A 167,337-nucleotide genomic window follows, 5' to 3' on the forward strand; every position below is an offset into this window, starting at 1 on the left:
CGGCCAGGGCTACGCGTCCGGCCTCGCGGGAATCGCCCGCGACTACGGTGTCAGCATCGGCTGACCCCGCAGGCGCGGCGCGGGGGGGGGGGCCGGCCCGCCCCGCCGCCCCCCGGGGGGCGCCGCCACGACCGGCCCCGGTCCCGCATCAGCGGGACCGGGGCTGTTGCGTCTCCGGTAGCTGCCGAGACCGGATTCGAAAGACCCCGGCATCGAGAGACCTCCGACGGCGGGATTGGAGTCGCGGCGGACGGGGAATGCCCGGACGACAGCCCACCGTTGGGAGGACGACCCATGGCATCCGAGACCGCCGACGCGGGCACGGCTCCGCCCGGCCTGCACGAACACTCCGTCACCTTCAGGGTCGACGGCACCGAACGACACTGCACCGTCGATGCCGGCACCACCGTGCTCGACGCCCTCCGCGACCGCCTCGGCGTCACCTCGCCCAAGAAGGGATGTGACCTCGGCCAGTGTGGCTCGTGCACCGTCCTTCTCGACGGACGGCGCAGGGTCACGTGCCTTGCGCTCGCCGTCGCACACGACGGTGCCGAAATCGTCACCGCGGCGGGCTTGGCCGCCGACGGACCGCACCCCCTGCAAGAGCGCTTCCTCGAGCGGGACGCCTTCCAGTGCGGGTACTGCACGCCCGGGCAGATCTGCTCGGCGATCGGCATGCTCGACGAATACGCCCAGGGCGACCCGAGCCATGTCACGGAAGAACTCGGCGTCACGCCCGACCTCGACGACGACGAGATCCGGGAGCGCATGAGCGGCAACCTGTGCCGTTGTGCCGCCTACCCCAACATCGTCGACGCGATCAGGGATGTCGCAGAGCAGGATGTCGCAGGGAAGGGGGCGACCGAATGAGGCCCCTTCGCTACGAACGACCGGCCGACGCCGCGACGGCGGTCGCGACCGTGCACGACAACCCGGACGCGGTGTTCCTCGCATCCGGCACCAATCTCGTCGACCACCTCAAGATCGGCGTGGCGACTCCGGGAATGCTGGTCGACATCTCGCACCTGCCGCTCGACTCGGTGGAGAGCGCCGCGGACGGAGGGCTCCGGATCGGCGCGAACGTGCGCAACAGCACGCTTGCCGTGCACCCCGACGTGCGCCGCAACTATCCGATGCTCACGCGTGCACTCCTGTCGGGAGCGTCTCCGCAACTGCGGAATGCAGCTACCATCGGCGGGAACCTCCTGCAGCGCACCCGGTGCGTGTACTTCCGCGACGTATCCACACCGTGCAACAAGCGTGAACCGGGCAGCGGGTGCTCGGCACTGGGCGGATACACCCGCTACCACGCGGTGCTCGGCGCCTCGGAGGACTGCGTTGCGACACACCCGTCGGATATGGCGGTGGCCATGCTCGCCCTCGATGCGGAGGTTCTCGTTCTGGGCCCGGACGGGGAGCGCACCGTTCCGCTCGAAGAGTTCTATCGTCTGCCGGGCGACCGGCCCGACCTCGATACCGCCCTCGACCGCGACGAACTCGTTGTCGGCGTGCATCTTCCGCCGCCGCAGACCACCGTGGCGACGTATCGCAAGGTCCGCGACCGCGCGTCCTACGCGTTCGCCCTGGTCTCGGTCGCTGCCGAACTGACCGTCTCGGGCGGCACGATCACCGGGTGCCGTATCGCCTTCGGCGGGGTCGCGCACCGGCCGTGGCGCGCACACCGCACCGAAGCTGCTCTTCTCGGAGAGCGCCCGGGGGAGGACCTGTTCGCGCGGGCGGCCGATGCGGAACTGGTCGATGCCCGGGCCCTCGACGGCAACGCGTTCAAGATCCCCCTGCTGCGCCGCACGGTCGCCGCCGTGCTCCGCGACCTCGCCGGACTCCACGACGAAGGGGTATCCGCATGACACACAGCGCCACCCGTGCCGTCGGCACATCCACCACCCGGGTCGACGGGCCGCAGAAGGTCGCCGGGACCGCGCCCTACTCCTACGAGCACCCCGTACCCGATCCGGCCTATCTGGTGCCGCTGGTGTCGACGATCGCGCGGGGGACGGTGGACCGCATCGACACCGCTGCCGCCGAGGCGGTCCCCGGTGTCATCACGGTGCTCACCCCGTGGAACGCTCCCCGCCTCACCGACGAGGCCGAGGGTGAATACGTCGTGCTGCAGAACCCCGACGTGCTTTTCCGGGGTCAGCTCATCGGTGCGGTCGTGGCCGAGAGTCCGGAAGCCGCGCGGTACGCGTGCGAGCTGCTGTCGGTGGAGTACACGAGCACCGATCACGACGCCCGCTTCCGGCCCGACCACCCCGACGCCTACAAGCCGGAGACGGCCAACGGGGGATATCCGCCCGACTCCGAGCGGGGTGACGCGGACGGGGCGATCGCCGCTGCCGACGTGGTGATCGACGAGTGGTACTCCACCCCCGAAGAGCACAACAACCCGCTCGAACCTCATACGGTCGTCGCGCTCTGGGACGGGGAAACCCTCACCCTCTATACCTCCACGCAGCATCCGCACGGGGTCGTCTCGGCACTCGCACCGGCCCTCGGCCTCGACTCCTCGACCATGCGGGTGGTCTGCCCGTACATCGGGGGCGGCTTCGGGTCGAAGGGCGGACCCCACGCGCACGACGTGCTCGGTGCGCTCGCCGCCAAGGCGGTGCCCGGCCGCGCGGTGAAGTTCGCCGTCTCCCGGCACGACATGTTCGGGTATGTCGGGTACCGCTCGCCGACGGCCTCGCGCGTCCGGCTCGCAGCCCGCAGCGACGGCCGGCTCACCGGCATCGTGCACGAGGCCTACGTCCAGAGTTCCCATGTCACCGAGTTCGTCGAGCAGGCCGCCGTGCCGCTGCGGAATCTGTACGACGCGGCGAACGTGCGCACGTCCCATCGGGCGATCCCCCTCGATGTGCCGGCACCGTTCTGGATGCGGGCGCCCGGTGAAGCACCCGGCATGTTCGCCGGCGAGGTGGCGATGGACGAACTCGCGGTGGCATGCGGGATCGACCCCGTCGAACTGCGCATTCGCAACGAACCGGAGTCCGACCCCGAGACCGGGAAACCCTGGTCGTCGCGCCGGCTCGTCGAATGCCTCCGCGAAGGCGCGGAGCGATTCGGCTGGGATCCGTCCGATCGGTCGCCGGGAACACGCAGCGACGGGCGGTGGCTCACCGGCACCGGTGTCGCGGTCGCGACCTACCCCCACATGGTCAAGCCCGGTTCGACAGCCTCGATCGGGTACCGCGGAAACGGACGGTTCCAGGTCCGGATCGGGGCGGCGGACCTCGGCACGGGTGCGTGGACCGCGCTGACCCTCATCGCGGCGGACGCGCTGGATGTGGCCGCGGAACAGATCGATCTCGAACTCGGCGACAGCGCGCTGCCCTTCGGGACCGTCGCGGGCGGTTCCTCGGGCACGTCGTCGTGGGGCAACGCCATCGTGGCGGCGGCCGGAACGTTCCGGACCCGATTCGGGGACTCTCCGGAGCCGGGAGACGAGGCGTCCGCGACAGCGGGCGAGAACGCCGACCTCGAGAGCTACACCCCCGCCTCGTTCGGCGCGCACTTCGTCGAAGTCCGAGTCGATCGCGACACCGGCGAGATCCGGGTGCCGCGCATGTTCGGCATGTTCTCGGTCGGACGCGTCGTCAATCCGCGCACCGCCCGTTCGCAGTTCATCGGCGGCATGTCGTTCGGTATCTCCATGGCACTGTTCGAGGAGAGCATTCGCGACCCGCGGTTCGGGCACGTGCTCAACCACGATCTCGCGGAATACCACGTACCGACGCACTCGGACATCCGCAACGTGGACGCCGCATGGCTCGACGAAGACGACTTCCACGCCACGGCCGTGGGATCACGAGGCATCGGAGAGATCGGCATCGTCGGCAGCGCGGCAGCGGTCGTGAACGCGCTGTGGCATGCGACCGGGGTGCGGGTGCGGAGCCTGCCCGCCCGGCTCGACGACCTGCTGCCCGCACTGCCGTAACGGGCGCGCCACCGGCACCCCGCGAGGGTGTCGGTGGGTGGCGTCACACTGTGCTCGGGGCCATGGTCGGCGCGCCCCGCCGCGACACGCCGTACGGGCCCCTGAACGTGCATGTCGGCGAGGTGCGACCTGGGAATATCACACCTGTAACTCACAAGATCCTGGGTTCTGTGTATCTGTCGGACACAAGGTGTAGTGTCTAGACCGCTGGAGGGCCCAAGGGTCGCCGGTCTCTCGGGGAAGTGAGATCGGGCGGATTCGGTGGGCATTCGAGCACCGCGCAGCAGTCAGTCGTCAGGCCGTCACGGCCATCGTGAACTAAGGGGCACCCATGAACATCACCGTCTACACAAAGCCTGCCTGCGTCCAGTGCAATGCCACCTACCGTGCCCTCGACAAGGCCGGCATCGAGTACGACGTCGTCGACATCACCGAGAACCCGGAAGCCCGCGACTACGTGATGGCGCTGGGCTACCTCCAGGCTCCCGTCGTCGTCGCCGGTGACGATCACTGGGCCGGTTTCCGTCCCGATCGCATCAAGGCGCTCACGGTCGCAGCCTGAGTGTTCGTGTCGTCCGCTTCCGCGGACCGGTCGCAGTCCGCTGCGGCAGTAGTTCTTTGCCCGACCGAGCCGGTCTTCGCAATCGATTGAAGAGTGGTGAACACCGATGACCTCGCAGGGTCCGTCCCCGGGTACGTCGCTGGTGTACTTCTCGAGTACATCGGAGAACACCCACCGGTTCGTGCAGAAGCTCGGGATCCCGGCGACGCGGATCCCGCTGCACGACCGTGAGGGCACCTTCGAAGTGCACGAGCCGTACGTGTTGGTGGTGCCCACCTACGGCGGCGGGACCACCGCCACCGGGCGCGACACGCACTACGTCCCCAAGCAGGTCGTCCGATTCCTCAACAACGAGCACAACCGGGGTCTGATCCGGGGTGTGATCGCGGCAGGGAACACCAACTTCGGGGAGTCGTACTGTTTCGCGGGCGACATCGTGGCGCGCAAGTGCCGGGTCCCTTACCTGTATCGATTCGAGCTGATGGGCACCGCCGACGATGTCGAGCGTGTCCGTGCCGGGCTCGCCCACTTCTGGGAGTCGGAGCTGCAAACCGCATAGGCCGCACCGCCGCGCCCCGAAACTCATGGGGCACATCGTCATTCGTATCCATTTCGACGCGCGTCGCACACGTGACAGCGCGGCCACGTTCCTTTATTCGATAGGTGGGGACAGCACTGTGACCATTACCGATCCCGATCCCGTCAAGAGCCCGAAGCTGGACGAGTCGCTCAAGGGCCTCGACTACCACGCGCTCAACGCCATGCTGAACCTGTACGGCCCCAACGGTGAGATCCAGTTCGACAAGGATGTCGCCGCTGCGCGCCAGTACTTCCTGCAGCACGTCAACCAGAACACCGTGTTCTTCCACAACCTCGACGAGAAGCTGGATTACCTCATCGAGGAGAACTACTACGAGCCCGAGGTGCTCGACAAGTACTCCCGCTCGTTCGTCAAGACGCTGTTCCAGCATGCTTACGCGCAGAAGTTCCGTTTCCCCACGTTCCTCGGGGCGTTCAAGTACTACACGTCGTACACCCTCAAGACGTTCGACGGGAAGCGCTACCTCGAGCGGTTCGAAGATCGCGTGTGCATGGTGGCGCTGACTCTCGCCGACGGCGACGAGATCCTTGCGACGCACCTGGTGGACGAGATCATCTCCGGCCGCTTCCAGCCCGCCACGCCGACCTTCCTGAACTCCGGTAAGAAGCAGCGCGGCGAGCCGGTCTCGTGCTTCCTGCTCCGCATCGAGGACAACATGGAGTCGATCGGACGCGCGATCAACTCCGCCCTGCAGCTGTCCAAGCGCGGAGGTGGTGTTGCCCTGCTGCTGACCAACATTCGCGAGCACGGCGCGCCGATCAAGAAGATCGAGAACCAGTCCTCCGGCGTCATCCCCATCATGAAGCTGCTCGAGGATTCCTTCTCGTACGCCAACCAGCTCGGTGCGCGGCAGGGTGCGGGCGCGGTCTATCTGCACGCCCACCACCCCGACATCTATCGGTTCCTCGACACCAAGCGTGAGAACGCCGACGAGAAGATCCGGATCAAGACGCTCTCGCTGGGGGTCGTGATTCCGGACATCACGTTCGAGCTGGCGAAGAAGAACGACGACATGTACCTGTTCTCGCCGTACGACGTCGAGCGCATCTACGGCAAGCCGTTCGCCGACATCGACGTCACCGAGAAGTACTACGAGATGGTCGACGACAAGCGCATCCGCAAGTCGAAGATCAAGGCGCGTGAGTTCTTCCAGACGGTCGCCGAATTGCAGTTCGAGTCCGGCTACCCGTACATCATGTTCGAGGACACGGTGAACCGCGCGAACCCGATCGCGGGCAAGATCACCCATTCGAACCTGTGCTCGGAGATCCTGCAGGTGTCCACGCCCTCGACGTACAACGACGACCTGTCCTACAGCCACGTCGGCAAGGACATCTCGTGCAACCTCGGTTCGCTCAACATCGCGAAGACGATGGACTCGCCCGACTTCGCGCAGACCATCGAGGTCGCCATCCGGGGTCTGACCGCCGTGTCCGACCAGACGCACATCAATTCGGTTCCGTCGATCGAGCAGGGCAACAACGATTCCCATGCCATCGGCCTCGGTCAGATGAACCTGCATGGCTACCTCGCGCGCGAGCGGATCTACTACGGCTCCGACGAGGGCATCGACTTCACGAACATCTACTTCTACACGGTGCTGTTCCACGCGCTGCGTGCGTCGAACAAGCTCGCCATCGAGCGGGGCTCGCACTTCAAGGGATTCCCGGAGTCGAAGTACGCGTCGGGCGAGTTCTTCGACAAGTACACCGACCGGACCTGGGAGCCGGCGACGGAGCGGGTGCGGCAGTTGTTCGCCGAGTCGGGCGTGGAGATTCCCACGCAGGACGACTGGCGTGAGCTGAAGGCGTCGGTGCAGCAGCACGGCATCTACAACCAGAACCTCCAGGCCGTCCCGCCGACGGGTTCGATCTCGTACATCAACAACTCCACCAGTTCGATCCACCCGGTGGCGTCGAAGATCGAGATCCGCAAGGAAGGCAAGATCGGCCGCGTCTACTACCCGGCTCCCTACCTGACCAACGACAACCTGGAGTACTTCCAGGATGCCTACGAAATCGGGTACGAGAAGATCGTCGACACCTACGCCGCGGCGACCCAGCACGTCGATCAGGGCCTGTCGCTCACCTTGTTCTTCAAGGACACGGCATCCACCCGCGACGTGAACCGGGCGCAGATCTACGCGTGGCGCAAGGGCATCAAGACGCTGTACTACATCCGCCTGCGGCAGATGGCGCTCGAGGGCACCGAGGTCGAGGGTTGCGTCTCCTGCATGCTGTGATCCGACGTCCACGACACCCGTTGCACACGAACACCGATCAGGTAGGTAACCGATGACCTCAGCACCGCACGCGCACTCGCCGGCGGACGGCCTGCGCGTCAAGCTCATCGATCGCGTCTCCGCGATCAACTGGAACCGCGTTCCCGACGAGAAGGACGCCGAGGTGTGGGATCGCCTCACCGGCAACTTCTGGCTTCCGGAGAAGGTGCCGGTGTCCAACGACATCCCGTCGTGGGGAACGCTCAACGCATACGAGCAGCAGCTCACGATGCGGGTCTTCACGGGACTGACCCTGCTCGACACCATCCAGGGCACGGTGGGCGCTGTCTCGCTGATTCCCGACGCGGTCACTCCCCACGAGGAAGCTGTCCTCACGAACATCGCGTTCATGGAGTCGGTACACGCGAAGTCGTACTCGAACATCTTCTCGACCCTGTGCTCGACGCGTGAGATCGACGACGCGTTCCGGTGGTCGGAGGACAACGTGAACCTTCAGCGCAAGGCGCAGATCGTCCTGGACTACTACAAGGGCGACAACCCGCTCAAGCGCAAGGCCGCCTCGACGCTGCTCGAGTCGTTCCTCTTCTACTCGGGCTTCTACCTGCCGATGTACTGGTCGTCGCGGGCGAAGCTGACCAACACGGCCGACATGATCCGCCTGATCATCCGTGACGAGGCCGTGCACGGCTACTACATCGGCTACAAGTACCAGAAGGGCCTCGAGAAGATCACTCAGGCCGAGCGCGACGACCTCAAGGATTGGGTCTTCGAGCTGCTCTTCGAGCTCTACGACAACGAAACCCAGTACACCGCAGACCTGTACGACGAGGCAGGCCTGACCGAGGACGTCAAGAAGTTCCTCCGGTACAACGCCAACAAGGCGCTGATGAACCTCGGGTACGAGGCGCTGTTCCCGAAGGACGAGACCGACGTGAACCCGGCTATCCTGTCGGCGCTCTCGCCGAATGCCGACGAGAACCACGACTTCTTCTCGGGTTCGGGTAGCTCCTACGTCATCGGCAAGGCTGTCGTCACCGAGGACGACGACTGGGACTTCTGACCGGATCCCTCACAGTCGGTCCCGGCGGCCGGGTGCCACGCACACAGTGCGGCGGCACCCGGCCGCCGGGCTTTCGTGGCGTCAGGGGCGGCGGAACCATGCTTCGGGGCGGCCCGCGAGAGCTTTGCCGAGCCGTAGCCGCGAGGTGTCGGTCAGCGGTTCGGGGAGAGAGTCGGGGGAGAACCACCCGACCTCGAGATTCTCGTCGTCGGCCACCCGGGCACTGCCACCCACGGCGCGCATGAGAAATGCCACATCGAGATACTGCGCTTCGTCACCGTTCGGATAGACGATCGGAGCGGTGACGTCGACGCTCGTGAGCCGGACGACTTCCGCGTCGACGCCCGTTTCCTCGTGCACTTCCCGGATCGCCGCTGCCGCAGGTTCTTCGCCTGGCTCGAGGATGCCCGAGACGACGGCCCATTTTCCGTTGTCCGCGCGGCGGGTGAGCAACACCCGGTGATCGTCGTCGACGACGACGGCGCTCACTCCGGGCAGCCACAGCGGTGCTGTGCCGACCTGAGCGCGGAGTCGGAGAACGAAGTCGGGGACCGGCATCGCGTATTCCTCTTCTATCCGGAGTAACCGTTGAGACCCACGCCGAGGTCCTCGAGGATCGCGCGCGCTGCGACGGGACCGGGTGTGGACCACACCTCGTCGGCTACGGAGAACAACCGGTTGTCGGTGACCGCGCCGAGGTCGAGCCACGGATCGGTGCGCATGATCTCGGTGCCGCGCTCGAGTCCGTCTTCGCCGTCGAATCGGACGAAGATCACATCGCCGTCCGCTGCCGCCGGATCGTCCGCGGCGAAAGCTTCGGTCGGGCGGTTGTCGACGACCCCGAACCGCTGTGCCGGCGGCCGTGCGGCGCCGAGATCTCCGACGACCTGTCCGGCGAACGACGCCGTGCCCTCTATCTCTCCACCGTCGGCGGTGAACCGCACGATCGAGGCCTGAGTCTGGGACGACACCAGTTCGCGTCCGAGGGCGGCAGCCTCGGCGGCGTAGGTGTCGAGTACCGCCTGCGCGGCGGCGTTGCGTCCCAGGGCTTCGCCGACGCGGAGGAACTGATCCCGCCAGAACACGGGATCGGAACCGACCAGCACGGTGGGGGCCACCGCGGACACCGATCGGTAGACGCTCTCGTCGGCCGCCGACCCCAGGATCAGATCGGGGCGGGCCTGCTCGATCGCGGCGACATCGGGCGCGCCCTCCGGCCCGACGGTGGGCAACTCGGAGATGCCGGTGCCGAGATACTCCGGCCTTCCGTCGGCGTCGACGGTGGCGCCCACGACACGCTCCCACAAGCCGAGTGCGCACACGGCGTCGAGCGCTGCCTCGTCGAGCACGACGATGCGCTGCGCGTCGGCCGGAACCTCGGTGACCCCGGCGGTGTGGACCATCCGCCGTGTGCCGGTCGGCGGAACGCCCGCATCCAGAGGAGACGGAAGGGCGCACGCGGTGCTGGTGTCACGGTCGATGCCGACCACGGATGCGCCGGCGATGCGGGTGGTCGTGCGCACGATGGTCGAGGCGTCGTCGTCGGCGGGGGTGGAACAACTCGCCAGTACGGTCGACGTCGCGGCAGCGATCGCGAGGGACGCGACGACTGCGCGGGACCGGTGCACAGCTAACACTTCAGACCACTCCTGACGGACGGGCTCGAACCAGGGGACGGCTCAGGCTATCTCGTGTGGCACACGCCGCCGACAGTGTCCCGCAAGCTCGTTGGGACCCGTTCCTGTGATCCGCAGCACAGGCTCTGTGGTGAGTCCCGGGCTCCATGCCAGGTAGCGTGGCGGCGAATACGACAGCGAGTAGGACCCGGCGGGCGACCGGTTTGCGGAGGGTCTACGATTCGATGAGCGCAAGCCAGAGAACGTTCGCCTCCAGCCCGAGGCCGAGCGCGCATTCAGGAGGATTAGTGACTGCCGTAGCGCCCCAGCCAGTCCCAGAGTTAGCGGTAGCGAGGCCATACCCGCCGCGGCAGGGACCCAAGGGTTCGTTCATCTACAAGATGATCACGACAACAGACCCCAAGATGCTTGGGCTCATGTACCTGGTCACCTCGTTCGCGTACTTCCTCATCGGTGGCCTGATGGCCCTGCTGATGCGTACAGAGCTCGCGGTTCCCGGTCTTCAGTTCTTGTCGAACGAACAGTTCAACCAGCTGTTCACCATGCACGGCACGATCATGCTGCTGATGTATGCGACGCCCGTGGTGTTCGCCTTCGCGAACTACATCCTGCCGTTGCAGATCGGCGCGCCCGACGTGGCGTTCCCGCGTCTGAACGCGTTCAGCTACTGGCTGTACCTGTTCGGCGCGACGATCGTCATGCTCGGCTTCGTGACCCCCGGTGGTGCCGCCGACTTCGGCTGGACCGCGTACACCCCGCTCACCAGTGAGCTGCATTCCCCGGGTGTCGGCGCGGACTTCTGGATTCTCGGTCTCGGTGTCATGGGCCTGGGCACCATCCTCGGCGCGGTCAACTTCATCACCACCGTCGTGTGCATGCGCGCTCCCGGTATGACGATGTTCCGGATGCCGATCTTCACGTGGAACATCCTGATCACCGCCCTGCTGATCCTGCTCGTGTTCCCGCTGCTGACCGCTGCGTTCTTCGGGCTGTTCGTCGACCGTCATCTCGGTGGCCACATCTACGACCCGGCTACCGGCGGTGTGCTCCTCTGGCAGCACCTGTTCTGGTTCTTCGGTCACCCCGAGGTGTACGTCATCGCGCTGCCGTTCTTCGGCATCGTCTCGGAGATCTTCCCGGTCTTCAGCCGCAAGCCGATCTTCGGTTACACCGGCCTGGTCTACGCGACGATCGCCATCGCGGCGCTGTCGATCGCGGTGTGGGCGCACCACATGTACGCCACCGGCGCCGTGCTGCTTCCGTACTTCTCGTTCATGACGTTCCTGATCGCCGTCCCGACGGGCGTGAAGTTCTTCAACTGGATCGGCACGCTGTGGAAGGGGCAATTGACCTTCGAGACACCGATGTTGTTCTCGGTCGGCTTCATCATCACGTTCCTCTTCGGTGGCCTGACCGGCGTCATCCTCGCGAGCCCGCCGCTCGACTTCCACCTGCACGACTCGTACTTCGTCGTGGCGCACTTCCACTACGTGCTCTTCGGCACCATCGTGTTCGCCACGTACGCCGGCATCTACTTCTGGTTCCCGAAGATGACGGGCCGCATGCTCGACGAGGGTCTCGGCAAGTGGCACTTCTGGCTGACCTTCGTGGGCTTCCACACCACCTTCCTGGTGCAGCACTGGCTCGGTAACGAGGGCATGCCGCGTCGCTACGCGGACTACCTGCCGTCGGACGGGTTCACCACGCTCAACACGATCTCGACCATCGGTGCGTTCGTGCTCGGTGCTTCGACCCTGCCGTTCCTGTGGAACGTGTTCAAGAGCTACCGTTACGGCCAGGTCGTCACGGTCGACGACCCGTGGGGCTTCGGTAACTCGCTCGAGTGGGCCACCTCCTGCCCGCCGCCGCGGCACAACTTCACCGAGTTGCCGCGCATCCGGTCGGAGCGCCCCGCGTTCGAACTGCACTACCCGCACATGGTCGAGAAGATGCGCGCCGAGGCGCACGTCGGACCGGGTAGCCACAAGCACAGCGTGAACGTGCTCGAAGGCGCCGACCGTACCCCCGGCGACGTCCCGCGCTCCTGATCGACCCGCTCTACGCACCGAAGCCCCGCCCGTCTCCACGGGCGGGGCTTCGGCCGTTCCGGGCCCGTACCCCGACGCGGAGCCGACCGCTCGAACTGCGACAATGGATAGGCACGTGCTGCGTCCGCACGTGCCTCGACGACAATGATCGGAGACGTTGTGGCGTCTGACAGCACGGTGCTCGTGACCGTGACCGGACCGGACCATCCCGGCGTGACCTCGGAGCTGTTCGCAGCGCTGACGAGGTATGACGTCGACCTGCTCGACGTCGAGCAGGTCGTGATCCGCGGGCAGTTGACGCTCGGCGTCCTCGTGGTCTGCCCCCGCGATGTCGAGGCGTTGCAGGACGAGGTCTCGTCGGCCATGGCCGCCATCGGCATGCGCGCCGAAGTGCAGATCGGCGTGGCGCCCGGCAGCGGCCACCCGGTGTCCACCCACGCCGTCGTCGTGCTGGGCAGTCCGTTGAGTGCGCGCGCGTTGCGGTCGGTGGGACGCACGCTCGCCGCGCAGGGCGCCAACATCGATTCCATCCGCGGCATCGCCGACTATCCCGTCACCGGACTGGAACTGATGGTCACCGCACCGGACACCGATTCGGATGCCGACTCCCGTTTGCGCAAGGCCCTCGCGGAACTCGCCGCCGGTATCGACGTGGACATCGCGGTGGAACGCGCCGGTCTCGCCCGTCGCGCGAAGCGTCTGATCGTCTTCGACGTGGACTCGACTCTGGTGCAGGGCGAGGTCATCGAGATGCTCGCTGCGCACGCGGGCGTCGAGGACAAGGTCCGCGAAGTCACCGAAGCCGCGATGCGGGGCGAGATCGATTTCGCGCAGTCGCTCGAACAACGCGTCGCCACACTCGCCGGCCTGCCCGCCAGTGTGATCGACGAAGTCGCCGATCAGATCGAACTCACCCCCGGCGCGCGCACCACCATCCGGACGCTGCGTCGGCTCGGGTTCCGCTGCGGCGTCGTCTCGGGCGGTTTCCGCCAGGTCATCGAAGGCCTCGCTCACGACCTCGAACTCGACTTCGTGCGCGCGAACACTCTCGAGATCGTCGACGGAAGGCTCACGGGCCGCGTTGTCGGCGACATCGTCGACCGTGCCGCAAAGGCGCACGCGCTCCGGGAATTCGCCGCCGAGGCGGGTGTGCCCATCGAGCAGACCGTGGCCGTCGGCGACGGTGCCAACGACATCGACATGCTCGGTGCCGCAGGGCTGGGTATCGCGTTCAACGCGAAGCCCGCGCTGCGCGAGGTCGCCGACACCGCATTGTCCTACCCGTATCTGGACGCCGTGCTCTTCGTCCTCGGTGTCACGCGGGACGAGGTGGAAGCCGCCGACCGGGTCGACGGAACGTTGCGACGGGTACCGCTCGATCGTGGTGCCTGAACCCCATCCGATCTTCACCGACCCCGGGTTCGCACAGCGGCACGCCGTGCTCGCCCGGGGTTACGGAGACCGGCCCGACCCGGGCGACCCGGCGTCGGTGCTGGCGATGCCGATCGTTCTCCACATCCCGAAATCCGATCCGCCCGACCGGAGTTCGCTGCTCGAGGCCGCCGCAATCGCCACCGTCACACTGTGCCTGGATCCGCGGGTCGGGCCGGGCCCGGACGGAGAGCCCGGACCGTGGCAGGAACCGTTCCTCGCGTGGAACGACGCCCGGATCCGCAAGGTCAGCCGTCGTGCCCGCGGCGCGCAATGGCGTGCCGCGCAGGAGGTCCCCGGTGTCACCGTCGACCACGCCGGCGCCCAGGCGCGGGCACTGGTCCCCGGTCCGGTAGGAGCCCTCGACCCGAGGATCTCCCGGTTGCAGATCGGCGGCACCGATGTTCCGCCCGACAGTCCGCCCTCCCCGCCCGCCGGTGTTCCGGTGCTGTGGGTCGACGGAACTCTCGGTATGACGGTGGGCAAGGCCGCCGCACAGGTCGGTCACGCCTCGATGCTGCTCGCCGGCGCGATGCCGCTCGAGTCCGCGCGCCAGTGGGCGGCCGCGGGTTATCCCTGTGCCGTCCGTGAGGCGACCCCCGCGCGATGGCGCGAACTGCTCGCGCACGTCGAGAACGGATCTGCCGTCGCGGTGAAGGACGCCGGGTTCACCGAAGTCGCGCCCGGTTCGGTCACCGTCGTCGCACAGGCAGAGTGACCGTCGCGACGACAGCGACGCCGCACCGCGTCATCCCGGCGTGGACCCGTGGTGGTCGGAGCCGGAGTGCGTTGGGTCCGTGGGTATTTCGTCTCGCAGTGCGGTTCGGAACACCAGTACGGCCGGACCGGTCAGCGTAAACTCGGTGCCCACCGGGTGAGGCGCATCGTCGACGGGTGAGCCGTCGACAGTGCTCGAGTCGAAGACACACATGATGTCGCCGCGATACCACTCCGGCCCACCCAGCGTCAGGGTCGCGGCGCCCCCGGCGTGCAGAACGAACAGACCACTGCTGTCGGGGAGCCGTATCCCCGCGCGGGTGGTGGTGCCCAGCCCCGATCCGTCGACCCACCCTTGAAGGGTGCGGCGGCTCTCGTCGTGCCAGCCCGCGTAGTCGAGTTCGGTGCCGTCGATCCCGAACCACACCAGGTCGGGGTGGCCGTCGGTCCTCGCCCGCCCGTCGAAGAACCGTCGCCGCCGTAGCACCGGCACGACGTTCCGGAGCCGGAGAAGCCCGCGCACGTACGCGAGCCGGTCGAGGTCGGCGTCTTCCCAGTCCAACGGCCACGCGTCGGGTACCGGTACATCCTCCGGAACGCAGTACGCGTTGTTGTTGCCGTGCTGGGTGTGACCGAGTTCGTCCCCGGCGAGCAGCATCGGTGTCCCGGTCGAGAGCAGCAGCGTCGCGAGCAGCGCGCGGACGTGCCGGTCGCGCGCGGCGACGATCTCCACGTCGTCGGTGGGACCTTCCACCCCGTGGTCGACCGATTCGTTGTGGTCGGAGCCGTCGCGGCCGTCCTCACCGTTCGCCTCGTTGCGCTTGTGCCGGTACGACACGAGGTCGGTGAGCGTGAATCCGTCGTGCGCGGTGATGTAGTTGACCGACATCGCGGGCTGCCGCTGATCCCGCCGGAACAGATCCTCCGAGCCGGTGAGCCTCGAGGCGAGTTCGCGCACACCCGAGTGCCCCGCCCAGAAGCGGCGCGCCGTGTCGCGGTACTTGTCGTTCCATTCGGCCCACTGCACACCGAAGCGTCCCAACTGGTAACCGTGCCCGGTCGCGTCCCACGGCTCGGCGATGAGTTTGAGGTCGGTGAGCACCGGGTCGGTGGTGATCGCGGTGAGCAGAGCCCCGCGCGGGTCGAACGCACCACCGCGCGGCCGCGCGAGCGCGCTCGCGAGGTCGAACCGGAACCCGTCCACACCCATCTCCTGCGCCCAGTACCGCAGGCTGTCGCACACCATCCGGACGGCGATGGGGGAGGAACCGTCGATCGTGTTGCCGCAGCCGGTGAGGTCGATGTCGTGACCGTGGTGGTCGAGCAGGTAGTAACCGGGCGCGTCGAGACCGCGCCACGACAGGTTCGGTCCCGCCACCGACCATTCGCACGTGTGGTTGTAGACGACATCGAGAACGACTTCGAGTCCGGCGCTGTGCAGCGCGCGGACCATCGTGCGGAACTCGGCGATCTCCTCACCCGGTGTCGCGGCGTAGGCGGGGTGCGGAGCGAAGTACGACGCGGTCGAATACCCCCAGTGATTGCGCATCCCGCGCGCCCGGACCGGGGGTTCGGTGAGAAAAGCCTGGACCGGCAGGAGTTCGACCGTGGTCACTCCGAGCTGCACGAGATGGTCGATCACCGCCGGGTGGCAGAGCCCGAGGTAGGTGCCGCGCAGATGCGGGGGTACCTGCGGATGGTGCGCGGTGTACGAACCCACGTGCAGTTCGTAGACGACGGTGTTCTCCCACGGTATGCCCGGCCGCTGCGGGGTGTCGGCGTCGGAGGCCGTCACCACCGACAGCGGCGTGTGCCCGAGCGAGTCCACAGTCGACATCGCGTCGAACGGGCCGCCGTCGTACGCCAGCAGCCTGGCTGCGTCACCCATCTCGCCCGTGATCTGCCGTCCCCACGGATCGAGAAGGATCTTGTACGGATTGGTGCGCAGGCCGTGGCGCGGATCCCACCGCCCGTGCGCGCGATAGCCGTACCGTTGCCCCGCGCCGACACCGGGGACCACGCCGTGCCACACGCCGTAGGTGAAATCGGGGAGGTCGATGCGCTGTTCGTGCCCGTCCTCGCCGACGAGACACACCTGGACGCGGTCGCTGTGCGGGGCGTGCACGGCGAACCGGGTACCGGAACCGACAACCGTCGCGCCGAGGGGGAACGGCGACCGGTCGTGCAGGGCGGCGGACGGGACGGATTCCGAGGAGGGTGACGACACAGGGATGATCCTGCCGCGTGTCGCGCCCGGACGTAAGACAAGATGGACGCGTGGCACAACCTGATCCCGATTTGCTCATCGAATTCGAAGACGTTCTGGTGCGGCGTGGAGGCAACGTCCTCGTCGGACCCGTGACCTGGAAGGTGGAACTCGACGAACGCTGGGTGGTGCTCGGCCCCAACGGCGCAGGCAAGACGACGCTGCTGCGCATCGCGGCGGCCGAGACGTTCCCCACGTCCGGAACGGCACACGTGCTCGGCGAAACGTTCGGCCGGACCGACCTGTCCGAACTGCGGACCCGCATCGGCCTGTCGTCGGCGGCGCTCGCGAACCGCGTGCCGTTCGACGAGAAAGTCCTCGATCTGGTGATCTCCGCCGGATACGGCGTACTCGGCCGATGGCGCGAGCGCTACGACGACATGGACACCGAGCGCGCGATCGAGATGCTCGAGAGCCTCGGCGCCGAACATCTCGCGGACCGCTCGTACGGAACGCTGTCGGAGGGCGAGCGCAAACGCGTGCTCATCGCCCGCGCGCTCATGACCGATCCCGAACTGCTGCTGCTCGACGAACCCGCGGCCGGCCTGGACCTGGGTGGCCGCGAGGAACTCGTCGCGCGGCTCGGCGTGCTGGCCGCCGACCCGGACGCCCCGGCCACCGTCCTCATCACGCACCACGTCGAGGAGATCCCGCCCGGGTTCACCCACGCGTTGCTCCTCAAGGAGGGCACGGTCGTCGCGCAGGGTCTGCTCGACGACGTCATCACCGGGGAGAACCTCAGCGAAGCGTTCAGCCAGGCCATCACGCTGGAACAGGCGGACGGCCGGTTCTTCGCACGCCGTACCCGCGAGCCGGGACGCCACCGTCGCGGGTGACACGACGGGCGCCCGGCATGGTGTGCGTCACGTGATCCGATAGTTTGAGGCCATGTCCCACGATCGCTCGGTGAGCTCCTTCGACCCCGCCGCGGTGCCGATCCGCGGTGCTTCCACAGTGATGCTGGTACGCGACTCCGCACGGGGAGTGGAGGTGTTCCTCCAACAGCGCGTGGTCGGCATGGACTTCGCCGGAGGGATGACCGTGTTCCCCGGCGGCGGGGTCGATCCGTCCGATACCGACGCGTCGGTGCGGTGGTCCGGTCCGGACGTCGCATGGTGGGCGGAGCGGTTCGCCACCGACGAGGCGACAGCGCGCGCACTGGTGCTGGCGGCCGTGCGGGAAACGTTCGAGGAATGCGGTGTCCTGCTGGCCGGACCGGACACCGACACGCTCGTCGCCGACACTGCCGTCTACGCCGGTGCGCGCCGCAAGCTCGAGGCCCGCGAGCTGTCCTTCGGCGATTTTCTGGCGCGGGAAGGACTCGTGCTGCGCGCCGACCTGCTGCGCCCCTGGGCCAACTGGATCACGCCCCTGGGAGAGCGACGCCGGTACGACACCCGCTTCTTCATCGCCGCCGCACCCGACGGACAGCGCGCGGACGGCGAGACGAGCGAGGCCGACGAGGTGCGCTGGCGCACCGCCGCGGAAGAACTCGAGTACTGGCGGTCGGGACGGTGCGTGCTGCTTCCCCCGACCTGGACGCAGTTGACGGACCTGGCGCGATACCGGACGGTCGCGGAGATCATGGCCGCGGAGGTGACCGTCGAACCGGTCCTTCCCGTCATGAGCAAGCGGGATGGAATGATCCACATCTCGTTCGACGGCGAGGACGGTTACTACGCGGTCGGGTCGCATCCGTGGGCCCAGCGCGCCGACCTCTAGGCTTCGTGCATGCCTGAATTCGTGACGCTCGAGGTTTCCGACGGTATCGGCACCATCCGGCTCGACCGGCCGCCGATGAACGCGCTCAACCGGCAGCTCCAGGAGGAGCTTCGGGAGGCCGCGCGGGAAGCGTCGGTGCGGGACGACGTGAAGTCGGTGATCGTGTACGGCGGGGAGAAGGTGTTCGCCGCCGGCGCCGATATCAAGGAACTCGCCGAGATCGACTTCGTCCGGATGAGCCGGATCGTGGGCGATCTGCAATCCGCGCTGGGCTCGATCGCCGACATTCCGAAGCCGACCGTCGCCGCGATCACCGGGTACGCGCTCGGCGGTGGCCTCGAACTCGCCCTCGGCGCCGACAGGCGGATCATCGGGGACAACGTGAAGCTGGGGACGCCCGAGATCCTGCTCGGCGTGATCCCCGGTGGCGGCGGCACACAGCGCCTCGCCCGGCTGGTGGGGCCGTCGAAAGCCAAGGACATCGTGTACACCGGCCGGTTCGTCGGGGCGGACGAGGCTCTGGCGATGGGTCTCGTGGACGAGGTCGTGGCACCGGACGACGTGTACGAGGCGGCCCGCCGGTGGGCCGCGCAGTTCACCACGGCGGCGTCGCGTGCGCTTGCGGCAGCCAAGGCTGCGATCGACCAGGGCCTCGAGACCGATCTCGTGACCGGCCTCGCCATCGAACAGCACCTGTTCGCGTCGCTGTTCGCCACCAAGGATCGCACCATCGGCATGAAGTCGTTCCTCGCCGACGGGCCCGGGAAAGCCGATTTCGTCGGCGAATAGTTCCCCCAACCGCAAAATTGCCCCCGACTTACCGATGGGTAGGATCACCGCCATGACTGCAAGCAGGCCCGACGGGGTCGACCCCGCGCCGAACCCGCACGCCACTGCCGAACAGGTCGCGGCAGCGATGGAAGACACCAAGCTCGCTCAGGTGCTCTACCACGACTGGGAAGCCGAGACGTACGACGACAAGTGGTCGATCTCGTACGACGAACGCTGCATCGACTACGCGAAGGGACGGTTCGTCGCCGCCGCCGGAGAGCAGCCCCTGCCCTACGAGCGGGCGCTCGAGTTGGGCTGCGGCACCGGCTTCTTCCTGCTCAACCTCATGCAGGGTGGGGTGGCGAAGAGCGGTTCGGTCACCGACCTGTCGCCGGGCATGGTCAAGGTGGCGCTGCGCAACGCCGAGCATCTCGGCCTCGACGTCGACGGCCGTGTCGCCGATGCCGAAACCATTCCGTACGAGGACGACACGTTCGACCTCGTCGTCGGACACGCAGTGCTGCACCACATTCCCGATGTCGAGCAGTCCCTGCGTGAGGTGCTGCGCATCCTCAAGCCGGGTGGCCGATTCGTGTTCGCCGGTGAGCCGAGCACAGTCGGCAACTTCTACGCGCGCTGGCTCGGGCGCATCACGTGGGAGGCCACGACCACCGTCACGAAGCTGCCGTTCCTCAGCGACTGGCGCCGCCCGCAGACCGAACTCGACGAGTCGTCGCGCGCCGCGGCACTCGAGGCCGTCGTCGATCTGCACACCTTCGACCCCTCCGATCTCGAGAAGATCGCCCGGTCGGCCGGCGCGGTGAACGTCAAGGCCTCGAGCGAGGAGTTCGCCGCCGCACTGCTCGGCTGGCCCGTTCGCACGTTCGAAGCCGCAGTTCCGCCCGAGAAGCTGGGCTGGAACTGGGCCAAGTTCGCCTTCGGCGGCTGGAAGTCGCTCAGCTGGGTCGACGAGAATGTGCTCAAGCACGTTGTCCCGCGCAGCTTCTTCTACAACGTGATGATCACCGGTGTGAAGCCGGGCAAGTAATTGGGATACGAGTTCACGCTCGACGACGTCCGGTACCTGACCTCCGATACCGGCGCGGCAGCGCTCGCACGTGTCGGCGAGCGTGAACTGTCGACGCGTACGCGCCTTGCCGATATCGGCTGGGTGCGTACGCACTTCGGCGACCGTACCGCGGTGCTCGTGGAGACGGTGTTGTTGCGCCGCAAGGCGGACGCGAAGATTCCCGGTGCCGCGCGCTGGATCCTCACCGACGATGCAGTGCAGCAGTCGACGCCCGCAACCGTGGCGGCGCATCGTGCGCGACGGCTTGCCGGCCGCCGGGTCCACGACGTCACCTGCTCGATCGGCACCGAACTCGCCGAACTCGTCGGTGTCGCGGAGACGGTGGTGGGCAGCGACCTCGACGAAGTGCGCCTCGCCATGGCCGCGCACAACGTCCCCGAGGCATATCTCCTCCGTGCGGACGCGCTGACGCCGGTGACACGCGGCACGACCGTCGTCGCGGACCCTGCGCGTCGCGCCGGCGGCCGCAGGACCCACGACCCGGCGGCGCTGCAACCGCCGTTGCCCGACCTTCTCGGGGTGTATGCAGGACGCGATCTGGCCGTGAAGTGCGCGCCGGGTCTGGACTTCGACTCCCTCGACTGGGACGGCGAGGTCGAGGTGGTGTCGCTGGACGGCGGCGTGCGTGAAGCATGCCTGTACTCCCCGGGACTCACCCACGGCGGTGTTCGACGCCGCGCGTCGGTACTCCGTTCGGACGGAACCGGTTTCGAGGTCACCGACACGATGCCGGACGAGATTCCCGAGCGTGCACCGGGGGAATGGATCGTCGATCCGGACGGTGCGATCGTGCGGTCCGGACTGGTGCGTCACTACGCGGCCGCACACGGGCTGTGGCAACTCGATCCACGTATCGCCTACCTCACCGGCGATACGTTGCCCGACGGGGTGCGTGGATTCCGCGTCCTCGAACAGTTCAAATACACGGAGAAGGCGCTGAAACAGGCACTGTCCCGGTTCGATTGCGGGATCGCCGAGATCCTGGTGCGCGGGCTCGACATCGATCCCGCGGTGCTGCGTCCCCGGCTCAAATTGAAGGGCTCACGCTCGCTGAGCGTGGTGCTGACCCGCATCGGCCGCACGCCCGAGGCCTTCGTGTGCGCAGCGTCCCGTTAGCCTGCACGGACCGTGTGGGGCAGCGCTCCGAGAATCGCCGCGGGGCTGCCCGCCGGCAGGAGGGGTAGCCGGACGTTCGGAGTCGAAATCCTGCCCTGGGCGTGGAGCACGGCCTTGATGACGGTGGGGTTCGGCCCTGCGGTCAGCGCGCACGCGGTCTCCACGAGTCGGTTCCCGAGGGCCCTCGCCTGCGACAGGAATCCGCCGTCCCACAACCGGAACAGTTCGACGAACTCGCGCGTGCAGACGTTCGCGGTCGCCAGGATCGCTCCCGCGGCACCCATCGCGAGGAGCGGGGAAACCAGCGCGTCGTCTCCTGCGAGGACCGAGAACGACGTGGGGGCCACTGCGACCAGTCGCGCGGTGTCGGTGTCCACCGAGCCGACTGCCTGTTTGATGCCGGCAATCTGCGGATGCTGCGACAGTCGCTCGACGGACTCCCAGCCCAGGTGCTGACCGGTGCGGTACGGAACGTTGTAGAGAATCAGGGGGAGCGGACTGCGTGCGGCGATGTATTCGAAGTGCGCCACCACCCCTGCCTCGGACGGGCGTGTGTAGTACGGGACCACCACCATTGCGGCTGTGGCGTCGCCCTCCGCATGCAGTTCCTCGAGGGTGCGCGCGGTGCCGGCCGTGTCGTTCGAACCTGCGCCGACGATCAGGGGCACGCCGTGCTCGCGGCACGCCGTGCTGCAGATCCGCACGACCTCTCGACGTTCCAGAGGGGTCAGGGTGGCCGCCTCCGCGGTTGTTCCCAACGCCACGATGCCGGCTGCGCCTTCTTCGATCACGCCGTGGGCGAGACGTTCGAGGTCGGTCGCGGCGATCTCGCCGGTGTCTGTGAACGGGGTGACGAGCGGGACGAAGATGCCCGACGGATGGAATGTCATGCACCCACTTTTACCGTCGCAATTCACAAGATCCAGTTACTCTTCGTGACGGAACTCGTAAGCTGAACCGATGCTCGACGTTCGCAAGCTCAGGCTTCTCCGTGAACTCGCCCATCGAGGCACGATCGCTGCCGTCGCCGAGGCGCTTTCGTACACGCCGTCGGCGGTGTCGCAACAGATCTCGGCGCTCGAACGCGAGGCCGGCCGCCCCCTCCTGGTGCGCACGGGTCGTCGGGTGAGGCTGACCCCGGCGGCTCTCATCCTCGTCGAGCACACCGAGGCGGTTCTGGCGGAACTGGAACGAGCAGAAACCGCGCTCGCGACGAGTGGGCCGGGGCCGTCGGGGTCGGTTCGCCTCGGGGCCTTTCCGACCGCGCTACGGACGGTTGTGCTCCCCGCCCTGTCGGAACTCCGCCGTGCGGAGCAGGGCCCGGAAGTGACGGTGACGGAGGTCGATCCCGCCGATGCGCCGGATCTGCTTCGGGGAGGTCACCTCGACATGGCGCTCGTCCACGAATACGACAACGTGCCGTCCTCCGTCGGGTCGGGCATCGAACTCGAACCGCTGCTCGACGAGGTCATCTATCTGGCCGCGTCCGCAGCGCCGGACGCGGAGGGTTTGGCGGTCGTCCGCAGTCACGCAGACAGCCCTTGGATTGTCGGGAACTCCGGCACGTTGTGTCACACCATGGCGGTGCGCACCTGTCGCTCCCAAGGGTTCGAACCGTGGGTCACCCATCGGGTCGACGACTTCGCCACGGTCCTGCGACTGGTTGCAGCGGGAGCCGGCGTGGCACTGGTGCCACAGCTCGGGGCGATCGATGTTCCGGCAGGGGTGGTGCTCACCGCGCTTCCGGTCGGGAGACGAACCCGAATTGCGTACCGCCGGGGCAGTGGGCACCGGCCGGCGCAGGCTGTCGTGAGCGCCGAATTACGCAGGGCAGCACGATCTTTCGACTGTACCTCGACTGTCGGCTGAGGGAACTGCTTCAGCGGAGTACGACGATGTCACCGTCGTGCGTCGTGGTGACGAACTCGCCGTCGGGACCCACCGCGGTGCCGACCGGGAATCCTGTTGCCTCCGTGATCGGTTCCTCGTCGATCGAGTGGCCGTCCGAGGTGTCGAACACGAGTGCGGCAAGGCCGTCGGCGCCGCCCACGATCGAGTAACCCAGCCCGTTCGAGGTCACCGCCGGTACGGCGTGCTGCGTGACATCCGTTCGCTGCCACACCATTTCGGCGCCGTCGCCATTGTCCCGCAGTGCGGTCAGGGCGCCCTCGTCTCCGCCGGCGGCAAGCAGCAGCAATCCGTCACCGGTCACTGCCGGGCCGGTCGCGGGGGAGTAGTCGAGTCGATGGCTCCATCGGGGTGTCCCCGTCGTGGAGTCGACGGCCCAGAGGGTGCCGTCGCCGTCGTGGACGTAGACGGTCGCGCCGTCGGCGGACAGCACCGGACTCGTCACGGAGCCGCCCGGCAGGTCGTCGGTGGACCATTCTTCGACCACGGACGCGTTGTCGCCGCTGGTGTACCGCATGGCGACGAGAGACGCGCGGTCGGCACCGGGACGCCACAGGGTCACGAAGATCCGGTCCGTGGCCAGGTCGACTGCGGGAGTGGTGGCGACGGGGCAATCGGGTGATCCGCCGAAGCATGCGGGCAACCCGTGGTCGCTCGCGAGCCTCGGAACGTTCTGGCCGTCGCCGACGGCGGGAATGGGCACGAGGTCGAACAGTGGTGCGACGAGTTGGCCGGTCTGCGGGTTGATGATGTTGACCTGGCCGAAATGCGTGACGACGACCAGTTTTCCGTCGGACGCGAACTGGGCGCTGCGCGGTGTGCCGCTCACCGGGATGCGCCAGCGTCGCTGCCCGTGTTCGTTGAACGAGAACATGCCACCGTCCTCGCCGACGTAGATGTTCGCGTTGCCGTCGGACACGGGGGTCACGGTCGTGGCGCCCGGAGCGAGCCGCGTGCACCACCGTTTGCGGCCGTTGTCGATCTGGAAGGAGAAGAGGTTGCATCCCGCGTCCGTCGAGGCGGTGACTGCGATCTGGCCGTTGCGGGCAACCCCGGCGGGAGAGCCCACCCGGCCTCCCAGCGGGCGGGCCCACGCGGCCGAGAGGTCGTCGAGACCGTCTGCGGTGGCGGTGCTGCTGTTGCGGGCATCCGAATAACGGCCCGGCCAGCCTCCTTCGGAGAGCACATCGCTGGTACCGCCTCCGCCTGCGCACCCGCTCAGTGCGACCGCTGCCGTCGATGCCAGCACTGCGGCCCGCAGGACACCCCGCATCACCCAACTCCTCCCGGGACGAACGTTTCGAGCCGTCAGCGTATCGGGCCGGTGGTTGTACCCCGCGCAGGAGGCGGACCGTAGGCTGCCCCCTATGACGAGCATGTGGGGCGCACCGCTGCGCACGAGGTGGCGCGGTTCCCGTCGCCGGGATCAGGACCAGGCACGATTCCTGACACTGTCATCTCTGCGATGGGTGCTGGCAAACAAGGCATACACGCCGTGGTACCTGGTCCGGTACTACCGCCTGGCGAAGTTCAAGCTGGCGAATCCGCACGTCGTGCTGCGCGGAATGGTGTTTCTCGGGAAGAACGTCGAGATCCACGCGACGCCCGACCTGGCGCGGCTCGAGATCGGCAAGTGGGTGCATATCGGTGACGGCAACGCCATCCGCTGCCACGAAGGTTCGCTGCGAATCGGCGACAAGGTCGTGTTCGGCAAGGACAACGTCGTCAACACCTACCTCGACATCGAGATCGGCGCCTCGACCCTCGTTGCGGACTGGTGCTATATCTGCGATTTCGACCATCGCACGGAGGACATCACCTATCCGATCAAGGACCAGGGCATCATCAAGGGTCCGGTGCGCATCGGGCCGGACACCTGGATCGCCGCCAAGGTGACGGTGTTGCGCAATACCAAGGTGGGTCGCGGCTGTGTGCTCGGCGCGCACGCCGTGGTCAAGGGTGAGATCCCCGATTACAGCATTGCCGTCGGCTCGCCGGCGAAGGTCGTGAAGAATCGGAAGCTGTCGTGGGAGACCGCCGCCGCCGAACGTGCCGCACGGGCCGCAGCGCTCGAGGACATCGCGCGGAAGAAGGCGGGAGAAAAGCCGGCCGACGCACAACCCGGCGTCTGACGACAGCCACAGGAAGACCGGCAGGGGAGGGCTCGAGTGGATTTCGACGAATACCGGCGTCACGACGCCGTGGGGCTCGCAGAACTGGTGGCGGGCGGGCAGGTGACGCCGCACGAACTGCTCGAGACGGCGATCGCCAGGCTCGACGCCGTCGAGCCGACTCTCAATACGGTCGTCTACCGGCTCGACCGAGAGGCTCGTGTGCGGGCCGGCCACCCGTTGGACGGCCCGTTCGCGGGCGTGCCCTTCCTCGTGAAGGACCTCGGGCAGGACATCGCGGGGATCCCCACCGGCAGTGGGTCCCGCGCCCTCGCCCAAGTTCCCGCCGAACGCAACTCGGTGGTCGTCGACCGCTGGCTCGAGGCGGGTCTCGTCGTCTTCGGGAAGACCAACACCCCGGAATTCGGGCTCAAGGGCATCACCGAACCGGAAGCGAACGGTCCCACACGCAACCCGTGGAACCCGGCGTTGACCCCCGGGGGTTCGTCCGGTGGTTCCGCCGCGGCTGTCGCAGCGGGCGTGGTGCCCGTGGCGGGCGCGAGCGACGGCGGCGGCTCGATCCGGATCCCGGCCGCATGCTGCGGTCTCGTCGGTCTCAAGCCCGGGCGCGGAGTCGTGCCGACCGGCCCGCTCGGCAGCGAACCGCTGCACGGGGCGGCAACGAACGGGGCGATCACCCGGAGCATCCGTGACTCCGCGGCTCTCCTGGACGTCATGGCCGGTGCCTATGGGGCGGCGCCCTTCCTGAGCGCGGCTCCACCGCAGTCGTATTCGGCCGCCGCCCGCACCGCCCCCCGGCGCCTGCGGATCGGGTACGCGACCGCGTCCCCGCTCGGGACCGGGGTCGACCCCGAAGCGGTCGCAGCGGTCGACGCCACGGTTGCCCTGCTCGACGGCCTCGGTCACCACGTCGAGCCCGCGACGACCGGCGTCGACGAGCGGCAACTGGCCACGGACTTCCTCACGATGTGGTTCGCGTCGTTGACGGCGGAGGTCGACGAGGTACGGCAACGCACGGGGTCGGGCCCGGACGGATTCGAGTTCGACACCCGCATTCTCGCCGAACTGGGCCGCACCGTGCCCGCTCCGGAGTATCTCGCGGCGCTGGCGCGCTGGGGCGAACACACCACCCGGCTCGCTGCGTTCCACGAGCGTTACGACCTACTGCTCACGCCGACCCTGGCTTATCCTCCGGCGCGGATCGGGGAACTGGCGACTCCGCGCTGGGTGAGCACCCTCGGGAACGTGCTCATCGCGACGCGAATGGGCAGGGTGGCCCGCTGGACCGGGCTGGTGGACCGGATGATCGACGAGAACCTCGGACGCACGCCGTACACCCAGCTGGCGAACATCACCGGGCGCCCGGCGATCTCGCTGCCGCTGCACTGGACCGCGGACGACGTACCCCTCGGCGTGCAGTTCGTCGCGCCGCTCGGCGGGGAAGGCCTGCTGCTCGCTCTCGGGGCCGAACTGGAACAGGCTCGCCCGTGGTTCGACCGCGTGCCGGCGCTCGGAGTCGGCTGACTCAGTCCCGGCCGGGCAGCGGGCGCTGCGGGATCACGGGCCGTCCGAGCGGATGCCGTACCCGCCGCTTCGCGCCGATGTAGACCTGGGCCGTCTCCTCGGCGACCTGTCCCCAGTCGAAGTCGTCGGTGAGCCGGGCCCTGGCGGCCCGGGCGCGTTCCTGCGCGGCGGCCGGATCGTCGAGCGTCCTGCGCACCGCCGACGTGAGCGCTGCGACGTCGCCGGGAGGAAACGACAACCCGGTCGTGCCGTCGACGACGGCCTCGCCGAGCCCGCCGGCGGTCGAGGTGACCAACGGTGTTCCCGCAGCGGCAGCTTCGAGCGCGATGATGCCGAACGGTTCGTACCGGCTGGGCAGGACGATGGCGTCGGCGGTGTGCAGTCGATCGAGCAGTTCGGTGTGGTCGAGGTTGCCGAGGAAGGTCACCGAGCGTGCGACACGATGGACGCGCGCCTGTTCGCGCAACCACTCGGACTGGGTGCCGTCGCCGGCGACCATGAGCGTGGTGCCGGGGTGGAAACGCCGAATCCGCGGGAGGGCGGCGATCGCGTCCTGCACGCCCTTTTCGTACTCGAGCCGTCCCACATAGAGAAGCCGGGCCGGCCCGGATCGGGGTGCGCGCTCGCGGTACGACCACGTCGTGATGTCGATACCGTTGCGGATCACCGAGATTCGCGGCAGATCGGGGCCGTACAGTGCTGTCACTTCGTCGTACATCGACGCCGAACACGTGATGAGCGCGTCGGATTCGTGGGCGAGCCACCACTCGACCGAGTGCACCTGGCGGTTGATTCTGCCCGAGAGCCACCCGCTGTGGCGGCCCGCTTCGGTTGCGTGGAGCGTGGAGACAAGCGGCACGTCGAAGTGCTCGGCAAGGGCGATGGCGGGATGCGCGACCAGCCAGTCGTGTGCATGCACGACATCGGGTTGCCACCCCTCGCCGATACCGCCGCGGCTCAGGCCGATCCCCGCGCGCACCATCGCGTGCCCCATCGCGAGTGTCCAGGCGAGCATGTCCTCGCCGAATACGAAGTGGGGGGCGTCCTCCGCGACCGCGACGACGAGCACGCCCTCGGCGATATGGCTGAGTGTGGGATGCGTCGAAGCATCGGTTCCCGTGGGGCGCCGGGACAGCACCACGACTTCGTTCCCCGCGGCGGCAAGTTCTGTGGCGAGGTGGTGAACGTGCCGACCGAGCCCACCGACGACGACCGGCGGGTACTCCCACGACACGATCAGGATCTTCATCACTTGCCTCCGTGGCGTCCGGGCAGGCGCCGCGCGTCGAGCCCGGGGAACAGGTTGTCGGCTCGGTTCCAGCCGTCGGCCAACCGTACTGCCGTCGAGTCCCGACCGGAAGCGACCGCCTCGGCGATCTCCCGGAGGGCGTGCGCGTGGGTGTGCGCGCGATCGCGGGCGTAGGCGGCCGCGGTGTCCTTGCTGACCATGAACGCCCAGTCGCTCGAGACGGTGAGCAGCGCTTCGCGCAACATCTGGTCGTGCACGCGGTTGCGCAGGACCGGTGCTCCGGGTGCGTGCCCGTCACGGGCCTTGTCGAGTGTGTCGAGCGTGGTCCGGACCACCTCGTCGTTGAGCTGGACGAGGTCGGAGACCTGGTCGCCGGCCCATACCCGCCAGTCCTTGCCCGATCCCCACGAGGAGTTCGCGAGATCGACGGGGCCACCGACGTATCCGCGATCACGGGCGTCGGTGAGCGTGCCCACCTCGATGCCCGCCTCCGGCAGCGCCCGCAGAAGCCGCTCGAGGAACAGCGGGCCCTCGAACCACCAGTGCCCGAACAGTTCGGTGTCGAATGCCGCGACGACGAGTGCGTCCCTGCCGATACGCGCGGACTCGCTCCGGAGGCGGCGGCGGATCGTGTCGACGAAGTCGGCGACGTGGCGGTCGACGGCGAGGGACGCGAGTTCGGGGTCGTAGGGCGCCTTGTCCTCCGACGGCACCGCGCGTCCGGTCACCCGGGAGGGTTTGAGACCCGTGTCGTGACAGTAGGTGTGGAAGTCGCGGTAGGCGGCGTGCCCGGGGTATCCGGACTTCGGCGACCACACGCGGTACGAGACCTGAAGGTCACGGCCGAAACACACGACGTCCGAGTCGAGCACGGTGCGGCCGAGGGTGGTCTCGCCGTGCAGCGCCGGCCCGTCGACCATGAAATGTTCGACACCGGCTGCCGCGTACCCGATTTCCATGCCCGGCGTGAATCCGCACTCGGGGCCCCAGATGCCACGGGGTCGGTGTTGCCAACGGGCGTGCGCGTCGTGCAGGCCTTCGGCGAGGGAGAACTCCCGCATCCGGGGGTCGAGCAGTGGCTGGAACGGGTGCGCGAGCGGACCACCGAGCAGTTCGATCGCGTCGGCGTCGACGAGGTTGCGGAGCACGGGGGAACCGCCGTGGCGCCATCGGGTTTCGAACATCTCGAGCGCGGCTGCTGCCGCACGGTGTTCGCGCGCCCCGAGTGCCTGGTAGGACTCCTCGGCCATGCCGGCGGCCTCGTGGGCGCGCAGTTGCCAGTTGCCGAGCCAGTGGTGCATTCCGGCAAGACAGTGCGGATCGTCGAGCTGGGCGGCCAGGACGGGCGTGATCCCGAGCGTGACCATCCGGCTGTGTCCTTCGTGGGCAAGGCGCGCAAGAACGTCGGTGACCGGGAGATATGTTGCGGCCCAGGACTGATAGAGCCATTCCTCACCGACCGGCCAGCGGCCGTGATGGGCGAGCCACGGCAGGTGGGAGTGCAGGACGAGGGAGAACATTCCCGGTTCTCCGGTCTTCTTCGTACTCACCGCGCGGGATCCTTTACTGCGACGGCAACCAGATCGAGGCTGCTGTCGATGTTTTCGGGGTCGAGGACGAAGTCGTCGACGGTGATGCCCGCGACGTCCTCGGTGAGTTCCGCCGGCCACGGTTCTCCGGCCAGTGCACGCTCGATCTGCGCGTCGATGAACGAGCCGCCGTGCTTGGCGTCGAGCGCGCGGAGCGTCGGGCCGTGGTGCACTCCGGTCATCAGTTCCACCCGGAAACCGGCGCTGTCGAGCAGTTCCGAGAGTTCGGCCGCATCGAGTTCGCGGGTGTGGAACGGATTGAGCGGGGTGTCGCGCCCGGGCGAGAAGGTGATGCGGTTCGGTGTGCTGATCAGCAGTGCGCCGCCCGGGGAGAGGACGCGGTGGCATTCGCGGAGGAACTGTCCCTGGTCCCACAGGTGTTCGATGACCTGGAAGTTCACGACGACGTCGACGGTCTCGTCCGCGAGGGGGAGTTCGGCGAGGTTGCCGTGCCGCATGTCGACGCGCGGGTAGCGGGCGCGGATGTGGGCAACTGCGCTCTCGTCGTAGTCGAGGCCGATGACCCGCGTCGCCACGTCGGCGATCATGTCCGCGCCGTAGCCTTCGCCCGCTCCCGCTTCGAGGACGGTCCGGCTTCGGCAGCGGTCGAGCAGTTGCCGGTAGACCACTTCGTGGCGCCGGAACCAGTAGTTCTCCTCGGCGATGCCGGGTACCGTCCGTTCGCCGGTGAGGGGGAGAGTCTGGGCGTCGTCGGCGCGGCTGTTGGTATCGCTCACCGAGCAGACATTAGTGCCACTGCACTCCGGCTCGGTTCCGGTGGTCCAGATCACAGGTTTGCGCGTCCTTTCGTGCGGCTATGGTGAACCAGGAATTCCGCTAAGTTACCCACGGGTAACTTAGCGTTTGATAATCTATCGCACACGCCGTGCGACAGACACGAGTGCTCGGTTCAGGCAGCGCCTTGCCGACCAAAGGCAGCTACACACAGGAGGTCGACGCAGACCCATGACGAACATCGTCGTTTTGATCAAGCAGGTCCCCGACACGTGGTCCGAGCGCAAGCTCACCGACGGCGACTACACGCTCGACCGTGAAGCCGCCGACGCGGTTCTCGACGAGATCAACGAGCGGGCGGTCGAAGAGGCCCTGCTCATCAAGGAGCGCGACGGCGGCGAGGTGACCGTGCTGACCGCAGGTCCCGACCGCGCGACCGACGCCATCCGCAAGGCGCTGTCGATGGGTGCCGACAAGGCCATCCACCTCAACGATCCCGCGCTGCACGGCTCGGACTCCATCCAGACCGCCTACGCGCTCGCCGCGGCGCTCGGCCAGATCGAGGGCGTCGAGCTCGTCATCGCCGGCAACGAGGCCACCGACGGTCGCGTCGGCGCCGTGCCCGCGATCATCGCGGAGTACCTGGGCCTGCCGCACCTCACGCACCTGCGCAAGCTGACCCTGGCCGACGGCAAGGCCACCGGCGAGCGTGAGACCGACGAGGGCGTCTTCGGCCTCGAGGCACCGCTCCCCGCGATCGTCTCGGTCACCGAGAAGATCAACGAGCCGCGCTTCCCGTCCTTCAAGGGCATCATGGCCGCGAAGAAGAAGGAAGTTCAGACCCTCACCCTGGCGGACATCGGTCTCGATCCCGAGATCTTCGGTGTCGCGAACGCCGCGTCCACCGTCACCGGCGTCACCCCGAAGCCTGCGCGTACCGCCGGCGAGCGTGTCGCCGACGAGGGCGACGGTGGCGACAAGGTCGCTCAGTACCTGGTCGGCAACAAGATCATCTGATCGCGCCCCCGCGACAACACCAGACCTATCTAGGGAGAGAAGCAAGCAATGGCAGAAGTACTCGTGCTCGTCGAGCATGCCGAGGGCGCGCTCAAGAAGATCAGCACCGAACTCATCACCGCCGCTCGCGCGCTGGGTGAGCCGTCGGCAGTCGTGACCGGTTCCGCCGGGACCGCCGACAAGCTCCAGGAGGCGCTCGCCGCCGCCGGAGCCGCGAAGGTCTACGCCGCCGAGTCGGACATCATCGACGGCTACCTCGTGACGCCGAAGGTCGACGTTCTCGCCGCGCTCGTCGAATCCACCAGCCCCGCAGCGGTTCTCACCGCAGCTTCGGTCGAGGGCAAGGAGGTGTCCGGCCGCCTCGCTGCGCGCCTGGGCTCCGGTCTGCTCGTCGACGTCGTCGACGTCAAGAGCGACGGCTCGGCCGTCCACTCGATCTTCGGTGGCGCGTTCACCGTCGATGCCAAGGCCAACGGCGACGTTCCGGTCATCTCGGTTCGCCCGGGTGCGATCGAGGCCAAGCCGGAGGCTGCCGCCGCCACTCGCGTCGACGTCGAGGTTCCGGCCCAGGAAGAGAACGCGGTCAAGATCACCTCGCGTGAGCCCGTCGCCGGTGGCGACCGTCCCGAGCTCACGGAGGCGTCGATCGTCGTCTCCGGTGGTCGTGGTGTCGGCTCGGCCGACAAGTTCTCCGTGGTCGAAGAACTCGCCGATTCGCTCGGCGCAGCGGTGGGCGCATCGCGCGCCGCTGTCGACTCGGGCTACTACCCGGGTCAGTTCCAGGTCGGCCAGACCGGTAAGACGGTCTCGCCGCAGCTGTACATCGCGCTCGGTATCTCCGGAGCGATCCAGCACCGCGCGGGTATGCAGACCTCGAAGACCATCGTCGCGGTCAACAAGGACGAAGAGGCACCGATCTTCGAGATCGCCGACTTCGGCGTCGTGGGCGACCTGTTCAACGTCGCTCCGCAGCTGACCGAGGCTGTCAAGAAGCACAAGGGCTGATTCTCACCCTCCAGCACAGCGCGGCCCCGTTCCGGAATCCGGAGCGGGGCCGCGCTCGCGCGTGGGCAGTCCCGGTGGGCGAGATGTCCGGCTCGTCCGCACGCCGGAACGTGACCCTTGCCGCATGTGCTCCCGTGGAAGCGGTGAGCGCGACGGGCACCCCGAGCCACCCGCTATCCTGGATCGGTCATGACCTCGCCCGCCACCGGATCCTCCGGTACCCCGAAAACTGTCTACCTCGATCACGCCGCGACCACGCCGATGCTGACCGCGGCGATCGACGCGATGACCGGGGTGTTCGCAACCACCGGCAATGCCTCGTCCCTGCACGGTTCGGGACGCGCGGCACGCCGCAGGATAGAAGAAGCCCGCGAATCGATCGCCGCCGAACTCGGTGCGCGACCCTCCGAAGTGATCTTCGTCTCCGGCGGCACCGAAGGCGACAACCTCGCGGTCAAGGGCATCTACTGGGGCCGGCGCGCCCAGGACCCGCGGCGCCGCCGGATCATCGCGAGCGCCGTGGAACACCACGCCGTGCTCGACGCCGTCGAGTGGCTGGCCGACCACGAGGGTGCCGTGGTGACCTGGCTGCCGGTGGACGCGGTCGGGCGGGTCGAGCCGGCAGTTCTGCGCGAGGCGCTCGCCGCTCATCCGGACGAGGTCGCCCTCGTCACGATCATGTGGGCCAACAACGAAGTCGGCACCGTGATGCCGATCGCCGAACTCGCTGCCGTCGCGGCCGAGTTCGGTGTGCCGATGCACAGCGACGCGGTGCAAGCCGTCGCGCATCTGCCCGTCGATTTCGCGGCGAGCGGGCTGTCGGCGCTCACCCTCGCCGCTCACAAGTTCGGCGGCCCCCAGGGTGTCGGTGCGCTCCTGCTCGGACGCCAGGTGCCCTGCGTTCCGCTCGCGCACGGCGGAGGACACGAACGGGACATCCGGTCGGGGACCCAGGACACCGCGTCGATCGTCGGCATGGCCGCTGCGCTCCGGGAGGTCACCCGCGACCTTCCGGCCCGGACCGCCGAACTCGCCGTCCTGCGCGATCGTCTGGTCGACGGTGTCGAAGCGGTGATCCCCGATGTGATCCTCAACGGACCCCGCGGCGCGGGGCGGCTTCCCAACAATGCGCACATGACGTTCCCCGGCTGTGAGGGGGATTCGCTGCTGATGCTGCTCGATGCGGCCGGGATCGAATGCTCTACCGGGTCGGCGTGCACGGCAGGCGTGGCGCGGCCCAGCCACGTGCTGGTCGCGATGGGATCCGACCCCGCGACCGCCCGCGGGTCGTTGCGATTCTCGTTGGGGCACACCACGACCCGAGACGACATCGATGTACTGATCGACGCTCTGCCGCGCGTGGTGGAGCGGGCACGTGCCGCCGGTATGGCGAGCGCTGGTGGACGAGGAGGTGACCGGAGATGAGGATTCTTGCGGCTATGAGCGGCGGTGTGGACTCGGCGGTTGCCGCGGCCCGCGCTGTCGATGCCGGACACGACGTGGTGGGGGTGCATCTGGCGTTGTCGTCTGCTCCCGGCACCCTGCGCACCGGTTCGCGTGGTTGTTGTTCGAAAGAGGATGCCGGCGATGCCCGCCGCGCCGCCGACATGCTCGGAATCCCTTTCTACATATGGGATTTCGCCGACCGCTTCAAAGAAGACGTGATCGACGACTTCGTGGAGGCCTACGCGGCGGGTCAGACCCCCAATCCGTGCCTGCGGTGCAACGAGAAGATCAAGTTCTCCGCGCTGGCCGACCGCGCGGTGGCCCTGGGCTTCGACGCGGTCGCGACCGGCCACTACGCGCGGTTGCAGGACGGGGTGCTGCGACGCGCGGTCGACGCCGACAAGGACCAGTCCTACGTATTGGCAGTGCTGACCGCGGAACAGTTGTCGCGGGCGATGTTCCCGATCGGGGACACACCCAAGGACCTGATCCGCGCCGAAGCCGCCGAGCGCGGTCTCGCGGTGGCGAACAAGCCGGACAGCCACGACATCTGCTTCATTCCCTCCGGTGACACCCGGGCCTTCCTCGGCGCGCGCATCGGGGTGCGGCCCGGCGCGGTCGTCGACGACGATTCGGGGGAGGTCCTCGCCGAGCACGAGGGCGTCCACGGCTTCACGATCGGTCAGCGCAAGGGACTCGGAATCTCCGGTCCGGGCGCCGACGGCGGTCCGCGGTACGTCACCGCGATCGAACCCGAGACGGGCACCGTCCGTGTCGGCAGCGCCGAACGCCTCAAGGTCGACTTCATCCATGCGGAACGTGCCGTATGGACCTCGGGTAGCGCACCCGACGGCCCCGTCGAATGCGTCGTGCAGGTCCGCGCGCACGGCGGGATCGCCCCGGCGGTCGCCGAGGCGGCCGGTTCGGGCATCGAGATCTCTCTGCGGGAACCGCTCACGGGCGTCGCCGCCGGTCAGGCCGCGGTGCTGTACCGGCCGGACCCGGCCGGAGACATCGTTCTCGGCAGCGGCACGATCGCGGTCGCACGGCCCGTAGCCGAGGGCATGTGACGACCGGAGGGCCGGCTCGGGGGATCTGGTCCGGGATCGCCACCGGGGTGGGTTCGTGGCCGGGCACCGACGCGCGCGAAGCGGCGGCTGTGGTGGTCGGGGAACTCGCCGAGCTTCCGCATCTCGTGGAACTTCCGGACAGAGGTCTGGGTTCGGACACGATCGGGCGGGCGAGCGCGCTGCTCGTCGACCTCCATCTCGACGCATCGACCACCGGTTACCGATTGGTGTCCCGACGCGGCACGATCGCCGCGCGCGCCGAAGATCTGCTCCGGCAGGACCTCGACGCGCTCGAGGAAGCGTGGGAACGCGCCGGTGCGGGGCCGGATCGCACGGTCAAGGTGCAGTCGGCCGGTCCGCTGACACTGGCTGCTCATCTGGAACTCGCCACGGGCCGTCGCGTCCTGCTCGACCGCGGGGCGGTGCGCGAACTGTCCGAGTCGCTGGCGGAGGGAATTGCGCGGCACGCCGCCGAACTGCACCGCAGACTCGGCGTGCAGGTCGTCGTGCAACTCGACGAACCCGCGCTTCCCGATGTCCTCGCCGGGACATTGGAGGGCAGAACGATCCTCGAGACGGTTCCGGCATGGCCTGAACCCGAGGCGCTCGACGTCCTGGATACGACGATCCGCGGCACCGGACTGTCCGTCGCGGTGCACTGCTGCGCCGGCAGCCTGCCTGCCGACCTGTTGCGCCGCAGCGCCGCAGAGGCCGTCGCGTTCGATCTCACGAGGGTGTCGCGGGCCGATCTGGACGGCATCGGTGAACTGTTCGATTCCGGTACCGCGCTCGTCCTCGGGCTGGTTCCGACCACCGCTCCCAACCCCGTGCCCAGCTGGCGGGAGCAGGCGGCACCTGCCGTGGAACTCTTCGACCGTCTCGGCTTCCCCCGTACCGCGTTGCGGTCGGTCTCCGTGGCCACGACGTGCGGGCTTGCCTCGGCGGACCCGCACTGGGCGCGGCAGGCACTGAAGTCGGCGCGCGACATCTCGGCAGCGCTCTCGGAGGACCCCGAGACGCTCTGACGAGAGGTCCGGCCGACGCCGCCGGACCCGGTCCGGTGCGATCGGATCGCTGCGGAGTTGTCGGGGTCCTCGACTAGTCTTGTGACCTGTGAGTGAACCGACGGACGCGCCTGCCACCGCTCCTCCCGAGGCGCGCGAGCGCTGGCAGGATCTTGCCGAGCAGGTACGGGAGCACCAGTTCCGCTACTACGTGCGCGACGCGCCGATCATCTCGGACGGTCAGTTCGACGCACTGCTCGGCGAACTCCAGGCGCTCGAGGAGCAGTACACGGAGCTGCGCACGCCGGACTCACCGACCCAGCTCGTCGGCGGCGGGTTCGCGACCGATTTCACCGCCGTCGGCCACCTCGAGCCGATGCTCAGCCTCGACAACGTTTTCGACGAGGACGAGCTGCGGGCATGGCTCGCGCGCGCGGAGACCGAGACCGGGACACACCCGGATTACCTGTGCGAGGTGAAGATCGACGGTGTGGCGCTGAGCCTGGTGTACGAGAACGGCCGACTCGTGCGCGCCGCGACTCGCGGCGACGGCCGTACCGGTGAAGACGTCACGCTCAACGCGCGCACGATCGACGAGGTGCCCGAAAAGCTCACCGCCACCGAGGAATACCCGATCCCGACGCTGCTCGAGGTACGTGGCGAGGTGTTCTTCCGTCTCGAAGACTTCCAGAACCTCAACGCCGGTCTCGTCGCCGCCGGAAAACCGCCGTTCGCGAATCCGCGGAACTCGGCGGCAGGGTCGCTGCGACAGAAGAATCCCGCGGTCACCGCGCAGCGTCGGCTGCGCATGTACTGCCACGGGTACGGCCGCATCGAGGGGTTCTCGCCGCAATCGCAGTCGCAGGCGTACGACGCGTTCGCCGCGTGGGGTCTGCCGGTCTCGCCGCACACCCTCCGCGTCCGGGGAGCGGACGCCGTCGTCGAGCGCATGCGGTACTGGGGCGAACACCGCCACGACATCGAGCACGAACTCGACGGCCTGGTCGTGAAGATCGACGACATGGGCCTGCATCGCCGGCTCGGTGCCACCTCGCGCGCCCCGCGCTGGGCGATCGCCTACAAGTACCCGCCCGAGGAAGTGACCACCAGACTGCTCGACATCCGGGTGAGCGTCGGACGCACCGGCAGGGTCACGCCGTTCGCGTACATGGAACCGGTCACCGTCGCCGGATCCACCGTCTCGCTCGCGACGCTGCACAACGCGTCGGAAGTGGTGCGTAAGGGCGTGCTCATCGGCGACACCGTGGTGATCCGGAAAGCCGGCGACGTCATCCCCGAGGTCCTCGGACCCGTCGTCGACCTGCGCGACGGCACGGAACGCGAATTCGTGATGCCGAACGTCTGCCCCGAGTGCGGGACCCCTCTCGCGCCCGCGAAGGAAGCCGACGTCGACCTGCGTTGCCCGAATTCGCGGAACTGCCCGGCGCAGTTGCGCGAACGGGTCTTCCACGTCGCCGGACGCGGCGCGTTCGACATCGAGGCACTGGGATACGAGGCGGCGACGGCCCTGCTCGAAGCGAACGTGATCTCCGACGAGGGCGATCTGTTCTCCCTGACCGAGGACGACCTCCGGAAGGCGCCGTTCTTTCTGACTTCGAAAGGTGCGCTGTCGAAGAACAGCGAGCGTTTGCTGCAAAACCTGGACAACGCGAAAGAACAGCCGCTGTGGCGCGTCCTCGTTGCGCTGTCGATCCGGCACGTCGGCCCCACGGCGGCACGCGCTCTCGCGACGGAGTTCGGCAGCCTGGACCGGATCCGGGCGGCGTCCCTCGAGGAACTCGCCGCTGTCGAAGGCGTGGGCCCCACGATCGCCGCCGCTGTGGTCGAGTGGTTCACGGTGGACTGGCACGCCGCCATCGTCGACAAGTGGGCCGCTGCCGGGGTGCGTATGGAGGACGAACGCGACGAGTCGATCGCACGCACACTCGAGGGTCTGTCCATCGTGGTCACCGGCACGCTCGCGGGCTTCTCGCGCGATCAGGCGAAGGAAGCCATTCTGGCGCGAGGCGGCAAGGCCGCCGGTTCGGTATCGAAGAAGACCGCATTCGTGGTGGTGGGCGACAACCCCGGCACCAAGGCCGACAAGGCAACCGATCTCGGCGTGCCCGTGATAGACGAGGACGCGTTCAGAATCCTGCTCGACCGAGGCCCCGACGCCGTGCGCGAGGTGGGGTAACGCCCCCGATGGGCATCCACCCGGCGGCGCGGCCGTGTTCCCCTCGCCGGTGCCGGGTGCTCGCCCCTATCTCCTGACACATCCCGGAAAGCGCCTCTCGGTCGCCGTCAACAACGGCATGATCGGAAGAGCGTGCTGTGAACGTGTCCTCCGGTGGTCGTCGTGTTGCGAGTCGGATCGGTCCGCGCGACGGGCTCCGAGGCGAAGGCGTTGATGTTCCGACGCCGGAGACGTGGGGTGGAGATGGTCGAAATGTCTGTGACGGACCCCAGCGCGTCGTGGGCGCCGGTTCCGGGAACGCTCGTTTCGGCACGGAGCATCGAACTGGACGGGCCGTGGGGACACGTGTTCGGTCCGCTCGATCTCGATATCGACGAAGGCGGAGTCTCCGTGCTCGCGGCACCGGCCGGGGCGGCGCGCACTGCGCTGATGATGGCGTTGTGCGGACGGATGCGCCTGACCGGCGGTTCGCTCACCGTCCTCGGATACGAGAACCCGAGAAAGGTGTTCGCTCATTCCGCGATCGCGTGCCTGAACGAACTCGACGAGGTGCCACCCTCGGTCACCGTGCGCGACCTCGTCACCGAACAGAAGCGGTGGGATTCGCCCTGGTACCGGCTCGTGCCACGGGTCGACGAACGCGGGGTCGCGGACATGTGCGAGGAGGTGTTCGGCGACGTCGAACTCCCGCACCTGCGGGCCTTCGTCGACGACCTGCCGGAACTTCAGCAGATGCTGTTGCGCATCGCGGTCGCGAACACCCGGCGACCTCCGCTGCTGGTCGTCGGGCGGCTCGACCGGATCGCCGACGACGCCGAGCGCGCGGTTCTCCTCGAGAGGCTGATCGCACTGGGTGAGACGCAATCGGTGATCACCGCCGACGTGAATCCGATTCCTCCCGGGGCCGCGGTGCGGACCCTGGTGGACTTGCACGATCTTCTGGGGCCGGGCGACATCGGCGTCATGACCGAGACGGGGTAGCGATGCTGGCTGCGTTTTCGCTGGGGAGCGACATCACACGGTACTTTCGCGGCACGATGCCGCGTGTCGCGCTCGTCACCATCATTCTCATGCCGCTGCTCTACGGCGCGATGTATCTGTGGGCGTTCTGGAATCCGTTCGGTGCGGTCGACAAGATCCCCGCGGCGATCGTCAACAACGACACCGGACGTTCCTCGACCGGCCAACAGGTCGATGCCGGCGATCAAGTCGTCAAATCGCTGCTCGACTCGGGAAAGCTGGATCTGATCGAGGTGCCGGAGAGCGAGGCGACTGCCGGTCTCGCGAGCGGTAAGTACTACTACACCGTGACCATCCCCGAGAACTTCACGGAGGCAGTGGAATCCCCCAGCGGGGACAATCCGGAGAAGGCGAACCTGGTGTTCACCTTCAACGACGCCAACAACTATCTCGCCACGATCATCGCGCAGGACGCCTCCGAACAGGTGCTCAACCAGATCAACGCCACCATCGGCGCGGAGGGCGTCGGACAGATACTCACCGGGCTCGAAAGCGCGGGTTCGGGGCTGAAGAAGGCAGCGGACGGCGCCGGCACACTCGCGAACGGGATCGACACGGCCAAGAGCGGAGCAGACCAGCTCACCTCGGGGTCGCGCGAACTCGCCGACAACCTCGTCACCGCCCGTGACGGATCGGCCCGGCTGGCCACCGGCGCGAACGAACTCGCCACCGCCGTGGACGGCGTCGCCGATCCGCTGCTGGGCTTCCTCAACAGCGGCGCACCGACCGATATCGCCGACCGGGTGACGCAACTGAGGCAATCGCTCATCGCACTGGAAAGCCGGGTGCCCCAGCCGGTGGAAGCCGCGGCGGGGTCGGCGCTGCAAACGGTCGTCGACGTGCTGGGGCAGAGCAACGATCCGCTTGCCCAGCAAGCCCTTGCCGTGCTGGGCCCGCTCGCAGCGCAGCAGGTGCAGACAGACGCGGAAGCGTTGCGCGCGGAAATCGTGCGTCTGCAGGGCGAAGCCCAGGCCGTCGAGTACGAACTGCTCGACCCGAACAGTCCCCTCCAGAGCGGGCTGGCATTGCTGCAGAGCGGCGATCTGGCGTCGGATGTGGAGCAGTTGCGCAACGGGGTGGACGAATTGAGTTCGGGCGCGGGGACGCTGAACTCGGGGCTGATCGAGCTGACGGACGGGAGTTTCCGGCTCGCCGACGGTGCCGGTCAGTTGTCGTCGGGAATGGAACAGTTGCAATCGGGCTCGGACGAACTGGCCCAGCAGCTGTCGCAGGGCGCAGGCGAGGTCCCGAGCTGGTCGGACCAGCAGCGCACCGCGACTGCCGACACCCTGGCGTCACCGGTGGCGTTGAAGCAGGACTACAACAACCTCGCGTCGACGTTCGGCACCGGGTTCGCTCCCTTCTTCCTCTCACTGGCACTGTTCGTCGGCGGCATCATCACGTGGATGCTCTTGACACCCTTGCAATCCCGGCCGACGGTCGGAGGAGTCGGGTTGTACCGCACGGTCTTCGCGTCGTACTGGCCGGCGCTGCTCGTCGGTATCCTGCAGGCGCTGGTCATGTACGCGGTGGTGCATTTCGGCGTGGGTCTCGACGTCAAGCACCTCGCCGGCACGATCTTGTTCCTGATACTCATCGCGGCGACGTACCTCGCCATGATCCAAGCATTCAACGCGGTCTTCGGGACGGCCGTCGGGCGGGTCGTCACCCTCGCATTCCTGATGCTGCAACTGGTCTCGGCAGGTGGCATCTATCCGGTACCGACGACTGCGAAACCGTTCCAGTACATCCATCCCTTCGACCCGATGTCCTACACCGTCGAGGGGTTGCGGCAGCTCACGGTCGCCGAACAGGTCGACTCGCGCCTGTGGGTGGCCGTGGCAGTCCTGGTCGGGCTCCTGCTGGTGTCCCTCACCGCAAGCGCCCTGGCGGTGAGACGAAACCGGCGGTACACCATGCAGCGGCTGTATCCGCCGGTGGAGGTCTGACACCCGAACTGTGGGCGGAGGGGCCCGAGTAACGCTGCCGCGGGTTAGACGAGAACGGTGCCGATGATGCCCGCGAGATAGCCGATCCGGGCGATCTCCGACGGACGGAACTCCGGTCCACCGGGCCGGCCCAGCACGAGCACTCGATCGGGCGCTCCCAGCGGGGCGGCGGCCAGCATCGTGTTCATGTCGCGCCACAGGCCGGGAACCCAGTCCGCTTCGTGGTCGAGCAGCGTCGATTTCGCCAGAGGCATCCACGGAACGTCGGCCAGGTGCGTCTCGGGGGCTCCCGCGCTTCCGGCGATGCGGTAGATGCCGTGTGTACCGATTCCGAGCACCGTCGCCCATCCGACCCGCAGCACACGTGGTGCACCGTCGACGAGAACCTGGAGCCGGTCGTCCCGGGCCGCGGCGACGTGATCGATCAACTCGAGTTCCCGGTGGGTGTCCAGAATGCCCGCGTACGGCCGGATGGAATCGACCGTCACACCGTCGAGCGACTCCGCGGCGGTCAGGAGGGTGTCGGGCAGTTTGCCCGGATCGACATCGACCACGAGATCGTCGATCGCGTAGTCCGTACCGCGTTCCACGACATCGAGCGAGAGGATGTCCGCTCCGACAGAACCGAGAGCCAAGGCGAGCGCGCCGAGGCTACCGGGACGATCGGGTAGCCGGACACGCAAGAGATATGACACGTACGTCCCTTCCCAGAGGATGCCGGCGCCCCGTACGCCGGCCCGGGATCGCAGTGCACCCCGGTGGGGCACATCTTTCCACCCGCCGCACGCCGATTGTGACCGCCCATCACCGGATTCGGCGATCCTCACCCGAAAATGCCCGGTCGCGGCCATCCGATTCACAAGAACGCAACAATTCCTTTGTACGAACGAAACAGCGCGACGGCGAACGGGGCGCACGGGGGGTGATCGAACCGACTGCACGACCGTATCGGGCACGCACTACCCTGGACAGGAAGTTCAATTCCCATCGGAAAGGGGCCACCTACGGTGCCTGACATCTCCCGTGACGAGGTCGCGCACCTCGCCCGGTTGTCCCGGCTCGCGCTGACCGACGCCGAACTCGACGAGTTCTCCGGCCAGCTTGATTCGATCCTCAACCATGTCAAGGCGGTGTCGGAGGTGGCCGCGGACGATGTCGCGCCGATGGCGAACCCGAACGCCGTCACCAACGTGACACGGCCGGACGAGGTGATTCCCGGACTGTCGCCCGAGCAGGCGCTGTCGGGTGCACCCCTCGTCGAGGAAGGACGGTTCTCCGTCCCGCAGATCTTGGGGGAGGGCGAATGAGCACCGATTTGACACGGCTCGACGCCGCGACGCTCGCCTCGCGGATCCACGCCGGTGACCTGTCGTCCGTCGAGGTGACCCAGGCGCACCTGGACCGCATCGGAGCGGTCGACGGCGACTACAACGCGTTTCTGCACGTGGCCGGAGAGCAGGCGCTCGACGCTGCGCGTGAGGTCGACCGCGCCGTGGCCGCAGGCGAGACGCCGGCGTCCTCGCTCGCGGGCGTGCCGATCGCGCTGAAGGACGTGTTCACGACCACCGACATGCCGACGACGTGCGGGTCGAAGATCCTCGAGGGCTGGGTGTCGCCGTACGACGCGACGCTGACCACCAAGCTGCGGCAGGCGGGCGTCCCGATCCTCGGCAAGACGAACATGGACGAGTTCGCCATGGGCTCGTCGACCGAGAACTCCGCGTACGGCCCCACCCGCAACCCGTGGGACACCGATCGCATCCCGGGCGGATCGGGCGGCGGCTCCGCGGCCGCGCTCGCGTCCTACCAGGCGCCCCTCGCGATCGGCACGGACACCGGTGGATCCATCCGCCAGCCCGCCGCGGTGACGGCAACGGTCGGCACCAAGCCCACGTACGGCACCGTGTCCCGGTACGGACTGGTGGCGTGCGCATCGTCGCTCGACCAGGGTGGGCCGTGTGGCCGCACAGTCCTCGATACCGCCTTGCTGCACGAGGTGATCGCCGGTTACGACCCGCGCGACTCCACCTCCGTGAACGCCCCGGTGCGCCCGGTGGTGGACGCTGCCCGTCAGGGTGCATCCGGCGACCTGACCGGTCTGCGGGTGGGTGTGGTCAAGGAACTCCATTCCGACAGCTACAACCCCGGCGTGATCGCCTCGTTCGACGCGGCAGTCGAGACTCTGACCAAGCTCGGCGCCGAGGTGGTCGAGGTCTCGTGCCCGCACTTCGAGTACGCGCTCGCGTCCTACTACCTCATCCTCCCGTCCGAGGTGTCGTCCAACCTCGCCCGCTTCGACGCGATGCGTTACGGCATGCGGGTCGACGACGGCACGATGAGCGCCGATCAGGTCATGGCGGCCACCCGCGCCGCGGGCTTCGGCAAAGAAGTCAAGCGCCGCATCATGATCGGTACCTACGCTCTCTCCTCCGGCTACTACGAGGCCTACTACGGCCAGGCCTTGAAGGTGCGTCGTCTCATCGCGCAGGACTTCGACAAGGCGTACGAGCAGGTCGACGTGCTGGTCTCCCCGACGAGCCCGTTCACTCCGTGGAAGCTGGGCGAGAAGGTCGACGATCCGCTCGCGATGTACCTGTCCGATCTGTGCACGCTGCCGACGAACCTCGCCGGTCACTGCGCGATGTCGGTGCCGTCGGGCTTGTCCGCGGACGACGGGCTTCCGGTCGGCCTGCAGATCATGGCTCCGGCGATGGCAGACGAGCGCCTCTACCGCGTGGGTGCGGCATACGAGGCTGCCCGGGGCCCGATCGTGGCCTGAGCGTCCCCGCGTCACCGTCGACGACCCGCAGGCTCCCTCCCGGAGCCTGCGGGTCGTTCCGTGTCGCCGCTCGATCACGGAGTGCACTGCGCCTGATCCTGTCCGTACCGGTGACCGTGGCCGGGCGCAGCGTCGAGGGAGGTGAGCAGGTCCACGGTCGTCTGCGCGAAGGTGATCACCGGTAACCACGGCGGGACGGGGGCATCCACCCGCGCATGTGACAGGTCCGGAGGCGACCAGAGCAGCGAAGGCTGCCACCACACCACCGGATCCGAACTGTTCGCCAGGACGGTTCCTCCCGGAAGGCTCATCCCGGCGGGTGGGCCCGACAGCACCGTGTCGCACGACCCCGGTTCGGCATCGGGGAACGCGGCTGCGGCACCGGACGCGCCGAGACTCTGCCCGTACACGTGCACCTCGGGGCGGTGGGACGCCGGCATGCCGTCGACGTGGGCGCGCACGGCAGAGGTCAGTGTGCGGGCCGATTCGGCGGCTGCGTCACGATCGGTGAGGAAGGTCATCCAACTCGGGGCGTCCGAGTACTGCTGAGCGACGATCGCGACATCGGACCCCCAGCGGGCTTCGAAGCCCTCGACGGCGTGCGCGTCCACCCACCCCGACCCCGTGGGTACCGCGAGCACGAGATGCGCGCGGTCGAATCCGCCGGCGCGTTCCAGTTCCCGGACGGCCAGTGCCGCACGCTCCGGGACGTCCGGGGCGGACTCCAGACCCACGTAGGTGCGGACAGCGGATCCGGCGGAGGCGAGGGACACGAAACGCTGCCCCTCACGTCCGAGAGTGTCCCATCCGACGAGGGAATCCTTCGATCCCGCGAGCCCCGCGGCGGACGGAAGAGGCGACAGGGAAGTGGGGTCCGGGGCGCCGGGGGCAGGGGAGAGCAGTGCCGATCCGGCGGCGAACCATGTTGCGAGACAGGCTGTACCGATCGTCACCGCAATTCGTCGTCCTTGCCGGGACCGCAGGATCGTGCGTACCGCCCGTGCCGAGAAGACGAGGAGCGCGGCGACGATCGATGCCGTGACGAACACGTCGAGCCAATAACGCGGCCCGATCTGTGCCTGTCCCATCGCCTCTCGCAGCGCGTTCTGCCAGTGGTGCGCGCCGGTCCCGGCGATCACGACGGACGCGGCGGCAACGGACGCGGCGAGGTACCGCACCTCGGTCTCGCCGGATACGCGTGCCGGGCGCGGGGCGCGCATTCGCGCGATACCCGCCCGGACCGCCAGTGCCAGCACGACCACCAGTCCGGACACCAGCCCTTGCGTCGACGACGTGCGGGGAAGCAGCGACGGCGCGAGTGAAAACCAGAGTGCGACAGCGATTGTGACACTGGTACCGATCGTCGGTCCCGACGATGCCAGGACGGACCGGACGCGCCCGGCGGTGCCCGGGTGCAACGGCGGGGACCCGGCAGTGTGGTCGCGAGCGAGGATGCTCATCGGCGGGCCGCCCTTCGCACTGCCCACGCGCCCAAGACGACCGGGAGTGCGCCGAGACCTGCCACCATCAGGAACGACGCGGGGGATTCGGAGATCGGGATGCGGTAGCCCTGGCGCCAGGAGTTGAGACGCACGAAGGTCGTGGCGAGATGAGCCGCGGGCATACAGGACGGATCGCTCTGTGCTGCATCGGATTCGCACGTGGCACGCAGGTGACGTGCGAGCATCGCATCCAGCTCGCGGCGAGCGTCGGGACCCAGTTCCTGTCCGCTGTCCCGGGCGAAACGCAACATGTCGTACCCGAGATCGTGGACACGGCACGCGGCGTCGAACGAGCTGGGGAGCGGGACCGGTGACGAGCAGTCCCCGTCGGGGTCCGCGAGGACCTCTGTGGATGTGAACCCGGGCTCGGTCACCGGCGAGTAACCCATCGTGGCGGCGAAGTCCGCAGGAAACGCCGCCATCGCAGCGGCGGTGTCGTCGGTCGCGAGAGCGTGGACCGCCGCAGCGGGGGCCGTGATATCCACGGCGGCGGTGGCCGCGAGCGCGCGCGGCGCTCCGGCCGATGGGGATGGGATACCGGTGGCCGCGGAGGGCGTCGCGCCTACGCACAACGCCGCCCCTGCGCCCACAATGAGGACGGCCGCACCCCGGTGGACCAGCGATCGCAATGTCATGGCGGCGACGCTAGGAACGGAACACACCCGCACGGATCACGCGGCGGAGCGGTCCGGCACAAGCGGCCCGTACCGGAGGGTCGCCCGGATCTCACTCTCAGGTATGAGGACAGGCGAGGGGCGCAAAACCTAGCGTGAACGTGTGAAGAAGCGGGAATCGTCGGGAATGCGGTCCACGGGGCGGTTCGTCCGCCGGCACTGGGCATCGATGTGCGTCGTCGCGGTGACGCTCATTCTGTACGCCGTCGCCTGGCCCACCCTGCGCCTGACCCACGAGGTGTCGCCCCAGGTGATGCCGCTGCTGTCCGCGGCGGCGGTGTTCCCGATGCTGCTCGTCTGGGTCCGGCCGCTTCTCGGCTGGGCCCTCACCGCGGCGACGGCGCTCGTCGTCCCGGTCGTCGTCGACCGCGTCGACGGGTTCGACTACCCGTGGCAGGTCGTGCACATCATCGTGATGCTTGTGCTGGTCGCAGCGGTGAGCGTCCGTGAAGACATCCGCGTCGTCTTCGCGGTATGGCTTGCGACGGTACTGCTCTTCTTCGGATTCGTGCCGGGCAACGACGGCTGGGGCTGGGCCATCGGGATCACCGCCGTCGTCGTGTTCGGATTACTCGTGCGCTGGCTCGTGATCTCCCGTCGGCAACTCGCACACGAGGAGGAGGTCAGCGAACTCGAGCGTGCACGGCGCGCGATCCTCGAAGAGAAGGCGCACATCGCGCGCGACCTGCACGACATCGTCGCCCACCACATGTCGATGATCGTCGTGCAGGCGCAGAGCGCACCGTATCGGCTCCCTACGATGCCAGACGAGGTGCGCGCGGAATTCGACACGATCGGTGCCGCCGCTCGCGAAGCGCTCAACGATGTGCGCGGCCTCCTCGGTGTGCTCCGCAGCGACGGACAACTGCCGGAGAGCGCGCCGCAACCCGGCCTGGACCGGATCGCCGATCTGTTCGAGGCCTCACGGCGCGCCGGGATCCGGCTCGATGCCCGGACGACGGGGGTGCCGGTGGGCGTGACCGACGCCGTGGCGCTGACGATGTATCGAATCCTGCAGGAATCTCTCACCAACAGCGCACGGCACGCGCCCGGCGCGGAAGTAGCGACCTGCCTCGAGTGGGGAAAAGGAACCGTGACGATCTCGGTGACCAACGGCCCCGGAGAACCGGGTGATTCGGCACCGGACCACGGCGGCGGCACCGGCATCCGCGGGATGGCCGAACGCGCTGCGGCCGTCGGGGGAAACCTTGTCGCACACCCGCGACCCGACGGGGGATTCGAGGTGCGGGCACTGCTTCCGACGCTCGCGGCCTAGGCTGGCGGCCGATGATCGAGTTCGAGAGACCCGTCACCGTATTCATCGCCGACGACCAGGCGATGGTGCGACAAGGCTTCGGCGCGTTGCTTGCCGCGCAGCCGGACATCAGTGTTCTCGGCGACGCGCCCGACGGGCGGGCCGCCGTCACCGAGGTAGCGCGGCTGCGACCGGATGTCGTCCTCATGGATGTCCGGATGCCCGAGATGAACGGCCTCGACGCGGCCCGGCTCATCCTCTCCGACACGCGCGAACCCCGTTCACGTGTGCTGATGCTGACCACGTTCGATCTCGACGACTATGTGTACGAGGCGCTCGGGATGGGGGCGAGCGGGTTCCTGCTCAAGGACGCACCGGCCGACGAGTTGGTCCGTGCCGTGCGCGTCGTGGCGAAGGGGGAGGCACTGCTCGCGCCGACCGTCACGCGCCGACTGATCGCCGACGTCACCCGGCGTCGCCCCTCACGGCGTCGGCGTGACGACACACTCGGCGTCCTGACCCCTCGTGAACTCGAAGTCCTCGAACTGATCGCGCACGGGTTGTCGAACACCGAGATCGCCGAGCGCTTGTTCGTCGCCGAGCAGACCGTCAAAACCCACGTCGGCAAGGTTCTGGGCAAGCTTCACCTGCGCGACCGTGCGCAGGCGGTGGTGATCGCCTACGAATCGGGGCTGGTGACTCCGGGTTAGGGCTGCCCTGTCGCGGCGTAACGGGCAGGATGGCAGGGCGGAACGAAGTCCATTCGACGGAGGTATGCATGACGACGATCGGGATTCTTACGAGCGGCGGGGACTGCCCGGGCCTCAACGCTGTCATCCGCGGCGCGGTCCTGAAAGGCACGGAAGTCCACGGCCAGGAGTTCGTCGGTTTCCTCGACGGTTGGCGGGGACTCGTCGAAGGCGACGCGATTCCGTTGGATCGCAGCAGAGTTCGTGGTCTGGCCCAGCAGGGCGGCACCATTCTGGGTACCAGCCGGTTCGGCCCCTATCAGGGCCCGCAGGGCGGTGCGCAGAACATTCAGGCCACTCTCGACCGGCTCGGGGTGGACGCAGTCGTCGCCATCGGGGGTGAGGGCACGGCGGCGGCGTCGAAACGCCTGTTCGAGGACGGGATCAAGATCGTCGGTGTTCCCAAGACGATCGACAACGACCTCAGCCACACCGACTACACCTTCGGGTTCGATACCGCCGTGGAGATTGCCACCGTGGCGATCGACCGGCTGCGTACGACCGGCAATTCCCACAAACGGTGCATGGTCCTCGAGGTGATGGGCCGGCATGCAGGATGGATTGCGCTGCATTCGGGTACCGCCGGTGGCGCCCACGCCATCCTGATCCCGGAACACCCCGAGAGCCTCGAGCAGATCTGCGAATGGGTGCTCAGCGTCCGCAACCGCGGACGTGCGCCGATGGTGGTCGTCGCGGAGGGATTCAAGTTCCCGGATATGGACGAGGCGTATTCGACCAAGGGACTCGACGGGTTCGATCGCCCCCGGCTCGGCGGTATCGGCGAGGTGCTCGCGCCCCTGATCGAGGAGCGCACCGGCATCGAAACCCGCGCCACCGTGCTCGGACACATCCAGCGCGGTGGTGTTCCGACCGCGTTCGACCGGGTGCTCGCAACCCGCCTCGGTATGGCGGTGACCGATCTCGTCGCCGACGAGGAATGGGGACACATGGTCGCGCTGCACGGCACCGAGATCGCCCGGGTCGGGTTCGACGAATCGCTTGCCGACCCCAAGTTCGTGCCCGAGTCGCGCTATCAGGAAATGCGCGTTCTCTTCGGCTGAGGCCGCGCGGGGTGGCCGGGTACGAGCCCGCGCCGCCCCGTTCGGGGGGCGGTCTAAAATCAGGTGCATGACTGCCTCTGTGTCTGCCGACCTGCTCGCCTACGACGACGTGCTCGCGAAGTTCGAGCCCGTGATGGGCATGGAGGTGCACGTCGAATTGCACACCGCCACCAAGATGTTCTGCGGGTGCCCGACGGGGTTCGGCGCCGAGCCCAATACCCAGGTGTGCCCCGTGTGCCTCGGTCTCCCGGGCGCACTGCCTGTGGTGAACCAGGCGGCGGTCGAGTCGGCGATCCGGATCGGTCTGGCCCTGAACTGCTCGATCACCCCGTGGGGCCGGTTCGCGCGCAAGAACTACTTCTACCCGGATCAGCCGAAGAACTACCAGATCTCGCAGTACGACGAGCCCATCGCCACCGACGGCTACCTCGACGTGGTGCTCGACGACGGCAGCACCTGGCGCGTGGACATCGAACGCGCGCACATGGAGGAGGACACCGGCAAGTCGTTGCACGTGGGCGGCGCCACCGGCCGGATCCACGGTGCGAGCCACTCGCTGCTCGACTACAACCGTGCGGGAGTGCCCCTCGTCGAGATCGTCACCAAGCCGATCGTCGGTGCCGGAGAACGCGCGCCCGAGGTGGCACGCGCCTACGTGACCGCCCTGCGCGACCTGCTCCGCGCGCTCGACGTGTCGGATGTGCGCATGGACCAGGGATCGATGCGGTGCGACGCGAACATCTCGCTCATGCCGATCGGCGCGAAGGAGTTCGGTACCCGTACCGAGACGAAGAACGTCAACTCGCTCAAGTCGGTCGAGGTGGCCGTGCGCTACGAGATGCGCCGTCAAGCCGCAGTGCTCCTCTCCGGCGGTGAGGTGATCCAGGAAACCCGGCACTTCCAGGAGGCCGACGGCACCACATCCCCGGGTCGCCGCAAGGAAACCGCGGAGGACTACCGGTACTTCCCGGAGCCGGACCTCGAACCGGTCGCACCCGACGCCGCGTGGGTCGAAGAACTGCGCGGCACGCTCCCGGAGCTGCCGTGGTTGCGTCGGGCCCGCATCCAAGCCGAATGGGGTGTCTCGGACGAGGTGATGCGCGACCTGGTCAACGCCGGCGCCCTCGACCTGGTCATCGCCACCACCGAGGCGGGTGCGCCCGCCGACGCGGCGCGATCCTGGTGGGTGTCGTACCTGACGCAGCAGGCCAACACGCGCGGAGTCGAACTGGCCGATCTTCCGATCAGTCCGAAGCAGGTCGCGCAGGTCATTGCGCTCATCGACAGCGGCAAGCTCAACAACAAGGTCGCCCGCCAGGTCGTCGATCACGTGCTCGCGGGTGAAGGCGATCCCGAGCAGATCCTCGAGGCGCATCCCGAACTCGTCGTGGTGCGTGACGACAGCAAGCTGCAGGCTGCCGTCGACGAGGCGCTCGCCGCGAACCCGGATATCGCCGAGAAGATCCGCTCCGGCAAGGTCCAGGCCGCGGGCAAGATCGTCGGCGACGTCATGAAGGCGACACGCGGACAGGCCGACCCCGCCCGCGTCAAGGAACTCGTTATCGCTGCCTGTAGCTGACGTCCTGCTGAACACCACCGCGGCCGAGCCCGTTCCGGGCCGGCCGCGGTGGTGTCTGCACGAACGTTTCCCGGACCGCAGTCTCTGCCCGGGCGGGCCGGACCTCAGTCGAAGCCGCCGCCGCCCGCGGGGAACTGGATGCGCACGACGCGGTCGTCGTTCGGTCCGGGTTCACCGCCGGACTTGTTGACCGTCGAGATCCAGAGCAGACCGTCCGGGGACGACGCCGCCCCGCGAAGCAGGCCGTAGCGATCCTGAACGGTGAGGACCGGCGCGGCGGTGACCGCACCCGATCCCGGATCGATCGCCACCACGGCGACCGCTTTCCCGCCGGTCAGCGCTACCGCGATACCGTCCGGCGACGCGGCGCATCCCGCCACGCCGGGCCGCTCGGGCCAAGTCCATGCCGGGCCCGCACCGACGGAGCCGTCCGCGCCGATGCGCTGGAGACGATCTTCGAGTTCGGTCCGGTCCGTCACCCACAGATTGCCGCCCGGGTCGCGGCACACGTCACCGGCCGTGCCGATGCCCGAGAGCACCACGGTGGGCACCGGTGCGGTGCCCGGCGCCGGAAGCGGAAACTCGAGCAGTTTCCCGGCCAGAGAAGCGGGATCGGTTGCCGCGGAGCCGTTTCCCGCATTTCCGGTGAGGACGACCATCTCCGTGGGGGACGTGAATTCGATGGCGCCACCGTTTCCCGTCGCGCCGCGGGGTATGCCGGTCAGCACATCCTTCGGGGTGTCGCCGGCCGCGACCCGCACGACCCGGTTGTCGGTGGGGGTGGTGATGTAGGCGTAGAGCAACCGGTCTTCGTCGAAGGTGGGGGACAGCGCCACATCGAGCAGGCCGCCGTCACCCGAAGCGTCGACGGGGACGGTGGCGATTTCCACGGGCTCGGTGTCGGGCGCGACCTGGAGGATTCGTCCGGTCCGTCGTTCCGTCACGAGTGCGGCACCACCGCCGGGCAGGGTCACCAGCCCGCCGGTCGTGTCGAGACAGGTCGCGACCACTGCCGGATCGGGGTCTTCACACGGTCCCGGGGGCACGGCGGAGGCGTTCGGCGTCGTCGTGGTCGTCGTGGGGTCCTGCGGCCCGAAACCGGGGCCGGAATCGAAGGTCGGTTCGGGGGTGAACGGTGTCGATGCCGCATCGTCGAACCTCGCGCAGGACGACAGCGCGAGAACCCCGACGGCCAGTGCCACCGCCGCCGTGCGAACACCGCGCGAACCTGTCGACTGCCTGCCCCACGTCATAGCGCAAACGTTACCGGCACGCCGCGTGTCGCCTCCGGATGCCGGGTGCTCGGGCGCCCGGAGTCCTACCCTGGTGGCGTGACCGACAAGGAAACCGGCCGATCGCCGGAAACAGGATCGAGTCCTTTCGACGAGCCGACACTCCAGATGCGGCGCACTCGTGCCTCCCGGCTGGAGTCCGAGGACGACCTCGACCTCGACGGATCGTCGTTCGGTAGCGGTGCCCACGCGGCGCCCACCGAGCAGATGTACCGGCCCGGCACCGCCGGTGGCTACGTGGCGGATCCCGCGTCCACGACCGTCGAGCAGCATCCGGTCAAGGTTCGACGCGGCACCCTCGATCTCGGGTTGCTGATTCTGCGACTCGCGGTCGGTGGAACCCTGATCGCCCACGGCCTGCAGAAACTGGTCGGGTTGTGGGGCGGGCCCGGACTCGACGGTTTCGAGGAACTGCTGCGCGAGGCCGGATATCAGCAGCCCCGGGTGCTTGCGATCGTCGGCGCGGTCGGCGAGACGGCGGCCGGTGCGCTGCTCGTGCTCGGTCTGCTGACACCTCTTGCCGCGGCGGCGGTGGTCGCGATCATGATCAACGCCGTGTTGTTCAAGCACGACCTCGAGCCGGGCGTGCAGTACTTCGCGTCCGACCGCTCCGGCTTCGAGTACGAGGTTCTCCTCGCCGCAGCGGCGGTGGCGCTCACGCTCACCGGTCCCGGCAGGATCGCGGCCGACGGCCCGCGCAAGTGGGCGACACGTCCCTTCCTCGGATCGTTCGTCGCGTTGCTGCTCGGCGTCGCGGCGGGTGTCTGTCTGTGGCTGTTCGGCCGCTGAGACCACGGAAAACGGCGGGGGCCGCACACATGTGTGCGGCCCCCGCCGTCGTCTCGTTCGTGCCCGTGATCAGGGCACGTAGCGAACCGCGCCCTTGTCGGCGGAGGTGGCCAGCGCGGCATACGCGCGCAGCGCGGTGGTGACTGTGCGCTGACGATCGACCGGCTGCCAGGGCTTCTCCGACGCCTCCATCTTGGCGCGACGGGTGGCGAGTTCCTCGTCGGACACCAGCACCTCGAGCGTGCGGGTCGCGACGTCGATGCGGATCTGGTCACCGGTCTCGACCAGACCGATCGTGCCGCCGGCGGCCGCTTCGGGGGAGATGTGCCCGATCGACAGCCCCGACGTGCCACCGGAGAACCGGCCGTCGGTGATCAGTGCACACACCTTGCCCAGGCCGGCGCCCTTGAGGAAGGCGGTGGGATGCAGCATCTCCTGCATTCCGGGTCCGCCCTTGGGGCCTTCGTAGCGGACGACCATCACGTCGCCGGGCTTGATCCGCTTCTGCAGGATCGCCGAGACCGCTTCCTCCTGGGATTCGACCACGAGCGCAGGCCCCTGGAAGGAGAACAGGTCCTCCTCGATACCCGCGGTCTTGAGGATCGCGCCGTCGAGGGCGACGTTGCCGCGCAGCACGACGAGTCCGCCTTCGACGGTGTACGCATGTTCGACGTCGCGGATGCATCCGCCGGCCGCGTCGGTGTCGAGCGAGGACCACCTGTTGTCGGTGGAGAAGGGCTCGGTGGTGCGCACACCGCCCGGGGCGGCGTGGAACAACTCGAGTGCTTCGTCGGATGCTTTTCCGGAGCGGATGTCCCAGGTGTCGAGCCACTCGTCGAAGCTCTTGGTGTGCACCGTCGACACATCGGTTTCCAGCAGTCCGCCGCGTCGCAATTCGCCGAGCAGTGCGGGGATGCCACCGGCCCGGTGCACGTCCTCCATGTGGTAGTCGGAGTTCGGGGAGACCTTCGACAGGCACGGCACCTTGCGGCTGATGGCGTCGATCGTCTCGAGGTCGAAGTCGACCTCGCCTTCCTGGGCGGCGGCAAGCGTGTGCAGCACCGTGTTGGTCGACCCGCCCATCGCGACGTCGAGCGCCATCGCGTTACGGAAGGCGGCGGGAGTGGCGATGTTTCGCGGCAGCACGGACTCGTCGCCGTCGCGGTAGTAGCGCAGCGCCGCCTCGACGACGGTGGTTCCGGCCCGCTCGAACAGTGCGCGTCGTGCGGAGTGCGTCGCCAGGGTCGAGCCGTTGCCCGGGAGGGCAAGGCCCAGTGCTTCGGTGAGGCAGTTCATCGAGTTGGCGGTGAACATGCCCGAGCACGATCCGCAGGTCGGGCACGCGCTGCGCTCGACCTCGTCGAGACCTTCCTCGCTCACCGAGTCGTTGGCCGACGCGGAGATCGCGGTGATGAGGTCGGTGGGTGCCTGTGCGACGCCCCCGACGACGACCGCCTTGCCTGCTTCCATCGGCCCACCGGAGACGAACACGGTCGGGATGTTCAGGCGCATCGCGGCATTGAGCATGCCCGGCGTGATCTTGTCGCAGTTCGAGATGCACACCAGCGCGTCGGCGGTATGTGCGTTGACCATGTATTCCACGGAGTCCGCGATGATTTCGCGGCTCGGCAGCGAGTACAGCATTCCGCCGTGGCCCATCGCGATACCGTCGTCGACCGCGATGGTGTGGAACTCGCGTGCCACGCCGCCGGCTGCCTTGACGGCCTTGGCGACGATCTCGCCGACATCCTTGAGGTGGACGTGGCCGGGAACGAATTGCGTGTACGAGTTCGCGATGGCGACGATCGGCTTGCCGAAGTCGGAATCGGTCAATCCGGTGGCGCGCCACAGTGAGCGCGCGCCGGCTGCATTACGTCCGACGGTGGTGGTGCGTGACCTCAACGGGGGCATGGCTGACTTCCTTGACGGGTTGTGCGCAAGCGGCGGACCGCATCCGGTCGCCGTGGCTGGGGCCTGTTCCGGGTGGCGGCACAGTCGAATTTACTCGTGTGCTATTTCGTCTCGGTATCCGAGTCGGGTTCGCTCACCTCGTCGCGTGTGCCGGATGTCGTGTCGTCCTTCGCCGGTGAGCGTTCGGCAGCGGCCGCTTCGGCTGCGCGCGCGTCGTCGGCGGCTGCGTAGGGGTCGGTGATGCGGCCTCCGCTGGCTTCGGCGAGTTGCGGCAGGCGTCCGAAGGTGACGACCGGCAACGGAACCTCGGAGTCGTCGGTGAGCGTCGCGCGGGCCCAGCCGCGCTTGGGGAAGCGGATGCCCTTCAGGGACTCCCACGGGATCGTCGTGGTGGAGAAGGTCGAGCGAGCGACGACTCCGTCGGGGCCGACGACGGTGCGCACGCGGACCACCCACGCGGCGACGAGGAACGGGATCACGAGGGTCCACGCGAAAGCTTCGGGCCACGCGAGGGCGGGAGAGGCCAGCGCAAGGAACAGAAGCCCGCACGCGAGGAACGACAGGCGCGAAATCTGGATGACCTGCGTCGTCGAATCCGGCATGTGGGATGATGGGGGAGGTGGCACGGGCTGCTGTGAAGATGACACCTCTACATCTTGTCACTGCAGCCGCGGCATCTCACATTCTGGGACAGTAACCACACCAAGTTGACTGTCTCCCCACCACGCGCCTACCGTCAAGCGCGTGAATCAGAATGGGTTGCTCGTAATCGGCCGGCGCGTCGTCGCCTGAGCCGCATTCTGCAACTCGCCCACGACGCGCCACCCTCGTACAGCACAACGCTGACGAGGGTTTTTTGTTGCCCGGAGCCAGAATCAGAGGAATTGCAGTGAGCGCACCAACCGCACGGCCTCATCCCTCGCCGCGGAAGCCGGGGGCCGGAACCCCAGCCGCCGCCGCTGCCGCGGCGCAGCCCGCCACCCGACGCCAGGTCGCGCCCGAGCGCGTCACCGGCGCACAGTCGGTAGTCCGAGCCCTCGAAGAGCTCGACGTGGATACGGTCTTCGGCATTCCCGGCGGCGCGATCCTCCCTGTCTACGACCCCATCTTCGACTCGGAGCGGGTGCGGCACGTCCTCGTCCGGCACGAGCAGGGCGCGGGCCACGCTGCCACCGGATACGCACAGGCCACCGGCAAGGTCGGCGTGTGCATGGCGACGTCCGGACCCGGCGCGACCAACCTCGTCACACCGCTCGCGGACGCGCAGATGGACTCCGTGCCGCTCGTCGCGATCACCGGGCAGGTCGGGCGCCCCCTCATCGGCACCGATGCATTCCAGGAAGCCGACATCTCCGGCATCACGATGCCCATCACCAAGCACAACTTCCTGGTCACCGACGGCGCCGACATCCCTCGCGTGCTCGCGGAGGCCTTCTACCTCGCGTCGTCGGGTCGACCCGGTGCGGTCCTCGTCGACATCCCGAAGGACATCCTGCAGGCCCAGACCACCTTCAGCTGGCCGCCGGAGATGCACCTGCCCGGCTACCGGCCCGTCACCAAGCCGCACGGCAAGCAGGTCCGCGAGGCGGCACGCCTGATCGCCGATTCGCGTAAGCCGGTGCTCTACGTCGGTGGTGGCGTCATCAAGGCAGAGGCTTCGGCGGAACTGCTCGAACTCGCCGAACTGACCGGGATTCCGGTCGTCACGACGCTGATGGCGCGCGGTGCGTTCCCCGACACCCACACGCTGCACTGCGGCATGCCCGGCATGCACGGCAATGTCGCGGCGGTGGCGGCGTTGCAGAAGAGCGACCTGCTCATCACTCTCGGCGCCCGCTTCGACGACCGTGTCACCGGTCAGCTCGACTCCTTCGCGCCCGACGCGAAGGTGATCCACGCCGACATCGATCCCGCCGAGATCGGCAAGAACCGGCACGCGCACGTCCCGATCGTCGGTGATTGCAAAGAGGTTCTCGTCGAGCTCATCGAGGCGATGCGCGCGCATCTCGCCACCAACACCACGCTCGACTACGCGGCATGGTGGGCGTACCTGGACGACATTCGTCGCACCTACCCGCTGAGCTACGACCGCCCGTCCGACGACTCCCTGTCGCCGCAGTTCGTGATCCAGGCTGTCGGCAAGCTTGCCGGACCGGACGCGATCTACTGCGCGGGCGTGGGGCAGCACCAGATGTGGGCGGCGCAGTTCATCGACTACGAGAAGCCGCGGACGTGGCTCAACTCCGGTGGACTCGGCACGATGGGCTACGCGGTGCCGGCTGCGATGGGCGCCAAGATGGGCCGCCCGGACACCGAGGTGTGGGCCATCGACGGCGACGGCTGCTTCCAGATGACCAACCAGGAACTGGCGACGTGCGCCGTCGAGGGTGTTCCGATCAAGGTTGCCCTGATCAACAACGGCAACCTCGGCATGGTCCGCCAGTGGCAGACGCTGTTCTACGAGCAGCGGTACTCGAACACCGATCTGTCCACGCATTCGCTGCGTATCCCGGACTTCGTGAAGCTCGCCGAGGCGCTCGGTTGCGTCGGTATCCGGGTCGAACGGGAAGAGGACGTCGAGCCTGCGATCCGTCGCGCCCAGGAGATCAACGATCGCCCGGTCGTCATCGACTTCATCGTCGGTAAGGACGCCCAGGTGTGGCCGATGGTCGCCGCCGGTACCGGTAACGACGAGATCATGGCTGCCCGGGACATCCGTCCCTTGTTCGACGAGGACACTGCCGCGGACGACGCCACCGTCGTCGACGCGGTCATCGAACGTGATCAAGCACGCGGCCGTCAGGCTGCAGCCGAGGAGGAAGCCAAGTGAGCACGAGCCACACCCTCAGTGTCCTCGTCGAGGACAAGCCGGGCGTGCTGGCCCGAGTCGCATCGCTGTTCTCGCGGCGCGGCTTCAACATCGAATCGCTTGCGGTCGGTGGCACCGAGATTCCGGAGATCTCGCGTATGACCATCGTCGTCACCGTCGATGCGTTTCCTCTCGAGCAGGTCACCAAGCAGCTCAACAAGCTCGTCAACGTCATCAAGATCGTCGAGCAGGAGGACGAGGCGTCCGTCGCCCGCGAACTTCTGCTCATCAAGGTGCGCGCGGACGCGAGCGTTCGCACCCAGGTCATCGAAACCGTGAATCTCTTCCGCGCCAAGGTGATCGACGTGTCGCCGGAGTCGCTCACGATCGAGGCCACCGGCACCCGGTCCAAGCTGGATGCGCTTCTTCGTATGCTCGAGCCGTACGGGATCCGAGAAATCGTTCAGTCCGGCGTCGTTGCCGTCGGACGCGGTCCCAAGTCCATCACGGCCACCCGTTAGCCTGAACACACCCATTTGCTGAAAGAGGTAGGAACTGTGGCAGTCGAGCTTTTCTACGACGACAATGCCGATCTGTCGATCATCCAGGGCCGCAAGGTCGCTGTGATCGGTTACGGCAGCCAGGGGCACGCACACTCCCTGAGCCTGCGTGATTCCGGTGTCGACGTGCGCATCGGGCTGAAGGAAGGCTCGAAGTCGCGGGCCAAGGCAGAAGAGGCCGGCCTGACCGTCGGTACCCCGGCCGAGGTTTCCGCATGGGCCGACGTCATCATGCTGCTCGCCCCCGACACCGCCCAGGCGTCGATCTTCACGAACGACATCGAGCCGAACCTCGAGGACGGCAACGCGCTGTTCTTCGGCCACGGTCTGAACATCCACTTCGGGCTCATCAAGGCTCCGGAGAACGTCACCGTCGGCATGGTCGCCCCCAAGGGCCCCGGCCACCTGGTGCGTCGTCAGTTCGTCGACGGCAAGGGCGTCCCGGCACTCATCGCGGTCCACCAGGATCCCAAGGGTGAGGGCGAGAGCCTGGCCCTGTCCTACGCGAAGGCGATCGGCGGCACCCGCGCAGGCGTCATCAAGACGACCTTCAAGGAAGAGACCGAGACCGATCTCTTCGGCGAGCAGGCCGTGCTGTGCGGTGGCACCGAGGAACTCGTCAAGACCGGTTTCGACGTCCTCGTCGAGGCGGGCTACTCGCCCGAAATGGCCTACTTCGAGTGCCTCCACGAGCTCAAGCTCATCGTCGACCTCATGTACGAGGGTGGCATCGCCCGCATGAACTACTCGGTGTCCGACACCGCCGAGTTCGGCGGCTACCTCTCGGGTCCGCGCGTCATCGACGCCGGCACCAAGGAGCGCATGAAGGACATCCTCAAGGACATCCAGGACGGCACCTTCGTCAAGCGACTCGTCGCCAACGTCGAGAACGGCAACAAGGAGCTCGAGGGTCTCCGCAAGGAGAACGCCGAGCACGGCATCGAGGTCGTCGGCAAGCAACTGCGCGACCTGATGAGCTGGGTCGATCGTCCGATCACCGAGACTGCATAGTCGTCTCCATTTCGCCACGACGGCAGCCCGCCACCCCGAAAGGGTGGCGGGCTGCCGTCGTTCCGGTGCGGCCCCCGGCGGTCGGTGCGTGCCGAGACGAATATCGTCACGCGCCGGACGCGGACCGCACCGGCGGACCATACTTGCCCAATGTCGCTCTCGGCCGCCGCCAGCCGGATTCCCGGCATCGCCACGGCACGCAGGTACCAGCGCGGATGGCTGCGGACCGACATCACTGCGGGTTTGGTGGTCAGCGCACTGCTCGTGCCCACCGGCATGGGATATGCGGCAGCTGCGGGACTGCCTGCCCACATGGGCATGTACGCCACGATCGTGCCGATGCTGGTGTACGCGCTCGTCGGTCCGTCGCGCATCCTCGTGGTCGTTCCGTCTTCCGCCCTGGCACCGCTGATCGCGGCGGCGGTCGTTCCCCTCGCCGCGGCAGGAGATCCCTCCCGCGCCGTGGCGCTAGCCGGTCTGCTCGCCCTGATAGTCGGAATTCTGCTGTTGTTCAGCGGGATTCTGCGCCTCGGATTCATCACAGAACTGCTGTCCAACCCCATCAGGGTCGGATTTCTCAACGCTATCGCTCTGATCGTGATCGCGAGCGAGGTCCCGCACCTACTCGGTGCGAATACCCGGCCGGCCGACCTTTTCACGAACCTCAGGAATGCTGCGGACGCGGTGCGCGGGGGTGCGCTCGGATCGCTCGCCTTCCTCCTCGGCGGCGCTACCCTGATCCTGATCGTGGTGATGCAGGTGCTGTGGCCACGAGCTCCGGGCATCCTCGTCGGGGTCGTCGTGGCCACCGGGGTGACAGCCGCTTTCGGGCTGGGCGACAAACTCGAGACGGTGGGCGCGCTCCCGTCGGGGCTCCCGGGCCCGGCCCTCGGCGGGCTCGCGTGGAGCGACGTCGCGACCCTGCTCGGCCCCGCTGTCGCGATCGCCATCATCGGTTTCGCCGACACCTCCGTCGTGTCCCGCGCTTTCTCGTCCGAGCGCGGTGAGGACGTGAACGGAAGCTCCGAGATGCGGGCGCTCGGCGTCGCGAACCTCGCGGCCGGTGTCACAGGCGGGTTCCCGGTGTGCGGTAGCGGAAGCCGCACGCCTGTCGTCCAACGCGCGGGCGCGCACACACAACTCGCCGGAGTGGTGGGAGCACTGACGGTCCTTGCCTTCCTCCTGCTCGCACCCGGCGCGACGGGCAACCTTCCGCGCTCTGCGCTCAGCGCCGTCGTCATCGTCGCTGCGAGCGCGCAGTTCAAACTCGCCAAGGTCAGGCATCTGTGGCAGGTGGCCAAGATCGAATTCGGTTTGTGTATAGCGGCATCCGTCGCTGTCATCCTCGCGGGCGTGCTGCGAGGCGTACTGATCGCGATCGCGCTGTCGCTGATGGCGTTGGTGATCCAGGCCTGGCGGCCCCACCGTGCCGAACTCGTCGAAGTCCCCGGAATCGCCGGATATCACGACAGCGCTCGTCATCCCGAAGGCCACCGGATCAGAGGTCTCCTCTTGGCACGGTTCGACGCACCGCTGTTCTTCGCGAACGGCTCGATTCTCACGGGATACGTGCGCGCACTCGTACAGGAGCGATCCGATCGGGTGGAGTGGGTGGTCCTCGTCGCCCAGCCGATCACCGATCTCGACACGACATCGGTCGAAGAGATCGAGCGGCTCGATGAATACTTGTCCCACAACGGAATTCGATTCGTTTTCGCGGCATTGGAGGGTCAGGAGAGGGACAAGCTCCTGCGCATGCAATCGGCGGACCGTTTCCACCGGGAGCGGTTCTATCCCACGACTCGTGCCGCCGTGATCGCCTTCCGGCACCGGCACGACACCGGTATCACGCAGCGGACAATTCGTGCGCGTCCGGACATTTCGCCGACGGGAACCACCGGACGGAGTGCACGGCGGAGGCCGCGCCCGGTACCGGGCGCCAGGCATCTGCGGCGACGGCGCTGAGGTATCCGCGACCTCTTTCGACCGGATATCGGTCGGGCTCGAGATCGCGTGGGGGACTCCACCCCGCTCCGGTGTACCCCGGTGGGCGATCCCGGTGGGTCAGTAGTGGGGGCAGGGGCACTAAACTGTGTGCGGTCGCGGGTGAACGCGCCTTCCGACAGGCGTCGGCGCCGCCGACCACCCACACATTCACGACACAGGGAGTCCACACGTGAGCCAGAATGGCCGTCCAGTAGTCCTGATCGCCGACAAGCTTGCGCAATCGACCGTCGATGCGCTCGGTGACGGTGTCGAGGTGCGCTGGGTGGACGGCCCGGACCGCCCGGCGCTGCTCGCCGCCGTGCCCGACGCGCATGCGCTGCTCGTCCGGTCCGCAACGACCGTCGACGCAGAGGTGCTCGCCGCCGCGACCAACCTGAAGATCGTCGGCCGCGCAGGTGTGGGTCTCGACAACGTCGACATCGCCGCTGCCACCGAGCGCGGCGTGATGGTCGTCAACGCTCCGACGTCCAACATCCACTCGGCTGCTGAGCACGCTGTCGCGCTGCTCCTCTCGACCGCGCGCCAGATCCCGGCCGCCGACCGCACGCTGCGCGAGAAGACCTGGAAGCGCTCGAGCTTCAACGGCACCGAAATCCTCGGCAAGACCGTCGGCGTCGTCGGCCTCGGCCGGATCGGTCAGCTCTTCGCGCAGCGCCTCGCCGCGTTCGAGACCGACATCATCGCGTACGACCCCTACCTGCCCGCAGCGCGTGCGGCACAGCTCGGGATCGAACTGGTCGACATCGACGAACTCGTCGCGCGGGCCGACTTCATCTCCGTGCACCTGCCCAAGACCAAGGAAACCGCCGGTCTGCTCAACGCGGAGCGTCTTGCCAAGACCAAGGACGGTGTGATCATCGTCAACGCCGCTCGCGGCGGTCTCATCGACGAAGGCGCACTGTACGACGCGCTCGTCTCCGGCAAGGTCCGCGCCGCGGGGCTCGACGTCTTCAACTCCGAGCCGTGCACCGATTCGCCGCTGTTCGATCTCGACAACGTGGTCGTCACCCCCCACCTCGGGGCATCCACCTCCGAGGCCCAGGACCGGGCGGGCACCGACGTCGCGAAGAGCGTGCTGCTCGCACTCGCCGGTGAGTTCGTGCCGGACGCCGTGAACGTCTCCGGTGGCCCGGTCGGCGAAGAGGTCGCGCCGTGGCTGGAACTGGTCCGCAAGCTCGGCCTGCTCGCCGGCACCCTCTCGCCCGAGGCAGTCCAGAACGTCCAGGTCGTCGCGAGCGGCGAACTCTCGTCCGAGAACGTCGAGATCCTCGGACTCGCTGCGCTGCGGGGCCTGTTCTCGGCCAGCAGCGACGAGCCCGTCACCTTCGTCAACGCACCGCAGCTCGCCGAGCAGCGCGGCGTGACCGTCGAGGTCGAGAAGGTCAGCGAGGCGCAGACCCACCGCAGTGCCGTCGAGGTGCGCGCCGTGGCCGCCGACGGTCACGTCACGCAGGTCGCGGGTGCGCTCACCGGCCTGCAGCAGGTCGAGAAGATCGTCAACATCAACGGACGCAGCTTCGACCTGCGTGCCGAGGGCCACAACTTCATCGTGCACTACCAGGATCGCCCGGGTGTCCTCGGAACACTCGGCACCGTTCTCGGTAACGCCGGTATCGACATCCAGGCCGCCGCACTGAGCCAGGATGCCGAAGGCCCGGGCGCGACCGTCATCCTGCGCGTGAACCGCGTCGTGGGTGACGCCGAGGTCGCGCAGATCGTCGAGCAGCTCGACGCACGCGTCGCGCAGGTCGACCTGTCCTGATCGTTTCCGGGGCGTCTACGGGCGCCCTCGGGCCCAGCATCGTCCGGTGGCCGCGACCGTCTCAGCACGGTCGCGGCCACCGTCGCACAGGAAGTGAGCACCAACCCATGAAACTCGCAGTCATCCCCGGTGACGGAATCGGCGTCGAGGTCACAGCCGAGGCGCTGAAGGTGTTGCGCGCCTTGGTCCCGGACCTCGAGACCACCGAATACGACCTCGGCGCAAAGCGATACAACGCCACCGGTGAACTGCTGCCGGACGCGGATCTCGAGGCGATCCGTGAACACGACGCAATCCTGCTCGGCGCCATCGGGGATCCGTCGGTCAAGCCCGGCGTGCTCGAGCGTGGCCTGTTGCTCAACATGCGGTTCGCTCTCGACCACCACGTGAACCTGCGTCCTTCGCGGCTGCATCCGGGTTCGGTGTCGCCGCTGGCGAAGAACCCCGACATCGACTTCGTGGTCGTGCGTGAAGGCACCGAGGGCCCGTACACGGGCAACGGCGGAGCGATCCGGGTCGGCACACCGCACGAGATCGCCACCGAGGTGTCGATCAACACCTGGTTCGGCGCGGAGCGCGTCGTGCGGTACGCGTTCGCGCTGGCGCAGACCCGTCGTAAGCACCTCACGCTCATCCACAAGACCAACGTGCTGTCGAACGCGGGCGCGATCTGGACCCGCGCGATCGAGACCGTGGGCCGCGAGTACCCCGACGTCGAGACCGCCTACTGCCACATCGACGCGGCGACGATCTACATGGTCGACGATCCGTCGCGGTTCGATGTGATCGTCACCGACAATCTGTTCGGCGACATCATCACGGACCTGGCGGGTGCGGTCACCGGCGGTATCGGTTTGGCGGCCAGCGGCAACATCGACGCCTCCGGCACGAATCCGTCGATGTTCGAACCGGTACACGGCTCGGCTCCCGACATCGCGGGCAAGGGCATCGCGGACCCGACGGCGGCGATCTTGTCGACTGCGTTGCTGCTGCGTCATCTCGGGCGCGACGAGGATGCCGCCCGCGTGGAGCAGGCCGTGGAAGCGGATCTCGCGTCGCGGGGATCGGGACCGATCGTCACGACCGAGGTCGGCGACCGTATCGCCGCAGCACTCTGACGCGGTGCTGGTTCCGGTTGCCTCGGTAGCCGGAACCAGCACGCCGGTCAGCTTTTCGGAATCACCGGTGCGGCGGCTGCCGGTGCGACCGCTGCCATCGCGAATGCCGCCGGGAACCCGACCACAGCGATGAGCGCGCCGAACACCGGCCCCACCGCAGCCGCCGCGACGAATTGCCCGGTGTTCTGGACGCCGAGCGCTCGTCCTCCCCAGTACGGCCCCGCGATCTCCGCAACGGCCGTGAACGCCAGCCCGTTCGGGGCCGAGGTCAGCACCGAGGCGACGAGCAGGACGACGACCGCTGCCACCGACCCGGACAGGGATGTCGCGGCCAGTGCGACCATCGCCAGGACCACCGATACGGCGACGAGTCGCATCGGACCCAGTCTGCTGCCCACCCGGTCGGACCAGCTCCCGGCGGCGACACGGCCGAGAGCGGCAAGGATCTGGGCCACCGTGATCAGCAGACCGGCACCGGTTTCGTCCCATGCTCGATCGGTGATCAGCCACACGAGTGAATAGGTCCACACGACGTACTGCGGCACCACCAGCAGGATCGAAGCCGCGTGGATGCGCGCGAGAGTCCACGAACTCCGGTACGGATTCGCGAGCATTCCCGTGCGCTGCGCCTCCGCCCGGTCGGGCCGGGGCGGGTCGAGGATCCCGAGCACGCACGCGAGGGCCGCGATCCCGCAGGCAAGGGCCGGAAAGGCCAGTGCCCAGGCGACGCCGTGGTGCGCGGCGACCGGGGGAATGACGAGTGCTCCCGCTGCGACGCCGAGCGGCACCGACATCTGACGGATTCCCATCGCCAGTCCGCGTTGGCGGGGCGCGAACCACCCGACGACGACGCGTCCGCTCGCGGCGTTCGCGCTGACGGCGCCGGCGCCGGCGAGCACGAGCAGTATGCCCAGCGCGGGAATCGAGGTGGTGAGGGTAGCTGCGGTCGTTGCCGCCGACGCGAGTCCCAGTCCGGCCGTCAACGCGAACCGCTCGCCGAATCGATCCGAGATCGCGCCCCACATCACGAGAGTGAAGACGCCGCCGAACAGCGGTGCGCCCGCAAGGGTTCCGGCCTGCGCGAGCGACAGCCCCGCCTCGGTATGGAGCGAGGGGATGAGGAACGCCACTCCGTTGACGATCGTGGCTTGCGCCGCCTGGGCCAGTACGCCGACGGCCAGGATGAGCCAACGCCGTGCCCCGATTTCTCCCGCGTCCATCGTTTCCCACTATCTAGGATAATGATCCCGTATCTTGAAATTGTGGGATCACCTTATACGGAGGCCGACGCCGCGTCGATCGGAGGTGGCGACCGCCCCGTTAGACTTCCCGCATGCGCCTTGGTCGAATTGCCAGTCCGGACGGTGTCGCTTTCGTCAGCATCGAGGGGGAGGGGGATTCCGCGACCGCGAAGGAGATCGCCGAGCACCCCTTCGGTACACCCACCTTCACCGGGCGTAGCTGGCCGCTCGCCGATGTCCGGTTGCTCGCTCCCATCCTCGCCAGCAAGGTGATTGCCGTCGGCCGCAATTACGCTGCGCACGCCGCGGAATCGGGGAACGAGGTACCCGAGGAGCCGGTGATCTTCCTCAAGCCGAACACCTCGATCGTCGGGCCGGGTGCCCCGATCGTCATTCCTCGCAATGCTTCTGTCGTGCACCACGAGGCCGAGCTGGCCGTCGTGATCGGCAGGCCGTGCAAGGACGTACCGGCAGCGAAGGCGCGTGAGGCGATCCTCGGATACACCGTCGCGAACGACGTCTCGGCCCGCGACCACCAGGCGGCCGACGGACAGTGGACGCGAGCCAAGGGGCACGACACGTTCTGCCCGCTGGGGCCGTGGATCGAGACCGACCTCGACCCCTCGGATCTCGAGATCACGGCGGAGGTCGACGGGCAGCAGCGTCAGCGGAGCCGGACTTCTCTGATGGTCCACGACATTCCGAAGCTCATCGAATGGGTGTCGGCGGTCATGACCCTGCTTCCGGGCGACGTCATTCTCACCGGCACCCCCGAGGGCGTCGGACCGATCGTCCCGGGCGACACCGTTTCCGTCACCGTCGAGAAGATCGGAACACTGACCAATCCGGTCGTCGCCAAGGGTGCCTGACCGGGCGGTCTCCGCTTCCCGGGCGGCGGTCAGGGGATAGCCTGGGAGGGTCTCCCCGTCGATCCTCAACCCTGAGCGAGTCATGACCAGCAGCGAAGTACGTGTCCGTTTCTGTCCGTCCCCGACCGGAACCCCGCACGTGGGTCTCGTGCGTACCGCCCTGTTCAACTGGGCCTTCGCGCGTCACCACGGCGGCACGTTCGTGTTCCGCATCGAAGACACCGACGCTGCCCGGGACAGCGAGGAGTCGTACCAGGCGATCCTCGACGCGTTGCGCTGGCTGGGCCTCGAATGGGACGAGGGCCCGGAGGTGGGCGGACCGTACAAGCCGTACCGCCAGTCGGAGCGTCGCGGACTCCACATCGGCGTCGTGGAGAAACTGCTCGAGGCCGGCGAGGCCTACGAGTCGTTCTCGACCGCGGAGGAAGTCGAGGAGCGCCACAAGGCGGCGGGACGCGACCCCAAGCTCGGCTACGACAATTACGACCGCGACCTGACACCCGAGCAGCGGCAGGCTTTCCTCGACGAGGGACGCAAGGCCGTCGTGCGGCTGCGGATGCCCGACGAGGACCTCACATGGCACGATCTCGTCCGCGGTGAGACGACGTTCAAGGCAGGCAGCGTTCCCGATTTCGCGCTCACCCGAGGTAACGGCATCCCGCTGTACACGCTCGTCAATCCCGTGGACGACGCGCTCATGAAGATCACCCACGTTCTGCGCGGCGAGGACCTGTTGTCGTCCACGCCTCGTCAGCTCGCTCTGTACGCCGCGCTGCAGCGCATCGGGGTAGCCGACTTCACGCCCGAGTTCGGGCACCTTCCGTTCGTCATGGGGCAGGGAAACAAGAAGCTCTCCAAGCGCGATCCCGAGTCCAACCTCTTCCTCCATCGCGACCGCGGTTTCATCCCGGAGGGATTGCTGAACTACCTCGCGCTGCTCGGCTGGGGACTGGCCGACGACCGCGACATCTTCTCTCTCGACGAGATGGTCGCGGCCTTCGATATCGGCAAGGTCAATTCGAACCCGGCGCGGTTCGACCAGAAGAAGGCCGACGCGATCAATGCCGAGCACATCCGGATGCTCGAGCCGGCGGACTTCTCGAACCGTCTGAAGTCGTTCCTCGTCGAGCACGGTCATCTCGCGGCCGACGTGGACGACACGGTGTTCCGCAAGGCCGCCGATCTCGTCCAGACGCGCATCGTGGTGCTCTCCGACGCGTGGGATCTGCTGAAGTTCCTCTTCGTCGACGAATCGGACTTCGTTCTGGACGAGGCGGCTGCCGCGAAGAACCTCAAGGAGGAGGCGGCACCGGTCCTCGACGCCGCGCTCACCGCGTTGGACGGTCTGGGCGACTGGTCCACCGAGGCGATCGAGGAGGCCCTCAAAACGGCCCTCATCGACGATCTCGGACTCAAGCCGCGCAAGGCGTTCGCGCCCGTGCGGGTGGCCGTCACGGGCTCGCACATCAGTCCGCCGCTCTACGAGTCGATGGAGTTGCTCGGACGTGAGCGCACCCTGGACCGGATGCGCGCGGCTCGGGCCGTCGTCGGCTGATAGGCGCCACCACTGATCGGCCGGCACTGACGGGCGCCCGCGTAGCTTCCGCTACGCGGGCGCTTCCGGTTCGGGGCCGATTTACCTACTTTGACCAGGCGATTTGTAGTTGTGCACGGTGATGGTGCTAATCTTTCTCTCGGTTCGGGAACGGAGGCCGGAGCGCAGTGCGCAGGCCGAAGGGACAGTCCATTGGGGTATGGTGTAATTGGCAACACAGCTGATTCTGGTTCAGCCATTCTAGGTTCGAGTCCTGGTACCCCAGCTGCGATGTGGTGGTTTGCCCGCCACGTCTCGGCCAGCTAAGCTGGCTGAGCTTCCCCCGGGAAGCGTAACGAGAAGAAGTTCTCAGGCCCCCGTCGTCTAGCGGCCTAGGACGCCGCCCTCTCACGGCGGTAGCGTGGGTTCGAATCCCATCGGGGGTACCATGAACGGCCCATCGATCTCCGGATCGGTGGGTGTTCTTCTCTGAAAGCAGACATGCCTTCCGGGGTGTGTCGAAGGAAGTCCAGGCCCCCGTCGTCTAGCGGCCTAGGACGCCGCCCTCTCACGGCGGTAGCGTGGGTTCGAATCCCATCGGGGGTACAGGAAGAAGACCCTCCGAGCATCGCTCGGAGGGTCTTTTTCGTGCCGGGACCGTCTCATACGCTCTTGCGCCGGAACTCGCGGTGATGGTCCGCAGTCGCCTTCGGTCCGCGAGCCTTGGATTGAGCGTCGAGGTGCGCGGTGCCGTGCCCGTCGCGCTGATTCTTGTTCTTGCGCTCGAGCGCGTCACGGAATTTCTGTTTGAGGTGTTCCTTCTCCGAGTCGGTCATGGTGTCCCCTTCCTTCGCCGATGCCCTCGAAATGTAGCGCCGGGGGAACGGCGCTGTCGCCCCATTTATCGGGGGCCGAGGTTCAGCGTGCGGGCGAGGAGAGGTACGCAGCCGTGGTCCCGCCGATCTCCATCGCGGGCAGACCCAGCTTGCGGTGATCCCAGGATCGGACCCGCCCGGGCACGACGCGGACGGCGACCCGCTTGGCCATCATCTGCTCCACCGCGGGCCGCGCCTCCTCGGTGTAGGGAGCGGTGTACCGATTCCACACGTCGCGGCAGACGGCGAACACGGTGTCGTGGTCGTCGGTGATCTCGGCGTGGCCCTCGAGTGCGACGCCCCGCAACTGGTCGTACGTGTCGCCCGCCTCGACCAGTGCGGTGACGCGGTTGTCGCGCCGGAGATTGACGACCTTCTGGGACTTCGCCTTCGTCTCGAACCAGATCTCGCCGTCCAGTACCGCGTACCACATCGCGACGAGGTGGGGCATGCCCGTGGGACCGAGCGATGCGAGGGTCGCCACACGGCTGTGGTGGAGAAAATCGGAGATTTCCGAGTCGGTCATAGCGATTTCGGCGCGACGGTTGGTTCCCATGACGAGAACTGTGACATACCACGCACATCCGCCACCAGGGGTCGTCAGAGTCGTTTCTGCAACGCCTCGGCGGCGGCGAGAAGGTCTGCGGCCCACCGGGCACCCGGCCGGCGTCCCATGCGGTCGATCGGTCCGGACACCGAGACCGCCGCGACGACAGCACCGCCACCGTCCCGGACGGGTGCGGCCACGGACGCAACGCCGGGTTCGCGTTCGGCCGCGCTCTGCGCCCATCCGCGACGGCGGACTTCGGTGAGGACGCGTTCCCCGAACGCGGCGTCGGGCAGGATCGCGCGCTGTACGGCCGTATCGGCCCACGCGAGCAGAACTTTGGCGCCTGATCCGGCGGTCATCGGCAGACGCGAACCGACAAGGACTGTGTCGCGCAGTCCCGTCGGCGGCTCGAGTGCTGCGACGCACACCCGGTGGGTGCCTTCGCGACGGTACAACTGCACGCTCTCGCCGGTGATTTCGCGCAACCGGGGCAGGACGAGGGAGGCGGCCTCGGCGAGCGAGTCGCCGGCGCCGGTGGAGAGTTCGGCCAGACCCGGGCCCGGACGCCACTGACCGTCACCGTCGCGCATGAGGAGGCGGTGTACTTCGAGACCGACTGCGAGACGGTGCGCGGTGGCCCGCGGCAAACCTGTGCGGGTGCACAACTCGTTGAGATTGCACGGTTGTTCGGCCACCGCGTGTAGGACAGTCATCGCTTTGTCCAACACTCCGATCCCGCTATGCTGTCTCATAGGTCGATACCTCCGTCTCGCATGCTGGGAAGCATAACGCATGCGGAACGAGGCGGGGACGACACCATACGCGGGCCGGACAGCCCTGAATCGGTCTCGCGTTCGTCACGTACGACAGGTGGAGAAGATGGCTGGAAAGACTCTGGCGGAGAAAGTGTGGGATCAGCACGTCATCGTGCGTGGTGGAGGAGAAGGTTCGGCGCGAGAGCCGGATCTGATCTACATCGACCTGCACCTCGTGCACGAGGTGACGAGTCCGCAGGCCTTCGACGGCCTGCGGCTGGCGGGGCGTTCGCTGCGCCGCCCCGATCTCACCATTGCGACCGAGGACCACAACGTTCCGACGATCGACATCGACAAGCCGATCGCCGATCCCATCTCGCGCACGCAGGTCGAGACGCTGCGTCGCAACTGCGAGGAGTTCGGCGTCCGGCTGCATCCGATGGGAGACCTCGACCAGGGCATCGTCCACGTGGTCGGGCCCCAGCTCGGACTCACCCAGCCCGGCATGACGGTGGTGTGCGGCGACAGCCACACCTCCACCCACGGGGCATTCGGTGCGCTCGCAATGGGTATCGGCACCAGCGAGGTCGAGCACGTCATGGCGACGCAGTCGCTGTCGCTGCGGCCTTTCAAGACCATGGCGATCACCGTCGACGGCGAACTCCAGCCCGGCGTCACCTCCAAAGACCTCATTCTCGCGATCATCGCCGAGATCGGTACCGGCGGTGGGCAGGGTTACGTCCTGGAATACCGCGGCGAGGCGATCCGCAAGCTGTCCATGGAATCGCGGATGACGATCTGCAACATGTCGATCGAGGCAGGCGCGCGCGCCGGCATGATCGCTCCCGACGCCACCACCTACGAGTTCATCAAGGGTCGTCCGCACGCGCCGAAGGGCGCGGATTGGGACGCGGCCGTGGAAGCGTGGGAACAGCTGAAGACCGACGACGACGCGGTTTTCGACGCAGAGGTCCGCATCGACGGCAGTGCGCTCACCCCGTTCGTGACGTGGGGAACCAACCCGGGCCAGGGTGCACCGCTCGGCTCCACGGTGCCGGTGCCCGAGGAGATCGCGGAGGAGACCGCACGGTCTGCTGCCGAGAAGGCCCTTCGGTACATGGACCTCGAACCCGGTATGCCGCTGCGCGACATCAAGATCGACACCGTGTTCGTCGGTTCCTGCACCAACGGACGGATCGAGGATCTGCGCGCCGTCGCCGAAGTGCTCGACGGACGAAAAGTCGCCGACGGTGTGCGAATGCTGGTCGTGCCCGGTTCGATGCGTGTTCGTGGTCAGGCGGAGGAAGAAGGTCTCGGTGAGATCTTCACGGCCGCAGGGGCGGAATGGCGTCAGGCCGGCTGCTCGATGTGCCTGGGCATGAACCCGGATCAGCTTGCGCCGGGTGAGCGGTCGGCATCCACGTCGAACCGTAACTTCGAGGGGCGTCAGGGCAAGGGCAGTCGCACGCACCTCGTCTCCCCGGCAGTCGCGGCCGCAACAGCGGTGCGCGGCACCCTCTCCGCGCCGGCGGATCTGGACTAGAGCACAGGACCGAGGAGATATTTCGATGGAAGCCTTCACTACTCACAAGGGCATCGGCGTTCCCCTGCGCCGGTCCAACGTCGACACCGACCAGATCATCCCGGCGGTGTATCTGAAACGCGTCACCCGCACCGGATTCGAAGACGGACTGTTCGCCGCGTGGCGTAACGATCCGGCATTCGTTCTCAACACCCCGCCGTTCGACCGTGGCAGCGTTCTCGTCGCCGGTCCGGATTTCGGCACCGGTTCCTCGCGTGAACACGCGGTGTGGGCCTTGTCCGATTACGGATTCCGGGTTGTGATTTCGTCCCGCTTCGCCGACATCTTCCGCGGCAATGCCGGAAAGGCCGGACTTCTGGCCGCTCAGGTCGAGCAGGACGACGTCGAATTGCTCTGGAAACTCATCGAACAGCAGCCCGGGCTCGAACTCGATGTGAATTTGGAAACTCGGACAGTGACCGCCGGAACGACCGTGGTGCCGTTCGTTATTGACGACTACACACGGTGGCGTCTGCTGGAGGGTCTCGACGACATCGGGTTGACGTTGCGCCAGGTAGAAGCCATTTCCGAGTACGAAAAGTCAAGGCCTTCTTGGAAACCACGGACTCTTCCGGCCCCGTGATCCGAGCCTGAAAAGGCCCCTGCAGGTCTCGGTTCGACCCCTCGGTCGAGCCGGGACCTGCGACTTATTTGCATGAGAATCCGCGTGGCACATAGACTCTAGTCCGTTTGCGGGTCTACCGTGGACTGGAGTCGGTCTGACGGTGGACCGTAGATGTGCGGAGGAAATCATGAACAAGGCAGAGCTGATCGACGTTCTGACCGACAAGCTCGGTTCGGACAGGCGCACCGCCACGGCGGCCGTCGAGCACATTGTGGACGCGATCGTGCGCGCGGTGCACGACGGGAAGAGCGTCACCATCACCGGATTCGGTGTCTTCGAGCAGCGTCGCCGTGCGGCGCGCGTCGCCCGCAACCCGCGCACCGGTGAGACTGTCAAGGTCAAGCCGACGTCGGTGCCGGCTTTCCGTCCGGGTGCGCAGTTCAAGGCAGTCATCGCCGGTACCCAGAAGCTCCCCGCCACGGGACCGGCCGTCAAACGCGGTGCGGCTGCTGCAGTGAAGAAGTCCGCTGCCGCCAAGAAGGCTGCGAAGAAGACCGCTGCCGCCAAGTCGACCGCGGCCAAGAAGACGACCGCAGCCAAGTCCACTGCAGCCAAGAGCACCGCAGCGAAGAAGACCACTGCGGCAAAGTCGGCTCCGGCCAAGAAGACCACCGCGGCGAAGAAGACCACTGCGGCAAAGTCGGCTCCGGCCAAGAAGACCACCACCGCGACCAAGAGCACCGCGGCGAAGAAGACCACGACCGCGGCAAAGAAGGCCCCGGCCAAGAAGACCACCACCGCGACCAAGAGCACCGCGGCGAAGAAGACCACCACCGCAGCGAAGAAGGCCCCGGCCAAGAAGACCACCACCGCGGCCAAGAAGACCACTGCGGCGGCGAAGAAGGCTCCGGCCAAGAAGACCACGGCCCGCAGGACCGCCAAGAAGTAATTCGGCACCGAGAAGTAATTCGGCGCCCGAGCAACAGTTCGGCGCCCACCACCGGTTCGCGTGTGCGCGGGACGGGTGGCACTCGGCGGCTACCGGATATCTCCGGTAGCCGCCGTTGGCGTCTGGATGCCATGCTGCGACCGTCGCTCACCCGGATGCGTACCCGGGTGAGCGAAGCGGTCAGGACTGCTTCGAAGGCAGCGGACTGTCGAGGTGGTCGGCCGCGAGGAGACGGTCGCCCTTCAGCGAGAGCACCCACATGCTCGCCTTGCGATTCCGGGCGGGTGGGAGCGTGATCCCGTCCCGGGCAGCCCACCACGAGACAAGATCGGGAATGACCTTTCCCTGGCTGCAGATCACCGGGGTGCCACCGCGCGCGACGATGTCGAGTGCGCGCTTGCGGCCCAGTTGGGGATCTGCGTTGTATTCCTCTTCCGACAGCGAGGGTTCGAGCGCAACCTCGACGCCGATGTCCGCGGCGAACGGTGCCACGGTGTCGACGCACCGCGTGCGGTCGGCCGACGTGACGCTGTCTCCGCCGAACGCGCGCAACTGGGGGACAAGTGCGGCCGCTTGTGTCTTGCCGGCCGCATCCAGAGGCCGGGTTCGGTCGTCGCCCCGATGTTTCTTGCGGCTTCCCGCCTTCGCGTGCCGGACGATCACTACCGTCCCGGTGTCGGCGGGCAGCAACCTGAAACGCCGGAGCACGCTGCGGTCCATCGGATACGACAGCTGGTCGAACGCGGCTTCGGGTGTCACCCAACGCAATTCGTCGACTTCGTCGTTCGGGACGAACTCGCCGTCGGCCGGCTTCGCTGCCCAGTAGTCCACCCGTTTGAGTTTCCGGTGTCCGGGCACCGGATAAGTCACCCGGCCGAGGTGCCGGCCGAGGACGGGCCGAAATCCGGTTTCTTCCCGGATTTCACGGACCGCGGCAACGACTGCGGTCTCCCCGGGGTCGAGTTTCCCTTTCGGAAACGACCAGTCGTCGTATCGGGGCCGGTGGACAACTGCGACTTCGACGTCGCCACCGGCGAGCCGGGTGGGGTCGCCACCGGCGGGACGCCACAGCACTGCACCTGCGGCAAAGATGTTGGCCTTCATCGGCTTATCGGACGAATCGGTCACCGGTGCCTCCGCTTACGATGCGCGGCTGCGCATGAGTTCCATCTGGTGGTCGCGCGCTGCCGTGCCCGGCGCGGGGGAAGCCGTCCATGTGCCGTCGGCCTCGAGGGTCCAGCACCGCGTGGCCGGATCGAGCGCGGAATCGAAGATGTCCTGCAACTGATGCGCCAGCCGAGGGTTTTTCACCTGCACCATGACCTCGACCCGGCGGTCGAGGTTGCGGTGCATCATGTCGGCGCTGCCGATCCAGCACTCGTCGCTGCCGAGGAAGTGAAAGATGCGCGAATGCTCGAGGAACCGGCCGAGGATGGAGCGCACGGTGATGTTCTCGCTCAGGCCCGGAACGCCCGGTTTGAGAGCACAGATGCCGCGTACGACTATTTCGACGGGGACGCCGGCACAGGACGCCCGATAGAGGGCGTCGATGACCTGCTCGTCGACGAGGGCATTGGCTTTGAGGCGAACCCGCGTCGGCCGACCCGCCGCATGGTGTTCGATCTCCCGGTCGATGCGCTCGATGATGCCTCTGCGGACTCCGTGGGGCGCGACGAGCAGGTTGCGGTACTGCGCCTTCCGCGAGTAACCCGTGAGGGTGTTGAACAGGTCGGTCAGGTCGGCGCCGATCTCCGGCGACGAGGTGAGTAGACCCACGTCCTCGTAGAGCCGAGCAGTCTTCGGGTTGTAGTTGCCCGTGCCGATGTGGCAGTAGCGGCGGATGGTGGACCCTTCACGACGGACCACCAGGCAGGTCTTGCAGTGGGTCTTGAGTCCCACCAGGCCGTACACCACGTGCACGCCCGCCTGCTCGAGTTTTCGCGCCCACTTGATGTTCGCCTGCTCGTCGAAACGCGCCTTGATCTCGACGAGGGCAACGACCTGCTTGCCGGCCTCCGCGGCCGTCACCAGTGCGTCGACGATGGGGGAGTCACCGGAGGTGCGGTACAGCGTCTGCTTGATCGCCAGGACCTGGCTGTCCGCGGCGGCTTGCTCGATGAACCGCTGAACGCTCGTCGAGAACGAGTCGTACGGATGGTGGACGAGGACGTCCCCCTCGCGCAGCGTCGAAAACACGCTCTTCGGTGTCTCCCTCTCCCCGAAGGCGAAATGCGTTGCGGGAACGAACGGCACATCCTTCAGATCCGGGCGGTCGACGGCGTGGACCTGCCACAGGCACGACAGGTCGAGGAGGCCGGGGAGCTGGACGACGTCCGCAGGGTCTACGTCCAGCTCGCGGAGCAACAGGTCGAGCATGTGCTCGGTCATGTCGTCGGACACCTCGAGGCGGACGGGCGAACCGAACCGTCGTCGTGCCAGTTCCCGTTCGAGCGCCTTGAGAAGGTCTTCGTCGCGGTCCTCTTCGACCTCGAAATCGGCGTTGCGTGTCACCCGGAACGCGTGGTGCTCCACGATTTCCATGCCCGGGAACAGCACGTCCAGGTGAGCCGCGATGAGCTCTTCGAGCGGCAGGAATGCCGCGAGGCCGTGCAGCGACCCGGCGCGGTCGACCCGGACGAAACGATCGACGTTGTCGGGCACCTTGACTCGCGCGAAATGCTCGCCCGACGATTCACAATCCTTCACCGTCACAGCGAGATTCAGGCTCAAACCGCTGATGTAGGGGAACGGGTGGGCGGGGTCGACGGCGAGCGGCGTGAGGACGGGGAACACCTGTTCCGCGAAGTACCGCGTGAGCCGTCCACGTTCGTCGGCGGTCAGATCCGCCCATTTGATGATCGAGATACCCTCGGTTTCGAGAGCCGGCAGGACCGAGTCGAGGAAGACCTGCGCGTGCCGTCCCGCGAGTTCCTGCGTGCTCGACGCGATGAGCGCGAGCTGCGCCCGGGGAGAGAGGCCGTCGGCGGACCGGACGGACAGTCCGGTCTCCGCGCGGCGCTTGAGCCCCGCGACCCGCACCATGTAGAACTCGTCGAGGTTCGACGCGAAGATCGCGAGGAACTTGGCGCGCTCGAGCAACGGCTGAGAAGTGTCTTCCGCCAAGGCGAGTACCCGGGCATTGAAGTCGAGCCAGCTCAACTCGCGGTTGAGGTACCGATCGCGGGGCAGGCCGTCGTTGCGGTTCGTCTTCAGCTGGGAGTCGATGGCCGCTGGTGGGGCGCTGGTGGCGGTGGCCACGCGTCCCTGCGGTCGGGTGGTGCCGGAGAGGGCACCTTGCTCGGTTCCGGCACTCTGTTCGATGCCGACGCTCTGCTCGGGGGTGTCGCCGTTGGTCACCGTCCCATTGTGTCAGGAACCGGTGAAGTATGAGGCTCCCGGCGGGAGGCCGGATACGGGAAGGGAAGCGCGGAGCCGATCCGGTCGAGCACCGCGGCGGTGGCCGCACCGACTCCCAGACGCACCGCGGCCCCCAGATCGTCGATCGTGTCGACGTCGAGTCGCAGGCCGGGCAGGTGCGCCTCCACGGCGAGGGCACCGGCCTCGAGGTGCCGGTGCGCGGAGTCCGGACCGAACCGGGGGTGCAGCGGACGCTGCGACGTGCAGTGGAGAAGTGCGGTGGTACCCGAGCCGGTGTGGTCGGCGACGATCATGGTCCCCGTCGCGCGGGCCGCCTCGAGTGCCTCGGCCAGTTCGTGGGGGCGCAAGGAGGGAAGGTCTGCCTGCAACGCGACGAGATCGACACCGGGCGAGTCGTCCCGGGCGTGTTCGGCAGCAGATCGCAGGGCCGCGTTCAGCGAATCCTGCCGGTCCTGACCGCTCGCGGCCGGGGGATCTGCGAGCACCGCTGCGCCCGACCGTCGGGCAACGGCCGCAACCCGGTGGTCGGAGGTGATCACGGTGACCACGGCGTCGTCGGTGTTCCGGGCTGCGGCGAGGGTGTCCTCGAGCATCGCGAGCACCAGTTCGGCGCGTGCGTCCGGTTCGAGGGCATGCGCCAGTCTCGACTTGGCCAGGCCGAGGGCCTTGACCGGGACGAGAATGTGCACCGCGGGCATGGGCGTGATTGTGCCAGCCGGTCGCGGGCGAGGGCGGGTCGCGGTGCCGTCCGTCCACCTGGGCGATACTGAAAGCAACAGCGTGCAGTGACGCGCGTGCCGGAAGCGCGTCGGAACGAATGAGGGAACAGAGGGGGATTTGTGACCAAAGCGGCAGTTCTGGGAGCAGGGTCGTGGGGGACTGCCTTCGCGAAGGTGCTCGCAGAAGCAGGCACCGACGTGACGATCTGGGCGCGCCGGGCGGAGGTGGCGCAGGCCATCGGTGAGCGCCACGAAAACCCGGCCTATCTGCCGGGCGTCGCGCTCCCCGCGTCTTTGAGGGCGACGACCGATCATCGTGTGGCGCTCGACGGCGTCGACTTCGCGGTGCTCGCGGTGCCGAGCCAGTCCCTGCGCGCCAACCTGGGGGCGTGGCGCGACGACATCGGGTCCGGCGCCACCCTGCTCAGCCTCGCCAAGGGGATCGAGAGCGGCACCCTCATGCGGATGAGCCAGGTCATCGGCCAGGTCACGGGAGCCGACCCGCACCGCATCGCCGTCCTCTCCGGCCCGAACCTGGCTCGGGAGATCGCCGAGGGGCAGCCTGCCGCAACGGTGATCGCGTGCCCCGATTCGACGCGTGCGCTGGAAATCCAGAAGTCGTGCGCCACAGGGTATTTCCGCCCCTACACCAACTCCGACGTCATCGGTTGTGAAATCGGCGGCGCGTGCAAGAACGTGATCGCGCTGGCGTGCGGCATGGCGGCCGGGGTCGGCCTCGGCGAGAACACCGTCGCGAGCATCATCACCCGGGGCCTCGCCGAGATCATCAGGCTCGGAGTCGCGCTCGGCGCCATGCCCACCACCCTCGCCGGCCTCGCGGGAGTCGGCGATCTCGTCGCGACATGCAGTTCGCCGTTGTCCCGTAACCGTTCTTTCGGTGAACGCCTCGGCAGAGGAGAGTCGCTCGAGAGTGCGCAGGAGGCCACCCACGGCCAGGTCGCCGAAGGCGTCAAGTCCTGCACATCGGTGCGGGCGCTCGCAGCGAGCTACGACGTGGAGATGCCCCTCACCGACGCGGTGCACCGGGTGTGCCACGAGGGGATGTCGGTGCACGACGCGATCGGTCTGCTGCTCGGCCGACGAATCAAGCCGGAATAAGCACATGACCGGAGATTCCACTCGTTGTGTGAAAGCTGTTGCCGCCGAAGGCACGCCGGGTTCGCCGCTCCAGCAGGGACCGGTATTCGCCGCGCCCTATCTTCTCGGCGAGGACGAAAGCGCGGAGGTGGACACCTACGCACGCGCGTCCAACCCCGGCTGGCGTGCCCTCGAAACAGCCCTCGCGACGCTCGAAGGCGCTGTCGCCGCGCGGGTCGTCGGATCCGGAATGTCGGCGATCACCGTCGCGCTGAGAGCGTTCAGCCGTCCCGGTGCGACCGTCGTGGTGCCCGCCGACGGTTATTACCAGGTGCGTGCCTATGCGCAGGACTTCCTCGCCGGCCACGGCGTAGTGGTTCGTGAACTCTCCGTTGCCGAGTTCGGCGACGGAACGCTGCGCAGCATCCTCGCCGGTGCCGGAGACAACGCGGTGGTGCTCGCCGAAACCCCGTCGAACCCCGGCCTCGACATCGTCGATCTACGGGCCACCGCCGAGTTGTGCAGCGCGGCGGGGGCGCTGCTGCTGGTCGACAACACCACCGCCACTCCGCTCGGGCAGACCCCACTCGCTCTCGGGGCGGACATCGTCGTCGCCAGCGGTACGAAATCCCTCAGCGGGCACAGCGATCTTCTGTTCGGATACGTGGCGGTCTCGGACGCCGCGCTGCTCCCGCGGCTCGATCGCGAGCGCTTGCACTCGGGCACCGTGCTCGGGCCGTTCGAAACGTGGCTGGCCCACCGCAGTCTCGGAACGGCGGGGCTGCGGATCGAACGGCAGTGCGCGAACGCCCTCGCCGTCGCCCGGATGCTCAGCGAGCACCCCGCCGTGACCGGAGTGCGATACCCGGGACTGGACTCGGACCCCGCTCACCCGGTGGCGGCCGCGCAGATGCAGAAATTCGGGCCCTTGGTCACGTTCGTGCTGCCCAGCGCACCCGACGTCCATCGGTTCGTGAACGCTGCCGAACTCGTTCTCCCGGCGACGAGTTTCGGCGGTATCCACACCACTGCGGATCGTCGGGCTCGCTGGGGCGATCCCGTGCCGGACGGCTTCATCCGGTTGTCGTGCGGAATCGAAGACACCGCCGATCTTCTGAGCGACCTGCACGCGGCCCTCGGCTCGTTGTGACATCCCGGGCGGCGGGCCGGGCGTGCGGGCGGATCGGGACGCGGCTGGGGAGACAGCGCGGCTTACCGGTACGGTTTGTGCCGTGAGTACGCCCCGAACCCGGGTGGCCGTCGTCTTCGGCGGTCGCAGCAACGAACACTCCGTCTCCTGTCTGTCGGCGGGCAGTATTCTGAGCAACCTCGACCCCGAGCAGTACGACGTCGTCCCGATCGGGATCACGACCGACGGGTCCTGGGTGCTCGGCGACACCGACCCGGCGCGGCTCGCCAAGGCGGGGCGCGAACTGCCCGTCGTGGACGCGAACGGTTCGTCGCTGGTCCTCACCGCAGACCCCACCCGAAGCGGCGACATCGTCGCCCTCGACGCGGGGGAATTCGGCAAGGTGCTCGCGTCGGTCGACGTGGTCTTCCCGGTGCTGCACGGCCACTACGGGGAGGACGGCACCATCCAGGGACTGCTCGAACTCGCCGACGTGCCCTACGTCGGTCCCGGGGTGCTCGCGAGCGCAGCCGGAATGGACAAGGAGTTCACCAAGAAACTGCTGGCCGCGGAGGGGCTGCCGGTCGGCTTCCAGATCGTGATGCGGCCGGGTACGGCCACCCTCACCGAGGAACAGAAGCAGCAACTGGGACTTCCCGTCTTCGTCAAGCCGGCCCGCGGCGGATCGTCGATCGGCGTCAGCCGCGTCACCGACTGGGCGGCGTTCGACGCTGCCGTCGGCAGAGCCCGAGCGCACGATCCGAAGGTTATCGTCGAATCCGCCATCGTGGGACGCGAAGTCGAGTGCGGCGTCCTCGAGTTCCCCGACGGAGACGTGCGGGCCAGCGTGGTCGCGGAGATCCGCATGCCCGACACCTCCGGCGACCACGAGGCGTTCTACGACTTCGACACCAAGTACCTCGACGACGTGTGCGAGTTCGACGTACCGGCGAAGTTCGACCCCGCCGTCTCCGACGAAATCCGCGACATGGCCGTCCGCGCGTTCCGCGCCCTCGATTGCCAGGGCCTGTCGCGGGTCGACTTCTTCGTCACGGACGACGGGCCGGTGATCAACGAGATCAACACGATGCCCGGATTCACGTCGATCTCGATGTATCCGAAGATGTGGGAAGCCACCGGGATCGGGTACCGCGAACTCGTCGACACGCTCGTACGGACCGCGCTCGCACGAGGCACCGGTCTTCGCTGACCCGGACGGGCGCCGCGCTTGTCGGAGCCCCCGTATCCACGACTAGGCTGTGGGCATGACTGCCGTGACTCCCGACTCAGTGGTGACCGACGCCGGAGACACCCGTGAAGCCGTGCATGCCGCGGCCCGCCGCGCCCGCGTCGCGTCCCGACGTCTTGCGTTGCTGACCACTGCCGAGAAGGACGCCGCGCTCCACGCGGCCGCCGACGCCGTGCTCGCCGCGACCGACGCCGTGCTCGCCGCCAACGCCGAAGACATCGACGCCGCCCGCGCGGCCGGTACGGAAGAGTCTCTCCTCGACCGGCTGCGGCTCACGGCCGCACGCGTCGACGGCATCGCGTCGGGGCTGCGGCAGGTCGCCGGATTGCCGGACCCGATCGGCGAAGTCGTCCGCGGTTCGACGCTGCCCAACGGACTCGAATTGCGGCAGCTGCGGGTGCCGCTCGGGGTCGTCGGGATGGTCTACGAGGCCCGCCCCAACGTCACCGTCGACGCGTTCGGTCTTGCGCTCAAGTCGGGCAACGCGGCGTTGTTGCGCGGTTCCTCCTCGGCGGCACGTTCCAATGCCGCGCTCGTCGCCGCGCTGCGCCCCGCGCTCGAAGCACAGGGACTGCCGGCCGACGCGGTGCAACTGCTGCCCAGCGCCGACCGTTCGTCGGTCACCCATCTCATCCAGGCCCGCGGGCTCGTCGACGTGGTCATCCCGCGCGGCGGTGCCGGTCTGATCGCCGCGGTCGTCAGGGACGCCACCGTGCCGACCATCGAGACCGGTGTCGGTAACTGCCACGTATACGTCCACGCCGCCGCCGACCTCGAGATGGCCGAGAGGATCGTGGTGAACGCGAAGACCCGCCGGCCCAGCGTGTGCAACACGGCGGAGACGATCCTGGTCGACAAGGCCGTCGCCGACACCGCCGTCCCGCAGTTGCTGGAGGCACTGCAGTCGCACGGCGTGACCGTGCACGGCGACCTGCCCGGTCTGATCCCGGCCACCGAAGAGGACTGGGCGCAGGAATACCTCACGCTCGACGTTGCGCTCGCGGTGGTCGACGACCTGAATGCGGCCGTGGAGCACATCGATCGGTACGGAACCGGTCACACCGAAGCCATCGTCACGTCCGATCTCGCGGCGGCCCGGGAGTTCACCGCCCGTGTCGATGCAGCAGCCGTTATGGTCAACGCGTCGACGGCCTTCACGGACGGTGAGCAGTTCGGGTTCGGAGCCGAGATCGGAATCTCCACGCAGAAACTGCACGCCCGGGGTCCCATGGGCCTGCCGGAGCTGACCTCCACCAAATGGGTGGTGTGGGGCGCCGGCCACACCCGCCCGGCCTGAACCCGGCCGGCCCGACGAAAGGACTCAGCGTGGATCGTGCGCTGCCCATCACCCCGCCGATCTTCGCGGATGTCCAGGAAGTGATCGATCGCCTGGCGGAGACCGGTTACCTCGCGGACAAGGCCACGGCCACCGCGGTGTTCCTCGCCGACAGGCTCGACAAGCCGCTGCTCATCGAGGGGCCCGCCGGTGTCGGCAAGACCGAACTCGCGCGGGCCGTCGCCCAGACGTCCGGCGCGGAACTGGTTCGCTTGCAGTGCTACGAGGGTGTCGACGAATCCCGCGCGCTCTACGAGTGGAACCACGCGAAGCAGATTCTGCGGATCCAGTCCGCCGGCGCGAACGCCGCGGCCGGCGAATCGTGGGACGAGACCAAGGCAGACGTGTTCTCGGAAGAGTTCCTCCTCTCCCGCCCGCTGCTGACGGCCATCCGCCGCGAGGATCCGACGGTGCTGCTCATCGACGAGGTCGACAAGGCGGACGTGGAGATCGAGGGTCTGCTGCTCGAGGTGCTGAGCGACTTCGCCGTCACCGTCCCCGAACTCGGCACGATCGTCGCGACGCGTAAGCCCTTCGCCGTGCTGACCTCCAACGCCACCCGCGAACTGTCCGAAGCACTCAAGCGGCGCTGTCTGTTCCTGCATTTGGATTTCCCCGACGCCGACCTCGAACGCCGGATCCTCGCGAGCCGCGTACCGGAACTTCCGGACGCGATCGCCGAGCAACTCGTGCGCACGGTGCGGGTGCTGCGCGGCATGCAACTCAAGAAGGTGCCGTCGGTGGCCGAAACCATCGACTGGGGCCGGACGTTGCTCGCACTCGGGCTCGACACACTCGACGACGCGGCCGTGCGCACCACCCTCGGGGTCGTGCTCAAGCACCAATCCGACCAACTGCGCGCCGCAGCCGAGCTTCGGCTGAACTGACATGGCCGGCGCGTTTCAGACCGGTGCGGGGACGCCGATCGCACCACACGGTCTGCCCGGGCACCTCGTGGGATTCGTCGAGTCGCTGCGCCGCCGAGGCATCGCCGTCGGCCCGTCGGAAACGGTCGACGCGGGCCGGGTCATGACCGTGATCGACCTGCTCGACCGCGAAGCCCTGCGCGAAGGACTCGCCTGCACGGTGCTGCGCCGCACCACTCACCGGCCGACCTTCGACGCGCTCTTCGACCTATGGTTCCCACCGGCCATCGGGCACCGCACCGCCGACGCACCCGACGCCGACCTTCCGCGTACTCCCGACGGCGATATCGACCTCGACGCGCTCCGCGAACTGCTCGCCGAACTGCTCGCCGACGACTCCGCCGAAGCGCAGGCCGCCGTCGAGGCGCTCACCGCGCAGATGGTGGAGGAACTCGGGCAGTACAAGTCGTCCAACGGACCCTCCTTCTCGGCGTATCAGGCTCTGCGCGAGGTGGCTCCGGAGACGCTGCTCACCAGGATCCTCGAAGGCCTGCTCGGAAACAGCGCACCGGATGCACGCGCGGACGGCGACTACGAAACCGAGGTCGCCCGGCGGACCGCGGCGCGGAGAATCGCGGACTTCCGGGCAATGGTCGAACGGGAGACGCGGCGGCGCACCGCGGAACACCTCGGCCGCGAACGCGTCGAGAAGTACGGTGTGCCCAAGTTGGCAGAGGAAGTCGACTTCCTCCGTGCCTCCGATGCCGACATGGTCGCGCTCCGCCGCAGCGTGATGCCCCTCGCGCGTCTGCTCGCCAGCCGCCTCGCGGCCCGTCGTCGCCGGTCTCGTGCCGGCGCGATCGACCTGCGCCGCACACTGCGAAAGTCCATGTCCACCGGCGGCGTGCCGATCGACCTGATCAACCGCAAGCCACGACCGGCCCGGCCGGAACTGGTCGTGCTGTGCGACGTCTCCGGTTCGGTGTCCGGTTTCTCGCACTTCACGCTGCTCCTCGTGCACGCGCTGCGCGAACAGTTCTCCCGGGTGCGGGTGTTCGCGTTCATCGACACGACCGACGAAGTGACCCATTACTTTTCGTCGGGCGCCGACCTCGGTGACGCGATGTCGAGGATGCTGCGCGAGGCAGACCTGATCACTTACGACGGACACTCCGACTACGGCAACGCGCTGGCGACCTTCGCCGAGCGGCATGCCCACAGCCTCACCGGGCGCAGTTCGCTGCTCATCCTCGGCGACGCACGGACGAACTACCGGAATCCCAACCTCGATGTGCTCGAACATCTCGTCGGTGTCGCGCGGCACGCTCACTGGCTCAATCCCGAGCCGCGCGGCCAATGGGGCTCCGGAGATTCGGCGGCCCGCGCGTACGCGGAGGTCATCACGATGCACGAGTGCCGGTCGGCGCAACAGCTGGCCGCGGTGGTGGCGGGCCTGCTCCCGGTGTGACCCCGTAAGCTGAACCATCGTGCATCAGCCATCGGAGCGGCCCGTAGTGCCTCAGCGACGTCTGGGCGTGATGGGCGGCACCTTCGACCCGATCCACCACGGCCACCTCGTTGCCGCCAGCGAGGTCGCGGCACGCTTCGGTCTCGACGAGGTGATCTTCGTCCCCACCGGGCAGCCGTGGCAGAAATCGAAGCGGGACGTCAGCCCCGCGGAGGACCGGTACCTGATGACGGTGGTCGCGACGGCATCGAACCCGCGATTCACCGTGAGCCGGGTGGACATCGACCGGGGGACGCCCACGTACACCGTCGACACGCTGCGCGACCTCCGCGACAGGTATCCGGGTGCGGAGCTGTACTTCATCACCGGTGCGGACGCGCTCGGGTCGATCCTGTCGTGGCAGAATTGGCAGACTCTGTTCGGTCTCGCCCGCTTCGTCGGGGTCTCGCGACCCGGGTACGACCTGCACACCGAACATCTGGCGCCGCACCTCGTCGACCTACCGGACGAGGCCGTGAGCCTCATCGAGATCCCTGCCCTGGCGATCTCGTCGACCGAATGCCGGGAGCGGGTCCGGGCGAACCGGCCGGTCTGGTACCTCGTGCCGGACGGAGTGGTGCAGTACATCAGCAAACGCCGCCTCTACAGCGAGAGCACGACCGCCGACGCGAGCACCGGCACCGACGACCATTACATCGACAGCAGTACCGAGAGAAAGAGCACGCAGTGAGCGCATCGACAGAAGCAATCGAGATGGCCCGTGTCGCGGCCCTGGCGGCCGACGAGAAACTGGCAACCGATGTCGTGGTGCTCGACGTGTCGGAGCAGTTGGTGATCACCGACTGCTTCGTCATCGCGTCCGCGCCGAACGAACGCCAGGTCAACGCGATCGTGGACAACATCGAGGACAAGCTCCGCGAAGCCGGTCACAAGCCGGTCCGCCGCGAGGGAACCCGCGAAGGCCGCTGGACGCTTCTCGACTACGTCGACGTGGTGGTGCATGTCCAGCACGAGGAGGAACGCAACTTCTACGCGCTCGAGCGCCTGTGGAAGGACTGCCCGACGGTGCCCGTCGAGGGCGTCGGAGCCCCGCGTTCGGCAGTCGAGGCCGGCTCGGACGAGACGGCACCCGGTGAGACCGGTACCGCGACCGACGACGTCGATCCCACGGGCAACGCGTGAGCGAGCCGCGGGTGCGCCGGCTGATTCTGCTGCGCCACGGACAGACCGGGTACAACGCGACCCGGAGAATGCAAGGCCAACTCGACACGGAACTGTCCGACCTCGGCCGGAAACAGGCCGCTGCCGTCGCCGACGCGATGGCTGCGCTGAACCCGTTCGCGGTCGTCTCGTCGGACCTGCGGCGTGCGTACGACACCGCAGTCGCCGTCGCCGACCGCGCGGGCCTTCCCGTCGAGATCGACGCGCGGCTGCGTGAGACCCACCTCGGGCAGTGGCAAGGCCTCACCCACAGTGACGTCGACGCGATCGGTCCGGGCGCACGCAGTGCCTGGCGGGCCGACGCGACCTGGGCGCCGCCGGAGGGCGAAAGCCGCGTGGATGTCGCCCGTCGCAGCGTCCCCCTGGTGGAGGAACTGCTCGACAAGCACGAGCAGTGGGGTCACGAGCCGATCGTCCTGGTGGCGCACGGAGGGCTGATCGCGGCGCTCACCGCAGCGCTGCTGGACCTGCCCGTGGACCGCTGGCCGGTGCTCGGAGGGCTCGGCAACACCGGCTGGGTGCAGTTGAGCGGTTACGGTGACACGCCGTCCTGGCGACTCGACGTGTGGAACGCGTCGGCTGTGGTGGCACCCGATGACGTCCTCTGAGCCGGTGTCCGGCGAGGACACCGACGCAGGTGCCGCGACTCGGCGGCCGACGCTGCTGGTGCTCGCCGACTCCCTGAGCTATTACGGCCCCAAGGGCGGACTACCGGCCGACGATCCGCGCATCTGGCCGAATCTCGTCGCCGCCGAACTGGGCTGGGACGTGGAACTCGTGGCGCGTATCGGATGGACCTCCCGCGACGCGTGGTGGGCGCTGACGCAGGACCCCCGCGTCTGGGCGACCATTCCGCGTGCGGGCGCCGTGGTGCTCGGCGTGGGGGGAATGGACACACTCCCGTCGCCGCTGCCCACCGCCCTGCGGGAAGGACTGCGGTACGTGCGTCCGCCGGCGCTGCGCCGCGTCGCCCGCACCGCGTACGGGTGGCTTCAGCCCCGGCTCTCCCCGCTGGGATGGCCTGTCGCCCTGCCGCCGCGCATCAGCGTCGAATACCTCGAGATGATCCGGGAGTCGCTGGCGTACGTGCGCCCGGACCTGCCGGTCATCGGCACACTTCCGTCGGTGCACCGCAGCGAGCAGTACCGCTCGGTCCACCGCGGCCGGCGTCCCGCGGTGCACGCGATCACCGGTTGGGCATCGCGGAATGCCGTTCCGCTCGTCGACCTCGGTGAGGCGGTCCACGACGACATCCATTCCGGCGACGCGAATCCGGACGGTATCCACTGGGGCTGGGAAGCGCATCGCCGCGTCGCCGCCGCTGTCGTGGACGCTGTCCGGATGGCGCACCGGGATGCGCAACCCGCCGCGGACGGCTTACGGTAGTCGTCGTGGCTGTCGTGGTGGTGACCGATTCGTCGTGTTGTCTCGATCCGGAACTGGTGGATCGGTACGACATCCGCGTGGTGCCGTTGCACGTCATCGCGGACGGACAGGATCTTCGCGAGGGCGTCGACGCACTCCCCGACGACCTCGCGACGGTGACCACCTCGGGCCCCTCGCCAGCGGAACTGACCGAGGCGTACGCGTCGGCACTCGCCGACAGCGACGGCGACGGTGTGGTGGCAGTCCATCTCTCACGATTGCTGTCCGGAACCTGGGACGCCGCGCGCTCCGCCGCCGACGAGCTGGGCGAACGGATTCGGCTCGTCGATTCCCGCAACACGGCAATGGGTTTGGGGTTCGCGGCGCTCGACGCGGCGAAGGCTGCGCAGGCAGGCGAGCACCTCGACCAGGTGTACTACCGGGCCGAGAAGGTCGCCGCATCCGCCAGGACCCTTCTCGTCGTCGACCGTCTCGATCATCTGCGCCGCGGCGGCCGTATCGGCACCGCCACCGCGCTGCTGGGCACCGCCCTCGCGATGAAACCGGTGCTACACCTCATCGAAGGAAAACTGGTTCTGCGGGAGAAGACCCGCACCATGACCAAAGCGATGGCCAAGCTCGTGGACGGTGTCGTCGCGGAGGCCGGGCCGGGCGCACTCGTCGCGGTGCACCACCGTGACGCACCCGAGCGAGCCGGTCAGCTCGTCGAGCAACTGTCCGAGCGGCTCCCGGAGGCGGAGGTCACGGTCACCGAACTCGACGCGGTTCTCGGTGCGCACGTCGGACCGGGTGCGGTGGGCGTCGTCGTCGCGCACGCCTGACCCCGCTGAGCCGAGCACACAGGGTTTCGTCCCCAGACGCCCGGTTCATCCCCAGCCCTGATCATCCTGCCGCCGGCAGGATTCTCCGGGTCCGCCGCGGCGTTACCGTCGCGCCATGGCGAGCACTGACGGCGGCGACCTGGCGAGAAACAGGCTGGGCGCGATCGCGCGAACGGCGGGTCGCGTCGGCGCCGAGATGCACGAGGCGGACGAGGTCGCCGGCACGGCGGGAGAATACGAAGAACCGGAGCCGTATCCGTCGCGGCTGACCGAGCGGATCGGTGCCGCGAGGTGGGCAACCGGGCACCGCGGAAGCGTTGCTCTCGCCGGCGTCGCTGTGCTCGCGGTGGTCATCGCCCTCGGGGTCGTGTGGCGCGACCGGCCCGTCCCGGAGCCGGTGCCGCCGTTACCTTCGGTGGACAGTGTGGTTGCGACCGCGCCTGTCCCGCCGCCCGTGCCGGAGCCCGAGAACGTACCGGCCGAGCTTGTCGTGAGTGTGGTCGGTCTTGTCCACCGGCCCGGGCTCGTGACGACCGCGCCCGGCGCGCGGGTCGCCGACGCGCTCGACGCCGCAGGCGGTGTCGCACCGGGAGCCGACCTCGTAGGGCTCAACCTCGCGCGCCGTGTTGCGGACGGAGACCAGATCGTCGTGGGATTGTCTCCGCCGCAGCCGATCCCGCACGGTAGCGGCGTGTCGGGCGCAGCCCCCCAGAGTGGGGACGGCCCGGACGGCGACGCCGGACGGGTGCCGGGGCAGGGGAAGATCGACCTCAACGCAGCGGACGAGGCGACCCTGGATTCGCTTCCCGGCGTGGGTCCGGTGACGGCCGCGTCGATTGTCGCGTTCAGGCAGGCGAACGGACCGTTCGCCGACGTCGAGCAACTCGGAGAGGTCGACGGGATCGGCCCCGCCCGGCTCGCGCGGTTGCGCGAACTGGTCACCGTATGACCGACACTCCGCGTCTGGACGCACGGCTCGTGCCGTGCGCCGCGGCCGCGTGGGTGGCGACCGCGACCGGATTGCATCTCGGTTCGTCGGCGAGCGTTGTGCTGGTGACGGGTGCGATTTCCGTTGTCGTTCTTGTTGTGGGTGTTCGTCTCCGGGGCCCGGGCAGGTGGCGTACGCACGCGGTGGTGCCGGTCGTGCTCGCGGTCTGCGCCGTCGTCGTGGGTTTCGGTGCGGCTGCAGGGGTGCGGATGTGGTTCGCCGAAACACACCCGGTGGCGCAGGCGGCGGCGGACGGGCGATGGGTGAGCGCGACCTTCGAACCGACCGACGATCCGAAGATCGTGCGGCGCGCCACCTTCGGCGGCGAGCCGCAGGTTCGTCTGCCGGCGGTTCTGCGGCACACCACGATCGCAGGTGGCACGCAGGCGACGGGCGGCGCCGTCGTGGTGTTCGCGCCCGCGGACGGGTGGTCGGATCTGCTTCCCGGACAACGCGTTACCGCGCGTGTCCGGGTGTCGGAATTCGAGGGGGCGGGGACGAGCGTTGCCGTCCTCCGCGCCGACGGGCACCCGCGCGCCGTCGCGCCCCCGCCGGCCTGGCACACGTGGGCCGGTGGGGTGCGGGACCGACTTGCCGAAGCGTGCCGACGCGCGCTGTCGCCCGAACAGGCCGGATTGCTGCCGGGCCTCGTCGTCGGCGATACGTCGGCGCTGCCGGACGAGGTGCGTGCCGACTTCCGCGTTGCCGGACTGACCCACCTGACTGCTGTGTCCGGGGCCAATGTGAGCATCGTGCTCGGTGCGGTTCTGCTTCTCGTGCGTGCGGCGGGACTCGGTCCACGCACCGGGACGGCCTTGGCGGCGGTGGCTCTCGTCGCGTTCGTGATCGTGGTCCGGCCGTCGCCCAGCGTGGTGCGGGCGGCAGCGATGGGCGCGATCGCATTGCTCGCGCTCGTCTCGGGCCGCGAACGCCGAGCACTTCCCGCCTTGTGTGCGGCGGTCGGGGTGTTGCTTCTGGTGCTGCCCGATCTCGCCGTCGATATCGGTTTCGCGCTCTCGGTCTCGGCGACCGGGGGCCTCGTCGTGCTCGCGCCCGTCGCGGTCGAGCGGCTGTGTGCACACGGGTGGCCGCGGCCGATGGCCGAGGTCACGGCGGTGTCGACGACCGCGTTCGCGGTCACCGCTCCGATCGTCGCCGCCGCGACCGGCACCGTCAGTCTCGTCGCCGTCGCGGCGAACATCCTGGTCACTCCGGTCGTGGCGCCACTGACGGTGCTCGGATCGGGAGTCGCCGTGGCCGCGACGGTTCATCCTGCGGCCGGGGAGTTGCTCGCGCGCGGCGCTGCGCCGTTGCTGTGGTGGATGCTCGGTGTCGCAGATCGATCCTCCGCGGTGCCGTCCGCCGAGGTAGCCGTTCCGGACGGGATGGTAGGAGCCGTGACCGCCGGTGCTGTCGCAGTTCTGGCCTGGACGGCGGCGCGGAACCGGCGGGTCCGGCTCGCCACCGGTGTGGCGCTGCTGTCCGTGGCGGCGGTGTGGATACCGGTCCGGTTGCTCGAACCCGCGTGGCCGGGCGCGGGGTGGGTGTTCGTTGCCTGCGATGTGGGCCAGGGCGATGCGCTGATCGTCGCGACGGACGGGGGAGGGGCGGTGGTCGTCGACGCGGGGACCGAGCCCGGACCCGTGGACCGCTGTCTGCGCAAACTCCGGATCCGCACGGTGTCGATGCTCGTCGTGTCGCACCTGCACGCGGACCACACCGGGGGTGTGACCGGTGTCCTCCGGGGACGCGACGTGGGCGCGGTGGTGGTGGGTCCGGGCGCCGCAGCCCGTGACGGGGGTGCCGAGCTGGGTCATCTCCTCGCGCAGCACGCAGTCCCGATGCGAGAGGCCGATCCCGGCGAGGTCCTCGTCTCGGGTGCCACGACAATCCGGGTCGTCGCTCCCGCGGGACCGGGTTACGCATCGGAGAACGACCTCTCGCTCGTGCTGGTCGCCGACACCCCGGTCGGGCGGATTCTGCTGCCGGGCGACGCGGAGGAGGCGGCCCTCGACGCGCTGGTGCGCGCCGGTGTCGACGTGCGGGCCGACGTGCTCAAGGTGCCGCACCACGGCTCGCGTACCACTCCGGCCCGGTTCTTCACGGCGGTGCGTCCCCGTGTCGCGGTGATCAGCGCCGGCCGCGACAACACGTTCGGCCATCCGCATCCACAGACGGTCGACGTGCTGCGCAGGCTCGGTACCCGGGTGCTCAGCACCGACCGGCACGGCGATGTCGCGGTGGTGCGCGCGGGGTCGGGGGCCTTGGCCGTGGTGTCGGACCGCCGTGACACCATCGAGCCGTGAGCGATTCTCCTTTGCATCTGCTCCTCGGCGACGAGGAACTCCTGATCGATCGTGCAATTGCGAAGATCGTCGCCGCCGTGCGTGCCCGGAGCGGGGCCGGCACCGATCTTCCGGTGACGCGGTTGCGTGCCGGCGACGCGTCACCTCCCGAACTTGCCGAGTTGCTGAGCCCGTCGCTGTTCGCCGAGGACCGGGTCGTGATCCTCGAGTCCGCGGGCGAGGCCGGCAAGGATGCGGCAGCGCTGATCCTCGACGCCGCGGGCGCCGTGCCCGACGGCGTCACACTCGCCGTCGTTCACAACGGCGGGGGACGCGCCAAGGCGATGGTCGGTGGTCTGCGGTCGTGCGGTGCGGTGGAGCACGACTGTGCGGCGCCCGCGAAGGCCGGAGACCGCGCGGCGTGGGTACGCGCCTTCGTCCACAAGGAGTTCCAGGCGGTCGACGTACGGGTCGCATCAGCCGTCGAGCAGTTGGTCATCGAATCCGTCGGATCCGATCTGCGGGAATTGGCCGCAGCGTGCAGTCAGCTGGTGGCGGACACGGGCGGCAAGATCGACGCCGCGGCGGTGCGGCGCTACTACTCCGGCAAGGCGGAGATCACGGGTTTCGATGTCGCCGAGAAGGCTGTCACGGGCGATACGGCCGGTGCTCTCGAGGCGCTGCGGTGGGCGATGCACCGTGGGGTTGCGCATGTCCTGCTCGCCGACGCGCTCGCCGACGCGGTGCATACCATCGCGCGGGTCGGTTCGGCCGGTCGCGGCGACCCGTTCGCCCTCGCGTCCGGTCTCGGAATGCCCCCGTGGAAGGTCAAGAAGGCGCAGGCACAGGCCCGAGCCTGGGCGCCCGCCTCGATCGGCACGGCGCTCGGCGTGGTGGCCGCGCTCAACGCCGACGTCAAGGGTGCGGCCGCCGACCCCGACTACGCACTCGAGTACGCCGTACGTACCGTGGCCCAGCTCGCCGGCTGATACCGGGCGAGCCCGGTTCCGGCCGGGCCGCCACCGGTGCGGGATCCTCGGAAGACAACGAAGGCCGCTCCCCGGTGTGGGGAGCGGCCTTCGGAAGCAGAGCTCGCGTCTACTACCTCGGAACTACGTTCAGAGCGAGTTGGCGAGCTTGGCCAGTGCAGACTTCTTGTTTGCGGCCTGGTTGGGGTGGATGACACCCGCGCTGGCTGCCTTGTCGAGCTTGCGGCTGGTGGCGACGAGAAGCTCGGTGGCCTTGTCCTTGTCGCCAGCGGCCGCGGCCTCGCGGAAGGAGCGGATCGCGGTACGGAGCGCCGACTTCACCGACTGGTTCCGGAGCCGGTTGCGCTCGTTGGTGCGAATTCGCTTCACCTGGGACTTGATGTTGGCCACGCGTAGAATCCTGTCGTGTTGCTGGTAGCTGGTTGGAAAGCTCTGGATGCACTAGGCACCGACAGGCAACGATACCAAGAAGGCAGGCAAAGCCCAAACCGGCGCGAGCGTGATGTCCGCTGTGTTTCCCCGGCGAGACAGTTCGATGTCGGATTGTGCACAACCCCCTCCCATATAGAACGATTCCGGCATGAGTCGCCGTACCCCTACTGCGCCGGGCGCGTCCCCGGCCAGGCACCGCAGGAAAAACCCCGACGTTTTCGACGGTTACGCGAGAAATCCCGATCGCCTGGCGTACGACGAGATGTTCGACGCGGACGGCAAGGTCCGGGCGCCGTATCGCCGCCTGCATCAGATCCTCGAGTCGAAGGGACCCGAGGATCTCGCCGCGCGCACCGACGCGGTCGGCCGGGCGTTCACCGACCAGGGTGTGACCTTCTCGCTGTCGGGCCAGGAGCGGCCCTTTCCGCTGGACATGGTGCCGCGCCTGATCGCCGCCGCCGAGTGGAACCGGCTCGAGAAAGGCATCCGGCAGCGGGTGCGGGCGCTCGAGTTGTTCCTCGCCGACATCTACGGCGAGCAGAGCATCCTGCGGGACCGCGTCATTCCGAAGCGGCTCGTCACCTCGTGTGACCACTTCCACCGGCAGGCCGCGGGCATCGTCCCGCCGAACGGAGTGCGCATCCACGTCGCAGGAGTCGACCTGATCCGCGACGAGAAAGGGACCTTCCGGGTACTCGAGGACAACCTCCGCTCACCGTCCGGGGTGTCCTACGTCATGGAGAACCGGCGCGTCATGGCTCGCGTCGCTCCCGACCTGTTCGTCCAGCACAAGGTGCGTCCCGTCGGTGACTACGCGCTGCACCTGCTGCGAGCGCTCCGAGCCGCGGCCGCGCCGAACGCTGCCGACCCCACGGTGGTCGTTCTCACTCCGGGTCTGGCGAACGCGGCGTACTTCGAGCACTCGCTCCTGGCACGGCAGATGGGCGTCGAACTCGTCGAGGGGCGTGACCTGTTCTGCCGGGACAACATCGTCTACATGCGCACCACGGAAGGTGAGCAGCAGGTCGATGTCATCTACCGCCGCATCGACGACGATTTCCTCGATCCGCTCCAGTTCCGCCCCGATTCGGTGCTCGGGGTCGCCGGTCTGCTCAATGCGGCACGAGCAGGCAACGTGGTCATCTCGAGCGCGGTCGGCAACGGCGTCGGAGACGACAAACTCGTCTACACGTACGTACCGGACATCATCGACTACTACCTCGGTGAAAAGCCCCTCCTGCCCAACGTCGACACGCTGCGCTGCTGGCTCGACGAAGAACGGGAAGAGGTTCTCGACCGTATCGACGAACTCGTCATCAAGCCGGTGGAAGGCTCGGGCGGATACGGCATCGTGTTCGGGCCCGACGCCTCGGCCACCGAACTGAAGACCATGGCCCGCAAGATCCGGGCGAACCCCCGCGCCTGGATCGCTCAGCCGGTCGTGCAGTTGTCCACCGTCCCGACCAGGGCGGGCGACACATTGGCTCCCCGCCACGCCGACCTGCGTCCGTTCGCGGTCAACGATGGTGAGGACATCTGGATTCTTCCGGGCGGATTGACGCGTGTCGCGCTGCCCGAGGGGTCGCTGGTGGTCAACTCCAGCCAAGGCGGCGGAAGCAAGGACACCTGGGTTCTCGCCAGCCGGAGTTCGGATACCGAGAGCGAACTGGGCGGGGAGGGGTTCGTCGAGGAGCGAGCCGAGGTCAAACAACCCGACCGGGGGCCGGAACTGACCACCGAGCAGCAACAGCAACAGCAACAGCAACAGCAACACAATGAGGGGGACTGCTGATGCTCGCACGAAATGCGGAGTCGCTGTTCTGGATCGGACGTTACGTCGAGCGAGCCGACGACACGGCACGCATCATGGATGTCGCGGTCCACCAACTGCTCGAAGATTCGACGGTGGACCCCGACCGCACGTGCCGCCAGCTGTTGCGGGTGCTCGGGTTCAGCGCGCCCGAAGGTGAACTCGACGTGCAGACCGTCATCGACATCGTCGCGTTCGGGCGGGACGGCGCGGGATCGATCCTCGACACCATCTCGCACGCGCGTGAGAACGCGCGCGGTGCACGTGAAGTCACCTCCACCGAGATGTGGGAGTGCCTCAACACCACCTACAACGCCCTCGCCGAGCGGGAACGGGCGGCGAAACGACTGGGGCCCCACGAGTTCTTCCGATACGTCGAAGACCGCGGCGCGATGTTCGCGGGCCTGGCCGACAGCACGCTGTGCCGGGACGACGGGTACCGGTTCCTGTTGCTCGGCCGTTCCATCGAACGGGTCGACATGATCGTCCGGCTGCTGCTGTCCCGCGCCGGCGACCGCCCCACGTCGCCGACGTGGGCGACGGTGTTGCGTTCGGCCGGTGGATACGACACGTACCTGCGCACCTATCGTGGTGCGCTCGACGCCGGCCGCATCGTCGAATTCATGATGCTCGACAGGCTTTTCCCCCGCTCGGTGTTCTCCGCCATCCGGCAGGCGGAGCAGTGCCTCACCGAACTCGACGACCAGACCGACTACCGGTTCGGTGCGCGCAACGAAGCGCAGCGGTTGCTCGGACGTGCCCGCAGCGAACTCGAGTTCATCCGCCCCGGGGTACTTCTCGAGGAACTCGCCGAACGGCTTGTCGCGCTGCAGGAGATGTGCCGGCAGGTCGGTGAGGCGATCGCACTCCAGTACTTCCATGCGGCGCCCTGGGTGGCGTGGAGTTCCGCTCGCAACGACGGTGAAGACGACATGCTTCTGGAGGGAGAACTGTGAGCTGGCGTATGCGCGTGGTCCACAAGACCGGCTACGAGTACGCGGGGCCGGTCACGGCGTCGTACAACGAGGCGCGTCTGACGCCGCGGTCCGACAACCGTCAGACGGTGATTCTCAGCCGCGTCGAGACGACTCCCGCGACGCGGTCCTATCGGTACACGGACTACTGGGGAAGCGGCGTGACGGCGTTCGATCTCCATGCGCCGCACACCTCGCTCGAAGTGACCGGTTTGTCTGTTGTGGAAACGGATTCGCTCGATCCGCTGGAGGAACCCGCGGGGTGGGACGTGATCCGCGAACCCGACACCAGGGACCGATACGACGAATTGCTGTTGCCGAGCCGCTACGTTCCCGCGGACAAGTCGCTCGCCAAAACGGCGCGTGACCTCGCAAAGGGGCTCGATCCTGTCGACGCGGTGGTCGCGGCGGCGCAATGGGTGCACGAACAGATGGATTACGTCCCGGGAACGACCGGCGTGCACACCTCCGCAATTCAGGCCTACGAGGAGCGGCAGGGTGTTTGTCAGGATTATGCCCATTTGACCCTTTTGCTGTTGCGGGCCATGGGGATTCCCGCACAGTACGTCTCCGGGTATCTGCATCCGGTTGCGGACGCGGAGATCGGCAAGACCGTCGAAGGTCAATCCCACGCGTGGATTCAGGCCTGGACCGGCGGGTGGTGGGGATACGACCCGACCAACGCGAGATTCGTGGGCGAGCAACATGTGTCGGTGGGAATCGGCCGAGACTACGGAGATGTCCCGCCACTCAAAGGTATTTACATGGGCGGAAGCGCCGCGGCGCAGGAAGTCGTTGTGGAGGTGACGCGACTTGCGTAGTGTGCTCACGAGCGAACGACGCTGCGGCAAGACGATTCGATGGTGTCCGGTGTAGGTAGGTCCGGCGGATGTGCGGGACCACGACCTCCGAGGGGAACTCATGGAACCCGAACGCGACCCTGCCCGTGAACCGATACCCGATCCCGCGCAGAGAACCGCCGGAGAACCGGACTACGGGGTCCGTGAACCGGATCGCCCGGTTGGCAGAGCCGAACACGAAACGGCGCAGGAAGTCGCGGACCCCACGGACTATTCCGATCTCCGACGGTGCGCGGCCGAGGCCATCGGCACCTTCGTGCTGGTGTTCTCGGCGGTCGGAACCGCTGTCTTCGCGGGCGATTACGTGGGGCAACTCGGCGTCGCGCTGGCCTTCGGCCTGACGCTGCTGTTCCTCGTCTACACCATCGGCCCGATTTCGGGCTGTCACGTGAACCCGGCGGTGACACTCGGCCATCTCATCGTCGGCCAGGTCACTGCCGTACGCGCGGTGGGCTACTGGATTGCCCAGATCATCGGTGGTCTGGTGGCGGGTGTGACGATCTACGCGATCGCCTCGTCGCTCCCGTCGTACAACCGTGCGGCGGACGGTCTCGGTGCGAACGGCTGGGGCGCCCACAGTCCGTCCGCGATCCGGGGGCCGCTCGGCGGTGTCCTCGAAAACGGGTACGGGATCGGGGCCGCGATGGCCGTCGAGATACTCCTGACCGCGTTACTCGTGTTCGTGGTGCTCTCGAGCACCGACCGAATCGCCGACGTGCCGATCGCCGGAATTGCCATCGGCTTCACGCTCGCGGTGATCCACCTGATCTCGATCCCGATCGACAACACGTCGGTGAATCCCGCCCGCAGCCTTGCCGTCGCGTTCTATCAGAACGGCGCGCTGGGGCAACTCTGGTTGTTCATCGTCTTCCCGCTGATCGGCGGTGCGCTCGGCGCACTCGTCTACGCGTTCCTGTTCGGCCGACGGCAGGGACTGCGTCCCTCCTGACAAGACGACGCCTGACGAGACGACGCCTGACGAGACGACGCCCGGCGGGGTTCGGGGCCGCCGGGCGTCGTCTCGTGCCGGTATCGCCGGTTGTGGGCGGTTACTGCCAGCTGTAGTCGGACCGGAGCCGGCTCGCGACCTGCTCGAACCGCGACCGCTCGAGGATCGCGCCCTCCCGGCGGATGCCGTCCTCGGGCACGTCGATCACGCGATCGAGCCGGATCCAGCTCGGCCGGCCCTCCGGGTCCCAGCGTCCCTTACCGATCCCGACCCAGTCCGGATGTCCGTCGCGGTCGCTGTTCGACGACAGCATCAGGCCCAGCAGCGTGTGGCCGTCGCGGCCCACGACGAGGACCGGCCGGTCCTTGCCCTGGCTCGCGTCCTCCTCGTAGGCAACCCAGGTCCAGACGATCTCACCGGGATCGGCACGGCCGTCCAGATCCGGGGAGTACGCGACTCGCCGGGCGCGCTGCGCCGTGGGAGCGCTGTGCGACGCCACCGGCCGTCCCGGTACCGGACCGCGGGTAGCCGCGGCCGTGCCGCCCGCGGCCGTTCCGGCGGCCGCGTTACCGATAGCGGTCCGAGCCTTGTCCAGCGCTCCGGATTGCTGCAGTTGCTTGTACAGTTTCGGGCCCTGCTGGGCCGCGAGGCGGCCCAGTTGCATGCCTAGTTTCTTCCATGTGCCAGCCACGAGGACCGAGCTTAGCGAGCCGGTGAGCACCGGGCTCGGTGAGCCGAGCCCCGGCCGGGGTCCCGAGCACGCGCAGGCTTGGATATTCTGCTGGTGTGACCGCGGTCTGCACGACCGTTGCCATCCCGAGTCAGGAGCACGACATCAGCACCTTCGCCGACACCACCTTCACGGACCCCGGGAAGATTCGGAACTTCTGCATCATCGCGCACATCGACCACGGCAAGTCGACGCTCGCGGACCGGATGCTGCAGCTCACCGGCGTCGTCGAGGAAAGGCAGATGCGCGCGCAGTACCTCGACCGCATGGACATCGAGCGCGAACGTGGCATCACGATCAAGGCGCAGAACGTCCGGCTTCCGTGGAAGTACGACGGCGAAGAGTACGTGATGCACCTGATCGACACGCCCGGCCACGTCGACTTCACCTACGAGGTGTCGCGAGCACTCGAGGCCTGTGAGGGTGCGGTGCTGCTGGTCGACGCGGCGCAGGGCATCGAAGCGCAGACGCTCGCGAACCTGTACCTCGCGCTCGACAAGGACCTGACGATCATTCCGGTCCTCAACAAGATCGATCTGCCCGCCGCGGATCCCGATCGCTACGCCGCCGAGATCGCGAACATCATCGGATGCGAGCCGTCGGACGTTCTCCGCGTGTCGGGCAAGACGGGCGAAGGCGTCCCGGCTCTGATCGACGAGGTGATCCGGAAGGTGCCGCCTCCCGTCGGTGATGCCGACGCGCCGGCGCGCGCCATGATCTTCGACTCCGTGTACGACACCTACCGCGGTGTCGTCACGTACGTGCGCGTGGTGGACGGCAGGATCGTGCCGCGCGAGAAGGTCAAGATGATGTCCACCGGCAGCACGCACGAACTGCTCGAGGTCGGCATCGTCTCGCCCGAGCCCAAGCCCACCCAGGGCCTCGGCGTCGGCGAGGTCGGGTACCTCATCACCGGCGTGAAGGACGTGCGTCAGTCGAAGGTCGGCGACACGGTGACGCTCGCGCGCAACGGCGCCACCGAACCGCTCACGGGATACCGCGAGCCGCGGCCCATGGTGTACTCGGGTCTCTACCCCGTCGACGGCTCGGACTACCCGGACCTGCGCGACGCGCTCGACAAGTTGCAACTCAACGACGCAGCGCTGACCTACGAGCCCGAGACGTCGGTCGCGCTCGGGTTCGGTTTCCGGTGTGGCTTCCTCGGTCTGCTGCACATGGAGATCACGAGAGAACGTCTCGAGCGCGAGTTCGGCCTCGATCTCATCTCCACCGCGCCGAACGTCGTCTACCGCGTGGTGCTCGAGGGCGGTCAGGAAACCATCGTCACCAACCCGTCGTACTGGCCCGAGGGCAAGGCCAGGGCGATCTACGAGCCGATCGTCAAGTGCACGATCATCTCGCCCAGCGAATTCATCGGCTCGATCATGGAGTTGTGCCAGTCCCGCCGCGGCGAGCTCGGTGGCATGGACTACCTCTCCGAGACCCGCGTCGAGTTGCGGTACACGCTGCCGATGGCGGAGATCATCTTCGACTTCTTCGATTCCCTGAAGTCGCGCACCCGCGGCTACGCCAGCCTCGATTACGAGGAGTCCGGCGAGCAGGAATCGGCGTTGGTGAAAGTGGACATCTTGTTGCAGGGCGAAGCCGTCGATGCCTTCAGTGCGATCGTGCACAAGGACGCCGCGGCCGCGTACGGCAACAAGATGACCACCAAGCTGCGTGAGCTGATTCCGCGTCAGCAGTTCGAGGTGCCGATCCAGGCGGCGATCGGATCGAAAATCATTGCGCGCGAGAATATCCGGGCCATCCGTAAGGATGTGCTCGCGAAGTGCTACGGCGGCGACATCAGCCGTAAGCGCAAGCTGCTCGAGAAGCAGAAGGAAGGCAAGAAGCGCATGAAGACGATCGGTCGTGTCGAGGTGCCTCAGGAGGCATTCGTCGCGGCGCTCTCGTCCGACGCCGCGTCCGACAAGCCCAAGAAGTAGTTCCCGGAGTAGTTCTCGCGCGGCCCCCCGAAGGAGAACCAGTGCTCGACACCTGGCTGACCCGGACACTCGGAATCTCCGTCCCGCTCGTGGGGGCGCCGATGGGCGGGCGCGCCGGGGGTGTGCTGGCGGGAGAGGTGACCAAAGCCGGCGGCCTCGGACTCATCGGAGCGGCCCGGTACAACACCCCCGAGTGGCTCGACGCCGAAGTGCGCGTCGCCCGCGACATCGGGGACGGGCCGGTCGGGTTCGGGTTGATGACGTGGTCGCTGGCCGACGACGATTCACTGCTCGCTGCTGTTCTCGCGCACCGTCCACAGGTGGTCGCGTTGTCGTTCGGCGATCCGGCCCCGTACGTCGACCGGGTCCGCGAGGCCGGCGCGCTGGTCCTCTCGCAGATCAACACGCTCGACGATCTCCGGGTCGTCGAGGCGGCGGGCGTGGACGCCGTCGTCGCCCAGGGACACGAGGCCGGCGGGCACACGGGCAGGGTCGGCACTCTGCCGCTGCTCCAGGAGGTTCTCGAGTCCACGTCGCTGCCGGTGCTCGCCGCGGGCGGAATCGCCACCGGACGGGGACTCGCCGCGGTTCTGGCAGCCGGGGCGCAGGGCGCGTTCGTCGGGACCGCGCTGCTGGCGAGCCCGGAAACGGTCGGCCCCGAGTACGCGCGCACGAAGGTCGTCGACGCCGGGAGCGCGGATACCGTCTACACCGACATCTTCGACAAGGCCCGGCATCAACCGTGGCCGTCACGGTGGGGTGGGCGCGCGCTGACGAATGCGTTCACCGACCGCTTCCACGGCACAGTCGCCGACGAGGACGTCCTCGCCGAGGCGTACACCGGCGACGATCCCGATATCGGTGTGGTCTACGCGGGGGAGGCTGTCGGCTCGGTGCGGGAGGAGCGACCCGCGGGACAGGTCATCCGCGAGATCGCGGCGTCAGCGGAAGCGCTTCTGGCCCGTTTCCGCTGACGCGGGGCGGCGGGAACGACACCGGTCAGGTGATCGGGTGTCCCGGGCGGAATTCCCCCGTGTGGACTCTGCTCTCGGCGCGGATGACGTGCACCACCGCGTTGATCTGCGCCAGGTGCGTGAACGCCTGCGGGAAGTTGCCGAGATGTCGACCGGATTCGGGATCGATCTCCTCCGCGTACAACTTCAAGGGACTGGCGAACTCGAGCAGGCGATGGCAGAGCGCTGCGGCACGTTCGACCTCCCCGATCTCCACGAGTGCCGACACCAGCCAGAACGAGCAGATCGTGAAGGTTCCCTCTTTGCCCGAGAGTCCGTCGTCGGTGGTCTCGACGCGATAGCGCAGCACCAGTCCGTCTTCGGTCAGCTCGTCGGCCACGGCCAGTACCGTCGCGCGCACCCGGGGGTCGTCGGCGGGAAGGAAGCGCAACAACGGGATCAGCAGGGTAGAGGCGTCGAGTGACGGGTCTCCGTATCGCTGTGTGAACACGCCTCTTTCGTCGACGCCGTGCTCGAGAATGTCCGCCTTGATCTCGTCGGCGGTCGCCGCCCACCGCCGCGCGTGGCTGTCCCGGCCGTGCAGGTCGGCAAGCTTCGCGCCGCGATCGAGAGCTACCCAGCACATCACCTTCGACGACGTGAAATGCTGCGGGTCGCCGCGCACTTCCCATATGCCCCGGTCCGGTTCGCGCCAATGAGCGGCAGCTTCCTCGACCTGCTGACGCAAGATCGGCCACAGCGATTCGGGGATCTGCCGCCGAGAACGCACGTGCAGGTACACCGAGTCGAGAAGAGTTCCCCAGATATCGTGCTGGCGTTGCTGATACGCGTCGTTTCCGATCCTGACCGGCTTGGCGCCGTCGTATCCGCTGAGATGGTCGAGTGTCGACTCGGGAAGTGAGCTCTCGCCGCCCACCCCGTACATCACCTGCAATGTGCGGTCGCTCCCGTCGGCGTTCTGCGAGACGTCGAGGATGAACGAGAAGAAGTCGTCGGCTTCGCGGTCCAGCCCGAGTGTGTGCAGGCCCCACAGTGCGAACGTCGAGTCGCGAACCCAGGCGTAGCGGTAGTCCCAGTTCCGTTCTCCGCCAGGTGTTTCCGGAAGGGAAGTGGTCGGTGCCGCAAGCAGTGCGCCGGTGGGGGCGTAGGTCAGACCCTTGAGGATCACGGCGCTGCTCTGCAGATAGGTACGCCAGGGATGATCCGGGAAGCGCCCGGTGGTGATCCATTCCCGCCAGAAATCCTGCGTGCTGGTCATCTTCGCGACCGCGTCGGCGAACGTCCGCGGCGGCGTCAGTTCCGACCACGACAGTGCGACGAACACCGAGTCACCCTTGTCGAGCCGGGTACGGGCGCGCGCTTCACCACCCTCGATGCCGATCCGGAGGTTGGTGGTCAACCGCAACTGGGGTTGTTCGTCGGGTGCGCCGGCCCGCATCGCCGTCGCTTCCTCGTATACCTTTCCGGTGTACCGCCACTCGGCGCCGCACCGGTGGTAGTCGAAGGCGGGCTCGCACGACATGTCCAGTTCGACCGTGCCGTTGACGCAGCGAACGGTACGGAGCAGAACGTGCTCGGCCTGCCAGTCCGACGGGGTGCGCCGATGGGTACGGGAGCGTTCGTCGACGTCGTACCAGGGCCCCATCACCAGCGCGTCGCGCACCACCATCCAGCCCGTGTCGGTCTGCCACGTCGTCTCGAGGACGAGCCCGCCGGGCAGATAACGGCGCGCCGCCGGAACGCTGCGGTTGTGCGGTGCGAGACGGAACCGGCCGGCACTGCGGTCGAGGACCGCGCCGAACACGCTGGGGGAGTCCGGGCGCGGCAGGCACATCCATTCCACCGATCCGTCGCGCGCCATCAGGCACGTCGTCTCACAGTCGGACAGGAACGCATAATCGTCGATCGGCGGATGCGGGCTGTCGTGCAGTGCGGCGACCCGGAGGCGGTGTGACGAAGCCATCCCCCCATGATCCCGCGAAGGGAGCTGTCCGGGGCGGCATTGCCGGGCTGCGTACGGACGAGTTCCGGCAGCCACTAAGGTGAGGAGAGTGGATCGACTGGCATCGTGGTGGGACGGTTTCGAGCTGTGGCTCGCGGGACTGTCCTTTGTGCCGCAGTCGGCACTCGTACTCGTTGTGCTGGTGCCGCTGTGCGGAGGCGTCGCCTGGCTGCTGGACCGCGTGATCGCCGGAGCGTTCGCGATGGTCGGACGCCGCGAACCCGTATCGCCCGCCCCGGACCCGGAGGATTGCTGACATGCCGCGCTCGCGTGTGACCCTGGCGCTGATCGCCCTGCTGCTGCTCGTCGTCATCGCCTGGTTACTGACCCGCTGACACCTGCTTCGTCGCCCGAAACGTCGGTTTCGGGAGCCCCACAGCCTCTGCTAGAGTCTGCCGAGTGACCGCGACCGCGCTACCTCGAATCCGCCATGAACTGGCGTTGATCGCTGTAGGTATGCCCTCGGTTGCCGATATCGACTGTTGTCGCTGACCCTGTTTCTCGACCCGGTCCCTCTTTTCGGCGGGGAGTGTTCTCGCTCTGTCCGCCGCGCTCCCCTCACGGATGATTCCGTCGCCCTGACTCACCCCGGTTCGTGGTGTGCCGGGTGGCGTTGCCGTCGTCCGTTCGATCACCTCACCGAACAGCCCCTCAGGAGGCTTGTGTCATGAAGAAGCGCACCAGAGTTCTCGTTGCCGCAGTGGCGGCGGCCACCGTGACGGCACTGACCGCGTGCAGCGGCGGGTCGAGCGACACCGCAGGCGCCGAGGGTGGCGGCGACGGCTCCGCCGGCACGATCAACCTCTACGCCTACGCCGTGCCGAAGGTCGGATACGACCTGCTCATCCCTGCCTTCGAGGAAACCGAAGCGGGCACGGACGTCGCTTTCCAGCAGTCCTACGGAGCGTCGGGGGACCAGTCGCGGAAGGTGCGTGACGGGGCCGCGGCCGACTTCGTGAATTTCTCCGTCGAGCCCGATGTCACCCGCCTCGTCGAGGCCGGGCTCGTCGACGAAGCGTGGAACGAAAACGCTTACGGGGGTGTGCCGTTCGGCTCGGTCGTCACCATCGTGGTGCGTGAGGGAAACCCCAAGAACATCCGGGACTGGAACGATCTCCTGCGTCCCGACGTCGAGGTGGTCACCCCCAATCCGTTCAGTTCGGGCTCCGCGAAATGGAATCTGCTGGCACCGTACGCGGCCCTCAGCAACGGTGGTGAAGACCCGCAGGCCGGGATCGACTACGTCACCGCCCTGGTCAACGATCACGTCAAGGTCCAGCCGAAGTCGGGGCGCGAGGCAACCGAGACGTTCCTGCAGGGGACCGGCGACGTTCTCCTGAGCTACGAGAACGAAGCCTTGTTCATCGAGCGCAACGGTGACCCCGTCGAACACGTCACTCCGCCTGTCACATTCAAGATCGAGAATCCTGCCGCGGTCCTGAAGAACTCGCCGAACGCCGAGAAGGCACAGGCGTTCAACGACTTCCTCTACACCCCCGAAGGCCAGCGTCTGTGGGCCGAGGCCGGGTTCCGGCCCGTCGATCCTGCCGTGGCGGCAGAGTTCGCCGCGGACTTCCCGGAGCCGGAGAAGCTGTGGACCGTCGCCGATCTCGGCGGCTGGGACACGGTCAACGAAGAACTGTTCGCGGACGGTTCCGGCTCGATCGCGATCGTCTACGACAACGCCACGAAGTAGAGCGTCGTCTTGAGCATTTCCGAGCAGACTGCCGGTGCGGGAGCAACGCCTCCCGCGCCGGCGGCTCGTCGTCGCACACGCAGAGCACGGATCACCGGCACCGTCGGACCTCTCGGGATCGGCGTGGCCACGCTGTGGCTGAGCCTGATCGTCCTGTTGCCCCTCGCTGCGCTTGCCGCCCATTCGCTGTCGGACGGATTCGGTGGGTTCTGGAACGCGGTCACCGCTCCCGCTGCCCTCGCAACCCTGCGCGTGACCGTCGGCGTCTCGATCGTGGTCGCCGCGATCAACGCGGTGATGGGCACGATCGTCGCCTGGGTCCTCGTCCGCGACGAGTTTCCCGGTAAGAAGGTCGTCAACGCGCTGATCGACCTGCCGTTCGCCCTGCCGACGATCGTCGCGAGCATCGTGCTGCTCTCGCTGTACGGGCCGCAGAGTCCCATCGGGCTGCAACTGAACGCGACCCAGCCCGGCCTGGTGATCGCCCTGGCGTTCGTCACGCTGCCGTTCGTCGTCCGGGCCGTGCAGCCGGTACTCATCGAGGTGGACCGGGAGGTGGAGGAGGCTGCCGCGTCGCTCGGGGCGAACAACTTCACGATCTTCCGCACCGTGGTCCTGCCGGTGCTCGCGCCGGCAATTCTCGGCGGCACCGGCCTGGCGTTCGCGCGTGCCATCGGTGAATACGGCTCGATCGTGCTCATCGGCGGCAACATTCCGTATCAGACCCAGGTCGCTTCCCAGTACATCCAGCAGCAGATCGAGATCGATCGGCCCGTCAATGCCGCGGCCGTGTCGGTGGTGCTGCTGCTCATCGCCTTCGTCGCCCTCTTCGTGCTCCGCTGGGTCGCGAGCCGTGGCCTCCGCAGACAGGAGAACGACCGGTGAACGTGTCGCTTCCCGTCAAGATCTCGCTGCGCACGATCGCGCTCGGGTATCTGTTCGTCCTGTTGCTCGTGCCCATCGGCGTGATCCTGTACCGCACGTTCGAGAACGGAATCGGCGCCTTCGCCGAGTCGATCAGCACCCCGGCGGCGATCTCCGCCCTGAATCTTTCGCTGCTGATCGTCGCGATCGTCGTACCCGTCAACGTGGTGTTCGGCATCGTCGTGGCGCTCGCACTCGTCCGTGGCCGGTTTCCCGGCCGCCGCCTCTTGCAAGCCGTCGTCGACCTGCCGTTCGCCGTGTCGCCGATCGTGGTCGGTGTCGCGCTGATCATGCTGTGGGGTGCCAACGGCTGGTTCGGTGCCGTCGAATCCCTCGGATTCAAGGTGATCTTCGGGCTCCCCGGCATGGTGATCGCCACGATCTTCGTGACCCTGCCGTTCGTGGTCCGCGAGGTCGAACCGGTCCTGTACGAGATCGGTGAGGAACAGGAACAGGCAGCCGCGACCCTCGGGGCCGATACCTGGCAGACGTTCTGGCGGATCACGCTGCCGGCCATCCGCTGGGGACTGACCTACGGAGTGGTGCTGACCGTTGCCCGCGCGCTCGGTGAGTTCGGTGCCGTCATCATGGTCTCGTCGGGCTTCCCCGGTGTTTCCCAGACCTTGACTCTGCTCGTGCATGCCCGCTACATCGACGACCACAACACCTTCGGCGCCTACAGCGCCGCGACCCTGCTCATGGCCATCGCGGTGATCGTCCTGCTGCTGATGACCCTGCTCGACCGCAAGAGGAGCACCGAAGAATGATCACCGTCACCGGGGCACGCAAGAATTACGGCAGCTTCGCGGCACTCGACGATGTCAGCCTCGACATCCCGTCGGGGTCGCTCACCGCGCTGCTCGGGCCGTCCGGGTCCGGGAAGTCGACGTTGCTGCGGTCCATCGCGGGTCTCGAGTCGCTGGACGGCGGCACCGTCCACATCGCGGGTGAGGACGTGACCACCGTGACGCCGCAGAAGCGCGATATCGGATTCGTCTTCCAGCACTACGCCGCGTTCAAGCACATGACGGTGCGGGAGAACGTCGCGTTCGGGCTGAAGATCCGCAAGCGGCCCAAGCCGGAGATCGAGAAGAAGGTCAACGAACTCCTCGAGATCGTCGGCCTGGGCGGTTTCCAGTCCCGCTACCCCGCGCAACTCTCGGGTGGTCAGCGCCAGCGCATGGCCCTGGCGCGAGCACTCGCGGTCGATCCCCGTGTGCTGCTTCTCGACGAGCCGTTCGGCGCACTCGACGCCAAGGTCCGCACCGACCTGCGGACCTGGTTGCGCCGTCTGCACGACGAAGTTCACGTCACCACGGTGCTGGTGACTCACGACCAGGAAGAAGCGCTCGACGTCGCCGACCGCATCGCGGTGATGAATCAGGGCCGCATCGAGCAGGTCGGAACCCCGGAAGAGTTGTACGACCGGCCGTCCAACACCTTCGTGATGTCGTTCCTCGGCACCGTATCCAAGCTCAACGGCCAACTCGTACGACCTCACGACATCCGGCTCGGACGGCAGCCGGAACTCGCGCTGGCGCAGCACGAGGGAACGGCCGAGACACTGGGCATCACCCGCGCCACCGTCGAACGCGTCGTGCACCTCGGTTTCGAGGTGCGAGTGGAGTTGCGCAACGAGGCGACGGGCGAGCCGTTCTCGGCCCAGGTCACCCGCGGAGACGCGCACGCCCTCGGGTTGGCTGCGGGCGAGACCGTCTACGCCCGCGCCACGAGGGCGCCGCAACTGGACGCGGTCCCTGTCACCTAGTGCGGCAGATCGCCACCGGGCAGTAGCTGTGGTGGATGAGTCCCTGGCTGGTCGAGCCGAGTATCGCGGACGACTTCGCGCTGCGGCCGTGGCTGCCGACGACGAGCAGCTGTGCATCGGCCGAGTGCTGGAGCAGGACGATGTCGGGCTTGCCGCGCTCGACCCGGTGCTCGACCTGCACATCGGGAAATCGGGAAGCCCAGCCGGACATGGACTCCACCATTCCGGCCCTCTCGAACGTCGCGAAATCCGTCCAGTCCGTGAAGCGAGAATCTTCGCCGTACGTGATCGTGGACTGTTCCACCCAGGTGTGCACGGCGACGAGCGGTGCCTCCAGCGCCGCCGCGAGGATGTAGCTCTCCGCGATCGCGGAGGAGCTGAGTTCGGTGCCGTCGACCCCGACCACGATCGGGCGTCCGTCCGGGGGCTGGAAACCGTTCTCACTCCGCCACGACACCACCGGGCAGACCGCGTGGTTGGCGACGTACACGACGTCGGACCTGCGGAACATGGACTGTAGTTCGCTGGTGGTGGTGTGCCCGAGCACGATCATCCGCGCCGACGCCGACAGGTCGGACAACGCGTTGGCGGGCCGGCCCGCCACCGGAATCTTCTCGATCGCCAACTCACCCACGGGGATGCGCTCGCCTGTCGCCTGGCGTGCCGTCTCCGTGTCGAGGACCGCGGCCTCGGCGTCGTCGAGCACGGCGCGCGTGGGTTCGTCGTCGTCGCCGGGGCCCCCGGGATGGGCGTGGACGAGCCGGAGCGGTTCACCGAGCTTGCGTGCGATCGCGGCGGCCCACCTGGCCGCGTACATCGCGCTGTCGGACCCGTCGATCCCCACCACGATTCCCCCGGCCGGTGTTCCTGTGCTCATGGATCCTCGCTCCCTGTCTTCTTCAGTCTGGGGTAGGCCGCACGGTCGAGCAACGAATCTGCCGTATCGCGTCGGAACGGATACTCAGTCGCCGACGGCGTCCTTGCCTCGCTGCACGATGTTCGGATCGGCCGGAAAGACCACCTGGGTGTCCTTGTCGTCGTAATCGAACTGGTTCAGGAAAAAGCGCATCGCGTTGATCCGCGCGCGCTTCTTGTCGTTGGACTTGATCGTGGTCCACGGGGTGAGGTCGGTGTCGGTACGCAGGAACATCTCTTCCTTCGCCGCGGTGTACTCCTCCCAGCGTTCGAGCGACTCGAGGTCCATTTCGGAGAGCTTCCAGCGCCGCACCGGGTCGAGCTGACGAATCGCGAACCGCGTGCGCTGCTCGTCCCGCGTGACGGAGAACCAGAACTTCGTCAGCGAGATCCCGGAGTCGACGACCAATTGTTCGAACATCGGGACCTGCGTGACGAACTGTTCGTACTCCTCGTCGGTGCAGAATCCCATGACCCGTTCGACACCGGCGCGGTTGTACCAGGAGCGGTCGAACATCACGAGTTCTCCCGCGGTGGGGAAGTGCCTGACGTAGCGCTGGAAGTACCACTGCCCTTGCTCGCGGTCGGACGGCTTGTTCAGCGCGACCACCCGGGCGTGCCGGACATTGATGTATTCCTGGAAACGTTTGATCGTGCCGCCCTTGCCGGCGGCGTCACGGCCCTCGAAGACGATGACGTGCTTCGAGCCGTTCTCCTTCGACCATGCCTGGAACTTGAGCAGTTCGATCTGCAGCAGGTATTTCTCGACTTCGTAGGTCGCCCGATCCATACGCTCGTCGTACGGGTAGTTCTTGCGCCACGTGTTGACGGCTTTGCCCTCGATGTCGATCAGGTCGGGGTCTTCGCCGTGATCGTCGCGCACGGAGAATCCCTCGGTGCGGAGACGGTCGATGTAGCGGCGTAACTCGTTCTGCACGTGCGCTCCCTGAAGTGATCCGAGCCCGAGGTCGTTCGTGTTCGATGGAACACCTACTTGTATAGGACAAAAGTGAACGCGAGGACATCGAACGAGGTCGGGCAGCCGTGTTCAGGGCAGCCGTGTTCTGGGCAGCAGGGCTCTCGGTAGCCGGATCCCCGGCAGCGGGCGGCCGTGTCAGGCGGCGGCGCGAACGGTGGCGCGCCGAACCGCCGCGAGATAACGCTCCGCGACGACGTGCCCGACGGCGGCATGCGTGGTGAGGGTCGGGGCGATACGTACGCCGGGATGCGCCTCGACGGCAGCGGCACACGCCCGGTCCCACAAAAGCCCCGGAGCGAGCATCCAGGGTGCGACCACGAGGGTGCGGCACCCGGACCGGGCCAGCAGTCCCAGCGCCGAGGCGGCAGTCGGCTCGGCAGCCGTGGCGTAGCACGGGACGGCCGCCCATGTGGTGCCGTCGGTGACCCGCGGAACGACGCGCGCCGTGGCGGTATTCGCCTCGTCTCGGCGCGAGCCGACGGCACAGAACGCAACCCCGACGGACGGGTCGTCCAGCGCGACACCCGTCGACGCGATGCTGTCGCGGGCGGCGGCGACGAGGAGCGCGTCGTCGCCGAGAATGTCGGCGCGCATCACCTCGAGCGGGGGGGTGCGGGTGCGTGCGTCGGCGAGGATCGCGGGCAGGTCGACGCGGGCGTGGAACGCGCTGCCGAGCAGCAACGGTACGACGACCGCGCGGCGGTACCCGTCGGCGGCGACGGCGTCGAGAACCTGCGGTACCGACGGCGTGTTCAGATCGAGGAATGCGAGGCGCACATCCCATTCGGGGTGCTCTGTCCGCAGCACCGCGAGCGCGGCAGCCACGGCCCGCGCAGAGCGGGGGTCGCGGCTGCCGTGCGCGACGGCGATCAGCGGGATCATGCGGGGACGCGATCTCCGAGTTCGATGTCCGCGAGGCCGTTGCCCACCAGTCCGGCGGCGAGCGTGTTGCCGCCGGCCGGGTCGATCAGCAGGAAACTGCCGGTACGCCGGTTGACCTTGTAGTCGTCCGCCGCGATCGGCTCCGCGACACGCACCGTGATACGCGCGATCTCGTTGAGCTCCAAGGACTCCGGGTGATCTTCCGAGGTGAGGGTCTGCTCGTCGAATCGTTCCTCGAGCGTGCCGACGATCGCCTGGGTGGTGCGAGTGCCGTGCTTGAGGAGCAGACGCGCGCCGGGCCGCAGAGGCTTCTCGGCGAGCCAGCACACGGTGGCCTCGAACTCCGAGAGCGGTTCGGGTGCATCCCCGGGCGAGGCGAGCAGGTCGCCGCGGGAGATATCGACGTCGTCGGTGAGAACGAGAGTGACCGAGCGACCGGCGTGTGCGACGTCGAGTTCACCGTCGGCGGTGTCGATGCGCTGCACCGTGGACCGGACCCCCGAAGGCAGGACGACGATCTCGTCGCCGGGCCGGACCGATCCGGCGGCGATCTGACCGGCGTACCCGCGGTAGTCCGGGAACTCCGCGGTACGGGGCCGGATCACGTACTGGACCGCGAAGCGCAGACCCACCTCGTGCCGTCCGTGCACGTCGGCGTCGACGGGCACCGACTCGAGGTGCTCGATCAGCGTCGGGCCGTCGTAGTAGGGCGTGTTCTCGCTCCGGATCGCGATGTTGTCGCCGTGCAGCGCCGAGACCGGAATCTCCTGCACGTCGTCGGGAGACCAGCCCAGCGAACCCGTCAGTTCGTTGAACTCCGCACTGATCCGGCCGAAGACCTCGGCGGGGTCGTCGACGAGGTCGATCTTGTTGACCGCGAGTACCAGCTTCGGCACACCGAGCAGCGCGAGCACCGCGGCGTGCTTACGGGTCTGAGAGATGACCCCCTTGCGCGCATCGACGAGCAACACCACGAGCTGGGCGGTCGAGGCGCCGGAGACGGTGTTGCGGGTGTACTGGACGTGCCCCGGGGTGTCGGCGAGCACGAAGCTGCGCTTCGGGGTCGCGAAGTACCGGTAGGCGACGTCGATGGTGATGCCCTGTTCGCGTTCGGCACGCAGACCGTCGACGAGCAGCGAGAGGTCCGGGGTGTCGAGGCCTTTGTCGACCGAAGCTCGTGTCACAGCGTCGATCTGATCGGCGAGCACCGACTTGGTGTCGTACAGGAGCCGGCCGACGAGGGTGGACTTACCGTCGTCGACGCTGCCCGCGGTGGCGAGGCGCAGCAGTTGCGTCTCGCTCTGCAGGCCGGGCTCGTGGAGGTCGCTCATGATCAGAAGTAGCCCTCTCGCTTGCGGTCTTCCATGGCCGCTTCGGAAACACGGTCGTCGCCCCGGGTGGCGCCCCGTTCGGTCAGCCGCGACGCGGCGACCTCGTCGAGGATGTCTTCGTTGGTGACCGCCTCGGACAGGATCGCGCCGGTCGTCGAGCCGTCGCCGACGGTGCGGTAGCGCACCGAGCGGGTTTCGAGGGTCTCCCCGTCGGCTGGGCCGCCCCACACGCCGGGCGTCATCCACATGCCGTCGCGCCGGTAGACCGGGCGCTGGTGCGCGTAGTAGATGCTCGCGAGTTCGACGTCCTCGCGGGCGATGTAGCGCCAGATGTCGAGTTCGGTGAAGTTGCTCAGCGGGAACACCCGGACGTGCTCTCCGGGGGAGTGGCGGCCGTTGTAGAGGTTCCACAACTCGGGGCGCTGCCGCTTCGGATCCCACTGGCCGAATGCGTTGCGCAGCGAGAAGATCCGCTCCTTGGCGCGCGAGCGTTCCTCGTCGCGCCGGCCACCGCCGAAGACCGCGTCGAAACGGTTCTCGGTGATCGCGTCGAGCAGCGGGACGGTCTGCAGCGGGTTGCGGATACCGTCGGGCCGCTCGGTGAGCCGCCCGTCGGCGATGTAGTCCTCGACGCTCGCGACGTGCAGACGCAAGTTGTACTTCTCGACGATGTGGTCGCGGAAGTCGAGAACCTCGGGCAGGTTGTGCCCGGTGTCGACGTGCAGCAGTGCGAACGGCAGCGGTGCGGGCCAGAACGCCTTGATCGCCAGGTGCAGCAGGACGGTGGAGTCCTTGCCGCCGGAGAACAGGATCACCGGCCGCTCGAACTCCCCGGCGACCTCACGGAAGACGTGGATCGCTTCGGACTCGAGCGCGTCGAGAGTGTCGAACTTGGTGCCGTCCAGCGTGGCGCGGGCAGTGGTGGGAGTCGGATCGGTGAGTGTCATGAGGCGTGCAACCCGCATTCGGTCTTGGCTCGGCCGGCCCAGCGTCCGCTGCGCGGATCGGCCCCGGGAAGTGGTTTGGAAGTGCACGGGGCACACCCGATGGACGGGTAACCCTCGTCGACGAGCGGGTTGACCAGAATTCCGTGCTCGTCGATGTAGTTCTGCATGTCCTCGTCGGACCACGCGGCGATCGGGTTGATCTTCACGAGGCCGAACGCATCGTCGAAGGAGATCAGCGGCGCATTCGCGCGAGTGGGTGCCTCCACCCGGCGGATACCGGTGACCCATGCGCGATAGCCCCGGAGGGACTCGGTCAGCGGCACCACTTTGCGCAGGCGGCAGCACTCGTTGGGATCGCGGGCGAACAGATCCTTGCCGAGCAGTGCGTCCTGCTCGGCGACGGTGGCCGCGGCGCGGGCGTTCACGACATTGACGCCGTACACCTGTTCCACGGCGTCGCGGGTCCCGAGGGTCTCGGCGAAGTGGTAGCCGGTGTCGAGGAACAGCACGTCCACGCCGGGGCGCTGCTGCGCCGCGAGATGGACCAGGACGCCGTCCTGCATGTTGGAGGCGACGATGTATCCGCTGCGTGCGCCTTCGACGGGCGCCCCGAATGTCTCGTCGGTCCACCGCAGAAGTTCCTGAGTGGACGCGCCTTCCAGTTCTTCCGCACCTCGCGCGGCTATCGCTCGCAGCTCGTCGGCTGTCGCGGCGTCGATCGTCATCTGCCCCGTCCGCTCGTCGGTTGTCTCGGTCATCGCAGGTCGGCTTCTTCCGCGCGTACGGCCCACTGCGCGAAACGTTCGCCCTCGGTGCGGTGCTTCATGAAATTGCGCACGACGCGCTCGATGTAGTCACCGAGCTCGTCGCTGGTCACCTTGTGCTGCCGCAGCTTCCGGCCGAATGCGGAGTCCAGGCCGAGGCTGCCGCCGAGATGGACCTGGAAGCCTTCGACCTGTTTCCCGTCGCCGTCGTCGACGAGCTGGCCTTTGAATCCGATGTCCGCGATCTGCGACCGGCCACAGGAGTTCGGGCAACCGTTGATGTTGATCGTGATCGGCACGTCGAGGTCGGCGTTGATGTCGGCGAGTCGCTGCTCGAGCTCCGGCGCGAGTGCCTGCGAGCGCTTGCGGGTCTCGACGAACGACAACTTGCAGAATTCGATTCCGCTGCACGCCAGCAGGTTGCGCCGCCAGTGCGACGGCCGGGCACGCAGCCCGAGCGGCTCGAGTTCGGCGATCAGCTCCTCGACCTTGTCGTCGGCGACGTCGAGGATCACCAGCTTCTGGTACGGGGTGAACCGGATACGGTCGGAACCGATTCGTTCGGCGGCGTCCGCGACCTTCGTCAGGACCGTGCCCGACACCCGTCCCGCGATCGGGGAGAAGCCGACGGCGTTGAGGCCGTTGCGAATCTTCTGCACGCCGATGTGGTCGATCGGCCGGGCCGGTTTCTCGGGCGCGGGACCGTCGATCAGCGGACGCTTCAGGTACTCCTGTTCGAGCACCTCGCGGAACTTCTCGATGCCCCAGTCCTTGATGAGGAACTTCAGGCGCGCCTTCGCCCGCAGGCGGCGGTAGCCGTAGTCGCGGAAGACGGAGACGACCGCTTCCCACACGTCCGGAACCTCGTCGCGCGGGATCCAGGCGCCGACGCGCTGGGCGAGCATCGGGTTGGTGGACAGGCCACCGCCCACCCACAGATCGAACCCGGGCCCGTGCTCGGGATGTTCGACGCCGACGAACGCGACATCGTTGATCTCGTGCACGACGTCCTGCTGACCGGAGATCGCGGTCTTGAACTTGCGCGGCAGGTTGGAGTATTTCGGGTCGCCGATGTAGCGGCGGACGATCTCGTCGATGGCCGGGGTGCCGTCGATGACCTCGTCGAGGGACTCTCCGGCGAGCGGCGACCCGAGCACGACGCGGGGGCAGTCGCCGCACGCCTCGGTGGTCTGCAATCCGACCGCTTCGAGACGGCGCCAGATCTCGGGAACGTTCTCGACCTCGATCCAGTGGTACTGCACGTTCTCGCGGTCGGACAGGTCGGCGGTGTCGCGGGCGAACTCGGTGGAGAGTTCGCCGACGGTGCGCAGTTGCGCGGCGCTGAGCGCGCCTCCGTCGCATCGCACCCGCATCATGAAGTACTTGGCCTCGAGCAGGTCGAGGTTCTCGTCACCGGTGTACGTACCGTCGTAGCCCTGTTCGCGCTGCGTGTAGAGGCCCCACCAGCGGAAGCGGCCGCGCAGGTCGGACTTGTCGATGCTGTCGAAGCCCTGGTGCGCGTAGATCTCTTCGATCCGCCGGCGGACGTTGAGAGGGTTGTCGTCCTTCTTCGTCTGCTCGTTGGCGTTGAGCGGCTCGCGGTAGCCGAGAGCCCACTGGCCTTCGGCGCGAGTCTTGGTGGGCCGCCCCGCACGCCGGGTTGGGGCTGCCGAACCGTCGGTGGGAGTGGCGTCGGTGGACGACGTCATGCGGGGTCTCCTGGAGTGTGCGTTGACGGGCCGAGTGCGCAGGAGGGAGCTGTACCTCGTTGCGAGCACGCCTCGACCCGGCGGGATCTGGGGATTGCCGGGTGGTGCCGACTACAGACAGTCGGCGCAGAAACAGGCGGCGCAAGGCAGACAGCATGACGCACAGACGCGCTTGAGGTCGACGTGGCGGCGAGCCACGAGTCGCACTCCGGGTCCGGTCATGTCGCCAATTGTGCCATGTCATCGGCGCGATTCCGAAACTCGGCGGCTATTTCCACCGAATTCGGGGGAAATGTCGAGGTAGGCGCCCCGGCCGTGGTCGCGGGCCCGCGCGTGTCTGGGACACTGGGGGTGTGAGTACGACGGAAATCGGTGAACGCACCGCGGGAAAATCAGGTGTCGCCGATGCCGAGGACGGCTTCGCGCTGTCCGAGCACGCCCTCGAGGGAGTGGGCACCCGGCCGTTCGGGGTGTACGTCCACGTCCCCTTCTGCGCGACGCGCTGCGGCTACTGCGACTTCAACACTTACACGGCGGGTGAACTCGGCAGCGCTGCCTCGCCGGCATCGTGGCTCGAGGGCCTGCGCAGGGAACTCGCCGCCGGCGCGGAGATGCTCGGCGGCACCGGCCGGGGCGCGCCGGCCGCGCAGACGGTGTTCGTCGGGGGTGGCACACCGTCGCTCCTCGCTGCGGACGGGCTGGCAGATGTCCTCGGCGCCGTCCGGGAGTCGTTCGGTCTCGCTCCCGGTGCGGAAGTGACCACCGAATCGAATCCGGAGTCGACCTCGCCCGAATTCTTCGACCGCATCCGCGCCGCGGGATACACCCGGGTCTCGCTGGGCATGCAGTCCGCCGCGCCGCACGTGCTGGCCGTACTCGACCGCACCCACACTCCGGGACGCCCGGTCGCGGCGGCGCGGGAGGCCCGCGCAGCGGGCTTCGACCACGTGAATCTCGACATCATCTACGGCACACCGGGGGAGCGTGACTCGGACCTCGAGGCATCTCTCGACGCGGTGCTCGACGCCGGCGTCGATCATGTGTCCGCGTACGCGCTCATCGTCGAGGACGGCACCGCGCTCGCCCGGCGGGTGCGCCGGGGAGAGCTTCCCGCCCCCGACGACGACGTGCTCGCCACACGGTACGAGCGGATCGACGCACGTCTCCGGGATGCAGGCATGACCTGGTACGAGGTATCGAACTGGGCTGCCGCGCAAGACCCTTCGGCGCGCTGTGCCCACAACCTCGGCTACTGGGACGGCGGCGACTGGTGGGGAGCGGGTCCCGGCGCGCACAGTCACGTCGGCGGAACCCGGTGGTGGAACGTCAAGCATCCCGCGCGGTACGCAGGCATCCTCGCGGACGGACGTCTGCCGGTCGGCGGAAGCGAGCGCCTGAGCGCCGAGGACGTGCACACCGAAGTCGTGATGCTCGCGGTCCGGTTGAGGACCGGGTTGCCCCTCGGCGTCCTCGACGCCGGGGAGCGCGTCGCCGCCGACTCGGTGGTCGCCGACGGTCTCGCGGAGATCTCCGACGAACATCTCGTCCTCACCGACCGCGGGCGGCTCCTCGCCGACGCGGTGGTCCGGACGATCCTGCTCGGCGCCGAGGGCTGATCCCGCCCGGCGCCGAGCGCGGCGCTATTCGTCGCCGGCGTCGTCGCTCCGGTGGCGCCCGACCCCGGGCGGATTCGGCGGCGAGTCCGGCTCGCCGCCCAACGCCTCACCCGGCGCGGGGAACGGCTCCGACGGCGGGAGTTCGGCCGGCGCGTCCGGCGCGGGTGCGAGCGCGTCGTAGTCGAAGACGCGGGCGTGCAGCACCGGGCGGTTGCGCAGCGCCGACCGCACCGCGCGGTGCAACCCGTCCTCGAGATACAGCACGCCCTGCCACTGCACCGCGTGCGGGAACAGGTCGCCGTAGAAGGTCGAGTCCTCGGACAGCAACCGGTCGAGTTCGAGAACCTTGGTTGTGGTGACGATTTCGTCGAGACGCACCTGCCGCGGTGGGATTCGCGACCAGTCACGCAGCGACAACCCGTGATCGGGGTACGGCTTCCCGTCCCGGACGCCCTTGAAAATCATGCGCACACAGTACGGGTGACCCCCGCCCGGCCCTCACGGCGGTAGGCGCTGTGCTCCGGGCGAACGGCCGGCCCGGTGTGGCACGTGCCTGCACATTTCGGACACGATTAGACTGGTCCGGTACGGGACATGTAGCACGCACATGTGGAAACGGAGGTGGGCGGGTTGTCGAGCACCGAGGAACGACGATTTCAGGTCTTGCGCGCGATCGTGGCGGATTACGTGTCCACCAAGGAGCCCATCGGCTCGAAGACGCTTGTCGATCGCCACAATCTCGGTGTGTCCAGCGCGACGGTGCGCAACGACATGGCGGCGTTGGAGGCGGAGGGGTACATCACCCAGACGCACACGAGTTCGGGCCGGGTTCCCACGGACAAGGGATACCGCCAGTTCGTCGACCGCATCGCGGAGGTCAAACCGCTGTCGGCGGCCGAACGACGGGCGATCCTGCAATTCCTCGAATCCGGAGTCGACCTCGACGACGTGCTGCGACGCGGCGTACGGCTGCTGGCACAGCTGACCCGGCAGGTCGCGATCGTGCAGTACCCGACGCTGTCGGCGTCGTCGGTGCGTCACCTCGAGGTGGTCGCACTCACGCCGGCGCGGTTGCTGCTCGTGCTCATCACCGACTCCGGCCGGGTCGATCAGCGCATCGTGGAACTCGGGGATGTCATCGGCGACGAGGATCTCGCGCGACTGCGCGATCTGCTCGGTGCCGCACTCGCGGGCAAGCGCCTCGCGGCGGCGTCGATCGCCGTCACCGAACTGGCCGACGATGCGCCCGAGGACCTGCGCGACGCCGTCATCCGGTGCGCCACGATTCTCGTGGAGACCCTGGTCGAACATCCCGAGGAACGCCTCGTGCTGGGCGGCACCGTCAACCTCACCCGCAACGCCGCAGACTTCGAGGGTCACGGTCACGGGGTGCCGGGATCGCTGCGCGCGGTCCTCGAAGCCCTCGAGGAGCAGGTGGTGGTGCTCAAGTTGCTCGCCGCCAGCCAGGACGCGGGCCGGGTGACCGTCCGCATCGGGGAAGAAACGCAGGTCGAGGAGATGCGCACCGCCTCGGTCGTCTCCACCGGATACGGTGCGGCAGGCACGGTCTTCGGCGGGCTCGGGGTGCTCGGCCCCACCCGGATGGACTATCCGGGAACCATCGCGTCGGTCGCGACCGTCGCGAGATATATCGGCGAAGTACTCGGCGAGCGCTGAGCACGGTTCGACGCCGGACATTGTTCATCTGTGTAGAGAAGTAAGGACGAGAACTCAACGTGGCACGGGATTACTACGGGACGCTCGGCGTGTCCAAAGGCGCGACCGACCAGGAGATCAAACGGGCGTACCGCAAGTTGGCGCGGGAACATCACCCCGACGTGAACCCCGACGAATCCGCCCAGGTGCGGTTCCAGGAGATCTCAGCGGCGTACGAGGTGCTGTCCGACCCCGACAAACGCCGGATCGTGGATCTCGGCGGCGACCCCCTCGAGACGAGTGGCGGCGGTGGCGGCGGCTTCGGAGGCGCCGGCTTCGGTGGTGGCCTGGGCGACGTGTTCGAGGCGTTCTTCGGTGGCGGGGCCGGCGGCAGCCGTGGACCCCGCGGCCGCGTGCAGCCCGGCGCCGACTCCCTGCTGCGTACGCGTCTGACCCTCGAGGAATGCGCGCGCGGTGTCACCAAGAGCGTCACGGTCGACACGGCCATCCTGTGTGACGAGTGCACCGGTTCCGGCACCCACGGCGATTCGAAGCCCGTGCGATGCGAGACGTGTGGTGGCGCCGGCGAGGTCCAGTCGGTGCAACGGTCCTTCCTCGGGCAGGTCATGACCTCGCGCCCGTGCCCGACCTGCCGCGGAGCGGGTGAGACCATCCCGGATCCGTGCCGCAAGTGCGGTGGCGACGGCCGGGTCCGGGCTCGTCGCGAGATCACGGTCAAGGTGCCGGCGGGCGTCGGCAACGGAATGCGCATCCGCCTCGCGGCGCAGGGCGAGGTCGGCCCGGGCGGCGGCCCCGCGGGTGACCTGTACGTCGAGGTCATCGAGCAGCAGCACGAGGTGTTCGTGCGCGACGGCGACGATCTGCACTGCACCGTTCGTGTGCCGATGGTCGACGCGGCACTCGGCACGTCGGTGACTCTCGAGACCATTCTCGACGGGCCCACCGAGATCGCGGTCGCCCCGGGAACCCAGCCCGGCTCCGTCACGGTGCTGCGCGGGCACGGCATGCCGAAACTCCGGTCCGGCACACGCGGTGACCTGCACGCTCACCTCGAGGTGGTCGTACCGTCGCGGCTCGACAGCAAGCAGACCAAGCTGCTCGAAGAACTGCGCCGGAACAACGAGCGTGACCACGCCGAAGTGGTGACCAACGGTTCGCAGCACTCCGGTGGGTTGTTCTCCCGCCTGCGCGACGCGTTCAGCGCCCGCTAGCCGCCGTGGCCGCCACCCTGTTCTATCTCGATCCGTTGCCCGAGCCCGGTGAGATCGCCGTGCTCGACGGCAAGGAGGGTCGGCATGCCGCGACGGTTCGCCGCATCTCCGTCGGGGAGCCACTCGTGTTCTCCGACGGGCGGGGCGGCGTCGCCGAGGTAGAAGTCACCGCCGCGGCGAAGGACAGGCTCGAAGCGGTTGTGCGCGCACGGCGCACGGTTCCCGCGTCGCGGCCCGCTGTGACCGTCGTCCAGGCGCTGCCGAAATCGGACCGTTCCGAACTTGCTGTCGAACTCGCGACGGAAGCCGGTGTCGACGCGATCGTGCCGTGGCAATCGGCGCGCTGTGTCGCTCGGTGGGATGCCAAGGCGGACAAGGGTGTTGCCCGGTGGCAGGCTGTCGCGGTGGCGGCTGCGAAACAGTCCCGTCGTGCTTACGTGCCGCAGGTGGCGGCTCTGCACCGGACCGCGGACGTGCTCGAGCGGGTGCGGGAGACCGTCGCGAGCGGGGGTGTGGTGGCCGTTCTCCACGAGTCGGCGACCACCCCGTTCGCGGACCTGCCCCTGCGCGATGCCGGCGATGTGATCCTGGTGGTCGGTCCGGAAGGCGGACTCGACGACACCGAAGTGCGGGCACTGGTCGAGGCAGGTGCGGTCGCGGTGTCGCTCGGCCCGACTGTGCTGCGCACCTCGACGGCCGCGGCGGTCGCGCTCGGCGCCATCGGGGTCCTCACCGGCCGCTGGCACGATCAACCGCTGCACTAGCGTTTTCGCCATGTCCCGCACGCGAATCCCTTACGGTCCCGGCCCCGAACAGTTCGGTCATCTCTATCTCCCCGAGGCCGCGAACGGCCCCGTGCCCGTGGTGATGGTCGTGCACGGCGGGTACTGGAGCGGTCGGTACGGGCTCAATCTCGGTACCCCGATCGCACTGGATCTGTCCCGCCACGGGGTGGTCGCGTGGAACGTGGAGTACCGCAGGATCGGGGCGGGCGGCCGCTGGCCGGAGATGTCCGCCGACATCCTTGCCGCGTACCACGCCATACCCACCCTGGTCGCGGAGTGTGCCGAAAAGTCGGGTGTCGCAGTCGACTTGGACCGCGTGCGTATCGTCGGACACTCGGCCGGCGGTCAACTCGCCGTCTGGCTCGCGGCCCAGCCCGTCACCCCGCGACCGCAACTGGTGGTCGCGCAGGCAGGTGCGCTCGACCTGGCGTCGGCGGGGGAACGCGGGCGCAGGATCGACTACATCGAGGACCTCTTCGGGATGCAGTACGACGAGGATCCCGCGCTGTACCGGTCGGCGTCGCCGATGCACTGCGTTCCGATCGGTGTGCCGGTCGCCGTCGTGCACGGAAGCGAGGACGCCCAGGTTCCCGTTTCCGTTGCGACTCGCTACGAGAAGGCTGCCCGTGCCGCCGGAGACGACGTGACCTTGCACGTCGTCGACGGCGAGGATCATTACGCGTTTCTGGACAAGACCTCGCGATCCTGGGCGTTGTCGCGGGAACTGCTCACGGCCTGATCCGGTCCGGCCGGTTCTGCTCGGCGGGGAGAAGCGCGATCACCAGAGCCGCCCCGATCGCGAGGACGACACCGCTGACCAGGCTGCCCACCCCGACCGCATGGGAGAACGCCGCTCCCGACGCCTCGAGCAGCGGCTCGGTGTACGACGACGTGAACGGGTTCTTCGCCAGTTCCTCCGCGACAATCGCAGCGCCACCGACGGAATCGCCCGCGGCCTCGACGGCCTCGGCGGCGCGCGCGGCCATCGGGCCCGTGACCTCGCTCAGCGGCAGACCGTCGAGGAACTCGGAGATGCCGCGGTGGTACGAGGCGGCGAGCACGGATCCGAGCAGCGCGATACCCAGCGAGCCGCCGAACTCGACGGCCGTGTCGTTCAGGCCTCCCGCCGCACCGAGTTCCGACTCCGGGAAGCCGCCCATGATGAGGTCGGTGGCCGGCGGTGTGGCAACTCCGATGCCCACGCCGAGCAACAGCAGCGAGGCAAGGAACGGGCCGTATCCGGACGCCGGGTCGAAGACGGCCAGGACGAGAACACCTGCCGCGGCCAGGAGCAGGCCGCCGCCCACGGCGACACGTTCTCCGCAGCGGGGAGCCACCCGGCTGCTCAGCGCGGCGCCCAGCGATACCGCCACGGCGAGGGGAAGCAGCCGAAGCCCCGTCTCGAGTGGTCCGTATCCGAAGACGAACTGGAATTGCTGCGCCACGAAGTAGATCGCACCGAACGTGGCGAAGAAGAGCAGCAGCACGGAGATACTCGCGCCTCCGACTGCGCGGTCGGCGACCCGTCGCAGGTCGAGCAGCGGCTGGGGGTGCCGGAGTTCCCAGGCGACGAACACCGCGGCGGCGATGGATGCAGCGAAGAACGCGACCAGCACCGTGGGGTGCAGACCGGCGTGGGCGCCCTCGATGATGGCGTAGACGAGACCGCCCACCGTGACGATGGACAGGGCGCCACCGACCCAGTCGGTGCGCTCGAGATCCGCCGCTCTGGACGCCGGGACGAGCGCAACCGCGGCAATCGCTGCGGCGGCGGCGATCGGGACGTTGATGAGGAACGTCGAGCCCCATCCGTGCGATTCGAGCAGCCAGCCCGCCAGCAGGGGGCCGAGGGCGATGGCGAGCCCGGACGTCGCGGCCCACACGGCGATCGCGCGGGCGCGTTCGTGGCCGGGGAACATGGCGACCAGGAGAGACAGCGTTGCGGGCATGATCACCGCCGCGCCGACGCCCATCACGATCCGCGCGGCGATCACGTCGAAGGCCGAGCCGGCGAGACTGCCGTACACGGCACCTGCGGCGAAGACCGCCAAGCCGGCGAGCAGGGCGCGTCGCCGGCCGAACCGGTCGCCGAGCACGCCGCACAGCAGCATGAGCGCGGCGTACGGGACGGTGTACCCGTCGATGATCCACTGCATGTCGGCGCTGGTGAGGTGCAGATCTCGCAGCATGCTCGGTGCTGCGACGATCAGGGCCGTGTTGGCCATGACCACGATGAGCAGGCTCAGGCACAGCACTCCGAGACCCGCCCACCGCAGGCGATAGGGAGCCTCGGCTCCGAGAGTGCGGCCGGTCCCGGCAACGGGTGCGGACATGGTTCCTCCTGCGTCGGCGTCGCGGGACGCTCTATTTGCACAGCCGTGTGCAACTTAGTTATTTGTACACGGCTGTGCAAGTAGACTGGAAGCTCGAGTGGGAGCCGGGGAAAGAGGATGAACAGCGTGGAGGATTCGGCCGGACGGCCGCGGACGCGAGCGAATGCCAACCGGGGCCGCATCCTCGACGCCGCGATGACGTGCTTCGCCGCGGACCCCGACGCCAGCATGGACGACGTCGCGCGTGCCGCCGGCGTGGTGCGCCGGACGGTGTACGCCCACTTTCCCAACCGCGAAGCGCTCGTCGACGGTCTCTCCGACGAAGCGTCGGCCGCGCTCGCGGACGCTCTCGACCACCCCGAACCCGACGATCCCGCGGTCGCCCTCGCGGTCGGGGCCCTGCGCACGTGGCCGGTCGGCGACCGCTTCCGGATGCTGCTGTCGTTCGCCCGCAAAGAAGTCGGCGACCACCGGATCGCCGAACTCATCGCTCCGGTGCGAACCCGGACGGTCGACGTCGTCGAACGCGGACGTGACTCCGGCCTCTTTCCCGCCTACCTGCCCACGGCGGTACTCGTCGGGATGATGGAGGGGCTGACCATGTCCGTGCTGGAGCAAGCCAACTTCGGGTTGGTCCGCGACGACGGCGAGAGCATGGCTCTCGGCGTTCTCGTGCTGGCAGGAGTGCCCGTCGACCGGTCGCCGGACGTGCTCGACGACGCGCGCCGGTGGGTGGTGAGCGCTCACGGGAGAGACGATCGGCGCGGTGACCCGCGCGGCACGGAAATCAATGCCGTGAAGGGTGCCAACGCACAGCGCTAGACTGGTGCGGACACGACGACCGTCGTGCCGGAGCTGAACGGAAAGCAGGCCGTACCGTCCACGTGAGTCAACCAGACCGCACCCGCGACCCTGAGAACATCGAACCCACTCCGGTTCGGTCCAGCCTGGACCTTCCGCCGGACGTAGCTGCGCCTCTTCTCGGCGCGACGGACGAGAACCTCATCGCCCTCGAAAGTGCCCTGGCCGCGGATATCCATGTGCGCGGCAACACTGTCACCCTGAGCGGCAGCCCCGCCGACGTCGCCCTCGCCGAACGCGTATTCGGCGAACTCGTGACGATCGTGCGCCGCGGCCAGACCCTCGGCCCCGATGCCGTCCGCCGCACCGTCGGCATGCTCACCCAGGGGCTGTCGGAGTCACCGGCCGACGTCCTGAGCCTCGACATCCTGTCCCGGCGGGGCAAGACGATCAGGCCCAAGACGCTCAACCAGAAGCGCTACGTCGACGCCATCGACGCGCACACCATCGTGTTCGGGATCGGTCCCGCCGGCACCGGCAAGACGTACCTGGCCATGGCCAAAGCCGTGCAGGCGCTGCAGACCAAGCAGGTCAACCGCATCATCCTCACCCGGCCTGCGGTGGAAGCCGGCGAGCGCCTCGGATTCCTGCCGGGCACCCTGCACGAAAAGATCGACCCGTATCTGCGGCCCCTGCACGACGCGCTGCACGACATGATGGACCCCGAGGCCATCCCGAAGCTCATGCAAGCCGGAGTGATCGAGGTCGCGCCGCTCGCCTACATGCGAGGACGCACGCTCAACGACGCGTTCATCATTCTCGACGAGGCGCAGAACACCACCGCCGAGCAGATGAAGATGTTCCTCACCCGGCTCGGATTCGGGGCCAAGATCGTCGTGACCGGCGACGTCACCCAGATCGATCTGCCGGGCGGTGCCCGGTCCGGTCTCGCGGCCGCGACCGAGATCCTCGAGGGCATCGACGACATCCACTTCGCGCGACTCGACAGCAGCGACGTGGTGCGCCACCGTCTCGTCTCCGACATCGTCGACGCCTACGGGCGTTTCGAGGCGGCCCGAGAGGACGGCTCCGGCCAGGGCAACCGCGCCCAGCGCCGCGCCGCATCGCAGCAGCGGGTGCCGCGCCGGTGACGGCCGCCCCACCCCCCGTCCAGTCCGCAGTGCAGAAGGCCGTCGTGCAGAAGGCCGTAGTGAAGAAGGATCGACACCGATGAGCATCGAGATCTCGAACGAATCAGGGATGGAGGTCTCCGAGGAAGACCTCCTCGACGTAGCCCGTTTCGTGATCGCCCGGATGGATGTCCATCCCGCGGCGGAACTGTCGATGGTCCTCGTCGATTCCGACACGATGGCCGACCTCCACATGCGCTGGATGGATCTGCCCGGCCCGACCGACGTGATGTCGTTCCCCATGGACGAACTCGAGCCCGGCGGTCGGCCCGACGCGCCCGAGCCCGGGCCGGCGATGCTCGGCGATATCGTGCTGTGCCCGCCGTTCGCGGCCGAGCAGGCCGAGAAGGCGGGCCACCCGGTCGCGCACGAACTCGCGCTGCTCACCGTGCACGGAATGCTCCATCTCCTCGGATACGACCACGCCGAACCGGACGAGGAGAAGGAGATGTTCGCACTGCAGAACCAGCTCCTCACCGAGTGGTACGAGGAACTGCGCCGAGCAGAGGAGCAGGCGCGCCTCGCGGAACGGGACCGGAGCCTGCTGGGCAAGGCCGGCTTCGTCGACACTCCCGAATCATGACGGGGGACGATAGACCCGGCGGCAGCCGGCGTCATCGACGTGTAGGGATCGAGTCCGTTCGGGGAGGTCGGACCGCGTGAGCACACTGACACTCGTCGTTCTCGCCGTCGTACTCGTGATCCTCGGCGGGTTGTTCGCCGGACTCGACTCCGCCCTCAACACCGTCTCGCACGCGCGCGTCGAAGAACTCGCCAAGGACGGCCGAGGCGGCGCGCAGCGCCTGCTCGGAATCCTCGACGACCGGCCCCGCTATGTGAATCTTTCGGTGCTGCTCCGCATCCTGTGCGAGATCGCCGCGACCGTCGTCCTCGCGGGCGCGCTGCTCGACGTCTTCGACAGGACGTGGGCGTTGGTCGTTGCCGCTGCCGTCATGGTGATCGTGGACTACGTCGTGATCGGCGTCGGCCCCCGCACGCTCGGGCGACAGCACGCGTACCCACTCGCTCTGGCCGCCACCGTCCCGTTGCGGATGCTCGGTGTCCTGCTCGGACCCGTCAGCCGCATCCTCATTCTCGTGGGTAACGCGGTCACCCCGGGCCGGGGATTCCGCAACGGCCCGTTCGCGAACGAGATCGAACTGCGCGAACTCGTCGATCTCGCGCAGGCGCGCGGTGTGGTCGCCGACGAAGAGCGCCGGATGATCCAGTCGGTCTTCGATTTCGGCGACACCACGGCCCGCGAAATCATGGTGCCCCGGCCCGAGATGGTGTGGATCGAGGAGACCAAGTCGGCCGGTCAAGCCACGTCCCTCGCCGTCCGCAGCGGACACTCCCGCATCCCGGTGATCGGTGAGAACGTCGACGACATCCGCGGCGTCGTGTACCTCAAGGACCTGGTCAAGCGGACGTACTACTCCAACGACGGCGGCCACAGCGTCTCGGTCGCCGACGTCATGCGTCCGGCCGTGTTCGTTCCGGACTCCAAGCGCCTCGACGACCTGCTGTCGGACATGCAGCGCGACCGCAACCACATGGCGGTGCTCGTGGACGAATACGGCGGCATCGCCGGTCTCGTCACGATCGAAGACGTCATCGAGGAGATCGTCGGTGAGATCGCCGACGAGTACGACACCGCGGAGATTCCCGACGTGGAGGATCTCGGCGACGGGACCTTCCGCGTGTCCCCGCGGCTACCCGTCGAAGATCTCGGGGAACTGTTCGACACCGAGATCGACGACGACGAGGTCGACACCGTCGGCGGGTTGCTCGGCTACGAACTGGGCCGCGTCCCGCTGCCCGGGTCCGAGGTCACCACGCACGGGCTCATCCTGCGCGGTGAGGGCGGCCCGGACGTGCGCGGGCGGGTGCGGGTGAGCACCGTCTTCGTACAGCGGGCGCCCGAACCCGAGAGCAACGACACCAGCACGGACACCACCGAGGAGCACGCATGACCGACCCCGACTTCCGTTCCGGCTTCATCTGTTTCGTCGGCCGGCCGAACACCGGAAAGTCGACGCTGACCAATGCGCTCGTCGGCAGCAAGATCGCCATCACGTCGTCGCGGCCGCAGACCACGCGGCACACGATTCGCGGGATCGTGCACCGCGACCACGCGCAGTTGATCCTCGTGGACACTCCGGGCCTGCACCGTCCGCGGACCCTGCTCGGCCAGCGGCTCAACGACCTTGTGCGCGATACGTATTCCGAAGTCGACGCCATCGGCATGTGCTTCCCGGCGGACGAGAAGATCGGCCCCGGCGACCGGTGGATCCTCGAGCAGGTGCGGCACGTCGCGCCGAAGACCCCGCTGATCGGGATCGTCACCAAGATCGACAAGGTCGGTAAGCAGCAGGTCGCCGCACAGCTCCTGGCCGTGTCGAAACTGCTCGGCGACAACGCCGACGTGGTGCCGGTGTCGGCGACCTCCGGTGAGCAGGTGGAGGTGCTCGTCGACGTGATCGCGTCGAACATGGAGAAGGGTCCCGCCTTCTACCCGGACGGCGAACTCACCGACGAACCCGAAGAAACCCTCATGGCCGAGCTCATTCGCGAAGCTGCCCTCGAGGGTCTCGGCGACGAACTGCCGCACTCGCTCGCCGTGGTGATCGACGAGGTCGTCGAACGCGAGGGTCGCACCGAGAAGCAGGGCCCGATGCTCGACGTGCACGCTGTGCTCTACGTCGAACGTCCCAGCCAGAAGGGCATCGTGATCGGTAAGGGCGGTGCGCGCCTCCGTGAGGTGGGGACCGCAGCCCGCACACAGATCGAGAAACTGCTCGGTGTGAAGGTCTACCTCGACCTCCACGTCAAAGTCGCCAAGGACTGGCAGCGAGACCCGAAACAGCTGGGCCGCCTCGGTTTCTAGCCCGTACCGGGGTCCGGATCCCGGTGCCCTGGCGTACCGGACTGCCGGAGAAGGAGCAGCACCGCGCCGGCCAGATCGGAACCCCCACCCGTCGACAAGCGCCGGAGTTGCAGCCCCGCAATCGTCGCGACGAGCGTGGGGGTGAGGGTCTCGGCGCGGGGTATGCCCAGTTCGGTCAAGATGGTGAAGGTCAGCGCGTCGTAGGCGCGCCAGCACTCGTCGGCGGCGGCGCGCAGATTCGGGTCGCGGCCGGCCTGGACGTACAACTCGAACGGTGCGATCCGTTCTGCGGAGAAGGCCAGACTCTCGGCCACCTGCTCGGTCAGGGTCGCCGCATCCTGCACCGAAATCTCCTTGCCGCGATACGAATCCGCGATCTCCCGCAACCTCGTGGTCTCTTCGCGGGCGAAGTGAGTCAGTGCGGCGCGCAGCAGGTCTTCCTGGGTGGGAAAGTGGTACGTGATCGAGCCCAGCGACACCTGGGCACGAGACGCGATGCGGCGGTTCGTGACTCCGGCGATCCCGTCGGTGCCCACGAGGTGGAGGGTCGCATCGATGATGCGTGACCGAACGGAGGCGGGCTCGGTCACCACCACGGCTCCGGGGTGTGTTCGTGCCAGCGCAGAACCGACTCGAGTTGCGACGCAAGGGAAACCAGCAGCGGCTCGGAGTCCTCGGAACCGAGGAGCTGAGCGCCCACGGGAAGACCCTCGTCGGTGAATCCGGCCGGGACACTGATCCCCGGCCAGCCCAGTACGTTCCACGGCCACGCGCACGGGCACGCGGCCGTGATGACCTTGTCGGTGGCCCACCCGCCGATGTCGTCGATCGCGTTCACCGGCAGCGGAGGTGTCGCCGTCGTGGGCGTGACGACGACGTCGAACCGGTCGAAGATCCGGCCGACTCGGCGGCGGAGGCGGGGCTCCGCGCCCCGTGCCGCGCGCAGGGGCGCACCGTGGAGCATCCGCCCGGTACGTGCGTTGGCGCGGGTCCGCACATCGGCCAGGGCCGGGTCCGGCAGGCGGTGGAGCCAGTCCTCGATCCCGGCCATCGAGCGGGGCAGGAAGCTGAGGCCGAACAGGATCCCGTAGTCGGGATCGGCGAGAGTGACGTCGTGACCGAGGTCGCGCAGGGTGGCGGCGAACGCGGCGAGCCGGATACGCACCCGCGGATCGAGGCGGGTCGGTGTCGCCGTGAACGGAAGCTTCAGCGACAGAGCGATCTTCAGTCTGCCGGGGTCGCGCCCCACCGCATCGGACACGGTGATCTTCTCCCGAGTGTGCCGGTCGCCGGGGTGGTTTCCCGAGACGACGTCCAGCAACAGCGCCGCGTCGGCGACCGTCCGGGCCAGCGGGCCGTGGGTGGTCAGGCCCTGGAAGGCCTCCGCGTCGGGCCACATGGAGATCCGGCCGCGCTGCGGTTTGATGCCCACCAGATTCGACCACGACGCGGGGATACGGACCGATCCGGCGCCGTCGGAGCCCAGTGCTGCGGGAACGAGCCCTGCGGCGACGGCAGCGGCGCTGCCACCCGACGAACCACCGGGGGTGTGGTCACGCGACCACGGGCTGCGGGTGTGACCGAACGCGTCGCCGCCGGTGAGCGGCCACTGACCGAGTTCGGGGGAGTGCGTCTTGCCGACGATGACCGCTCCGGCGTCGCGCAGACGGCGCACCACCTCCGCGTCGTGTTCCTTGACGGCGAACGTGCCCGCGCATCCGAACATCGTCGTCTCACCCGCGATGTCGGTGTCGTCCTTGATTGCGACGGGCACTCCGAGCAGCGCGCGACGTTCGCCCGCCGCGAGGCGGCGGTCCGCGTCTGCGGCCTCGGACAGCGCACTGTCGCGCCGGACGACCCGGAAGGCGTTCAACTCTGCCTGCGACGCGTCTATCCGGTCCAGCGCGGTGCGCACCAGGTCGTGCGAGGTGACGGTGCCGTTCGCGAGGTCGTTCGCGGTATCGGCGAGACCCCGGGGGCGGGCAGGTGCGCTCATCGTTCTCCCTCACTGTTCGTTCGAACGAACGATAACGTGTTCTCGTTTCGACGTCGAGGATTTTCCCGTGGCCGGAGTCGGCGGCGCGGTGCCGCGTGTCGTGGCGACGTGAAACACTCGGGTGGTGAGGCTGTATCGGGACAACGCGGTGGTGCTGCGCCAGCACAAGCTGGGCGAAGCCGACCGCATCGTCACACTGCTCACCCGCCGCTACGGCCTCGTCCGCGCCGTCGCGAAGGGAGTGCGCCGAACCCGGTCGAAGTTCGGGGCCCGGCTCGAGCCGTTCGCGCACGTCGATGTGCAACTCCACCCCGGACGCAGTCTCGACATCGTCACCCAGGTGCAGACCCTCGACGCCTTCGCGGTCGGCATCGTCGACGACTACTCCCGCTACACCACCGCGTGCGCCATTCTCGAGACCGCCGAGCGGCTCGCCGGCGAAGAGCGGGCGCCCGCCCCGCGCCTGCATGCCTTGACCGTCGGGGCGCTGCGCGCGGTGTGCGACCACACCCGCCCACCCGAATTGATTCTCGACGCGTACCTCCTGCGCGCGATGGCCTACGCCGGATGGGCGCCCGCGATCACGCACTGCGCGCGGTGCGACCGGCCCGGTCCGCACACCGCCTTCCATGTCGCTGCCGGCGGCGCCGTGTGCGTGCACTGCCGTCCCCCCGGCGCGGCGACGCCCGCTCCCGCCGTCTTCGCCTTGCTCGACGCGCTCGCCCACGGCAGGTGGGCCGAGACGGAAGCAACCGAGGCCGGGGTCCGGAGCCAGGCCAGCGGGCTCGTCGCCGCGCACCTGCAATGGCATCTCGAGCGCCAACTGCGATCCATGCCCCTGGTCGAACGCGGCGGCACCTACGTGGCCGAACGGGGCGGTTCGGGCGTCAGGCAGGATGGGACCCGTGATTCGACGACGCGCCCCACACCCATCGCCTGATCGCGCGATCCGGCCGCCCGACCCGCACCCGTCGGGGGCCACGCCGCCCATCCTCCAACCCGAGTTGATTCCGCGGCACGTCGCGCTGGTGATGGACGGAAACGGGCGCTGGGCGCAGGAACGTGGACTGCCGCGCACCGCCGGTCACGAACGCGGTGAAGAAGTCCTGATGGACACCGTGTGCGGGTGCATCGAGATGGGCATCACGTGGCTGTCGGCCTACGCGTTCTCCACCGAGAACTGGAAGCGCAGCCCCGACGAGGTTCGCTTCCTCATGGGCTTCAACCGCGACGTGATCCGTCGTCGCCGCGACGAGATGCACGAGATGGGTGTCCGCGTGCGGTGGGCCGGGCGTCGTCCGCGGTTGTGGCGCAGCGTCATCAAGGAACTCGAGGCCGCGGAGGAACTGACCCGCGACAACACTGTGATGACTCTCACGATGTGCGTCAATTACGGTGGTCGCGCCGAGATCGCCGACGCGGCCAGGGAAATCGGACGGCGGGTCGCGGCGGGGGACCTCGATCCGGAACGCATCACCGAGGCCACCATCGCGCGATACCTCGACGAACCCGACATGCCCGATGTCGACCTGTTTCTCCGGCCGTCGGGGGAGCAGCGCACGTCGAACTTCCTGCTGTGGCAGTCCGCGTACGCAGAACTGGTCTTCCAGGACAAGATGTTCCCCGACTTCGACCGTCGCGACCTGTGGGCCGCCTGTGTCGAGTACGCCTCGCGCGACCGCCGGTTCGGAGGTGTGAAATGACCGCGCTGAGAGACCGGATTGCCGCGGCGCTGACGCCGTTCGTCCAGTTGCGGACTCCCGGTGCCGAGGACGACGGAGACGGGTCGTTCGGATTCGACTACGGCGCCGTCCCGTTCGCACTGCAGGTCGTCACCCTCACCGAGGGACTGGACGTGGTGTCGCTGACCGGCGTGCTCGCGTGGGATCTCCCACTCGGCGACGAGGTGCGCAACCGCGTCGCCACCGCCGCCGAGGCGCTGCAGTTCGGTTCCATCCACGTCATCGAACGGGAGTCCGTCGCGGACGTGATCGTCCGCTACTCGTTCCCCGCGACCGGGCTCGAGGATTCTCCGCTGACCACCATGCTGCTGCTCGTCCTCGACGGAGTGGCCGAAGCCCGCGAGAACGTCGCGGGCACATCCGGAACGGGGAACGCATGACCGGCGACGCGGGTACCGGCGAGGAACAGTGGAACCTCGCAGTGGCGACCACCGGCGACGACGCGCTGCGCGACCTGGTGATCCGCACGCTGGCGCAGGCGATGGACGACGCACCCGAACCCGACGAGGACGGTGACGTTCCGATCTGGATCGAGGACGTGCCGACGTTCGCGACCGCCGATGCGGAAGGGGGTGTCGTGCACCTGGCGACGTTCCTGGCCGAGAACATCGCGGACCGGGCGCGCGCCGCCGAGGTGCTCACCGACCTGCAACTCGAGTTCCCCGAGTTCAAGTTCGTTCTGCACCACGACCGGGTCACTGCCGAGCAGCGTGTCGCTGCGTGCCCGCTCGTGCCGCTGCACCTGTTGCGCGCCGTGGGCGCCGTGGTTCCGCTCGTCGGGCAGGTGCGTGCGCTGGCCGACAGGCTCGGCGGCGATGCATGCGTGTTCGACGGGCCCGCGGACACCGTGGCCGGTGAGAACCTGCTCGGCGGGGACTGCGGGTGCGGTAACTGCACCTGCGGCTGACCTACCCGCTCGTCACGCCCTCGCCAGTGCGCAGTCGCGGCAGGTTCCGAAGATCTCGACCGTGTGGCTGACGTCGTCGAACCCGTGCGTGTCGGCGACCTCGTGCGACCAGCGCTCGACTTCGGGCCCGTCGACCTCGACGGTGAACCCGCAGTGGCGGCACACGAGGTGATGGTGGTGTCCGGAGGAACAGCGGCGGAACAGCGATTCGCCCGAGTCGGTGCGGAGCACGTCGACGCTGCCCGTCTCGGCGAGGGACTGCAGGGTTCGATAGACGGTGGTCAGACCGATCCCGTGCCCGCGCTTGCGCAGTTCGTCGTGCAGGTCCTGTGCGGAACGGAACTCTTCGGTGTTGTCGAGCAGATCCACGATCGCGCTGCGTTGTCTGGTCGAGCGCACCCCCACCAGGGGCTTGCGTGCGGAGGTCACTACGGTCGTCATCCTTCCTGAGCGTGCGCGACAGCGTCGATGACGATGTGAGCGAGGTGGTCGTCGGCCAGGCGGTAGAGAACTTCGCGGCCGGTGCGGTCGCCCCGCACCACGCCTGCGGTCTTGAGAACGCGCAGGTGCTGGCTGATCAGAGGCTGGGTCACGCCGAGTGCGCCGACGAGTTCGTGGACGCACCGCGCGGATTCGCGCAGTTCGAGCACGATGGCGATGCGGACCGGTGCCGAGAGTGCGCGGAGCAGTTCGCCCGCGGCGACGAGCGTGTCGTGCGAGACCGGCGGGTGCGCCGGCGTTGCGCGGGGGGTCTCGTTGTCCGTGCGGCACTCGTCGTGACCGGCGTCGACACTCACGGGACTCCTCGCGCTCTCGGGGCTTATTGCAAACCGATACCATTTTGATATGCATGGATGTGCATGTCAACCGCCAGGAATTCGTCGCCGTGGCGGGGAGCGATAGTCTAAGTAGTCGACGCAAGCTGCGAAAACCCGCATCGAAGATGGAGAGAATCCGAGTGGCACCCAAATCCAAGATCGATACCGTCGCCAACCTCGCCAAGCGCCGAGGACTGGTCTACCCCTGTGGTGAGATCTACGGCGGCACCAGGTCGGCCTGGGACTACGGGCCGCTCGGAGTCGAGCTCAAGGAAAACATCAAGAAGCAGTGGTGGCGGAACATGGTCACCAGCCGCGACGACGTCGTCGGCCTCGACTCGTCGGTGATCCTCCCGCGCCAGGTGTGGGTCGCGTCCGGCCACGTCGGCGTGTTCAACGACCCGCTCGTCGAATGCCTGAGCTGTCACAAGCGCCACCGCCAGGACCACCTGCAGGAGGCGTACGCCGAGAAGCACAAGCTCGACGACCCCGACGCCGTGGCGATGTCGGAGATCGTGTGCCCGGACTGCGGCACCAAGGGCCAGTGGACCGAGCCGCGCGACTTCAACATGATGCTCAAGACCTACCTCGGTCCGATCGAGAGCGAAGAGGGCCTGCACTACCTGCGCCCGGAGACCGCTCAGGGCATCTTCGTGAACTTCGCGAACGTGCTCACCACGTCGCGCAAGAAGCCGCCGTTCGGCATCGGCCAGATCGGCAAGAGCTTCCGCAACGAGATCACCCCCGGCAACTTCATCTTCCGCACCCGCGAGTTCGAGCAGATGGAGATGGAATTCTTCGTCAAGCCCGGCGAGGACGAGGAATGGCACCAGTACTGGATCGACTACCGGATGGACTGGTACACCGGGCTGGGCATCAACAAGGACAACCTGCGCCTGTACGAGCATGCGCAGGAGAAGCTGTCGCACTACTCGAAGCGCACCGTCGACATCGAGTACCGCTTCCACTTCCAGGGCAGCGAATGGGGTGAGCTCGAGGGTGTCGCCAACCGCACCGACTTCGACCTGTCGACGCACTCGCAGCATTCGGGCACCGACCTGAGCTACTTCGACCAGACGACGAACGAGCGCTACACGCCGTACGTCATCGAACCCGCAGCCGGCCTCACCCGTTCGCTCATGGCGTTCCTCGTCGACGCCTACACCGAGGACGAGGCACCCAACGCCAAGGGCGGGGTCGACAAGCGCACGGTGCTGCGGCTGGACCGCCGTCTCGCGCCCGTCAAGGCCGCCGTGCTGCCGCTGAGCCGCAACTCCGATCTGAGCCCCAAGGCCAAGGATCTCGCCGCCCAGTTGCGCCAGCACTGGAACATCGAGTTCGACGACGCCGGCGCCATCGGCCGCCGCTATCGTCGTCAGGACGAGATCGGCACGCCGTTCTGCATCACCGTCGACTTCGACACCCTCGAGGACCACGCGGTCACCATCCGCGAGCGCGACTCGATGGCGCAGGAGCGCGTCGCACTCGACCAGGTCGAGGGTTACCTCGCGCAGCGCCTGATCGGCTGCTGATCGGTCGATCCGACTCTCACTCGACTCGCCGGCCCTCCCGTAGCACGGGAGGGCCGGCGAGTCTTTCTGAACTCGGGTGAGTTGTTGCCCGCTGAGCGGGCATTTTTCCACCAGGGTTTTACGGGTGCGGCGTCAGAACCTGCCGCCGCTCGACCCGCCGAATCCGCCTCCGCCGCCCCCGAAGCCTCCGCCTCCGAAGCCTCCGCCTCCGAAGCCACCACCGTGCCCGCCGCCCCCGAGCACGCTGTTGATGAGGATGCCGCCCAGCACGGCGCCGGCGATGTTGCCGCCCGACGAACCGCCACCGCGCGGCGGGTTGCGACGTTCCCACGACTCCACGTCCCGGCGTGCCGCGCTCAAGGCGCGCGACGCGAGGGCCGACGCCGTCTGGGCGTGCTGCAGCGCCTGGGCTGCGTCCGTCGACGCCAGCTGCCGGGCCGCGTCCAGATGCCGCTGCGCCTCCGACAGCCTCGTGCGTGCCTCCGCGCCGACGACGCCGCGTCGCGTGCCGATGAAATCGGATGCGGCGGTGACCTGTGCCTGGGCGGCGGTCAGATCCTGCTCGAGCCGCCGGCGGGCCCGCGCTTCCTCCTCTCGAGCCGCGCGGGTCTGCGCCCGCAGGGCATCGAGGCGCGCGTCGGTTTCCACGACCCGCGTGAAACTTCCCAGCGGGTCGGTGTGCTGTGCGGCCCGTGCATGCTCGAGTGCCTCCTGGGCGGCTCGGCGCGCTTCGGCGAGTTCCGGGCCACCTGCGGCAACGAGCCCTTCGGCGTCGGCAATGCCTTGCGCCGCATCTTCCATGGCAGCCGGAAGAGTCGCGATCGCGTGGCGGATGTCCTCCGCGGCGTGCTCGACACCGTCGAGGAGCGTTGCCGCGTGTCCGAGTGCGCGTTCGGACTCGCGGATCGCGCGGACCGCGTCACCTTGCTCACCCGCCGGACGCGACACCGCGACCCGGCCTTCATCGATGGCCTTCTCGGCGTGCTCGATCTCCTCGACCGCGAGCGACACGTTGTCCTTGACGGGCGCGAGCGCCTCCGCCGGGAATTCTTCGGTCAGCTGCGCGAGAGTGGCCTCGCCCTGCGGGATACGCGCCCGCAAGCCGATGGCGCGCTGTGTCAGTGCGTCGAGCCGGTCGGGAGCATCGAGCAGCAGGTCGCGCATGCGGTCGAACGCCTCCACCTGCGCATCGAGCTCGCGGTCGGCCTGCCCGCACGACGAGACGAGCTGCACCAGCATCTCGCGCTGTTGCTCCGGGGTCTCGGGGATGTCGTCGTCGAGACGCTGCCGGATCTCGAACGCATTCGCGAGCGCGGCCTGCGCCTGCCGGTACGCCCGGTCGAACGGCTGAACTGCCGTGTCGCCGAATTCGCCGCGCGCCAGCTCGAGTGCTTCCGAGCTCGAGCGCACCGCGTTGTCCGTCTCCACCAGTACCTTCTGGGCATGCAGCTCGAGACCCTCGAGCGGGAGCGCGGCCAGTGCGCCGGTATCGGCGGGATCGATCGCCGCTGCACGCGCGGCGGCCGTCTCGGCACGCTTGCGCTTGGACCGCCGCGAATATGCGTAGACGCCGCCGGCACCCGCGGCGATCATGCCGCCACCGACGAGCAGTGTCGTGGTGGGCGCGCTCGAGGGCGTCAACGCGGCATCGAGGCCGTCCGCCGCGGCCACGGCGGCGCCCGCCCAGTCACCGGTGCGCAGCGCGGGCGTGATGTCGTTCGAGCTGATGCGGTTGCGTTCCGACTGGGAAATATCCGATCCGTTCGGGGTCCACAACGCGAACTCGCGGTCGTCGGTGGCGACGGCGAGCAGGGCGGTGTCCGGACCGAAGTTGCTGGCCCGCGCGGTCGCCTGCGCCCAGGCGTCGTAGTTCTGGCCGTCGAAGGTCGACACATACGTGACCCACAGTTGCAGGCGGTGCTCGTCGTACAACGTGTCCACCGCCTGCTGGATGCGTGCGACGTCGTCGGCATCGAGGACTCCGGCGCTGTCGCTGATCGGTGACTGGAGTCGTGACGGGGGCTCGGCCGACGCCGCGACGGGCATCAGCAGCCACGCGATCGCGGCGAGCAGGAGGGGTAGCAGCGCGGGCACGATCCGGGCGGGACGTCGGCGCGGGGACGATGCGTGGGGCATGACAACGAATCTAGTGGTTCGCGGGAACGAAGCACGGTCGGCGCGTCGCCCTGCTTCGTTCCCCGCGTCCACTGGCAGACTTGAGGGGTGAGTACCGCATCCCACCCCAGGGTCCCCGCGCCAGGCCGCGCCGAGGACGATCTCGGCACGGGCGCCCGCATCACCCGGTGGCTGAGGCGACTGGTGGTCGGTGCGCTGCTCGCCGCGATCCTCGTCGTCGGCGGAACGGCGATACGGGTGTGGCAGGTCGCCCGCATCGACGACAGGACGCCCGCCGACGCCATCGTCGTGCTCGGCGCCGCCCAGTACTCCGGCACACCGTCGTCGGTGTTCGAAGCACGACTCGAGCAGGCACTCAAGCTGTACGAGGCAGGGGTGTCGCCGATGATCGTCACCGTCGGTGGCAAGCAGGAAGGCGATCTGTTCACCGAAGCGGCCGCGGGCAAGAACTATCTCGTCTCCCGGGGCGTGCCCGCGGAGGCGATCATGGCGGTGGAAGAGGGATCCGACACGCTGCGCAGCGTAGAAGCCGTGAGCAGGGACATGGGCGAGCTGGGGTTGTCGTCGTCGGTGCTGGTGAGCGATCCGTGGCATTCGCTGCGCACCCGGACCATGGCCCGCGACTCGGGTCTCGACGCATGGACCGCGCCGACCCGTCAGGGCCCGGCAGTGTTCACCCGCAACTCGCAGTTTCACGCGATCGCCCGCGAAACGGGCGCGTTGATCTGGTACCAGATCACCCATTTCTCCGCGGACTTCCCGTACACAGCAGAGCAGTGACCGCGGGTGGGAGGCCGAGATGGTGAAGGACGAAGATATGGGTAGGCGTACATGTGAGTAGGGGCCGGGGGACGTACGGCCGGTGCGACGAAGGACGGATCTGATGCAGGGCTACAGCGAACACGATCTCGAGCGGCGCGTCGCCGAACCGCCGAAGCGCTCGGCGTTGATCGGTGCTGAACGGGCCGCCGCCGACCGCACCGCATTCGCGCGCGACCGCGCGCGGGTCCAGCACTCCGCTGCCCTGCGCAGGCTCGCCGACAAGACCCAGGTCGTCGGACCTCGCGACGGTGACACTCCGCGCACCCGGCTCACGCACTCGATGGAGGTCGCGCAGATCGGCCGCAGCATCGCGGAGGGAATCGGCGCCGACGCCGATGTCGTGGACCTCGCGGGACTCGCCCACGACATCGGGCACCCGCCGTACGGGCACAACGGAGAGCGTGCCCTGGATGCGGTGGCGGCGCCGTGCGGAGGATTCGAAGGGAATGCGCAGAACCTGCGCATCCTGACGTGCCTGGAGCCCAAGGTCCTCTATCCGGACGGCACGAGCGCGGGCCTGAACCTCACCCGCGCCGCCCTCGACGCGACGCTCAAGTATCCGTGGACGCGGCCGTCGCCGGGCGCGAAGTTCGGCGCCTACGACGATGACGTCGACGTGCTGACGTGGGTGCGGGAGGGCGCGCCGGATCGCCGCAAATGCCTCGAGGCACAGATCATGGACTGGTCCGACGACGTCGCGTACTCGGTGCACGACGTCGAGGACGGCGTCATCGACGGCCGGATCGACCTGCGGGTGCTCGGCGACGCGGACGCGGTGTCCGCACTCATCGAACTGGGCATGCGCGAATTCTCCGATCTCGTCCCCGACGAACTCACCGAAGCAGCGAAACGATTGTCGGAGATGCCCGTCGTGATCGACGTCGGAACCTTCGACGGCACCCTGGCCAGTTCCGTCGCTCTCAAACGCCTCACCAGCGAACTCGTCGGCCGATACGCCACCGCCGCGATCCTCGGAACGCGGGAGGTCACCGGTGACCAACCCGTCACGAGATACGACGCGGACCTGGTGATCCCGCCCGTGGTCGCCGCCGAGGTGGCGTTGCTCAAGACGATGGCGCTGCAGTTCGTGATGTCCGACCGCGTGCACCGCACCCGGCAGGAGGCGCAGCGCGAGCGGATCCACCGCGTCGCGGAATGGCTGCTGCGGACGGCGCCGGTGGGCCTCGATCCGTTCTTCGCCGCGGCGTGGAAAGACGCACCCGACGACGCGGCGCGGGTGCGCGTGGTGGTCGATCAGATCGCGTCGTGCACCGAATCCCGGCTCGAGCGCATCGACCGGGACAGCCTCGCCGCGCAGGCCAGCTGGGGGTAGCACCGCGACGCGGGACCACCGCTGCGGGCGGCGGCGGCCGAGCGGCTTAGAATCGACGTCGTGGCCGGCCGAATTTCAGACAGAGACATCGCGGCCATTCGCGACCGCGCCCGCATCGAAGACATCGTCGGTGAATACGTCGCGCTCAAGCGAGGCGGCGCCGACTCCCTGAAGGGTCTGTGCCCGTTCCACGACGAGAAGTCGCCGTCGTTCCACGTGCGGCCCAACCACGGGCACTTCCATTGCTTCGGGTGCGGGGAGGGTGGCGACGTCTACTCGTTCCTGCAGAAGATCGAACACGTCAGTTTCGTCGAAGCCGTCGAGCAACTCGCGGAGCGCGTGGGCTACACCCTCAACTACGAAGGCGGCGGGCCGTCGGTCCAGCGCGACCGCGGTACCCGTGCCCGCCTCGTCGCCGCGAATGCCGCCGCCCAGGAGTTCTACGCCGAGCAACTGCGCACCCCGGGTGCCCAGGCGGCGCGCGACTACCTCACCGAGCGCAACTTCGACAGCGCCGCCGCCGAGACGTTCGGCTGCGGCTTCGCGCCCGCCGGATGGGACCTGCTCACCAAGCATCTTCTCGGTCGGGGGTTCGAGTTCGCAGAACTCGAGGCGGCCGGACTGTCGCGGGAGGGGCGCCGCGGACCCATCGACCGGTTCCACCGGCGACTGTTGTGGCCGATCCGTAATCTCTCCGGTGACGTCATCGGGTTCGGGGCGCGACGGCTGTACGACGACGACCAGATCACCGCGAAGTACATGAACACGCCGGAGACGCAGCTGTACAAGAAGTCTCAGGTGCTGTTCGGGTTGGACCTCGCGAAGCGCGAGATCGCCAAATCACACCAGGCGGTGATCGTCGAGGGTTACACCGACGTCATGGCCATGCATCTCGCCGGCGTGAAGACCGCCGTGGCCGCGTGCGGAACCGCCTTCGGCGACGAGCACCTGGCCATGCTGCGCCGCCTGCTCATGGACGACAGCTATTTCCGCGGCGAGGTCATCTACACCTTCGACGGTGACGACGCCGGCCGAGCCGCCGCGATGAAAGCATTCGAGGGCGACCAGAAGACGGCGGCGAAAACCTACGTCGCGATCGCCCCCAAGGGCATGGATCCCTGCGAACTCCGGCAGGAGTCCGGTGACGGCGCCGTGCGCGATCTCGTCGCCCGCAGGACTCCGATGTTCGAGTTCGTGGTGAAATCCATTCTCTCCGAACACAATCTGGACAACGCGGAGGGAAGAGTCGAGGCGCTGCGCCGCTGTGTTCCGGTGGTCGCACAGATCAAGGACCGCACCCTGCGCGACAACTACTCGGTGCAACTCGCGCACTGGGTGGGCTGGGACGACATTCCCGCTGTGCGGCGCCGGGTGCAGGACGAAGCCCGGCGCGGTGCCCGCGCACCGGAAACGAAGTCCCGGGCCGGAGCCACCGTGGCGCCCCAGGCGCCCGCGTCGGCGTTGCGCCGGCCCCGCCCGAACGACCCGTCCCTGTGGCCGCAACGCGACGCGCTCAAGGCCGCCCTCCAGTACCCGGGCATTGCCGGCACCGTATTCGATTCGCTGCCCAAGGAGACCTTCACCGATCCGGCGTACGCAGCGGTCCGTACAGCGGTCGCTGCCGCGGGCGGCACCGGTTCGGGTATGGGTGGCGGCGAGTGGGTCGACGCGGTCGGCCGGGCAGCGAAGGACCCCGTCGCGCATTCGCTGGTGATGGAACTCGCAGTCGAGCCGATACCGGCCGAGGAAGACCGCATTCCGCGCTACATCGGCGGCGTGCTGGCACGCCTGCAAGAAGTGTGGGTGGGTGAGCAGGTCGCGGAACTGAAGTCGAAGTTGCAGCGCATCTCGCCCGCCACCGAATCGGACGAGTTCCACGCGCTGCTCGGCGACCTCATGGCACTCGAGCAGTACCGGCGGAGCTTGCTCGACCAGGCCATCGGCGATACGAGCGGCGACGGCCTGGCCGGCTGAGCAGCTACTTCTTGAGCTGATCCCGCGGGATCATGATCGTCGTGTGCTCGTCGATCGGCTTCATCGGCTCGAGCTTCGGTTGAGGACTCAGCGAGTCGGCGAGCTTCTGCCGTCCCACCTCGATCGCCTTCTTGGTGACCGGGCTCCCCGCCACCGCCCTCGCGGTCTTGCTGATCTGCTCGTATCGGGCACGACCCGCTTTGGTGCCGAGCACATAGCCCGCTGCGACTCCGACCAACAAACCCATCAATGTGCTGTCCTTCCACCCGTGGCTGCGCGTCTGTTCCATCCTGCCTGATCTTGGCCCGGACGCGCACTGTGCAGGCGATTTGGCACCGCGGCGGGTTGAGCGCTATGGTTTTCCACGCACCGGGGGAAACCGCGGAGCACCGCAGGACAATCCCCTGTAGCTCAATTGGCAGAGCATTCGACTGTTAATCGAACGGTTGCTGGTTCGAGTCCAGCCGGGGGAGCGCGTGAAATCCTCCCACCCTCACAGGGTGGGAGGATTTTTCGTTTGTGGCCTGGGGCACCGGTCGGTGTGACGGTCGTGACACAGCTGCGTCACCCCGTCTCGATTCGACGGTGCCACCCCAGGTACCATTCCGAAGCGCTGTCCGATGCGGCAGTGTTCTGCGGCGACCCGTCGCCGCGGAGGGGCGGTAGCTCAGTCGGTTAGAGCCGTGGACTCATAATCCATTGGTCGTGGGTTCGAGCCCCACCCGCCCCACGTCAGAGGGTGTTTCGGTCCACGTCGGTGGACCGATCCATCATTTATTCATCTTTTACAGCCACGACACGGTCCAACAACTGGGCCACCGCGGAGTGCGTCCGGCCTCGGGACATGTACCGATCCATGGTCATGGAGACATGTCGATGCCCTAGGTGATCGGCTCCGACGCGGGGCGACAGGCCCTCCTCGTCGATCAAGGTGGCGACCGACTTTCGGAAACTGTGAGTCGTAGTGTCCTTGACTCCGAGATCGTCGCGAACCTTTCGCCACTGCTTGCCGAAGTTGTTCGGATCGCGCAGCGTGCCGACCGTCGACGGGAAGATCACCCCCAGTGATCCGTGCTGCGGCTGCTCAGCGCGACGTTCGAGTATCTCCATCGCGAACGTCGGCAACGGGATGGTCCGTAGCCCAGCGGCGGTCTTCGCTTCCTCTACGCGCTGCAGTCCGGCGCCTTTGGCGCGCACGACCTTGCCCGTCACCGTGATCGTTCCGGCTTCGTCGTCGACGTCCGTCCAGCGAAGTGCGAGAAGTTCGGAACGACGGAGGCCGGTTGCGATGAGGAGGGTGATCGGGTCGACGAGATCGTTCGCCTTGCAGTACTCGGATTTGCTGAGCGCGGTCAGCAAGGCGCGCAGCTCGTCGGCAGTGAGTGCGCGAGCACCGGCCGGTGGTGCCTTGGACTTGATCGGCGACACGTCTCGAACGGGGTTGCCGTCGAGGGCGCCGGCGAGGACAGCGAGTCCGAGCGCGCCACGCAAGATCGTCTTGGCCTGACGCGCCATCGTCGGCCCATGTGCCTTGCTCATTGCCCGTATCGCGGTGTCGACGCGGCGGGCGGTGGCTTCGCCTACCCGGACGCCGCCGAGCTTGCCCTCGAGCTTCCCGGCCGCGAACTTGTAGGTGTCGATCGTCGCGGCCGCTCGGCCCTCTTCTTCGAGGCGCGCAAGGTAGGTCCGAACCAGTGCTGCGATCGTCGTTGCGCTTGTCACCTCGTCCTCGCTGGGCGTGCGTCGAGAGTCGAGGTGTTCGAGCAACTCGTCCTCGGCGAGCTTGCCGTACTGGTCGCGTAGACCGGGAGGGGTGCGGCGCTCGACGATGCGCACGACGCCGTCGTCATCACGGAACCTGCACCGTGCGAGCCAGACTCCGTTGCCGAGATCCTTGCGCGTGATCTTGCCGTGCCGGCCGATGCGCAGCGGGGGTCTACCCCGCGCCATCGCCGTCTACCTTCCGATGTTCCTCGACGAGAATCCCGCGTCGCTTCGCCGTCGCGATCCACCTTGACGCTGTCTGCTTGGTGAGCCCGTACTCGCGTGCAAGCACCGCGATCGGCTTCTGCCCCGTGGCCATGCAGAACGCGAAGATCTGCGAAATGGACTCGAGTGCCTCCTCTGTCGGTCCGGCGTCGACGAACTCGGTTGACGGCCAGGCGAAATCGATTGCTCTGAACGACTCGCCATCCGCATTCGGCTCGATGGCCTGTACGACGTTGAGCTTCTCGGCAGCCAGCTCGACCCAGCTACCGACCGGGATGCGGCGCAGGTGGTCCGAGGTGATCGGCGGGCCGTCCGCAGTTCTGACCGCACGAAGCTCCGTGCAGGCGAGTCGGCCCTCGACCACATCGATCTCCAACTCGACATGGTGTTCGAGTGGCTCGATGTCGTCGTCGGTGGACGTGGCGGTGATGCGCGCAGGCACCTGAGCGAACAGGCGACCTCCGTAGAGCGACCATCCGGAGTTCGCGGGGAGGGGACCGTTCGTAGTTGTGAAGCTCGGCATGGCGACCAGTTTGACACATTGCGAACAGTCCCGACAGGGAGTCTTGATCTCGAGTTCTCAACGTGCTACTTCTTGTCGGGACAGTTCGCAACTAGTCCCATTCAAGGAGTCGAGATGCAGACCAGCGAGGACAGATGGCTCACCCGGCAGGAAGTCGCCGACCGGCTGAAGGTGCCTGCGAAGACGCTCGCGCAGTGGGCGAGTCAGGGGCGAGGCCCGCGGTTCGCCAGGATCGGCCGGCACGCCCGCTACAAGCTCAGCGATTGCGTTGCCTGGGAGAACGAACAGTTCGCCGGTGGATCCCAATGAGGGCCACGGCCACGAACAACGCCGCCGGCGGGGGAGTTGGAGCTCCGGGTCCCGCCGACGGCGCATCGAACCGAACCAATCACCAGAAAGGCAGGTCAACCATGACGGTACCTGCGATGTGCTCGCTGAACCAGCCCGGGGCACGACGGATCCAGTGACGAAAGTCGGCTGCCCGCAGCTTCATTGACCACCACCCCGAGGGGCCGGTATCCGATCGATGCCGGCTCTTCGGGGGTGTCCGAAAGGCATAGGTATGCACACCAATCGCAGATCGTCCGGTTCCGCTATGACCGCGCTCGACCGACTCCGGGATCGTTGGCTCGAACACGGCCTGGTGTGGCGAGACGGCCCCGACAGCACTGCAGCAGCGCAAGCTCCGGGGCACTCGGCCGCCGATAGGTCCGTGACCTTCCGGCAGATTGCGGGCCAGGTGCTCATGAACTCGCACGCGGACGACAAGGCCGCTGTTCTGGATGCGTTGGGTCTGACCCTGTCCGACCTGTTCGACAACCCTGCGGGTACTTCCTACGCATACCGCGACGGTCGGACCGTGTTCCGCAGCTACGACGACCGCGGGCGTAAGAGATTCAGCCAATCAGGGAACACCAAGGGCCGTGACCTGTTCAGGGCTGAGCGTCTCGACGACCACCGAACCGGCGACCCGGTCTATGTAGTCGAGGGCGAGAAAGATGTGCTGGCAATGGAGTCCGTCGGTGCGACGGCGGTGTCCCCGGCGATGGGAGCTGGTAAGGCCGGCCTGTTCGATTGGTCTCCACTGGCCGGCCACACCGTGGTGATCGTCGCCGACGACGATGAGCCCGGCCGCAAGCATGCGCTGCAGGTGTATGAGATTGTCGAGCCGAGCGCTGCGGGTGTGGCGATAGTCCAGGCGGCGACCGGCAAGGATGCGGCAGACCATGTCGCGGCGGGCCATGGCCTCGATGAGCTCGTGCCGATCGATGTCGGAGGTAGGGCCGGCCGGCGACTGAAGGTCACTCGCGGCTCGGAGGTAAAGCTCCAACGTGTCCGCTGGGTGATGGAGGACTGGATACCTGCGGGATCGCTGACGCTTCTTGCTGGACGGGAAGGCCTCGGCAAGTCGACGATCGCTGCGGCTCTGTGTGCGCAGATCACCCGCGGCACGCTGGAAGGGGAACTGCACGGAACGCCTCGGAACGTGCTGTACGTGCACTCCGAGGATGCCCGGGAGTTCACCGTCGCACCGCGCCTCAAAGCGGCGGGTGCGGACATGGACCGGGTTCTGTTTGTCGACGTGGAGACCGCGCACACCGATTCCGGCACACTCGTCCTTCCTCTCGACAATCTCGCGCTCGAGCGGATCATTGCGAAGGAGCACGTCGCGTTCGTCGTGCTCGATGCGGCAACCTCGTCGATGTCGTCGGACCTGTCGGGCCGGGACGATCGCGCAGTGCGGCAGTACCTCGAGCCTCTCGCCCAGCTCGCCGCCCGGCAGGGCTGCGTCGTGTTCGGACTCTGTCACTTCGGCAAACGGGACGGAGCGGATACGGGCAAGTTGATTCTCGGTTCGATCGCGTGGTCGCAGGTGGCGCGCTCGGTGCTGTCGGTCGCCAAGGACGACGATTCGGGGCATCTCTTCGTCACCAACACCAAAGCCAACCTCGCGCCGCGGATCCGGTCGATGGAAGCCGAGATTGCCTCGACCACAGTTCCGACCGATGACGGCGAAACCGAAGTGGGTGCTCTGCAATGGTTAGGGGAGACCACACGAGATGCTCGCGAGCTACTCAACGGCCCTGACGGGGAAGCTGACGAACGTAACGAGATCACCACAGTGATCCGCGGCTATCTGATGGAGTGTGGGGGATCGGCGCCAGCCGCCGAAGTGTTGAAGGTGACTCGGGCGGCGGGACTCGTCGACAATGCGGTGAAGAAGGCGCGCAAGCGGGCCGGGGTGCGGACTGAACGGCAGGGGTATGGCAAGGGCGGGGCGTGGGTGTGGACCATAGACGCCGCCATAGGTTCCAATGATTCTCCCTCGCAGGAACGAGAATCTTAAGGTACCTATGAATCGTCGGCGTGGAAGCGGACTGCAAGTCAGGATAGCGGTGGAGTTGTGTCGGCGACGGCAGGCGAGTGGTGGATACTCAGATTCGGGTTGGACGATCGCATCCCTTAAGCAGGTCATTGGTCTCTGTTCGTGGGACCGTTCCGCGCATCGGGGGCCCGACGCGCTGCAGGTCCAACAGGGCAATAGTGATTTGCGACTTGTTCCACTGGAGTTCCAGTCACCCCGTGCCCTAAGAGTGGGTTAGTATCTATCGCTTATTCAGTACGTTCCATTGAATTGAACTAACCACGTGGATTGTCTCTCCAGGTAGTCGATTGGAATCAATCGGTGCCCGTAGTTCTCGCCGCAATAACGGAAGGATTCAATAGAGTGAAGAAAGTGAAGGTTTGTGTATATATGGACGAATCGGGAAATGGCTCCAAGAGTGATCCTCTCATCGTGGGCGGGGCGGTCTTGACCGAGAACTTCGAGGAGGTTGAGGGAGAAATCAAGGACTTGTATCACGAGTATTCGGCAGAGGTAGGCTATGACGGACTGAAGTCTTTTGAATTATTCAAGAGTAGGGGGTTCCATGCCGCCGAAGACCCGTTCGAAATTTCCGTCAAGTTCTTCGATTTCATATCAAAGATAGTTGGTTTGAGATGCTTCGTAATGCTGACGGACCAGCATAGGCCCAGTCTTGCGGGTGAAAATGATCTGATGGTGGATATGTACGTTCGCCTACTTCGGGATATTATACGAAAGTATCGAAAATGTGATGAAATTCAGGTGTTTATTGAAGAAAATCATTCGCTGGAGAAGCGGCTCCCGGAGATTGAAAGCAGGGTGAGGACCGGGCTTGGTAAAATTCTGGCAAGTAGTTCGGCGCCGGCGTTCATGATTGGAATGTCATCAAAGAAGGATCCCCACTCTATGGCGATAATTGACTATGTAATGATCGCCGTTAAGAGATGGTGGCAGGTTAGATTGAAGTTTGATCTAGACCCCACCATGACTTGCGACGAGAAACGTGCCAAAGTCACGGATGTAGCCAACAATCATGTACGCACGTTCAACCAGATCAGCGGCGCCCTTTCAATGGTTCGCTCCTTAGAATACGGAATTGTTTTCAATAGGAAATTCAACCAGTACAGGCCGCTTGTATGAGAGATTGAATGTCGTCGTTTCTTCGCAGTGGTGGAGGCGGGTCGTCGACCAGCGCTGAGATCGTCGCTATCGCGCGCCCGGGATCTTAATTCTGCTGCTGAGTCAGGTGGTGATGCAGTGCGACAAGTGGTGGTATCATCCATGTCGCGGAAGTAAGGGCGGCGGTCATGTCGTGCACGAGTTCGTGTGCGTAAGCGGTTCGGATCATGCTAGGGACCCCCGCCTTTGCTTCCGTTCTTTCGCATCTTTCAAAATTAGGGGTCGGGCGAGCAATGGAATTCACAGTCCACAACGTCGCCCATATGTGCGGCAGTAATGTCGCTAGTCTCGGTCCTTTGATAGAGCAAGTCCGCGAAGGCTCCGCCTATCGTCGCGCGGTGATTCCAGGTCGAGGAAATAAGCGGCGTGAAATAATAGTACCCAATCTTCTGTATTCATTGGTACTCAAACAATTGGGGTATAAACTCGCACGCGGTATTTCCTATTCTGCGCCGTCTCATGTTCACGGTTTTGTTCGGGGTCGATCTGCGTACACCAACGCTGCATGCCACCTTGATAAGAATTGTGTCTTAAGGATTGATCTGGAATCATTCTTCCCCTCTATCTCTTCGGTTGAGGTCGGGGATTCTTTGGCTAAGTTTGGGTTCGATCGGGACGCAGTGGAAATGATCGTGGGGCTTACCACAATCAATAGCAGTCTTGCCATCGGGTTAAATACTAGTCCGTTGCTTTCGAATCTGGTTTTCACGAAGACCGACGCGCAGTTAGTCGAGTACGCAGACACCAGAAACATGACGTTCACCCGCTACGTAGACGATCTTGTCTTCTCTGGAGATGTCATTGAAAACAGGCACCGCGATGAAATCTATGACCTCCTTGAGGCTAATAATTGGAGTGTGAATAGAAGCAAGACTGCATTTATGCGCAGAGGGAAGGCTCAGTATGTAACCGGTCTCTACGTTGGCTGTAGTGATCGCCCGCGTATCCCGCGTCATATTAAGCGCGCACTGAGGGCGGCGGACTACTTGATAGAGAGATTCGGCTACGTCGAATATATGACGGAGTTCGGTGGTCGATATAGCAGGTGGGGAAGCGCCAGAAAACTTGTAGGTTGGGCGCGCTATATTTCATCTGTCGAACCTGAATTTGGGAAGCCGCTCTTGGCTCGATTTGATCGATTGATTGGCCACCCTGAAGTTGAAGAATTTGACAGGCGTGCCGACTATGAAGACTATCTGTGCTCAACTCTCGATTAGTCTTAACTCGGCGTACAAGCCAGCCGGGGCTATTTGGCACGATCGACTGGCCAGGTGAGGTTGCCGCCTCGTTCTTGTTGGTTGGACTTCTCCGAATCGCCCAGTGTGGGGTCGAGGCCGAGCTCCGCTCGCTCAAGGTGTCACCCGCGTGACCACTCGGGTTCGGGCATCTTGCTGTGCGATAACTGGCCATCGTTGAGATGGCGGCAATCCGACAGCGATTATGAAAGCGGGATGCTCCTGAGGGCTGACTCGCAATCTTCGGGTTGTCATCCTGGAGTTGTTCATCGGATATTCATCGTTTATGAGCGAGATGGAATCGGTACCAGCCGCCCTCGATGCGAATTCTTGAGCAGTGTTCAGGGGTGTAGGCCAGGATGCTTCAAGAACTGAGGCGAATCTGAGGAACGAGCTGCTTTAAAATCCATTGGTCGCGGGTTCGAGCCCCGCCCGCCCCACCTCAGACCGCGTCGAGGGCCGGTTGCTCGACTGCCTCGAAACCGTTCCCGTCCTGATCGCGGAACGTGAACATCGGTGGTACGCCGTCCCAGAGGAGCAGTTCACCGACGACGACGTCGCGCTCCCGTAGTTGCGTGTGCAGCGCTGCGGCATCGGACGTGGTGAGCCTGATTCCGGTCTCGATGCCCGCAGGAATGCCGTCGCCGGAAGGAACCAGTGCGATCGTTGTGCGGGCATCCGGTGGCGCGACGATGATCCAGCGACCCCCGAGTTGTTCGAGCGGTACGTCCATTCGTGTCTCGAAGCCGAGTGTGTCGACGTAGAACGCGAGTGCGCGGTCTTGGTCGGTGACCGGTACCCCGATCGTCATCACGTCGATGAATGCGCTCCCGGTGTCTTCCATGATCAGGTCCTTCATCTCGGAAACGTTGTCGAGTGGGTCGACTCGTCGCCACGGTGGAACTCATCGCGAGACGAGCCCGGCGCACCGAGAAGCGACTACCGGCGCTGTTCCCACTCGGCTCGGCTGAGGGAGTACTCGACGTCACCGTGTTCGGATCCTTCGATCGCCTCCGCCCAGTCCCCGGTGAAGCTTCGTACGAACAGCAGACCTGCCTTTTCCAGCACGCGGCGGGAGCGCGTGTTGACCGCCATCGTGTTCGCGGTGACCCGCTCCACTCCGAGGTCGGTGAACCCCTTGTCGATCAGAGCGCGCGATCCCTCCGTGGCCAGGCCCTTGCCCCAGGCGGCCCTGTTCAGTCGGTAGCCGAGTTCGACTACGGCGGAGCGATGGTCATCCAGGGGGCGGAACTCGAACCAGCCCAGGAAGATTCCGGTGTCCCTGTCTTCCGCTGCCCAGTAGCCGCGGGTGCCGAAGCACGGGTACTCGTGCAAGAGCCGTGGCAGCGTCTGCGTTCGGACAACTTCGAGGCTCGCGGCGCGGCCGCCGTTGATGAAGCGCATGACGTCGGGGTCGTTGTCGAGTGCTACGAGGTTGCCGGCATCGGTGCCGGTGAAGGGACGCAGCACCAGCCGCCCGGATTTCAGGAAGACATCCATGTCCGCGATCCTCACACGAGCGGCCGTGCCGGTTGGCGGATCAACTGTCCGTGGACTCCGGGCACTCGGCCGGACCCGCCGTGAGTGCCGCGTTGATGGTCCGGGCGGCATCGCCGAGCGCGGCGAACTGGCCGGGAGTGAGAACGTCGACGACGAGACGACGCGCCTCCCGGACGTGGCCCGGCGCGGTCTTTTCGAGCTTCGCAAGTCCGGCATCGGTGAGCCACGCTTCGGCTCGCCGACCGCCACGGACGGTGCAGCTGCGCCGCTCGACCCATCCCGACCGCTCGAGTCTGGTGATCGCGTGGGACAGGCGGGACAGGGAGCCCTGTGCCAACGGGGCCAGCTCGCTGAGAATCAGGGTGCGGTCCGGCGCCTCGGCCAGCACGGCGAGGATGTGGTACTCGAACGAATTCATCCCCGCGTCTCGCTTGAGCTGCGCGTCCATGGCGGGGGGAAGCGTCGACAGCAGTTCGACGAGGGATACCCAATCGCGCAGTTGGTCCGGTGACAGCCAGAGAGTCTCGTCATCGCCGGAGGAAGCGGATGCGCGGGTGTTTTCGACGCTCACAAGAACACCGTACCCGACGTGTTGAACATTCAAGTCGTCGCGTGTAGCGTCCGACTTGAACATTCAAGTCCGTAACTCTCGGGAGACAATCATGCACCTACTCCGTATCGACGCCAGCATTCAAGGCGACCGCTCCGCAAGCAGCGCGCTCGCCGATCTCGTTCTCGATCGGGTCACCGCTGCGCACCCGGCGGTTCCCGTCGTCCGGCGGCACCTCGGTCAGGACCCCCTGCCGTCCGACGCCTGGGGAAATGCCCTCTCCGGAAGTGCCACGCCGGAACAGGATCGCAACGAGCCGCAGCGCCATGCACTCGCCCTCGCAGAGCGACTCGCGACCGAGTTGCAGCAGGCTACGGCAGTCGTTCTGGCGTTTCCGCTCTACAACTACGGCGTCTCACAGCACGTGAAAGCATGGATCGATCTCACCGTGGTCGGCGCCGAGCACGGCGTTCGGCTTCTCGACGGCACGCCCACCGTCCTGGTCGTCACACGCGGCGGTGCGTACGGACCCGGGACTCCGCGCGACGGCTGGGACCACAGCACCGGCTACGCACGTCGGATTCTCGTCGACCACTGGGGTGCGGACCTCACGATCGTCGAGCGCGACTTCACCCTCGTCGGCGTGAACCCCGCCCTCGACGAGTTCACCGAGACAGCGGTGACGATGCGCAAAACCGCGGAGGAGTCGGCGATCTCGGCCGGCGAGTCCCTCGCCGCCCGGCACGCCGCCTAGCCGGTACGCCTCCGGGTCCGAGGCCCCGCATGGCCCGTGACTTGTGCACGACCGTCAATCGAGGCAGAACTCGTTACCTTCGGGATCGGTCATCACGATGTGTCCGGCGTCGAGTGGGGGAGCGGGCTCGTGGCGTCGAACCCGCTCGGCTCCGCGGGTCACGAGCCGCTCGGCTTCCTTCTCCAACAGCTCCATTCGGGCGTCGCCGTCCGTTTCGGGTGCCGCTCGAACGTCGAGATGCACTCGGTTCTTGACCTGCTTTCCTTCCGGAACTCGCTGGAAGAACAGTCGTGGTCCGGCTCCGTCGGGATCGACGACAGCGGACGCGTCGTTGTGGTGTTCCGGTGGCACTCCCATTGCTTCGAGTGCTTCCTCCCAGGACGCGAAACCCGGGGGCGGGGCCTGCACCTCGTAGCCGAGGACGTCGGCCCAGAACTGGGCGAGTTTTGCGGGATCACCGCAGTCGAAGGTGATCTGGATGTCGCGGGCCATGTCAGCCCACCTCCTGTCGAGTCGAACGGCGGGTGTGCAGATAGAGGTCGCGGAGCAGGCACACCTCCGAGAGGTGATGGATCAGCTCGCGGTTGATGTGCAGAACCAGGGTCGCCATCGGGTAGTCGGCGTACGGACCCTCCGCCTCCCCGCAGGGGCGGAACAATCCCTCTTCCCCGAGCGATTCGACACCGGCGGCCCAGGTCGCGTATTCCGCGTCGAGTTGGGCGAGTGCCTCGTCCGCGGTCGCGGCGTACTCGAACGAGGCGTAGTCGGTGGGTGCCCGTCCGAAGTGCGACGCGTTGCGCATCGCGAGTACTCCGACGATGACGTGACTGAGGCGCCACGCGATCGTCGTGAACGGTGGCGGGTCCGGCTCCGGGAATGCGAAATCGATCGTCATGGCACCGCTGCCGGCCTGCACGGGTGCGGTGCCGGTGCCTCGCGGGCGCACGTTCCAGCAATCGGGAGCGGGTTCCCAGAAGTACTCCTCGTCGGTGAGTCCGTCGAGGCGACTGCGCACCGGGGTGGCGAGCTGGTCTCGCAGGAGAGAATTCCAGTGTCGGTCCGTCATGGGTACAAGCGTCCCCCACATTCCGGACAGGATCGTTCCGTGATCGTGCGACGATGGAAATCGTGACCGTCGAGGCGACGACCGAACGGGTGCTGCGGTTGCTGGCGCTGCTGCAGAGCCGGCCGTCCTGGACTGCCGCGGACCTCGCGGTGGAACTGAGGGTCACCGACCGGTCGGTGCGCCGCGACGTGGAGCGGTTGCGGTCACTGGGGTATCCCGTCCGTGCCACCGCGGGCGTCGGCGGCGGCTATCAGCTCGGCGCCGGAACACGATTGCCTCCGTTGCTCTTTCACGACGAAGAGGCGATTGCGACAGCGGTCTCGTTGCGGCTGGCGTCGGGAAGCACGATCACCGGATCGGCCGAGGCGTCGCTGCGGGCGCTCGCGAAACTGGACCAGGTCATGCCGCCGCGACTGCGGGCGGAGGTGCGGGCGGTGTACGGGGCGATGGAGACCTTGGTGGGACCCGACATCGAGATCGACGCCGACACGCTGATGGTTCTGGCCCGGGCCTGCCGCGACGCGGTGCGCGTGCGGTTCCGGTACACCGACCGTGACGGGGAGGACCGGGAACGCACGACCGAACCGGTGCGCTTGGTCGTCGCCGGCCACCGCTGGTATCTGATGGCCTGGGACATCGACCGCGACGACTGGCGTACCTTCCGGCTCGACCGGATGGGCGACGTGACGGCGACGACCTGGCGGTTCCGCCCGAGGGACTACCCGGACCCGATTTCCTACGTGCAACGCGCCGTCACCGAGGCGCCCTACCGATATCTTGCGCGGGTGCGGGTGCATGCCCCCGCCCACCGGGTCCGGGAATTGGTGCCGCCCCAGGTCGGCCGCGTCGACGACGAGCACGACGGTTGGTGTGTGCTCGTCGTCGGCGGGCAGGACCTGGATTGGCTCGCCATGCACGTCGCGCGACTGGGTTTCGACGCCGTGGTCCTGGAGCCTCCCGAATTACGGGAGGCGGCACGGACTCTCGCGCAGCGACTCTCGGCGATGGCGACTGCTCCGGAGTGAACCCGACCGGCGGAGTCGGTGGGCTCGGTGGTTCGACACCTCAGTCGACACCACCGCGGATCCAGTTCTGGATCCGCCAGATCACGTTGTACAGATTCCACGGGGCGACGTGGTAGGTGTCCCACTCCTGGCCCACATAGGCGGTCCACTCGGGGATCCGGCCACAGCAGATCCGGTGACCGAACACGGTGAACAGGGTGTTGCAGAGTGCAGCGCGCATCAGGTTTCTCCTGACTCGGGGCGGCCCCGGGCCGGGGCTAGCCTTGGTGCTGCGCGTTGTGCATGGACGCGACAGTACGCGGTGCTACCGACATGAAAGGGCGTCGGCCGGGCATCCTCGTACGCTGCCCGGCCGACGCCGTCTGGGGGGGTGTCGGCAGCCGCGGCTCGACTGCCGGTGTTCGCTATTCCGCTCGGTACTCCACGACCGGATCGCCGAGAGCGTCGGTGGTGGTGTACGCGGGGCCGAAGTACTCCTGGACACCGTTGGTGACCTGGTTGACCCGTGCGCCCCCGGCACCGGAGTGATCGTCCTCGGAGAACCGGAACGGCACGAGGTTCGGGCCCGTGAAGTCGCTCGACCGGACGGCCTCGACGATCGATTCGCGGGTGGGATTCTCACCCGCAGCTTCGAGCGCCTGAACGAAGGTGTGCGCCATCGACATCCCGTAGACGACGTTGCCGTCGAACTCGGCGTCGTTGTTGTACTTGGTGTTGATCTCCCGGAACTTGGTGGTCCACTCGTCGTCTTGGCTGAAGTGCGACGGCAGGTAATTGGTGCTGAGCAATCCCTCCGCGAGCGGGGCTGCGTCACCGAGGGTCTTGGACAGGGTCAGGTAATCGCCACCGACCGAGGCGGTGGTCCACTGCGGCCGGAATCCGAGTCGGCCCGCGGTGCCGATCGCGAGGGCGGTGAAGCCGGGAATCGTTGCGAGCATGACGACCTCGCAACCCGCGGCCTGGAGCGCACCGATCTGCGGAGCGACGTTGGTGTTGCTGGTGGCGTAGAACTGTTTCTCGACCACCGCGTCGGCACCGACGATCTGCTCGACTCCCGCCAGGTAGTCGCCACCCAGGTCGTCGTCCTGCCCGAGGGTGCACACCTTCTTGCCGGGGAGGTTGTCCTTCACGTACTGCGCCATGATCTTTGCTTCGACGGTGTAGTCGGCGTTGAAGCCGAACGTGTTCGGGTATTTGTCCGGCTGATTCCAGATCCGCGAACCGGACGCGACGAACAGGTCGGGAACATTGTTGGTGTTGAGGAAGTCGAGCACACCGGAATGGGTGGGTGTCCCGAGACCGCCGAGCAGCGCGAACACGCGGTCCTGCAGCACCAGTTCGCGCACGACCTGCTGGGTGTTGGACGGGTTGTAGCCGTCGTCGAGTGCCTTGTACTCGATGGTGCGGCCGTTGACGCCGCCTTGTTCGTTGACGTAGTCGAAGTACGCCTGGGTGGCGGGAGGGATCTTCGAGTAACCGGCGGCGGCCGGCCCGGTCAGTGGCATGTGGGTGCCGACCAGCACCGAGGTGTCGGTGACACCGGTGGTGTCTCCTTCACCCGAGGCCCCTGTCGACGCGGTGCTGCCGCTGCCGCACGCGGCAAGCGTCACGGCCGTCGTCGCAACGAGAGCGACGAGGGAAAGTTTTTGTCGCCGACCTGTTTTCATATGCTGGCCTCTGCTTTCGGTGGGGTGGAGACGGAAGTGGAATCGGGACCGCGCCCGTGTCGTGGCTTACCGGTGCGCGGCCGGAGACGGCGGACTGCTGCGCTGAACAGACCTTGGAGGCCGGCGGGCGCGAGCATCACGATGAGGATGACGGCGACGCCGAAGACCGCGATCGCGAGGTTGCCGTCCAGACGTTCGGCGAGGGACGGGGACAGTTCGAGCGTGTCGGTGAGGGCGGCTACGAGTGCGGGGAGTACGACGAGGAGCACCGCGCCCCATACGGCGCCGAGAAGAGAGCCGAGCCCGCCGATCACCACGCCCATCAGCAGGAACAGCGAGAAGGTGACACCGAACGCGCCCGGGGACGCGCTCTGGGAGACCATGGCGAGCACACCGCCGCCGAGGCCGGCGGCACCGGCACTCACCACGAATGTGGTGATCTTGGTGCGGGCGACGTCGATACCCGCGAGGCGAGCGGCGATCTCGTCGTCGCGCACGGCCTGCATGCGGCGGCCGAAGTCTCCGGCAATGAGATTCGACAGCGCGAGCACAGTGAGGGCCGCGGCGACCACGGCGATCGTGGCCTGCCACTGTTCGACGGTGAACGCCGCGGCGATGCTGCTCGGTGGTCCCTCCACGTACGCCCACAGTCCTTGGTCGCCACCGAGCACGCTGGAGAACGTGGTGGTGATCGACGGGATCACGACGACCAGCGCGAGCGTCAAGCCGGCCAGGTAGGGGCCGTGAAGCCGTGCGGCGGCCGCCCCGACGACGATCCCGACGACGGAGGTCACGAGCACGGCAGCGACGAGCGGCACGAGCAGCACCGAAATCCCGGTGACCCCGGCGTCGCCCATCGCGTTGGAGGTCAGCGCGAACGAGTATGCCCCGCACGCCATCAGCGCTCCGTGCCCCAGCGAGAGCTGACCGTTGCGGCCGATGAGCACTGTCAGCCCGGCTGTCGCGCACAGATAGGCCGCGATGGTCGCCAACTGGTAGTTCCGGAAGGGGGGCAGTACGAAGATGATCGCGATGACGGCGACGGCGATACCGGCCACCACCGCGGCGCGCACGGCAAACGAATCGAAGCGGGAAGTGTGCATGGTCAGACCTGCCTGGCGGCGACGCCGGAGAAAATGCCTTGGGGCCGCAGCAGAAGCACCGCCAGCAGCATCAGAAGTACCGCGATCGGCGCGATGCTTCCACTGAGATAGCCGCTGACGAAACTCAGCAGCAAGCCTGTCGCGAGCCCGCCGAGCACCGCGCCCACGGGGCTGTCCAAACCGCCGATCACCGCTGCGGTGAAGGCGAAGATGAACACGAGATCGACTGCGTGCGGGTTGAGCCCGAGTTCGGTAGGTACGACGAGCAGGGCGGCGAGCCCGCCGACAGCGCCGGCCAGAGCCCACCCGAGGGTGAGCATCGCCGAGACCTTCACCCCGAGCAGTCGCGAGACGTCCGGAGCGAACGCCGAGGCCCGCATCTTCAGTCCGAGATCGGTACGGGTGAACAGCAGGGCGAGGCCGATGACCACGACACCCACCGCAGCGAAGACGAACACGTCGTACGGAGACAGCAGCGGAACCGTCCCGACCCGCAGCGGGTCGCGGCTGAACGGCAACTGCATGGGACGGAAGTCGTTGCCGTAGATCATGCCGAGTACGGCGTGGATCACCATCACGAGGCCCAGCGCGACGATCACCGCGGCCAGTGGGCGGCTGTGGTCGAGGCGGCGGATCAGCACTCGCTCGACGAGGGCACCCAGGAGGAAGCCGCTCACGACGGCGGCGAGCAGTCCGTACCAGTACGAACCGGTCGCCGACGTCACCGAATAGGCGATGTAGGTGGTGGCCGCAGCCATCGCGCCCTGCGCGAAGTTGATCACGCGGGTACCGCGCCAGATCAGCACGAGCGCGAGTGCGAACGCTGCGAAGACGGCACCGCGCGCGAGACCGTCCACGGTGAGAAACAGGAATCTGTCCATCGGTTGCTCCTCAGAAGCCCAGGTACGCGGTGCGGAAGTCGCTGTCCATGACGAGTTCCGCGGCCGAGGTGGCGACGACGACGCGGCCCAGTGCCAGCACGATCGCCTGGTCGGCGATCGGAAGCGCACTGTGAACGTTCTGCTCGACGAGGACCACCGTCAGGCCGGTGCGGTCCCGCAGGTCGCGCAGGACCGACATGATCAGGTCGACGATGCGCGGCGCAAGACCGAGCGAAGGTTCGTCGAGCAGGAGCAGCGAAGGCCGCGCGACCAGTGCCCGGCCGATCGCGAGCATCTGCCGCTCGCCGCCGGAGAGTTGATGGCCGCTGCTGGTCCGGCGCCGGGCGAGAGGCTCGAACATCTCGTACATCTCGGCAATGGCGCGAGTGGTGTCGGCGCGGTCCTTGCGCCACAGTCCGCCGAGACGCAGATTTTCCTCGACGGTCAGTTCGCCGATCACGCCGCGACCTTCGGGCACGTGGGCAACCCCGTGGTGCACGAGTTTCTCCGTCGGGACACCGAGCACGGACGTCCCCGACACGCTGATCGAACCCTGGACCGCCGGCAGCATTCCCGACAGTGCCCGCAGCAAGGTTGTTTTCCCGGCGCCGTTGGCGCCGACGACAGCGGCGATGGTGCCGGACGGGACGTCGAAGCTCACCTCGTGCAGGACCGGTACGGGACCGTATCCGCCCGTGAGGTTTTCGATCCGGAGCAACGGAGAGGTCACGCTGCCTCTTTTCCGCCGAGGTAGGCCGCCGCGACCAGCGGATCGGCACGGATCTCGTCGGGGGTCCCCGCGGCGATCACCTTGCCGAAGTCGAGCACGACGATGTGGTCGCACACCGACATGATCAGGTCGACGTTGTGTTCGACGAGCATCACCGAACGCGATCCGTCGCCGCGCGAAGGCAGTTGGCGGATCAGAGTCCCCAACTCTTCGATGTCGCTGCTGTCGAGACCGCCTGCCGGTTCGTCGAGAAGAAGCAATGTGGGATCGGAGATCAGAGCGCGCGCGAGCGCGACCTTCTTGGCGACCGCGTAGGGGAGTGCCGGCGGGAGTGCCTGTGCGTACTCTCCGATCCCGAACTCGTCGAGCAGTGTCGCGGCGGAACTGCGGGCGGCGAGCTGGGTGCGGGCGCCGTACGGCAACCCGAGCAGGCTGGTGACGAACGACGCGCGGTGCGACACCGACGCTCCTGCGGCGACATTTTCGAGAACGGTGAGCCCACCGAAGAGCCCGAGTCCCTGCAGGGTGCGCGCCACTCCATGCCGGACGAGGCGGTGCGGGGCGGGGCGTACCGGCCGGCCGTCGAGGGTCAGTGTCCCGGCGTGCGGGCGCAGGAACCCGCAGACGACGTTGAACAACGTCGTCTTGCCTGCGCCGTTCGGTCCCATGACGCCGACGACCGAGCCGGCCGGCACCTGGAGCGACACGTTCTCGAGTGCGACGAGGCCACCGAAACGGACTTCGATGCCCTCGAGACGGAGGCGGTCCGGAGGTTCACTCGGGGTAACGATTGATTGCACAGCGGGTGCACTTTCTCTCGGGCCTTCTCCGGCCTTTCGGGCGTTCTGCCGGGTCTCGGTGAGATCGACGTCACTTTTCAGCGACAGGTTACAACACTCCGAGTGTATGTTCCTACTGTCCGGAGGGATCGTTTTCGAGAGAGGAGTCGTGACGGTGGTCGTACCCATCGCCGGGACCCCGGGCCGGCTCGAGGGCCGGGTCGCGGTAGTGACCGGGAGCAGCCGGGGAATCGGATTCGGAATTGCCGAACGTCTCGTGGCGGAGGGCGCACGGGTGGTGCTCACGGCGCGCTCGCCGGAGCCTCTCGCCGAGGCGGTCACAGCACTGGGAACCGATGTCGCGTGCGGCGTGGCCGGCAAGGTGCACGATTCCGCGCATAGGGACGACACGATCGCCACGGCCGTCGACCGCTTCGGCAGAGTCGACATCCTCGTCAACAACGCCGGCACCAACCCCGTCTACGGGCCCCTGTCCGATCTCGACCTCGACGCTGCCCGCAAGATCCTCGAGGTGAACGTGCTCGGTGCCCTCTCGTGGACGCAGCGCTTCGCCAAGGCGGCCACCGAAGGTGGTGCGGTCGTGAATATCTCGTCGGTGTCCTCGTTCTCCCACGCGCCGGGAATCGCGTTCTACGGCGTCAGCAAGGCGGCGCTCAACCAGCTCACCCGGTCTCTCGCCGCCGAACTCGGACCGACCATCCGCGTCAACGCCGTCGCACCCGCCGTCGTGAAGACGCGGTTCGCGGCCGCGCTCTACGAGGGACGGGAAGAGCAGGTTGCGGCGCGATATCCGATGCGACGGCTCGGTGTGCCGTCGGATGTGGCGTCGGCGGTCGCGTACCTCGTGTCGGACGATGCCTCCTGGGTCACCGGCCAGGTCTTGTCGGTGGACGGTGGCGGGCTCACGGTCCCGTCCGCATGAGAGTCGGTGCGCACCGCTTCGTGCGGCCGGCAAGCACCCTCGTAGGCACTGGCAGAATGCAGCACAGCAGTACACGAACGACGCAAGTGAGGAATCGGTAGTGACCAGCACCTCGGACGGGCGGACCGCACGCGGGGAGCGCACCCGGCGCGCCGTGATCGACGCGCATATCGCCCTGATCGAGGCGGGAGAACTCAAGCCCACCGGCGCGCAGATCGCGGAGCACGCGGGTATTTCCCTGCGCTCGCTGTGGGCCAACTTCAGCGATCTGGAAACGCTGTTCGGAACCACCGGTGCCGAACTGCTCAGTCGCCAGGACGCGATGTTCGTACCGGTGCCGCCCGACCTCGATCTTCCGCAGCGGGTGGACAAATTCTGCGCGCAGCGCGCGAGACTGCTCGAGTTCATTGCTCCGTACGCGCGGGCGGCAGGGTTGCGGGAGCCGTACTCGCGGGAACTCCGGACCAATCGGCTGCGGCACATCGGGCGCGTGACGGACGAAATCGAGGCGCTGTTCGCCCGAGAACTGTCGCCTCTTCCGTCGGCGCGTCGTACGCAGGCGGTCCAGGCGCTCGGAATCGCCAGTACGTGGGCGTCGTGGTCGGTGCTGCGCGACGAATACGGCCTCGCCGTTCCCGACGCCACAGCCGTGATGCGCCAGACGGTCGCCGCTCTTCTGGCCGCTGCCGTGCACGCCTCTCTCGGCTAGTGCGGCACACGCGGGCGGCGCGTCGGTGTCACTTCAGCAGAGACGCCACAACCTGATCCGCCGCATTGCGATGCCCGGCGGCGTTGGGATGCAGCGGGATCGCTTCGGCGACGGGCGACAAGCCTTCCATCCACCTGGTGTCGGGATCGGCGCACACATCGTGCCCGACCGTCGATCCGGTCAGATCGACGAACTCGGCACCCGATTCCTGCACCTGCTGACGCATGGCACTGTTCAACCGGTCCAGCTTGTTCTGGAGATAGGTCGCGTCCTCGGGCCACAACCGCTGCTCCGGGAAACACCCGCCGTCGCGGACAGCCGTGGGATAGCCGACGAAGACGATCTTCGCATCCGGTGAGCGTTGCCGGATCTCCGCGGTGATCGTTTTGTAGCGGGGGACGAAGGCGTCGATCGCGGCGTCGACGCGGTCGGCGCCACCGGCGGTGTTCGTCGCCGCGCAGGACTGCCCATTGGGGGGTGGCAGCAGATTGATGCAGCCCGCGGCGAGTTGGACGAGTCCGATGTCGTTGCCGCCGATGCCCACGGTCACCAGGTCGGTGTCCGGCGTCAGCGCCTCGTACTGGGGTGGGACACCCACGCCGCGGAACGTCGCCTGGGATTCCGTCAGATGGCCGCTGACCGCACCTCCGCACGAGACGTCGACGAAACGAGAGACATTGAGTACCTCTGCGACCAGGGTCGGATAGTTGCTGGCCGACCGTCCGCACTCCTCCGACACCGTGGGCGGAATACCGGGACCGGAGGTGAACGAATCCCCGAGCGCAACATACGAATCGTAGAGCGGGGTGGCCGACGCGGGCTGGGATGCGGGTATCCAGGTGACCAAAACGGCTGTGGTGGCGATGGATCCGAGGATTCCAGCGAGAGCGATGCCTGTGCGCACGGGACGACTCCGGTGTTGTCGGCTGTCGCTGGTATCGGCGACGTGTCTCGATGATGATCCGGCGGGGTCGCGGCGCTGTCAAGAGATTCCCGTCCGGCAGCCGAGCACAACCCGGCATCACGGCACGAACACCGTCGTGCTTGTCTGTCGGATGTGACGACGACGTGGGTGCGCGCGGCAATCGGAGTGGGTGCATGGGTCGCAACCTCGATCGGTGCGACCGGGATCGCGTTGCATGTCAGCCCGTCGTCGGCGCGAGTTCTCGTCCTCGCCGCGTCGGGCGCGCCCTATCTGATGGTGTGCGCGCTGTTCGGTGTCCTGGCGTTCTCGGCTCTCGGGAACCGGGCCGGAGTGGCGGTCGCGGGCCTGGTCGTCGTGGGTGCGGCGGCGACCCAAGCGCCGCTCTACATCGGTGACGCGGACCCCGCTGAAGGCCCTGTGGTGCACGTGATGCAGACGAACATCCTCTTCGGAGGGGTGGACGCCGCTGCCGTGGTGACCGAGGTACGCGACCGGAACATCGGACTGCTCACGGTCGACGAACTCTCGCCGGAGGCACTGGAGGCACTGGAGGCAGCGGGTCTCGGCACAGTGCTGCCTCACCGGCATCTCTCGCCCGGGCCGGCCGCGAACGGAACGGGGATCTGGAGCGCCTACCCGCTGTCCGACACCGTCGAGTACGACGGGTTCGTGATGAGCCAGGTCTCCGCGACGGCGGAGATTCCGGGCGCCGGGCCGGTCGGCGTCTACGCCTTCCATCCCGTGCCGCCCGTCGTCGGCACGGACGTGTGGGCCGACGAACTGTCCCGACTGCACGACATTCTCGAGCAGGAACCCGGGACACGCCCGGCTGTCGTGGGCGCCGATTTCAATGCGACATACGATCATTCGCAATTCCGGGTATTACTGTCGGGCCGCTTCGGCGATGCCGCCGATCAGGTGGGTGCGGGGCATCTGCGCACCTACCCCACCGACAAAGGGATCCCGCCCGTGGTCGGCATCGACCACATTCTCGTCGCAGGTGGATCGGCGACCGAGGTGGAGACGGTGAGCGTGCCGGGATCGGACCATCGTGCGGTGGTCGCGCAACTGCGCCTCGACGGCGTGCCCGAATAAGCCGCGCGGGCTTCGAGGGAACGAAAAAAGAGGCGGCGCCGCTGTGGCGGCGTCGCCTCCTTTCCGGCTGCGAACAGCAGTTACGTAGCGCGCACGATCAGAGGGACAGGATCGACGCGGCGGCCGTTCCGGGGGCACCGTAGACCTGGGCCAGTCCGACCTTGGGCTCTCCGGGCACCTGGCGATCGCCCGCCTGGCCGCGGAGCTGCACGACGAGCTCATGCACCTGGCGAATGCCGGACGCGCCGATCGGCTCGCCGTTTGCGATGAGACCACCGTCGGTGTTCACGGGCAGCGAACCGCCGATCTCGGTGGCGCCCTCCGCGATCAGCTTTTCCTGGTCACCGTCGGCGCACAGCCCGGTTTCGGCCATGTGGATGACCTCCGCACCGGCGTCGGTGTCCTGCAACTGCGCGATGTCGACGTCCTCGGGTCCGATGCCGGCCGCCTCGTAGGCTGCCTTCGCGGCGTACACGGTCGGAGAGACGTCCTCGTCCACTGCTGCCCACGTTGCGTGCACCTCGTAGGCGCCGTACGTGCGGGTACGAATCGCGGTGGAACGCAGGTACACCGGCTTGTTCTCCGTGTACTTCGATGCCAGATCGCCGCGGCACATGATGACTGCCGCAGCGCCTTCGTCGGGAGCACAGAACATCTTGGCGGTGAGCGGGTAGTTCAGCATGGGTGATTCGAGGATCTCCTCGACGCTGAATTCGGTGCGCCGGAATGCCTTCGGGTTCAGTCCGCCGTTGCGGTAGTTCTTGGCGGCGACCCGGGCGAGCGTCTCGTGGGAGATGTTGTGCTCGAGGGTGTAGCGGTTGGCCTTCATGCCGAAGAACTTCGTGGTGACGAACTGGCCGTTCTCGGCGTACCACGCCGGCAGACCGAGCATGGCGGGGTCGGCGGTGAACGCACCGCGCGGGTGCTTGTCGGTGCCGACGGCGATGCCGATGTCGTACTTTCCGGACCGGATGCCGTCCGCGGTCTGTTCGATCGCACTCGCGGAGGTGGCGCACGCGTTGAACACGTTGGTGAAGGGGATGCCGGTCAGGCCCACCAGCCGGGTCACGGCGTCGGTGTTGTCGACCTCGTAGCTACCGCCGATACCGAACTGGATGTCTCGCCACGCCACACCCGAATCTTCGAGTGCGAGCTGGATTGCGTCGGCCGCCATCTCGATGGCCGACTTGGTGCCGAATCTGCCGAACGGGTGAAGGCCCACACCGATGATGGCAACGTCGTTCATAGTTTCAAGGACTCCTCGATCGGGTGTGTGCTGGTCAGATCGGCTCGAACGCCCACGTGACGATTTCGGTCCCGTCCTCGTCGACGTAGAACGGCACGAACGTGAGTTCGAGCTCCATGCCGGGCCGCAGCTCGGCGGGATCCGACTCGGTCAGCCGCGCCTCGACCCGCACGACATCACCGAGCTGGACGAGGCCGAACGTGAACGGTGTGAAGGTGGCGGCGGTTTCGTTGCCGGCGTACGGCTGCTTCGGGACGAATCCCTGTGTCGTCCAGGCGACCAGGGTTCCGCGCCGGGGGAGCAGCAGTTCCGACACGTTTGCTCCGCTGCACCGCGGGCACCGCGGTTGCTGCGGCCAGGTGGTGGCGGCGCAGTCGGCGCAGTGGCTGCCGACGAGTTGGGGGTCCTCCGCCGGCCAGGTCGAAACGTCGGGCGCGAGCGCCTTCGTCGTCATAGGTCATCCTCCGTTGTTCGGTGCCGCCGCCCGGTGTCCCGAGGACTGCGGCCATGACAATCACGCTAGACGGAAATTGCATTCTCCACAATGAGAGCACCATATCCGACGCCCGTCTGCGGGCGGAGCGCGCCATGCGCGCGGAAAGCTTTATAGAACCTGTTCCAATTACGGAGGAATGTGGTTATCGTCACGTGCACAACTTGCAATGCGATGGAGGGCGTCAGATGAAGACCAAGGGTGCAGTGCTGTGGGGGCTCGACGAAGCGTGGTCGGTCGAGGACATCGAGCTCGGCGATCCCGTGGCGGGTGAAGTCCAGATCCGCATGGAAGCCGCCGGCATGTGCCACTCCGACCACCACATCGTCACCGGCGCGACGCCCATGCCGTCCTTCCCGGTCATGGGCGGGCATGAGGGATCCGGCGTCATCACGAAGGTCGGCGACGGTGTCGTCGGTTTCGAGGTCGGCGACCACGTCGTGCTGTCCTTCATTCCCGCGTGTGGACGATGCCCGTCGTGTGCGAGCGGACACTCGAACCTGTGCGATCTGGGCGCCGGACTCCTCAGCGGTCAGGCGATCTCCGACGGCAGCTACCGGATCCAGGCGCGCGGCCAGAACGTCATCCCGATGTGCCTGCTCGGGACGTTCTCCCCGTACATGACCGTGAATCAGAGCCAGGTCGTCAAGATCGACAAGGATGTGCCGTTCGAGCTCGCCGCCCTGGTGGGTTGCGGCGTTCCGACGGGCTGGGGTTCGGCTACGCACATCGCCGACGTCAAGCCGGGCGATTCGGTCGCGATCATCGGTGTCGGCGGCGTAGGTATGAGCGCGCTGCAGGGCGCGGTCGCGTCCGGTGCCCGCTACGTCTTCGCGATCGATCCGGTGCCGTGGAAGCGTGAGCAGGCCATGAAGTTCGGTGCCACCCACACCTACGCGTCGATCGAGGAAGCGATCGTGCCGATCATGGAGGTCACCTGGGGACGTATGTGCCAGGAGACGATCATCACCGTCGGTGAGATGAAGGGTGACCTGGTCGACCCGGCGCTGACGCTCACCGCGAAGGGCGGCAAGTGTGTCGTCACGGCCATGGGCTTCATGTCGGACATGGACGTCAAGCTGAACTCGTTCCTGTTCTCCATGCTGCAGAAGGATCTCAAGGGCAACATCTTCGGTGGCTGCAACGCCCGCGTCGACATCCCCCAGTTGCTGGACCTCTACAAGTCCGGTCAGCTCAACCTCGCGGACATGGTGACCCGCACGTACACGCTCGAACAGATCAACGACGGATACCGGGACATGCTCGACGGCAAGAACATCCGCGGCGTGATCCGCTACACAGAAGCCGACTGGTGACCTTGCTGCGCCCACCATCTCGTACCCTGGGTCGGTGCGCAGTCTCGAAGTGATATCCGAATGGCCCGTCGACCACGCCGCCGCCGCTGTCGTCACTCGCGACCGCGGCGTGGTTGCGTCCACCGGAGATCAGCGGGCGGTGTACTCGCTGGCCTCGGTGACCAAACCCCTCGTCGCATACGCGGCGCTCGTGGCGATCGAGGAAGGGGCCATCGAACTCGATCAGCCCGCAGGCCCGCCCGGATCGACGGTGCGGCACCTGCTCGCCCATGCGTCGGGGCTGGCGTTCGGAGAGCGCACCGTCGCAGCCGAACCCGGGCGCAAGCGCATCTACTCGAGTGCGGGCTTCGAGGTTCTCGGTGAGTTGATCGCCACCGAGAGCGATATCGCGTTCCCGGACTACGTGACCCAGGCGGTGTTCGAGCCTCTCGGGATGGGCGACTCGAGCCTGCCCGGTCCGGCGGGCCACGGAGGCCGTTCGTCGGCCGCGGACCTTGCCGTGTTCGCGGGGGAGTTGCTGGCCCCGACACTCGTCTCCGACGTGCTGTTCGGTGAGGCGACCGACGTGCAGTTTCCGGGGCTGAACGGATTGGTGCCCGGATACGGAATGTTCAAGCCCAACGATTGGGGGTTGGGTTTCGAAATCCGCGGCGAGAAGAATCCGCACTGGACCGGCACAAAGAATTCTTCCCGTACATTCGGGCATTTCGGCCAATCGGGGACATTTCTCTGGGTAGATCCCGAATTCGGCGCGGCATCTGTGGTACTTACCGATAGGGACTTCGGAGACTGGGCAAAACCGCTCTGGCCTGCGCTGAGTGACTCGGTAATCGCTGAACTCACATAAACCTCTTTCGTTTCCTGGCGAAACACTGGCAACAGGAGCACACTTGTTCCCAGTCGCATGGAGAAACCTTCGCGCAGAGGCCGTTGGGGAAGACGTCCTCGTCGAACCGGAGGTGTATCTATGCGCGTATCCAATCAGTTCGCGGATGTGACGACCGGGGTGATCTATATCCACTCTTCGCCCGCCGCGGTCTGTCCACATATCGAATGGGCGCTGGCTGCCACGCTGAGCAGTCGCCCGGAACTGACCTGGATCGGTCAGCCCGCCGACGTGGGCGTGCTGCGGACCTCCATCGACTGGGTCGGTCCGGTCGGCACCGCCGGCCGCCTCGCGGAGGCTCTGAGTGTGTGGCCGATGCTGCGCTTCGAGATCACCGAGAATCCCAGCGAGGGTGTCGACGGCGAGCGCTACAGCTACGTTCCCCGGCTGGGACTGTGGCGGGGGTGCGCCAGCGCGAACGGCGACGTCGTCGTCGGAGAGATGCGTCTGCGCGCCATCCTGGCCTCGTCCGACGCCGCCGCCGAAATCCACCGGGCGCTGGGGACGGCATGGGACGACGAACTCGAGCCCTATCGCAGCGGTGCCGAGGGCGCCGAGGTGACGTGGCTCCGGCGCGACGTCGGCTGAGCGGTACCGTGCCTTCGACCTGACACCTCCTGCACCTCTCCGCGACGACGCCGGCGCCGCCACCTCGGTTCGAAGGTGGCGGCGCCGGCGTCGGCGTTCGGTGCTTACAGTCGGTTCGGTGCTTACAGCGGAATGTTCTTGTGCCGCCCGCGGGTTGCAGGCGCTGCTGCCAGCGCCGCAGCCAGGGTGCTCCGCGTCTTTGCCGGGTCGATCATCTCGTCGACCACGCCGATCGAGATGGCGCGACCGACGCCTCCCGCGATGGCTTCGTGCTCGGATGCGAGACGGTCGTGCAGGGCCTCGCGTTCCTCTTCGGGAGCGGCAGCGAGGGCCCGCTTGTGGAGGATCCCCACCGCGGCCTTCGCGCCCATCACGGCGACCTCGGACTCCGGCCACGCGAACACTGCTGTCGCACCGAGGGCGCGCGAGTTCATCGCGATGTACGCGCCGCCGTAGATCTTGCGGGTCACCAGGGTCACGCGGGGCACACGGGCTTCGGCGAACGCGTGCAGCAACTTCGCTCCACGGCGCACGACGCCCTCCCATTCCTGGCTGACGCCGGGAAGGTAGCCCGGCACGTCGACCAGCACCACCAGGGGAACGCCGAAGGCGTTGCACATGCGTACGAAACGCGCCGATTTCTCGGCACTCTCGGAGTTCAGGCACCCGCCGAGGCGGAGCGGATTGTTGGCGATGACGCCCACGGTGCGGCCGCCGAGCCGACCGAAGCCGGTGACGATACTGCGAGCCCAGCCACCCTGCAGTTCTTCGAAACTCGATTCGCCTTCGACGTTGTCGAGGAGTTCGTGGACGATCGGGCGCACGTCGTAGGCGCGGCGCGGTGACTCGGGCATGAGCGCGCGCAGATCGGTGTCTCCGAGGGCTGCGGCAGCGACGTCGAATTCGCCCTGTTCGGCGAGCATCGACACGAGACGCCGTGCCCGGTGCAGTGCGTCGGACTCGTCGTGGGCCGCGATATGGGCGACACCCGACTTCTTGGTGTGGGTGTCGGGGCCGCCGAGGGACTCCATGTCGACCTGCTCGCCGGTGACACTGCGCACGACGTCGGGTCCGGTGACGAACACACGTCCTTCGGGCGCCATGATCACGATGTCGGTGAGCGCCGGGCCGTATGCCGCGCCACCTGCGGCGAAACCGAGGACGACGGAAATCTGGGGGATGGAACCGGATGCGCGCACCATCGCCTCGAAGACGAGGCCGACGGCGTGCAGCGCTTCGACGCCCTCCGCGAGGCGCGCCCCGCCGGAGTGGAAGAGCCCGATGACAGGCGCTTCGAGTTCGAGGGCGGTGTCGATCGCCGCGACGATGTGCTTACACCCCTCGACGCCCATCGCTCCGCCCATGACGGTCGCGTCGGAGCAGTACGCCACTGTCCGGACGCCGTCGATGCATCCGATCGCGGCGAGGACGCCGGACTTGTCCCGGGCGTGGAGCAGCTCCGTGCTGCCCGAGTCGAAGAGTGCCTCGAGCCGGCGCAGAGGATCGCGTGGATCCGTCGAATGGGCGCGTTGTTTAGCCGGATCCAGGATGGTCATCGAGGGCTCCTCGGTCGAGCGCGGTGGTGGTGGGCCGCGGGGGGGGGGGGGGGGGGGGCCCCCCCCCCCCCCGGGGCCGCAGGGGGGGGGGGGGGGTGGGTTTAAAAA

156 protein-coding genes and 5 tRNA genes are annotated in these 167,337 nt (G+C 67.5%); 105 read left to right on the forward strand and 56 right to left on the reverse strand.

The features are described from left to right. The first annotated feature begins 294 nt into the window (after positions 1-294). The 7 genes from ACLQ3J_RS19030 (at position 295) to nrdF (ending at position 8,420) form a co-directional block, all read left to right on the forward strand. Positions 295-870, forward strand: coding sequence for a (2Fe-2S)-binding protein (locus ACLQ3J_RS19030; RefSeq protein ID WP_425904156.1), 576 nt, complete (start codon positions 295-297; stop codon positions 868-870). Beyond that, positions 867-1,868 carry an FAD binding domain-containing protein gene (locus tag ACLQ3J_RS19035; RefSeq protein ID WP_425904157.1) on the forward strand — a complete coding sequence of 334 codons (1,002 nt, stop codon included), beginning with the start codon at positions 867-869 and terminating at the stop codon, positions 1,866-1,868. The genes ACLQ3J_RS19030 and ACLQ3J_RS19035 overlap by 4 nt, the downstream gene beginning before the upstream one ends. Next, the gene (locus tag ACLQ3J_RS19040) at positions 1,865-3,955 is read left to right on the forward strand and encodes a xanthine dehydrogenase family protein molybdopterin-binding subunit (protein ID WP_425904158.1); all 2,091 of its coding nucleotides are present in this window, start codon (positions 1,865-1,867) and stop codon (positions 3,953-3,955) included. The genes ACLQ3J_RS19035 and ACLQ3J_RS19040 overlap by 4 nt, the downstream gene beginning before the upstream one ends. A 331-nt stretch (positions 3,956-4,286) precedes the next feature. Next, complete coding sequence (locus ACLQ3J_RS19045) at positions 4,287-4,517, forward strand: redoxin NrdH (RefSeq protein ID WP_169619677.1); 231 nt, start codon at positions 4,287-4,289, stop codon at positions 4,515-4,517. A 106-nt stretch (positions 4,518-4,623) separates the two neighbouring features. Then, positions 4,624-5,076 (forward strand): class Ib ribonucleoside-diphosphate reductase assembly flavoprotein NrdI, encoded by a 453-nt coding sequence (gene nrdI, locus ACLQ3J_RS19050; protein WP_296549440.1) that lies wholly within the window; start codon positions 4,624-4,626, stop codon positions 5,074-5,076. A gap of 202 nt (positions 5,077-5,278) precedes the next feature. Next, a complete protein-coding gene (gene nrdE, locus ACLQ3J_RS19055; protein WP_378528717.1) occupies positions 5,279-7,360 on the forward strand; it encodes a class 1b ribonucleoside-diphosphate reductase subunit alpha in 2,082 nt (693 codons plus the stop codon). Positions 7,361-7,412: 52 nt separating this feature from the next. Next, positions 7,413-8,420: a class 1b ribonucleoside-diphosphate reductase subunit beta gene (gene nrdF / locus ACLQ3J_RS19060; RefSeq protein ID WP_169619674.1), complete on the forward strand. Its 1,008-nt coding sequence runs from the start codon at positions 7,413-7,415 to the stop codon at positions 8,418-8,420. A gap of 81 nt (positions 8,421-8,501) precedes the next feature. Here the strand turns inward: nrdF and ACLQ3J_RS19065 are convergent, their stop codons facing one another. Together ACLQ3J_RS19065 and ACLQ3J_RS19070 are read right to left on the reverse strand one after the other, a co-directional pair. Continuing rightward, positions 8,502-8,978 (reverse strand): NUDIX hydrolase, encoded by a 477-nt coding sequence (locus ACLQ3J_RS19065; protein ID WP_169619673.1) that lies wholly within the window; start codon positions 8,976-8,978, stop codon positions 8,502-8,504. Between the two features lie 14 nt (positions 8,979-8,992). Then, positions 8,993-10,057, reverse strand: coding sequence for an ABC transporter substrate-binding protein (locus ACLQ3J_RS19070; protein ID WP_169619672.1), 1,065 nt, complete (start codon positions 10,055-10,057; stop codon positions 8,993-8,995). 287 nt (positions 10,058-10,344) lie between these two features. Here ACLQ3J_RS19070 and ctaD point away from each other — a divergent pair, with 287 nt between their 5' ends. From ctaD to ACLQ3J_RS19085, 3 genes are all read left to right on the forward strand, one after another. After that, the gene (ctaD, locus tag ACLQ3J_RS19075) at positions 10,345-12,105 is read left to right on the forward strand and encodes an aa3-type cytochrome oxidase subunit I (RefSeq protein WP_169619671.1); all 1,761 of its coding nucleotides are present in this window, start codon (positions 10,345-10,347) and stop codon (positions 12,103-12,105) included. 144 nt (positions 12,106-12,249) lie between these two features. Further along, positions 12,250-13,497, forward strand: a complete 1,248-nt coding sequence (gene serB / locus ACLQ3J_RS19080) for a phosphoserine phosphatase SerB (RefSeq protein WP_169619670.1) — start codon at positions 12,250-12,252, stop codon at positions 13,495-13,497. Further along, the gene (locus tag ACLQ3J_RS19085; RefSeq protein WP_425904159.1) at positions 13,487-14,254 is read left to right on the forward strand and encodes a peptidyl-tRNA hydrolase; all 768 of its coding nucleotides are present in this window, start codon (positions 13,487-13,489) and stop codon (positions 14,252-14,254) included. Before serB ends, ACLQ3J_RS19085 begins: the two co-directional genes overlap by 11 nt. Positions 14,255-14,284: 30 nt before the next feature. Here the strand turns inward: ACLQ3J_RS19085 and glgX are convergent, their stop codons facing one another. Continuing rightward, entirely contained in the window at positions 14,285-16,480 is a 2,196-nt protein-coding gene (gene glgX, locus ACLQ3J_RS19090; protein WP_425904160.1) for a glycogen debranching protein GlgX, read from the reverse strand. Between the two features lie 50 nt (positions 16,481-16,530). Here glgX and ACLQ3J_RS19095 point away from each other — a divergent pair, with 50 nt between their 5' ends. The 5 genes from ACLQ3J_RS19095 to ACLQ3J_RS19115 are packed head-to-tail and all read left to right on the forward strand — an operon-like array spanning position 16,531 to position 21,218. Continuing rightward, complete coding sequence (locus ACLQ3J_RS19095; protein WP_169619668.1) at positions 16,531-17,355, forward strand: ABC transporter ATP-binding protein; 825 nt, start codon at positions 16,531-16,533, stop codon at positions 17,353-17,355. A 52-nt stretch (positions 17,356-17,407) separates the two neighbouring features. Further along, complete coding sequence (locus ACLQ3J_RS19100; RefSeq protein WP_425904161.1) at positions 17,408-18,241, forward strand: NUDIX hydrolase; 834 nt, start codon at positions 17,408-17,410, stop codon at positions 18,239-18,241. A gap of 9 nt (positions 18,242-18,250) precedes the next feature. Then, a complete protein-coding gene (locus tag ACLQ3J_RS19105; RefSeq protein ID WP_425904162.1) occupies positions 18,251-19,030 on the forward strand; it encodes an enoyl-CoA hydratase/isomerase family protein in 780 nt (259 codons plus the stop codon). Positions 19,031-19,082: 52 nt separating this feature from the next. Then, the gene (locus tag ACLQ3J_RS19110; RefSeq protein ID WP_169619665.1) at positions 19,083-20,060 is read left to right on the forward strand and encodes a class I SAM-dependent methyltransferase; all 978 of its coding nucleotides are present in this window, start codon (positions 19,083-19,085) and stop codon (positions 20,058-20,060) included. After that, complete coding sequence (locus ACLQ3J_RS19115; protein ID WP_169619664.1) at positions 20,061-21,218, forward strand: THUMP-like domain-containing protein; 1,158 nt, start codon at positions 20,061-20,063, stop codon at positions 21,216-21,218. Here the strand turns inward: ACLQ3J_RS19115 and dapA are convergent. Next, a complete protein-coding gene (dapA, locus tag ACLQ3J_RS19120) occupies positions 21,215-22,108 on the reverse strand; it encodes a 4-hydroxy-tetrahydrodipicolinate synthase (protein ID WP_169619663.1) in 894 nt (297 codons plus the stop codon). The two genes, ACLQ3J_RS19115 and dapA, sit on opposite strands and share 4 nt — an antisense overlap. A 70-nt stretch (positions 22,109-22,178) precedes the next feature. Here dapA and ACLQ3J_RS19125 point away from each other — a divergent pair, with 70 nt between their 5' ends. After that, positions 22,179-23,087 (forward strand): LysR family transcriptional regulator, encoded by a 909-nt coding sequence (locus ACLQ3J_RS19125; protein ID WP_169619662.1) that lies wholly within the window; start codon positions 22,179-22,181, stop codon positions 23,085-23,087. 10 nt (positions 23,088-23,097) lie between these two features. Here ACLQ3J_RS19125 and ACLQ3J_RS19130 read toward each other — a convergent pair whose 3' ends face one another. After that, complete coding sequence (locus tag ACLQ3J_RS19130) at positions 23,098-24,399, reverse strand: PQQ-binding-like beta-propeller repeat protein (RefSeq protein WP_425904165.1); 1,302 nt, start codon at positions 24,397-24,399, stop codon at positions 23,098-23,100. 94 nt (positions 24,400-24,493) lie between these two features. Here ACLQ3J_RS19130 and ACLQ3J_RS19135 point away from each other — a divergent pair, with 94 nt between their 5' ends. Next, entirely contained in the window at positions 24,494-25,258 is a 765-nt protein-coding gene (locus ACLQ3J_RS19135) for an acyltransferase (protein WP_169619660.1), read from the forward strand. A 36-nt stretch (positions 25,259-25,294) separates the two neighbouring features. Then, a complete protein-coding gene (locus ACLQ3J_RS19140; RefSeq protein ID WP_425904166.1) occupies positions 25,295-26,782 on the forward strand; it encodes an amidase in 1,488 nt (495 codons plus the stop codon). A 1-nt stretch (position 26,783) separates the two neighbouring features. Here ACLQ3J_RS19140 and ACLQ3J_RS19145 read toward each other — a convergent pair whose 3' ends face one another. From ACLQ3J_RS19145 to ACLQ3J_RS19155, 3 genes are read right to left on the reverse strand one after another with little or no spacing between them, the layout of a single operon-like run. Continuing rightward, positions 26,784-28,031, reverse strand: coding sequence for a glycosyltransferase family 4 protein (locus ACLQ3J_RS19145; protein WP_169619658.1), 1,248 nt, complete (start codon positions 28,029-28,031; stop codon positions 26,784-26,786). Beyond that, complete coding sequence (locus ACLQ3J_RS19150) at positions 28,031-29,551, reverse strand: glycoside hydrolase family 57 protein (protein WP_296550833.1); 1,521 nt, start codon at positions 29,549-29,551, stop codon at positions 28,031-28,033. Before ACLQ3J_RS19150 ends, ACLQ3J_RS19145 begins: the two co-directional genes overlap by 1 nt. A gap of 26 nt (positions 29,552-29,577) precedes the next feature. After that, on the reverse strand, positions 29,578-30,357 hold the full coding sequence (locus ACLQ3J_RS19155; RefSeq protein WP_296550824.1) for a class I SAM-dependent methyltransferase: 780 nt from the start codon (positions 30,355-30,357) through the stop codon (positions 29,578-29,580). A 229-nt stretch (positions 30,358-30,586) separates the two neighbouring features. Between ACLQ3J_RS19155 and ACLQ3J_RS19160 the strand changes: the two genes are divergently transcribed. The 8 genes from ACLQ3J_RS19160 (at position 30,587) to ACLQ3J_RS19195 (ending at position 41,063) form a co-directional block, all read left to right on the forward strand. Beyond that, the gene (locus tag ACLQ3J_RS19160; protein ID WP_169619656.1) at positions 30,587-31,372 is read left to right on the forward strand and encodes an electron transfer flavoprotein subunit beta/FixA family protein; all 786 of its coding nucleotides are present in this window, start codon (positions 30,587-30,589) and stop codon (positions 31,370-31,372) included. A gap of 48 nt (positions 31,373-31,420) precedes the next feature. Next, positions 31,421-32,377, forward strand: coding sequence for an electron transfer flavoprotein subunit alpha/FixB family protein (locus ACLQ3J_RS19165; protein WP_169619655.1), 957 nt, complete (start codon positions 31,421-31,423; stop codon positions 32,375-32,377). A gap of 189 nt (positions 32,378-32,566) precedes the next feature. Then, positions 32,567-33,802: a cysteine desulfurase family protein gene (locus tag ACLQ3J_RS19170; protein ID WP_169651744.1), complete on the forward strand. Its 1,236-nt coding sequence runs from the start codon at positions 32,567-32,569 to the stop codon at positions 33,800-33,802. Further along, positions 33,799-34,893 (forward strand): tRNA 2-thiouridine(34) synthase MnmA, encoded by a 1,095-nt coding sequence (gene mnmA, locus ACLQ3J_RS19175; RefSeq protein WP_169619653.1) that lies wholly within the window; start codon positions 33,799-33,801, stop codon positions 34,891-34,893. The genes ACLQ3J_RS19170 and mnmA overlap by 4 nt, the downstream gene beginning before the upstream one ends. Then, positions 34,890-35,918, forward strand: a complete 1,029-nt coding sequence (locus tag ACLQ3J_RS19180) for a methionine synthase (protein WP_425904167.1) — start codon at positions 34,890-34,892, stop codon at positions 35,916-35,918. Before mnmA ends, ACLQ3J_RS19180 begins: the two co-directional genes overlap by 4 nt. Before the next feature lie 88 nt (positions 35,919-36,006). Next, entirely contained in the window at positions 36,007-38,094 is a 2,088-nt protein-coding gene (ligA, locus tag ACLQ3J_RS19185; RefSeq protein WP_425904168.1) for an NAD-dependent DNA ligase LigA, read from the forward strand. Between the two features lie 252 nt (positions 38,095-38,346). After that, complete coding sequence (locus tag ACLQ3J_RS19190; protein ID WP_425904169.1) at positions 38,347-39,075, forward strand: hypothetical protein; 729 nt, start codon at positions 38,347-38,349, stop codon at positions 39,073-39,075. 2 nt (positions 39,076-39,077) lie between these two features. Beyond that, positions 39,078-41,063, forward strand: a complete 1,986-nt coding sequence (locus ACLQ3J_RS19195; protein ID WP_425904170.1) for a YhgE/Pip family protein — start codon at positions 39,078-39,080, stop codon at positions 41,061-41,063. 44 nt (positions 41,064-41,107) lie between these two features. On the opposite strand, the gene ACLQ3J_RS19200 is transcribed toward ACLQ3J_RS19195, so the two are convergent. Beyond that, on the reverse strand, positions 41,108-41,758 hold the full coding sequence (locus ACLQ3J_RS19200; protein WP_422425100.1) for an amino acid-binding protein: 651 nt from the start codon (positions 41,756-41,758) through the stop codon (positions 41,108-41,110). 312 nt (positions 41,759-42,070) lie between these two features. On the opposite strand from ACLQ3J_RS19200, the gene gatC reads away from it, so the two are divergent. Next, positions 42,071-42,370: an Asp-tRNA(Asn)/Glu-tRNA(Gln) amidotransferase subunit GatC gene (gene gatC, locus ACLQ3J_RS19205; protein ID WP_169619649.1), complete on the forward strand. Its 300-nt coding sequence runs from the start codon at positions 42,071-42,073 to the stop codon at positions 42,368-42,370. After that, positions 42,367-43,842, forward strand: a complete 1,476-nt coding sequence (gene gatA, locus ACLQ3J_RS19210; RefSeq protein WP_296550420.1) for an Asp-tRNA(Asn)/Glu-tRNA(Gln) amidotransferase subunit GatA — start codon at positions 42,367-42,369, stop codon at positions 43,840-43,842. The genes gatC and gatA overlap by 4 nt, the downstream gene beginning before the upstream one ends. Positions 43,843-43,916: 74 nt before the next feature. On the opposite strand, the gene ACLQ3J_RS19215 is transcribed toward gatA, so the two are convergent. Both ACLQ3J_RS19215 and ACLQ3J_RS19220 read right to left on the reverse strand, forming a co-directional pair. Next, positions 43,917-45,329, reverse strand: a complete 1,413-nt coding sequence (locus ACLQ3J_RS19215; protein ID WP_425904171.1) for an alpha/beta-hydrolase family protein — start codon at positions 45,327-45,329, stop codon at positions 43,917-43,919. Next, positions 45,299-45,979, reverse strand: a complete 681-nt coding sequence (locus tag ACLQ3J_RS19220) for a hypothetical protein (protein ID WP_425904172.1) — start codon at positions 45,977-45,979, stop codon at positions 45,299-45,301. Before ACLQ3J_RS19220 ends, ACLQ3J_RS19215 begins: the two co-directional genes overlap by 31 nt. Positions 45,980-46,145: 166 nt before the next feature. Here ACLQ3J_RS19220 and ACLQ3J_RS19225 point away from each other — a divergent pair, with 166 nt between their 5' ends. The 4 genes from ACLQ3J_RS19225 to gatB all read left to right on the forward strand — a co-directional run bounded on the left by ACLQ3J_RS19225 (position 46,146) and on the right by gatB (position 50,662). Continuing rightward, positions 46,146-47,294, forward strand: a complete 1,149-nt coding sequence (locus ACLQ3J_RS19225; protein WP_425904238.1) for a sensor histidine kinase — start codon at positions 46,146-46,148, stop codon at positions 47,292-47,294. Between the two features lie 11 nt (positions 47,295-47,305). Next, entirely contained in the window at positions 47,306-47,983 is a 678-nt protein-coding gene (locus ACLQ3J_RS19230; protein WP_169619646.1) for a response regulator, read from the forward strand. A gap of 68 nt (positions 47,984-48,051) precedes the next feature. Continuing rightward, positions 48,052-49,083 (forward strand): 6-phosphofructokinase, encoded by a 1,032-nt coding sequence (locus tag ACLQ3J_RS19235; protein WP_169619645.1) that lies wholly within the window; start codon positions 48,052-48,054, stop codon positions 49,081-49,083. A gap of 67 nt (positions 49,084-49,150) precedes the next feature. Further along, positions 49,151-50,662, forward strand: a complete 1,512-nt coding sequence (gene gatB / locus ACLQ3J_RS19240) for an Asp-tRNA(Asn)/Glu-tRNA(Gln) amidotransferase subunit GatB (RefSeq protein WP_169619644.1) — start codon at positions 49,151-49,153, stop codon at positions 50,660-50,662. 104 nt (positions 50,663-50,766) lie between these two features. Here the strand turns inward: gatB and ACLQ3J_RS19245 are convergent, their stop codons facing one another. Beyond that, entirely contained in the window at positions 50,767-51,915 is a 1,149-nt protein-coding gene (locus ACLQ3J_RS19245) for a PQQ-dependent sugar dehydrogenase (protein ID WP_169619643.1), read from the reverse strand. A 78-nt stretch (positions 51,916-51,993) separates the two neighbouring features. On the opposite strand from ACLQ3J_RS19245, the gene ACLQ3J_RS19250 reads away from it, so the two are divergent. Then, a complete protein-coding gene (locus tag ACLQ3J_RS19250; RefSeq protein WP_296550417.1) occupies positions 51,994-52,743 on the forward strand; it encodes a DoxX family membrane protein in 750 nt (249 codons plus the stop codon). 69 nt (positions 52,744-52,812) lie between these two features. Here ACLQ3J_RS19250 and ilvD read toward each other — a convergent pair whose 3' ends face one another. After that, positions 52,813-54,654, reverse strand: coding sequence for a dihydroxy-acid dehydratase (gene ilvD, locus ACLQ3J_RS19255; protein WP_169619642.1), 1,842 nt, complete (start codon positions 54,652-54,654; stop codon positions 52,813-52,815). A 101-nt stretch (positions 54,655-54,755) separates the two neighbouring features. Next, positions 54,756-55,280, reverse strand: a complete 525-nt coding sequence (locus ACLQ3J_RS19260) for a PH domain-containing protein (protein ID WP_169619641.1) — start codon at positions 55,278-55,280, stop codon at positions 54,756-54,758. Between the two features lie 263 nt (positions 55,281-55,543). Between ACLQ3J_RS19260 and ACLQ3J_RS19265 the strand changes: the two genes are divergently transcribed. The 6 genes from ACLQ3J_RS19265 to ACLQ3J_RS19290 all read left to right on the forward strand — a co-directional run bounded on the left by ACLQ3J_RS19265 (position 55,544) and on the right by ACLQ3J_RS19290 (position 63,921). Then, a complete protein-coding gene (locus ACLQ3J_RS19265; protein ID WP_425904173.1) occupies positions 55,544-57,484 on the forward strand; it encodes an acetolactate synthase large subunit in 1,941 nt (646 codons plus the stop codon). After that, positions 57,481-57,984: an acetolactate synthase small subunit gene (ilvN, locus tag ACLQ3J_RS19270; RefSeq protein ID WP_169619639.1), complete on the forward strand. Its 504-nt coding sequence runs from the start codon at positions 57,481-57,483 to the stop codon at positions 57,982-57,984. The genes ACLQ3J_RS19265 and ilvN overlap by 4 nt, the downstream gene beginning before the upstream one ends. Positions 57,985-58,020: 36 nt before the next feature. Further along, positions 58,021-59,034 (forward strand): ketol-acid reductoisomerase, encoded by a 1,014-nt coding sequence (gene ilvC / locus ACLQ3J_RS19275; protein ID WP_169619638.1) that lies wholly within the window; start codon positions 58,021-58,023, stop codon positions 59,032-59,034. Between the two features lie 150 nt (positions 59,035-59,184). Next, positions 59,185-60,999 carry a SulP family inorganic anion transporter gene (locus ACLQ3J_RS19280; RefSeq protein ID WP_422424957.1) on the forward strand — a complete coding sequence of 605 codons (1,815 nt, stop codon included), beginning with the start codon at positions 59,185-59,187 and terminating at the stop codon, positions 60,997-60,999. Between the two features lie 211 nt (positions 61,000-61,210). Further along, positions 61,211-62,803 carry a phosphoglycerate dehydrogenase gene (serA, locus tag ACLQ3J_RS19285; protein WP_169619636.1) on the forward strand — a complete coding sequence of 531 codons (1,593 nt, stop codon included), beginning with the start codon at positions 61,211-61,213 and terminating at the stop codon, positions 62,801-62,803. A gap of 107 nt (positions 62,804-62,910) precedes the next feature. Beyond that, entirely contained in the window at positions 62,911-63,921 is a 1,011-nt protein-coding gene (locus tag ACLQ3J_RS19290) for a 3-isopropylmalate dehydrogenase (RefSeq protein WP_169619635.1), read from the forward strand. Between the two features lie 47 nt (positions 63,922-63,968). Here ACLQ3J_RS19290 and ACLQ3J_RS19295 read toward each other — a convergent pair whose 3' ends face one another. Next, complete coding sequence (locus ACLQ3J_RS19295) at positions 63,969-65,141, reverse strand: MFS transporter (RefSeq protein WP_425904174.1); 1,173 nt, start codon at positions 65,139-65,141, stop codon at positions 63,969-63,971. 113 nt (positions 65,142-65,254) lie between these two features. On the opposite strand from ACLQ3J_RS19295, the gene ACLQ3J_RS19300 reads away from it, so the two are divergent. From ACLQ3J_RS19300 to ACLQ3J_RS19320, 5 genes are all read left to right on the forward strand, one after another. Beyond that, positions 65,255-66,031: a fumarylacetoacetate hydrolase family protein gene (locus ACLQ3J_RS19300; protein WP_169619633.1), complete on the forward strand. Its 777-nt coding sequence runs from the start codon at positions 65,255-65,257 to the stop codon at positions 66,029-66,031. Between the two features lie 82 nt (positions 66,032-66,113). Further along, positions 66,114-67,586, forward strand: a complete 1,473-nt coding sequence (gene gltX, locus ACLQ3J_RS19305) for a glutamate--tRNA ligase (RefSeq protein WP_169619632.1) — start codon at positions 66,114-66,116, stop codon at positions 67,584-67,586. A gap of 193 nt (positions 67,587-67,779) precedes the next feature. Then, positions 67,780-67,851: transfer RNA gene (locus ACLQ3J_RS19310), tRNA-Gln, on the forward strand. 87 nt (positions 67,852-67,938) lie between these two features. Further along, positions 67,939-68,014: transfer RNA gene (locus tag ACLQ3J_RS19315), tRNA-Glu, on the forward strand. A gap of 84 nt (positions 68,015-68,098) precedes the next feature. Beyond that, positions 68,099-68,171 (forward strand) — tRNA-Glu (locus tag ACLQ3J_RS19320). A 56-nt stretch (positions 68,172-68,227) separates the two neighbouring features. Here the strand turns inward: ACLQ3J_RS19320 and ACLQ3J_RS19325 are convergent. From ACLQ3J_RS19325 to ACLQ3J_RS19335, 3 genes are all read right to left on the reverse strand, one after another. Next, a complete protein-coding gene (locus ACLQ3J_RS19325; RefSeq protein WP_169620361.1) occupies positions 68,228-68,401 on the reverse strand; it encodes a DUF5302 domain-containing protein in 174 nt (57 codons plus the stop codon). 82 nt (positions 68,402-68,483) lie between these two features. Further along, complete coding sequence (locus tag ACLQ3J_RS19330; protein WP_296549261.1) at positions 68,484-68,996, reverse strand: pyridoxamine 5'-phosphate oxidase family protein; 513 nt, start codon at positions 68,994-68,996, stop codon at positions 68,484-68,486. Between the two features lie 44 nt (positions 68,997-69,040). Beyond that, entirely contained in the window at positions 69,041-69,742 is a 702-nt protein-coding gene (locus ACLQ3J_RS19335; RefSeq protein ID WP_169620359.1) for an IclR family transcriptional regulator, read from the reverse strand. 118 nt (positions 69,743-69,860) lie between these two features. On the opposite strand from ACLQ3J_RS19335, the gene leuC reads away from it, so the two are divergent. The 3 genes from leuC (at position 69,861) to ACLQ3J_RS19350 (ending at position 72,841) form a co-directional block, all read left to right on the forward strand. After that, on the forward strand, positions 69,861-71,288 hold the full coding sequence (gene leuC / locus ACLQ3J_RS19340) for a 3-isopropylmalate dehydratase large subunit (protein ID WP_425904175.1): 1,428 nt from the start codon (positions 69,861-69,863) through the stop codon (positions 71,286-71,288). Positions 71,289-71,313: 25 nt separating this feature from the next. Next, the gene (gene leuD, locus ACLQ3J_RS19345) at positions 71,314-71,910 is read left to right on the forward strand and encodes a 3-isopropylmalate dehydratase small subunit (RefSeq protein ID WP_169620357.1); all 597 of its coding nucleotides are present in this window, start codon (positions 71,314-71,316) and stop codon (positions 71,908-71,910) included. Positions 71,911-72,079: 169 nt separating this feature from the next. Further along, positions 72,080-72,841 (forward strand): HU family DNA-binding protein, encoded by a 762-nt coding sequence (locus ACLQ3J_RS19350; RefSeq protein WP_169620356.1) that lies wholly within the window; start codon positions 72,080-72,082, stop codon positions 72,839-72,841. A gap of 180 nt (positions 72,842-73,021) precedes the next feature. Here ACLQ3J_RS19350 and ACLQ3J_RS19355 read toward each other — a convergent pair whose 3' ends face one another. The 3 genes from ACLQ3J_RS19355 to cofC are packed head-to-tail and all read right to left on the reverse strand — an operon-like array spanning position 73,022 to position 76,917. Then, positions 73,022-73,969 (reverse strand): NUDIX hydrolase, encoded by a 948-nt coding sequence (locus ACLQ3J_RS19355; protein ID WP_169620355.1) that lies wholly within the window; start codon positions 73,967-73,969, stop codon positions 73,022-73,024. Between the two features lie 12 nt (positions 73,970-73,981). After that, complete coding sequence (locus ACLQ3J_RS19360) at positions 73,982-76,198, reverse strand: RNA degradosome polyphosphate kinase (RefSeq protein ID WP_425904176.1); 2,217 nt, start codon at positions 76,196-76,198, stop codon at positions 73,982-73,984. Then, positions 76,195-76,917, reverse strand: a complete 723-nt coding sequence (cofC, locus tag ACLQ3J_RS19365) for a 2-phospho-L-lactate guanylyltransferase (protein ID WP_425904177.1) — start codon at positions 76,915-76,917, stop codon at positions 76,195-76,197. The genes ACLQ3J_RS19360 and cofC overlap by 4 nt, the downstream gene beginning before the upstream one ends. A 141-nt stretch (positions 76,918-77,058) precedes the next feature. Between cofC and ACLQ3J_RS19370 the strand changes: the two genes are divergently transcribed. The 14 genes from ACLQ3J_RS19370 to holA all read left to right on the forward strand — a co-directional run bounded on the left by ACLQ3J_RS19370 (position 77,059) and on the right by holA (position 91,774). Further along, positions 77,059-78,057, forward strand: coding sequence for an NAD(P)H-dependent glycerol-3-phosphate dehydrogenase (locus ACLQ3J_RS19370; RefSeq protein ID WP_425904178.1), 999 nt, complete (start codon positions 77,059-77,061; stop codon positions 78,055-78,057). Positions 78,058-78,061: 4 nt separating this feature from the next. Beyond that, on the forward strand, positions 78,062-79,186 hold the full coding sequence (locus ACLQ3J_RS19375) for a cystathionine gamma-lyase (RefSeq protein WP_425904179.1): 1,125 nt from the start codon (positions 78,062-78,064) through the stop codon (positions 79,184-79,186). An 82-nt stretch (positions 79,187-79,268) separates the two neighbouring features. Continuing rightward, positions 79,269-80,375, forward strand: a complete 1,107-nt coding sequence (locus ACLQ3J_RS19380) for a D-alanine--D-alanine ligase family protein (protein ID WP_425904180.1) — start codon at positions 79,269-79,271, stop codon at positions 80,373-80,375. A 55-nt stretch (positions 80,376-80,430) separates the two neighbouring features. Continuing rightward, positions 80,431-81,711, forward strand: coding sequence for a glutamate-5-semialdehyde dehydrogenase (locus ACLQ3J_RS19385; RefSeq protein WP_296549253.1), 1,281 nt, complete (start codon positions 80,431-80,433; stop codon positions 81,709-81,711). 29 nt (positions 81,712-81,740) lie between these two features. Beyond that, a complete protein-coding gene (locus tag ACLQ3J_RS19390) occupies positions 81,741-82,637 on the forward strand; it encodes an AAA family ATPase (protein WP_169620349.1) in 897 nt (298 codons plus the stop codon). Position 82,638: 1 nt separating this feature from the next. Next, positions 82,639-84,084 (forward strand): vWA domain-containing protein, encoded by a 1,446-nt coding sequence (locus tag ACLQ3J_RS19395; protein WP_169620348.1) that lies wholly within the window; start codon positions 82,639-82,641, stop codon positions 84,082-84,084. Positions 84,085-84,103: 19 nt separating this feature from the next. Beyond that, positions 84,104-84,814 (forward strand): nicotinate-nucleotide adenylyltransferase, encoded by a 711-nt coding sequence (nadD, locus tag ACLQ3J_RS19400; protein ID WP_378528983.1) that lies wholly within the window; start codon positions 84,104-84,106, stop codon positions 84,812-84,814. After that, complete coding sequence (gene rsfS, locus ACLQ3J_RS19405) at positions 84,811-85,266, forward strand: ribosome silencing factor (protein ID WP_296549251.1); 456 nt, start codon at positions 84,811-84,813, stop codon at positions 85,264-85,266. The genes nadD and rsfS overlap by 4 nt, the downstream gene beginning before the upstream one ends. A 68-nt stretch (positions 85,267-85,334) precedes the next feature. After that, positions 85,335-85,913 carry a histidine phosphatase family protein gene (locus ACLQ3J_RS19410; protein ID WP_240952107.1) on the forward strand — a complete coding sequence of 193 codons (579 nt, stop codon included), beginning with the start codon at positions 85,335-85,337 and terminating at the stop codon, positions 85,911-85,913. Beyond that, positions 85,900-86,691 (forward strand): diglucosylglycerate octanoyltransferase, encoded by a 792-nt coding sequence (octT, locus tag ACLQ3J_RS19415; RefSeq protein ID WP_169620345.1) that lies wholly within the window; start codon positions 85,900-85,902, stop codon positions 86,689-86,691. Before ACLQ3J_RS19410 ends, octT begins: the two co-directional genes overlap by 14 nt. A 5-nt stretch (positions 86,692-86,696) precedes the next feature. After that, complete coding sequence (locus tag ACLQ3J_RS19420) at positions 86,697-87,512, forward strand: DegV family protein (protein ID WP_425904181.1); 816 nt, start codon at positions 86,697-86,699, stop codon at positions 87,510-87,512. Between the two features lie 115 nt (positions 87,513-87,627). Then, the gene (locus ACLQ3J_RS19425; RefSeq protein WP_425904182.1) at positions 87,628-88,461 is read left to right on the forward strand and encodes a helix-hairpin-helix domain-containing protein; all 834 of its coding nucleotides are present in this window, start codon (positions 87,628-87,630) and stop codon (positions 88,459-88,461) included. After that, positions 88,458-90,806, forward strand: a complete 2,349-nt coding sequence (locus ACLQ3J_RS19430; protein WP_425904184.1) for a ComEC/Rec2 family competence protein — start codon at positions 88,458-88,460, stop codon at positions 90,804-90,806. The genes ACLQ3J_RS19425 and ACLQ3J_RS19430 overlap by 4 nt, the downstream gene beginning before the upstream one ends. Beyond that, positions 90,803-91,774, forward strand: coding sequence for a DNA polymerase III subunit delta (gene holA, locus ACLQ3J_RS19435; protein WP_425904186.1), 972 nt, complete (start codon positions 90,803-90,805; stop codon positions 91,772-91,774). Before ACLQ3J_RS19430 ends, holA begins: the two co-directional genes overlap by 4 nt. A gap of 129 nt (positions 91,775-91,903) precedes the next feature. On the opposite strand, the gene rpsT is transcribed toward holA, so the two are convergent. Beyond that, positions 91,904-92,164, reverse strand: a complete 261-nt coding sequence (gene rpsT, locus ACLQ3J_RS19440) for a 30S ribosomal protein S20 (RefSeq protein ID WP_072699291.1) — start codon at positions 92,162-92,164, stop codon at positions 91,904-91,906. Between the two features lie 190 nt (positions 92,165-92,354). Here rpsT and ACLQ3J_RS19445 point away from each other — a divergent pair, with 190 nt between their 5' ends. The 4 genes from ACLQ3J_RS19445 to ACLQ3J_RS19460 all read left to right on the forward strand — a co-directional run bounded on the left by ACLQ3J_RS19445 (position 92,355) and on the right by ACLQ3J_RS19460 (position 96,799). After that, on the forward strand, positions 92,355-93,998 hold the full coding sequence (locus tag ACLQ3J_RS19445) for a circularly permuted type 2 ATP-grasp protein (RefSeq protein WP_425904187.1): 1,644 nt from the start codon (positions 92,355-92,357) through the stop codon (positions 93,996-93,998). After that, entirely contained in the window at positions 93,998-94,972 is a 975-nt protein-coding gene (locus ACLQ3J_RS19450) for an alpha-E domain-containing protein (protein ID WP_378610101.1), read from the forward strand. The genes ACLQ3J_RS19445 and ACLQ3J_RS19450 overlap by 1 nt, the downstream gene beginning before the upstream one ends. A gap of 8 nt (positions 94,973-94,980) precedes the next feature. Next, a complete protein-coding gene (locus tag ACLQ3J_RS19455; RefSeq protein ID WP_169620400.1) occupies positions 94,981-95,811 on the forward strand; it encodes a transglutaminase family protein in 831 nt (276 codons plus the stop codon). Positions 95,812-95,911: 100 nt separating this feature from the next. Further along, positions 95,912-96,799 (forward strand): aquaporin, encoded by an 888-nt coding sequence (locus ACLQ3J_RS19460; RefSeq protein ID WP_425904189.1) that lies wholly within the window; start codon positions 95,912-95,914, stop codon positions 96,797-96,799. A 100-nt stretch (positions 96,800-96,899) separates the two neighbouring features. On the opposite strand, the gene ACLQ3J_RS19465 is transcribed toward ACLQ3J_RS19460, so the two are convergent. Beyond that, complete coding sequence (locus ACLQ3J_RS19465; RefSeq protein WP_169620337.1) at positions 96,900-97,490, reverse strand: type II toxin-antitoxin system PemK/MazF family toxin; 591 nt, start codon at positions 97,488-97,490, stop codon at positions 96,900-96,902. 95 nt (positions 97,491-97,585) lie between these two features. Here ACLQ3J_RS19465 and lepA point away from each other — a divergent pair, with 95 nt between their 5' ends. Both lepA and ACLQ3J_RS19475 read left to right on the forward strand, forming a co-directional pair. Next, positions 97,586-99,475: a translation elongation factor 4 gene (gene lepA / locus ACLQ3J_RS19470; RefSeq protein ID WP_296549240.1), complete on the forward strand. Its 1,890-nt coding sequence runs from the start codon at positions 97,586-97,588 to the stop codon at positions 99,473-99,475. 41 nt (positions 99,476-99,516) lie between these two features. Beyond that, positions 99,517-100,449: an NAD(P)H-dependent flavin oxidoreductase gene (locus ACLQ3J_RS19475; RefSeq protein ID WP_378529055.1), complete on the forward strand. Its 933-nt coding sequence runs from the start codon at positions 99,517-99,519 to the stop codon at positions 100,447-100,449. Between the two features lie 25 nt (positions 100,450-100,474). Here ACLQ3J_RS19475 and ACLQ3J_RS19480 read toward each other — a convergent pair whose 3' ends face one another. Further along, a complete protein-coding gene (locus tag ACLQ3J_RS19480; RefSeq protein WP_169620335.1) occupies positions 100,475-102,412 on the reverse strand; it encodes a glycoside hydrolase family 15 protein in 1,938 nt (645 codons plus the stop codon). A gap of 88 nt (positions 102,413-102,500) precedes the next feature. Here ACLQ3J_RS19480 and ACLQ3J_RS19485 point away from each other — a divergent pair, with 88 nt between their 5' ends. The 6 genes from ACLQ3J_RS19485 to ACLQ3J_RS19510 all read left to right on the forward strand — a co-directional run bounded on the left by ACLQ3J_RS19485 (position 102,501) and on the right by ACLQ3J_RS19510 (position 106,839). Next, a complete protein-coding gene (locus ACLQ3J_RS19485) occupies positions 102,501-102,707 on the forward strand; it encodes a hypothetical protein (RefSeq protein WP_169620334.1) in 207 nt (68 codons plus the stop codon). A gap of 143 nt (positions 102,708-102,850) precedes the next feature. Further along, the gene (locus ACLQ3J_RS19490) at positions 102,851-102,943 is read left to right on the forward strand and encodes an Ms4533A family Cys-rich leader peptide (RefSeq protein ID WP_367113025.1); all 93 of its coding nucleotides are present in this window, start codon (positions 102,851-102,853) and stop codon (positions 102,941-102,943) included. 175 nt (positions 102,944-103,118) lie between these two features. Then, positions 103,119-104,147 (forward strand): sulfate ABC transporter substrate-binding protein, encoded by a 1,029-nt coding sequence (locus ACLQ3J_RS19495; RefSeq protein WP_169620333.1) that lies wholly within the window; start codon positions 103,119-103,121, stop codon positions 104,145-104,147. A gap of 90 nt (positions 104,148-104,237) precedes the next feature. After that, positions 104,238-105,032: a sulfate ABC transporter permease subunit CysT gene (cysT, locus tag ACLQ3J_RS19500; RefSeq protein WP_296549262.1), complete on the forward strand. Its 795-nt coding sequence runs from the start codon at positions 104,238-104,240 to the stop codon at positions 105,030-105,032. Then, positions 105,029-105,838, forward strand: coding sequence for a sulfate ABC transporter permease subunit CysW (gene cysW / locus ACLQ3J_RS19505; RefSeq protein ID WP_169620331.1), 810 nt, complete (start codon positions 105,029-105,031; stop codon positions 105,836-105,838). The genes cysT and cysW overlap by 4 nt, the downstream gene beginning before the upstream one ends. Then, positions 105,835-106,839, forward strand: a complete 1,005-nt coding sequence (locus tag ACLQ3J_RS19510) for a sulfate/molybdate ABC transporter ATP-binding protein (protein WP_169620330.1) — start codon at positions 105,835-105,837, stop codon at positions 106,837-106,839. Before cysW ends, ACLQ3J_RS19510 begins: the two co-directional genes overlap by 4 nt. Here the strand turns inward: ACLQ3J_RS19510 and ACLQ3J_RS19515 are convergent. From ACLQ3J_RS19515 to ACLQ3J_RS19545, 7 genes are all read right to left on the reverse strand, one after another. Continuing rightward, complete coding sequence (locus ACLQ3J_RS19515; RefSeq protein WP_169651762.1) at positions 106,832-107,716, reverse strand: universal stress protein; 885 nt, start codon at positions 107,714-107,716, stop codon at positions 106,832-106,834. The two genes, ACLQ3J_RS19510 and ACLQ3J_RS19515, sit on opposite strands and share 8 nt — an antisense overlap. A gap of 84 nt (positions 107,717-107,800) precedes the next feature. Beyond that, positions 107,801-108,691: a polyphosphate kinase 2 gene (gene ppk2, locus ACLQ3J_RS19520; RefSeq protein ID WP_169620328.1), complete on the reverse strand. Its 891-nt coding sequence runs from the start codon at positions 108,689-108,691 to the stop codon at positions 107,801-107,803. A gap of 177 nt (positions 108,692-108,868) precedes the next feature. After that, on the reverse strand, positions 108,869-109,615 hold the full coding sequence (locus tag ACLQ3J_RS19525; RefSeq protein ID WP_169651763.1) for a sirohydrochlorin chelatase: 747 nt from the start codon (positions 109,613-109,615) through the stop codon (positions 108,869-108,871). Then, on the reverse strand, positions 109,612-110,946 hold the full coding sequence (locus tag ACLQ3J_RS19530) for a sulfate adenylyltransferase subunit 1 (protein ID WP_296549234.1): 1,335 nt from the start codon (positions 110,944-110,946) through the stop codon (positions 109,612-109,614). Before ACLQ3J_RS19530 ends, ACLQ3J_RS19525 begins: the two co-directional genes overlap by 4 nt. Positions 110,947-110,948: 2 nt before the next feature. After that, the gene (gene cysD / locus ACLQ3J_RS19535; RefSeq protein WP_169620325.1) at positions 110,949-111,893 is read right to left on the reverse strand and encodes a sulfate adenylyltransferase subunit CysD; all 945 of its coding nucleotides are present in this window, start codon (positions 111,891-111,893) and stop codon (positions 110,949-110,951) included. Beyond that, on the reverse strand, positions 111,890-112,618 hold the full coding sequence (locus ACLQ3J_RS19540; protein ID WP_425904239.1) for a phosphoadenylyl-sulfate reductase: 729 nt from the start codon (positions 112,616-112,618) through the stop codon (positions 111,890-111,892). Before ACLQ3J_RS19540 ends, cysD begins: the two co-directional genes overlap by 4 nt. Before the next feature lie 29 nt (positions 112,619-112,647). Beyond that, positions 112,648-114,366, reverse strand: a complete 1,719-nt coding sequence (locus tag ACLQ3J_RS19545; RefSeq protein ID WP_169620324.1) for a nitrite/sulfite reductase — start codon at positions 114,364-114,366, stop codon at positions 112,648-112,650. A 353-nt stretch (positions 114,367-114,719) separates the two neighbouring features. Between ACLQ3J_RS19545 and hemW the strand changes: the two genes are divergently transcribed. Then, complete coding sequence (gene hemW, locus ACLQ3J_RS19550) at positions 114,720-115,982, forward strand: radical SAM family heme chaperone HemW (protein WP_425904190.1); 1,263 nt, start codon at positions 114,720-114,722, stop codon at positions 115,980-115,982. Positions 115,983-116,006: 24 nt separating this feature from the next. Here hemW and ACLQ3J_RS19555 read toward each other — a convergent pair whose 3' ends face one another. Next, entirely contained in the window at positions 116,007-116,447 is a 441-nt protein-coding gene (locus ACLQ3J_RS19555; RefSeq protein WP_169620322.1) for a type II toxin-antitoxin system VapB family antitoxin, read from the reverse strand. Between the two features lie 165 nt (positions 116,448-116,612). On the opposite strand from ACLQ3J_RS19555, the gene hrcA reads away from it, so the two are divergent. Genes hrcA through ACLQ3J_RS19575 form a run of 4 tightly spaced genes read left to right on the forward strand, consistent with a single transcriptional unit; the run spans position 116,613 to position 120,394 of the window. Beyond that, positions 116,613-117,659 carry a heat-inducible transcriptional repressor HrcA gene (gene hrcA / locus ACLQ3J_RS19560; RefSeq protein WP_169651835.1) on the forward strand — a complete coding sequence of 349 codons (1,047 nt, stop codon included), beginning with the start codon at positions 116,613-116,615 and terminating at the stop codon, positions 117,657-117,659. A 59-nt stretch (positions 117,660-117,718) separates the two neighbouring features. Then, on the forward strand, positions 117,719-118,870 hold the full coding sequence (dnaJ, locus tag ACLQ3J_RS19565) for a molecular chaperone DnaJ (protein ID WP_169620321.1): 1,152 nt from the start codon (positions 117,719-117,721) through the stop codon (positions 118,868-118,870). Positions 118,871-118,875: 5 nt separating this feature from the next. After that, positions 118,876-119,634 (forward strand): 16S rRNA (uracil(1498)-N(3))-methyltransferase, encoded by a 759-nt coding sequence (locus ACLQ3J_RS19570; protein WP_169620320.1) that lies wholly within the window; start codon positions 118,876-118,878, stop codon positions 119,632-119,634. A 10-nt stretch (positions 119,635-119,644) separates the two neighbouring features. Further along, positions 119,645-120,394: an alpha/beta hydrolase family protein gene (locus ACLQ3J_RS19575; RefSeq protein ID WP_169620319.1), complete on the forward strand. Its 750-nt coding sequence runs from the start codon at positions 119,645-119,647 to the stop codon at positions 120,392-120,394. Here ACLQ3J_RS19575 and ACLQ3J_RS19580 read toward each other — a convergent pair. Further along, entirely contained in the window at positions 120,384-121,988 is a 1,605-nt protein-coding gene (locus ACLQ3J_RS19580) for an MFS transporter (protein ID WP_425904191.1), read from the reverse strand. The genes ACLQ3J_RS19575 and ACLQ3J_RS19580 overlap by 11 nt on opposite strands. 117 nt (positions 121,989-122,105) lie before the next feature. Here ACLQ3J_RS19580 and ACLQ3J_RS19585 point away from each other — a divergent pair, with 117 nt between their 5' ends. The 5 genes from ACLQ3J_RS19585 (at position 122,106) to era (ending at position 126,866) form a co-directional block, all read left to right on the forward strand. After that, positions 122,106-122,810, forward strand: a complete 705-nt coding sequence (locus ACLQ3J_RS19585) for a TetR/AcrR family transcriptional regulator (protein ID WP_378529061.1) — start codon at positions 122,106-122,108, stop codon at positions 122,808-122,810. A 62-nt stretch (positions 122,811-122,872) separates the two neighbouring features. Further along, on the forward strand, positions 122,873-123,940 hold the full coding sequence (locus ACLQ3J_RS19590; protein WP_296549223.1) for a PhoH family protein: 1,068 nt from the start codon (positions 122,873-122,875) through the stop codon (positions 123,938-123,940). Positions 123,941-124,019: 79 nt separating this feature from the next. Then, positions 124,020-124,562, forward strand: coding sequence for an rRNA maturation RNase YbeY (ybeY, locus tag ACLQ3J_RS19595; protein ID WP_169620315.1), 543 nt, complete (start codon positions 124,020-124,022; stop codon positions 124,560-124,562). A gap of 76 nt (positions 124,563-124,638) precedes the next feature. Continuing rightward, positions 124,639-125,952 carry a CNNM domain-containing protein gene (locus ACLQ3J_RS19600; protein WP_169620314.1) on the forward strand — a complete coding sequence of 438 codons (1,314 nt, stop codon included), beginning with the start codon at positions 124,639-124,641 and terminating at the stop codon, positions 125,950-125,952. After that, on the forward strand, positions 125,949-126,866 hold the full coding sequence (gene era, locus ACLQ3J_RS19605) for a GTPase Era (RefSeq protein WP_169620313.1): 918 nt from the start codon (positions 125,949-125,951) through the stop codon (positions 126,864-126,866). Before ACLQ3J_RS19600 ends, era begins: the two co-directional genes overlap by 4 nt. On the opposite strand, the gene ACLQ3J_RS19610 is transcribed toward era, so the two are convergent. Next, a complete protein-coding gene (locus ACLQ3J_RS19610) occupies positions 126,863-127,462 on the reverse strand; it encodes a TetR/AcrR family transcriptional regulator (RefSeq protein WP_425904192.1) in 600 nt (199 codons plus the stop codon). The two genes, era and ACLQ3J_RS19610, sit on opposite strands and share 4 nt — an antisense overlap. Continuing rightward, complete coding sequence (locus ACLQ3J_RS19615; protein ID WP_425904193.1) at positions 127,453-128,862, reverse strand: amidase; 1,410 nt, start codon at positions 128,860-128,862, stop codon at positions 127,453-127,455. Before ACLQ3J_RS19615 ends, ACLQ3J_RS19610 begins: the two co-directional genes overlap by 10 nt. Before the next feature lie 124 nt (positions 128,863-128,986). Here ACLQ3J_RS19615 and recO point away from each other — a divergent pair, with 124 nt between their 5' ends. Genes recO through ACLQ3J_RS19635 form a run of 4 tightly spaced genes read left to right on the forward strand, consistent with a single transcriptional unit; the run spans position 128,987 to position 131,511 of the window. Then, the gene (gene recO / locus ACLQ3J_RS19620) at positions 128,987-129,802 is read left to right on the forward strand and encodes a DNA repair protein RecO (RefSeq protein WP_425904194.1); all 816 of its coding nucleotides are present in this window, start codon (positions 128,987-128,989) and stop codon (positions 129,800-129,802) included. Further along, positions 129,759-130,565 carry an isoprenyl transferase gene (locus tag ACLQ3J_RS19625; protein WP_206036658.1) on the forward strand — a complete coding sequence of 269 codons (807 nt, stop codon included), beginning with the start codon at positions 129,759-129,761 and terminating at the stop codon, positions 130,563-130,565. Before recO ends, ACLQ3J_RS19625 begins: the two co-directional genes overlap by 44 nt. Next, positions 130,562-130,984, forward strand: a complete 423-nt coding sequence (locus ACLQ3J_RS19630) for a hypothetical protein (RefSeq protein ID WP_425904195.1) — start codon at positions 130,562-130,564, stop codon at positions 130,982-130,984. Before ACLQ3J_RS19625 ends, ACLQ3J_RS19630 begins: the two co-directional genes overlap by 4 nt. Further along, positions 130,981-131,511 (forward strand): T3SS (YopN, CesT) and YbjN peptide-binding chaperone 1, encoded by a 531-nt coding sequence (locus ACLQ3J_RS19635; protein WP_296549045.1) that lies wholly within the window; start codon positions 130,981-130,983, stop codon positions 131,509-131,511. The genes ACLQ3J_RS19630 and ACLQ3J_RS19635 overlap by 4 nt, the downstream gene beginning before the upstream one ends. Positions 131,512-131,523: 12 nt before the next feature. On the opposite strand, the gene ACLQ3J_RS19640 is transcribed toward ACLQ3J_RS19635, so the two are convergent. Together ACLQ3J_RS19640 and ACLQ3J_RS19645 are read right to left on the reverse strand one after the other, a co-directional pair. After that, positions 131,524-131,952 carry a Fur family transcriptional regulator gene (locus tag ACLQ3J_RS19640; protein WP_169620306.1) on the reverse strand — a complete coding sequence of 143 codons (429 nt, stop codon included), beginning with the start codon at positions 131,950-131,952 and terminating at the stop codon, positions 131,524-131,526. Continuing rightward, the gene (locus ACLQ3J_RS19645; RefSeq protein ID WP_169651769.1) at positions 131,949-132,308 is read right to left on the reverse strand and encodes a metalloregulator ArsR/SmtB family transcription factor; all 360 of its coding nucleotides are present in this window, start codon (positions 132,306-132,308) and stop codon (positions 131,949-131,951) included. Before ACLQ3J_RS19645 ends, ACLQ3J_RS19640 begins: the two co-directional genes overlap by 4 nt. 161 nt (positions 132,309-132,469) lie before the next feature. Between ACLQ3J_RS19645 and ACLQ3J_RS19650 the strand changes: the two genes are divergently transcribed. Then, positions 132,470-133,861, forward strand: coding sequence for a glycine--tRNA ligase (locus ACLQ3J_RS19650; protein ID WP_169620304.1), 1,392 nt, complete (start codon positions 132,470-132,472; stop codon positions 133,859-133,861). A 132-nt stretch (positions 133,862-133,993) separates the two neighbouring features. Here the strand turns inward: ACLQ3J_RS19650 and ACLQ3J_RS19655 are convergent, their stop codons facing one another. Continuing rightward, positions 133,994-135,997, reverse strand: a complete 2,004-nt coding sequence (locus tag ACLQ3J_RS19655; protein WP_425904196.1) for a TPM domain-containing protein — start codon at positions 135,995-135,997, stop codon at positions 133,994-133,996. 159 nt (positions 135,998-136,156) lie between these two features. Between ACLQ3J_RS19655 and ACLQ3J_RS19660 the strand changes: the two genes are divergently transcribed. The 3 genes from ACLQ3J_RS19660 (at position 136,157) to dnaG (ending at position 140,126) form a co-directional block, all read left to right on the forward strand. Then, the gene (locus tag ACLQ3J_RS19660) at positions 136,157-136,777 is read left to right on the forward strand and encodes a YdcF family protein (protein WP_296550222.1); all 621 of its coding nucleotides are present in this window, start codon (positions 136,157-136,159) and stop codon (positions 136,775-136,777) included. 103 nt (positions 136,778-136,880) lie between these two features. Continuing rightward, positions 136,881-138,152: a deoxyguanosinetriphosphate triphosphohydrolase gene (locus ACLQ3J_RS19665; protein ID WP_425904197.1), complete on the forward strand. Its 1,272-nt coding sequence runs from the start codon at positions 136,881-136,883 to the stop codon at positions 138,150-138,152. Between the two features lie 60 nt (positions 138,153-138,212). Then, positions 138,213-140,126: a DNA primase gene (dnaG, locus tag ACLQ3J_RS19670; protein ID WP_169620300.1), complete on the forward strand. Its 1,914-nt coding sequence runs from the start codon at positions 138,213-138,215 to the stop codon at positions 140,124-140,126. A 4-nt stretch (positions 140,127-140,130) separates the two neighbouring features. On the opposite strand, the gene ACLQ3J_RS19675 is transcribed toward dnaG, so the two are convergent. Next, positions 140,131-140,376: a hypothetical protein gene (locus tag ACLQ3J_RS19675; protein WP_206036732.1), complete on the reverse strand. Its 246-nt coding sequence runs from the start codon at positions 140,374-140,376 to the stop codon at positions 140,131-140,133. 150 nt (positions 140,377-140,526) lie between these two features. On the opposite strand from ACLQ3J_RS19675, the gene ACLQ3J_RS19680 reads away from it, so the two are divergent. Both ACLQ3J_RS19680 and ACLQ3J_RS19685 read left to right on the forward strand, forming a co-directional pair. After that, positions 140,527-140,599: transfer RNA gene (locus ACLQ3J_RS19680), tRNA-Asn, on the forward strand. A gap of 183 nt (positions 140,600-140,782) precedes the next feature. After that, positions 140,783-140,856, forward strand: a tRNA-Ile gene (locus tag ACLQ3J_RS19685). 44 nt (positions 140,857-140,900) lie between these two features. On the opposite strand, the gene ACLQ3J_RS19690 is transcribed toward ACLQ3J_RS19685, so the two are convergent. Together ACLQ3J_RS19690 and ACLQ3J_RS19695 are read right to left on the reverse strand one after the other, a co-directional pair. Next, positions 140,901-142,076, reverse strand: a complete 1,176-nt coding sequence (locus ACLQ3J_RS19690) for a tyrosine-type recombinase/integrase (RefSeq protein ID WP_425904198.1) — start codon at positions 142,074-142,076, stop codon at positions 140,901-140,903. After that, the gene (locus ACLQ3J_RS19695) at positions 142,063-142,638 is read right to left on the reverse strand and encodes a hypothetical protein (protein ID WP_425904199.1); all 576 of its coding nucleotides are present in this window, start codon (positions 142,636-142,638) and stop codon (positions 142,063-142,065) included. The genes ACLQ3J_RS19690 and ACLQ3J_RS19695 overlap by 14 nt, the downstream gene beginning before the upstream one ends. 114 nt (positions 142,639-142,752) lie before the next feature. On the opposite strand from ACLQ3J_RS19695, the gene ACLQ3J_RS19700 reads away from it, so the two are divergent. The 4 genes from ACLQ3J_RS19700 to ACLQ3J_RS19715 all read left to right on the forward strand — a co-directional run bounded on the left by ACLQ3J_RS19700 (position 142,753) and on the right by ACLQ3J_RS19715 (position 147,399). Continuing rightward, the gene (locus ACLQ3J_RS19700; protein WP_425904200.1) at positions 142,753-142,947 is read left to right on the forward strand and encodes a helix-turn-helix transcriptional regulator; all 195 of its coding nucleotides are present in this window, start codon (positions 142,753-142,755) and stop codon (positions 142,945-142,947) included. A gap of 403 nt (positions 142,948-143,350) precedes the next feature. Continuing rightward, positions 143,351-144,985 carry an AAA family ATPase gene (locus ACLQ3J_RS19705; protein ID WP_425904201.1) on the forward strand — a complete coding sequence of 545 codons (1,635 nt, stop codon included), beginning with the start codon at positions 143,351-143,353 and terminating at the stop codon, positions 144,983-144,985. Between the two features lie 381 nt (positions 144,986-145,366). Then, positions 145,367-146,143: a DUF3800 domain-containing protein gene (locus tag ACLQ3J_RS19710; protein WP_425904203.1), complete on the forward strand. Its 777-nt coding sequence runs from the start codon at positions 145,367-145,369 to the stop codon at positions 146,141-146,143. A gap of 272 nt (positions 146,144-146,415) precedes the next feature. Continuing rightward, a complete protein-coding gene (locus tag ACLQ3J_RS19715; protein ID WP_425904205.1) occupies positions 146,416-147,399 on the forward strand; it encodes a reverse transcriptase family protein in 984 nt (327 codons plus the stop codon). A gap of 460 nt (positions 147,400-147,859) precedes the next feature. On the opposite strand, the gene ACLQ3J_RS19720 is transcribed toward ACLQ3J_RS19715, so the two are convergent. The 3 genes from ACLQ3J_RS19720 to ACLQ3J_RS19730 form a co-directional block, all read right to left on the reverse strand. Beyond that, on the reverse strand, positions 147,860-148,276 hold the full coding sequence (locus tag ACLQ3J_RS19720; protein ID WP_296550111.1) for a VOC family protein: 417 nt from the start codon (positions 148,274-148,276) through the stop codon (positions 147,860-147,862). Positions 148,277-148,356: 80 nt separating this feature from the next. After that, positions 148,357-148,917: a GNAT family N-acetyltransferase gene (locus ACLQ3J_RS19725; protein WP_169651773.1), complete on the reverse strand. Its 561-nt coding sequence runs from the start codon at positions 148,915-148,917 to the stop codon at positions 148,357-148,359. Between the two features lie 40 nt (positions 148,918-148,957). Next, on the reverse strand, positions 148,958-149,488 hold the full coding sequence (locus ACLQ3J_RS19730; protein WP_296550107.1) for a MarR family winged helix-turn-helix transcriptional regulator: 531 nt from the start codon (positions 149,486-149,488) through the stop codon (positions 148,958-148,960). Positions 149,489-149,579: 91 nt separating this feature from the next. Here ACLQ3J_RS19730 and ACLQ3J_RS19735 point away from each other — a divergent pair, with 91 nt between their 5' ends. Beyond that, entirely contained in the window at positions 149,580-150,221 is a 642-nt protein-coding gene (locus ACLQ3J_RS19735) for an FMN-dependent NADH-azoreductase (RefSeq protein WP_169620270.1), read from the forward strand. Between the two features lie 54 nt (positions 150,222-150,275). Here the strand turns inward: ACLQ3J_RS19735 and ACLQ3J_RS19740 are convergent, their stop codons facing one another. Then, the gene (locus ACLQ3J_RS19740; RefSeq protein WP_169620269.1) at positions 150,276-150,713 is read right to left on the reverse strand and encodes a VOC family protein; all 438 of its coding nucleotides are present in this window, start codon (positions 150,711-150,713) and stop codon (positions 150,276-150,278) included. A gap of 1 nt (position 150,714) precedes the next feature. Continuing rightward, on the reverse strand, positions 150,715-151,287 hold the full coding sequence (locus ACLQ3J_RS19745) for a DinB family protein (protein ID WP_425904206.1): 573 nt from the start codon (positions 151,285-151,287) through the stop codon (positions 150,715-150,717). 62 nt (positions 151,288-151,349) lie between these two features. Between ACLQ3J_RS19745 and ACLQ3J_RS19750 the strand changes: the two genes are divergently transcribed. Beyond that, positions 151,350-152,312 (forward strand): WYL domain-containing protein, encoded by a 963-nt coding sequence (locus tag ACLQ3J_RS19750; RefSeq protein ID WP_169651838.1) that lies wholly within the window; start codon positions 151,350-151,352, stop codon positions 152,310-152,312. A gap of 40 nt (positions 152,313-152,352) precedes the next feature. Here ACLQ3J_RS19750 and ACLQ3J_RS19755 read toward each other — a convergent pair whose 3' ends face one another. The 6 genes from ACLQ3J_RS19755 to ACLQ3J_RS19780 form a co-directional block, all read right to left on the reverse strand. Beyond that, the gene (locus ACLQ3J_RS19755; RefSeq protein ID WP_169620267.1) at positions 152,353-152,532 is read right to left on the reverse strand and encodes a hypothetical protein; all 180 of its coding nucleotides are present in this window, start codon (positions 152,530-152,532) and stop codon (positions 152,353-152,355) included. Between the two features lie 184 nt (positions 152,533-152,716). Further along, positions 152,717-153,922, reverse strand: coding sequence for an ABC transporter substrate-binding protein (locus ACLQ3J_RS19760; protein ID WP_296550103.1), 1,206 nt, complete (start codon positions 153,920-153,922; stop codon positions 152,717-152,719). A 53-nt stretch (positions 153,923-153,975) separates the two neighbouring features. Continuing rightward, positions 153,976-155,082 carry a branched-chain amino acid ABC transporter permease gene (locus tag ACLQ3J_RS19765; protein ID WP_296550101.1) on the reverse strand — a complete coding sequence of 369 codons (1,107 nt, stop codon included), beginning with the start codon at positions 155,080-155,082 and terminating at the stop codon, positions 153,976-153,978. Positions 155,083-155,084: 2 nt separating this feature from the next. Next, complete coding sequence (locus tag ACLQ3J_RS19770) at positions 155,085-155,963, reverse strand: branched-chain amino acid ABC transporter permease (protein ID WP_169620264.1); 879 nt, start codon at positions 155,961-155,963, stop codon at positions 155,085-155,087. A 10-nt stretch (positions 155,964-155,973) separates the two neighbouring features. Beyond that, positions 155,974-156,693 carry an ABC transporter ATP-binding protein gene (locus ACLQ3J_RS19775; protein WP_169651777.1) on the reverse strand — a complete coding sequence of 240 codons (720 nt, stop codon included), beginning with the start codon at positions 156,691-156,693 and terminating at the stop codon, positions 155,974-155,976. Beyond that, entirely contained in the window at positions 156,690-157,493 is an 804-nt protein-coding gene (locus ACLQ3J_RS19780; RefSeq protein WP_346765075.1) for an ABC transporter ATP-binding protein, read from the reverse strand. Before ACLQ3J_RS19780 ends, ACLQ3J_RS19775 begins: the two co-directional genes overlap by 4 nt. A gap of 148 nt (positions 157,494-157,641) precedes the next feature. On the opposite strand from ACLQ3J_RS19780, the gene ACLQ3J_RS19785 reads away from it, so the two are divergent. After that, the gene (locus ACLQ3J_RS19785) at positions 157,642-158,415 is read left to right on the forward strand and encodes an SDR family oxidoreductase (protein WP_296550095.1); all 774 of its coding nucleotides are present in this window, start codon (positions 157,642-157,644) and stop codon (positions 158,413-158,415) included. Positions 158,416-158,515: 100 nt separating this feature from the next. Continuing rightward, complete coding sequence (locus ACLQ3J_RS19790; RefSeq protein ID WP_169620260.1) at positions 158,516-159,124, forward strand: TetR/AcrR family transcriptional regulator; 609 nt, start codon at positions 158,516-158,518, stop codon at positions 159,122-159,124. A gap of 28 nt (positions 159,125-159,152) precedes the next feature. On the opposite strand, the gene ACLQ3J_RS19795 is transcribed toward ACLQ3J_RS19790, so the two are convergent. Beyond that, positions 159,153-160,028 carry a GDSL-type esterase/lipase family protein gene (locus tag ACLQ3J_RS19795; protein WP_169620259.1) on the reverse strand — a complete coding sequence of 292 codons (876 nt, stop codon included), beginning with the start codon at positions 160,026-160,028 and terminating at the stop codon, positions 159,153-159,155. A gap of 153 nt (positions 160,029-160,181) precedes the next feature. Between ACLQ3J_RS19795 and ACLQ3J_RS19800 the strand changes: the two genes are divergently transcribed. Beyond that, the gene (locus tag ACLQ3J_RS19800) at positions 160,182-161,144 is read left to right on the forward strand and encodes an endonuclease/exonuclease/phosphatase family protein (RefSeq protein ID WP_169620258.1); all 963 of its coding nucleotides are present in this window, start codon (positions 160,182-160,184) and stop codon (positions 161,142-161,144) included. Between the two features lie 97 nt (positions 161,145-161,241). On the opposite strand, the gene ACLQ3J_RS19805 is transcribed toward ACLQ3J_RS19800, so the two are convergent. Together ACLQ3J_RS19805 and ACLQ3J_RS19810 are read right to left on the reverse strand one after the other, a co-directional pair. Then, positions 161,242-162,390 carry a thiolase family protein gene (locus tag ACLQ3J_RS19805; protein WP_169620257.1) on the reverse strand — a complete coding sequence of 383 codons (1,149 nt, stop codon included), beginning with the start codon at positions 162,388-162,390 and terminating at the stop codon, positions 161,242-161,244. A gap of 34 nt (positions 162,391-162,424) precedes the next feature. Beyond that, entirely contained in the window at positions 162,425-162,844 is a 420-nt protein-coding gene (locus ACLQ3J_RS19810; protein WP_169620256.1) for a Zn-ribbon domain-containing OB-fold protein, read from the reverse strand. 227 nt (positions 162,845-163,071) lie between these two features. Here ACLQ3J_RS19810 and ACLQ3J_RS19815 point away from each other — a divergent pair, with 227 nt between their 5' ends. From ACLQ3J_RS19815 to ACLQ3J_RS19825, 3 genes are all read left to right on the forward strand, one after another. After that, a complete protein-coding gene (locus ACLQ3J_RS19815; protein WP_169620255.1) occupies positions 163,072-164,199 on the forward strand; it encodes an NDMA-dependent alcohol dehydrogenase in 1,128 nt (375 codons plus the stop codon). Positions 164,200-164,233: 34 nt separating this feature from the next. Next, positions 164,234-165,046 carry a serine hydrolase domain-containing protein gene (locus tag ACLQ3J_RS19820; RefSeq protein ID WP_425904207.1) on the forward strand — a complete coding sequence of 271 codons (813 nt, stop codon included), beginning with the start codon at positions 164,234-164,236 and terminating at the stop codon, positions 165,044-165,046. 120 nt (positions 165,047-165,166) lie between these two features. Next, a complete protein-coding gene (locus ACLQ3J_RS19825) occupies positions 165,167-165,673 on the forward strand; it encodes a DUF3145 domain-containing protein (RefSeq protein ID WP_169620253.1) in 507 nt (168 codons plus the stop codon). Between the two features lie 122 nt (positions 165,674-165,795). Here the strand turns inward: ACLQ3J_RS19825 and ACLQ3J_RS19830 are convergent, their stop codons facing one another. Beyond that, positions 165,796-167,229 (reverse strand): acyl-CoA carboxylase subunit beta, encoded by a 1,434-nt coding sequence (locus ACLQ3J_RS19830; RefSeq protein ID WP_169620252.1) that lies wholly within the window; start codon positions 167,227-167,229, stop codon positions 165,796-165,798. Positions 167,230-167,337 lie beyond the last annotated feature (108 nt).

Source organism: Rhodococcus sp. DT1 (assembly GCF_049844875.1).
Taxonomy (GTDB): domain Bacteria; phylum Actinomycetota; class Actinomycetes; order Mycobacteriales; family Mycobacteriaceae; genus Rhodococcus.

Excerpts from the sequence above, each read along its gene's own strand:
- ACLQ3J_RS19030 (WP_425904156.1), top strand. The coding sequence starts at position 295 with ATGGCATCCGAGACCGCCGACGCGGGCACGGCTCCGCCCGGCCTGCAC.
- ACLQ3J_RS19035 (WP_425904157.1), top strand. The coding sequence starts at position 867 with ATGAGGCCCCTTCGCTACGAACGACCGGCCGACGCCGCGACGGCGGTC.
- ACLQ3J_RS19040 (WP_425904158.1), top strand. The coding sequence starts at position 1,865 with ATGACACACAGCGCCACCCGTGCCGTCGGCACATCCACCACCCGGGTC.
- ACLQ3J_RS19045 (WP_169619677.1), top strand. The coding sequence starts at position 4,287 with ATGAACATCACCGTCTACACAAAGCCTGCCTGCGTCCAGTGCAATGCC.
- nrdI (WP_296549440.1), top strand. The coding sequence starts at position 4,624 with ATGACCTCGCAGGGTCCGTCCCCGGGTACGTCGCTGGTGTACTTCTCG.
- nrdE (WP_378528717.1), top strand. The coding sequence starts at position 5,279 with ATGCTGAACCTGTACGGCCCCAACGGTGAGATCCAGTTCGACAAGGAT.
- nrdF (WP_169619674.1), top strand. The coding sequence starts at position 7,413 with ATGACCTCAGCACCGCACGCGCACTCGCCGGCGGACGGCCTGCGCGTC.
- ACLQ3J_RS19065 (WP_169619673.1), bottom strand. The coding sequence starts at position 8,978 with ATGCCGGTCCCCGACTTCGTTCTCCGACTCCGCGCTCAGGTCGGCACA.
- serB (WP_169619670.1), top strand. The coding sequence starts at position 12,250 with ATGATCGGAGACGTTGTGGCGTCTGACAGCACGGTGCTCGTGACCGTG.
- ACLQ3J_RS19100 (WP_425904161.1), top strand. The coding sequence starts at position 17,408 with ATGTCCCACGATCGCTCGGTGAGCTCCTTCGACCCCGCCGCGGTGCCG.
- ACLQ3J_RS19105 (WP_425904162.1), top strand. The coding sequence starts at position 18,251 with ATGCCTGAATTCGTGACGCTCGAGGTTTCCGACGGTATCGGCACCATC.
- ACLQ3J_RS19110 (WP_169619665.1), top strand. The coding sequence starts at position 19,083 with ATGACTGCAAGCAGGCCCGACGGGGTCGACCCCGCGCCGAACCCGCAC.
- dapA (WP_169619663.1), bottom strand. The coding sequence starts at position 22,108 with ATGACATTCCATCCGTCGGGCATCTTCGTCCCGCTCGTCACCCCGTTC.
- ACLQ3J_RS19125 (WP_169619662.1), top strand. The coding sequence starts at position 22,179 with ATGCTCGACGTTCGCAAGCTCAGGCTTCTCCGTGAACTCGCCCATCGA.
- ACLQ3J_RS19130 (WP_425904165.1), bottom strand. The coding sequence starts at position 24,399 with ATGCGGGGTGTCCTGCGGGCCGCAGTGCTGGCATCGACGGCAGCGGTC.
- ACLQ3J_RS19135 (WP_169619660.1), top strand. The coding sequence starts at position 24,494 with ATGACGAGCATGTGGGGCGCACCGCTGCGCACGAGGTGGCGCGGTTCC.
- ACLQ3J_RS19145 (WP_169619658.1), bottom strand. The coding sequence starts at position 28,031 with ATGAAGATCCTGATCGTGTCGTGGGAGTACCCGCCGGTCGTCGTCGGT.
- ACLQ3J_RS19150 (WP_296550833.1), bottom strand. The coding sequence starts at position 29,551 with ATGTTCTCCCTCGTCCTGCACTCCCACCTGCCGTGGCTCGCCCATCAC.
- ACLQ3J_RS19160 (WP_169619656.1), top strand. The coding sequence starts at position 30,587 with ATGACGAACATCGTCGTTTTGATCAAGCAGGTCCCCGACACGTGGTCC.
- ACLQ3J_RS19165 (WP_169619655.1), top strand. The coding sequence starts at position 31,421 with ATGGCAGAAGTACTCGTGCTCGTCGAGCATGCCGAGGGCGCGCTCAAG.
- ACLQ3J_RS19170 (WP_169651744.1), top strand. The coding sequence starts at position 32,567 with ATGACCTCGCCCGCCACCGGATCCTCCGGTACCCCGAAAACTGTCTAC.
- mnmA (WP_169619653.1), top strand. The coding sequence starts at position 33,799 with ATGAGGATTCTTGCGGCTATGAGCGGCGGTGTGGACTCGGCGGTTGCC.
- ACLQ3J_RS19190 (WP_425904169.1), top strand. The coding sequence starts at position 38,347 with ATGTCTGTGACGGACCCCAGCGCGTCGTGGGCGCCGGTTCCGGGAACG.
- ACLQ3J_RS19195 (WP_425904170.1), top strand. The coding sequence starts at position 39,078 with ATGCTGGCTGCGTTTTCGCTGGGGAGCGACATCACACGGTACTTTCGC.
- gatA (WP_296550420.1), top strand. The coding sequence starts at position 42,367 with ATGAGCACCGATTTGACACGGCTCGACGCCGCGACGCTCGCCTCGCGG.
- ACLQ3J_RS19220 (WP_425904172.1), bottom strand. The coding sequence starts at position 45,979 with ATGACATTGCGATCGCTGGTCCACCGGGGTGCGGCCGTCCTCATTGTG.
- ACLQ3J_RS19225 (WP_425904238.1), top strand. The coding sequence starts at position 46,146 with ATGCGGTCCACGGGGCGGTTCGTCCGCCGGCACTGGGCATCGATGTGC.
- ACLQ3J_RS19230 (WP_169619646.1), top strand. The coding sequence starts at position 47,306 with ATGATCGAGTTCGAGAGACCCGTCACCGTATTCATCGCCGACGACCAG.
- ACLQ3J_RS19235 (WP_169619645.1), top strand. The coding sequence starts at position 48,052 with ATGACGACGATCGGGATTCTTACGAGCGGCGGGGACTGCCCGGGCCTC.
- gatB (WP_169619644.1), top strand. The coding sequence starts at position 49,151 with ATGACTGCCTCTGTGTCTGCCGACCTGCTCGCCTACGACGACGTGCTC.
- ACLQ3J_RS19245 (WP_169619643.1), bottom strand. The coding sequence starts at position 51,915 with ATGACGTGGGGCAGGCAGTCGACAGGTTCGCGCGGTGTTCGCACGGCG.
- ilvD (WP_169619642.1), bottom strand. The coding sequence starts at position 54,654 with ATGCCCCCGTTGAGGTCACGCACCACCACCGTCGGACGTAATGCAGCC.
- ACLQ3J_RS19280 (WP_422424957.1), top strand. The coding sequence starts at position 59,185 with ATGTCGCTCTCGGCCGCCGCCAGCCGGATTCCCGGCATCGCCACGGCA.
- ACLQ3J_RS19290 (WP_169619635.1), top strand. The coding sequence starts at position 62,911 with ATGAAACTCGCAGTCATCCCCGGTGACGGAATCGGCGTCGAGGTCACA.
- ACLQ3J_RS19295 (WP_425904174.1), bottom strand. The coding sequence starts at position 65,141 with ATGGACGCGGGAGAAATCGGGGCACGGCGTTGGCTCATCCTGGCCGTC.
- ACLQ3J_RS19300 (WP_169619633.1), top strand. The coding sequence starts at position 65,255 with ATGCGCCTTGGTCGAATTGCCAGTCCGGACGGTGTCGCTTTCGTCAGC.
- gltX (WP_169619632.1), top strand. The coding sequence starts at position 66,114 with ATGACCAGCAGCGAAGTACGTGTCCGTTTCTGTCCGTCCCCGACCGGA.
- ACLQ3J_RS19325 (WP_169620361.1), bottom strand. The coding sequence starts at position 68,401 with ATGACCGACTCGGAGAAGGAACACCTCAAACAGAAATTCCGTGACGCG.
- ACLQ3J_RS19330 (WP_296549261.1), bottom strand. The coding sequence starts at position 68,996 with ATGGGAACCAACCGTCGCGCCGAAATCGCTATGACCGACTCGGAAATC.
- ACLQ3J_RS19335 (WP_169620359.1), bottom strand. The coding sequence starts at position 69,742 with ATGAGACAGCATAGCGGGATCGGAGTGTTGGACAAAGCGATGACTGTC.
- leuD (WP_169620357.1), top strand. The coding sequence starts at position 71,314 with ATGGAAGCCTTCACTACTCACAAGGGCATCGGCGTTCCCCTGCGCCGG.
- ACLQ3J_RS19350 (WP_169620356.1), top strand. The coding sequence starts at position 72,080 with ATGAACAAGGCAGAGCTGATCGACGTTCTGACCGACAAGCTCGGTTCG.
- cofC (WP_425904177.1), bottom strand. The coding sequence starts at position 76,917 with ATGCCCGCGGTGCACATTCTCGTCCCGGTCAAGGCCCTCGGCCTGGCC.
- ACLQ3J_RS19375 (WP_425904179.1), top strand. The coding sequence starts at position 78,062 with ATGACCGGAGATTCCACTCGTTGTGTGAAAGCTGTTGCCGCCGAAGGC.
- ACLQ3J_RS19385 (WP_296549253.1), top strand. The coding sequence starts at position 80,431 with ATGACTGCCGTGACTCCCGACTCAGTGGTGACCGACGCCGGAGACACC.
- ACLQ3J_RS19395 (WP_169620348.1), top strand. The coding sequence starts at position 82,639 with ATGGCCGGCGCGTTTCAGACCGGTGCGGGGACGCCGATCGCACCACAC.
- ACLQ3J_RS19410 (WP_240952107.1), top strand. The coding sequence starts at position 85,335 with ATGCAAGGCCAACTCGACACGGAACTGTCCGACCTCGGCCGGAAACAG.
- octT (WP_169620345.1), top strand. The coding sequence starts at position 85,900 with ATGACGTCCTCTGAGCCGGTGTCCGGCGAGGACACCGACGCAGGTGCC.
- ACLQ3J_RS19425 (WP_425904182.1), top strand. The coding sequence starts at position 87,628 with ATGGCGAGCACTGACGGCGGCGACCTGGCGAGAAACAGGCTGGGCGCG.
- ACLQ3J_RS19430 (WP_425904184.1), top strand. The coding sequence starts at position 88,458 with ATGACCGACACTCCGCGTCTGGACGCACGGCTCGTGCCGTGCGCCGCG.
- ACLQ3J_RS19445 (WP_425904187.1), top strand. The coding sequence starts at position 92,355 with ATGAGTCGCCGTACCCCTACTGCGCCGGGCGCGTCCCCGGCCAGGCAC.
- ACLQ3J_RS19450 (WP_378610101.1), top strand. The coding sequence starts at position 93,998 with ATGCTCGCACGAAATGCGGAGTCGCTGTTCTGGATCGGACGTTACGTC.
- ACLQ3J_RS19455 (WP_169620400.1), top strand. The coding sequence starts at position 94,981 with ATGCGCGTGGTCCACAAGACCGGCTACGAGTACGCGGGGCCGGTCACG.
- ACLQ3J_RS19460 (WP_425904189.1), top strand. The coding sequence starts at position 95,912 with ATGGAACCCGAACGCGACCCTGCCCGTGAACCGATACCCGATCCCGCG.
- ACLQ3J_RS19480 (WP_169620335.1), bottom strand. The coding sequence starts at position 102,412 with ATGGCTTCGTCACACCGCCTCCGGGTCGCCGCACTGCACGACAGCCCG.
- ACLQ3J_RS19495 (WP_169620333.1), top strand. The coding sequence starts at position 103,119 with ATGAAGAAGCGCACCAGAGTTCTCGTTGCCGCAGTGGCGGCGGCCACC.
- ACLQ3J_RS19510 (WP_169620330.1), top strand. The coding sequence starts at position 105,835 with ATGATCACCGTCACCGGGGCACGCAAGAATTACGGCAGCTTCGCGGCA.
- ACLQ3J_RS19515 (WP_169651762.1), bottom strand. The coding sequence starts at position 107,716 with ATGAGCACAGGAACACCGGCCGGGGGAATCGTGGTGGGGATCGACGGG.
- ACLQ3J_RS19525 (WP_169651763.1), bottom strand. The coding sequence starts at position 109,615 with ATGATCCCGCTGATCGCCGTCGCGCACGGCAGCCGCGACCCCCGCTCT.
- ACLQ3J_RS19530 (WP_296549234.1), bottom strand. The coding sequence starts at position 110,946 with ATGAGCGACCTCCACGAGCCCGGCCTGCAGAGCGAGACGCAACTGCTG.
- cysD (WP_169620325.1), bottom strand. The coding sequence starts at position 111,893 with ATGACACTCACCGATCCGACTCCCACCACTGCCCGCGCCACGCTGGAC.
- ACLQ3J_RS19540 (WP_425904239.1), bottom strand. The coding sequence starts at position 112,618 with ATGACGATCGACGCCGCGACAGCCGACGAGCTGCGAGCGATAGCCGCG.
- ACLQ3J_RS19545 (WP_169620324.1), bottom strand. The coding sequence starts at position 114,366 with ATGACGTCGTCCACCGACGCCACTCCCACCGACGGTTCGGCAGCCCCA.
- ACLQ3J_RS19555 (WP_169620322.1), bottom strand. The coding sequence starts at position 116,447 with ATGATTTTCAAGGGCGTCCGGGACGGGAAGCCGTACCCCGATCACGGG.
- ACLQ3J_RS19575 (WP_169620319.1), top strand. The coding sequence starts at position 119,645 with ATGTCCCGCACGCGAATCCCTTACGGTCCCGGCCCCGAACAGTTCGGT.
- ACLQ3J_RS19580 (WP_425904191.1), bottom strand. The coding sequence starts at position 121,988 with ATGTCCGCACCCGTTGCCGGGACCGGCCGCACTCTCGGAGCCGAGGCT.
- ACLQ3J_RS19585 (WP_378529061.1), top strand. The coding sequence starts at position 122,106 with ATGAACAGCGTGGAGGATTCGGCCGGACGGCCGCGGACGCGAGCGAAT.
- ybeY (WP_169620315.1), top strand. The coding sequence starts at position 124,020 with ATGAGCATCGAGATCTCGAACGAATCAGGGATGGAGGTCTCCGAGGAA.
- era (WP_169620313.1), top strand. The coding sequence starts at position 125,949 with ATGACCGACCCCGACTTCCGTTCCGGCTTCATCTGTTTCGTCGGCCGG.
- ACLQ3J_RS19615 (WP_425904193.1), bottom strand. The coding sequence starts at position 128,862 with ATGAGCGCACCTGCCCGCCCCCGGGGTCTCGCCGATACCGCGAACGAC.
- ACLQ3J_RS19625 (WP_206036658.1), top strand. The coding sequence starts at position 129,759 with ATGGGACCCGTGATTCGACGACGCGCCCCACACCCATCGCCTGATCGC.
- ACLQ3J_RS19630 (WP_425904195.1), top strand. The coding sequence starts at position 130,562 with ATGACCGCGCTGAGAGACCGGATTGCCGCGGCGCTGACGCCGTTCGTC.
- ACLQ3J_RS19635 (WP_296549045.1), top strand. The coding sequence starts at position 130,981 with ATGACCGGCGACGCGGGTACCGGCGAGGAACAGTGGAACCTCGCAGTG.
- ACLQ3J_RS19640 (WP_169620306.1), bottom strand. The coding sequence starts at position 131,952 with ATGACGACCGTAGTGACCTCCGCACGCAAGCCCCTGGTGGGGGTGCGC.
- ACLQ3J_RS19655 (WP_425904196.1), bottom strand. The coding sequence starts at position 135,997 with ATGCCCCACGCATCGTCCCCGCGCCGACGTCCCGCCCGGATCGTGCCC.
- ACLQ3J_RS19665 (WP_425904197.1), top strand. The coding sequence starts at position 136,881 with ATGCAGGGCTACAGCGAACACGATCTCGAGCGGCGCGTCGCCGAACCG.
- ACLQ3J_RS19690 (WP_425904198.1), bottom strand. The coding sequence starts at position 142,076 with ATGGCGCGGGGTAGACCCCCGCTGCGCATCGGCCGGCACGGCAAGATC.
- ACLQ3J_RS19695 (WP_425904199.1), bottom strand. The coding sequence starts at position 142,638 with ATGCCGAGCTTCACAACTACGAACGGTCCCCTCCCCGCGAACTCCGGA.
- ACLQ3J_RS19700 (WP_425904200.1), top strand. The coding sequence starts at position 142,753 with ATGCAGACCAGCGAGGACAGATGGCTCACCCGGCAGGAAGTCGCCGAC.
- ACLQ3J_RS19715 (WP_425904205.1), top strand. The coding sequence starts at position 146,416 with ATGGAATTCACAGTCCACAACGTCGCCCATATGTGCGGCAGTAATGTC.
- ACLQ3J_RS19720 (WP_296550111.1), bottom strand. The coding sequence starts at position 148,276 with ATGAAGGACCTGATCATGGAAGACACCGGGAGCGCATTCATCGACGTG.
- ACLQ3J_RS19725 (WP_169651773.1), bottom strand. The coding sequence starts at position 148,917 with ATGGATGTCTTCCTGAAATCCGGGCGGCTGGTGCTGCGTCCCTTCACC.
- ACLQ3J_RS19735 (WP_169620270.1), top strand. The coding sequence starts at position 149,580 with ATGCACCTACTCCGTATCGACGCCAGCATTCAAGGCGACCGCTCCGCA.
- ACLQ3J_RS19740 (WP_169620269.1), bottom strand. The coding sequence starts at position 150,713 with ATGGCCCGCGACATCCAGATCACCTTCGACTGCGGTGATCCCGCAAAA.
- ACLQ3J_RS19745 (WP_425904206.1), bottom strand. The coding sequence starts at position 151,287 with ATGACGGACCGACACTGGAATTCTCTCCTGCGAGACCAGCTCGCCACC.
- ACLQ3J_RS19755 (WP_169620267.1), bottom strand. The coding sequence starts at position 152,532 with ATGCGCGCTGCACTCTGCAACACCCTGTTCACCGTGTTCGGTCACCGG.
- ACLQ3J_RS19765 (WP_296550101.1), bottom strand. The coding sequence starts at position 155,082 with ATGCACACTTCCCGCTTCGATTCGTTTGCCGTGCGCGCCGCGGTGGTG.
- ACLQ3J_RS19770 (WP_169620264.1), bottom strand. The coding sequence starts at position 155,963 with ATGGACAGATTCCTGTTTCTCACCGTGGACGGTCTCGCGCGCGGTGCC.
- ACLQ3J_RS19805 (WP_169620257.1), bottom strand. The coding sequence starts at position 162,390 with ATGAACGACGTTGCCATCATCGGTGTGGGCCTTCACCCGTTCGGCAGA.
- ACLQ3J_RS19810 (WP_169620256.1), bottom strand. The coding sequence starts at position 162,844 with ATGACGACGAAGGCGCTCGCGCCCGACGTTTCGACCTGGCCGGCGGAG.
- ACLQ3J_RS19815 (WP_169620255.1), top strand. The coding sequence starts at position 163,072 with ATGAAGACCAAGGGTGCAGTGCTGTGGGGGCTCGACGAAGCGTGGTCG.
- ACLQ3J_RS19825 (WP_169620253.1), top strand. The coding sequence starts at position 165,167 with ATGCGCGTATCCAATCAGTTCGCGGATGTGACGACCGGGGTGATCTAT.
- ACLQ3J_RS19830 (WP_169620252.1), bottom strand. The coding sequence starts at position 167,229 with ATGACCATCCTGGATCCGGCTAAACAACGCGCCCATTCGACGGATCCA.